The sequence below is a fragment of the Pseudomonas sp. A6 genome (assembly GCF_052367875.1).
Taxonomy (GTDB): Bacteria; Pseudomonadota; Gammaproteobacteria; order Pseudomonadales; family Pseudomonadaceae; genus Pseudomonas; species Pseudomonas citronellolis.
The window spans coordinates 4,840,175-5,064,583 of the sequence record NZ_CP198970.1; the positions used below are offsets into that span (position 1 = coordinate 4,840,175).

At 67.2% G+C, this 224,409-nt stretch carries 195 protein-coding genes, 7 tRNA genes, 4 pseudogenes and 1 riboswitch (2 of these 207 only partly in view); of the genes and pseudogenes, 102 read left to right on the forward strand and 104 right to left on the reverse strand.

All coding sequences use genetic code 11. The features are described from left to right. The 6 genes from ACTWJ5_RS21105 to fabI all read left to right on the forward strand — a co-directional run. On the forward strand, positions 1-1,147 hold the 3' portion of the coding sequence (locus ACTWJ5_RS21105) for a LysM peptidoglycan-binding domain-containing protein (protein ID WP_253392017.1). It extends 464 nt beyond the left edge of the window; 1,147 of the gene's 1,611 nt are visible here — the last part of the coding sequence; the start codon falls outside the window, past its left edge; its stop codon occupies positions 1,145-1,147. A gap of 463 nt (positions 1,148-1,610) precedes the next feature. After that, positions 1,611-3,434, forward strand: a complete 1,824-nt coding sequence (locus ACTWJ5_RS21110) for an extracellular solute-binding protein (RefSeq protein ID WP_444436472.1) — start codon at positions 1,611-1,613, stop codon at positions 3,432-3,434. Further along, positions 3,434-4,519, forward strand: a complete 1,086-nt coding sequence (locus ACTWJ5_RS21115; RefSeq protein WP_444436473.1) for a microcin C ABC transporter permease YejB — start codon at positions 3,434-3,436, stop codon at positions 4,517-4,519. Before ACTWJ5_RS21110 ends, ACTWJ5_RS21115 begins: the two co-directional genes overlap by 1 nt. A gap of 4 nt (positions 4,520-4,523) precedes the next feature. Beyond that, a complete protein-coding gene (locus ACTWJ5_RS21120) occupies positions 4,524-5,543 on the forward strand; it encodes an ABC transporter permease (RefSeq protein ID WP_116423780.1) in 1,020 nt (339 codons plus the stop codon). 1 nt (position 5,544) lies between these two features. After that, positions 5,545-7,170: an ABC transporter ATP-binding protein gene (locus tag ACTWJ5_RS21125; protein ID WP_253406958.1), complete on the forward strand. Its 1,626-nt coding sequence runs from the start codon at positions 5,545-5,547 to the stop codon at positions 7,168-7,170. A 20-nt stretch (positions 7,171-7,190) separates the two neighbouring features. Next, on the forward strand, positions 7,191-7,988 hold the full coding sequence (gene fabI / locus ACTWJ5_RS21130) for an enoyl-ACP reductase FabI (protein ID WP_116423778.1): 798 nt from the start codon (positions 7,191-7,193) through the stop codon (positions 7,986-7,988). A gap of 599 nt (positions 7,989-8,587) precedes the next feature. On the opposite strand, the pseudogene ACTWJ5_RS21135 reads toward fabI, so the two are convergent. Then, positions 8,588-10,311, reverse strand: a pseudogene (locus ACTWJ5_RS21135) (DEAD/DEAH box helicase). A gap of 303 nt (positions 10,312-10,614) precedes the next feature. On the opposite strand from ACTWJ5_RS21135, the gene ACTWJ5_RS21140 reads away from it, so the two are divergent. The 3 genes from ACTWJ5_RS21140 (at position 10,615) to ACTWJ5_RS21150 (ending at position 14,766) form a co-directional block, all read left to right on the forward strand. Next, entirely contained in the window at positions 10,615-11,406 is a 792-nt protein-coding gene (locus tag ACTWJ5_RS21140; protein WP_253392015.1) for a crotonase/enoyl-CoA hydratase family protein, read from the forward strand. Positions 11,407-11,744: 338 nt separating this feature from the next. Then, positions 11,745-13,028, forward strand: coding sequence for a collagen-like triple helix repeat-containing protein (locus ACTWJ5_RS21145; RefSeq protein ID WP_444436474.1), 1,284 nt, complete (start codon positions 11,745-11,747; stop codon positions 13,026-13,028). Positions 13,029-13,107: 79 nt separating this feature from the next. Beyond that, entirely contained in the window at positions 13,108-14,766 is a 1,659-nt protein-coding gene (locus tag ACTWJ5_RS21150) for a ShlB/FhaC/HecB family hemolysin secretion/activation protein (RefSeq protein ID WP_444436475.1), read from the forward strand. Between the two features lie 15 nt (positions 14,767-14,781). On the opposite strand, the gene ACTWJ5_RS21155 is transcribed toward ACTWJ5_RS21150, so the two are convergent. Beyond that, entirely contained in the window at positions 14,782-15,528 is a 747-nt protein-coding gene (locus ACTWJ5_RS21155) for a spermidine synthase (protein ID WP_444436476.1), read from the reverse strand. A gap of 220 nt (positions 15,529-15,748) precedes the next feature. On the opposite strand from ACTWJ5_RS21155, the gene ACTWJ5_RS21160 reads away from it, so the two are divergent. Continuing rightward, entirely contained in the window at positions 15,749-17,095 is a 1,347-nt protein-coding gene (locus tag ACTWJ5_RS21160; protein ID WP_301500768.1) for a class II 3-deoxy-7-phosphoheptulonate synthase, read from the forward strand. 24 nt (positions 17,096-17,119) lie between these two features. Here the strand turns inward: ACTWJ5_RS21160 and ACTWJ5_RS21165 are convergent, their stop codons facing one another. Then, positions 17,120-17,596, reverse strand: a complete 477-nt coding sequence (locus ACTWJ5_RS21165) for a DUF1289 domain-containing protein (protein WP_074981027.1) — start codon at positions 17,594-17,596, stop codon at positions 17,120-17,122. Between the two features lie 391 nt (positions 17,597-17,987). Between ACTWJ5_RS21165 and acnB the strand changes: the two genes are divergently transcribed. The 5 genes from acnB (at position 17,988) to ACTWJ5_RS21190 (ending at position 24,264) form a co-directional block, all read left to right on the forward strand. Continuing rightward, on the forward strand, positions 17,988-20,597 hold the full coding sequence (gene acnB / locus ACTWJ5_RS21170; protein ID WP_116423770.1) for a bifunctional aconitate hydratase 2/2-methylisocitrate dehydratase: 2,610 nt from the start codon (positions 17,988-17,990) through the stop codon (positions 20,595-20,597). Between the two features lie 814 nt (positions 20,598-21,411). Further along, a complete protein-coding gene (locus ACTWJ5_RS21175; RefSeq protein WP_116423769.1) occupies positions 21,412-21,627 on the forward strand; it encodes a cysteine-rich CWC family protein in 216 nt (71 codons plus the stop codon). After that, positions 21,627-22,322 carry a pseudouridine synthase gene (locus ACTWJ5_RS21180; RefSeq protein ID WP_444436477.1) on the forward strand — a complete coding sequence of 232 codons (696 nt, stop codon included), beginning with the start codon at positions 21,627-21,629 and terminating at the stop codon, positions 22,320-22,322. The genes ACTWJ5_RS21175 and ACTWJ5_RS21180 overlap by 1 nt, the downstream gene beginning before the upstream one ends. 83 nt (positions 22,323-22,405) lie before the next feature. Beyond that, on the forward strand, positions 22,406-23,443 hold the full coding sequence (locus ACTWJ5_RS21185) for a L,D-transpeptidase (protein WP_116423767.1): 1,038 nt from the start codon (positions 22,406-22,408) through the stop codon (positions 23,441-23,443). 80 nt (positions 23,444-23,523) lie between these two features. Beyond that, positions 23,524-24,264, forward strand: coding sequence for a murein L,D-transpeptidase catalytic domain family protein (locus ACTWJ5_RS21190; RefSeq protein ID WP_074981035.1), 741 nt, complete (start codon positions 23,524-23,526; stop codon positions 24,262-24,264). Between the two features lie 413 nt (positions 24,265-24,677). Here the strand turns inward: ACTWJ5_RS21190 and ACTWJ5_RS21195 are convergent, their stop codons facing one another. The 4 genes from ACTWJ5_RS21195 to ACTWJ5_RS21210 are packed head-to-tail and all read right to left on the reverse strand — an operon-like array spanning position 24,678 to position 29,469. Next, positions 24,678-25,559: an efflux RND transporter periplasmic adaptor subunit gene (locus tag ACTWJ5_RS21195; protein WP_116423766.1), complete on the reverse strand. Its 882-nt coding sequence runs from the start codon at positions 25,557-25,559 to the stop codon at positions 24,678-24,680. Positions 25,560-25,573: 14 nt separating this feature from the next. Continuing rightward, positions 25,574-25,774, reverse strand: coding sequence for a DUF1656 domain-containing protein (locus tag ACTWJ5_RS21200; RefSeq protein WP_444439631.1), 201 nt, complete (start codon positions 25,772-25,774; stop codon positions 25,574-25,576). A gap of 4 nt (positions 25,775-25,778) precedes the next feature. Continuing rightward, entirely contained in the window at positions 25,779-27,959 is a 2,181-nt protein-coding gene (locus ACTWJ5_RS21205) for an FUSC family protein (protein ID WP_249917164.1), read from the reverse strand. Between the two features lies 1 nt (position 27,960). Beyond that, positions 27,961-29,469, reverse strand: coding sequence for an efflux transporter outer membrane subunit (locus tag ACTWJ5_RS21210; RefSeq protein ID WP_370310841.1), 1,509 nt, complete (start codon positions 29,467-29,469; stop codon positions 27,961-27,963). 198 nt (positions 29,470-29,667) lie between these two features. Here ACTWJ5_RS21210 and ACTWJ5_RS21215 point away from each other — a divergent pair, with 198 nt between their 5' ends. Further along, positions 29,668-30,606: a LysR family transcriptional regulator gene (locus tag ACTWJ5_RS21215; protein WP_116423763.1), complete on the forward strand. Its 939-nt coding sequence runs from the start codon at positions 29,668-29,670 to the stop codon at positions 30,604-30,606. Between the two features lie 132 nt (positions 30,607-30,738). Beyond that, positions 30,739-31,713 carry a 2-hydroxyacid dehydrogenase gene (locus tag ACTWJ5_RS21220; RefSeq protein ID WP_444436478.1) on the forward strand — a complete coding sequence of 325 codons (975 nt, stop codon included), beginning with the start codon at positions 30,739-30,741 and terminating at the stop codon, positions 31,711-31,713. A gap of 169 nt (positions 31,714-31,882) precedes the next feature. On the opposite strand, the gene ACTWJ5_RS21225 is transcribed toward ACTWJ5_RS21220, so the two are convergent. Beyond that, on the reverse strand, positions 31,883-32,782 hold the full coding sequence (locus ACTWJ5_RS21225; protein WP_444436479.1) for a DMT family transporter: 900 nt from the start codon (positions 32,780-32,782) through the stop codon (positions 31,883-31,885). Between the two features lie 137 nt (positions 32,783-32,919). Between ACTWJ5_RS21225 and ACTWJ5_RS21230 the strand changes: the two genes are divergently transcribed. After that, positions 32,920-33,795, forward strand: coding sequence for a helix-turn-helix domain-containing protein (locus ACTWJ5_RS21230; protein WP_444436480.1), 876 nt, complete (start codon positions 32,920-32,922; stop codon positions 33,793-33,795). A gap of 338 nt (positions 33,796-34,133) precedes the next feature. Here the strand turns inward: ACTWJ5_RS21230 and ACTWJ5_RS21235 are convergent, their stop codons facing one another. The 5 genes from ACTWJ5_RS21235 to ACTWJ5_RS21255 form a co-directional block, all read right to left on the reverse strand. Next, entirely contained in the window at positions 34,134-34,457 is a 324-nt protein-coding gene (locus tag ACTWJ5_RS21235) for a DUF3325 domain-containing protein (RefSeq protein ID WP_444436481.1), read from the reverse strand. Then, positions 34,457-35,986, reverse strand: coding sequence for a PepSY-associated TM helix domain-containing protein (locus ACTWJ5_RS21240; protein ID WP_444436482.1), 1,530 nt, complete (start codon positions 35,984-35,986; stop codon positions 34,457-34,459). The genes ACTWJ5_RS21235 and ACTWJ5_RS21240 overlap by 1 nt, the downstream gene beginning before the upstream one ends. Then, positions 35,983-36,276: a DUF3649 domain-containing protein gene (locus ACTWJ5_RS21245; protein WP_009619068.1), complete on the reverse strand. Its 294-nt coding sequence runs from the start codon at positions 36,274-36,276 to the stop codon at positions 35,983-35,985. Before ACTWJ5_RS21245 ends, ACTWJ5_RS21240 begins: the two co-directional genes overlap by 4 nt. A gap of 652 nt (positions 36,277-36,928) precedes the next feature. After that, positions 36,929-39,364, reverse strand: coding sequence for a TonB-dependent siderophore receptor (locus tag ACTWJ5_RS21250; RefSeq protein WP_444436483.1), 2,436 nt, complete (start codon positions 39,362-39,364; stop codon positions 36,929-36,931). A gap of 86 nt (positions 39,365-39,450) precedes the next feature. Further along, complete coding sequence (locus ACTWJ5_RS21255; RefSeq protein ID WP_444436484.1) at positions 39,451-40,842, reverse strand: aminotransferase-like domain-containing protein; 1,392 nt, start codon at positions 40,840-40,842, stop codon at positions 39,451-39,453. 124 nt (positions 40,843-40,966) lie between these two features. Here ACTWJ5_RS21255 and ACTWJ5_RS21260 point away from each other — a divergent pair. From ACTWJ5_RS21260 to ACTWJ5_RS21270, 3 genes and pseudogenes are all read left to right on the forward strand, one after another. Beyond that, positions 40,967-41,829 (forward strand): annotated as a pseudogene (locus tag ACTWJ5_RS21260) (DMT family transporter). Between the two features lie 426 nt (positions 41,830-42,255). After that, positions 42,256-44,283 carry a DEAD/DEAH box helicase gene (locus ACTWJ5_RS21265; RefSeq protein ID WP_444439633.1) on the forward strand — a complete coding sequence of 676 codons (2,028 nt, stop codon included), beginning with the start codon at positions 42,256-42,258 and terminating at the stop codon, positions 44,281-44,283. A 314-nt stretch (positions 44,284-44,597) separates the two neighbouring features. Next, positions 44,598-45,734 carry an IS481 family transposase gene (locus ACTWJ5_RS21270; protein ID WP_135499969.1) on the forward strand — a complete coding sequence of 379 codons (1,137 nt, stop codon included), beginning with the start codon at positions 44,598-44,600 and terminating at the stop codon, positions 45,732-45,734. A 165-nt stretch (positions 45,735-45,899) separates the two neighbouring features. Here the strand turns inward: ACTWJ5_RS21270 and ACTWJ5_RS21275 are convergent, their stop codons facing one another. Continuing rightward, a complete protein-coding gene (locus tag ACTWJ5_RS21275; RefSeq protein ID WP_074981063.1) occupies positions 45,900-46,895 on the reverse strand; it encodes an alpha/beta fold hydrolase in 996 nt (331 codons plus the stop codon). Positions 46,896-47,085: 190 nt separating this feature from the next. Between ACTWJ5_RS21275 and ACTWJ5_RS21280 the strand changes: the two genes are divergently transcribed. After that, entirely contained in the window at positions 47,086-47,529 is a 444-nt protein-coding gene (locus ACTWJ5_RS21280; RefSeq protein WP_074981066.1) for a CopD family copper resistance protein, read from the forward strand. Between the two features lie 100 nt (positions 47,530-47,629). After that, positions 47,630-48,550 carry a transcriptional regulator MetR gene (metR, locus tag ACTWJ5_RS21285; protein WP_074981068.1) on the forward strand — a complete coding sequence of 307 codons (921 nt, stop codon included), beginning with the start codon at positions 47,630-47,632 and terminating at the stop codon, positions 48,548-48,550. Positions 48,551-49,192: 642 nt separating this feature from the next. On the opposite strand, the gene ACTWJ5_RS21290 is transcribed toward metR, so the two are convergent. From ACTWJ5_RS21290 to ACTWJ5_RS21300, 3 genes are all read right to left on the reverse strand, one after another. After that, positions 49,193-49,837: a glutathione S-transferase family protein gene (locus ACTWJ5_RS21290; protein WP_444436485.1), complete on the reverse strand. Its 645-nt coding sequence runs from the start codon at positions 49,835-49,837 to the stop codon at positions 49,193-49,195. 111 nt (positions 49,838-49,948) lie between these two features. Next, positions 49,949-51,136 carry a CaiB/BaiF CoA transferase family protein gene (locus tag ACTWJ5_RS21295; protein ID WP_444436486.1) on the reverse strand — a complete coding sequence of 396 codons (1,188 nt, stop codon included), beginning with the start codon at positions 51,134-51,136 and terminating at the stop codon, positions 49,949-49,951. A 39-nt stretch (positions 51,137-51,175) separates the two neighbouring features. Next, a complete protein-coding gene (locus ACTWJ5_RS21300) occupies positions 51,176-52,894 on the reverse strand; it encodes an acyl-CoA dehydrogenase family protein (protein WP_444436487.1) in 1,719 nt (572 codons plus the stop codon). Positions 52,895-53,013: 119 nt separating this feature from the next. Between ACTWJ5_RS21300 and ACTWJ5_RS21305 the strand changes: the two genes are divergently transcribed. Then, positions 53,014-53,928: a LysR substrate-binding domain-containing protein gene (locus ACTWJ5_RS21305; protein WP_444436488.1), complete on the forward strand. Its 915-nt coding sequence runs from the start codon at positions 53,014-53,016 to the stop codon at positions 53,926-53,928. A gap of 160 nt (positions 53,929-54,088) precedes the next feature. Next, positions 54,089-55,504: an MFS transporter gene (locus ACTWJ5_RS21310; protein WP_444436489.1), complete on the forward strand. Its 1,416-nt coding sequence runs from the start codon at positions 54,089-54,091 to the stop codon at positions 55,502-55,504. 1 nt (position 55,505) lies between these two features. Here the strand turns inward: ACTWJ5_RS21310 and ACTWJ5_RS21315 are convergent, their stop codons facing one another. Beyond that, positions 55,506-56,828 carry an APC family permease gene (locus tag ACTWJ5_RS21315; protein ID WP_043267009.1) on the reverse strand — a complete coding sequence of 441 codons (1,323 nt, stop codon included), beginning with the start codon at positions 56,826-56,828 and terminating at the stop codon, positions 55,506-55,508. A 152-nt stretch (positions 56,829-56,980) separates the two neighbouring features. After that, complete coding sequence (locus tag ACTWJ5_RS21320) at positions 56,981-57,802, reverse strand: carbon-nitrogen hydrolase family protein (RefSeq protein ID WP_444436490.1); 822 nt, start codon at positions 57,800-57,802, stop codon at positions 56,981-56,983. Positions 57,803-57,996: 194 nt separating this feature from the next. On the opposite strand from ACTWJ5_RS21320, the gene ACTWJ5_RS21325 reads away from it, so the two are divergent. From ACTWJ5_RS21325 to ACTWJ5_RS21340, 4 genes are all read left to right on the forward strand, one after another. Further along, positions 57,997-58,782, forward strand: a complete 786-nt coding sequence (locus ACTWJ5_RS21325) for a response regulator transcription factor (protein WP_444436491.1) — start codon at positions 57,997-57,999, stop codon at positions 58,780-58,782. A 790-nt stretch (positions 58,783-59,572) separates the two neighbouring features. Continuing rightward, positions 59,573-60,952 (forward strand): L-serine ammonia-lyase, encoded by a 1,380-nt coding sequence (locus ACTWJ5_RS21330; protein ID WP_444436492.1) that lies wholly within the window; start codon positions 59,573-59,575, stop codon positions 60,950-60,952. A gap of 102 nt (positions 60,953-61,054) precedes the next feature. Next, positions 61,055-63,472: a glucose/quinate/shikimate family membrane-bound PQQ-dependent dehydrogenase gene (locus tag ACTWJ5_RS21335; RefSeq protein WP_444436493.1), complete on the forward strand. Its 2,418-nt coding sequence runs from the start codon at positions 61,055-61,057 to the stop codon at positions 63,470-63,472. Positions 63,473-63,553: 81 nt separating this feature from the next. Then, positions 63,554-64,825 (forward strand): carbohydrate porin, encoded by a 1,272-nt coding sequence (locus ACTWJ5_RS21340; protein ID WP_444436494.1) that lies wholly within the window; start codon positions 63,554-63,556, stop codon positions 64,823-64,825. 66 nt (positions 64,826-64,891) lie between these two features. Here the strand turns inward: ACTWJ5_RS21340 and ACTWJ5_RS21345 are convergent, their stop codons facing one another. Then, complete coding sequence (locus ACTWJ5_RS21345) at positions 64,892-65,896, reverse strand: GntR family transcriptional regulator (RefSeq protein WP_444436495.1); 1,005 nt, start codon at positions 65,894-65,896, stop codon at positions 64,892-64,894. 302 nt (positions 65,897-66,198) lie between these two features. Between ACTWJ5_RS21345 and ACTWJ5_RS21350 the strand changes: the two genes are divergently transcribed. From ACTWJ5_RS21350 to ACTWJ5_RS21400, 11 genes are all read left to right on the forward strand, one after another. Further along, positions 66,199-67,551: an amidase gene (locus tag ACTWJ5_RS21350; protein WP_444436496.1), complete on the forward strand. Its 1,353-nt coding sequence runs from the start codon at positions 66,199-66,201 to the stop codon at positions 67,549-67,551. Between the two features lie 79 nt (positions 67,552-67,630). After that, positions 67,631-68,512 carry a polysaccharide deacetylase family protein gene (locus ACTWJ5_RS21355; RefSeq protein ID WP_256511953.1) on the forward strand — a complete coding sequence of 294 codons (882 nt, stop codon included), beginning with the start codon at positions 67,631-67,633 and terminating at the stop codon, positions 68,510-68,512. A 25-nt stretch (positions 68,513-68,537) separates the two neighbouring features. Continuing rightward, on the forward strand, positions 68,538-69,896 hold the full coding sequence (locus ACTWJ5_RS21360) for an MFS transporter (RefSeq protein WP_444436497.1): 1,359 nt from the start codon (positions 68,538-68,540) through the stop codon (positions 69,894-69,896). Between the two features lie 15 nt (positions 69,897-69,911). Further along, positions 69,912-70,673 carry an SDR family NAD(P)-dependent oxidoreductase gene (locus tag ACTWJ5_RS21365; RefSeq protein ID WP_058070154.1) on the forward strand — a complete coding sequence of 254 codons (762 nt, stop codon included), beginning with the start codon at positions 69,912-69,914 and terminating at the stop codon, positions 70,671-70,673. 49 nt (positions 70,674-70,722) lie between these two features. Next, positions 70,723-71,472 (forward strand): SDR family NAD(P)-dependent oxidoreductase, encoded by a 750-nt coding sequence (locus ACTWJ5_RS21370; RefSeq protein ID WP_444436498.1) that lies wholly within the window; start codon positions 70,723-70,725, stop codon positions 71,470-71,472. Positions 71,473-71,481: 9 nt separating this feature from the next. Beyond that, positions 71,482-71,781, forward strand: coding sequence for a hypothetical protein (locus ACTWJ5_RS21375; protein WP_444436499.1), 300 nt, complete (start codon positions 71,482-71,484; stop codon positions 71,779-71,781). Beyond that, positions 71,778-72,767, forward strand: a complete 990-nt coding sequence (locus ACTWJ5_RS21380) for a CobW family GTP-binding protein (protein WP_116423740.1) — start codon at positions 71,778-71,780, stop codon at positions 72,765-72,767. The genes ACTWJ5_RS21375 and ACTWJ5_RS21380 overlap by 4 nt, the downstream gene beginning before the upstream one ends. Then, a complete protein-coding gene (locus ACTWJ5_RS21385; protein ID WP_444436500.1) occupies positions 72,764-73,945 on the forward strand; it encodes an ABC transporter substrate-binding protein in 1,182 nt (393 codons plus the stop codon). The genes ACTWJ5_RS21380 and ACTWJ5_RS21385 overlap by 4 nt, the downstream gene beginning before the upstream one ends. Before the next feature lie 363 nt (positions 73,946-74,308). Next, positions 74,309-75,919, forward strand: a complete 1,611-nt coding sequence (locus tag ACTWJ5_RS21390; protein ID WP_267852303.1) for an FMN-binding glutamate synthase family protein — start codon at positions 74,309-74,311, stop codon at positions 75,917-75,919. A 155-nt stretch (positions 75,920-76,074) separates the two neighbouring features. Next, positions 76,075-76,317, forward strand: a complete 243-nt coding sequence (locus tag ACTWJ5_RS21395) for a YdcH family protein (RefSeq protein WP_009619027.1) — start codon at positions 76,075-76,077, stop codon at positions 76,315-76,317. Positions 76,318-76,987: 670 nt separating this feature from the next. Next, entirely contained in the window at positions 76,988-77,776 is a 789-nt protein-coding gene (locus ACTWJ5_RS21400; protein WP_444436501.1) for a DUF6216 family protein, read from the forward strand. A gap of 368 nt (positions 77,777-78,144) precedes the next feature. On the opposite strand, the gene ACTWJ5_RS21405 is transcribed toward ACTWJ5_RS21400, so the two are convergent. Further along, entirely contained in the window at positions 78,145-79,911 is a 1,767-nt protein-coding gene (locus tag ACTWJ5_RS21405; RefSeq protein WP_444436502.1) for an FAD-dependent monooxygenase, read from the reverse strand. A 499-nt stretch (positions 79,912-80,410) separates the two neighbouring features. Here ACTWJ5_RS21405 and ACTWJ5_RS21410 point away from each other — a divergent pair, with 499 nt between their 5' ends. Together ACTWJ5_RS21410 and ykgO are read left to right on the forward strand one after the other, a co-directional pair. After that, positions 80,411-80,674: a type B 50S ribosomal protein L31 gene (locus ACTWJ5_RS21410; protein ID WP_009619021.1), complete on the forward strand. Its 264-nt coding sequence runs from the start codon at positions 80,411-80,413 to the stop codon at positions 80,672-80,674. Further along, complete coding sequence (ykgO, locus tag ACTWJ5_RS21415; protein WP_009619020.1) at positions 80,674-80,823, forward strand: type B 50S ribosomal protein L36; 150 nt, start codon at positions 80,674-80,676, stop codon at positions 80,821-80,823. The genes ACTWJ5_RS21410 and ykgO overlap by 1 nt, the downstream gene beginning before the upstream one ends. A gap of 127 nt (positions 80,824-80,950) precedes the next feature. Here ykgO and ACTWJ5_RS21420 read toward each other — a convergent pair whose 3' ends face one another. The 3 genes from ACTWJ5_RS21420 to ACTWJ5_RS21430 all read right to left on the reverse strand — a co-directional run bounded on the left by ACTWJ5_RS21420 (position 80,951) and on the right by ACTWJ5_RS21430 (position 83,919). Further along, the gene (locus tag ACTWJ5_RS21420; protein ID WP_444436503.1) at positions 80,951-82,327 is read right to left on the reverse strand and encodes an aldehyde dehydrogenase family protein; all 1,377 of its coding nucleotides are present in this window, start codon (positions 82,325-82,327) and stop codon (positions 80,951-80,953) included. A gap of 46 nt (positions 82,328-82,373) precedes the next feature. Beyond that, positions 82,374-82,790: a GFA family protein gene (locus ACTWJ5_RS21425; protein WP_444436504.1), complete on the reverse strand. Its 417-nt coding sequence runs from the start codon at positions 82,788-82,790 to the stop codon at positions 82,374-82,376. 88 nt (positions 82,791-82,878) lie between these two features. Then, on the reverse strand, positions 82,879-83,919 hold the full coding sequence (locus ACTWJ5_RS21430) for a LacI family DNA-binding transcriptional regulator (protein ID WP_444436505.1): 1,041 nt from the start codon (positions 83,917-83,919) through the stop codon (positions 82,879-82,881). A 223-nt stretch (positions 83,920-84,142) separates the two neighbouring features. Here ACTWJ5_RS21430 and ACTWJ5_RS21435 point away from each other — a divergent pair, with 223 nt between their 5' ends. After that, entirely contained in the window at positions 84,143-85,270 is a 1,128-nt protein-coding gene (locus ACTWJ5_RS21435; RefSeq protein ID WP_444436506.1) for a zinc-binding dehydrogenase, read from the forward strand. A gap of 67 nt (positions 85,271-85,337) precedes the next feature. Beyond that, positions 85,338-86,342: a zinc-dependent alcohol dehydrogenase family protein gene (locus tag ACTWJ5_RS21440; protein ID WP_444436507.1), complete on the forward strand. Its 1,005-nt coding sequence runs from the start codon at positions 85,338-85,340 to the stop codon at positions 86,340-86,342. 592 nt (positions 86,343-86,934) lie between these two features. Here ACTWJ5_RS21440 and ACTWJ5_RS21445 read toward each other — a convergent pair. Then, a complete protein-coding gene (locus ACTWJ5_RS21445; protein WP_444436508.1) occupies positions 86,935-87,660 on the reverse strand; it encodes a hypothetical protein in 726 nt (241 codons plus the stop codon). Positions 87,661-87,946: 286 nt separating this feature from the next. Between ACTWJ5_RS21445 and ACTWJ5_RS21450 the strand changes: the two genes are divergently transcribed. The 3 genes from ACTWJ5_RS21450 to ACTWJ5_RS21460 all read left to right on the forward strand — a co-directional run bounded on the left by ACTWJ5_RS21450 (position 87,947) and on the right by ACTWJ5_RS21460 (position 91,933). After that, positions 87,947-88,441 carry a sigma-70 family RNA polymerase sigma factor gene (locus ACTWJ5_RS21450; protein ID WP_116423724.1) on the forward strand — a complete coding sequence of 165 codons (495 nt, stop codon included), beginning with the start codon at positions 87,947-87,949 and terminating at the stop codon, positions 88,439-88,441. Then, positions 88,438-89,391 carry a FecR domain-containing protein gene (locus ACTWJ5_RS21455; RefSeq protein ID WP_444436509.1) on the forward strand — a complete coding sequence of 318 codons (954 nt, stop codon included), beginning with the start codon at positions 88,438-88,440 and terminating at the stop codon, positions 89,389-89,391. The genes ACTWJ5_RS21450 and ACTWJ5_RS21455 overlap by 4 nt, the downstream gene beginning before the upstream one ends. A 73-nt stretch (positions 89,392-89,464) precedes the next feature. Beyond that, complete coding sequence (locus ACTWJ5_RS21460) at positions 89,465-91,933, forward strand: TonB-dependent siderophore receptor (protein ID WP_444436510.1); 2,469 nt, start codon at positions 89,465-89,467, stop codon at positions 91,931-91,933. Between the two features lie 143 nt (positions 91,934-92,076). Here the strand turns inward: ACTWJ5_RS21460 and ACTWJ5_RS21465 are convergent, their stop codons facing one another. Genes ACTWJ5_RS21465 through ACTWJ5_RS21495 form a run of 7 tightly spaced genes read right to left on the reverse strand, consistent with a single transcriptional unit; the run spans position 92,077 to position 98,333 of the window. Then, a complete protein-coding gene (locus ACTWJ5_RS21465; protein ID WP_444436511.1) occupies positions 92,077-93,291 on the reverse strand; it encodes an NAD(P)/FAD-dependent oxidoreductase in 1,215 nt (404 codons plus the stop codon). A 9-nt stretch (positions 93,292-93,300) separates the two neighbouring features. Further along, on the reverse strand, positions 93,301-94,602 hold the full coding sequence (locus ACTWJ5_RS21470) for an amidase (protein WP_444436512.1): 1,302 nt from the start codon (positions 94,600-94,602) through the stop codon (positions 93,301-93,303). Beyond that, on the reverse strand, positions 94,589-95,815 hold the full coding sequence (locus tag ACTWJ5_RS21475) for a DUF1116 domain-containing protein (RefSeq protein WP_444436513.1): 1,227 nt from the start codon (positions 95,813-95,815) through the stop codon (positions 94,589-94,591). The genes ACTWJ5_RS21470 and ACTWJ5_RS21475 overlap by 14 nt, the downstream gene beginning before the upstream one ends. After that, positions 95,815-96,435, reverse strand: a complete 621-nt coding sequence (locus ACTWJ5_RS21480) for a hypothetical protein (RefSeq protein WP_444436514.1) — start codon at positions 96,433-96,435, stop codon at positions 95,815-95,817. The genes ACTWJ5_RS21475 and ACTWJ5_RS21480 overlap by 1 nt, the downstream gene beginning before the upstream one ends. Before the next feature lie 21 nt (positions 96,436-96,456). After that, positions 96,457-96,801 (reverse strand): Rieske (2Fe-2S) protein, encoded by a 345-nt coding sequence (locus tag ACTWJ5_RS21485; protein WP_444436515.1) that lies wholly within the window; start codon positions 96,799-96,801, stop codon positions 96,457-96,459. Continuing rightward, positions 96,801-97,205: a lactoylglutathione lyase gene (gloA, locus tag ACTWJ5_RS21490; protein ID WP_444436516.1), complete on the reverse strand. Its 405-nt coding sequence runs from the start codon at positions 97,203-97,205 to the stop codon at positions 96,801-96,803. The genes ACTWJ5_RS21485 and gloA overlap by 1 nt, the downstream gene beginning before the upstream one ends. A 3-nt stretch (positions 97,206-97,208) precedes the next feature. Next, the gene (locus tag ACTWJ5_RS21495) at positions 97,209-98,333 is read right to left on the reverse strand and encodes an aromatic ring-hydroxylating oxygenase subunit alpha (protein ID WP_444436517.1); all 1,125 of its coding nucleotides are present in this window, start codon (positions 98,331-98,333) and stop codon (positions 97,209-97,211) included. 239 nt (positions 98,334-98,572) lie between these two features. Here ACTWJ5_RS21495 and ACTWJ5_RS21500 point away from each other — a divergent pair, with 239 nt between their 5' ends. From ACTWJ5_RS21500 to ACTWJ5_RS21510, 3 genes are all read left to right on the forward strand, one after another. Continuing rightward, a complete protein-coding gene (locus ACTWJ5_RS21500; RefSeq protein ID WP_444436518.1) occupies positions 98,573-99,451 on the forward strand; it encodes a LysR substrate-binding domain-containing protein in 879 nt (292 codons plus the stop codon). A gap of 201 nt (positions 99,452-99,652) precedes the next feature. Next, positions 99,653-100,525 carry an NAD-dependent epimerase/dehydratase family protein gene (locus ACTWJ5_RS21505; RefSeq protein ID WP_444436519.1) on the forward strand — a complete coding sequence of 291 codons (873 nt, stop codon included), beginning with the start codon at positions 99,653-99,655 and terminating at the stop codon, positions 100,523-100,525. 171 nt (positions 100,526-100,696) lie between these two features. Next, positions 100,697-102,085 carry an MFS transporter gene (locus ACTWJ5_RS21510; RefSeq protein ID WP_444436520.1) on the forward strand — a complete coding sequence of 463 codons (1,389 nt, stop codon included), beginning with the start codon at positions 100,697-100,699 and terminating at the stop codon, positions 102,083-102,085. 281 nt (positions 102,086-102,366) lie between these two features. Here the strand turns inward: ACTWJ5_RS21510 and ACTWJ5_RS21515 are convergent, their stop codons facing one another. The 5 genes from ACTWJ5_RS21515 to ACTWJ5_RS21535 all read right to left on the reverse strand — a co-directional run bounded on the left by ACTWJ5_RS21515 (position 102,367) and on the right by ACTWJ5_RS21535 (position 108,402). Beyond that, positions 102,367-104,868: a TonB-dependent siderophore receptor gene (locus ACTWJ5_RS21515; protein WP_444436521.1), complete on the reverse strand. Its 2,502-nt coding sequence runs from the start codon at positions 104,866-104,868 to the stop codon at positions 102,367-102,369. A gap of 133 nt (positions 104,869-105,001) precedes the next feature. Then, entirely contained in the window at positions 105,002-105,988 is a 987-nt protein-coding gene (locus tag ACTWJ5_RS21520) for a FecR domain-containing protein (protein WP_444436522.1), read from the reverse strand. A 5-nt stretch (positions 105,989-105,993) separates the two neighbouring features. After that, positions 105,994-106,503, reverse strand: a complete 510-nt coding sequence (locus ACTWJ5_RS21525; protein WP_043267035.1) for a sigma-70 family RNA polymerase sigma factor — start codon at positions 106,501-106,503, stop codon at positions 105,994-105,996. Positions 106,504-106,617: 114 nt separating this feature from the next. After that, entirely contained in the window at positions 106,618-107,235 is a 618-nt protein-coding gene (locus ACTWJ5_RS21530) for a LysE family transporter (protein ID WP_074981132.1), read from the reverse strand. Positions 107,236-107,781: 546 nt separating this feature from the next. After that, positions 107,782-108,402: a LysE family translocator gene (locus ACTWJ5_RS21535; RefSeq protein ID WP_444436523.1), complete on the reverse strand. Its 621-nt coding sequence runs from the start codon at positions 108,400-108,402 to the stop codon at positions 107,782-107,784. 157 nt (positions 108,403-108,559) lie between these two features. On the opposite strand from ACTWJ5_RS21535, the gene ACTWJ5_RS21540 reads away from it, so the two are divergent. Beyond that, a complete protein-coding gene (locus tag ACTWJ5_RS21540; RefSeq protein ID WP_444436524.1) occupies positions 108,560-109,543 on the forward strand; it encodes a D-2-hydroxyacid dehydrogenase family protein in 984 nt (327 codons plus the stop codon). An 18-nt stretch (positions 109,544-109,561) separates the two neighbouring features. Here ACTWJ5_RS21540 and ACTWJ5_RS21545 read toward each other — a convergent pair whose 3' ends face one another. From ACTWJ5_RS21545 to ACTWJ5_RS21565, 5 genes are read right to left on the reverse strand one after another with little or no spacing between them, the layout of a single operon-like run. Beyond that, positions 109,562-111,676: a TonB-dependent receptor family protein gene (locus ACTWJ5_RS21545; protein WP_444436525.1), complete on the reverse strand. Its 2,115-nt coding sequence runs from the start codon at positions 111,674-111,676 to the stop codon at positions 109,562-109,564. Between the two features lie 28 nt (positions 111,677-111,704). Beyond that, positions 111,705-112,148 (reverse strand): CopD family copper resistance protein, encoded by a 444-nt coding sequence (locus tag ACTWJ5_RS21550; protein WP_009619009.1) that lies wholly within the window; start codon positions 112,146-112,148, stop codon positions 111,705-111,707. Beyond that, positions 112,145-112,834 carry an ABC transporter ATP-binding protein gene (locus tag ACTWJ5_RS21555; protein ID WP_444436526.1) on the reverse strand — a complete coding sequence of 230 codons (690 nt, stop codon included), beginning with the start codon at positions 112,832-112,834 and terminating at the stop codon, positions 112,145-112,147. Before ACTWJ5_RS21555 ends, ACTWJ5_RS21550 begins: the two co-directional genes overlap by 4 nt. Beyond that, a complete protein-coding gene (locus tag ACTWJ5_RS21560) occupies positions 112,827-113,579 on the reverse strand; it encodes an ABC transporter permease (protein ID WP_043315096.1) in 753 nt (250 codons plus the stop codon). Before ACTWJ5_RS21560 ends, ACTWJ5_RS21555 begins: the two co-directional genes overlap by 8 nt. Before the next feature lie 10 nt (positions 113,580-113,589). Beyond that, positions 113,590-114,603: an ABC transporter substrate-binding protein gene (locus ACTWJ5_RS21565; RefSeq protein WP_249917210.1), complete on the reverse strand. Its 1,014-nt coding sequence runs from the start codon at positions 114,601-114,603 to the stop codon at positions 113,590-113,592. Between the two features lie 34 nt (positions 114,604-114,637). Between ACTWJ5_RS21565 and ACTWJ5_RS21570 the strand changes: the two genes are divergently transcribed. Then, positions 114,638-115,351 (forward strand): Crp/Fnr family transcriptional regulator, encoded by a 714-nt coding sequence (locus ACTWJ5_RS21570; RefSeq protein ID WP_444436527.1) that lies wholly within the window; start codon positions 114,638-114,640, stop codon positions 115,349-115,351. 451 nt (positions 115,352-115,802) lie between these two features. Here ACTWJ5_RS21570 and ACTWJ5_RS21575 read toward each other — a convergent pair whose 3' ends face one another. Together ACTWJ5_RS21575 and ACTWJ5_RS21580 are read right to left on the reverse strand one after the other, a co-directional pair. Further along, positions 115,803-116,150: a putative quinol monooxygenase gene (locus ACTWJ5_RS21575; RefSeq protein ID WP_261748170.1), complete on the reverse strand. Its 348-nt coding sequence runs from the start codon at positions 116,148-116,150 to the stop codon at positions 115,803-115,805. A 19-nt stretch (positions 116,151-116,169) separates the two neighbouring features. Continuing rightward, positions 116,170-116,556 (reverse strand): hypothetical protein, encoded by a 387-nt coding sequence (locus ACTWJ5_RS21580; protein ID WP_261748169.1) that lies wholly within the window; start codon positions 116,554-116,556, stop codon positions 116,170-116,172. Positions 116,557-116,703: 147 nt separating this feature from the next. Between ACTWJ5_RS21580 and ACTWJ5_RS21585 the strand changes: the two genes are divergently transcribed. From ACTWJ5_RS21585 to ACTWJ5_RS21595, 3 genes and pseudogenes are all read left to right on the forward strand, one after another. Further along, positions 116,704-117,558 carry an AraC family transcriptional regulator gene (locus ACTWJ5_RS21585; RefSeq protein ID WP_444436528.1) on the forward strand — a complete coding sequence of 285 codons (855 nt, stop codon included), beginning with the start codon at positions 116,704-116,706 and terminating at the stop codon, positions 117,556-117,558. 559 nt (positions 117,559-118,117) lie between these two features. Further along, a pseudogene (locus ACTWJ5_RS21590) lies at positions 118,118-118,519 on the forward strand (PAS domain-containing protein); the annotation flags it as partial. A 102-nt stretch (positions 118,520-118,621) separates the two neighbouring features. Further along, positions 118,622-118,819 (forward strand): annotated as a pseudogene (locus tag ACTWJ5_RS21595) (methyl-accepting chemotaxis protein); the annotation flags it as partial. 214 nt (positions 118,820-119,033) lie between these two features. Here ACTWJ5_RS21595 and ACTWJ5_RS21600 read toward each other — a convergent pair. Further along, a complete protein-coding gene (locus ACTWJ5_RS21600; RefSeq protein WP_249917215.1) occupies positions 119,034-119,285 on the reverse strand; it encodes a bacteriocin immunity protein in 252 nt (83 codons plus the stop codon). 3 nt (positions 119,286-119,288) lie between these two features. Next, complete coding sequence (locus ACTWJ5_RS21605) at positions 119,289-120,575, reverse strand: S-type pyocin domain-containing protein (RefSeq protein WP_261748167.1); 1,287 nt, start codon at positions 120,573-120,575, stop codon at positions 119,289-119,291. 727 nt (positions 120,576-121,302) lie between these two features. On the opposite strand from ACTWJ5_RS21605, the gene ACTWJ5_RS21610 reads away from it, so the two are divergent. Beyond that, positions 121,303-121,578 (forward strand): hypothetical protein, encoded by a 276-nt coding sequence (locus ACTWJ5_RS21610; protein ID WP_058070128.1) that lies wholly within the window; start codon positions 121,303-121,305, stop codon positions 121,576-121,578. 64 nt (positions 121,579-121,642) lie between these two features. On the opposite strand, the gene ACTWJ5_RS21615 is transcribed toward ACTWJ5_RS21610, so the two are convergent. Together ACTWJ5_RS21615 and ACTWJ5_RS21620 are read right to left on the reverse strand one after the other, a co-directional pair. Beyond that, a complete protein-coding gene (locus ACTWJ5_RS21615) occupies positions 121,643-122,302 on the reverse strand; it encodes a glutathione S-transferase family protein (protein ID WP_116423709.1) in 660 nt (219 codons plus the stop codon). A gap of 298 nt (positions 122,303-122,600) precedes the next feature. Further along, entirely contained in the window at positions 122,601-122,675 is a 75-nt protein-coding gene (locus tag ACTWJ5_RS21620; RefSeq protein ID WP_370311620.1) for a hypothetical protein, read from the reverse strand. Positions 122,676-122,817: 142 nt separating this feature from the next. On the opposite strand from ACTWJ5_RS21620, the gene ACTWJ5_RS21625 reads away from it, so the two are divergent. From ACTWJ5_RS21625 to ACTWJ5_RS21640, 4 genes are all read left to right on the forward strand, one after another. After that, positions 122,818-123,279: a hypothetical protein gene (locus ACTWJ5_RS21625; protein WP_444436529.1), complete on the forward strand. Its 462-nt coding sequence runs from the start codon at positions 122,818-122,820 to the stop codon at positions 123,277-123,279. 33 nt (positions 123,280-123,312) lie between these two features. Further along, positions 123,313-124,020 (forward strand): peptidoglycan-binding domain-containing protein, encoded by a 708-nt coding sequence (locus ACTWJ5_RS21630; RefSeq protein ID WP_051878371.1) that lies wholly within the window; start codon positions 123,313-123,315, stop codon positions 124,018-124,020. A 14-nt stretch (positions 124,021-124,034) separates the two neighbouring features. Beyond that, a complete protein-coding gene (locus tag ACTWJ5_RS21635) occupies positions 124,035-124,511 on the forward strand; it encodes a hypothetical protein (protein WP_444436530.1) in 477 nt (158 codons plus the stop codon). A 44-nt stretch (positions 124,512-124,555) separates the two neighbouring features. Beyond that, positions 124,556-125,727, forward strand: a protein-coding gene (locus ACTWJ5_RS21640; protein ID WP_444436531.1) for an IS3 family transposase whose coding sequence is annotated in 2 segments (ribosomal slippage) — positions 124,556-124,823 and positions 124,823-125,727 — 1,173 coding nt in all. Because the reading frame shifts where the segments join, the coding sequence is not laid out codon by codon here. A gap of 1,048 nt (positions 125,728-126,775) precedes the next feature. Here the strand turns inward: ACTWJ5_RS21640 and ACTWJ5_RS21645 are convergent. From ACTWJ5_RS21645 to ACTWJ5_RS21655, 3 genes are all read right to left on the reverse strand, one after another. Then, positions 126,776-127,585, reverse strand: coding sequence for a class I SAM-dependent methyltransferase (locus tag ACTWJ5_RS21645; RefSeq protein WP_116423706.1), 810 nt, complete (start codon positions 127,583-127,585; stop codon positions 126,776-126,778). Between the two features lie 91 nt (positions 127,586-127,676). Beyond that, the gene (locus tag ACTWJ5_RS21650) at positions 127,677-128,270 is read right to left on the reverse strand and encodes a histidine phosphatase family protein (RefSeq protein WP_061561201.1); all 594 of its coding nucleotides are present in this window, start codon (positions 128,268-128,270) and stop codon (positions 127,677-127,679) included. A 237-nt stretch (positions 128,271-128,507) separates the two neighbouring features. Further along, complete coding sequence (locus tag ACTWJ5_RS21655; RefSeq protein WP_261748162.1) at positions 128,508-128,936, reverse strand: hypothetical protein; 429 nt, start codon at positions 128,934-128,936, stop codon at positions 128,508-128,510. A gap of 422 nt (positions 128,937-129,358) precedes the next feature. Here ACTWJ5_RS21655 and ACTWJ5_RS21660 point away from each other — a divergent pair, with 422 nt between their 5' ends. Further along, the gene (locus ACTWJ5_RS21660) at positions 129,359-129,712 is read left to right on the forward strand and encodes a hypothetical protein (RefSeq protein ID WP_083426707.1); all 354 of its coding nucleotides are present in this window, start codon (positions 129,359-129,361) and stop codon (positions 129,710-129,712) included. Between the two features lie 21 nt (positions 129,713-129,733). Here ACTWJ5_RS21660 and ddlA read toward each other — a convergent pair whose 3' ends face one another. The 4 genes from ddlA to ACTWJ5_RS21680 all read right to left on the reverse strand — a co-directional run bounded on the left by ddlA (position 129,734) and on the right by ACTWJ5_RS21680 (position 133,072). Then, positions 129,734-130,828, reverse strand: coding sequence for a D-alanine--D-alanine ligase (gene ddlA, locus ACTWJ5_RS21665; protein ID WP_197887471.1), 1,095 nt, complete (start codon positions 130,826-130,828; stop codon positions 129,734-129,736). 389 nt (positions 130,829-131,217) lie between these two features. After that, entirely contained in the window at positions 131,218-132,042 is an 825-nt protein-coding gene (locus ACTWJ5_RS21670) for an aldo/keto reductase (RefSeq protein WP_444436532.1), read from the reverse strand. An 18-nt stretch (positions 132,043-132,060) separates the two neighbouring features. Next, positions 132,061-132,474 (reverse strand): VOC family protein, encoded by a 414-nt coding sequence (locus tag ACTWJ5_RS21675; protein ID WP_444436533.1) that lies wholly within the window; start codon positions 132,472-132,474, stop codon positions 132,061-132,063. A gap of 49 nt (positions 132,475-132,523) precedes the next feature. Then, entirely contained in the window at positions 132,524-133,072 is a 549-nt protein-coding gene (locus tag ACTWJ5_RS21680; protein WP_444436534.1) for a histidine phosphatase family protein, read from the reverse strand. Positions 133,073-133,267: 195 nt separating this feature from the next. Here ACTWJ5_RS21680 and ACTWJ5_RS21685 point away from each other — a divergent pair, with 195 nt between their 5' ends. The 7 genes from ACTWJ5_RS21685 (at position 133,268) to ACTWJ5_RS21715 (ending at position 139,828) form a co-directional block, all read left to right on the forward strand. Next, positions 133,268-133,483: a CbtB domain-containing protein gene (locus ACTWJ5_RS21685; protein WP_074976825.1), complete on the forward strand. Its 216-nt coding sequence runs from the start codon at positions 133,268-133,270 to the stop codon at positions 133,481-133,483. Between the two features lie 45 nt (positions 133,484-133,528). Further along, the gene (locus ACTWJ5_RS21690) at positions 133,529-134,266 is read left to right on the forward strand and encodes a CbtA family protein (RefSeq protein ID WP_249920137.1); all 738 of its coding nucleotides are present in this window, start codon (positions 133,529-133,531) and stop codon (positions 134,264-134,266) included. A 270-nt stretch (positions 134,267-134,536) separates the two neighbouring features. After that, on the forward strand, positions 134,537-135,076 hold the full coding sequence (locus tag ACTWJ5_RS21695) for a Csu type fimbrial protein (RefSeq protein ID WP_074976831.1): 540 nt from the start codon (positions 134,537-134,539) through the stop codon (positions 135,074-135,076). Between the two features lie 44 nt (positions 135,077-135,120). Continuing rightward, entirely contained in the window at positions 135,121-135,666 is a 546-nt protein-coding gene (locus ACTWJ5_RS21700; protein WP_074976833.1) for a Csu type fimbrial protein, read from the forward strand. 8 nt (positions 135,667-135,674) lie between these two features. Then, on the forward strand, positions 135,675-136,391 hold the full coding sequence (locus ACTWJ5_RS21705; protein ID WP_253409722.1) for a fimbrial biogenesis chaperone: 717 nt from the start codon (positions 135,675-135,677) through the stop codon (positions 136,389-136,391). Positions 136,392-136,399: 8 nt separating this feature from the next. After that, complete coding sequence (locus ACTWJ5_RS21710; RefSeq protein ID WP_444436535.1) at positions 136,400-138,787, forward strand: fimbria/pilus outer membrane usher protein; 2,388 nt, start codon at positions 136,400-136,402, stop codon at positions 138,785-138,787. A gap of 15 nt (positions 138,788-138,802) precedes the next feature. Then, on the forward strand, positions 138,803-139,828 hold the full coding sequence (locus ACTWJ5_RS21715) for a Csu type fimbrial protein (protein WP_444436536.1): 1,026 nt from the start codon (positions 138,803-138,805) through the stop codon (positions 139,826-139,828). 6 nt (positions 139,829-139,834) lie between these two features. Here ACTWJ5_RS21715 and ACTWJ5_RS21720 read toward each other — a convergent pair whose 3' ends face one another. Genes ACTWJ5_RS21720 through ACTWJ5_RS21730 form a run of 3 tightly spaced genes read right to left on the reverse strand, consistent with a single transcriptional unit; the run spans position 139,835 to position 143,404 of the window. After that, complete coding sequence (locus ACTWJ5_RS21720; protein ID WP_249917227.1) at positions 139,835-140,743, reverse strand: ABC transporter substrate-binding protein; 909 nt, start codon at positions 140,741-140,743, stop codon at positions 139,835-139,837. After that, the gene (locus ACTWJ5_RS21725) at positions 140,740-141,447 is read right to left on the reverse strand and encodes a (2Fe-2S) ferredoxin domain-containing protein (RefSeq protein ID WP_249917228.1); all 708 of its coding nucleotides are present in this window, start codon (positions 141,445-141,447) and stop codon (positions 140,740-140,742) included. The genes ACTWJ5_RS21720 and ACTWJ5_RS21725 overlap by 4 nt, the downstream gene beginning before the upstream one ends. 7 nt (positions 141,448-141,454) lie before the next feature. Then, positions 141,455-143,404 carry a TonB-dependent receptor plug domain-containing protein gene (locus ACTWJ5_RS21730; protein WP_444436537.1) on the reverse strand — a complete coding sequence of 650 codons (1,950 nt, stop codon included), beginning with the start codon at positions 143,402-143,404 and terminating at the stop codon, positions 141,455-141,457. A 93-nt stretch (positions 143,405-143,497) separates the two neighbouring features. Continuing rightward, positions 143,498-143,703, reverse strand: a riboswitch (cobalamin riboswitch). Between the two features lie 126 nt (positions 143,704-143,829). On the opposite strand from ACTWJ5_RS21730, the gene ACTWJ5_RS21735 reads away from it, so the two are divergent. The 3 genes from ACTWJ5_RS21735 (at position 143,830) to ACTWJ5_RS21745 (ending at position 146,905) form a co-directional block, all read left to right on the forward strand. After that, positions 143,830-144,186, forward strand: coding sequence for a VOC family protein (locus ACTWJ5_RS21735; RefSeq protein WP_116423694.1), 357 nt, complete (start codon positions 143,830-143,832; stop codon positions 144,184-144,186). A 148-nt stretch (positions 144,187-144,334) separates the two neighbouring features. Next, positions 144,335-144,931, forward strand: coding sequence for a LemA family protein (locus ACTWJ5_RS21740; RefSeq protein WP_116423693.1), 597 nt, complete (start codon positions 144,335-144,337; stop codon positions 144,929-144,931). Between the two features lie 15 nt (positions 144,932-144,946). Then, on the forward strand, positions 144,947-146,905 hold the full coding sequence (locus ACTWJ5_RS21745; RefSeq protein ID WP_444436538.1) for a M48 family metalloprotease: 1,959 nt from the start codon (positions 144,947-144,949) through the stop codon (positions 146,903-146,905). Positions 146,906-147,218: 313 nt separating this feature from the next. Here ACTWJ5_RS21745 and ACTWJ5_RS21750 read toward each other — a convergent pair whose 3' ends face one another. The 3 genes from ACTWJ5_RS21750 to ACTWJ5_RS21760 all read right to left on the reverse strand — a co-directional run bounded on the left by ACTWJ5_RS21750 (position 147,219) and on the right by ACTWJ5_RS21760 (position 150,158). Continuing rightward, complete coding sequence (locus tag ACTWJ5_RS21750; RefSeq protein ID WP_074976853.1) at positions 147,219-148,601, reverse strand: amino acid permease; 1,383 nt, start codon at positions 148,599-148,601, stop codon at positions 147,219-147,221. Positions 148,602-148,878: 277 nt separating this feature from the next. Further along, a complete protein-coding gene (locus tag ACTWJ5_RS21755) occupies positions 148,879-149,556 on the reverse strand; it encodes a class I SAM-dependent methyltransferase (RefSeq protein ID WP_256512016.1) in 678 nt (225 codons plus the stop codon). Between the two features lie 371 nt (positions 149,557-149,927). Further along, positions 149,928-150,158 (reverse strand): hypothetical protein, encoded by a 231-nt coding sequence (locus ACTWJ5_RS21760; protein ID WP_074976857.1) that lies wholly within the window; start codon positions 150,156-150,158, stop codon positions 149,928-149,930. Positions 150,159-150,462: 304 nt separating this feature from the next. Between ACTWJ5_RS21760 and ACTWJ5_RS21765 the strand changes: the two genes are divergently transcribed. Both ACTWJ5_RS21765 and ACTWJ5_RS21770 read left to right on the forward strand, forming a co-directional pair. Beyond that, entirely contained in the window at positions 150,463-153,474 is a 3,012-nt protein-coding gene (locus ACTWJ5_RS21765; protein WP_444439636.1) for a transglycosylase domain-containing protein, read from the forward strand. 144 nt (positions 153,475-153,618) lie between these two features. Then, on the forward strand, positions 153,619-156,972 hold the full coding sequence (locus ACTWJ5_RS21770; RefSeq protein ID WP_444436539.1) for a patatin-like phospholipase family protein: 3,354 nt from the start codon (positions 153,619-153,621) through the stop codon (positions 156,970-156,972). Between the two features lie 510 nt (positions 156,973-157,482). Here ACTWJ5_RS21770 and ACTWJ5_RS21775 read toward each other — a convergent pair. Further along, a complete protein-coding gene (locus ACTWJ5_RS21775) occupies positions 157,483-157,707 on the reverse strand; it encodes a VF530 family protein (protein WP_249917233.1) in 225 nt (74 codons plus the stop codon). 233 nt (positions 157,708-157,940) lie between these two features. Between ACTWJ5_RS21775 and ACTWJ5_RS21780 the strand changes: the two genes are divergently transcribed. After that, entirely contained in the window at positions 157,941-159,131 is a 1,191-nt protein-coding gene (locus ACTWJ5_RS21780) for a sugar transporter (protein ID WP_074976860.1), read from the forward strand. Between the two features lie 51 nt (positions 159,132-159,182). Here ACTWJ5_RS21780 and putP read toward each other — a convergent pair whose 3' ends face one another. Further along, entirely contained in the window at positions 159,183-160,700 is a 1,518-nt protein-coding gene (putP, locus tag ACTWJ5_RS21785; protein WP_074976863.1) for a sodium/proline symporter PutP, read from the reverse strand. A 622-nt stretch (positions 160,701-161,322) separates the two neighbouring features. Here putP and ACTWJ5_RS21790 point away from each other — a divergent pair. Then, positions 161,323-163,368 (forward strand): TonB-dependent receptor, encoded by a 2,046-nt coding sequence (locus ACTWJ5_RS21790; RefSeq protein ID WP_444436540.1) that lies wholly within the window; start codon positions 161,323-161,325, stop codon positions 163,366-163,368. 352 nt (positions 163,369-163,720) lie between these two features. Here ACTWJ5_RS21790 and ACTWJ5_RS21795 read toward each other — a convergent pair whose 3' ends face one another. The 4 genes from ACTWJ5_RS21795 to ACTWJ5_RS21810 form a co-directional block, all read right to left on the reverse strand. Next, a complete protein-coding gene (locus ACTWJ5_RS21795) occupies positions 163,721-164,497 on the reverse strand; it encodes an ABC transporter permease (RefSeq protein WP_444436541.1) in 777 nt (258 codons plus the stop codon). Further along, positions 164,494-165,426, reverse strand: coding sequence for an ABC transporter ATP-binding protein (locus ACTWJ5_RS21800; RefSeq protein WP_116423682.1), 933 nt, complete (start codon positions 165,424-165,426; stop codon positions 164,494-164,496). The genes ACTWJ5_RS21795 and ACTWJ5_RS21800 overlap by 4 nt, the downstream gene beginning before the upstream one ends. A 93-nt stretch (positions 165,427-165,519) precedes the next feature. Next, complete coding sequence (locus ACTWJ5_RS21805; RefSeq protein ID WP_249917237.1) at positions 165,520-166,140, reverse strand: glutathione S-transferase; 621 nt, start codon at positions 166,138-166,140, stop codon at positions 165,520-165,522. A 115-nt stretch (positions 166,141-166,255) separates the two neighbouring features. Next, on the reverse strand, positions 166,256-166,927 hold the full coding sequence (locus tag ACTWJ5_RS21810) for a transglutaminase-like domain-containing protein (RefSeq protein WP_253409695.1): 672 nt from the start codon (positions 166,925-166,927) through the stop codon (positions 166,256-166,258). Between the two features lie 146 nt (positions 166,928-167,073). On the opposite strand from ACTWJ5_RS21810, the gene ACTWJ5_RS21815 reads away from it, so the two are divergent. The 3 genes from ACTWJ5_RS21815 to ACTWJ5_RS21825 all read left to right on the forward strand — a co-directional run bounded on the left by ACTWJ5_RS21815 (position 167,074) and on the right by ACTWJ5_RS21825 (position 170,561). Then, positions 167,074-169,512 carry an acyl-CoA dehydrogenase gene (locus ACTWJ5_RS21815; RefSeq protein ID WP_444436542.1) on the forward strand — a complete coding sequence of 813 codons (2,439 nt, stop codon included), beginning with the start codon at positions 167,074-167,076 and terminating at the stop codon, positions 169,510-169,512. A gap of 143 nt (positions 169,513-169,655) precedes the next feature. Continuing rightward, the gene (locus ACTWJ5_RS21820) at positions 169,656-170,072 is read left to right on the forward strand and encodes a PA2816 family glutamine-rich protein (RefSeq protein ID WP_116423678.1); all 417 of its coding nucleotides are present in this window, start codon (positions 169,656-169,658) and stop codon (positions 170,070-170,072) included. Positions 170,073-170,150: 78 nt separating this feature from the next. After that, complete coding sequence (locus ACTWJ5_RS21825) at positions 170,151-170,561, forward strand: PA2817 family protein (protein ID WP_074976880.1); 411 nt, start codon at positions 170,151-170,153, stop codon at positions 170,559-170,561. A 545-nt stretch (positions 170,562-171,106) separates the two neighbouring features. Here ACTWJ5_RS21825 and ACTWJ5_RS21830 read toward each other — a convergent pair. Further along, on the reverse strand, positions 171,107-171,601 hold the full coding sequence (locus ACTWJ5_RS21830; protein ID WP_009618932.1) for an Lrp/AsnC family transcriptional regulator: 495 nt from the start codon (positions 171,599-171,601) through the stop codon (positions 171,107-171,109). Between the two features lie 137 nt (positions 171,602-171,738). Between ACTWJ5_RS21830 and ACTWJ5_RS21835 the strand changes: the two genes are divergently transcribed. Further along, positions 171,739-172,785 carry an ornithine cyclodeaminase gene (locus ACTWJ5_RS21835; protein ID WP_444436543.1) on the forward strand — a complete coding sequence of 349 codons (1,047 nt, stop codon included), beginning with the start codon at positions 171,739-171,741 and terminating at the stop codon, positions 172,783-172,785. A 27-nt stretch (positions 172,786-172,812) separates the two neighbouring features. On the opposite strand, the gene ACTWJ5_RS21840 is transcribed toward ACTWJ5_RS21835, so the two are convergent. Next, complete coding sequence (locus ACTWJ5_RS21840) at positions 172,813-174,174, reverse strand: OmpA family protein (protein WP_074976884.1); 1,362 nt, start codon at positions 174,172-174,174, stop codon at positions 172,813-172,815. A gap of 290 nt (positions 174,175-174,464) precedes the next feature. Here ACTWJ5_RS21840 and ACTWJ5_RS21845 point away from each other — a divergent pair, with 290 nt between their 5' ends. After that, positions 174,465-175,028 (forward strand): hypothetical protein, encoded by a 564-nt coding sequence (locus ACTWJ5_RS21845; RefSeq protein WP_444436544.1) that lies wholly within the window; start codon positions 174,465-174,467, stop codon positions 175,026-175,028. A 75-nt stretch (positions 175,029-175,103) separates the two neighbouring features. On the opposite strand, the gene ACTWJ5_RS21850 is transcribed toward ACTWJ5_RS21845, so the two are convergent. The 3 genes from ACTWJ5_RS21850 to ACTWJ5_RS21860 form a co-directional block, all read right to left on the reverse strand. Further along, positions 175,104-175,179: transfer RNA gene (locus ACTWJ5_RS21850), tRNA-Gly, on the reverse strand. Positions 175,180-175,264: 85 nt separating this feature from the next. Then, positions 175,265-175,340, reverse strand: a tRNA-Gly gene (locus ACTWJ5_RS21855). 2 nt (positions 175,341-175,342) lie between these two features. Continuing rightward, positions 175,343-175,418, reverse strand: a tRNA-Glu gene (locus tag ACTWJ5_RS21860). Between the two features lie 217 nt (positions 175,419-175,635). Between ACTWJ5_RS21860 and ACTWJ5_RS21865 the strand changes: the two genes are divergently transcribed. Beyond that, positions 175,636-176,403 (forward strand): hypothetical protein, encoded by a 768-nt coding sequence (locus tag ACTWJ5_RS21865; RefSeq protein ID WP_074976889.1) that lies wholly within the window; start codon positions 175,636-175,638, stop codon positions 176,401-176,403. 10 nt (positions 176,404-176,413) lie between these two features. Next, positions 176,414-177,091, forward strand: a complete 678-nt coding sequence (locus ACTWJ5_RS21870) for a glutathione S-transferase family protein (RefSeq protein ID WP_444436545.1) — start codon at positions 176,414-176,416, stop codon at positions 177,089-177,091. A 495-nt stretch (positions 177,092-177,586) separates the two neighbouring features. Here ACTWJ5_RS21870 and ACTWJ5_RS21875 read toward each other — a convergent pair whose 3' ends face one another. After that, complete coding sequence (locus tag ACTWJ5_RS21875) at positions 177,587-178,069, reverse strand: GAF domain-containing protein (protein ID WP_009623401.1); 483 nt, start codon at positions 178,067-178,069, stop codon at positions 177,587-177,589. Next, complete coding sequence (locus ACTWJ5_RS21880; RefSeq protein ID WP_444436546.1) at positions 178,066-178,959, reverse strand: ATP-binding protein; 894 nt, start codon at positions 178,957-178,959, stop codon at positions 178,066-178,068. Before ACTWJ5_RS21880 ends, ACTWJ5_RS21875 begins: the two co-directional genes overlap by 4 nt. A 141-nt stretch (positions 178,960-179,100) precedes the next feature. On the opposite strand from ACTWJ5_RS21880, the gene ACTWJ5_RS21885 reads away from it, so the two are divergent. After that, a complete protein-coding gene (locus ACTWJ5_RS21885) occupies positions 179,101-181,425 on the forward strand; it encodes a hybrid sensor histidine kinase/response regulator (protein WP_256512034.1) in 2,325 nt (774 codons plus the stop codon). A 13-nt stretch (positions 181,426-181,438) separates the two neighbouring features. Here the strand turns inward: ACTWJ5_RS21885 and ACTWJ5_RS21890 are convergent, their stop codons facing one another. From ACTWJ5_RS21890 to msrB, 3 genes are all read right to left on the reverse strand, one after another. After that, complete coding sequence (locus tag ACTWJ5_RS21890) at positions 181,439-181,906, reverse strand: MarR family winged helix-turn-helix transcriptional regulator (protein ID WP_256512036.1); 468 nt, start codon at positions 181,904-181,906, stop codon at positions 181,439-181,441. Further along, positions 181,903-182,388: a glutathione peroxidase gene (locus ACTWJ5_RS21895; protein ID WP_074976895.1), complete on the reverse strand. Its 486-nt coding sequence runs from the start codon at positions 182,386-182,388 to the stop codon at positions 181,903-181,905. Before ACTWJ5_RS21895 ends, ACTWJ5_RS21890 begins: the two co-directional genes overlap by 4 nt. Before the next feature lie 110 nt (positions 182,389-182,498). Then, positions 182,499-182,900, reverse strand: a complete 402-nt coding sequence (gene msrB, locus ACTWJ5_RS21900) for a peptide-methionine (R)-S-oxide reductase MsrB (RefSeq protein ID WP_116423669.1) — start codon at positions 182,898-182,900, stop codon at positions 182,499-182,501. 302 nt (positions 182,901-183,202) lie between these two features. On the opposite strand from msrB, the gene ACTWJ5_RS21905 reads away from it, so the two are divergent. From ACTWJ5_RS21905 to htpX, 3 genes are all read left to right on the forward strand, one after another. Then, positions 183,203-184,414 (forward strand): pyridoxal phosphate-dependent aminotransferase, encoded by a 1,212-nt coding sequence (locus tag ACTWJ5_RS21905; RefSeq protein ID WP_069866431.1) that lies wholly within the window; start codon positions 183,203-183,205, stop codon positions 184,412-184,414. Between the two features lie 2 nt (positions 184,415-184,416). After that, positions 184,417-184,860: a hypothetical protein gene (locus ACTWJ5_RS21910; protein ID WP_444436547.1), complete on the forward strand. Its 444-nt coding sequence runs from the start codon at positions 184,417-184,419 to the stop codon at positions 184,858-184,860. A gap of 144 nt (positions 184,861-185,004) precedes the next feature. Then, a complete protein-coding gene (gene htpX, locus ACTWJ5_RS21915) occupies positions 185,005-185,892 on the forward strand; it encodes a protease HtpX (protein ID WP_009623413.1) in 888 nt (295 codons plus the stop codon). Positions 185,893-185,928: 36 nt separating this feature from the next. On the opposite strand, the gene ACTWJ5_RS21920 is transcribed toward htpX, so the two are convergent. Both ACTWJ5_RS21920 and ACTWJ5_RS21925 read right to left on the reverse strand, forming a co-directional pair. Continuing rightward, positions 185,929-186,582, reverse strand: a complete 654-nt coding sequence (locus ACTWJ5_RS21920) for a thiopurine S-methyltransferase (protein ID WP_261748135.1) — start codon at positions 186,580-186,582, stop codon at positions 185,929-185,931. 98 nt (positions 186,583-186,680) lie between these two features. Further along, positions 186,681-186,872 (reverse strand): hypothetical protein, encoded by a 192-nt coding sequence (locus ACTWJ5_RS21925; RefSeq protein ID WP_074976901.1) that lies wholly within the window; start codon positions 186,870-186,872, stop codon positions 186,681-186,683. A gap of 336 nt (positions 186,873-187,208) precedes the next feature. Here ACTWJ5_RS21925 and ACTWJ5_RS21930 point away from each other — a divergent pair, with 336 nt between their 5' ends. Further along, positions 187,209-187,979, forward strand: a complete 771-nt coding sequence (locus ACTWJ5_RS21930) for a DODA-type extradiol aromatic ring-opening family dioxygenase (protein ID WP_444436548.1) — start codon at positions 187,209-187,211, stop codon at positions 187,977-187,979. A gap of 523 nt (positions 187,980-188,502) precedes the next feature. On the opposite strand, the gene ACTWJ5_RS21935 is transcribed toward ACTWJ5_RS21930, so the two are convergent. The 9 genes from ACTWJ5_RS21935 to ACTWJ5_RS21975 all read right to left on the reverse strand — a co-directional run bounded on the left by ACTWJ5_RS21935 (position 188,503) and on the right by ACTWJ5_RS21975 (position 197,439). Beyond that, positions 188,503-190,380 (reverse strand): SurA N-terminal domain-containing protein, encoded by a 1,878-nt coding sequence (locus ACTWJ5_RS21935; RefSeq protein WP_444436549.1) that lies wholly within the window; start codon positions 190,378-190,380, stop codon positions 188,503-188,505. Positions 190,381-190,609: 229 nt separating this feature from the next. Beyond that, positions 190,610-190,882, reverse strand: a complete 273-nt coding sequence (hupB, locus tag ACTWJ5_RS21940; RefSeq protein WP_003087931.1) for a nucleoid-associated protein HU-beta — start codon at positions 190,880-190,882, stop codon at positions 190,610-190,612. Between the two features lie 136 nt (positions 190,883-191,018). Then, positions 191,019-193,415 (reverse strand): endopeptidase La, encoded by a 2,397-nt coding sequence (lon, locus tag ACTWJ5_RS21945; RefSeq protein WP_444436550.1) that lies wholly within the window; start codon positions 193,413-193,415, stop codon positions 191,019-191,021. A gap of 134 nt (positions 193,416-193,549) precedes the next feature. Further along, complete coding sequence (clpX, locus tag ACTWJ5_RS21950; RefSeq protein ID WP_009623458.1) at positions 193,550-194,830, reverse strand: ATP-dependent Clp protease ATP-binding subunit ClpX; 1,281 nt, start codon at positions 194,828-194,830, stop codon at positions 193,550-193,552. Between the two features lie 106 nt (positions 194,831-194,936). Further along, complete coding sequence (clpP, locus tag ACTWJ5_RS21955; protein ID WP_009623460.1) at positions 194,937-195,575, reverse strand: ATP-dependent Clp endopeptidase proteolytic subunit ClpP; 639 nt, start codon at positions 195,573-195,575, stop codon at positions 194,937-194,939. A 92-nt stretch (positions 195,576-195,667) separates the two neighbouring features. Next, positions 195,668-196,978: a trigger factor gene (gene tig, locus ACTWJ5_RS21960; protein WP_116423664.1), complete on the reverse strand. Its 1,311-nt coding sequence runs from the start codon at positions 196,976-196,978 to the stop codon at positions 195,668-195,670. A 142-nt stretch (positions 196,979-197,120) separates the two neighbouring features. Then, positions 197,121-197,205: transfer RNA gene (locus ACTWJ5_RS21965), tRNA-Leu, on the reverse strand. Between the two features lie 52 nt (positions 197,206-197,257). After that, positions 197,258-197,333: transfer RNA gene (locus tag ACTWJ5_RS21970), tRNA-His, on the reverse strand. A 29-nt stretch (positions 197,334-197,362) separates the two neighbouring features. Next, positions 197,363-197,439, reverse strand: a tRNA-Arg gene (locus ACTWJ5_RS21975). Between the two features lie 264 nt (positions 197,440-197,703). Here ACTWJ5_RS21975 and folD point away from each other — a divergent pair. Continuing rightward, on the forward strand, positions 197,704-198,558 hold the full coding sequence (gene folD / locus ACTWJ5_RS21980; RefSeq protein WP_249917248.1) for a bifunctional methylenetetrahydrofolate dehydrogenase/methenyltetrahydrofolate cyclohydrolase FolD: 855 nt from the start codon (positions 197,704-197,706) through the stop codon (positions 198,556-198,558). Between the two features lie 342 nt (positions 198,559-198,900). On the opposite strand, the gene cysS is transcribed toward folD, so the two are convergent. Together cysS and ACTWJ5_RS21990 are read right to left on the reverse strand one after the other, a co-directional pair. After that, a complete protein-coding gene (gene cysS / locus ACTWJ5_RS21985; protein WP_116423663.1) occupies positions 198,901-200,289 on the reverse strand; it encodes a cysteine--tRNA ligase in 1,389 nt (462 codons plus the stop codon). Further along, positions 200,290-201,972, reverse strand: coding sequence for a glutamine--tRNA ligase/YqeY domain fusion protein (locus ACTWJ5_RS21990; RefSeq protein WP_253390487.1), 1,683 nt, complete (start codon positions 201,970-201,972; stop codon positions 200,290-200,292). Positions 201,973-202,095: 123 nt separating this feature from the next. On the opposite strand from ACTWJ5_RS21990, the gene ACTWJ5_RS21995 reads away from it, so the two are divergent. The 3 genes from ACTWJ5_RS21995 (at position 202,096) to ACTWJ5_RS22005 (ending at position 203,621) form a co-directional block, all read left to right on the forward strand. After that, the gene (locus ACTWJ5_RS21995; protein WP_009623469.1) at positions 202,096-202,590 is read left to right on the forward strand and encodes a peptidylprolyl isomerase; all 495 of its coding nucleotides are present in this window, start codon (positions 202,096-202,098) and stop codon (positions 202,588-202,590) included. Positions 202,591-202,594: 4 nt separating this feature from the next. Next, positions 202,595-203,338, forward strand: coding sequence for a UDP-2,3-diacylglucosamine diphosphatase (lpxH, locus tag ACTWJ5_RS22000; protein WP_444436551.1), 744 nt, complete (start codon positions 202,595-202,597; stop codon positions 203,336-203,338). Positions 203,339-203,411: 73 nt separating this feature from the next. Next, the gene (locus ACTWJ5_RS22005) at positions 203,412-203,621 is read left to right on the forward strand and encodes a YgdI/YgdR family lipoprotein (RefSeq protein ID WP_043267162.1); all 210 of its coding nucleotides are present in this window, start codon (positions 203,412-203,414) and stop codon (positions 203,619-203,621) included. 432 nt (positions 203,622-204,053) lie between these two features. Here ACTWJ5_RS22005 and ACTWJ5_RS22010 read toward each other — a convergent pair whose 3' ends face one another. Beyond that, positions 204,054-204,659 carry a tRNA-(ms[2]io[6]A)-hydroxylase gene (locus tag ACTWJ5_RS22010; protein ID WP_249917252.1) on the reverse strand — a complete coding sequence of 202 codons (606 nt, stop codon included), beginning with the start codon at positions 204,657-204,659 and terminating at the stop codon, positions 204,054-204,056. A 179-nt stretch (positions 204,660-204,838) separates the two neighbouring features. Here ACTWJ5_RS22010 and ACTWJ5_RS22015 point away from each other — a divergent pair, with 179 nt between their 5' ends. Then, positions 204,839-205,702 (forward strand): universal stress protein, encoded by an 864-nt coding sequence (locus ACTWJ5_RS22015; protein WP_444436552.1) that lies wholly within the window; start codon positions 204,839-204,841, stop codon positions 205,700-205,702. A gap of 3 nt (positions 205,703-205,705) precedes the next feature. On the opposite strand, the gene ACTWJ5_RS22020 is transcribed toward ACTWJ5_RS22015, so the two are convergent. The 3 genes from ACTWJ5_RS22020 to ACTWJ5_RS22030 all read right to left on the reverse strand — a co-directional run bounded on the left by ACTWJ5_RS22020 (position 205,706) and on the right by ACTWJ5_RS22030 (position 207,733). Further along, positions 205,706-206,929, reverse strand: a complete 1,224-nt coding sequence (locus ACTWJ5_RS22020) for a winged helix-turn-helix domain-containing protein (RefSeq protein ID WP_444436553.1) — start codon at positions 206,927-206,929, stop codon at positions 205,706-205,708. Positions 206,930-206,992: 63 nt separating this feature from the next. Further along, a complete protein-coding gene (locus ACTWJ5_RS22025) occupies positions 206,993-207,463 on the reverse strand; it encodes a DUF3291 domain-containing protein (protein ID WP_444436554.1) in 471 nt (156 codons plus the stop codon). 36 nt (positions 207,464-207,499) lie between these two features. Then, positions 207,500-207,733, reverse strand: coding sequence for a DUF1127 domain-containing protein (locus ACTWJ5_RS22030; RefSeq protein WP_043267170.1), 234 nt, complete (start codon positions 207,731-207,733; stop codon positions 207,500-207,502). A gap of 97 nt (positions 207,734-207,830) precedes the next feature. Between ACTWJ5_RS22030 and ACTWJ5_RS22035 the strand changes: the two genes are divergently transcribed. Next, entirely contained in the window at positions 207,831-208,685 is an 855-nt protein-coding gene (locus ACTWJ5_RS22035) for a LysR substrate-binding domain-containing protein (protein ID WP_074976922.1), read from the forward strand. Positions 208,686-208,691: 6 nt separating this feature from the next. On the opposite strand, the gene ACTWJ5_RS22040 is transcribed toward ACTWJ5_RS22035, so the two are convergent. Beyond that, positions 208,692-209,432, reverse strand: a complete 741-nt coding sequence (locus ACTWJ5_RS22040) for a sulfite exporter TauE/SafE family protein (protein WP_116423658.1) — start codon at positions 209,430-209,432, stop codon at positions 208,692-208,694. Positions 209,433-209,534: 102 nt separating this feature from the next. Between ACTWJ5_RS22040 and ACTWJ5_RS22045 the strand changes: the two genes are divergently transcribed. The 4 genes from ACTWJ5_RS22045 to ACTWJ5_RS22060 all read left to right on the forward strand — a co-directional run bounded on the left by ACTWJ5_RS22045 (position 209,535) and on the right by ACTWJ5_RS22060 (position 212,627). Further along, positions 209,535-210,506 carry a LysR family transcriptional regulator gene (locus ACTWJ5_RS22045; protein WP_256512066.1) on the forward strand — a complete coding sequence of 324 codons (972 nt, stop codon included), beginning with the start codon at positions 209,535-209,537 and terminating at the stop codon, positions 210,504-210,506. Positions 210,507-210,551: 45 nt separating this feature from the next. After that, entirely contained in the window at positions 210,552-211,004 is a 453-nt protein-coding gene (locus ACTWJ5_RS22050) for a MarR family winged helix-turn-helix transcriptional regulator (RefSeq protein ID WP_116423656.1), read from the forward strand. A gap of 147 nt (positions 211,005-211,151) precedes the next feature. Further along, complete coding sequence (locus ACTWJ5_RS22055) at positions 211,152-211,580, forward strand: organic hydroperoxide resistance protein (protein ID WP_444436555.1); 429 nt, start codon at positions 211,152-211,154, stop codon at positions 211,578-211,580. A gap of 27 nt (positions 211,581-211,607) precedes the next feature. Next, complete coding sequence (locus ACTWJ5_RS22060; RefSeq protein WP_249917256.1) at positions 211,608-212,627, forward strand: alpha/beta hydrolase; 1,020 nt, start codon at positions 211,608-211,610, stop codon at positions 212,625-212,627. Between the two features lie 586 nt (positions 212,628-213,213). On the opposite strand, the gene efp is transcribed toward ACTWJ5_RS22060, so the two are convergent. Continuing rightward, complete coding sequence (gene efp / locus ACTWJ5_RS22065) at positions 213,214-213,780, reverse strand: elongation factor P (RefSeq protein WP_009623501.1); 567 nt, start codon at positions 213,778-213,780, stop codon at positions 213,214-213,216. 43 nt (positions 213,781-213,823) lie between these two features. Further along, complete coding sequence (gene earP / locus ACTWJ5_RS22070; RefSeq protein WP_444436556.1) at positions 213,824-214,954, reverse strand: elongation factor P maturation arginine rhamnosyltransferase EarP; 1,131 nt, start codon at positions 214,952-214,954, stop codon at positions 213,824-213,826. A 161-nt stretch (positions 214,955-215,115) separates the two neighbouring features. Here earP and ACTWJ5_RS22075 point away from each other — a divergent pair. Both ACTWJ5_RS22075 and oprI read left to right on the forward strand, forming a co-directional pair. Beyond that, positions 215,116-215,205: transfer RNA gene (locus ACTWJ5_RS22075), tRNA-Ser, on the forward strand. A 408-nt stretch (positions 215,206-215,613) separates the two neighbouring features. Beyond that, entirely contained in the window at positions 215,614-215,865 is a 252-nt protein-coding gene (gene oprI / locus ACTWJ5_RS22080) for an outer membrane lipoprotei OprI (RefSeq protein WP_024128796.1), read from the forward strand. 127 nt (positions 215,866-215,992) lie between these two features. On the opposite strand, the gene ACTWJ5_RS22085 is transcribed toward oprI, so the two are convergent. The 3 genes from ACTWJ5_RS22085 to ACTWJ5_RS22095 all read right to left on the reverse strand — a co-directional run bounded on the left by ACTWJ5_RS22085 (position 215,993) and on the right by ACTWJ5_RS22095 (position 217,999). Beyond that, a complete protein-coding gene (locus ACTWJ5_RS22085) occupies positions 215,993-216,967 on the reverse strand; it encodes a L,D-transpeptidase family protein (protein ID WP_009623505.1) in 975 nt (324 codons plus the stop codon). A gap of 76 nt (positions 216,968-217,043) precedes the next feature. Next, positions 217,044-217,322 carry a hypothetical protein gene (locus ACTWJ5_RS22090; protein WP_058488972.1) on the reverse strand — a complete coding sequence of 93 codons (279 nt, stop codon included), beginning with the start codon at positions 217,320-217,322 and terminating at the stop codon, positions 217,044-217,046. A gap of 71 nt (positions 217,323-217,393) precedes the next feature. After that, positions 217,394-217,999, reverse strand: a complete 606-nt coding sequence (locus ACTWJ5_RS22095; protein WP_009623508.1) for an arylesterase — start codon at positions 217,997-217,999, stop codon at positions 217,394-217,396. 10 nt (positions 218,000-218,009) lie between these two features. On the opposite strand from ACTWJ5_RS22095, the gene ACTWJ5_RS22100 reads away from it, so the two are divergent. From ACTWJ5_RS22100 to greB, 3 genes are read left to right on the forward strand one after another with little or no spacing between them, the layout of a single operon-like run. Next, the gene (locus ACTWJ5_RS22100; protein ID WP_444436557.1) at positions 218,010-218,693 is read left to right on the forward strand and encodes an ABC transporter ATP-binding protein; all 684 of its coding nucleotides are present in this window, start codon (positions 218,010-218,012) and stop codon (positions 218,691-218,693) included. Positions 218,694-218,706: 13 nt separating this feature from the next. Continuing rightward, positions 218,707-221,199 (forward strand): ABC transporter permease, encoded by a 2,493-nt coding sequence (locus tag ACTWJ5_RS22105; RefSeq protein WP_444439638.1) that lies wholly within the window; start codon positions 218,707-218,709, stop codon positions 221,197-221,199. 37 nt (positions 221,200-221,236) lie between these two features. Further along, positions 221,237-221,734 carry a transcription elongation factor GreB gene (greB, locus tag ACTWJ5_RS22110; RefSeq protein WP_074976940.1) on the forward strand — a complete coding sequence of 166 codons (498 nt, stop codon included), beginning with the start codon at positions 221,237-221,239 and terminating at the stop codon, positions 221,732-221,734. A gap of 284 nt (positions 221,735-222,018) precedes the next feature. On the opposite strand, the gene ACTWJ5_RS22115 is transcribed toward greB, so the two are convergent. The 4 genes in view from ACTWJ5_RS22115 to narH are tightly spaced (at most 13 nt apart) and all read right to left on the reverse strand, a layout consistent with a single transcriptional unit that may run on beyond the window. Continuing rightward, positions 222,019-222,840: a peptidylprolyl isomerase gene (locus ACTWJ5_RS22115; RefSeq protein ID WP_444436558.1), complete on the reverse strand. Its 822-nt coding sequence runs from the start codon at positions 222,838-222,840 to the stop codon at positions 222,019-222,021. Positions 222,841-222,851: 11 nt separating this feature from the next. Next, a complete protein-coding gene (gene narI, locus ACTWJ5_RS22120; RefSeq protein ID WP_116423652.1) occupies positions 222,852-223,535 on the reverse strand; it encodes a respiratory nitrate reductase subunit gamma in 684 nt (227 codons plus the stop codon). A 13-nt stretch (positions 223,536-223,548) separates the two neighbouring features. Continuing rightward, positions 223,549-224,310, reverse strand: coding sequence for a nitrate reductase molybdenum cofactor assembly chaperone (gene narJ / locus ACTWJ5_RS22125; RefSeq protein ID WP_074976945.1), 762 nt, complete (start codon positions 224,308-224,310; stop codon positions 223,549-223,551). Then, a protein-coding gene (narH, locus tag ACTWJ5_RS22130) for a nitrate reductase subunit beta (RefSeq protein WP_074976947.1) crosses the window boundary here: on the reverse strand, positions 224,303-224,409 show its end. Its footprint extends 1,450 nt past the window's final position; 107 of the gene's 1,557 nt are visible here — the last part of the coding sequence; its start codon lies off the right edge, out of view; the stop codon is at positions 224,303-224,305. The genes narJ and narH overlap by 8 nt, the downstream gene beginning before the upstream one ends.

Sequence of the window (224,409 nt, forward strand, 5' to 3'; positions counted from 1 at the left end):
CATCCCCACCACCGGCACCCACTTCAACCTGCGCCAGACCAGCTGGTACGACGGCCGCCGCGACATCAAGGCCTCGACCAACGCGGCGCTGACCTACCTGAACCGCCTGCACGACATGTTCAACGGCGACTGGCTGCTCGCCCTGGCCGCCTACAACGCCGGCGAGGGCACCGTCAGCCGCGCCATCGAGCGCAACCAGAAGCTCGGCCTGCCGACCGACTACTGGAACCTGCCGCTGCCCCAGGAAACCCAGGACTACGTGCCCAAGCTGCTGGCCCTGTCGCAGCTGGTGATGTCGCCGGAAGCCTACGGCATCAACCTCAACCCCATCGCCAACGAATCCTACTTCGCCGCGGTGAAGGTCAAGCCCGGCCTGGACCTGTCGCGCGTCGCGGCGCTGGCCGAACTCGACGAGGACGAGCTGTACCTGCTCAACCCGGCCTTCAAGCGCCGCATCACCATGGACGGCCCGCAGCAGCTGCTGGTGCCCAAGGAGAAGGTGGAACGCCTCAAGGCCGGCCTCGCCTCCCTGCAGCCCCAGGACCTGGTGAGCTGGAAGCAGTACAAGGTGCGCCGCGGCGACAGCCTGCGCAGCATCGCGGCCAAGCACGGCATCAGCGTGGCCGAGCTCAAGAGCAGCAACCGCCTGAGCTCCAACCGCGTGCGCAACGGCCAGGCGCTGCTGATCCCGGCCAAGGGCAGCCGCATGCCGGAACTGGAGCCCGCGCGCCAGGTGGCCAAGGCCGGCGCGACCAAGGCGCCCAGCCTGGCCAACGCCACCCGCAGCTACAAGGTCAAGAGCGGCGACAACCTCTGGCAGATCGCCCGCGCCACCGGCGTCGGCGTCGACGACCTGAAGCGCTGGAACGGCCTGGACGGCCACGGCGTCAAGCCCGGCCAGGTGCTCAAGCTGCAAGGCGCCACCCAGTTGGCATCGCGCAGCGGCGCCAGCGGCAAGGCCAAGCAGCAGCAACAGCAGGAAGCGGCGACCTACTACAAGGTCAAGCAGGGCGATTCCATGTACCTGATCGCCAAGCGCTTCAACGTCGAGATGCAGCACATCAAGCGCTGGAACCCGCGCAGCAGCGCCCACGCGCTCAAGCCTGGGCAGACGTTGACGCTTTATCTCGATACTGCGAGCCGTTGATTTCCCGTCCGGCCCAGCCATGGCGTTGGCGGCAGGTGCGGTGTAGCGGCGTATAACCGCGAACGGTTATACGCCCTACGTCCAGGGTGAGCCTGGCGTAGGGCGAATAACGCTCCGCGTTATCCGCCGTTTGACCTTGGCCACATCCCCCTCGGCGCCGAGCACGGAGCCGCCCACCCCCGGCAACTTTTTCCCCGAAAGCACGGCCTAAGCTTCCGGCCCGAGCTTTTTCCCCGCAATACAAGCTGTTACCGTGGCCCTCTCGGGACGCCCGTGCAAACGCCGGCGCGCCGTCGCCCGCCGCGCCGTGCGTCCGCTGCCGCCCCTTGCACGGGACGGGCCCCAACCAGTACAAACGATGCCAGCCCGAACGCACCTACGAGCAGACCATGCCCAGAATGCCGACCAGCGCCCCCCGCCCCGCACCCGCGCCCACCACCGGATCGGCGGCGGAGCGCCGTCGATGAAGCTCCGCGCCCTCCTCCTGCTCGGCCTGCTCGGCCTGGGCGCCGGCCTGCAGGCCGCGCCGCAACATGCCATCACCCTCTACGACGAGGCGCCGAAATACCCGGCCGGCTACCGCCACTTCGACTTCGTCAACCCCGACGCCCCCAAGGGCGGCACCCTGCGGCTCTCCGACACCGGCGGCTTCGACAGCCTCAACCCGTTCATCCCCAAGGGCAACCCGGCCTCGCAGATCAGCCTGGTCTACGACACCCTGACCTTCCACTCCCTGGACGAGCCCTTCACCGAATACGGCCTGCTCGCCGAGAAGATCGAGAAGGACCCCGAGCAGCGCTTCGTGCGCTTCTACCTGCGCCCCCAGGCGCGCTTCAACGACGGCACCCCGGTCACCGCCGACGACGTGGTCTTCACCTTCGAGACGCTGATCAAGCAGGGCGACCCGATGTACCGCAACTACTACGCGGACGTCGACAAGGTGGTGGCCGAGGACAAGCTGCGCGTGCGCTTCGACTTCAAGCGCCCGGGCAACCGCGAGCTGCCGCTGATCCTCGGCCAGTTGCAGATCCTGCCCAAGCACTGGTGGGCCAGCCGCGACTTCGCCAAGACCAGCCTGGAGCCGCCGCTGGGCAGCGGCCCCTACCGCGTCGCCAAGGTCGACCCGGGCCGCTCGATCCGCTACGAGCGGGTCAAGGACTACTGGGCCAAAGACCTGCCGGTGAACCGCGGCTTCAACAACTTCGACGCAGTGGTGGTGGACTCCTACCGCGACCTGACCGTGGCCCTGGAAGCCTTCAAGGCCGGGCAGTTCGACTTCAACGAGGAGCGCATCGCGAAGAACTGGGCCACCGCCTACGACTCGCCGGCGATACGCGACGGCCGCATCGTCCGCCAGGAGCTGCACAACGACAACCCCTGGGGCATGCAGGGCTTCGCCTTCAACATCCGCCGCCCGGTGTTCCAGGACGTGCGGGTGCGCGAGGCCATCAGCCTGCTGTTCGACTTCGAGTGGACCAACAAGCAGCTGTTCTTCGGCTCCTACAAGCGCGACCGCAGCTACTTCGAGAACTCCGAGATGGCCGCCCACGAACTGCCCGACGCGCAGGAGCTGGCGATCCTCGAACCGCTGCGCGGCAAGTTGCCGCCGCAGGTCTTCGACAGCGTCTACGAGCCGCCGGTCAGCGACGGCAGCGGCATCATCCGCGAGCAGAAGCGCAAGGCCTACAAGCTGCTGCTGGAGGCCGGCTACAAGATCGTCGACGACCGCATGGTCGGCCCCGACGGCAAGCCGCTGAGCTTCGAATTCATGCTGGTGCAGGCCGACTTCCTGCGCGTGCTGCTGCCCTACAAGCGCAACCTCGCCGAACTGGGCATCGACATGCAGATCCGCGTGGTGGACATCTCCCAGTACATCAACCGCCTGCGCTCGCGGGACTTCGACATGATGGTCGCCAGCTGGCCGCAGTCCAACTCGCCGGGCAACGAGCAGCGTGAGTTCTGGCATTCGGCCAGCGCCGACAACCCCGGCAGCCGCAACTTCATCGGCCTGCGCGACGCGGCCATCGACGAGCTGGTGGACGGCCTGATCAAGGCCGACTCGCGCGACTCCCTGGTGCGCCACGCCCGCGCCCTGGACCGCGCCCTGCAGTGGGGCCATTACGTGGTGCCCAACTGGTACCTGGACACCTGGCGCCTGGCCTACTGGAACCGCATCGCCCACCCCGCGAAACTGCCGCCCTACAGCTACGCGCTGATGACCTGGTGGCAGGCCCGCGACAAGGCCGAGCCGACCCAAGCCGTGACCCAGGCGCAGGAGACCCGCTGATGCTCACCTACATCCTGCGCCGCCTGCTGCTGATCGTGCCGACGCTGTTCGGCATCCTGCTGATCAACTTCATCATCATCCAGGCCGCCCCCGGCGGGCCGGTGGACCAGATGATCGCCAAGCTCGAAGGCGTCAACGCCGCCGCCGGCGGGGCCACCGGGCGCATCGCCGGCTCCGGCGGCGAGCTGGCCTCCTCCGGCGGCTCGCACTACCGCGGCGGCCAGGGCCTGGACCCGGAGCTGGTGAAGGAGATCGAGCGCATGTACGGCTTCGACAAGCCGGCGCCCGAACGCTTCTGGATCATGCTCAAGAACTACGTGCACCTGGACTTCGGCAGCAGCTTCTTCCGCGACGCCAAGGTCACCGACCTGATCATCGAGAAGCTGCCGGTGTCCATCTCCCTGGGGCTGTGGAGCACCCTGATCATGTACCTGGTGTCCATCCCCCTGGGCATCGCCAAGGCAGTGCGCAACGGCAGCCAGTTCGACATCTGGACCAGCTCGGCGATCATCATCGGCTACGCCATCCCCGCCTTCCTCTTCGCCATCCTGCTGGTAGTGCTGTTCGCCGGCGGCAGCTACTGGGACTGGTTCCCCCTGCGCGGACTGACCTCCAACGACTTCGACGAACTCAGCACCTTCGGCAAGGTCAAGGACTACTTCTGGCACCTGGCCCTGCCGATCACCGCCCTGGTCATCGGCAACTTCGCCACCATCACCCTGCTGACCAAGAACAGCTTCCTCGACGAGATCGGCAAGCAGTACGTGGTCACCGCCCGCGCCAAGGGCCTGACCGAGCGCCAGGTGCTCTACGGCCACGTGTTCCGCAACGCCATGCTGCTGATCATCGCCGGCCTGCCCTCGGCGCTGCTGGGGGTGTTCTTCACCGGCTCGCTGCTGATCGAGGTGATCTTCTCCCTCGACGGCCTGGGCCTGCTCAGCTTCGAGTCGGCGCTCAACCGCGACTACCCGGTGGTGTTCGGCACCCTGTTCATCTTCACCCTGTTCGGTTTGATCATGAAGCTGGTCAGCGACGTCCTCTACACCCTCGTCGATCCGCGCATCGACTTCGAGAACCGGGAGTGATCCGATGCGCCTGTCCCCGATGAACCAGCGCCGCTGGGCGCGCTTCAAGGCCAACAAGCGCGGCTGGTGGTCGCTGTGGCTGTTCCTCGCGCTGTTCGTGCTGAGCCTGGGCGCCGAGCTGATCGCCAACGACAGGCCGCTGGCGGTGCACTACGACGGCCAGTGGTACTTCCCGGTGCTCAAGCGCTACCCGGAGACCGTGTTCGGCGGCGAGTTCCCCCTGGAGGGCAACTACAAGGCGCCCTACATGCGCCAGCTGCTGGCCGACAAGGACGCCTGGGTGCTCTGGCCGCCGATCGCCTACAGCTACGACAGCATCAACTACGACCTGCGCGTGCCGGTGCCCTCAGCGCCCAGCGCGGAGAACCTGCTGGGCACCGACGACCAGGCCCGCGACGTGCTGGCGCGGGTGATCTACGGCTTCCGCATCTCGGTGCTGTTCGCCCTGGTGCTGACCCTGCTCAGCTCGCTGATCGGCGTGCTGGTCGGCGCCCTGCAGGGCTTCTACGGCGGCTGGGTCGACCTGCTCGGCCAGCGCTTCCTGGAAATCTGGTCGGGCCTGCCGGTGCTCTACCTGCTGATCATCCTCGCCAGCTTCGTGCAGCCGAACTTCTGGTGGCTGCTGGGCATCATGCTGCTGTTCTCCTGGATGAGCCTGGTGGACGTGGTGCGCGCCGAGTTCCTCCGCGGCCGCAACCTGGAATACGTGCGCGCGGCCCGCGCCCTGGGCATGAAGAACGGCAAGATCATGTTCCGCCACATCCTGCCCAACGCGATGATCTCCACCCTGACCTTCATGCCCTTCATCCTCACCGGCGCCATCGCCACCCTGACCTCCCTGGACTTCCTCGGCTTCGGCCTGCCGGCCGGCTCGCCGTCCCTCGGCGAGCTGGTCGCCCAGGGCAAGTCCAACCTGCAGGCGCCATGGCTGGGGATCAGCGCCTTCGTGGTGCTGGCGCTGATGCTCAGCCTGCTGGTGTTCATCGGCGAGGCCGCCCGCGATGCCTTCGACCCGAGGAAGTGAGATGAGCCAGAGCGCCCAAGACAACTTGGTGGAAATCCGCGACCTTTCCGTCGACTTCGCCAGCGGCGAGGACACCATCCACGCGGTCGACCAGGTCAGCTTCGACATCCGCCGCGGCGAGACTCTGGCCCTGGTCGGCGAAAGCGGCTCGGGCAAGTCGGTCACCGCCCTTTCCCTCCTGCGCCTGCTGCCCTACCCCACGGCCAGCCATCCCAGCGGCAGCGTCCGCTATTCCGGGCTGGACCTGCTGAAAGCGCCGGAACGCAAGCTGCGCGGCATCCGCGGCAACCGCATCGCCATGGTCTTCCAGGAGCCCATGACCTCGCTGAACCCGCTGCACACCGTGGAGAAGCAGATCGGCGAAGTGCTCGCCCTGCACAAGGGCCTGCAGGGCCAGGCGGCGCGCGCGCGCATCCTCGAACTGCTCGACCTGGTCGGTATCCCCGACCCGGCCACGCGGCTGAAGTCCTACCCCCACGAGCTGTCCGGCGGCCAGCGCCAGCGGGTGATGATCGCCATGGCCCTGGCCAACGAGCCGGAACTGCTGATCGCCGACGAACCGACCACGGCGCTGGACGTTACCGTGCAGCTGAAGATCCTCGACCTGCTGGCCGAGCTGCAGGCGCGCCTGGGCATGGCCCTGCTGCTGATCACCCACGACCTCAACCTGGTGCGGCGCATCGCCCACCGCGTGTGCGTGATGCAGAAGGGCAAGATCGTCGAGCAGGCCGACTGCGAGCAGCTGTTCGAAGCCCCGCAGCACCCCTACACCCGTGAGCTGCTCGGCGCCGAACCCAGCGGCGCGCCGGCGGCCAACCCGCCGGGCGAGGAACTGCTGAGCGTGCAGGACCTGCGCGTCTGGTTCCCGATCAAGAAGGGCGTGTTCCGCCGCACCGTCGACCACATCAAGGCGGTGGACGGCATCGACTTCAGCCTGCCCCGCGGGCAGACCCTGGGCATCGTCGGCGAAAGCGGCTCGGGCAAGTCCACCCTGGGCCTGGCCATCCTGCGGCTGATCGACAGCCGCGGCGGCATCCGCTTCGAGGGCAACGCCCTGGACGCCATGAACCAGGCCGAGGTGCGCCCGCTGCGCCGCGAGATGCAGGTGGTCTTCCAGGACCCGTACGGCAGCCTCAGCCCGCGCCTGTCGGTGGGCCAGATCGTCGGCGAGGGCCTGGAGATCCACGGCATCTGCGACGAGAAGGAACAGCAGCAGCGGATCATCGACGCGCTGCTGGAAGTCGGCCTGGACCCGCAGGCGCGCCACCGCTACCCCCACGAATTCTCCGGCGGCCAGCGCCAGCGCATCGCCATCGCCCGCGCCCTGGTGCTCAAGCCGGCGCTGATCCTGCTGGACGAGCCGACCTCGGCGCTGGACCGCTCGGTGCAGCGCCAGGTGGTCGACCTGCTGCGCCAGCTGCAGGCCAAGTACAACCTCACCTACCTGTTCATCAGCCACGACCTCGCGGTGGTCAAGGCCCTGAGCCATCAGCTGCTGGTGATCCGCCAGGGCAAGGTGGTCGAAGGCGGCCCGGCGCAGGAAATCTTCAGCGCGCCGCAGCATCCCTACACGCAGCAACTGCTGGAAGCCGCCTTCATGGCCCCGGCGGCTGCGCTTGAAGAATGACCTGCAAGGAAGGAACGAACATGGGTTTTCTAGCCGGTAAACGCGCGCTGATCGTCGGCGTGGCCAGCAAGTTGTCCATCGCCTCGGGCATCGCCGAGGCGATGCACCGCGAAGGCGCGCAGCTCGCCTTCACCTACCAGAACGACAAGCTCAAGGGCCGCGTCGAGGAATTCGCCGCCGGCTGGGGCTCCAGCGCCGAGCTGTGCTTCCCCTGCGACGTCGCCAACGATGCCGACATCGAGGCGGTGTTCCGCGAACTGGGCAGAAAGTGGGACGGCCTGGACATCATCGTCCACTCGGTGGGCTTCGCCCCGGGCGACCAGTTGGACGGCGACTTCACCAGCGTCACCAGCCGCGACGGCTTCCGCATCGCCCACGACATCAGCGCCTACAGCTTCGTCGCCCTGGCCAAGGCCGGCCGCGAGATGATGCAAGGCCGCAACGGCAGCCTGCTGACCCTCACCTACCTGGGCGCCGAGCGCACCATGCCCAACTACAACGTGATGGGCATGGCCAAGGCCAGCCTGGAAGCCGGCGTGCGCTACCTGGCCGGCAGCCTGGGCCCGGAGGGCACGCGGGTCAACGCGGTGTCCGCCGGCCCGATCCGCACCCTGGCCGCCTCCGGCATCAAGAGCTTCCGCAAGATGCTCGCCGCCAACGAACGCCAGACCCCGCTGCGGCGCAACGTGACCATCGAAGAAGTCGGCAACGCCGCGGCCTTCCTCTGCTCCGACCTGGCCAGCGGCATCAGCGGCGAAATCCTCTACGTCGACGGCGGCTTCAACACCACCGCGATGGGGCCGCTGGAAGACAGCTGAGCAGACGGGCGGGGCGATGGGTATCGCTTCGCTCAACCCATCCTACGGGGGGGGGGGGAACGCCATGCCTCCCAGCAAACTGTAGGAGCGGGCCCTGCCCGCGATTCGCGCGCAGGGCGCGCTCCTACAGGGGAATGGCACGGGTGGGTGGCGTAGGAGCGGATCTCATCCGCGAATCGCGCCGGGATGTCCGGCTATCGCGGACAGAGTCCGCTCCTACGGGTGGAAATGCCATGCCTCCCAGCAAACTGTAGGAGCGGGCCCTGCCCGCGATTTCGCGCGCAGGGCGCGCTCCTACAGGGGAATGGCACGGGTGGGTGGCGTAGGAGCGGATCTCATCCGCGAATCACGCCGGAACCTCCGGCTATCGCGGACGGAGTCCGCTCCTACGGGTGGAAATGCCATGCCTCCTACAGCCTTCGTAGGATGGGTTGAGCGAAGCGATACCCATCACCAATGGCAGCATGGGTTTCGCAAGCTCAACCCATCCTACGAAAAGCACCTCGCGCGGCCGGCAAGACAATTGCTCCAAACAAAAACGCCGCACCCGGTCACCCGGATGCGGCGTTTTCATTCGATCGCGGCGCGTGGCGCGCGGATCAATCCTCGCGGTAGCGGCGCAGGCGCAGGGCCTTGCCGGCGACGCGGGTGTCCTTGAGCTTGCCGAGCAGGCGCTCCAGGCCGTCTTCGGGCAGTTCGATCAGGCTGAAGGTCTCGCGGATCTGGATGCGGCCGATGGCCTCGCGGGACAGGCCGCCCTCGTTGAGGATGGCGCCCAGCAGGTTCTTCGCCGCCACGCCGTCGCGCGCGCCCAGGGCGGTGCGGCAGCGGGCCTTGCCTTCGGCCGGAGCGGCCATCGGGCGGCGCTCGCCGGAACGTTCGCCACGGTCACTGCGCTCACCGCGTTCGCCACGCTCGTAGCGTTCGCTGCGCTCGCGCGGGGCGGCCGGGGTCAGCGGCTGCTCACGGCGCACCGACTCCAGGTCCAGGGCCTTGCCTTCGGTGAGCTTGGCCAGCAGCACCGCGGACAGGGTTTCGGCATCGGTGCCCAGGCGGCGGCACAGCTCGTCACGCACGGCGCCACGGGTGGCGACGGCGGTTTCCAGCAGCGGCTGCAGGCTGGCGGCCAGGCGCGCCAGGCGTGCTTCCAGCACGGTGTCGGCGTCGGGCAGGCGCACTTCGCCGACCTTCTGCCCGGTGACGCGCTCGATCACCTGCAGCATGCGGCGCTCGCGCGGGGTCACCAGCAGCAGCGCGCGGCCTTCGCGGCCGGCGCGGCCGGTACGGCCGATGCGGTGCACGTAGGACTCGGGGTCGTACGGCATGTCGATGTTCAGCACGTGGGTGATGCGCGCCACGTCCAGGCCGCGGGCGGCCACGTCGGTGGCGATGACGATGTCCAGCGAGCCGTCCTTGAGCGACTCGATGACGCGCTCGCGCTGGGCCTGCGGGATATCGCCGTTCAGCGCGGCGGCGCGGTAGCCCTGGCGCTCGAGCAGCTCGGCGATGTCCAGGGTGGCCTGCTTGGTGCGCACGAAGCCGATCAGCGCGTCGAACTGCTCGACTTCCAGCAGGCGCAGGATGGAGGCGGCCTTCTGGTCGGCATGGACCATCAGGTGGACCTGCTCGATGCGCGCCACGGTCTGGGTCTTGGCGGCGATGCGGACGTGCTTGGGTTCTTTCAGGTGGCGTTCGGCGATACTGCGGATCGAGGCCGGCAGGGTCGCGGAGAACAGCACGGTCTGGCGGCTGGCCGGCATGGCCTCGAAGATCACTTCCAGGTCGTCCATGAAGCCGAGCTTGAGCATCTCGTCGGCCTCGTCGAGGACCAGGCGCTCGACGGTGCCCAGCAGGTTCTCGTCGCGGCGCAGGTGGTCGCACAGGCGGCCGGGGGTGGCCACCAGCACCTGGGCGCCCTGGCGCAGGGCCTTGAGCTGCGGGCCCATGGGCGCGCCGCCGTAGACGGCGACCACGCCGACGCCGGGCATCTGCTTGGAGTAGGTTTCGCAGGCGGTGGCCACCTGCAGGGCCAGTTCGCGGGTCGGCACCAGGATCAGCACCTGGGGTTCGCGGCGCGTGGCCTCGATCTTCGACAGCAGCGGCAGGGCGAAGGCGGCGGTCTTGCCGGTGCCGGTCTGGGCCTGGCCGATCATGTCGTGACCTTCGAGGATCACCGGAATCGACTGGGCCTGGATGGGCGACGGCTCTTCGTAGCCGACCGCGGCGATGGCGGCGAGAATATTGGGATGAATGCCGAGCGCGGCGAAGCCGCCGGTTTCCTGGGTCATGGGTTTTGCCTCTAAATACATCCGCAAAGACCCAATGGCCGAGCTGCGCATGCCCTGTACGACAGTAGAAGTCACCCAGGCAGCTGGAAGCGGGGATTTGCGAACTGAACTGTTGGAAGAATACGTCAAGGAAGTCCGCGGAAGCGGTAGCACAGACGGAGCGCGAAGCGCCGAAGGGTGCGGTCCCGAACGGGGCCGTGATAGGCCGGCGCGCATCATACCGGAAAAACGCCGCCGATGTGCGGCTTTTCCACTACCGCTGGCCGAACGGTCAAGACTTGCACAACCGGCCACCTGCCGTCTATACCGAGCAGGGCCACCTGCCAGGAGCACGCGCCGTGAACCCTACCAGCGAACCCCGCGTCACCGTCACGCGCCGCGGCCACCTCCTGCTGCTGGGCCTCAACCGGCCGCAGAAGCGCAACGCCTTCGACCAGCGCATGCTCGACGAACTGATGCTGGCCCTGGGCGACTACGAGCGCGACGACGACCTGCGTTGCGCACTGCTCGTCGCCCACGGCGAGCACTTCAGCGCCGGCCTCGACCTGGCCGACGTCAGCCAGCGCCTGCACGACGGCTGGCAGTTGCCGGCCGGCGCCGTCGACCCCTGGGGCACCCTCGGCGGGCCGCGGCTGAGCAAGCCGCTGATGGTCGCCGTGCAGGGCTACTGCTACACCATCGGCATCGAGCTGATGCTGGCGGCGGACATCTGCCTGTGCGCCAGCACCGCCCGCTTCGCCCAGATGGAAGTGCGCCGCGGCCTGCTGCCCCTGGGCGGCGCCACCCTGCGCCTGCCGCAGGTGGCCGGCTGGGGCAACGCCATGCGCTGGCTGCTCAGCGGCGACGAGTTCGATGCCCACGAAGCCTGGCGCCTGGGCCTGGTGCAGGAAATCCACCCGCCGGAAGAACTGCTGCCCGAAGCCCTGAAGCTGGCCGCGCGCATCGCCCGCCGGGCGCCCCTGGCCGTGCGCGCCACCCTGGCCTCGGCGCGGCGCGCCCAGGAACAGGGAACGGCGCAGGCCATCCGCGAGTTGCCGCAACAATTCAAGACCCTGCTGGCCAGCGAGGATGCCCGCGAAGGCTTGCAGTCGCTGCTGGAAAGACGCGAAGGCAACTTCTCCGGCAACTAGCCCCGGCGCCCCGCCCCGCCCTTCACGACGACGCCCGCGCGCGCCTTCGCCGCACCCCGGCAAAGCGCTATATCGAAAGTATTAAATCGCCCCGCGAAGGCCGCCAATCGCCTTGAAAACACCGGTGAATCGCCAGGGCGAAAACGACCAAACGACTATCTACAAGAGGCAATTTCGCCCTCCCGACAAAGCACGAAGACTGTGCCGGAAATCAGGAGAGGCGCTCTTCCCGCTGGCGGATCGAGGCTTCCCCTGAAACACCAGAGCCCGTCAGGGAGGAGCCCAACAAGATGTCTGGTCCCATTCGTGTATTCGCATTGTCTCTTCTGGTCGTTGCCATGTCGCTGCAAGGGTGCAGCAGCAAGGGCGGCCATCACAGCAGTGTCGCCAGCTCCGGAAACGGTTCCGGCCAGGGCGCCGGCGACGGTGGCTCGGGTAGCGGTGGCGATGGCAGCGGTTCCGGCGGTACTGGCGGCAGCGGTGGCGACGGCGGCAATGGCGGCAACAATGGCGGTGATGGCGGCAACAACGGCGGCACCAGCACCACCAGCACCACCAGCACCACCAGCACCATTCTCAGCAACACCGGCGAAGCGGTCAGCGCCCTGGGCAACACCGTCAATGGCGTCGGCGGCGCGGTCAAGGGCATTGACCTGCCGGTGGTCGGCAGTGGCGTGAGCGAAGGCGCCGGCAACGTCATCCAGGACGTCGGCCAGGGCGTGAACAGCCTGGGCAGCGGTATCACCAACGGCATCGGCCAGCTCGGCAGCAATCCCAATGCCCTGGGCACCACAGTCGCCGGCGCCACCGGCACGGTGAGCAGCGTCGGCAACGCGGTCAGCGACCTGGGCAGCACCGTCGCCGCGGTGGGCGCCAACACCCCGCTGAAACCGGTGACCGCCACCCTGGGCGGCGTGGTCGATGGCGTCGGCGGGCAGATCAGCATGCTCGGCGACTCCCTCAGCGGCGCCGTCACCAGCGGCCCGCTCAGCCCGCTGACCAAGCAGCTCAGCGCCACCACCGCCGGCCTGGTCGGCCAGGTCGAGGGCGTGACCCAGCAGGTCGGCGCCACCACCGGCCTGGGCGCGCCGGTGAACAACCTGGTGACCACGGTCGGCGGCCTGGTGGGCCAGGTCGGCACCCAGCTCGGCAGCGCCACGCCGGTCCTCGCGCCGGTGGGCAGCGTCGTGACCAACGTCGGCGAGGCCGTGAGCGCGACGGGCGGCCTGGTCAACGCACAGGCCGGCAGCAGCCCCAGCAACCCGATCGGCGGGCTGCTCTCGGGCGTCACCGGCGCCCTGGGCGGCGCCACCGGCAGCAGCAACCCGGTCGGCAGCCTGCTCTCCGGCGTTACCGGCACCCTGAGCGGCGCTACCGGTAGCAGCAACCCGGTCGGTGGTCTGCTCTCTGGCGTCACCGGCACCCTGGGCGGCGTCACTGGTGGCAGCAGCCCGGTCAGCGGCCTGCTCTCCGGCGTCACCGGCACCCTGGGTGGCGTCACCAGCAGCGTCGGCAGCAACGGCCTGGCCAGCAACGGCGGCCTGCTCGGCGGCACCCTGGGCACCGTGGGTGGCCTGCTCGGCGGCGTGACCGGCAGCCTGGGCGGCAAGTCCGGAAACTGACGGCAAGCCCGCCAAAGCGAACGGCGAAGGATCGGCAACGGCCCTTCGCCCTTTCATTTAACGGCTTCAGGGAGAAGCCATGCGCAAGCTGACCGTAGTAACGCTGTTGTTAGCCAGCCCCCTCGCCTGGGCCGACCGCCCCATCCAACTGCCCGGTTCCGACATCGAACAGAGCCTGCCCAGGCCCAACCTGCCCGGCGGCGACGTGCGCCCGCAGGCGCCACGGGTCAGCACCCCGGCGGCCGCGCAGCCGCAACAGTTGCTCGAACGGCGCATCCGCCTGCGGCGCATCGAAGTCGCCGGCGGCGGCCACTACCCCATCGCCACCTGGAAGCCCCTGCTGGAGCCGCTGACCCGCCGCGAGATCAAGATCGGCGAACTGGTGGCGGCGGCCAAGGCCATCACCCGGCGCTACCAGGACGACGGCTTCGTCATTTCCTTCGCCTACGTGCCCAACCAGGATTTCCGCGGCGGCGTCGGGCGCATCATGCTGATCGAGGGCCACCTGAGCGAGGTGCGCAGCGCCGGCGACCTGGGCGTGCACCAGGCCCGCGTGGCGCGCTGGATCGAGCGCCTGAAGGCCGAGCGGCCGCTGAGCCGCGCCAGCTTCGAGCGCTTCAGCGTGCTGATGAGCCGGGTTCCCGGCCTGCAGATGGACATGGTCCTCAACCCGCCGACCACCACCGACGGCGGCGCCGTGCTGGAAATGCTCGGCAAGCACGAGATGGTCACCACCGGCGCCGACTTCGACTCGCGCCACGGCAACCCGCGCGGGCTGTTCAACGCCACCCTGGCCTCTCTGCTGGGCCGCGGCGAACAACTGCAGTTCAGCTACCTCTACCCGCCCGGCGACGACAAGGAGCACTACCGCGCCTGGAACTACAGCCAGTTGCTGGGCGACAACGGCCTGCAACTGATGGCCGGCTACAGCCACTACAACGCCAGCCTGGAAGACCGCGTGGTGATCGGCCCGCTGCAGTACGCGCGCAAGCGCGAGAACGAACGGGTCAGCGCCGGCCTGGGCATCCCCGTGCTGCTGCGCCGCAACCTCACCTGGGACGTCAACCTGCGCGCCTACACGGTCGACGACAGCAGCCGCTACGACCTGCTGGCGCCGGCCACGCCCTACAGCGTGAAGCTGCGCAGCAAGTTGCGCGTGGTGGGCATCGACACCCTGGTCCAGCAGTTCGCCGAGAAGCAGGCGCGCGCCGGCAGCCTGGCCGTCTACAAGGGCCTGAACGCCTTCGACGCGCAGAGCACCGCGCCGGCGAAGAAGGACTTCACCCGCGTGCTCGGCTTCGGCGCCCAGCAGAACCAGTTCGGCGAACGCATGCAGGGCGTGGCCAACGTCAGCTTCCAGTGGGCCCACGACAGCCTGCCGGACTCCGAGCAGATCACCTACGGCGGCGCCAACTTCGGCCGCGGCTACCCGGACGACCAGGCCACCGGCGACAAGGGCTGGGGCGCCTCCTACGAGGTGAACTACTCGTTCCTCTGGCAGAACAAGTGGATGAACCAGTTGCAGCCCTACCTGGTGGTGGATGGCGCGCGCACCCACTACAACGCCAACGGCCAGCCCGGCGCCAAGCTCGGTTCCGGCGCCGTCGGGGTGCGCTTCTCCAACCGCAAGCAGTACGTGCTGGGAATGGAAGTGGCCAAGCCGTTCGCCGACCGCGCCATCGACAACGACGAGCGCAGCCCGCGGCTCAACCTGACGCTCAGCTACCAGCTCCCCTGAACGGGCGCCCCGCCGCTACTGCGCGGGGCGCAGCGCGTCGATGTAGACGCCCAGGTCGTAGCCCAGGTCGCCCTGCAGGGCCTTGGCGCGCTTTTTCAGCCCGCGCGGCTCCAGGCTCTGCTCGACGTCGGCGGGCACGAAGACGATCACGTTGCCCTCCGGCACCGGGCATTCCAGGTAGTGGCGGTGGAAGCGCCCGCGCAGCAGGGCCGCGCCCAGCGGCCGGCCGTCGTCGGTGCTCCACTGGTTGATGATCAGCCAGCCGCCGGGGCGCAGCTTGTCGCGGCAGGCGCCGAGGAAGTCCCAGCCCAGGTGCGCCGGCGCCGGCCCGGTGTCGGTGTAGAGGTCGAGGAAGATCAGGTCGGCCGGCTCGCAGTTGCTCAGCTCCTCCACCGCGTCGCCGATGCGCAGCCGCAGGCGCGGCTCGTCCACCAGGCCCAGGTGCTCGCGGGCCAGGCGCGGGATCGCCGGACGCAGCTCGACGGCCTCCGCCTCGTCCAGCGCCAGGTGCTTCAGGCAGGCCTGGGTCAGGCTGCCGGCGCCGAAGCCGAGGAACAGCGCGCGGCGCGGCGCGGGATGGCACAGCGCGCCCAGCAGCATGGCGCGGGAATAGTCGTACTCCAGCCAGGCCGGATCGCCGATGCGCACGCAGCTCTGCTCCACCTCCTCGCCGAACTCCAGGTAGCGGTAGCCGCCCTGCTCCACCACGCGGATCACCCCGTAGGCGTCGCGCTCCTCGGCTATCAGCAGGTCCTCGCTCATGCCCGGCGCCCCCGGCCATGGCGGCGGGCGCCAGCGCGCGGCCGGCGATGCGGAAGGGTATTGGAAGGCAGGCTCTGGTACACGCGGGCTCTCCGCAGGGCAAGGACGGCGACGGCCGCGGGCTCATGGAAAGGCGAAGGATACCAGCCCCGCCGCGCTGAAGGTGGCCCCGCCCGGTGTTACCATGGGCGACTATCCGCCATTGCCCCGCGAGCCCCCGATGAGCCAGACCTGGAGCCCCGACAGCTGGAGAAGCCGCCCCATCCAGCAGCAACCCGTCTACCCCGACGCCGCGCGCCTGCTGCAGGTCGAGCAGAGCCTCGCCAGCTATCCGCCGCTGGTGTTCGCCGGCGAGGCCCGCGAGTTGCGCCGGCAGTTCGCCGAGGTCACCGCCGGGCGCGCCTTCCTGCTGCAGGGCGGCGACTGCGCCGAGAGCTTCGCCGAGTTCTCCGCGGCGAAGATCCGCGACACCTTCAAGGTGCTGCTGCAGATGGCGGTGGTCATGACCTTCGCCGCCGGCTGCCCGGTGGTGAAGGTCGGGCGCATGGCCGGGCAGTTCGCCAAGCCGCGCTCCTCCGGCGAGGAAACCGTGGGCGACCTGACCCTGCCGGCCTACCGCGGCGACATCGTCAACGGCATCGGCTTCGACGAGGCCAACCGCGTGCCGGACCCGCAGCGCCTGCTGCAGGCCTACCACCAGTCCACCGCCACCCTCAACCTGCTGCGCGCCTTCGCCCAGGGCGGCTTCGCCGACCTCCACGAAGTGCACCAGTGGAACCTCGACTTCATCGCCAACTCGGCCCTGGCGGAAAAATACAGCCAGCTCGCCGGGCGCATCGACGAAACCCTCGCCTTCATGCGCGCCTGCGGCCTGGACACGGCCCCGCAACTGCGCGAGGTGAGCTTCTTCACCGCCCACGAGGCGCTGCTGCTGAACTACGAGGAAGCCTTCATCCGCCGCGACAGCCTGACCGGCGGCTGGTACGACTGCTCGGCGCACATGCTCTGGATCGGCGACCGCACCCGCCAGCTGGACGGCGCCCACGTCGAGATGCTGCGCGGGGTGGGCAACCCCATCGGCGTCAAGGTCGGGCCGAGCATGGGCGACGAGGAGCTGCTGCGCCTGATCGACATCCTCAACCCGGACAACGACCCCGGCCGCCTCAACCTGATCGTGCGCATGGGCGCCGACAAGGTCGGCGACGGCCTGCCGCGGCTGATCCGTACCGTGCAGCGCGAAGGCCGCCAGGTGCTGTGGAGCTGCGACCCGATGCACGGCAACACCATCAAGGCCTCCAGCGGCTACAAGACCCGCGACTTCGCGCGCATCCTCGCCGAGGTGCGGCAGTTCTTCGAGGTGCACAAGGCCGAGGGCAGCCACGCCGGCGGCATCCACATCGAGATGACCGGACAGAACGTCACCGAGTGCATCGGCGGCGCGCGGCCGATCACCGAGGCCGGGCTCAGCGACCGCTACCACACCCACTGCGACCCGCGGCTGAACGCCGACCAGTCGCTGGAGCTGGCCTTCCTCATCGCCGAGACGCTGAAGCAGGCGCGGCGCTGAAACCGACGAACGGCGGGTGCTGGTTCAGACCCGCAGGTCCATCCCCTCGCTGAGGAAGCGCGGGGCGATGTAGCGGTCGTAGTGGGCCTCGGAAAGCAGGAAGAACTCGCGGTCGATGGCGTCGCGCAGCTCCGGCAGCGGCCGCTCGCGGAACTCCGGCAGCAGGGCCACGCCGTAGGCATCGAGGTTCTGGATCAGCCGCGAGCCGCGGGCGATCAGCTGGTAGGCCCAGCAGTACGGCGACTGCTCGGGAACGAAGCGGATCTGCCGCTGCTCCAGCTGGGCGCGCAGGCGCGGCGCGTCGAACACCTCCAGCTTGGCCACCATCACCTGCACCAGCAGCACTTCCAGGCGCTTCCACACCGCGCGCTTCTCCTCCTCGCCGTACAGGTTCCAGTTCACCACCTCGTGGTGGAAGCGCTTGCAGCCGCGGCACACGAGGTCGCCGTAGACGGTGGAACAGAGGCCGACACAGGGGGTCTTGATGCGCTGGGAGGACATGGCGGAACGGCTTCGGGACAACGGGGGACGGGCGTCATCTTAGCCCTTTGTCTAGGCAAGATCACCTTCCGCATCGGCGCAATGGCGCTTACTTTCAGCAATGAATTCCAGTAGAATCGGCCCGCCTTTCACAAGGCGCAATGCCCGTTCGAAGCTGTTTTCAAAGCGTCACGAAGCACAGATTCCGGCGGCCTCGCGGCCTGGGCGCCTCCCTCAAGCGCCCAGTCCCCCTCGTCCCAGGCCCTCCGGCGTAAAACTTTGAAAACAGCTTCTGTCTGGAGGCTGCCGGTGCCGTCGTAGGTCCGTGGATTACCGTCCACCATGCCTGACGAATGGATCGGTGAGGTCTCCTGGATACGCGTCCCACGGGACCACTGATGAGGGAAATACTGTGCTTGAAGCCTACCGCAAACACGTAGAAGAGCGTGCCGCCCAGGGTATCGTGCCCCAGCCGCTGAACGCCGAACAGACCGCAGGTCTGGTCGAACTCCTGAAAAACCCGCCGGCCGGCGAAGAAGAATTCCTCCTCGACCTGATCACCAACCGCGTCCCGCCGGGCGTCGACGAAGCCGCCTACGTCAAGGCCGGCTACCTGTCCGCCGTGGTCAAGGGCGAAGCCGCTTCGCCGCTGATCGACCGCAAGCGCGCCCTCGAACTGCTCGGCACCATGCAGGGCGGCTACAACATCGCCACCCTGGTCGAAGCCCTCGACGACGCCGAACTGGCCGAAGTCGCCGCCGCGCAACTGAAGCACACCCTGCTGATGTTCGACGCCTTCCACGACGTTTCCGAACGCGCCAAGAAGGGCAACGCCGCCGCCAAGGCCGTGCTGCAATCCTGGGCCGACGGCGAGTGGTTCCAGGCCCGTCCGGCGCTGGCCGAGAAGATCACCCTGACCGTGTTCAAGGTGCCCGGCGAAACCAACACCGACGACCTGTCCCCGGCCCCCGACGCCTGGTCGCGCCCGGACATCCCGCTGCACGCCCTGGCCATGCTGAAGATGGCCCGCGACGGCATCGAGCCGGTCCAGCCGGGCTCCGTCGGCCCGCTGAAGCAGATCGAAGCGGTCAAGGCCAAGGGCTTCCCGGTCGCCTACGTCGGCGACGTGGTCGGCACCGGCTCCTCGCGTAAATCCGCCACCAACTCGGTGCTGTGGTTCTTCGGCGACGACATCCCCTACGTGCCGAACAAGCGCGCTGGCGGCTTCTGCTTCGGCACCAAGATCGCCCCGATCTTCTACAACACCATGGAAGACGCCGGCGCCCTGCCGATCGAGTTCGACTGCACCAACCTGGCCATGGGCGACGTCATCGACGTGTACCCGTACGAAGGCAAGGTCACCCGCCACGACAGCGGCGAAGTGGTCACCACCTTCGAGCTGAAGACCCCCGTGCTGCTCGACGAAGTCCGCGCCGGCGGCCGTATCCCGCTGATCGTCGGCCGTGGCCTGACCGAGAAGGCGCGCGCCGAACTGGGCCTGGCCCCGTCCGACCTGTTCAAGAAGCCGGAATCCCCCGCCGACACCGGCAAGGGCTTCACCCTGGCGCAGAAGATGGTCGGTCGCGCCTGCGGCCTGCCGGAAGGCAAAGGCGTGCGTCCGGGCACCTACTGCGAACCGAAGATGACCACCGTCGGTTCCCAGGACACCACCGGCCCGATGACCCGCGACGAGCTGAAGGACCTGGCCTGCCTGGGCTTCTCCGCCGACCTGGTGATGCAGTCCTTCTGCCACACCGCGGCCTATCCGAAGCCGATCGACGTCAAGACCCACCACACCCTGCCGGACTTCATCATGACCCGCGGCGGCGTGTCCCTGCGTCCGGGCGACGGCATCATCCACAGCTGGCTGAACCGCATGCTGCTGCCCGACACCGTCGGCACCGGCGGCGACTCGCACACCCGCTTCCCGATCGGCATCAGCTTCCCGGCCGGTTCCGGCCTGGTGGCCTTCGCCGCTGCCACTGGCGTCATGCCGCTGGACATGCCCGAATCGGTACTGGTGCGCTTCAAGGGCAAGCTGCAACCGGGCATCACCCTGCGTGACCTGGTCCATGCCATCCCCTACTACGCCATCCAGGCCGGCCTGCTGACCGTCGAGAAGAAAGGCAAGAAGAACATCTTCTCCGGCCGTATCCTCGAGATCGAAGGCCTGAACGACCTGACCGTCGAGCAAGCCTTCGAGCTGTCCGACGCCTCGGCCGAACGCTCCGCCGCCGGTTGCACCATCAAGCTGCCGGAAGAGGCCATCGCCGAATACCTGAAGTCGAACATCACCCTGCTGCGCTGGATGATCGGCGAAGGCTACGGCGACGCCCGCACCCTGGAGCGCCGCGCGAAAGCGATGGAAGCCTGGCTGGCCAACCCGCAACTGCTGGAAGCCGACAAGGACGCCGAATACGCCGCGGTCATCGAGATCGACCTGGCCGACGTCAAAGAGCCGGTGCTCTGCGCCCCGAACGATCCGGACGACGCCCGCCTGCTGTCCAGCGTGCAAGGCCGCAAGATCGACGAGGTGTTCATCGGTTCGTGCATGACCAACATCGGTCACTTCCGCGCCGCCGGCAAACTGCTGGACAAGGTCAAGGGTGGCATTCCGACCCGTCTGTGGCTGGCCCCGCCGACCAAGATGGACGCCCACCAGCTGACCGAGGAAGGCTACTACGGCATCTACGGCAAGGCTGGCGCGCGCATGGAAATGCCGGGCTGCTCGCTGTGCATGGGTAACCAGGCGCGCGTACAGACCGGTTCCACCGTGGTCTCCACCTCCACCCGTAACTTCCCGAACCGCCTGGGCGATTCCACCGACGTGTTCCTGGCGTCGGCGGAGCTGGCCGCTGTGGCTTCGATCATCGGCAAGCTGCCGACCGTCGAGGAGTACATGGCCTACGCGAAGGACATCGACAGCATGTCTGCCGATATCTACCGCTACCTGAGCTTCGACCAGATCGCCGAGTTCAAGGAAGCTGCTGCGAACGCCAAGATTCCGGTCGTTCAAGCCTAAGCCTTTCGGCGTGAGGAAAGCCCTGGCCGGTACGGTGGGGCTTTCAAAGGAATGCCGTTTCTTCCCCTGGGAGAAACGGCATTTTTCATTTGGGATGGGGGTATGGATTTGCTTGCTTGCGGGGCTTGGTCCCTCGCACCCAACCTCCCCCCCCCGTCATTCCCGCGAACGCGGGAACCCAGAGACGTCTTGTTTGGGTGTAACGCGCCGCACCGAGTCTGCGGAGATTTTTTGTTTCGCCCCCTCGGGCGAGTCCCTTTTGTCAAACGCCACAAAAGGAACCAAAAAGGCTTGCCCCGCATACGGGCCCGACAGAGTCGGGCTACCCTCACGAACTCCCCCGCCACGGAGGCCCGCCCCGAGGGTACGTCCCTGTAGCCCGCGGGGCTCTCGCGACATCCATGTCGCATGACCTCCTGAGCGCGGGTTTCGCTCGGCCTTCTGAAGGGGCACTCCGGTGCGCTCGGCTATTTCTCTGGAAGTCCAAGAGCAAACGCGCTTTTGCTTTTGCTTTTGCTTTTGCTTTTCGTAGGAGCGAGCTTGCTCGCGAACCGCCCGTCACTGGGTTCCCGCATTCGCGGGAATGACGGGGTGGGGCTAGGCGTTCCAGGATGACTCCAAACTCCCCACTCACTCCAAACAGCCCCCTCTCCCGCTTGCGGAAGAGGGTTGGGGAGAGGGCGCTCTTAAACCCAACACCTCCACCCCCAGCAAACCCCACTCACAAACAACCCCGCCCCCAAGCATCCGATTCCCCTTGCACCCCAGCGCCACCCGCTGCACCCTGTGCCCCAGCAAAGCACCGACCCGCACCATGACCGACACGCCCGATCCCACCCGTTGCCCCCTCTGCGGCCAGCGCAACAGCTGCAGCCAGGCCGACCCGGACGCCGACGGGACGCTCTGCTGGTGCTTCCAGACGCGCATCGACCCCGCCGCCCTGGCCCGCGTCCCCTCACACCTGCTCGACCGCGCCTGCCTGTGCCCGCGCTGCGCGCAGAGCCTGCCGCCCGACGACGAATCCGCCTGATGCGCCTGGACCGCTTCCTCACCAACCTGCCCCGCTTCAGCCGCCAGGACGCGCGCCTGCTGCTGGCCGCCGGGCGCCTGAAGGTGGACGGCGCAGTGGTCCGCGACAGCCGCCACGAGGTGCGCGAGTTCAGCCGCGTGGAGCTGGACGGCGAGGTGCTGCAGGCCGGCCGCCCGGCGCGCTACTTCATGCTGCACAAGCCCGCCGGCTGCGTCAGCGCCACCCGCGACGCCGAGCACCGCACCGTGCTCGACCTGCTCGACGAACCGGACAAGCACGAGCTGCACATCAGCGGGCGGCTGGACTTCAACACCACCGGCCTGCTGCTGATCACCAACGACGGCCAGTGGTCGCGGCGCATGACCCTGCCCGGGCGCAAGCTGCCCAAGGTCTACTACGTGGAGACCGAGCAGCCGATCGAGGCGCACTACGCCGAAGTCTTCGCCCGCGGCCTGTACTTCCGCTACGAGGACCTCACCACCCTCCCCGCGCAGCTGGAAATCCTCGCCCCGCGCGCGGCGCGCCTGACCCTCCACGAAGGCCGCTACCACCAGGTCAAGCGCATGTTCGGGAACTTCCAGAACAAGGTCACCCGCCTGCACCGCGAACGCATGGGCGGCCTGGCTCTGGACCCGCAGCTGGCGCCGGGCCAGTACCGCGCCCTGAGCGCCGCCGAGCTGGCCGCGCTGGACTGAGGCCTGCCGTCCGGCATCGCGGATTGCAGGGGCGGCTCGGCCCCGACTAAGCTGCGAGGACGCCCGCGCCTCGAAGGAATACGATGAAGATCCTGTCTTTCGTCCTGCTGCTGTTCAGCCTGGTCGTCCTCCCCGCCGAGGCCAACTCCGGCCACGCCTCGCCGCTCAACGACCTGCAGGCGGCGCTGAAGAAGCTCAAGCCCGGGCAGTTCCTCTGGTACCCGGAGATTTCCCCGCAGGGCCCGGTCACGGTGGTGGTCAGCCTCACCGAACAGCGCGCCTACGTGTACCGCAACGGCATCGCCATCGGCGTGGCCACGGTCAGCACCGGCAAGCGCGGCAAGGAAACCCCCACGGGCGTGTTCACCATCCTGCAGAAGAAGGTGGAGTACCACTCCGACCTGTACGACAGCGCGCCCATGCCCTACATGCAGCGCCTGACCTGGGACGGCATCGCCCTGCACGCCGGCAACCTGCCCGGCTACCCCGCCTCCCACGGCTGCATCCGCCTGCCCATGGCCTTCGCCAAGAAGCTCTACGAGGTCACCGGCTTCAGCAACACCACGGTGATCATCTCCGACGCCAAGAGCTCGCCGGTGGAGGTCTACCACCCCGGCCTGCTCGCCCCGCAGGTCAGCGAAGGCAAGGCCAGCGGCCCGGCCAGCCCGGCGGTGGAACCCTACTGGAGCGACCCGGGCGAAACCCTCGGGCCGATCTCGGTGCTGATCAGCCGCGCCGACCGCCGCGCCTACGTGTACCGCGGCGGCACCCAGATCGGCAGCGCCCCGGTGGCCCTCGACAACCCCGGCGCGCGCACCGGCGTGGCGGCCTTCTCGCTGCTGGAGCGGCCCAGCCCCGAACAGTTGGCCAGCCCCAGCCCGAACCTGCGCTGGAGCGCGGTGCAAGTGAGCAACCCGCAGGCCGGCCTGACGCCCGCCGAACAGCTCGGCCAGTTCAGCATGGACGCGCACTTCCTGCACTCGCTGCTGCTGGCCATGGACGTCGGCAGCACCCTGGTCATCACCGACCTGCCGTCCAGCCGCGAGACGCGCAGCAACCCGGACTTCACGGTGATCACCACCAACGACCGACAAGCGGTACCGGCATCGATCAAAAAATAGGCGAGAATCCCACCAATTTCGCGCACTTGCATGCGCAATCAAAAACAGACCTTAGGAAGTGACAAAGGGGGAACGGCGCCATGCCGTCCATATCCACCGTCTGGGGGAAACTCCGGCCGCTGCTCGCCGTGGGCGCGCTCTACGCGCTCGGCAGCAGCCTCGCCCAAGCGGCGCTGCCCAGCGCCGAGGAACTCCACCGCCTGGCCCCGGCCACCAACCTGCAGGCCCTGCGCCTGGCGCTCAGCGCCTACCAGTGCGCCAACGCCGCGCAACTGGGCGGGCGCGACGAGTTGCTGACCGTCATCGACTACTCCAAGGCCTCGCGCGACAAGCGCCTGTGGGTGTTCGACCTGCAGCGGCGCAAGCTGCTGTTCGAGGAGTGGGTGGCCCACGGCAAGAACAGCGGTGACGACCTCGCCACCTCGTTCTCCAACCGCCCCAACAGCTACCAGTCGTCCATCGGCCTGTACCAGACCGGCCAGACCTACCGCGGCAAGCACGGCCGCTCGCTGCGCCTGCTGGGCCTGGAACCGGGCTTCAACGACAACAGCGAAGAACGCGCCATCGTCATGCACGCGGCAGCCTACGCCGATCCCAAGGTGGTCCCCGGCCTCGGCCGCCTGGGCCGCAGCCAGGGCTGCCCGGCGGTGCGCCCGCAGGTGGCGCAGAAGCTGATCGACACCCTGCAGAAAGGCAGCTACGTGTTCGCCTACTACCCGCAGCAGGAATGGCTGAGCAACTCGCAATTCCTCGCCGGCGCCAGCTGCAGCGTGGCCAAGGCGCAGAACCTGGGGCGCGGCGCTACCCTGGCCAAGCGCTGAGCCCGCAACGCGCCGAAACGCTCTTCGTATCTTCGTAGGAGCGAGCTTGCTCGCGAACCGCATGGCACCGCGTTTGTTCGCGAGCAAGCTCGCTCCTACGAGAAGCTGTGCCCGCCCACGCCATTCCATGTAGGAGCGCGCCCTGCGCGCGATATCGCGGGCAGGGCCCGCTCCTACAGGTTGCCGGGAAACACGGTATTCCTCCCCCGTAGGAGCGGACCTTGTCCGCGATAGCCGGAGGTTCCGGCTCGGTTCGCGGATAAGATCCGCTCCTACGCTGCCCCACCTACGCCATTCCATGTAGGAGCGCGCCCTGCGCGCGAATCGCGGGCAGGGCCCGCTCCTACAGGGCCTCCGCCGGGAAAAACGAACGGGGGCCGAAGCCCCTGTTTTTTACCTGACGCGCATTGCGCTCACTGCGCCGTCGCGTCCTGGCTGCCCGGGTTGACGATCACCGTGGTGGTGATGCCCGCCGCCAGCAGCACGCCTTCCGGCACTTCGTCGATGTGGATGCGCACCGGCACGCGCTGGGCCAGGCGCACCCAGTTGAAGGTCGGGTTGACGTCGGCGACCAGTTCGCGGCTTTCCGGGTTGTCGCGGTCGTAGATGGCGCGGGCGATGCTTTCCACGTGGCCCTTCAGGCGCTGGCCGCTCATCAGCTGCAGCTCGGCCGGGTCGCCCACGGCGATGTGCGGCAGCTTGGTTTCCTCGAAGTAGCCGTAGACCCAGTAGGAGTTCTCGTCGACCAGCGCCATCTTCGCCTCGCCGGCGCGGGCGTAGTCGCCACGGTGCACGTTGAGGTTGGTCACGTAGCCATCCACCGAGGCGCGCACCTGGGTGCGCTCCAGGTTCAGCTTGGCGGCGTCCAGCGCGGCCTGGGCCTGCTGGTAGTCGGCCTCGGCGGCGGCGGCGGTGTTGCTGGCGTCGTCCAGGCTCTCGCGGGACACCACTTCGTTGTCCATCGCGGCGCGGCGCTTGGCGTTGAGCTGGCGCATCTTCAGCGTGGCCAGGCGCGAGGCGACCTGGGCCTCGGCCTGCTTCACGGCGATGCGGTAGTGGTCGGGGTCGATCTGCATCAGCAGGTCGCCCTTCTTCACCTGCTGGTTGTCGCGCACCGGCACGTCGACCACCACGCCGGACACGTCCGGGGCGACGTTGATGATGTCGGCGCGCACGCGGCCGTCGCGGGTCCAGGGGGTGTCCATGTAGTTCACCCAGAGGGTGCGGCCGATGAACACGGCGATCACCAGGATGATCAGGGTCGCCAGCAGGCTGAAGACGGATTTCAAGGTCATGGGTAACTGGCTCGTTATCGGTAGACGGTCAGGGACAGGCCGCCGAACAGGCAGGCGAACAGACACACGCGGAACAGCGCCGGGTGCCAGGTGAAGCGGTACAGGCCGATGGAGGCGAAGATGCGGTCGATGCCCCAGCAGATCACCGCCGCGACCACGAAGAGCGCGGTGAGGGTCGGCATGTAGACGCCGTGGAAGGCGATTTCCCGCGGCAGGTCGTCAAGCAGCATGGCTGGCGGTTCCTTGGCTGGCATCACGCAGCGGCGACTGCGGGTCGAGCAGCGTGGTGCGGATGAAGTGCAGGTAGCTGACCACCCGGCGCAGGGGCGAACTCTCGAAGTCCGGCGCGCACGGCTCCTCGGTGGCCTTGGTGGTGAGTATGGCGTGCTCCACGGCGGCCAGGGCGCGCTCGCGGTTGGCCTCGCCCGGCTGCACGAACAGGCGGATCAGCGCGCGGCCCATGCTGCGGATGGCCTGGCGCCAGGGCATGGCCTCGGCGTAGCACGGCTCGTCCGGCAGGCGCGCCTGCTCGTTGCGCAGCTCGATGATGGCGTGGCCCACCTCCAGCACCAGGAACATCCAGCGCAGCAGGCCGCGCTGCACGTCCGGGCGCCGCGCGGCGACGCCGTAGGCCTGGTTCATCAGGTCGCGGGTGCGGCTCTCGAAGGTGGCCTCCAGGCCCGCGCTCTTGCCGCTGATGGCCTCGACCACGCGCATGCGCAGGTCCTTCTCCAGGCGCCGCCACAGCCAGGCGCTGGTGGGCGGCAGCAGCACCGCCACCACCAGCGCTGCGCAGCTCTGCGACAGCACCAGGGCGATGTACTCGTTGAGCATGCGCCCGGCGTCGTAGACGGTCATGTTGGCCGGGATGGCGCCGAAGCTGAAGAACACCAGCAGGCCCAGGCCGTAGCCGCCGTAGGCCGGCTTCACCGAGAGGAAGGCGCCCAGGGCGAACACCGGCGCCAGCGCCACGCACAGCAGCGGGAAGCCATCCAGGTGGGGGAACACGAAGAAGGTCTCGGCGAAGCCCAGGATGGCCGCGAAGAAGGTGCCCACGGCCATCTGCATGGCCAGCTTGGCGGGGTCCGGCACGGCCGAGACCAGCGCCGCCACGGCCGCGGCGTTAAGCACGAAGGTGCTGCCGCTGGGCCAGGCGGTCTCGATCCAGAACAGGCCGAACACCAGGATCATGAGGGTGGTGCGCGCCCCGGCGACCAGCGAGCCGACCAGGTTGGCCTTGGGCGAGAAGCCGAACTTCCAGTTCTCCCGCTCGTGGTGGTGGTCGGCCAGGGAGGCGTGGGTCAGGGCGTAGTTGTGCAGGTCGGCCACCAGGCGGTAGAGCAGCTCGGCGGCGGTGTTGAAGTCCAGGCGCTCGCCGACCTCCTCGACCTGTTCGCGCACCGCGGCGCGGGCCTCGCGGATGCGCTGCATCAGGCGCTGGCGGCGCATTTCCAGCTGCTCGGCCAGGGCCGCGGCGTCGCGGTCCAGCAGCGGCTTGCCCTTCCACGGCCCGAGCACTTCGCGCAGCTCGTCCAGGCACGGCTCCAGGGCCTGCAGCACGCGCTCGCCGCCCTGGCTGCGCAGGCGTTCGAGCAACTGGTGCAGGGCGTGGTAGCGGGTGGTCAGGACCATGAACTCGTTGTTCAGGCGCGCCAGGCGGCCGCTGCGCAGGCGCATGTGCGGGTCTTCGAAGCGCGTCGCGCTGCGCAGCGCCTCCAGGCCCACGGCCTGGGACACGAAGTTGACGTTGGCCGCCTCGAAGCGCTGGCGCTGGCCGCCACCGAGGTTGTCGAGGACGAACCAGGCGAAGGCGCCGAAGCGCTGGTACAGGGCGTTGCGCATGGCCGCGGCGGAAGTCTGCGGCAGCACCACGGCGCTGACCACGGTCGAGCAGAGGATGCCCAGGCTGATCTCCAGCACCCGCCACACCGCCGACATGAAGGCGGCTTCCGGGTGCAGGGTGGCCGGCAGGCCGATCAGCGTCGCGGTGTAGCCGGCCAGCACGCAGGCGTAGGAACGGAAGTCGCGGTAGCGCGCGGCGCCGGCGGTGCAGGCGCCGACCCACAGCGCCACCACCAGCAGGAACAGCACCCGCTCCTGGGCGAACACGGCGATCAGCGCCACCATCACCGTCAGCCCGACCAGGGAGCCGAGGATGCGGTAGAAGCTCTTGGCGAACACCTGGCCGCTCTGCGGCTGCATCACGATGAACACGGTGATGGTCGCGGTGCTCGGCTGCGGCAGCTCCAGGCGCATGGCCAGCCACAGGGTGAGCATGGCGGCGGTCAGCACCTTGGCGACGTAGACCCAGGTCACGCCGTCGCTGCGCGCCCACTCGAAGAAGGCGCGGCGCACCTCCTCCAGCGGCGAGCGGGTTTGCAGGGCTTGGCTGCTGGCCATCTCAGCGCTCGCTCAGCGGCCGCACGGAGACGGTCTCGGGGACCATCCTGTGCTCGCCCGGCGCGTCCTTGGGCGCCATCAGGCCGCCACCCAGGGCCACCACCAGGCCGGCGTGGGTTTCCAGGCGCGCGGCCTGCACCTGCTGCAGGGTCAGTTGCTGCTGGAACAGACGGGTCTGGGCGTTGAGCACGTTGAGGTAGTCGGTCAGGCCGCCGCGGTAGGCCTTGGTGGCGATGTCGTAGGTCTTCTGCGCCGAGGCCACCGCCTGCTCGGCGAGGGTCTGCTGCTTCTCCATCGAATGGGTGCGGATCAACTGGTCGGAAACGCCCTTGAGCGCCTGCACCAGGGTCTGGTTGTACTGCGCCACGGCGGCGTCGTAGCCGGCCGACTCCTGGCCCAGCTGGGCGCGGCGGCGGCCGCCGTCGAAGATCGGCAGGGAAATCGCCGGGCCCGCGCTGTAGGTGAACTTGCGCGCGGTGATGAACTCCAGCATGCCGCCACCGACGGCGCTGTAGCCCAGGCTGGCGATCAGGTCGACGTTGGGATAGAACTCGGCGCGGGCCACATCCACGCCCTTGGCCTGGGCGGCGACCTTCCAGCGCATGGCGACCACGTCCGGACGGCGGCCGACCAGCTCCAGCGGCAGCGCGCTGGGCAGCCCCGGCTGCTTCGCCAGGGCCAGCTTCGGCCGTCCCAGCGCGGAGCCGGCGCCTGGGCCCTTGCCGGCCAGGGCGGCGATCTGGTTGCGCGACAGGGCGATGGCTTCCTCGATGGCGTCGATCTTGCGCTTGGTCTCCGGCAGCGGCACCTCGGCCTCGCTGACCTCGAACTGGGTGCCCAGGCCCCCGGCCAGGCGGCGCTGGGCCAGGGAGAGAATCTGTTGCTGCTGTTCGAGCATGGCCTCGGCGATGTCCAGCTCGGCGTACTGCAGCGACATCTGGATGTAGGCGCGGACGAGGTTGCTCTCCAGCTCCAGCTGGGCCATGCGCGCCTCAGCGGCGGTCATGTAGGCCACGTTCATGTAGCGCTCGGTGTTACTGCGCTCGCGGCCCCAGAGGTCGAGGTTGTAGGAGAAGCCCAGGGAAGCGTTGTTGTTCCAGCTGGTGGTGTCGGCCAGGTCGCCCGGGCCGTAGAAATAGTCGGTGGGCCACTTGTGGCGCAGGATGGAGGCGTCGGCGCTGACCTGCGGCGACTCGGCGGACTCGGCCACCCCGGCCATGGACAGCGCCATGCGCACCCGCGCCTCGGCCTCGGAAAGGCTCGGGCTGTTGTCCAGGGCGGTTTGCACCCAGGTGTTCAACTGCGGGTCGCCAAAGGCGCGCCACCACTGCTCGGCCGGCCACTTCGCATCGCGGTTGGCAGACTGGATGGCGGCGTCGGTGGCCAGCTGGTCATTGCCCAGGCGCTGTTCCTGCGGGGCGATGCCATGGGTACTGATGCAACCGGCGATTGTTGAGAAAACGACAAAGGAGCCGACGAACGCCAGTCCTTTCACGAGGTGACGCGACACGGATGAGGGTCCTGGAGGGTGAACTTGCTGTTTAAGCGTAGAGGATGCCGAAGAAACCATTCGGGCGAGTAAATTCTAGGGAGACGCGGCGAAACGGATAAGACGGCCAATTTGTGAATCTTTATTACCGATAATGAAATAATGCGGTCGGATGTCTCATGTGACAATAAGCCACCCTGTCGTTCCCGAGGGCTCCGAATGGACACTCTGCAAACCATGCGCGCGTTCGTCTGCGTGGCCGAGACCGGCAGCTTCACCGCCGCGGCCCAGCAGCTGGGCACCACCACCGCCTACGTCTCGCGCGCCGTGGCCAACCTGGAAACCCACCTGCGCGCGCGCCTGCTCAACCGCACCACCCGGCGCATCGCGCTGACCGAGGCGGGCCAGCGCTACCTGCTGCGCTGCGAGCAGATCCTCGCCTACGTCGAGGAGGCCGAAGCCGAGGCCGGCGACGCCCATGCCCGTCCCGCCGGGCGCCTGCGCGTGCATTCGATGACCGGCATCGGCCAGCACTACGTGATCCGCGCCATCGCCGGCTACCGCCAGCAGCACCCGGAAGTCAGCTTCGAGCTGACCATGGCCAACCGCGTGCCCGACCTGCTCGACGAAGGCTTCGACGTGGCCATCGTGGTCGCCACCGAGCTGCCCGACTCCGGCCTGGTGTCGCAGCGCATCGGCGAGACCTACAGCATCCTCTGCGCCTCGCCCTCCTACATAGAGGCCCGCGGCGCGCCGCGCACCCCCAGCGACCTGGTCAACCACGACTGCATGCGCCTGGTCAGCCCGGTGCTGGCCCTGGACAAGTGGCTGTTCGACGGCCCCAACGGCCAGGAAATGATCACCGTCGGCTCGCCGACCTTCCAGGTCAACGTCGGCGACGCCATGACCGAGGCCATCCGCTGCGGCATGGGCATAGGCGCGCTGCCGGTCTACTCGGCGCTGGAAGGCCTGGAGGACGGCTCGCTGGTGCGCGTGCTGCCGCACCACAAGCTGCAGTTGCTCAACGTCTACGCCCTGTACCCGTCGCGCCAGTACCTGGACGCCAAGATCAAGACCTGGGTCGGCTACCTGCGCGAGAACCTGCCCGGCGTGCTGCAGGCCGACGAGGCCGGCATGGCCCGCCCGCACCTGGCCTAGCCCGCACCCGCGCGGCTTTGGCCGCGCGATAACCGCCCCGCATCCTCGCCGCCTGGGCCGCCGGGCTTGCCAAGGGCGGTGGCGGAGATGCTAGGGTTGCGCTCTCGTCTGTCAGTCGTTGCCTTCCCCACCATGAAAAAGAACGTCTTCGTCTTCAGCCGCCTGGCGCCCGAACACCTCGACCGCCTGCGCGCGCAATTCAACGTCACCGTGCTCGACCCGAAACTGGGTGACGTCGACGCCCAGTTCGCCGCCGCCCTGCCCCAGGCCCACGGCATGATCGGCGTCGGCCGCCCGCTGGGCGAGAAACAGCTGGCCCAGGCCGGGCAGCTGGAAGTCATCTCCAGCGTCTCGGTGGGCTACGACAACTACGACCTGGCCTACCTGAACCAGCGCGGCATCGCCCTGACCAACACCCCGGACGTGCTCACCGAAACCACCGCCGACCTCGGCTTCGCCCTGATCATGGCCGCCGCCCGGCGCACCGCCGAGCTGGACGCCTGGACCAAGGCCGGGCAGTGGAAGCGCACCGTGGACGCGCCGCTGTTCGGCGTCGACGTGCACGGCAAGAAGCTCGGCATCCTCGGCCTGGGCCGCATCGGCGCGGCCATCGCCCGCCGCGGCCGCTTCGGCTTCAACATGGAGGTGCTCTACCACGGCAACAACCGCAAGCCGGAGCTGGAGCAGGAACTGGGCGCGCGCTACTGCGGCTTCGACGAACTGCTTGGCGAGGCCGACTTCGTCTGCGTGGTGGTGCCGCTGTCCGACGCCACCCGCAAGCTGATCGGCAAGCGCGAGCTGGAGCTGATGAAGCCCAGCGCCATCCTGGTCAACATCGCCCGCGGCCAGGTGATCGACGAAGCGGCGCTGGTCGAGGCGCTGCAGGAAAAACGCATCCTCGCCGCCGGCCTGGACGTCTACGAGAAGGAACCCCTGGCCGAATCGCCGCTGTTCGCCCTGCCCAACGCCGTGACCCTGCCGCACATCGGCTCGGCCACCCACGAAACGCGCCTGGCCATGGCCGAATGCGCGCTGGAGAACTTCGAGACGGCGCTGCGCGGCGAGCGGCCGAAGAACCTGGTCAACCCGCAGGTGTGGAAGGGCTGATCGCGGACGAAGTCCGCTCCTACAGGCCACGCCGGGGTGCTCTTCGTAGGAGCGAGCTTGCTCGCGAACGGGCCCCACAGCGGAGTCTGTTCGCGAGCAAGCTCGCTCCTACGAGAAGCCGTGCGCCCCGTCCGCGATTGGATTCACCGCCCCCCTGCACCGACGTAAATCACGCCCGCGCCACCTTCCCCACCGCAACCGGCTTCGGCTTGCGGAACACCAGCACGTTGCCGGCCATCACCAGCGCCAGCCCGGCCAGGGCCGGCGCGCTCCACTGGTAGCCCTCCATGAACGCCGAGACGTTCAGCGCCACCACCGGGAACAGCACGGTGCAGTAGGCCGCGCGCTCCGGCCCCATGCGCCCGACCAGGGTCAGGTAGGCGGTGAAGCCGATCACCGAGCCGGGGATCGCCAGGTACAGCAGCGAACCGACGTAGCGCGCGCTGCCGTCGAAGGTGAAGGGCACACCCTGCACCAGGCAGATCGCCAGCAGGATCAGCGCGCCATAGAGCATGCCCCAGGCGTTGGTGCTCAGCGGCCGCAGCCCGGCCTTCTGCTGCAGGCTGGAGAGCAGGTTGCCGGCGGAGAAGCACAGCGTGCCCAGCAGGGCCAGGCCCAGGCCGTAGAAGGTCTCGCGGCTGGCGGCGTGGCCGGTCAGCTCCGGCCAGAACAGCAGGGCCAGGCCGAGCAGGCCCAGGGCGCCGCCGCCGGCGACGTTGGCGGCGATGCGCTGGCCGAAGAAGATGCGCGCGTTCAGCGCATTCCACAGGGTGGCGGTGGAGAACACCACGGCGATCAGCCCGCTGGGGATCCACTGGCTGGCGGTGTAGAAGCACAGGAAATTCACGCAGAACAGGCACAGGCCCTGGGCCAGGCACAGCGCCTGGCCACGCCGGCCCAGCGGCTGCAGGCGCCGCGACAGCAGCAGGATGGCGAACAGCACCAGCGCCGCCAGGGCGAAGCGGTAGGCGATGGACAGCGGGATGGCGACCTCGCCGACCTGCAGCTTGATGGCGATCCAGGTGGTGCCCCAGATGAGCACCGTGAGCAGGTAGAGCGACAGGTTCATGGCTGGCCTCCGGTCATGGGAGGCCAGTGTCCGCCCGCGGGCGGGGACGCCGCTTGCAGATTCTTGCGCTTATTGCGACAACCGGGCTGGCAACGCGCGCGGGCGCGGGTAGAGTGGAGGCCTGAAGGAGTCGCCCCATGTCCGCCATCGAACAACTGCAGGTCTTCCAGTCCATGAACAGTTCGCCCAACGCCCGCCTGGAGCGTTGCGCCGAGCTGGGCGACGGCCTGTCCGCTGCCATGTGGAGCAACCGCCACGACGCCCGCGACTACCTCAGCCCCGACCACCACACGCTGTCCTGCTACCTGGCCGGCGGCACCGGCACCTTCCGCCGCGGCGCCCCCGGCGCCAAGGGCGCGCCGGACAAGCTGTGCATCATGCCGGCCGGCGAGGAAGCCTCGTGGATCGTCAACGGCGACATCCGCCTGGCGCACCTGTACTTCAGCCCGGAACGCTTCGCCCTGGGCTGTGTGCAACTGCTCGACCGCGAACCGCGCGAGCTGCGGCTGCGTGAGAACACCTTCCTCGACGACCCACTGCAGGCCGCGCGCTTCCGCCAGCTGGTGCAGCTGGACTGGAACGAGCCGGGCGAACGCCTGCACACCAGCAGCCTGGCCCAGGCCATCGTCGACCATGCCCTGCTCACTCAGGTCGGCCGCCGCGACGGCCTGCGCCTGAAGGGCGGCCTGGCCCCTGCCCTGCGCCGGCGGCTGTGCGACTACATCGAGCAGAACCTCGCCGAACCGCTCAGCCTGGGAGAACTGGCGGCACTGGCAGCGCTTTCGGAATACCACTTCGCGCGCATGTTCCGCGAAAGCTTCGGCATGCCGCCGCACCAGTACGTGCTGGCCCGGCGCCTGGCCCGCGCCTGCGAGCTGCTGCGCCAGGGCAGCCTGGCGCTGAGCGAGGTGGCCCTGGCCTGCGGCTTCTCCAGCGCCAGCCACTTCGGCAACCGCTTCCGCGCGGCGCTGGGGGCTACTCCCGGGGAATACCGCGCGGCGTTCAACAGCTGAGCGACGGGGCTTTTTGTAGGAGCGAGGGGGACGCCTAGTTCTTGCTCGCGAATGGAGTATTCCCGGTTGCTCTGGTGTTGGGGTTAAGAGCGCCCTCTCCCTAACCCTCTCCCTGAAGGGAGAGGGGACCGTTGGGCAGAAACGGATGTTCTGAAGTTAGCCGGCAGCATCGAAAGCTACCGGCTGAAACCTGGCCTTCTCTCGGCACGGACAGCCCCCTCTCCCTTCAGGGAGAGGGTTGGGGAGAGGGGACGGAGTTCATCCAAACACCAATGACGCCAGGATAAGCCCCATTCGCGAGCAAGCTCGCTCCTACGAAAAGCCCATCCCCCCAACAATCACCCCAACACCGCCAACACCCCACCCACCAGCGGCACCCCCGCCGCCGCCGGCAGCGTCAGGCGCGGCAGCCAGGCCAGCAGGGCCACCAGGGTGGCGGTGGCGAGCATCAGCAGGCAGGCCCAGTAGACCAGGCCCAGCTCGATGCCCAGCAGGTGGATGCAGTAGGCCAGCGCCAGCCCGCCGTCCACCAGCGCCACGCCGCGCAGCAGGCGCACGCGGCCTTCGCTGGGCGCGCTGCCTAACAGCTCGCGGTGGTGGCGGGCGAGGCCCAGGCAGGCGGCGGTCATCGCCAGCAGGTTGAGACCGAAGACCAGCAGCATCAGGCGTACTCCCCTTCCACGCGCTCACGGCGGCGCGCCTTGGTTGCGGGCGCCGGCGGGCGGCCCAGGCGCCAGGCCAGGGCGGCGCACAGCGCGCCGCTGAGCAGCAATGCCAGGTCGACGCCGGCGAGCATCCAGTCGCCGCGGGCCAGGCTGCTGGTCAGGCGGCCCGGCTCGGGGCCGAACAGCCCCAGCAGCGGCAGGCCCAGGGCCAGCACGGCGGCGACCAGCGCCTGCTCGCGGGCAGTGCGGCCGCTGCCCTGGCGCCATGCCGCGTGCAGCAGCGCCAGCAGCCAGACCACCACGAAAGTGCCGGCTTCCCAGCGCTGGCGCTGGAGCAGTTCCACCGGCAGCAGGCGCGAGGCCGCCAGCAGGCCCAGGCTGGCCAGCGGCAGGCCGCCGCAGACCACGGCGTTGAGCGTGCGCACCAGGCCCAGGCCGCGGCTGCCGCGGGCTTCGCGCTTGGCCACCCAGACCTGCAGGCCGCCGAAGATCATCGCGCAGCCGGCCAGGCCCAGCAGCAGGTAGAGGATGCGCACCAGGGTGCCGCCGAACTGCGCCATGTGCAGCCCGGTCAGCCAGGCGTAGGTCTTGTAGCCGTTGCCGTAGGGCGGCTGCACGTGCAGCAGCGCACCGGTTCCGGCATCGAAGGACACGGTGCGCTGGTCGTTGACCATGCCGCGGTCCACGGCCCGGCGGATCTGCACCATGGAAGAGGCGTCGTTGGGGTGTTCGAGGTTGATCCAGCCCAGCCGGCTGTCGTCGCCCCACAGCTCGTGGGCGCGCTCGACCATGCGCGAGATCGGCTTCGGCGGCTTGGCCGGGCGGCCCAGCTCCTCGCGGTCGAAGGCGTGCTGCACCTCGTGTTCGAAACGCTCGAAATCGCCCTTGTAGGCGACCTTGATGCCGGCCTGCATGTACAGGGTGATGAAGATCACCAGCCCGGTGTAGGCCAGCAGCACGTGGAACGGCAGGCCGACCACTCCCAGCACGTTGTGCGCGTCGAGCCAGGCGCGCTGGCGCGCCGCCTTCGGCCGCAGGATGAAGAAGTCCTTGAAGATGCGCCGGTGGACGATCACCCCGCTGACCATCGCCACCAGCATGAACATCCCGGCCACGCCGACGATGTAGATGCCCAGGGTGCCGGCATGCAGGCCGTAGTGCAGGTCGAAGAAGAAGCGCCCGCCGACGGTCTTGGGCAGTTCCTCGCCGGTCTGGGCGTCGATCAGGAAGGACTGGAACTCACTGAGGTCGCTGGGCACCCAGCCGGCGGTCCAGTACGGCGCGCGCTCGCTCGGCGGCAGCATCCAGTAGGCATGGGCCTTGGGCGCCCGCTCGGCCAGCACGGCATGGACCTGGTCCACACCCACCGTCGGCTGCGCCGCCTCGTGCAGTTGCGGCAACATCCAGCGCGTCAGCTCCGCGTCGAAGCACGACAGGCTGCCGGAGAAGAGCACCACGAACAGCAGCCAGCTGACCAGCAGGCCGCTCCAGGTGTGCAGCCCGGACATCGACTGGCGCAGGCTCATGGGCGCACTCCGAAATCGTGGGGCAGGAACGCGGCCAGGGCCAGCAGCGCGCTCAGCGCCAGCGGCACCAGGCAGGCGCGCCAGGTGCTGCGGGCGGCGAACACGTAGAGGATGGCCACGACCCAGACCATGAAGCAGCCCAGGCTGGCGAAGGCCACGCGGTCGGCGCGGGCCAGCGGCAGGTAGACGCTGAGGAAGGCGGTGCTGGTGTAGGCCAGGGCATAGCCGCCGAACAGCGCGGCCAGGATGCGCGCGCTGAGCTGCGCGCCGAAGCGGCCCTTGCTGCTCATGGGCGTACCTCGGGCTGGAACGGCGGGAATCCGGACGGGTGCATGGCTGTGCTCACCTGCTGACAGAAGTTCACCCCGATCCGGGGTGGGCAAAAGCGGAAATTTATATGAAATGCGTTCGCATTTGAAAGATATACGCAAGAACGGATGTGAATAATCCCGCGCATCTTCCCCACCATCAGGGCATTCCGGGCCGGGTGTAGGGCGAATAACGCTCCGCGTTATCCGCCGTTTGGCCTTGGTCCAAGGTGGCGCCGGGTTTGGCCTTGGCGCGGGCTGCGGCCATGGTGAAACGGCGTATAACCGCGAACGGTTATACGCCCTACGCCACGGTCGAGCTTGGCGTAGGGCGAATAACGCTCCGCGTTATCCGCCGTTTGGCCTTGGTCCAAGGCGGCGCCGGGTTCGATCTTGGCGTGGGCTGTGGGCAAGGTGAAACGGCGTATAACCGCGAACGGTTATACGCCCTACGTCGCGGTCGAGCTTGGCGTAGGGCGAATAACGCTCCGCGTTATCCGCCGTTTGGCCTTGGTCCGAGGCGGCGCCGGGTTTGGCCTTGGCGTGGGCTGTGGCCATGGTGAAACGGCGTATAACCGCGAACGGTTATGCGCCCTACGTCACTTGGCCGTTTGGTCTTGGTCCAGGGCCAGGATCACCAGCGGTAGGTGGCGCTGCCCAGCACGTTGCGGCCGTTGCCGTAGATGCAGCGGGTGGCGTCGTAGCAGCCGGCGATGTACTCGCGGTCGGTCAGGTTGGTGGCGTTGACGGCGAAGCGCCAGGGACCGGTGTCGTAGTGCACGGCGGCGTCCAGCAGGGTGTAGCTGGGCACGTTCAGCGAGTTGTCCGGCGCCCCCGGGTTGCGGCCGTTGTAGCGCACCCCGGCGCCGAAGCCCAGGCCCTTGAGCTGGCCGTCGCGCAGGGTGTAGTCGGCCCACAGCGAGGCGATGTTGCGCGGCGTGGGGATGCTGATCGGCGTCTTGCCGTCGCTTTCGTCGTTGGCCTTGGTGTTCTTCACGTCCTGGTAGGTGTAGGTGGCGATCAGGTTCAGCTCGCGGGTCACCGCGCCGACGGCCTCCAGCTCCATGCCGCGCGAGCGCACTTCGCCGGTCTGCACGTAGCTGTTGACGTGGGTGGGGTCGGTGTCCGGGGTCAGCACGTCGCGCTGGGTGATCTCGAACACCGCCGCGCTCACGCTGCTGTCCGAGCCCTTGGGCTGGAACTTCACGCCCACTTCGTACTGCTTGGCCTTGGTCGGATCGAAGGGCTTGCCGGCGTAGTCGGTGCCGGCGTTGGGGGTGAAGCCCTCGCTGTAGCTGAAGTACGGCGCCAGGCCGTTGTCCGCCAGGTAGACCAGGCCGACGCGGCCGCTGAAGGCCTCGTCCTTCTGGCTGGTGTGGCTGCTGGAGGCAGTGCTCCAGCTGTCGGTGCTGGCTCTGGCCCAGTCGTAGCGGCCGCCCAGGGACAGCACCCAGTGCTCGTCGAAGTGCAGCTGGTCCTGCAGGTAGACGCCGGTCTGGCGCGAGGTCTGGTCGCTGTAGGTCCAGTCGTCGGCGGTGAAGGCCGAGGCATCCACCGGGCCGTAGGACGGGCCGCCGTAGAGGTCCAGCGGGGTGGTCAGCACGTAGGCCTGCGGGTCCTTGGTGTGCTGGCGCTGCCAGTCCAGGCCCAGCAGCAGGGTGTGGCGCAGCCAGCCGGTGTTGAAGTCGGCCTGGGCCTGGTTGTCCAGGGTCCAGCGGCTGTACTCGGGGTTCTCGATGCCGGCGAAGCGCATCAGGGTGCGGTCGTCGCCCATGTCCCAGTAGGCCAGGGTGCCGACGCCGTAGACCATGTTGTCGTTGAGGTCGAGGTGGGAATAGCGCAGGTTCTGGCGCACCTGCCAGACGTCGTTCAGGCGCTTCTCGAACTCGTAGCCCAGGCTGTACTGCTCCTTCTCGTATTTGGAGAAGTGCTCGTCGCCGGTGAAGTAGCTGCGGTGGATCTTGCCGTAGGCGCTGTGGTTGAGCGTGCCCGAGGCCGGCAGGAAGTTGTCCTGGGCGTTGTTGTCGTCCTTCAGGTAGCTGGCCAGCAGGGTCAGGCGGGTGTCCTCGTCGGGTTGCCAGCTCAGCGACGGCGCCAGGGCCGCGCGGCGGTCCTCCCAGGGGGTGTCGCGGATGTCGCCGTCATGGCCGACGGCGACCACCCGGTAGCTCCACACCCCGGCGGCGTCCAGCGGGCCGGTGCTGTCGATGCCCAACTGCTTGCGCGCATCGCTGCCGTACTGCACCTGGATTTCGTGCTGGGCCACGGTGCTCGGGCGCTTGGACACCTGGTTGATCACCCCGCCCGGGTCGCCCTGGCCATAGAGCACGCCGGCCGGGCCGCGCAGCACTTCCACGCGCTCCAGCATGTAGGGGTCGACCATCCAGCTGGCCAGGTTGATGGTGGTGGGCAGCTGCAGGCCGTCCTGGTAGGTGGTCGGCGAGAAGCCGCGGATCACCGTGTACCAGTCGGAGCGGTTGTTGGAGCCGTAGGACGACACGCCCGGGGTGTAGCGCAGCGCTTCGTTCACCGACTGCACGCCCTGGGCCTGCATGCGCTCGCGGGTGACCACCGAGATCGACTGCGGGGTCTCGTGGATCGGCGTGTCGGTCTTGGTCGCGGTGACGCTGCGCCTGGCCAGGTAGCCGTGGGCCGGGCCCTTGGGGTCTTCCTCGGCCTGAGCGGTGATGGTCTGCGCCTTCATCTCCAGGGCGCCTTCGGTGGCGCTGCGCTGCAGGCGGTAGCTGCCGTCGGCGCTGGATTCGGCGGCCAGGCCGCTGCCGGAGAGCAGCACGGCGAAGCCGGCCTCCACCGGGTAGTCGCCCTCCAGGCCCGGACTGCGCAGGCCGCGGGTCAGCGCCGGGTCGAAGGTCAGCAGCACGCCGGCCTGGCGCGCGTAGGCGTTGAGCGCATCTTCCAGGCTGCCGGCCGGCACCTTGAAGTGGTGCGCGGCGGGCGCGGCCAGGGCCGGTACGGCGACGGCCAGCGGCAGGCTGGCGGCCAGGCCCAGGCTGGCGATGCGCAGGGCGCGCAGCAGCGGGCGCGGCGACGTGTTGGGGAAGCGGGACATGCTGTGGATTTCCTCGTTCGCACAAGCGGGATTGCACAGAGGCCGAACGACCGTGGAAAACCTGCAGAAAAAAATCAGAAAAGTTTTCAGCGCCCCCGCCGGGCCTTCTCCATGGCCCGTTCGAGCAGTTGGAAGACCCGCGGCGACTGGCACTGGGCGACGTTGAAGCGCAGGAAGTCCGGTGCGTTCTGGCCCAGGCTGAAGACGTTGCCCGGCGCCAGCACCATGCCCTGCTCCAGCGCCGCGCGGGACACCGCGGCGGCATCCAGAGCGCCGGGCAGGCGCGCCCAGACGAACACCCCGCCGCGCGGTTCCAGCCAGGGCTGCAGGCCCAGGCCGCGCAGGCGCGCCAGGGTGTCGCCCATGGCGTCGGCCAGGCGCACGCGCAGGCTTTCTATATGCCGGCGGTAGCCGCCCTTGCGCAGCAGCTCGTGGAGCAGTTCGGCATTGAACGGGCTGTTGCCGAACGAGGTGGCCAGCTTCAGGTCCACCAGTTGCTCGCACCATTCCGGTCGCGCCGCGATATAGCCGCAGCGCACCGAGGCGGACAGCGTCTTGGAGAAGCTGCCGACCTGGATCACCCGCTGCAAACCGTCGAAGGCCGATAGCCGCGGCGCCTGCTCGTGCTCGAAGTCGGCGAAGATGTCGTCCTCGACTATCAGCAGGTCATGGGCCTCGGCCAGCTTCAGCAGGCGGTGCGCCACCAGCGGCGAGAGCTGCGCGCCGGTGGGGTTGTGGAAGGCCGAGTTGGTGATGTACAGGCGCGGCCGGTGGCGCTGCAGGATACCGGCCAGGGCCTCGATGTCCGGCCCCTGCGGCGTGTAGGGCACGCCGATGGCCACCGCGCGGTGGGCGCGCAGCAGGGCCTGGAAGTTGAAGTAGCCGGGGTCGTCCACCAGCACCTCGTCGCCGGGCTCCAGCAGGAAGCGGCAGACCAGGTCGATGGCGTGGGTGCCGCCGTCGGTGAGCACGATCTGCTGCGCGCCGACCTGCAGGCCGTAGTCGCCCAGGCGCCGCGCCAGCTGCTCGCGCAGGCCGGCGTGGCCGTAGGGGCGGCCGTACTCCAGCAGGCTCGACTGCGGCTCGCGGGCCAACTGGCGCAGGGCGCGGCGCAGCTCGTCCTCCGGCAGCCAGGACGGCGGCAGCCAGCCGCAGCCGGGCTTGAGCGAATCCTCGGCGGCTTCCAGCGCCTGGCGGGAAATCCATAGCGGGTCGATGCTGCGGTCCAGCGCCGGGCCGATCTCGGCCAGCGACAGCGGCGGCAGCCGGCCGCAAACGTAGAAGCCGGAACCGCGCCGGGCGGCGATCAGGCCCTCGGCGGCGAGGCGCTCGTAGGCCTCCACCACGGTGCTCTTGGACACCTCCAGGCTCTGCGCCAGCGCGCGGATCGACGGCAGCCGCTCGCCCGGCACCAGGCTGCGCGCCGCCAGGCGTTCGCGCACCTGGCGCATCACCCCGTCCACCCGTGTCACGGCCATGGTCACCTCGACTGTACCGATGAAAATCCAGGACAGTTTGTTCGAATTGTACTGATCTGTCACTGGCCGCCCGCCCTCCCCGGCGCCACCATCGAGACTCCCCTCTCCTCTTGGCGAATGCTCGATGAATGCTTCTCTCGGCGGTTGGTTCAGCGGTTTCCTCGGCGTGCTCATCTTCAGCGGCTCGCTGCCGGCCACGCGGGTGGCGGTGGGCAGCTTCGAACCGACCTTCCTCACCCTGGCCCGGGCCAGCATCGCCGGGCTGCTGGCCGCGGCCATCCTCTTCGTGCTGCGCCAACGCCGCCCGGCGCGCCAGGACATCCCGCGCTGCTGGTGGTGGCCCTGGGCGTGGTGGTCGGCTTCCCGCTGCTCACCGCCCTGGCGCTGCGCCACGTCAGCTCGGCCCACGCCATCGTCTTCGTCGGCCTGCTGCCGCTGGCCACCGCCAGCTTCGCCGTGCTGCGCGCCGGCGAGCGGCCGCGCCCGGCGTTCTGGGCGTTCTCGCTGCTCGGCAGCGCGGCGGTGGCCGGCTACGCGCTGAGCCAGGGCGGCGCCGGCAGCCTGCTGGGCGACCTGTTGATGCTGGCGGCCATCCTCGCCTGCGGCCTGGGCTACGCCGAGGGCGCGCGGCTGTCGCGGCACCTGAGCAGCTGGCAGGTGATCTGCTGGGTGCTGGTGCTGTCGTTGCCGCTGATGCTGCCGCTGACCCTATGGACCTGGCCAGCCGACCTCGCCGCGGCCAGCCTGCCGGCCTGGCTGAGCCTGGGCTACGTGTCGCTGTTCAGCATGCTCATCGGGTTCTTCTTCTGGTACCACGGCCTGGCCCGCGGCGGCATCGCCGCGGTGGGCCAGTTGCAACTGCTGCAACCCTTCTTCGGCCTGGCCCTGGCCGGCCTGCTGCTGCACGAGCAGGTCAGCCCGCTGATGGCCGTCTCGACCCTGGCGGTGGTGGCTTGCGTGGCGGGGGCGCGGCGCTTCGCCCGCTGAGCCGCCTGTGGCAGCGCGTCGCGGGAAATAGGGGTATCATCGGGCGTTTGTGTATTTCCCCGGGCTTGCCGGAAGGAACCTCCGATGACCCCACCCGCCGAGCCGCCGGCGGCGCCCGCCGACCTGGCGCCGCGCCCGCGCCTGACCCTGGGCAGCCACGTGCACAGCGGCTTCGACCTGCGCAGCGGGCGCATGCAGAACATCGCCCGGCACCGCGCCGCGCTGGCCTTCCTGTACGCCGGCATGCCCGTCTCGGGGCCAATCAACCCGCGCACCGGCAACGAGCTGCGGGTGTTCCGCGACGACCGCATCGTCCGCCTCAGCCGCCAGCCCGAGCGCGAGCAGCAACTGCGCCAGCAACTGCGCCAGTTCGGCTTCAAGCCGGCGATGCGCCGCAGCGACGCCCTGGAGGAAAGCGCCGGTGAGATGTTCGAGCTGCCCGACGACGCCACCTGGCAGCAATTCATGCGCGAGGGCCTGCCGCAGCTGCGCGAGCGCGGCTGGGACGTGGACGTGCGCCCGGAGTTCGTCTTCGACCTGACGCCCATCGAGAACTGGTACGCCGAGATCGAGGAGACCGACGACCGCCAGTGGTTCGACCTGGAACTGGGCATCGAGGTCGACGGCCGCCGCATCAGCCTGCTGCCGGCGCTGATCGAACTGATCCGGCGCATGCCGGCGCTGCTCGACCCGCAGGCCCTGGCCCGCCACCCCGACGACGAGCAACTGGTGCTGCGCCTGGACGCCGGGCGCAACCCGGTGCACAGCTGGCAGACCGCCTCGGAGCGGCCGCTGCGGGTGGCCCTGCCCTTCGGCAAGCTCAAGCCGCTGCTGGGCACCCTGTCGGAGTTCTACCTGGGCGACCAGGCGCCGGTGCGCCGCCTGCGCATGGGCGCGCCGGACGCCGCGCGGCTCTCCGAGCTGGAAGAACTGCCGCTGCGCTGGCAGGGCGGCGACGAGTTGCGCGAGATCGCCCTGCGCCTGCGCGACTACCGCGCCCAGCCGGCGCCGCTGCCCGAGGGCCTGCGCGCCGAGCTGCGCGCCTACCAGCACGAGGGCCTGAGCTGGATGCAAACGCTGCGCGCGGTGGGCGCCAGCGGCATCCTCGCCGACGACATGGGCCTGGGCAAGACGCTGCAGTCCCTGGCCCACGTGCTGCTGGAGAAGCAGGCCGGGCGCCTCAGCGCGCCGGCCCTGGTAGTGATGCCCACCAGCCTGATCCCCAACTGGCTGGACGAGGCCGAGCGCTTCACCCCCGGCCTGCGCGTGCTGGCGCTGCATGGCGCCGGCCGCCGGCGCGACTTCGCGAAGATCGAGGAACACGACCTCATCCTCACCACCTACGCCCTGCTCCCGCGCGATGCGGAAAAGCTCGGCAAGCACGCCTACCACCTGCTGATCCTCGACGAGGCGCAGAACATCAAGAACGCCGGCACCAAGGCGGCCCAGGCCGCGCGCCAGCTGAACGCGCGGCACCGCCTGTGCCTGACCGGCACGCCGCTGGAGAACCACCTGGGCGAGCTCTGGTCGCTGTTCCACTTCCTGCTGCCCGGCTGGCTGGGCGACGCCAAGCAGTTCGCCCAGCACTACCGCACGCCCATCGAGCGCCACGGCGACCAGGCGCGCCTGGCCCACCTGGCCGCGCGCATCCGCCCCTTCCTGCTGCGCCGCACCAAGGAGCAGGTGGCCTCGGAGCTGCCGCCCAAGAGCGAGTTCATCCAGCACATCGAGCTCAGTGAGGCCCAGCGCGACCTCTACGAGACGGTGCGCCTGGCCCTGGACCGCAAGGTCCGCGACGAAATCGCCCGCCGCGGCCTGGCGCGCAGCCGCATCATCATCCTCGAGGCGCTGCTCAAGCTGCGCCAGGTGTGCTGCGACATCCGCCTGGTGCAGAAGGACGCCCCGCCGTCCAGCGGCCGCGCCAAGACGGTGACCTCGGGCAAGCTGGAATACCTGCTGGACATGCTCGAGGAACTGCTCGCCGAGGGCCGCCGCGTGCTGCTGTTCTCGCAGTTCACCTCGATGCTCGCGCTGGTCGGCGAAGCCCTGCAGCAACGCGGCATCGACTACGCCCTGCTGACCGGCGACAGCCGCGACCGCCGCCAGCCGGTGGAAGACTTCCAGCAGGGCCGCGTGCCGCTGTTCCTGATCAGCCTGAAGGCCGGCGGCGTGGGCCTGAACCTGACCGCGGCGGACACGGTGATCCACTACGACCCCTGGTGGAACCCGGCCGCCGAGAACCAGGCCAGCGACCGCGCCTACCGCATCGGCCAGGACAAGCCGGTGTTCGTCTACAAACTGATCGCCCGCGGTACGGTGGAAGAGAAGATCCAGCTGCTGCAGCGGGAGAAGGCCGCGCTGGCGGCCGGCATCCTCGAAGGCGCGGGAACGGATTGGCAGCTGGATGATGCCGATATCGATGCGCTGTTCGCGCCTTTGCCGAAGGCGGTTTGAGGGGTGGATCATCCGGGAGCGTAGGGCGAATAACCGTTCGCGGTTATCCGCCGTTGGCCGTGCCACCGGAACGTCCGGCGTGGCCGGTGACCAATCGCGGACGGAGTCCGCTCCTACGCCCGCGCTTTCCTGGAACCGTAGGAGCAACTGTCTGCGTCGAGGTGCTTTCGTAGGATGGGTTGAGCTTGCGAAACCCATCGGGCCATGGTGATGGGTATCGCTTCGTGTTCTGCCGGGAGACATGGGTAACAGGTGTCGGGAGACATAGGTAACGCATTTAGGATCACGGAATTGCCGTATCGGGAGATCGAGCGATGCCGTGGAAGGAGTGCACACCTGTGTCCAGTCGATATGAGTTCGTTCTCCTGGCAGAACAGCCTGATGCCAACGTGCGGGAGCTGTGCCGGCGCTTCGAGATCAGTCCGAAAACAGCCTACAAGTGGCTTCGACGCTACCAAGAGCAAGGCGAACCGGGATTGCTGGATAAGTCCCGGCGTCCCTTGAGTTGCCCCCGCCGTAGCAGCGAGGACCTGGAGCACGCTGTCCTGGCCTTGCATGAGGCCTATCCCGCCTGGGGCGGCCGCAAACTGCGCAGCCTGATGTCGGGTGACGAGTCTGCACGTCCGCATCACAGCACGCTCGATGCGATTCTGCGCCGGCATGGCCGGCCGTTGCGTTATGGGGCCGACGCCGGCCCTGCCGCGACATCGCGCTTCGAGCACGAGGCGCCAAACGACCTCTGGCAGATGGACTTCAAGGGGCACTTTGCGCTGTTCGGCCAGCGCCAGCATTGCCATCCATTGACGCTGCTCGATGACCACTCACGCTTTGCCCTGTGCCTGGCGGCCTGTGCTGACGAGCGGCGTGAAACGGTCCGCCAACAACTGATCAGGGTATTCCGGCGCTATGGCCTGCCCCGGCGCATTACCAGCGACAACGGCCCACCCTGGGGCTCAACCCGTCGCGGCGGCCTCTCGGCTCTGGAAGTCTGGTTGATGCGCTTGGGCATCAAGGTCGGACACAGCCGGCCTCACCATCCGCAGACCCAAGGCAAGCTCGAACGCTTCCATCAGACGCTCAAGCGCGAGCTGCTGCACGACGCGCACTTCCGCACCCTGGAGCAATGCCAGGCGGGTATGGACCGCTGGCTGGAACAGTACAATCAGCAACGTCCGCATCAGGCGCTGGGCCAGAAGCCGCCCTTGACGCGTTACCGGAGCAGCCCCAGGCCATACCCGGAAAAGTTGCTGGAAGTGGAGTACGAGCCCGGAGAGCGGGTGCTGACGGTACATACCAAGGGCCAGATTCGCCTCGATGGCCGAATGGTATTCGTCAGCGAAGGTCTGGCGGGTGAGCGAGTCGCCATCCGCCCCGCCAAGGAGGATGGCGTACTCGACATCATTTTCATCAACAAAACGGTCCGGCAGGTCGACCTCAGGCAGCCGGAGTGACCATGGGAAACCGTTACCCATGTGTCCCGACAGGCGTTACCTATGTGTCCCGGCAGAACACTTCGCTCAACCCATCCTACGGGGCTTTCCTGGAACCGTAGGAGCGGACTCTGTCCGCGATTCGGCGGATAACGCCGTAGGCGTTATGCGCCCTACGAAAGCCCCCTACAACTGCGCCACATGCCCCGCCGTCTGATGCGCCCGCAGGTAAGGCAACACCGCCGCCAGCAACGGCGCCTTGAACGCCTCCTGGAAACGATGGGCCATCCCCGGAATCAGCTTCAGCTCCGCCCCGCGGATATGCGCCGCCACATGCACCCCATGCATCACCGGCAACAACGGATCGGCGGTGCCATGGATGACCAGGGTAGGCACATTCAAACGGTTGAGCAGGTCGACCCGGCTGGGCTCGGCGAGGATCGCCAGCATCTGCCTCTGCACCCCCTCGGGGTTGAAGGCGCGGTCGTAGGATTGCGCCGCCTGGTGCAGCAGTTGCTCGCGGTCGTCCTTCACCTCCGGGCTGCCCAGGGCGGCGAGCAGGTCGGCCTGTTGCTCGATGGCCTGTTCGCGGCTGCCGGCCTCGCGCCGGGCCAGCAGTTTCAGCAGGCTGTCGCTGGGCGCCGGCAGGCCCTCGGCGCCGGAGCTGGTCATCACCAGGGTCAGGCTGAGCACCCGCTGCGGCGCAAGGTCGGCGACGTGCTGGGCGATCATCCCGCCCATGCTCGCGCCCAGCACGTGGGCCTGCTCGACGTGCAGCCCGTCCAGCAGGCGCAGGGCGTCCCAGGCCATGTCGGTGAGGCTGTAGGGCGCGCTGACCGGCAGGCCCAGGCGGTAGCGGATCACCTCATAGGTGAGGTTGGCGCCGGGCGTGGGCACGCGCCAGGCGCTCAGGCCGACGTCGCGGTTGTCGTAGCGGATGACGCGGAAGCCCTGCTGGCAGAGGGTCTGCACCACTTCGTCGGGCCAGTGGATGAGCTGGCCGCCCAGGCCCATGATCAGCAGCAGCGTCGGGTCCTTCGGCGAGCCTATGCTCTGGTAGGCCAGGCGCACGTCGCCCAGGTCCAGGGTGTCGGTGGGCACCCGTGGGTCGCAACGATCGCCGGCAAAGGCAGTGAGGGGCGCCAGGCACGACAGTGCCAGCGCCAGTAGAAACGCACGCATGTGAAAATCCGGAATGCAGAACCCCAGTGAAAGCCGATTCTGATGAATTTCCGTGCATCGCTCTGCCACACAACCGTGACACTTTGATGAAAGGCGCCGAGCGGTCGCCGCCAGCCTGATCGGCGTCATGGCACGGGCGCGGCCGGCCCGGCATGGTTCCAAGGAAGCAGTCGTTCGCCAAGGGGCGCCCATGAGCTATCCGATCCTGCTGGTCCTGCATCTGCTGGCCGCCATCGCCTTCGTCGGCACCGTGTTCTTCGAGGTGCTGATTCTCGAACGGGTGCGCCGCCATGTACCGGCAGACGCCCTGCGCGCCGTGGAGCGCGCCCTCGGCCAGCGCCTGCGGCGGGTGATGCCCTGGGTGATCCTGACGCTCTTCGGCAGCGGCCTGGGCATGCTCAAACTGCGCTACCTGCCGCTGCTGTCCCATCCGCTGGACTCGCCCTTCGCCACCCTGCTGAGCCTGAAGCTGCTGCTGGCCGCCAGCGTGCTCTGCCACTTCTTCTGCGCCATGTACCTGATGCACAGCGGCGGGATGACCGGACGGCGCTCGCGGATCATCCACTACAGCGTCTTCGCCCACGTCCTGGGCATAGTGCTGCTGGCCAAGGGCATGTTCTACCTGAGCTGGTAGATCGGCGGCGGCACGGGCGGGTCGACAGCCGGCCGCGCATGAGACAAACTCAATCCAGTTTCGGATGTAATCAAGTTTTACTCATGTTGGAAGCGGCGCCATGCTCGAGATTCGTCACCTGAAAACCCTCCACGCCCTGCGTGAAGCCGACAGTCTGGTGGAAGCCGCCGAACGCCTGCACCTGACTCAATCCGCCCTGTCCCACCAGTTCAAGGAACTGGAGGACCGCCTGGGCCTGTCGCTGTTCATCCGCAAGACCAAGCCGGTGCGCTTCACCAGCGCCGGCCTGCGCCTGCTGCAGTTGGCCGACTCCCTGCTGCCGCAGCTGCGCACCGCCGAACGCGACCTGTCCCGCCTGGCCGGCGGCACCGCCGGGCGCCTGCACATGGCCATCGAATGCCACAGCTGCTTCCAGTGGCTGATGCCGACCATCGACCAGTTCCGCGACGCCTGGCCGGAGGTGGAGCTGGACCTGGCCTCGGGCTTCTCCTTCGCCCCGCTGCCGGCCCTGGCCCGCGGCGACCTCGACCTGGTGGTGACCTCCGACCCGGTGGACATCGCCGGCATCACCTACGTGCCGCTGTTCACCTACGAGGCGCTGCTGGCGGTGGACAACCAGCACGCGCTGGCCGGCAAGCCCTACATAGTGCCGGAAGACCTGGCCAGCCAGACGCTGATCACCTACCCCATCGAGCGCGACCGCCTGGACATCTTCACCCGCTTCCTGGAGCCGGCCGACGTCGAGCCGGCCCAGGTGCGCACCTCGGAGCTGACGGTGATGATGATGCAGCTGGTGGCCTCCGGCCGCGGCGTGTGCAGCCTGCCCAACTGGGCGCTGCACGAATACAGCTCGCGCGGCTACGTGACGGCCAAGCGCCTGGGCGAGAAGGGTCTGTACTGCACGCTCTACGCGGCCATCCGCGCGGACATGCTGGATGCGCCCTTCATGCGTGATTTCCTGCTGACGGCCAAGGACACCTCCTTTGCCACGCTGGAAGGGGTCAGCGCGGCGAAGGGTTGAAGTCGTGGGCAGCGCTTGCGCTGGCCCGAAGGGGAATAACCCAGAGACTTCTTTGGGGTTGGGCTTGGCGTAGCGCGCCGCTCCGAGTGTTCGGATGTCTCTCGTTTCGCCCCCTCGGGCGAGTCCCTTTTGTCAAACGCCACAAAAGGACCCAAAAAGGCTTGCCCCAACATACGGGCCCGATAAAGCCGGGCTACCCTCACGAACTCCCCCGCCACGGAGGCCCGCCCCGAGGGTACGTCCCTGTAGCCCGCGGGGCTCTCGCGACATCCATGTCGCATGACCTCCTGAGCGCCGGTTTCGCTCGGCCTTCTGAAGGGGCGTTCCGGAGTTCGCGGATGTTTCTCTGGAAATCCCAAGAGCAAACGCGCTTTTGCTTTTGCTTTTGCTTTTCGTAGGAGCGAGCTTGCTCGCGAACCCCGCAGTCACTGGGTTCCCGAGTTCGCGGGAATGACGGGGTGAAGTAAGGGAGTATCAGGATGACTCTGGAGTTTCCGGCGACTCCGAACAGCCCCCTCTCCCGCTTGCGGGAGAGGGCTGGGGTGAGAGCGCTCTTGAGCCTAGCACCCAAAGCTCTCTGGAAATCCGTAGGGCGGATAACGCCTACGGCGTTATCCGCCGAATCGCGGGCAGGGCCCGCTCCTACACCTTTCCCGCCACCTCGGCGTGTTCCACGTGCCATTGCGCGTCCCGTTCGGCGATCTTGGCGAAGGAGGGCCGCGCGGTGACTTTCGCGATGTAGCGCTCGATGGCCGGGGTCTTCGGCACTATGCCGAAGTGCGTGGTCCAGGCCAGCGCCGAGCCCCAGAGCACGTCCGCCGCAGTGAAGCGTTCGCCGAGCAGGTAGGGCCCCTTCTGCAACTGCTCGTCGATGACCTTCATCACCGTCTCGAAATCGCCGTAGGGGCTGCGCGCCTGGGGTGCCGGCTCGCGGCCGAGGGAGCGGTCGGTCACCGCCGGTTCGAAGCTGGAGCCGTAGAACACCAGCCAGCGCAGGTAGGGCCCGCGCAGCGGGTCGCCGATGGCCGGCGCCAGTCCGGCTTCCGGGTACAGGTCCGCGAGGTAGATGTAGACGGCGCCCTGCTCGGTCACCAGCGCCTCGCCATGGCGGATGGCCGGGACCTTGCCCATCGGGTTGATCGCCAGGTAGGCCGGCTGGCGCTGCTCGCCGGCCTGCATGTTGAGCAGGTGCAGGTCGTAGTCGGCGCCCAGTTCCTCCAGCAGCGCCAGGGTGCCGGAGGAACGGGTTTGCGGGGAGTGGTAGAAGGTGATGCGACGGTCGCTCATGGTGCTTGCCTCTGCCGATGACGGGTCGGCCCAAAAGCATAGACCGCTCGCAGCGGAACGGCGCCATCGCCTGGCGCAGGTCCCCCACGTGGGCAAAACTGCCGGAAAGACTCAGCCGCGGACGATGCCGCGCCGGTACAGGGCCTCGATGGTCTCCGGCGCCAGGCCCAGCTCCGCGAGCACCTCGCGGGTGTTCCCGCCCAGGGCCGGCGGCGCGCTGCGGTAGCTGGCCGGGGTACGCGAGAGCTTCACCGGCGAGGCGATGCCGCGGTAATCGCCCAGTTGCACCACCAGGCCGCGATGCGCGGTGTGCGGGTGCTCCACCACGCGGTCCACCGTGGCGATGGCGCCGCAGGGCACGCCCAGGCGGATCAGCCGTTCGGCCAGCTCGCGGCCGTCGTGCGTCGCCAGGTGGCCCTCCAGCGCCTGCTTGAGCGCTTCGCGGTTGACCGAGCGCTGGCCGTTGTCGGCGAAGCGCGGGTCTTCCAGCAGTTCGCCGGCGCCCAGGTACTCGCACAGCTTGGCGAACTGGCGGTCGTTGCCCACGGCGAGGAAGATCGGCTCGCCGCCGGTGCGGTAGCTGTCGTAGGGGGCGATGTTCGGGTGGGCGTTGCCGGTGCGCTGCGGCGTGCGCCCGGAGGCGAAGTAGTTCGGCAGGTGCGGGTGCAGCAGCGAGATGCCGCAGTCGTACAGGGCGATGTCCACCGACTGCCCGCGCCCGCTGCGTTCGCGCTCGTGCAGCGCCAGCAGGATGCCGGCCACGGCGTTCAGCCCGGTGACCATGTCGACGATCGGCAGGCCGATGCGCAACGGCCCGCCCTCGGCCTCGCCGTTCACGCTCATGAGCCCGGCCATGGCCTGGATCGCCGCGTCGTAGCCAGGCAGCCCGCCGAGCGGGCCGTCGGCGCCGAAGCCGGACACCGCGCAGTGGATCAGCCGCGGGAAACGCGGGCTCAGCACCTCGGCGTAGCCGATGCCCCAACGTGCCAGGGTGCCGGGCTTGAAGTTCTCGATCAGCACGTCGGCGCCTTCCAGCAGTTGCAGCAGCAACTCGATGCCCTCGGGCTTGGACAGGTCGACGGCGATGCCCTTCTTGTTGCGGTTGACGCCACGGAAGTAGGCGGCGGTATCACCCTCGAAGGGCGGGCCCCAGCCGCGCGTCTCGTCGCCGCCCAGGGGTTCCAGCTTGATCACTTCCGCGCCGTGGTCGGCCAGGGCCTGGGAGCAGTAGGGGCCGCCCAGCACGCGGCTCAGATCGATGACTTTCAGGCCACGCAGGGCACCGGTCTCGTGGTTCATGGCAACTCTCTTTTGTCGATTCTTGTCGGTTGCGGGAAGTCAGGCCGGCAGCAGCTGCATGGCTTCGTCCAGGCTCATCTCGCCCTCGTCGAGCAGCCGGGCCAGCAGCGGCGCCCCGGCTTGCAGGCCCAGCGGGTCGCGCGGCAGCAGCTTGTGCTGCAACACCAGGTGGGCCAGGGCCAGGCGCCGGCGGTCGCTGGCCTGGCGGCCGGCCTCCCAGGCCATGAAGATGGCGCTGGCGATGTGGTAGAGCGCGCTGCCGGCCTGGCGCACCTGCTCGTCCTGGCGCGCCTCGGCCACGTCGGCCATGAGCGCCACGCTGCGTTCCAGCAGCGCCTCGAAGCGGGCGCGGCTGGCCTCCGGCAGGCCGCTCTCGGCCAACAGGCCGCGCAGGTACTGGTGCAGCGGCTCCAGGGCCTGTTCGCGTGTGACGGCGCGGGCGATGTCCAGCGCGACAATGTTGCTGGTGCCTTCCCAGATGGAGCCCAGGTGGGCGTCGCGGACCAGGCGCGCGTCGCTCCATTCCTCGATGTAGCCCACCCCGCCGCGCACCTCCATGGCGTCGCCGGTGACGCGCCGGGCATCGCGGCAGGCGCGGAACTTGATCAGCGGAGTGAGGATGCGCACGCACTTCTGTGCCGCGGCGTCGCCGGCGTCGGCGCGCGGCAGCAGGGTGGCGATCTGCATGAACATGGAACGCGCCTGCTCGGCCGGCAGCATCAGCTTCAGCAGTTGCTTCTGCATCAGCGGCATGTCGATCAGGTGCTTGCCGAAGGCACGGCGGTGGCGGGCGATGAACAGCGCCTCGCTGAGCGCCCGGCGCATCAGGCCGGCGGCGCGCACGCCGTTGGACAGGCGCGACATGTTGACCATGTCGGCCATCTGCTGGAAGCCGCGGCCGACCTCGCCGATCAGGTAGGCGGTGGCGCCTTCCAGGCAGATTTCGCCGCTGGCCATGGAGCGGCTGCCCAGCTTGTCCTTCAGGCGCAGGATGCGGTAGGCGTTGCGCGAGCCGTCCGGGCGGTGCTTGGGCAGCAGGAACAGGGTCACGCCCTTCATGCCCTCGGGCGCGCCTTCGGGGCGGGCCAGGACCATGGCCAGGTCGGCGTCGGGGTTGGAGCAGAACCACTTGTCGCCGTACAGCTTCCACTCCCCATCCTGCTGCCGCGCCAGGGTGCGGGTGCGGGCGACGTCGGAGCCGGCGGCCTGTTCGGTCATGAACATGGCGCCCTGGAACAACGTGTCGAAGTCCCGCGAAGCCAGCGATGGCAGGTAGCGCTCCACCAGCTCCGGCGCGCCGAACTTGCGCAGGGTGCGGGTCAGCGAGTCGGTCATGCTGACCGGGCAGCACAGACCGAACTCGGCCTGCACGAACAGATAGGTGAGCGCGTATTTCACCAGCGGCAGCGCGCCGTCCGGGCGGTGGCTCATGGAAGCCAGGCCGAGTTCCGAATAGGCCACGCGCTCGAGGGCGACGTAGTCCGGGTGCTTGCGGATGCTCTGCAGGTCCTCGCCGCGGCGGGTGCGCGGCGCCAGCAGCGGCGGGTTCCTGTCGGCCGACAGGGCCAGCACGTCCAGTTCGTCGCCGGCGCGGGCGCCGAGGCGTTCGAGGGTGTCGCGCCACTGCGCCAGCACCTCCGGCGGCAGGTACACCTCCAGCAGGCGCTGCAGCGAGGGGTCGCAGGCATACAGGTTGATGCCGCGGCTGTCGGGGATGTTCAGGGCGTCTTCGGGGCGGACTTCAGGCATGGCGGTCATGGCGCGTCTCCAGGTCTTGTTCTGGCGCCGAGACTAGGAGTGCGTGACGATAAGTATCCAATACAATAAAAATCATCCACGATAAGAAAAACAAATCGTAGAAACCCGGGTGCCCTGCCATGGACCTCAAGCAACTGCGCTACTTCATCGCCGTCGCCGAGGAGCTGCATTTCGGCCGCGCCGCCGCGCGCCTGTTCATCTCCCAGCCGGCGCTGAGCTTCGACATCAAGAAGCTGGAGGAGCAACTGGGCATCCAGCTGCTGGTGCGCAACAACAAGTCGGTGAAGCTGACCAACGCCGGCCAGGTGCTGCTCGACGAGGCACGCAGCCTGTTGCTGCAGGCCGAGAAGGTGAAGCGCCTGACGCTGCTCTCCGCCGAGGGCGCGGTGGGCCAGCTGCGCGTGGGCTTCGTCAACTCCATGCTCTACCGCGGCCTGCCGCGGGCCATGGCGCGCTTCGAGGCGGAGCAGCCGAACATGGAGGTGGTGCTGATGGAGATGAACACCTCGGAACAGGCCCTGGCGCTGCAACGCGGGCAGATCGACATCGGCTTCGTGCACTGGGCCAGGCTGCCGGCCGGGATCGCCTCCGAATGCCTGGTCGCCGACCCCTTCCTCTGCTGCGTACCGGCCGGCCACCGCCTGGCCGGGCGGGCGCGCATCGACCTCGCCGAGCTGCGCGACGAGGGTTTCATCCTCTTCCCGCGCAGCCTGTCGCCGCACTACCACGACCTGATCATTGCCCGCTGCGTGGACGCCGGCTTCAGCCCGCACATCCGCCACGAGGCGCGGCTGTGGCAGACCATCGCGGCCATGGTCGGCCTGGGCATGGGCGTGGCCCTGCTGCCGCAGACGCTGTGCCTGGCCTGGAAGAACCAGGTGCGCTACCTGGAGATCGAGCAGAGCGGCACGCGCTCGGAAATCCACGCCATCCTCGCCGCGCAGGACGCGCCCCATGCGGCCCAGGCCTTCCTGGCCACGCTCAAGGCCTGCCTGGACGAGGGCGTCGATACGCAATCGCTTATCGCACCATAAGATTAAAAAACTATTGATCCGCAGGGGCGCCGCATAGACTCCGAGCCAACCCGGGGCAACACCGACGCACGCCAGTCGCCACCCCGCGCCCTCCCCCGGAGGGCGCGCGCGGGGCCTGCGCGTCGGCGACCAGAACAACAACAATAAGCAGGACCCGCCCATGCCCAGCACGCCCTCCTCCGCAGACGCAGCGCTGCACCGCAAGGCCCGCAAGGCCGGCATCGCCTCCTTCATCGGCACCACCATCGAGTGGTACGACTTCTACATCTACGGCCTGGCCGCCGCCCTGGTGTTCGGCAAGGTGTTCTTCCCCGCCGACATGGACCCGGGCCTGGCCACGCTGCTGTCCTTCGTCACCCTCTGGTCCGGCTTCGTCGCCCGCCCGCTGGGCGGCATCATCTTCGGCCACCTGGGCGACCGGATCGGGCGCAAGAACACCCTGGTGATCACCCTGATCATGATGGGCATCGCCACCACCTGCATCGGCCTGCTGCCGGTCTACGCGCACATCGGCCTGTGGGCGCCCGTCGCCCTGGTGGCATTGCGGGTGATCCAGGGCGTCGCCGTGGGCGGCGAATGGGGCGGCGCCATCCTCATCGCCAGCGAAAGCGCGCCCAAGGGCAAGGGCATCCTCTACGCCGCCTTCGCCCAGCAGGGCTCGCCCACCGGCAACCTGCTGGCGACCCTGGTGTTCTTCGCCCTCAGCGCCCTGCCCATGCCGGACTTCATCCTCTGGGGCTGGCGCATCCCGTTCCTGATCTCCGCGGCGCTGGTGATCGTCGGCATGATCATCCGCCTGAAGCTGGAGGAATCCGAGGACATGAAGCGCCTGCTGCAACAGAAGAAGACCGTGAAGCTGCCGCTGGTGGAAGTGCTGCGCGAGCACTGGCTGATCGTGCTGCTCGGCGCCGGGGTGCTGCCGATCATCCACGTCACCTACTTCAAGAGCACCTTCGCCCTGTCCTGGGCCACCAAGACCCTCGGCTACAGCCAGGGCACCTTCCTCAGCATCATCGTCATCGCCCTGGTGGTGCAGTTCTTCAGCCAGCCGTTCGGCGCGCTGCTGGCCTCGCGCATCGACATGCGCAAAGCGGCGTGCCTGATGGTGCTGCCGGAGTTCATCCTGATGCCGGCGATGTTCTTCGCCGTGGAAACCAAGGTCTACTGGATAGCCGCCGTGGGCATGTGCCTGGCCACGGTGCCGCACGCGATGTTCTACGGCGCGGTGGGCGGCATCCTCGCCCGCGCCTTCCCCGCGCGGGTGCGCTACACCGGGCTGTCGCTGGCCTACCAGCTGTGCTCGCTGCTGGTGGGCGGCGGCACGCCGGTGCTGGCGCAGTGGATCCTCAACGGCACCGGCAGCATCGTCGGCGTGGCCATCGCCTCTGGGCTCTACGCCCTGGTCTCGCTGGCCTGCACCCTGGCGCTGCTGCGCATCACCGGCTTCCGGGCCGGCGAGCTGTCCAGCGCCGAACGCGCCGACGCCCGCGAACTGGCCGCGGGCGCCGCGCCGGCGGAGGAGCCCGGCGCCCCCGAGCGCGGCCGGCCGTTGCCCGCCGGCCCGCACCCGGCCTGAGTCAGGCCTCCTCGAAGTGCATCTCCGGCGGCTGCTGACGGAAGCCGCCGGTGAGCACGGCCAGGTACAGCACCCCGGCGGTGAGCCAGGCCAGGCCCAGGTAGATGGCCAGGTGGTCGAGGCTGGCCATCAGCCAGAGGTCGGCGACCAGGCCGATCAGCGGGAAGGCCAGGAACAGCACCGCGCCGCGCAGGCCGCGTTCGCCGCGGGCGATCCAGTAGTGGAAGATCACCGACAGGTTGACCAGGCTGAAGGCCAGGAAGGCGCCGAAGTTGATGAACGAGGTGGAAGTGGTCACGTCCATCTCCAGAGCCAGCAGCGCGACCACGCCGCACAGCACGATGCTGCCCACCGGGGTGCCGAAGCGCTCGCTGAGGGTGCCGAAGAAAGCCTTGGGCAGCACGCCGTCGCGGCCCATGGCGAACAGCAGGCGCGAGGCGCTGGCCTGGGCCGACAGGCCGGAGGTGAACTGGCCGACGATCAGGCCGATGAGGAAGAGGCTGACGAAGAGGTCACCGCCGATGTTGCGGGCGATCTCGTAGGCCGCCGAGTCGGCGTTCTGGAACTCGGTGGACGGGTGCGCGAGCTGCACGAAGTAGCTGGCGGCGATGAAGATGAAGCCGCCGATCAGGGTGATCAGCAGGATGGCGCGCGGGATGTTCTTGCGCGGCTCGTGGGTTTCCTCGGTCAGGGTGCTGACCGCGTCGAAGCCCAGGAACGAATAGCAGGCGATGGCCGCGCCGCTCATGATCAGCGGCAGCTGCACGCCCTCCTTGAAGAAGGGTTCCAGCGACCACAGCGGCTTGCTGGCGTCACCCAGCACGTAGTGCACCGCCAGCAGCACGAAGGCCGCCAGCACCAGGAACTGCACCAGCATCAGCACGCTGTTGACGTTCTTCGCCAGGCGCAGGCCGATGACGTTGATGCCGGTGGTCACGCCGATGAAGGCCAGCACCCACAGCGCCTGGGGCACCGCCGGGAAGGCCGAGTGCAGGTAGGCCGCGCCGATCAGCCAGATGGCCATGGGCAGGAACAGGTAGTCCAGCAGCACGCCCCAGCCGGCGAGGAAGCCCAGCTTGGGGCTGATGGACTTGCGCACGTAGGTGTAGGCCGAGCCGGCCACCGGGAAGGCGGCGGCCATGCGCCCGTAGCTGAGCGCGGTGAAGAGCATAGCCACCGAGGCCACGAGGTAGGCCGCGGGCACCACGCCGCCGGTGGTGTCGGCGAGGATGCCGAAGGTGCCGAGGACGATGATGGGGGTCATGTAGGCGATGCCGAACAGCACCACCGAACCCAGCGAGAGGGTGCGCTTGAGTCGAGCCATTGAGTGCTTACTCCGAGTTGTGTTTGTTATGGCAGAGTCGAAATCGACGCGTGCAAAGGCGCCTCCCCTCACCCGGGAGACGCAGGCGGGAGGCACGCTCCCGCCGGTACTTCTTGGCTGGATCGTTGGCGCGGCCCTGCGCCTTCCGGGGCTCAGCCCGGAATCAGCAGCTCGCGCAGGCCGTCGGCGTGCTCGCGCGTCTCGCCGGGCAGCACGAAGCGGCGCTCGGCGATGTAGCTGTAGTCGCGGCGCGCCTGCTGCAGGCGCGCCAGGTCCAGTTCCACGCGCATCCGGCACTCCTCGCGGCCGGCCTCGCAGAGCAGTTGGCCGAAGGGGTCGACCACCGCGCTGCCGCCGGCGAACACCAGGCCGCCGTCGCCTTCGCCGACGCGGTTCACCATCACCGCGTAGGCCTGGTTCTCCATGGCCCGGCCGGTGATCGCGGTGCGGTGGGTGGGGCCGTAGGGGTCCATGTTGCCGTTGGTCACCAGGATCAGCTCGGCGCCCAGCTGGCCGAGGGCGCGGGCGCTTTCCGGGAACTCGATGTCGAAGCAGATCAGGATGCCCACCCGCACGCCCTTGAACAGCGTGGTGGCGTAGCGGTCGCCGGGGGTGAAGATGCCGCGGTCGGAGGCCCACAGGTGGGTCTTGCGGTACTTCAGGGCGATGCCCTCGGGGGAGACCAGCAGCGTGGTGTTGTAGAAGCGGCCGTCGTCGCCGGCCTCGGCGATGCCCACCACCACGGCGACGTCGCGCTCCCGCGCAACCTGCTGCACGGCGCGCACGCTGGGGCCGTCCAGCGGCTCGGCCAGGCGGGCGACGTTGTCCTCGGTGGGGAAGCCCATCAGCTGGGTCTCGGGGAACACCACCAGGTCGGTATCCGCGGCGCAGGCGCGGATCGCCGCCAGGGTACGCCCGAGGTTGTAGGCGGTGTCGCCGTCGCGGCCGGCCAGTTGGACGAGTTCGACCTTCATTGCAGCTCCTGTCGTTCCTGTTGCGGGCTCGCTCGCCACGCGGAATGGATCAGCCGTCCTGGCGGGAAACATGACCGCCCGGCGCAAAAGGGTCAGAATGCGCGCCGGGCCGGTGCAAGGCATTCACCGAGTATGCAGTTCGCCATCGCGCCCGGGTAATTACGCCCACGTGGTAACCCAACAGGGGTAGAGGCATGAACCTTACGCTGCAGGACATCGCCTGGCACCGCTCGGTCGGGCAGTTGATCGAGACGCTGGACAAGCCCAACTTCTGGCTCGCCCTGGTGCGCCTGCTGAACGAGTATGTGCCTTTCGACAGCTGGGTGGCGCTGCTCTTCAGCAACGGCCGCCCCCAGGTGTTCGCCGAATGCCCGGGCGAGGACGGCGGCCCCGACCCGCTGTTCCAGGACTACCTCAAGGGCCTGTACCTGCTCGACCCCTTCTACATCGCCAGCCGCGAGGCCCCGGGCAGCGGCCTGCTGCGCCTGGCCGACGTGGCCCCGGAATGCTTCGAGCAGACCGACTACTACCAGCGCTACTTCCGCCTCAACGTGGTGGCCGACGAGGTGCAGTTCAACGTGCAGCTCGACGCCGAGCGCACCCTGTGCCTGTCCCTGGGCAGCAAGGGCCGCTTCAACGCCGAACAGGCCGCCCTGCTCGACCTGCTGCGCCCCTGGGTGGCCGGCCTGATGCGCCAGCGCATGGCCTTCGAGCGCGAACTGCTGGAGCAGGCCACCCCACCGGCGCCGCGCTGGCAGAGCCGCCTGGAAGAAACCGTGGAACGCCTGGAAACCCCGCTGACGGCCCGCGAACTGGAAGTGGGCCGGCTGATGCTCAGCGGCTGCTCCAGCAAGGAGATAGCGCGCAAGCTGGCGATCTCGGCGGAGACGGTGAAGGTGCACCGCAAGCACATGTACAGCAAGCTGGGGATCAAGTCGCAGTCGGAGTTGTTTTCGTTGTTTCTGCAGGCGCAGGGGTAAGTAGGGCGCCCCTATGAACTTGCCGGCTGACGCTGCGTTCGGCGTGAAGCGAAACCACGAAGCTCCCTGAAACCCTGTGCAAGGCACTGGATTCCCGCGTTCGCGGGAATGACGAGGGTGGGGTCAGGAGTATCAGGATGACTCCAAACTCCCCACCCACTCCGAACGGCTCCCTCTCCCTCCGGGAGAGGGCTGGGGTGAGGGCAACGGACTTCGCCGACACTCCACTGCCAACCCCGTACGCCGCTCCCCCTCCCTAACCCTCCCCCGCAAGCGGGAGAGGGGACCGTTCGGCGTGAAGCGCAATCACCAAGCTCCCTGAAACCCTGTGCTAGGCACTGGGTTCCCGCGTTCGCGGGAATGACGAGGGTGAGGCCAGGAGTGTCAGGCTAACTCCAAATTCCCTATCCACTCCGAACGGCTCCCTCTCCCTCCGGGAGAGGGCTGGGGTGAGGGCAACGGGACTTCGCCGACACTCCACTGCCAACCCTGCACGCCGCTCCCCCTCCCTAACCCTCCCCCGCAAGCGGGAGAGGGAACCGTTCGGCGTGAAGCGCAATCACCAAGCTCCCTGAAACCCTGTGCAAGGCACTGGGTTCCCGCGTTCGCGGGAATGACGAGGATGGGACCAGCAGTATCAGGATGACTCCAGACTCCCCGGCCACTCAGGACAAGCCCCCTCTCCCTTCAGGGAGAGGGTTGTGGAGAGGGCGCTCTTAACCCCACACACCACAACCCCCGGCAATCCCCCCCAAACAGGTCCATGCTTGAACCCAGGAGGACCACAACCATGACCCTCAGCGTCTTCGACATGTTCAAGCCCGGCGTCGGCCCGTCCAGCTCGCACACCGTCGGCCCCATGCGCGCCACCCGCGAGTTCGTCGAGCGCCTGCGTACGGCCGACCAACTGACCCGCGTGGCGCGCGTCGAGGTCAACCTCTACGGCTCGCTCAGCGCCACCGGCAAGGGCCACGCCACCGACCGTGCCTGCCTGATCGGCCTGCTCGGCATCGACCCGGCGGACGCCGACCCCGCCGCCCTGGCGCCGCTGGTGGACGCCATCTTCGCCGAACACAGCCTGGCCCTGGACGGCGAGCACGTCATCGACTTCAGCCCCGGCCGCGACCTGGTGTTCCACGACGGCAGCCTGCCGGCCCACCCCAACGGCATGCGCCTGCGCGCCCTGGACGCCGCCGGCCACGTGCTGGCCGAGCGCACCTGCTACTCGGTGGGCGGCGGCTTCGTGGTCGACGAGGCCGACTTCAACACCGACCGCGCCCTGCCCGACAACCCCATGCCCTACCCCTTCCACAGCGCCGAGGAACTGCTGCGGCTGTGCCATGCCCACGGCTTCCGGCGCATCAGCGACCTGATGTGGGCGAACGAGCTGAGCCTGCGCAGCGAGGACCAGATCCACGCCGGCCTTGCACACATCTGGGCGGAAATGCAGGCCTGCGTGCGCCGCGGCCTGGAGACCGAGGGCACCCTGCCCGGCGGCCTCAGGGTGCGCCGCCGCGCGCCCATGCTCTACCGCCGGCTGAACGAGGCCGGCAGCGGCAACCTGATCGCCAGCACCCTGGGCGCCATGGACTGGGTCGACCTCTGGGCCCTGGCGGTGAACGAGGAAAACGCCGCCGGCGGCCGCGTGGTCACCGCCCCCACCAACGGCGCGGCCGGCATAGTCCCGGCGGTGCTGCACTACTACGCCCACTACCAGGCCGACGCGCCCATGGACGCCATCGAGCGCTACCTGCTGACCGCTGCCGCCGTCGGCATCCTGTGCAAGCTCAACGCCTCCATCTCCGGCGCCGAGGTGGGCTGCCAGGGCGAGGTCGGCTCGGCCTGCGCCATGGCCGCGGCGGGCCTGGCCGAAGTGCTGGGCGGCAGCCTGGAACAGGTGGAGAACGCCGCCGAAATCGGCCTGGAACACAACCTCGGGCTGACCTGCGACCCGGTCGCAGGACTCGTCCAGGTGCCCTGCATCGAGCGCAACGCCATGGCCTCGCTCAAGGCCATCAACGCAGCCCAACTGGCCCTGCGCGGCGACGGCCAGCACCTGGTGTCGCTGGACAAGGCCATCGACACCCTGCGCGACACCGGCCGCGACATGATGGACAAGTACAAGGAGACGTCGAAGGGCGGCCTGGCGGTGAACGTGATCGCCTGCTGAGCACGACCGCCTGGTCGGAAATCGGACAAAACACCATTAACCATCTAGTTAATTAGCTTGCTAAGGGTATAATTCGCACTCCCACACTGCGAGATTCCCGGCATGAGACAAGCACAGCGCGCCTCTGGCGCCAGCACCTTCATTCTGGTCGGCCTGGGGGTGGTCATCGCCCTCCTCGGCCTCGCCCTGGCCGCCGGCGGCGCCCGCCTGGCCAGCCTGGGCGGTTCCTGGTACTTCCTCATCGGCGGCCTGGCCATGGCCCTGTCCGGCGTCCTGCTGGCGCTGCGCAAGCCGGCCGGCGCCTGGCTGTTCGCCGCCTTCCTGGCGGGCACCGCCCTCTGGGCCCTGGCCGACGCCGGGCTGGCGTTCTGGCCGCTGTTCTCGCGGCTGTTCATGTTCGGCGCCATCGGCCTGGCGGTGGCGCTGATCTACCCCATGCTGGTGCGCGCCTCCGGCGGCGTCGCCGGGCGCGGCGCCTATGGCGTGGCCGCGGTGCTCGCCGTGCTGCTGGCGGTGGCCGCCGGCAACATGTTCGTCGCCCACCCCAGCGTCGCCCCCACAGGCGACGGCCCAGGGCTGACGCCGGTGGACCCGGCCCACGCGCAGAAGGACTGGGCCCACTACGGCAACACCGAGGGCGGCAGCCGCTTCGCCGCGCTGGACCAGATCAACCGCGGCAACGTCGACAAGCTCGAGGTGGCCTGGACCTACCACACCGGTGACGTGGCCGAGAGCGACGGCAACGGCGCCGAGGACCAGCTCACCCCGCTGCAGGTCGGCGACAAGGTGTTCATCTGCACCCCGCACAACGACCTGATCGCGCTGGACGCCGACACCGGCAAGCAGTTGTGGAAGAACCAGATCAACGCGCAGTCCAAGGTCTGGCAGCGCTGCCGCGGCCTGGCCTACTTCGACGCGACCAAGACCGTCGCCCAGCCCACCCAGCCCAACAGCACGCCGGTCACCACCGTCAGCGTGCCGGCCGGCGCCAACTGCCAGCGCCGCCTGCTGACCAACACCATCGACGCCCGCCTGATCGCCGTGGACGCCGACACCGGCGCCTTCTGCCAGGGCTTCGGCAACGACGGCCAGGTGGACCTCAAGGCCGGCCTGGGCGACGTGCCCGACTCCTACTACCAGCTCAGCTCCGCGCCGCTGATGGCCGGCACCACCGTAGTGGTCGGCGGCCGCGTGGCGGACAACGTCCAGACCGACATGCCCGGCGGCGTGATCCGCGGCTTCGACGTCATCAGCGGGCAGATGCGCTGGGCCTTCGACCCAGGCAACCCGCAGGACAAGCAGGCCCCGGCGCCGGGCAGCACCTACGTGCGCAGCACCCCCAACAGCTGGGCGCCGATGTCCTACGACGCGGCGATGAACACCGTGTTCCTGCCCATGGGCAGCTCCTCCACCGACATCTACGGCGTGGAGCGCACGAAGCTCGACCACACCTACGGTGCCTCGATCCTCGCCGTGGACGCCACCACCGGCGCCGAGAAGTGGGTGTTCCAGACCGTGCACAACGACCTCTGGGACTTCGACCTGCCCATGCAGCCGAGCCTGGTGGACTTCCCCGTAGCCGACGGCAAGAGCGTGCCAGCCGTGGTGATCGGCACCAAGGCCGGGCAGATCTACGTGCTCGACCGCGCCACCGGCAAGCCGCTGACCCAGGTCGACGAAGTGCCGGTCAAAGCCGCCAACATCCCCAACGAGCCCTACTCGCCGACGCAGCCGAAGTCTGTAGGCATGCCGCAGATAGGCGCGCAGACCCTCACCGAGTCGGACATGTGGGGCGCCACCCCGTACGACCAGCTGCTGTGCCGCATCGACTTCAAGAAGATGCGCTACGACGGCCTCTACACCGCGCCGGGCACCGACCTCTCGCTGAGCTTCCCCGGCTCCCTGGGCGGCATGAACTGGGGCAGCATCTCCACCGACCCGGTGCACGGCTTCATCTTCGTCAACGACATGCGCCTGGGCCTGTGGGTGCAGATGATCCCCTCGGCCAACAAGGGCCAGGCCGCTTCCGGCGGCGAGTCGCTGAACACCGGCATGGGCGCGGTGCCGCTCAAGGGCACGCCCTACGCGGTGAACAAGAACCGCTTCCTCTCGGTGGCCGGCATCCCCTGCCAGGCGCCGCCCTTCGGCACCCTCAGCGCCATCGACCTGAAGACCCGCAAGGTCGCCTGGCAGGTGCCGGTGGGCACGGTCGAGGACACCGGCCCGCTGGGCATCCGCATGCACCTGCCGATCCCCATCGGCCTGCCGACCCTCGGCGGCACCCTGTCCACCCAGGGCGGCCTGGTGTTCATCGCCGGCACCCAGGACTTCTACCTGCGCGCCTACGACAGCGGCAACGGCAAGGAAATCTGGAAGGCCCGCCTGCCCGTGGGCAGCCAGGGCGGCCCGATGACCTACGTCTCGCCCAGGACCGGCAAGCAGTACATCGTGGTCACCGCCGGCGGCGCCCGCCAGTCGCCGGACCGCGGCGACTACGTGATGGCCTACGCCCTGCCCTGAACCCCGCGCCCGCCACCGGCGGGCGCCTTCCTCCGACGCGGCCCAGAGCCGCGTCTCTCCTAATCCGGTAAGTGTTCCGTCATGCGACTCCCCTCCACCTCCCTGCGCCTGCTGCTGGGCGCCGCCTGCCTCACCCCGTCCCTGGCCCTGGCCGACGACCCGCTCGAACGCTCGACCCTCAGCGGCGACTGGGGCGGCCTGCGCCACGAACTGGACGACCAGGGCATCCGCTTCACCGGCGAATACAGCGGCGAGACCGTGTACAACGCCGACGGCGGCCTCAAGCGCTCGGCGCGCTACTCGCAGAACCTCAAGCTCGGCGTGCGCTTCGACCTGGGCAAGCTCTACGGCCTGGACAACGGCGGCCTGGTGCAACTGACCGTGAACGACCGCCGCGGCAACGACGGCTCCGGCGACCTGGTCGGCAACCGCCTGCCCGTGCAGGAAAACTACGGCGGCCTCTACACCCGCCTCACCGAACTGAGCTACGAGCGCAGCCTGTTCACCCCGGCGCTGGACGTGAAGCTCGGCTACATGGCCATGGGCAACGACCTCGGCGGCCTGGACAGCGGCATCCTCTGCAACTTCATGAACGCCGGCTTCTGCGGCCACCCGCTGAACATGTCCGGCGGCAGCGGCTGGAGCAACTACCCCAACGCCCACCTGGGCGTGCGCCTGAAATACAGCTTCTCGCCGGCCTGGCAACTGCGCGTGGCGGCCTTCAACGTCGACCCCGAGAGCAACGGTAACTCCAGCCGCGCCTGGCACCTCACGCCCAAGCACAGCACCGGCACCGTGGTGCCCGTCGAACTGGTCTACAAGCGCCTCGACGAACTGCCCGGCGAATACAAGCTGGGCTGGTACTACGACAGCTCCGACGCCCAACGCATCGGCAGCGATGAGAAAGTCGCCGGGCGCGGCGGCCACTATCTGCTCGCCGACCAGGCCGTGTGGCACGCGCCGGGTCGCCCGGGGCAGAGCCTGCACCTCTTCGGCCAGGCCTCGGTGGCCAGCTCGGCGGCCTCGCCCTTCAGCAAGTGGTACAGCGCAGGCGTGGTGCTCTACCAGCCCTTCGCCGGCCGCCCACGCGACACCCTCGCCCTGGGCTTCGGCCGCGCCGTGCCCAACCCGCGCAGCCGCGAACTGCAGGAAGACAACGCCCTGGCCAACGGCCAGGCCTACCCCGAGCTGGACAACGCCGAGCGCCTGGTCGAACTGAGCTACGGCTTCCAGGCCACGCCCTGGCTGCTGCTGCGCCCGGACGTGCAATACGTGATCGAACCGGGCGCCTTCTCCGGGCAAAGCATCGACAACGCCCTGGTCTTCGGCCTGCAGGTCAAGGCCACGCTCTGATCCCCGCCGCCGGCCGCCAGCGAACGGCGGCCGGCGCGCCGACAGGCAGCGCTCAGCGCATGGGGATCAAGCCAGGCGTTCGAGGTAGGGCGGAAGCTCCGGCTCGGGCAGGACCGAAAGCACCTTCAGACGCTGAAGCGTACGCTCCCGCGCTCGGCAAAGATGGTCGCGCAGGCACGATGAGGCCGACTCCACGGTCCCGTGGAGCAATGCCTCGAAGACCAGCCGATGCTCCTGCAACATCGCTTCATCGGTACTGGTATGCAGTGCCTCGTGCAGCACCCGGCCCACGTTCATCGGAATCTGGCACTGCCGGATGATCGCCGCCATGCGCGCATTGCGCAGCCCGGCCAGGCAGGTCACGTGCAAATCCTGCTCGATCTGCTCGATGGCGGAACGTTCCACCCGGCTCCCCGCCTCCTGGGCATCGACGATGCGCGCCAGCATCTTTTCGAGCTCATCACGGGTAACGCTCTCGACCCCCTGCCGAAGCGCATCGGGCTCCAGCAGGACGCGTAGTTCGTAGTCCTGAATCACCGCCTGGGCGGTCAGCGGGCCGGCCAGCCATTGGGAATACGGCTCCTTCTCCACCAGCCCGCGGTCCCTGAGCCTCATGAGCGCTTCGCGGACGATGCTGCGACTGACCCCCAACGCCTCGGCCGCACGCTGCTCGTCGATGCGGTAATGGCCGAACACCATGAAGCGAATCACGCAGCTCGCCAGCTCGTCATGGATCCGCTCCCCCAGCGAGCGGTTGTCGATCAGGTCCTCGCGCGGCTCCAGCCCGAGGAGCTTGCGCGTCAAGGGCAGGCGCTGCGGAGCCGTTGCGCTGCCATCGGGGTCGATGAGATACCCGCGCCCGTCGAACCGACGGATCAAGCCCTCCTCGTGCAGGAGGTTGAGTGCCTGCCGCACCGGAACACGGCTGGTGCCGAAAAGCTCGGCCAGGGGCCCTTCGACCAGCACCAGGCCGGGAGCGGCCTGGCCAGCGAGTATCGCCTCGCGCAGCGTGTTCCGGATCATTTCGTAGCGCGACGCCAGGCGCTCTTCGTGCGGGGGGGTAACGGGCATAGCGACTTCCCAAAACGCTTCGATCGACAAGTCTCTCATAGACGACCAGCGGGGCGTGCCGGTCCGAACCGGTAACACTCCCCGTGACACCTCTTGGTGCAGCTGTTACAGGAACACCCATAAATGGATCATTTTCTCATATATACATTATTTCGTTTGAACCACTTCATCGAGAGGTAAAAGCCTCCAAGGGCACCTGCAATGCAATCTACAAGCAGATCGGACGTGAGTCGGCGATGGATTGGCATGAACAGTGCTTTCTTAAATGTACTTATTAAAAACATATACATTTATGGAAACCCATGTTCACTGACGCTCTCTCACTGGCGCAAGGCTTTGCCACCGGCGCCTCAGACCCCGTCACGGCGCTGGACGAGGCGCTCAGCCGCGCCGCCCGGATACCCGAAGCCTTCATCTGCCTGACCGAGGACAGGGCACGCCGTGAAGCCCTGGCCGCCAAGGCGCGCTGGGAAGCGGGTCAACCGCTGTCGCCACTGGATGGGGTGCCGATGGCCTGGAAAGACCTGTTCGATGTCGCCGGATGCGTGACGACGGCGGGCGCCAAGCTTCGCCTGCACTCCCCGGCGGCAGTGGCGGACTCGGCGCTGGTCACCGCCCTGGCCCGCTCGGGGCTGGTCACCGTGGGCAAGACCAATCTCAGCGAACTGGCCTATTCCGGGCTTGGCCTGAACCCTCACTTCGGCACCCCTGCCAATAGCCATTTCAAAGGCGAAGCCAGAGTCCCCGGCGGTTCATCCTCCGGCTCCGCGATCGCCGTGGCGGCCGGTGTAGTGCCACTGGCCATGGCGACCGATACCGCCGGCTCGATCCGCATTCCAGCAGCTTTCAATGGCCTGGTCGGCTACCGCGGCAGCCGGCAGCGCTATTCGTTCGACGGCGTATTCCCTCTCGCGCGCTCGCTGGACGCCCTGGGGCCCATCGCGAGGAGCGTTCGCGACCTGATCGTCATGGATCGGCTCATGCACGCAGACATTGCCTCGAACCGACCCGTCTCGGGGCTGCCCCTGGCGGGGATACGCCTGCGGGTCGACCCGCAGCTTCTCGGCGACGCCCGCCTGCAGGCGGCTGTCACGGGCAATCTCCTGGCCGCCCTGAAACGCCTGGCCGAGGCCGGAGCCGTGATCGAGGAGCAGCCCCTGGCAGCCTTCCAGGAGGCCCTGCAGCTCGTGGAAAGCAGCGGCTGGCTGGGTAGCGCCGAAGCCTTCACCTTGCATCAGGCGTTGCTCGACAGCCCCGATGCCGAACACCTCGATCCCCGCGTGCGCAAGCGCCTGGAAGCGGCCCGGCAGTTCCCGGCAAGCACGCAGATCCGCCTGTACCAGGCCGCGGAACGCTTGCAGCGACAACTGGCGCTCGAGCTTGACGGCGCCTTGCTGATCACCCCCACGGTGGCCCACGTCGCACCGGCCCTCGCGCCCCTGGAAAGCGACGACGACCTCTTCGCGCGGACCAACCTGGCCACGCTGCGCCTGACCATGCCCGGAAGCATGCTCGACATGCCGGGCGTGGCCCTGCCCAGCGGCGTCGACGAGAACGGCCTGCCCACCAGCCTGCTGGTCGCCGGCCCCAGTGGCAGCGACGAACGCCTGCTGCGCGCCGCCCTTTCGATCAAACAGGCCCTGAGCCGGGCCTGACGCCCCGACAACCCCTTGCGGGGCAAGGGCCCGGCCTTGCCCCCGCGGTATCTGCTTCCGGGCAACAGAGGACTCAACGATGGCAAAAGAAATATTCGTCTGCCTCGGCGTCGATGTGGATGCGGTGGCCGGCTGGCTTGGCTCCTACGGCGGCGAGGATTCCCCGGACGACATCTCGCGCGGCCTGTTCGCCGGCGAGGTGGGTTCGCTGCGCCTGCTCGACCTGTTCCGGAAGTACGACCTGCGCACCACCTGGTTCATCCCCGGGCACTCCGTCGAGACCTTCCCGGAACAGATGAAAGCGGTGGTCGACGCCGGCCACGAGATCGGCATTCATGGCTACAGCCATGAGAACCCCATCGCCATGACCCCCGAGCAGGAGGAAATCGTCCTCGACAAGTCCATCGAGCTGATCACCGCGCTGGCGGGCAAGCGGCCCACCGGCTACGTCGCGCCCTGGTGGGAGTTCAGCAACGTGACCAACGAACTGCTGCTCAAGAAGGGCATCAAGTACGACCACAGCCTGATGCACAACGATTTCCACCCCTATTACGTACGGGTGAAGGACAGCTGGACGCGGATCGACTACAGCGCCCACCCGGACACCTGGATGAAGCCCCTGGTCCGCGGCGAGGAAACCGACCTGGTGGAGATTCCGGCGAACTGGTACCTCGACGACCTGCCACCGATGATGTTCATCAAGAAGTCGCCGAACAGCCACGGCTTCGTCAACCCCCGCCACCTGGAAGAGATGTGGCGCGACCAGTTCGACTGGGTCTACCGCGAGCTGGACTATGCGGTCTTCCCCATCACCATCCACCCCGACGTGTCCGGACGCCCCCAGGTGCTGCTCATGCTGGAGCGCCTCATCGAGCACATGCAGGGCCATGAAGGCGTGCGATTCGTGACCATGGACGAGATCGCCGACGATTTCCTGCGTCGCCAGCCGCGCAAGCGCTGACCCTCAACAACAAGAGAATGCCGACATGACCTCCACGCACGCCGCAACCACGACGCAAGTTACCGAGCCAGACGCCTGGAAACCCGTTCAGCTGGAATCCAGGGACGTCACCTATGCCACCTGGATCGCCTTCTTCGCCTGGGTTTTCGCCGTCTACGACTTCATCCTGTTCGGCACGCTGCTGCCGGTCATGGGTGGGCACTTCGACTGGAACGAAACCCAGCAGGCCGAGATCGCGACCTGGGTCGCCATCGGTGGCGCCGTCGTCGCCTTCGCCATCGGCCCGGTCGTCGATCGCATCGGGCGGCGCGGGGGCATCATGCTCACCATCGGCGGAACCGCACTGTGCTCCGCGTTGACGGCAGTGTGCGCCGGCCTGGGCAAGGCGCCCCTGGTCCTGGTCCGCTCGGTGGCAGGGCTCGGCTACGCCGAGGAAGGCGTCAACGCAACCTACCTGACCGAGGTGTACGCCGCCTCTACCGATCCCCGCCTGGTCAAGCGCCGCGGCTTCATCTACAGCCTCGTGCAGAGCGGTTGGCCGGTGGGCGCGCTGATAGCCGCCGGCCTCACCGCCTTGCTGCTTCCGCATATCGGCTGGCAGGGCTGCTTCGTCTTCGCGGCGGTTCCCGCCTTCGTGATCGCCGTGCTGGCCCGCAAGCTCAAGGAAAGCCCCCAGTTCCAGGTCCATCAGCGCATCGTCCAGCTGCGCAAGGCCGGCCAGGACGCCGACGCCCGCGCCCTGGCCCGCGAGTACGACGTGGACTATGACGAGCACGCCAAGGCTGGCGTGGCCGCGGCCTTCCGCGGCGCTGCGCTGCGTCCCACCCTGGTGCTGAGCCTGGCGATCCTGCTGAACTGGTCCGCGATCCAGGTGTTCAGCGTGCTCGGCACTTCGGTGATCGTCAGCGTGCACAAGCTGTCGTTCGAGAACTCGCTGTGGATCCTCGTGCTTTCCAACCTGGTCGGCTTCATCGGTTACCTGTTCCATGGCTGGCTCGGTGACCGCATCGGCCGCCGCAACACCGTGGCCGTCGGCTGGATGTGCGGAGGCCTGGCCTTCTTCGCCATGCTCCAGGCGCCGAGCGAACTGACGACCGTAGTCTCGCTGTACAGCCTGGGCCTGTTCTTCCTGACCGGCCCCTACTCGGCAATGCTGTTCTTCATGGGCGAGAGCTTCCCGACGAGCATCCGCGCCACGGGCGGTGCGATCGTCCATGCCATGGGGCCGATCGGCGCGATAGTCGCCGGTCTGGGCATCACCAGCGTGCTGGCCAGCGGCGGCCAGTGGCACGCTGCGGCGCTGTGGTTCGGCGCCCTACCCTGCTTCCTCTCCGGGCTGGTGATGTTCGCAGCCCGCCACGTCGACCCCACCAGCGTCAAGTAACCAGGAGCCTCCGACATGTCTCGACCCGTCGCATTGATCACCGGCGCCGCCAGCGGAATCGGCCAGGCCCTGGCCGTGGCCTACGCCACGCACGGCGTGCGCGTCGCCGGTGGCTACTTCCCCGGCGATCCCCACGACCCCACCCGCACCCGCCACCTGGTGGAGGAAGCTGGAGGCGAATGCCTGATGCTGCCCACCGATGTCACGGACAGCGCCTCCCTGGATGCGCTCGCGGCTGCCGCCATGGAGCGTTTCGGGCGACTCGACTACGCCGTGGCCAACGCCGGACTGCTGCGACGCGCGCCTCTGCTGGAGATGTCCGACGAGCGCTGGAACGAGATGCTCGACGTGGACCTGAGCGGCGTCATGCGGACCTTCCGCAGCGCGGTTCGGCACATGGACGAAGGCGGCGCCCTGGTGGCCATCTCCTCCATCGCCGGTGGCGTCTACGGCTGGCAGGAGCATGCCCACTATGCGGCGGCCAAGGCGGGCGTACCCGGCCTGTGCCGCTCGCTGGCCGTGGAGCTGGCGCCCAGGGGCATTCGCTGCAACGCGGTGATTCCCGGGCTGATCGAAACGCCGCAGTCGCTCGATGCGAAGAACTCCCTGGGCCCCGAGGGCCTGGCGAAGGCGGCCGCAGCCATTCCACTGGGCCGAGTGGGCCGTGCCAGCGAAGTCGCGGACCTCGTGCGTTACCTGACCAGCCCCCAGGCCAGCTACATCACCGGGCAGAGCATCATCATCGATGGTGGCCTGACCGTTCGCTGGCCCGATTGATATCGAACCGCCGCGCGGGATAGCCCGCGCGGCTTCCTGGGAGATACACATGAAACATCTGCAGAATCGGCGTGCGGTGATCACCGGGGCAGCGAGCGGAATCGGTGCGGCCATCGCCCACGCCTATGCCGACGCCGGCGCGCGCCTGCTGCTATGCGACCGTGACGCCAGGCGCTTGGCGACCACGGTCGAAGAATGCCGCGCCCGTGGAGCACAGGTGCAGGCGTGCGTGGCCGACGTCGGCACCCGCGAGGGTGCGCAGGCCGGCGTCGATGCCTGCCTGGAGGCCTTCGGCGGCATCGACATCCTGGTGAACAATGCCGGCATGCTGACCCAGGCCCCCTGCGTCGAGCTGACCTACGAGATGTGGGAAGAAATGCTGCGCGTTGACCTGACCAGCGTCTTCGTCGCCAGCCAGCGCGCCTTGCCGCACATGCTCGCCCAAGGCTGGGGACGCATCATCAACATCGCCTCGCAGCTGGGTATCAAGGGCGGCGCGGAACTGGCGCACTACGCCGCGGCCAAGGCCGGGGTGATCGGCTTCAGCAAATCCCTGGCGCTGGAGGTCAGCAAGCACAACGTCCTGGTCAATGCCATCGCGCCCGGCCCCATCGAAACGCCCCTGGTGGACGGGATCAGCCAGGCGTGGAAGACCGCCAAGGCCAAGGAGCTTCCCCTGGGGCGTTTCGGCAGGGCCGACGAAGTCGCCCCCATCGCCGTGCTGCTGGCATCCGAGCCCGGCGGCAACCTCTTCGTCGGCCAGACTCTCGGCCCGAACGCCGGCGACGTGATGCCTTGAGGTGAAAAGATGTGCGGACTCTGTGGTCTTCTTGGGGAAGATGTGCACTGGAGCGACCCGCTGGGGAGTACCCTGCCCCGCCGGCGCGAGCGCCTGCGGCGGATCGCTGCCATCAATCAGGTGATCGCACCGTTCCGCCTGCGGGTCAGTGACGTCCAGGGCACCTCCTACCTCGTGCAAGGGCCGACCGGAAAACAGGCGCTCGCCAATGGCCTGGAGGAGCTCTGGCAGGTGGCCGAGGAGGTGCTTGGCAGCAAGCTCGACCCCCTCGACCCGCGCGTGCTCGACCACCTGGAGGCCCGCCCATGAGCCTGCCGATCAATGTCGTCACGGGGTTCCTCGGCAGCGGCAAGACCACCTTGCTCAAGCGTCTGCTGGCTGGCGAGGCACTCGGGGAGACGGCATTGCTGATCAATGAATTCGGCGAGGTCGGAATCGACGACCTGCTGGTCGAGGAAATAGCGCCCGGTACGCTGCTGCTGCCCGGCGGCTGCGTCTGCTGCTCGGTACGTGGCGACCTGAAGCAGGCGCTGCTCGACCTGCATGCAAAGCGCAGCCGTGGCGACATACCAGCCTTTCGCCGAGTGTTGCTGGAAACCACAGGACTGGCGGACCCCGGTCCGATCCTGAGCACCGTGCACCGGGACCCGCAGTTGCGTGGCCGCTTTCATCTCGGGTTGCTGGCCACCGTCGTCGATGCGCAGCACGCGCAAATGCAGGAGCGGCTTCATCCGGAATGGCTCGGGCAGGTCACCGCCGCCGACAGACTCCTGGTGAGCAAGAGCGAACTTGTCGCCCCGCAAGCGCTGGCGCAACTTCTGCGGCGTCTCGGGCAACTGAACCCCACGGCCTCGCTGGCACTGACCGATGCGGTAGCCAACGGAGACGAATTGCTCCTCGGCGAAGGGCTCAAGGGCGAGGCCGCGGATGCCGAAGTCGCCCGCTGGCAACTGTTCGCCCCGCTGGCGCAAACCCGCCATGGCAGCGCCAGTGTCTGTTGCCTGGAGTTCGAAGGCTCGCTCGACTGGATGGCTTTCGGAGTCTGGCTGTCCATGCTGCTAAGATGCCACGGCGAGCGGATTCTCCGAGTCAAAGGCATTCTCGACGTGATCGACTCCCCCCAGCCCATCGTCATCCATGGCGTGCAGCACTGCCTGTACGCGCCGGTCCACCTGGCGGACTGGCCTGCCGGCCCCCGCCGGTCACGCCTGGTATTCATCGTCCGCGACCTCGATACCCAGCCACTGCGCCGGTCCTTCGAAGCCTTCCTGAAACGCCTGGGACGGGCGGCATGAGCAAGCCCGTCACCCTGCGCGTACTCGGCACCTCGGTCACGCTGCTGGAGCCTATTCGCCTGCGCGCCGAAGAAGAGCTGGGCATCCGCCTGGAATACCGGATCCACGACACCCAGACGGCGCAGCGCATCGCCGTGATGCAACCGGAAAGCTACGACCTCTACGATCAATGGTTCCACAACATCGACTTCGTCTGGCCCGCGCGCGCGATCCAGCCCATCGAGACGCGTCGCGTCGCACTGTGGGAGGAAATCAACGACCTGCCCAAGCGTGGCCGGCTGCACCAGGAAGATCGCCTGGCGAGCGGCAGCCTGCCTTGTGACCGCCTGTTCGTCCAACGCGATGGAAGCCTGGCCAGCCGCCCCACCGAACTGATCAGCATGCTGCCCCTGACGCATAACGCCGACAGCTTCGCCTATCGGCCAGAGCGGCTGCCCGCCAGCCTGGCCGGACAGGAGGAAAGCTGGTCGTGGCTGCTCGACGAGGGATGGTGCGGGCACATCGCCTTGCAGAGCGATGCCGCCATCGGCGCGTTGGACGCGGCCGTGGCGGTCCAGGCCAAGGGGCTGGCGCACTTCGAAAACATCGGCAATCTGCGCCTGGAAGAGATCGATCAACTGGCCGCCGTGCTCATCAGGCTGCAACGCCACGGGCACTTCGCCGCCTTCTGGTCGGACGACCACGAGGCCGGCGAACTCATGCTGGGCCCGGACGTCCACATCCAGAGCCTGTGGTCGCCGACACTGATGCAACTGCACCGGGCCGGCGTGAAATACCGCCTGGCGATCCCCAGGGAGGGCTACCGCGCCTGGTTCGGCGGCCTCTCCCTCTCGCGCTGCGTGGAAGGCCGGGTGAAGGATGCCGCATACGCCTATCTCAACTGGTGGCTTGCGGGCTGGCCTGGCGCGTTGATGGCAAGGCAGGGCTTCTACATTTCCAACCCGCCGCGTGCCCGTGACCACCTGTCTGCGGCGGAATGGGACTACTGGTACGAAGGCAAGCCCGCCACCGAACAGCTACCCGGCAGCGACGGAGCCCCCCTCATCGAACCCGGCGAGGTACGCGAAGGCGGCTCATATGCCCAGCGAATGGGGCATATCGGCGTGTGGAACTCCGTCATGGACGAACACAATTACCTGGTGCGCAAGTGGACGGACTTGCTTCGCGCAGGGCGTTGACCCCCTCCCCCGCAACCACGCCTAAATCCCAATCCAGGCCATGCGGCTCGCCTCGATGACACCTCAGCCGGGCTCATTGGCAAATGCGAGTCTCATGGGCGGAGCCTTTCCGCCCCCATAATTGCAGTTCGCGGCACAAGCTTTCTCAGCGACAGAAAATATCGTTAGCTTGCTTTCTTTTTTCCCCGCTTCGGGCTAAGTTCGGCCTCGCAAGCCTTCCACACCATAAGAATCCGCCCGCAACGCCCAGCCCATTGACCTTCGCCCGAGCACAGCGGCGCAACGCCTGCCATGCTCAATGGCGGTCCGCTGCGCCATGCCGGCAGCCCACCCCCGTGATCAAGCCCGACGACTGGAGATTCCATGAACCTGTCGCTGCTAAGCCGTTACGCCTTCTTCGCCGCTTGTGTGCTCTTCACCCTGTTCAGCCTGCCTTTCCTCGGGCACGACTGGGTCTGGCCCTTCACCCTGGTGACCCTCGCCCTCAGCCTGCTGGGCGTGTTCGACCTGCTGCAGGCGCCCCACGCCGTAAGGCGCAACTACCCCATCCTCGGCAACATCCGCTACCTGGTCGAAGGCATCCGCCCGGAAATCCGCCAGTACCTGCTCGAAGGCGACCGCGAGGCCCTGCCCTTCTCCCGTGCCCAGCGCGGCCTGGTGTACGCCCGCGCCAAGCAGGAAACCGCCGACAAGCCCTTCGGCACCCTCATCGACGTCTACGAATCCGGCTTCGAATTCATCGCCCACTCCATCCGCCCGGCGCCGCTGGCCGACCCCAGCACCTTCCGCGTGACGGTCGGCGGGCCCGAGTGCAAGCAGCCCTACTCCATCTCGGTGTTCAACATCTCCGCCATGAGCTTCGGCGCCCTCAGCGCCAACGCCATCCGCGCGCTGAACAAGGGCGCGCGCATGGGCAACTTCATCCACGACACCGGCGAAGGCAGCATCAGCCCCTACCACCGCGAGTACGGCGGCGACCTGACCTGGGAACTGGGCAGCGGCTACTTCGGCTGCCGTGGCGACGACGGCCGCTTCGATGCCGAGCGCTTCGCCGCCCAGGCCGCCAGCCCGCAGGTGAAGATGATCGAAATCAAGCTCAGCCAGGGCGCCAAGCCCGGCCACGGCGGCATCCTGCCCAAGCACAAGGTCACCGCCGAGATCGCCTCCACCCGCGGCGTACCCATGGGCCAGGACTGCATTTCGCCCTCCAGCCACAGCGAATTCAGCACGCCCAGGGAACTGCTCGACTTCATCACCCGCCTGCGCGAACTCTCCGGCGGCAAGCCGGTGGGCTTCAAGCTGTGCATCGGCCACCCCTGGGAATTCATGGGCATCGCCAAGGCCATGCACGAAACCGGCATCCTCCCCGACTTCATCGTGGTCGACGGCAAGGAAGGCGGCACCGGCGCCGCCCCGGTGGAATTCGTCGACCACATGGGCCTGCCGATGCGCGAAGGCCTGCTATTCGTGCACAACACCCTGGTCGGCCTGAACCTGCGCGACAAGATCCGCGTCGGCGCCAGCGGCAAGGTGGTCAGCGCCTTCGACATCGCCAGCGTACTGGCCATGGGCGCCGACTGGGCCAACTCCGCCCGCGGCTTCATGTTCGCCATCGGCTGCATCCAGAGCCAGAGCTGCCACACCAACAAATGCCCCACCGGCGTGGCCACTCAGGACCCGCTGCGGCAACGCGCCCTGGTAGTGCCGGACAAGGCCGAGCGCGTCTACAACTTCCACCGCAACACCCTGAAAGCCCTGGCCGAAATGCTCGCCGCCGCCGGCCTGCGCCACCCCTCGGAAGTGGAAGCCAAACACCTGGTGCGCCGAGTGTCGTCCAGCGAAATCCGCCTGTTCGCCCACCTGCACTACTTCCTCAAGCCGGGCGAACTGCTCAGCGGCAATATCGAAGGGGAGTTCTACGAGCGGATGTGGCGCATGGCGCGCAGTGACAGCTTTGAGGCTAATGGGGCCTGATCTTGAGGGGATCAGCAGAGCAAACAGATCGGTGGCTGGTGACTATCGGCCAGGAGCGGACAAGCCCTTTCGTGTGGCGCCTTCAGTGATCTACCTCAACACCGGCCAGGTTCGAATCCCGCAAAGTGCCTTTTTCACTCCCCTGGAGAACCCTCATGTTTCCCGAGTTCCGCGAAAAGATTTCTCGCCTCAAGACCGAGGATCCGCATTTTGCAAAGCTCTTCCATAGCCACAACGAGCTCGACCAGGAGATCAAGAACATGGAAGCGGGCATCACTCCCGCAACCCACGACACCATCGAGTCGCTGAAGAAGCAGAAGCTGCAGCTCAAGGACGATCTCTACGAAATTCTGCGCAAGAAAGATGGCTGCCAATGCGGACATGGCTGCGGCGGTTGACTAGCCCTGGGGCATAGATCCCGGCCTTCGATGCAACACCGTTGAATCAGGCCAACGACCACGGGCCCCGACTACCACAACAGTTCGCCGACAATGGAACCCCAGCTACTAGCTGGGGTTTCATCATTTCAGCCCCTGCCCCTACCTGCGGCACAACGCCGTTGAATTGATCCTGCCAAGGTCCCCTGCCTCGTCTTCTTGGGGTACCAGGTCATCACGTAGTAGCCGAGCCACCGGTTGAATCCACAGCCGGAAGCAAACCTTTCATGTGTAGAAAATCGAACCCTTGAAACCACTATGACAGAGCAGCCCAGTGCGTCCTGTTGCTCGAGTTTTCGCAGGCTCCAAAACTGGGCTCGTGGCTTTCTGGCTCGTTGATTTCGACACGTTGAGCGGCAGCTTTCGGCCAGGAGCAGACGTTTAGACTAGGGAAATTAGATTTATCCCCATTCGCCCTCACTTGCCAAGACGGAATGCAAAATAAATATTCAGGCCTATCTAAACCCTAAAATCCTGACCGCTACAATAGCTTTAGTGAAAAACCAATCCACCAACTTTCACATCAGCATAATAATTTTTGATATATTATGATTTGACAAAACATCCTAATAAATTTTACTTGAGCCGCCACCATCTTACGAACCCACAAATCAGACCATAAAACACCCCTATGACTCCCAGCGATTTCTTCTCTACCGCCAGCAAAGCAAAAGAGCTTCTTACCGGCCTAACACCTGCCATAATCATGGCCTTTATTTTCTTCTACGTTCGAGCTAGAGCGGGGTCATCCGACTTCCTCCACGACAGATTATGGCGAATACTCGGTGGAAAGAAGTCCTTCCACAACCAGGAGTTCGCAAACGAACTAGAAAAAGTAAGTGACCATGAGAAATTTAACTACAAAACCGGAATCCGCTTCCCCAGCCACAAGAAAGCTGAGGAAACGCTTTCCTGGTTGAGAAAGAATAGCATTGGACTTGAAGAGCTAATAAAGATAAGAACCTATTTCGACCAGAAAGAAATATCTATTCGCCGTCCAAGCCTAAAGAGCCACAATTTTTTCTGGAAGTTCGCAATGGCAATATTCATCTTCACCAGTGCAATCTTCCTAGCATCCTGGACCCCTGCCGCACTATTAACAATCAAGAAAACCGAAACAATGGTCTGGGCATCAGAAGACAGCATTAGATCTTTCAACATATTCCAATGGAAAATAACGCCAGAACTATGCCATCAAAAAGAAGCGCCAATAAACGAGCACGACTATGATATAGCCTGCCAAATACTAGAAGACGCAAATAGACAGGAATTTCTTAACAAATCAATTGCCACCCAACGCCTTACCGGATTTTTATTTTGGGCCTTGGGCTGGCTGATAATTTTCGGTGCCACGCGAGAGTACGTCATAGCCAAAACAGCCAACAGAATATATGAAAAACTAAAAGACCAAGATTCCTGACACTCCAAATAAATAGGGCAGATTTATTAAAGTAATCTAATTTCCCTCCCAAGACGGGTTTGGAAAATATGCCCCTTTGTACCGCGCTCAAAGGAGCGCCATCGTGGTTACACCAAAAGCAAATGCAAGCCAACGGGGACAGATCTATTTACCCTACTCTAAACCTCCGCTTCTGGCTGCTTGTCTCCTTCAGCGACGGGCAGCAATGGGTCGTAAGCAGCCCCTCGCCAAAAGCAGCTATCGGTCACAAACAGTCTGGGAGATAGAGAGATTTACTTTTCTACCCTCGAATAAAAACCGAACAACTCATCAGCTAACCACCGCGGCCCTTCCCTGGGCCGCTATCCCGCAGGACGAGGAAAGCCCCTTCACCCCCGCGCCAACACCGCCCTGACCGCCCCTAGCAACACTGCCTCAGCATCAGCCGCCGCACCCTGCGAACGCCAAGCCACATGCTGATCCGGCCGCACCAGCAGGCATCCATCCTCGTCGATCTCTCGCAGCCGCGCCCAGTCGCCATAGCTGTCTTCGTAATCGAGACCGAGGCCGATACGGCGCACCACCAGGTCGATACCCAGTTCGCGACTCATGGTCTCGGCAGCCCGGCACCAGGCATCGCCGCCGTGGCCGGTGAGCAGGGTCAGGCGGCCCTGGCCGCAGAGGTCGAGGGTGGAGAGCTTGCGCCCGGCGGTGTCGTGCAGCCAGGCGTGCGGCAGGTGGGCGCCGGGCCAGGTGGTGGGGTGGTAGTAGAGTTCGCGGTCGCGGGTGTAGGCCGGCTCTTCGCTGCCGTCGGCGAGTACCGCGCCGCTGCCATAGCGCTGCCCCAGTTCCACGCCGTGGCAGCTGAACTGGTAGTGCTGCAGCTGGATGGCCTTTTCCAGGGCGGCGCGGCGTTCGCGGCCCAGCGGACTGTCGGCGCTCAGTTCGTGCAGGCTGTTCCAGCCCTCGGCCTCGCTCTGGCCCGGCTTGAAGCCCAGGGCGTTGGAAATCGGCAGCATGTTGCGCACGCTTTCCATAGCCCGGTCCACCACCTGGCGGCCGACGGGCTGGCGCTCGGCGGAGTAGCTGTCCAGCAGCCCGGGGCCGGCCTGGCCCTTGAGCACCAGGGCCAGTTTCCAGGCCAGGTTGTAGGCGTCCTGCACCGAGGTGTTGGTGCCCAGGCCATTGGCCGGCGGGTGGCGGTGCACGGCGTCGCCGCAGCAGAACACCCGGCCCTCGGCATAGCGCTGGGCGACCACGTGGTTGATCTGCCACTTGCTGGCGGCCAGGATCTCCACCGGGATGTCGGCATCGCCGATCACCCGCCGCGCCCGCTCGATCACCGCGGCCTCGCTGAGGTCCGGCTCGCCCTGGGCGGGGTCGTACATGAACAGCATCACCCATTCGTTCCACGGGCGGACGCAGATGAAGGTGCCGCTGCCGACCCAGTAGTCGTTGCCCGGCTGGACCATCCAGTAGAGCACGCCCGGACGGCTCTCGCAGTAGCGGCGCAGGTCGGCGCGCAGCCAGACGTTCACCGCGCAGCCCAGGCCCATCTCGCCTTCCAGGGGGATGCCGAGCAGTTCCATCACCCGGCTGCGGGCGCCGTCGGCGCCGATCATGTACTGGGCGCGCACGGTGATTTCGCGCCCGGTGCCGCGGTCGAGGATGCGCGCGGTGACGCCCTCCCCGTCCTGGGTGAAGTCCAGCAGCTCGTTGTTGAAGCGCATCTCGCTGCCCGCGCGCAGGGCTTCGTTGGCGAGGATCGGCTCCATCAGGTGCTGGGGGATGTTGCACATGGCCGAGGGGCTGGCCAGTTCGTAGTCGGACTTGCGCTCGATGGCGTTGCCCCAGGTGAGCAGGCGGCCCAGTTCCTGGCCGCTGAAGCTGGTGGCCCAGACGTTGTTGGCCATCAGCTCGTGGGGGCTGGCGGCGGCCACCACCTGCGCCTCGACGCCCGCGTCGCGGAAGACCTCCATGGTGCGCTGGTTGGTGATGTGCGCACGTGGGCTGTTGGCGGTCCAGCGGTACTTGTTGACCAGCAGGTTGCGGATGCCATAGCGCGACAGCAGCAGCGAAGCCGTCAGGCCGGAGGGGCCGCCACCGACGATCAGGACGGGGACTTCGATGACGTGGGAGGTGTTTTGCGGGTTCATGAGCGTGACTCCGTACTCTTGTTCTTGAAATCGGAAAGGTGCCCGCCAGGACGGGCGCACAGGCCTGGGCCCAATTCACGGATCGCGGACAAGCCGAACCCGTGCCGCCTGCCTTGGCTGCCGGCAAATACGAAGGGAATGCGGACCGGGAACGACGCGTGCCGGTCCCGGTGTCGAAGCTGAAACGGCCTGGGGGCGGGCCCTCCAGCGCTCTCGACGTAGCCGACGGCAATCACGTTAGTTCCGCAACGATGCTGCCGGTAGTCACACCAAATGGCTCTCATCGTTCCATTTCGTGAACGCTGGACGGCGGCAAGCACGGGTGCTTTCAAACGCACCCGCGCGTTGATCGTTGGAGACGTATGCAACAAGGGCAGGCATGTCCGTGCCGCAGCCACCTCTCCTCTCTGAAAGGCCCGACCTTGAGCCGCCGGACATGCGGTATTGCGAATCCTTCTCGACTAAATGTAATATTATTACATTACATACAGGAGGCACCATGAAACCAGGCATCCACCCCGAGTACCGCCCCGTGCTGTTCCACGACACGGCCGCCGACGTGTTCTACCTGATCCGCTCCACCGCGCAGACGGACAAGACCCACACCTACGTCGACGGCAACACCTACCCCTACATGACCCTGGACGTATCCAGCGCCTCGCACCCGGTCTATACCGGCGAGCAGCGCAAGACCAAGGCCGAAGGCCGCGTGGCCGGCTTCAACAAGCGCTTTGCCGGGTTCGTCGGCAACAAGGGGGCGTGATGAAAGTCCTCGCCTCGCTGAAGAAGGCCAAGCTGCGCCACCGCGATTGCCAGGTGGTGAAACGGCGCGGCCGGCTGTACGTGATCTGCAAGTCCAACCCGCGCTTCAAGTGCGTGCAGGGCCGGCCGAAGCCGAAGGTCCGGCGTTGAGTTTCTTCTAGCCAGCGCCCGCTGCAATGGCGGGGCTGGCCGTGCCCGCGCGCTGGCTGTTGCCCAGACCGCCGGCGCGGGCAACGCATGGCCTTCCCCTGGCCGGACTCCATGCGCCCCTTCGCCGTCAGGCGATTTCCGTCACCCGTATGAGCTTGAGGTTGAGGAACTCGCCGATGCCGATCTCGGACAGCTCGCGCCCGAAGCCGGAGTTCTTGACGCCGCCGAAGGGGGTTTCCGGCGCATCCATGAAGCAGGTGTTGATGTACACCATGCCGGAGTCGATCCGCGCCGCGACCTCCTGCGCATGCCGGGTGTCCGCGTCGAAGACGTAGCCGCTCAGGCCGAAGCGGGTGGCGTTCGCCAATTCGATGGCCTCCTCCTCGCTCTCGACGACATGGAATGACAGGACGGGCCCGAACACTTCCTGGCCGAACAACGGATTCTCACGCGTGATATTCGTGAGGATCGTCGGCTCCAGGAAGAAGCCCGGGCGCTCGACCCGCTTGCCGCCAAAGACGACCTCCGCTCCCGCGGCCTTCGCAGAAGCGATCTGCCGCAGCAGCGTGTCCAGCGCGCGCTCACTGACCACCGGTCCGATGTCGGTCGCCGCGTCGCCAGGATCGCCGACGCGGATCGATGCGAACCGCGACTTCAGGGCCGCCAGCATCTGCTCACCCCGCTCCCTGCCGACCACGATGACGCGCTTGATGTTGACGCAGCCCTGGCCGGAGTTGAAGGTCCGCCCCATCGCCACCTGCTCGACCGCGTGATCGAGCGGCGCGCCGGGGAGAATCAGCGCAGGATCGCTGCTGCCCAGTTCGAGTATCACCTTCTTGAGATTGCGCCCGGCGCGCTCGCCGACGGAAACCCCGGCCCCCTCGCTGCCGGTCAATGCCACGCCGCGCACGCGGAAGTCGTCGATCAGCCCGGCGACCTGCTCCACGCTGCAGAACAGGTTGGTGTACGCGCCCTTGGGCGCGCCGGCCTCCTCGAACAGCCGCGCGAAGGCGAGCGCGCACTGCGGCACGTTGGGTGCGTGCTTCATCAGCACCACGTTGCCCGCGACCAGTTGCGGGCCGGCGACGCGGGCGAGTTGGTAGTAGGGGAAGTTCCAGGGTTCGATGGCGAGGATGGCGCCGATGGGCTCGGACACCAGGGTGGCGCCGGGCACGTCGGGCAGCGCCTTCGGCGCCAGGAAGCGCTCGCCGTGCCTGGCGTAGTAGTCGAGGATGTCGGCGGCGAGGTCGACCTCCATGTAGCCGAAGCGCGTCACCTTGCCCATCTCCTGGGTGAGATAGCGCTGATACTCGTCGCGCTTCTCCCGCAGTATCTGCGCCGCGCGGCCGACGATGCGGGCCCGCTCGGCGACCGAGCGCCTGCGCCAGTCGTCGTGGAAGCAGCGGTCCGCCGTATCCAGCGCCGCGAAGGCCGCCTCGTTGGAAATGAACGGGTATTCCGGCCCCGCTTCGCCGGTGGCCGGGTTGATCGCCTGAAAGCTCATGGTCTGCTCCTTGGGTTCGATTCTGGAAAAATCCGCCGCCACGCCGCTAGCGGGCCGGGGGCGGGGCCTGTTCGTATCGGGCCGCACCGGCCACCGGGGTTAACCAGCCGAGCGCATGGTCGGTATAGATCTCGGCCTGTGGCCGCACCGCGGCCGGGTCATCGAGAGCGCCGGCCTTCACGATCGCCACGCCGGGCAGGTTCTCGGCCCGGGTCATGACCGGGGAGCCGCAGTTCGGGCAGAAGTGCCGATAGGACGGCAGGCCGCTGTCGCCGTGATCGACGAAGAAGCGCGTCTCGCCGCTCACTTCGACATCGCCCTCGCGCATCAGCAGGTTGACTGAAAAGGCGCTGCCGCTCTGCTTCCGGCAATGCGTGCAGTGGCAGATCACCACCGCCTGTGGCTCGGCCTTGAGCACGAAGCGCACGGCTCCGCACAAACAGCCGCCTGCTTGATCGCGCATGTGGGCACCCTCCTTTCAGCAAAATGATCGAAAACGTTTTCGAAACTTATGCATGCAGAAGCGCAGTGTCAAGAGACAGCCTGTCGGTTCAGCGCTGGCGAACGCTATCCAGCGGCAAGCCGTGGGAAGACCGCAGGATCAGTTCCGGCGCCCAGACCTCCTGCAACTCCTCGGCGCGGCGGCCCTCCATGGAAGCGAGCAGCAGCTCGACCATCCGCTGCCCTGCGTCAAGCGTCGGGGCCGAGAAGGTGGTCAGGGGCGGATTCAGGTAGGGGCCCAGCGGATGGTTGTCGCAACCGATGACCGCCACGTCGACGCCGGGGCGCCGGCCGGTCTCGACGATCGCCTGCAGCGCCCCGCTGGCGATGAGGTCGTGGCCGCACATGATCGCCGTGGGCGGCTGCGCCATCGCCAGGAGCTGCCGGGCGCCGTTCAAGCCGCCCTCCTCGTCGAAGGCGGTCTCGATCACCAGGTCCGGATCGAACGGCACGCCCGCCGCAGCCAGCGCCGCCCGGTAACCCTCTTGCAGGTAGTGGCTCATCATGAGGAAGCCCGGCGTGCTCAGCAGCCCGATCCGCCGGTGCCCCAGGCCGATGAAGCGGGCGGTGCCGTTGCGGCCGGCCACCGTCCTGTCGATGTCCACGAAGGGGAACGGGTTGTCGGTCTCGCTCCTGCCGAGCGTGACGAACGGCACGTTGCGCTCCTGCAGGTAGCGGATGCGCGCGTCGTCCCGCCGCGTGCGGCCGAACATCACCGCATCCACCCGCTGCTGCTCCACCAGGCGGCGGAAGCTGTCCAGCTCGGTCTCCACCGTGCGCGCCGTGACGATCACCAACTGCAGCGCAGTCTTCTCCAGCCCCCTGTCGATCCCCGTCAGCAGGTCGAGAAAGAAAGGATGGGCGAAGTGGCTTTGCGGCGGCGACAGGACGAAGCCGATGGTCTCGGAAGACTGCCGGCGCAACCGCCTGCCGGCGGGGTCCGGCGAAAAGCCGCACTGCTCCGCGGCTTCGCGCACCCGCTGACGGGTAGCGTCGCTCACGTCGGCCCGGCCATTGAGCGCCTTGGAGACCGTGGAAACCGACAACCCCAGCTGCCGCGCGAGCTCCACGATATTGATCCGCTGCTTCATCTCTCCCCCATTACCGCCGACGTTCGCTTGAGTATGCCTGAATTGCCCGGTGCATTTCGAAAACGTTTTCTGTAGAGTCATATTCTTCTGTAGAGTCACGCTCTACGGATCGAGCACCTGCCGCGGTCGGGATTGTATCTCCTGCCGAGACAGGCTGTTCCCATCCCCCGCCGCGCACCGAAGCGGCACGCACGAAAGCACAACCGGCAGGCAGGAGGTGAACATGACCTGGGCAGGACGTGAAATGCGCTCCACGATCGACAGCAATGGCAGGCTCGTCCTGTCGCTTGAACCCGTGGAACTGGGAGAGCCCGGCGACGATGAGCTGATAGTCCGCGTCGAAGCCACGCCGATCAATCCGAGCGACATGGGCCTGCTGCTGGGCCCGGCGGACCTTTCCAGCATCGAGGCCTCAGAGGATAGCCACGGGCCCAGGCTGGCGCTCGGCGTGCCGCCGGAACGCCTGGCCTCGGTCGCGGGCCGGCTGGGGCAGTCGCTGCCCATAGGCAACGAAGGCGCCGGCATGGTCGTGGCCGCCGGAAAGAACGCGGCAGCGCTCGTGGGCAAGCGCGTCGGCATGTTCGGCGGTGCGATGTACGCCGACTACCGCAGGATCGCCATGGCGAACGTGATCCCCCTACCCGAAGGCGCCAGCGCAGCCGAGGGCGCATCGATGTTCATCAACCCGCTCACCGCGCTCGGTTTCGTCGAGACCGCGCGCCGCGAGGGGCACAAGGCGATCGTCCACAGCCCCGCGGCCTCCAGCCTCGGCCAGATGCTGCAGAGAATCTGCCTCGCCGACGGCATCCCCCTGGTCAACATCGTGCGCTCCGAGGAGCAGGCCACCCTCCTGCGCAACCTCGGTGCATCCCACGTACTGAACAGCAGGGACGACGACTTCGCCACCCGCCTGACCGACGCGGTCGAGCAGACCGGCGCCAGCATCGCGTTCGACGCGATCGGCGGCGGAAAGCTCGGCAGCGACATCCTGCTGGCGATGGAGCGTGCCGCCGTGCGCAGGATGACCACCTACAACCGCTACGGCTCGGACGTCTTCAAGCAACTCTATATCTACGGCAGCCTCGACAACGGGCCGACCGTACTCGACCGCGCCATGCTGGGCTACGAATGGAGCCTGTCGGCCTGGCTGCTCTTCCCCTTCCTCCGCAAGGCCGAGCCCGCGCTGGTGAAGCGTCTCCACCAGCGCGTGGCGAACGAGCTGACCACCACCTTCGCCAACCACTACACGCGGACCATCGGTCTGGCCGAGGTACTGCAACCCGACGTGTTGCGCGCCATCGAACGCAAGGCGACCGGCGAGAAGTTCCTGATCGACCCGAGCCTGGGCTGATCCCGCGCAATCGCCCCGCCAGAAAAAGCCCAACCACCGAGCATGGAGAATCGAAATGCCGAACCTGGTGAAAATCGTACGTTTCCACGAGACGGGAGATGCGCAGGTACTGCGCATCGACGAACTGCCGCTGCCCGAGCCAGGGCCCGGCGAGGTCCGCCTGCGGGTCAAGGCCATCGGTCTCAACCGGGCCGAGGTCATGTTCCGCGAGGGCCAGTACTTCCTCGCCCCCGACCTGCCGTCGAAGATCGGCTATGAGGCCTCGGGCATAGTCGAGGCCGTCGGCCCGGGCGTCGACGCCGGCCTGGTCGGCCAGGTGCGTTCGACCGTGCCGGCGTTCCCCCTGAACCGGTACGGCGTGTATGGCGAGGTGGCGATCGTCCCCGCCGCTGCGCTCGCCGCCTATCCCGAGCGCCTGTCCTTCGAGGAAGGCACGAGCATCTGGATGCAGTACATCACCGCCTACGGCGCCATCGTGCACAACGGGCGCATCGCCAGGGGTGACTACGTCGTCCTGACCGCGGCCACCAGTTCGGTCGGCATCGCCGCGATCCAGATCGTCAAGGCCGAAGGCGGCATCGCCATCGCCACCACCCGCACCGCGGACAAGCGCGACGAACTGCTCGCCGCGGGGGCCGACCACGTGATCGTGACCAACGAGGAAAGCGACGTCGCCGGGCGGATCATGGCGATCACCCACGGCGTGGGCGCGAAAATCATCTTCGACGCCGTCGCCGGGGCCGGGCTCCTCGAACTCGCCAAGGCCACGGCCAGGGACGCGCTCATCATGGTCTACGGCACGCTGGCTCCCGAGCCGACGCCGTTCCCGGTCTTCGAGGCCTGGGCCCAGGGCGCTCAGGGCAAACCCTTCAGGATGATGGGCTACACGATGTTCGCGATAACCGGCGACGCCGAAACGCTGCGGCAGGCCGAGCGCTATGTGTACGAAAAGCTCGACAGCGGGCAGTTGAAGCCACGCATCGACCGCACCTTCCCCCTCGCCGACATCGTCCAGGCGCATCGCTACATGGAACAGGGCCAGCAGGTCGGCAAGATCGTGGTCACGGTGTAGGCCCTTGCGGCCGGGGCGAGCCGCCAACAGGGCAACAGGAACAGCACGCCGCGCAACGTCATCGCTACCTTGCGGGAAGCTCCACCGGATCCTCCCACCTTGCCCCCGGATGCCCGCGGTTTGCGGGCATTCGTTTTTCCGTCATCGAGAGAACGGGACGCTGCGACATCACACGCCCGTCGCTGTCGCTACTTCCAGGCGGCAGACAGGCGATCACGGCGACGGCCTCGTCGCAGATCGCCTCGCTGATGTGCCCTTGGGCCAGATAGCCGTATTTCATGCAGGCGAAGGCGATCTTCGTGGAGCGGCCCCTCGCCAGGCAGGCATACGGGTTGCCAGCGGGGCGATGAGTGTCAGGACTCAGAACGAAAGCCGGCATGGCCAGGCCCTAACGTCTGCCTTGGATCAGATGCTGACCACGCCCGGCAGCATCCGCCCCAGGGCAACGAACTGCTGAAGAAGCGCTGGTACTCGCCAAACCCCATCTCGCACAGAAGCACGCGGACAGAAAAGATAAAAAACTCACCCCTTCGGCCATGCACTTTAGGTGGGCATTTATCGATCACGATCAACTGGACTATACAGGCGACACTCAACAACCCCGCTTGATGGGACGCTTTCGGGTAGTGCTACGCGAACAGCGTGCAACAGTCGATAGACCATGACTCCCAACCACGTCCGCAATGCGCCAGACAGGCTCGGGATCGACTGCAATCAAGTAGCGGTCCGCCGCAATGAATTGCTGATCGCGCGGGTTGCCCAGGCAACCACTTCGCTTCAGTGATGAGAGCCATTCGGCGAACACCTGAATACGCTCTACATCATCGATATAGGCACAACCCTGCCGCCCGTGAATGAGCCACGGAAAACGGTCGGCGAAGCCCTGAATCTCAGGCATGGGATTGGCGGCGCCGAAGTACCAGAAGTGATCGTCACCTTCCGCCAGATACACCGGACACCCTTGATCATTCCGAAAGGATTCCACGTCATTGTGCTCAGCAGATGGCACGCGTAACCATCTGCCATTCTCGCGAAAGTACAGGTTGTCGCCAGAGCGCTGCTCGAGGCTGCCGTCGGGATCCGGACGCTTTTCGGGAAACGCCTTAAAGTACTCGTCCATGCTGAGCACCTTGGTCAATTGCATGGCATATACCAGCCGACGCCCTGTCGATTTGCTCGAATGACCGACAACCCAGTCCCCCGGCAACAGCTTTGCTTTCCGATGATTGGGCGTACAAAGTGCCAGTGAACAGACGCCGAAGAACGGGTTCGGAGCCAGGCCGGAGTCATGCGTCATCACATACTTGAGTAGCCTCATGCATTCGCTCCATCCATTTCGTCACCCAAACCTCGATCTCGGGTAGGTTACGCCACCGCAGATACTCCCTGCCTCTGGCCGCCGAGCGGAGTCTTCTACCAGTCCCAACCGACAGAGAACGGCCAGATGCGGACTTTCGATGCAGCGCCGGGCACTCGTCCGGGCGACCAGACCGCCGTCTATCAGGCCCCATAACGCCGAGCCGACACCCCATTGAAGTGAGAATGACTATCAATTATCGTTCGCGCTTCCTGGGTAGGGGGAAGCGGGCTTGAGCAAGGATCAGATGGGGCTGCTGTACATGGAGCACAACAGCTGGCTGAAGGGTTGGCTGTACCGTCGTCTGGGCTGCACCAGCCAGGCGGCCGACCTGGCCCAGGACACCTTCCTGCGCCTGCTCCAGGCCCAGCGCAAGACCGGCGAAGCCCTCGACCTGCAACGCCCGCGCGCCTACCTGGCCACAGTCGGGCGGCGCCTGGTGTACGACCACTTCCGCCGCCACTCCCTGGAACAGGCCTACCTCGACGTGCTCGCCCGCGTGCCCGAGGCCTTCGCCCTGTCCGCCGAGGACCTCTGGCTGATGCGCGAAACCCTGCAGCAGCTCGACGCCCTCCTCGACCGCTTCAAACCCATGGTGCGCAGCGTCTTCCTGCTGTCCCAGCTCGACGGCCTCACCTACGCCCAGATCGCCCAGCAGCTGGGGATCAGCGAACGCACCGTGAAGCGCCACATGGTCAGCGCCTTCGAGGCCTGCATCCTGTTCGAGGGCGACCTGGGATGAGCGGCGACAACGGCGCGCCGATCCGCCCCGAAGTGGCCCGCCAGGCGGCGCACTGGTTGATGCGCCTGCACGAAGGCGCGGCGGACAACGGCCAGCAGCAGGCCTGCAGCCGCTGGCGCGCGGCCGACCCGGAACACGAGCGGGCCTGGCAGCGTGTGCAACGGGTTCAGGAACGCCTCGGCCTGCTGCCGCGCGACCTGGCCATGGGCACGCTCAACCGCGAACGGCGCCAGGCGATGAAAAAACTGCTGGTGCTGGCCGCGCTGCTGCCGGCCGGCTACCTCGGCTACCGCCAGGCCCCCTGGACGCGCTGGACCGCGGACTACCAGACGGCCGTGGGCGAACGCCAGCACCTGCGCCTGGCCGACGGCAGCCTGCTGGACCTGAATACCGATACCGCCGTGGACCTCGACTTCAGCGCCGAGCAACGTCTGATCCACCTGCTGCGCGGGGAAATCCTCGTCGAGAGCGGCGCGGACAGCCAAAGCCCGGTGTATCGGCCCTTGCGCGTCGCCACCGAACAAGGCCTGCTGCAGGCGCTGGGCACGCGCTTCAGCGTCCGCCAGCTCGACGGCCTGACGCAACTGCAGGTGCTGCAGGGCAAGGTGCTGGTCATGCCCCGGCAAGGCGACGGGCAGGTCGTCGAGGCGGGCAGCCAGGTGCTGTTCAGCGAGCAGGTCGTGGAAAAGCCGCGCCCCGCCCAGGCAGACAGCCTGCTGTGGACCCAGGGCCAACTGGTGGCCGACGACATGCCGCTGGGCGACTTCCTCCGCGAACTGGGGCGCTACCGCAACGGCTGGCTGCGCTGCGACAGCGAGGCGGCGCGCCTGCGCATCAGCGGCGGCTTCCAGCTGGACAACACCGACGCGATCCTCGCCGCCCTGCCCGCCACACTGCCGGTGGAGGTCAGCTACCGCACGCGTTACTGGATCAGCATCAGCAAGCGCTGAAAAATGTTGGCCTCTTTTTTCCCGCCATCAGTCCTTTGATGTGGAACTGCCACACACCAAGGACAACCCATTCATGACCTACCGCATCACCCCCGCCTCCGCAACGCGGCGCGCCGCCCCCGGCCAGCGCCTGGCCCAGCCCCGCCGCCTGCTCGCGCTCAGCGCGCTGGCCATGGCCCTGCAGTCGGCGATGCCGCCGGCCCAGGCCGCGCCGGAGGCCGCCGGGCACACCTACAGCATCCAGGCCGGCAGCCTCGGCCAGGCGCTGACCCGCTTCGCCGCCCAGGCGCAGATCACCGTGCAATTCTCCCCGGACCTGACCCAGGGCCTGAACTCCAGCGGGCTGCGCGGCCACTACAGCGTAGAGGAAGGTCTCGCCGCCCTGCTGCGCGGCACTGGTCTGCAAGCGGTGTTCCGCGGCGACGGCGTCTACGGCCTGGTGCGCAACCCCAATGCGGCGCTGGCGCTGGACGACACCCTGGTGGTCGGCCGCCTAGGCAGCACGACAGAGGGCACCGGCTCCTACGCCACCAGCGCCATCACCATCGGCAAAGGCGAGCAATCGCTGCTCGAAACCCCGCAGTCGGTCACCGTGATCACCCGCCAGCGCCTGGATGATCAGAACATGAACAACCTGCAGGACGCGATGCGCCAGGTGACCGGCGCCACCATCAAGACCTACAACACCGGCTCCAGCCTCAACGACGTGTACATGCGCGGCTTCCTGGTGGACCAGGTGCAGGTCGACGGGGTGTCGCAGGTCACCGGCCAGGGCGACATGGCCACCAGCTTCGACCTGGCCATGTACGACCGCGTGGAAGTGCTGCGCGGCCCGGGCGGCCTGTATGCCGGCTCCGGAGAACCGGCCGGCACCATCAACCTGGTGCGCAAGCGTGCGCTGGGGACCTTCGGCCTGAGCGGAGAGGTTTCCGCCGGCTCCTGGGATCGCTACCGCAGCATGGTCGACGTCACCGGCCCGCTGAACGCCGAAGGCACCGTGCGTGGCCGCTCGGTCATGGCCTACGAGCACAACAAGTCGTTCGTCGACTACGTGCAGAACGAGCGCCCCATGTTCTACGGCCGCCTGGAAATGGACCTGGCGCCCAGCACCACCCTGTCGCTCGGCGGCGCCTACCAGAAAAACAACTCCACGCCCGCATTCGGTCTGCCGGCCTATGCCGACGGCACCCTGCTCGACGTGTCGCGCTCCACCTATGTCGATGCGAAGTGGAACCGGATGAAGGAGGAAACCTGGGAGACCTTCTCCGAACTCGACCACGCCCTGGACAACGGCGGACAATGGAAAACCTCGCTGACCTACCGTGACGCCCGCCTGCCCCAGCGGGAGTTCAGCTGGACCACCTGGGTGATCGACCCGGACACCCAGACCGCGGACGCAGCGCGCTACTCGTACTACGAGCGCATCAAGACGCTCGGCCTGGACAGTTTCGTCACCGCGCCATTCAACCTTGCCGGCCGCACCCACGAATTCACCCTCGGCGGCGAATACCAGCACCTGGACAAGGCCTTCACCTACGGCTCGGTGGACCTTGACGGCGATGGCTACGCCGACGAGCTGCCGATCGGTATTAATGGGGCCAATGACCTGCCCCGCCTGGACATGCCGCACACCAACTTCAACTACACCAAGAGCCACCAGTACGGCATCTACGGCCGCGCCAAGCTCAGCGTGACCGACAAGCTGGATGTGATCCTGGGCTCCCGCGTGACCTGGTATGACGCCGACGCGAAGAACGCCAATACCTTCTTCGACAACTTCGGTGCGCCCTCCACCCGCATCAGCGCCAGGACCATCCCCTACGGCGCGGTGATCTACAAACTGACCCCGGAGCTGTCGGCCTACGCCAGCTACACCAGCGTGTTCAAGCCGCAGAGCGAGACCGATGCCAGCGGCCAGAAGATGATCGGGCCGCACGAAGGCAAGCAGTACGAGGTGGGCCTGAAACAGGAGCTGCTCGACGGCCGCCTCAATGCCTCGATCGCCCTGTTCCGCATCTACGACGAGAACCGCGCCCAGTGGAGCGGCAGCCCGGTGAACGCCTACGAGGCCCAGGGCAAGGTCCGCAGCCAGGGCTGGGAAACCGAGCTGACCGGCAACCTGACCGACAACTGGAGCATCGTCACCGGCTATGCCTTCACCATGACGCGCCTGCTGGAGGACGACCCGAACAACGGCCTGAACTCGGGCGACACCTACAGCACCATCACGCCGAAGCACAACTTCAACCTGTGGTCCAAGTACGAATTCCTCGACGGTGCGCTGAAGGGCCTGCATGTCGCCGGCGGCACCCGCGTGGTCAGCGAGACGCTCTATACCCGCAGCGACACCGACTTCGTGCAGCCCGGCTATGCGGTATCCACCGCCCAGCTCGGCTACAGGTTCAACCCGCACCTGAGCTCGACGCTGACCGTCAACAATCTCTTCGACCGCAAGTACTACGAGCGGGTGGACAGCGCCTGGGGCTCGAACTTCTATGGTGAGCCACGCAACGTGGTCCTGACCCTGCGTGGGACCTATTGATCTGGATCCGCTCCCACGCTGTGCGTGGGAACGGAACCTGGGTGGCCATTGAGAATGGCTGGTCTGGAGGCCGCCGTTATTGTCCGATTGAAAATGGCGCCCCTGTCGAAGACAGAAGGCGCCATGCCCAGGAAGTCACCGGGTTACAGCAGGCTACGCAAGTTGATGGCACTGTCGGCCAAGGCGACCGCATCAAGGGGTTTCCCGGAAGTCGCCAGGCGTTTGAAGGCTGCCATGTCACGCCCCTGGTTCACAGTCGCAACCGCAAGCAGATACCCCTCGGCATCCAGTTCGACGACGCTGAACGCCCCCTCTTCCGCCTTGCCACGCAGCAACACCGGCCCGGTGCCGCTGAAGAAACCGAGGGTCTGCAGGTTGCACTGATACTGGTCAGACCAGAGCCAGGGCATCTGCGCGTAACTTTCCTCATTGCCGAGCATGTTCGCAGCGGCCACCTGAGGCTGGTGCTCGGCCACCTGCCAGGACTCCACCCGCACATGGCGGCCCAGAAGAGGGTTGAAGTGACAGGTCACGTCGCCGGCGGCAAAGATGTGCGGATCGCAGGTCCTGCATCGCTCATCGACCACGATGCCGTTTTCCACCAGCAGGCCGATCTCCGTCGCCAGTTCGACATTCGGCAGGGCACCGATCCCTACCAGAACCTCATCGGCCTCATAAGTGCCATGATTGGATTCGATGAGCAGGCCATTGGCACCTCGTGTGATCTTGCTCGGGAGCGTATCCAGGCACACGTCGACACCAGCCTGGCGATGCAACTGCAGCAAGTAATCGCCGATGACCTTGGGCATCACTCGCTGCAGCAGGGACGGCGCCGGCTCCAGAACGGCAACCTCGCAGCCGAGCTTGCGCGCAGTAGCAGCCACTTCCAGACCGATGAATCCACCGCCGAGAATGGCCAGGCGTTTACCTGCCACCAGCCGATCACGCAACTGGCGAGCCTGCTCCAGGGTGCGCAGGTAAAGCAGTTCCACGCCCTCCCCAACCTGCCCGGGATAGGGGCGCGCGCGTGATCCGGTCGCCAGCAGCAACTTCTCGTACGTGATCCGTTCCCCACTGGCCAGTTCGATCTGCCTGGCGGCACGATCGACCTTCGCTACCCGGCTGCCGAGGCGCAGCTCGATCCGCTGGCTCTCATAGAAGCCCCTTTCCTGGATGAAGGCCTTGGCCTCGTCTTCGACGTTGAACAGGGCCTCCTTGGAAAGAATGGGACGGTCGTAGGGAGGCTCCGTCTCCTCTCCAACGAGGCAGATGCGCGCCGCTGGGGCCAGGGAACGAAGCGACTCGGCAGCACGACGACCAGCCTGGCCCGCACCGACGATCAGATAATCCGCATGCATGGCGTACTCCTAGAGAAGCGAAAACCTGGGACGATCGGAAAGCACGCTTTCCACCCATTGCGCTGCACGCAGCAGGCGATCATCGCCAAACCGCGAACCCACCAGCTGGATACCGATAGGCAGCCCGTTCCGGCCAGTCAGGGCTGGCAGCGAGAGAGTCGGCACGCCCAGCAACATCCACAGGCGGCTGAACAGCGGATCCCCCGTGCCGTCGCTGGCCAGCGGGGCGGTGCCAGGCGCACTCGGCGCCAACAGCACGTCCCACTCTTCGAAGATCGATGCGCTCGCGATCACGCCCTGTTCGGCACAGGACCGCGCTTCACCGTATTCCTCGGTGGAGATCCCCTGGCCGTAGTCGATAAGGGCAAGCAGCGGCTCGCTGAGCTGTTCCCGGTAGCCGTCGTACTCCGGAGCGAGGCTGCGGGCCGCTTCGTAGGCCATCACCTTGCGCTGCAGGTCGGCGAATGCCGTGAAACTGGGCGGCAATCGAGCATCGCCGACACGGGCCCCGCACTCGCCTAGCGACAACAGTAATTGTTCGAGTCCGTGACGTGTTTCGGGAGAGGCCTGCAGCCAGTCCGGCGTGCGGCACAGGCCGATGGAGGGAATCCAGCGCTCGCTGCTGCTGAAAGGGAAAATGCTATCGGCCGTGAGCACGGAGCGCAGCAAGCGCGCATCGTCGACAGAGCGCGTAAGGACACCCAGCGTATCCAGCGAGTGAGAGAGCCCCTTGACCCCGGTGGTGGGGAAATCGCCATAGGTGGGCTTGTAACCCACGACACCGCAGTACGACGCCGGGCGGATCAGCGAACCGGCCGTCTGCGACCCCAGCGCCGCCGGCACCATCTGACTGGCGACCGCGGCGGCCGAGCCGCTGGAAGAACCGCCCGGCGTGTATTCCAGGTTGTGCGGGTTGCGGGTCTTGCCGGCCTTGAAATAGGCGAATTCCGTGGTGACGGTCTTACCCATCACCAGCGCACCGGCGCGCTTGAGCAACGCCACGGACGCGGCATCCATGCCGGGGAGACGTCCGGCGTAGATCGAAGAGCCGCTGCAGGTCGGCATGTCACAGGTATCGATGATGTCCTTGATGGCAACGGGAACGCCGTGCAGTGGGCCACGCACGGGTTCGTTGTCCAGCCGCCGGGCCTCGCGCAGAACCTGTTCCGGGTCGATGTGGACCCAGGCACCTACCTGGGCCTCCCGCGCCGTAACGACGGCCAGGCAATCCGTTGCCAGCTCCACCGCGCTCAACGCCCTGGTCGCGATGGCCTCCGCCGCCTCGACCACCCCCAGCTCATGCGGACGCATCAGTGGCCTCCAGAGCCTCGAGAGCGGCTTGGAAGGGTTTCAGCGGACTGAAGAAGAAGCCGCCGTCGAGACGGCCGCACAGCCCTTGCTTGTCCAGTACGCCCAGACTGATGACCGGCCCCAGCTCCAGGCGACAGACTTGCCGGGCATCCAGCCCGGTACGGTACGCCTGCGACTTGGGCAGCCGCGGGTGGGGACACTGGAGCAGCTTGCCCGGGAAGGCCCGGCCATGTTCGGAACAGGTGTTCGCCAGGCGCTGCGCGGTAAGTGGGGCGAGGTCACGGGCCATCGCCCCGCTGCCGAACGCATCGACGATGGCGCTATCGCCAATCGCCCCCAGGGCGCGCTGGCGGGTCTGCTCATCCGCCCCTGGAAGCAGCGGCGCATCGGCGGCGGTCACGAACCAACGCCCAGGCATGGCAGAAACCTGGATACCGAACTGCCTACCGTTGCCGCCGATGGCGGTCACCACACTGCTACCCGGAACCTCTTCCGCGGCGAGGAAGCAGCACTTCACCGCCGCCATCCACAAGTTCAGGAAGAAGGCTGCGGATTGTTCGAGGAAGCGCCTGGCCTCATCGTCCAGGCCGTCGGAGCCGGCACGCTGCAGGAGCGCCTGGGCGATCAGCTGGCTGGCGTGCTGTGTCCGGCCGTGGCAATCATCGCCCGCCGCGAAGGCCGCATCGGCCACCGGCAGCAGGTCGATCGGGCTTCGCGCGACGACGGCCTGGAGCTGCGGCGCCAGATGCTGGTTGATCCAGCGCAGACGCTGCAGGACGTTCTCGCCATATTGCCCCACACGCATGACGGGTCCGTCGCCGCCATTGAGGGTGCTGAAGCCTTGGCGAGACGGGCAGCCTTCATCCTCGATCACCAGCAATTGCATGCTCGGAGAAAGCACATCGGCCAAGGGAACGGCACAAGCATGATCCTGAGCAGCATGCAACGCCACCTCGGCGGACATCAGCAATTCCTCGGCGCCCTGCCGGTCGGTGGCCCACCCTTCGAACAGGATGGCCATCAGCATCGAATTCTTCTGCGGCGGTGAGATCAGGCTGCGATCGGTGATCGGTGGGCCGGCGTGGAGCAGGTAGCGCCCCTGCAGACCGACGGCATCCTTGGCTGTAGCAATGGCGGTCCAGCGCGGACGACAGCCAAGCATGGCATCGACCGCCAGCGAATCCGCCAGGTGACGGCGCAGAGCGAGATTCATCACTGGCTCCCCTCTTCCACCCAGGTCTCTGCGAAGGCGAGGAACGCAGAGTTGAGCTTGCCATCGAGGAAGTCGCGCTCCACCACCACGCCGTCGAGCCGTTCACCGTTGAGCCGGATCTCGCCCTTTTCCGCGCCCTGGAACAGGCTGTACATCCGGTGCTCGCCGGTTGCGGAAATGCCCGGCCCCACGTCCGCGGCGAGGGGGCGCTGCAGCCCCTTCCAGGCCAGCGACAGGCTCACATCGCCGGCCGCAATGGTTTCCACCCATTGGCTCGGGTCCTTGTCGTCGGTGCTGCCGCCGGTTGCCTGCAGCAGCGTGACATGGGGCAGCGCCTCGCGACCGCGGAAGGCACCGAACTTCGGGACGAAACGGGCCAGCAGGTAATCCATCAGCTCCAGGTTGTCGCCGATGCACAGGTTCCTCGCGGCGGGATACCCGGCCGCGGCAGCAGGGTCCCCCAGCAGGAGGATGCCGCGACCGCGACCATAGGCGGACGCGATCACACGGAAATAGAGGGCCAGAACCTGCCAGTCGCCCTGGGGATCGGAAGCTTTCTTCAGGTAGATACCGGGATTCTCCCCCGACCAACTGACGACACCTTTCTGGATGATGGGCATACGTAGACTCCTGATTTCTTGTTATGCGATTTGCAAGGTGTTTTCGAACAGGCCGATCAACACCACCTCGTTTTCGACCCTGACCGGATAGCGACGGGCGCAGGACTTGGCAGGCGCGCAGAGGACCTCGCCGGTTGCGATTTCGAACCTTGCCTGGTGCAGGGGGCACTCCACTTCGCCGTTCTCGATCCAGCCCTCGGCCAGCGAGGCATCGCCATGGGGGCAACGGTCCGCCAGCGCATGAAAGCAACCATCGAGGTTGAAGACGGCGATCGCCTGATCGCCGATCTGAACTCGCTTGGCTTGCTCGTCGCCGACCTCGTCGACACGACAGGCAACAGCCCAATCCTCTTCGCGCACGGACATCAGATGCCCTCCACCACAGACTGCAGCAGCTCGACCCGATAGCCATCCGGGTCGAGGACGAAAGCGATTTCCCGGGTACCGCCCGACATCGGACCGGGCTCACGCACCACCGGCACGCCGGCGGCGCGCAAGCGCTCCACGAAATCACGCAGAGAACCCACACCGAATGCCAGATGCCCCCAGGCCGTACCCTGTTCGTAGGGCTCGGTTCGATCCCAGTTATGCGTCAGCTCCAGGACTGTTCCACGCGCCTCCTCTTCGAAACCGATGAAGGTGTTGGTGAAACGGCCGTCGGGGTAATCCGTGCTGCGCAGCAGGCGCATCCCCAGCTGGCCGACGTAGAAGTCCAGCGAACGCTGCAGGTCCATGACCCGCAGCATCGTGTGCATCAGGCGTACCTGCATGGATCAGTCCTTCAGCGCTTGCAGAACGAGGTTCTGGAACTGATTGGCACTGTCTTCCCAGTGCGGCGACATCACGCCGCCGTCCTTCATGACCGGGGAACGACGCCCTTCCTGCAGCAGCTCGGCAATCTCGTGATCCTCCTTGTGCACGCTGTACCAGAGGCTGCAGAGGTTCTCCTTGTCGGCGTCGGTGTAGTGCTGCTCACCCACGCTGTAGAGCACGCGGAACTGGCGGGTGCGGTCGGCGGAAACCGGGATGTTCAGGTGCACGCCCGCCTGGTCCGGCAGGTAGATGCCCAGCACGAAGTTGGGGAACAGCGTCAGGTAGCGGGCACTCATGTCCAGGGCGCTGGACTTCGCGGTGGTTTCCTTCTCCGCTTCCAGGTCGATGGCCGAACCCAGGCAACGCCCGTCGATGATGGTGTAGTGGTCCTTGAGCGGCTGGCCCGACGCGGTCTGGTCATGCACGATCGGCACGTGGTAGGGCTCGATGAAGTTCTCCATCAGGAACTTCCAGTTGCACTTCACCTCGCCCAGGTCGATCTTGCCGATCGGCTTGAGCAGCTTCACGTCGAGGATCTTGATCTGCTCGGCGAAGGAGCGGGAGTAGTCTTCGAACGCCTCGGCATCGCCGGACAGGTTGACGAAGATCCAGTCGTTCCACTCCACGTGGCGCACGCGCTTGAGACCATGGTCGGCGCGGGAGAAGCCGGGTACGTCCTGCTTGCGGAAGCCACCGAAATGCGGGGCGGCTTCAAGCTCGCCATCCAGCGAATAGGACCAGGCGTGGTAGGGGCAACTGATCGAGCCCTGGACATTGCAGCGATCGGTTACGAGCTTCAACCCGCGGTGGCGGCAGATGTTGTGGAAGACGCCTATCTCGCCCTCGTCGTTGGAGACGATGAGCAGCGGCTGGCCGGCGACCTCGATCGGCGCGCAAGTACCGGGCTCGACGAACTCATGGACAAAACCGACGAAGACCCAGCTCTTCGCGAATACCTTGTCCTGCTCGGTGCGATAGAACTCTTCGCTGGTATAGGCAGCCTGGGAAAGGCCCGGAAGAACATTACCGGGTTCATCGGTGCACGACTGTTCGCGAATACGGATGACTTCTTCAACGACTGACATATTTTTATTCCTTCCTGGTCAGGCTGATGGTGAGTTTGATTGACTCGACCTGCATCCTAAAAACGCATTACCAGGGGAACAAACGATAAGAATTCAACAGCGAATGAGAAAAAATAAAAGCGCTCGTCAAATCCAGTTCATGGTCTCGTCACGATTGACGCAACAAATCTTTTGCTCAACACTCGAAAAGCGCTCAGTGCGTACGTCGATATAGCCTCGCTGCATACAGAACAAGAATCATGACCAATCGACTTCCCCCGCTGAATACCCTGAAGACCTTCGAAGTCGCGGCGCGACACCTCAGCTTCACGCAAGCCTCCCTGGAGCTGAACGTCACGCCATCCGCGATCAGCCATCAGATCAAGCTGCTCGAGGAGAACCTCGGGGTTCGACTGTTCCGAAGGGAGAACAACCGTCTGCTGCTCACGGATGCGGGCAGCTACCTGCTACCGGAGTGCAGCCGCTCCTTCGCCCACCTGCTGGAGGTCACCCAGAAGGTCCGCGACCTGGGCAATGGCCGCCCGCTGACCATCGCCTTGCGCCCCTACTTCGCCCAGAAATGGCTGATGCCGCGGGTGCCTTCGTTCTGGCAGCAACACCCCGAGATCGAGCTGAGCCTGCACCACACCATCCAGTTCTCGCCGACCAGCCTCGACGCCTGCGACATCGCCATTGCCTGGGCCAGCGGGCACTTCCCGGGCCTCGAATCGCATTTGCTGGTGAATGGCGACCTCACCCCCGTCTGCAGCCCCGCCACCTTGAAAACCCTGGGAAGCCCACCGACCGCGGCCGCGCTTGCCGGGCAAGTGCTGCTGGACGAAGAGGCCCCCGACAACTGGGATCGATGGCTCGAACTGGCCGGGCAACCGCGCCTGAAACCGTTCAAGCGCGTGAGCATCGACGACACCAACGTCAGGCTCCACGCAGCGATCGATGGCCAGGGCTTCATCCTGACGTGCCTGTCGCTGCTGGAGCGGGAGCTGAGCGAAGGCACGCTGGTGGCACCGTTCCCCACGGCGCTACCGCACTACTCCTACTACCTCCTGTATCGCCCCGACGTCCTGAGCAACCCGCAGGCACGTATCTTCATCGATTGGCTCAAGGCCCAGGCCGCCTGAGCGGCCTGGGAGCTCGGCGACAGCCCCTGTAAAAGCAGAATTGCAGCCGCTTGCACAGCGGCTGTCGCCCGATGAATAGGCTTCATCCAGGCCAATGAAAAATTCTCACAGGTGGCCAAGTATTTATACTTCGCGGGCCTGGTGTGAATTGGATAGTCTCCTGCCTCATAAATTCAATAATATCCGAGCAGGAGATATGCCGTGCGTGAAACTTCCACTCCCCAGCCGCGCAAAGTCATAGTAACCGGCGGCAGCGGACGCCTCGGCCATTATGTGGTCGAGCAACTTCAGAACAACTTCGAAGTTAAAGTTCTCGATCTTCGCCCGCCCAAACAGAATGTGGAATTCGCAGAAGCGAATGTCCTCGACCTGGATATACTTCGTAAAGAGTTCGTTGGCGCCGATGCAGTAGTTCATCTGGCAGCCATTGACTTCGATCATCAGGCAAAACCCGAGGACTATATTCACGTCAATGTCCAGGGAACCTGGAACGTGCTTCAGGCCGCCAACGAACTGGGCATCAGGCGGGTGGTCCTCTGCTCCAGCATCTCGGCCTGTGGTCTCTCGGAGGCGAATCCGTCCTTCACCCCGGAGTACCTTCCGGTCGACGAAGACCATCCCCACTCGCCCATCCAGGCCTATAGCGTCAGCAAGCAGCTGATGGAGAACATGGCCGCCAGCTTCGTTCGCCGCGGCGACATCCAGGTGCTGTGCCTGCGCCCGATGATGGTCCTGATCCCCGAAAACATCGCACCGACCCTCGCCCGCGCCGATGATCGCTCCTCCCGCTGGCTGTTCTACTACATCACGCCCGAGGACTGCGCTCGCGCCTTCGAGGCGGCCCTGCGGGCGACCCACGTCAGCAGCGGCAACTTCTTCATCACCGCCCAGGACAGCTGCCGTGCCGAACCGACCCTGCAATGGGTGGAGCGGGTGTTCGGCAAGCTGCCGGAGATTCGCGACAAGGAGCGCTACGAGCGTGACCCGTATGCCTCGATCTTCTCCGGCGACAAGGCTCGTCAGGAACTCGACTTCGTCGCGGAAAGCCGCTGGCAGGACTTCCTGAAGGCCTGAATTCCCGCTCCGGCTCTCCCGAGCCGGGCTCCCCTTCCCTTTCCACGGAGGATTCAGTCCAGTCCGTATATCGACTTACGCGTGCGAAATACCCTTGATCGACGCGGCTCGATGAACGAGCGTGTCGTCGACGAACCCACGAATGAAAACAATTAGAACGGGGTGAATGAAATGACAGTGATCACCGGATCCGGCTCGGCAACGCTCGCCGACTCCTCATCGAATGCGAACCGTGGTTCCTCCATCATCGACGACAGCCCGATGACCTTCTTCCATTGGCGGCTGCTCCTGCAATCCGCCGGCGGCCCCTTCCTCGACGGTTGGCTGCTGAGCATCATCGGCGTCGCGCTGATCGGCATGACGCCGGCGCTCGGGCTGTCCGGCACGGACCTGAGCCTGGCAGGCGCTGCCGCACTCATCGGCATCTTCTTCGGCGGTCTGATCTTCGGTCGCATGACCGACGTGATCGGGCGTCAGCTGATGTACACGATCGACCTCATCGTTCTGGTCGTCGGCTCGGTGCTCTGCGCCTTCGTCGATCATGCGTGGCAGATCATCCTGCTGCGCTTCCTGATCGGGGTCGCCATCGGCGCCGACTATCCCATCGCCACGTCATTGCTCGCCGAATGGCTGCCCACCAAACAGCGCGCGGCGATGCTCGGCTCCCTGGTGGTGGCCTGGTTCCTCGGTGCGACCGTCGCGACCTTCCTCGGTTTCGGCATGGTCGAGTACCTGGGCGAGGATTCCTGGCGCTGGATGTTGGCCAGTTCAGGTGTGCCGGGCCTGATCATCCTGCTGATGCGCATCGGTACCCCGGAGTCCCCACGCTGGCTGCTCTCCAAAGGCCGGTTCGAAGAAGCAGAGGCAGTCGTCAGGAAGATCTACGGGCAGGATGCCGATCTTTCTTCCATTCGCGAGGTCGAGTCGGTGCGCCCGAAACGCCTTGGCTACTCGGCGCTTCTCCAGGGCGAGTACCTCAAGCGCACCTTCTTCTGCGGGATGTTCTATCTCTGCGCGGTCACGCCGGTCTTCGCGATCTACACCTTCGGCCCCGTCATGCTTTCGGCATTCGGGCTGAACGAGGGCAACCTCAGCAACATCGGCTACGCGCTGATCAGCCTGCTGTTCCTCCTGGGCTGCCTGCCGGCGCTGCGGCTCTCGGAAACCGTCGGCCGCCGCCCGCTCCTGCTGTGGTCCTTCGCGCTGATGATCCTGCCTTTCCTGGCACTGGGCATCGCCCCTGAAGCACCGGTCGCGCTGATTATCTTCTGGTTCTGCCTCTACGCGGTGACCTCGGGAGGCCCGAACATCCTCGAGTGGTCCTATCCGAACGAGCTGTTCCCCACCGACATCCGCGCCACGGCCATGGGGGTGATCACCGCGGTCAGCCGAATTGGCGCAGCCCTGGGGACCTTCCTGCTGCCGCTTTCGCTGGAGCACTACGGCGACGGCGCCACGATGTTGATCATGGCAGCCATGACAGCGGTCGGTTTCATCATCTCCTACTTCCTGGCCCCGGAAACCAAAGGTCGTTCACTGTCCGAGGCTAGCGGAGTCTGATCTCGGTGTGGCCCTCGGCACGACCCGCGGGCCACGACTTTCCTTCCCGGCCACGCCTGACGTGCAGGGCGACAAGCATCATGGGTTTCACACTCTCCGCTGCAGGATGGAACTGTGCAGCGGATTCTTTTTGCCTGAATGTCCGCTTCGGCGTCGGAAGCAACCAGTGGCCATGGCTCGTCTCCATGAACAACCGCCCACCATCGACCAGACGCGAACTTCCATTCCCGCGACCGTGAAAGGCGCCCCCCAATGCGAGGCGCCTTGCAGAGAAGCCGATGTCAGAACGAGCCCTGCAGCGTGACCATGAAGTTACGCGGCTCGCCGTAGAAGTTGCCCCAGGAAATGGCCCCCACGCTCTGGTAGTACTTCTTGTCGAACAGGTTGTTGCCGTTGAGGGCGACCGACCAGTGGTCGTCGATGCGGTAGCCCAGGCGGCCGCTCCAGATGGCGTAGCCGGACTGCACCGACTTCACGCTGGACGACGTGACAGAGGTGTCGCTCTGCGTCGTAACGCCGGCGCCCACGCTCCACCGATCCAGCTCGCCGGCCAGTTGGTAGTCGGCCCAGGCGCGGAACAGGTGGAGCGGGAAATAGGTGACCGCGAAGGCCGTTTCCTGCGGGTTGTCGTCCGCGCTCTCGAGGTATTTGGTCTGGGTGTAGGTATAGCCGGCCAGCACCTGCAGCCTGTCGATCACCTCGCCGCTGATTTCCGCTTCGAAGCCCTGCGCCCGTACCTTGCCCGCGTCGCTGTAGCAGTAGCCGTCCGAAGAGCCGGGGCAGGCGCTGTCGTAGTTCGCCTCGGCCCGGTGCTCTTCGATCGTGCGGAAGAGATTGAAGGCGGTGTTGACGCGGCCGCCCATCAGCTCACCCTTGATCCCGACTTCGTAGCTGCCGCCGGTCTTGGGCTGCAGCGGGCTGCCGGATTCGTCGGTGTAGGTGCTCTGGGGCTGGAAGATATCCGCGTAGCTGGTGTACACGGACCATTCCTCGTTCAGGTCATAGATGAGCGCCGCGAAGGGCGTGACCTGGCCGTTTTCCTGGCTCTTGTCGTGCTGCCAGTAATCCCAGGCCTGGGTGTAGGAGTCGCGGTTGTTGCGGTACCAGCTGACGCGGGAGCCGAGGACGAAGGTCAGAGGCTCGGCCAGCTTCAGCCGAAGCGTGGCGTAGGTGCCGAACTGCCGGGTGTCGGACTCGGTGGGAACCGGGCCGCCCCGGTAGGAGTTGGGGGCGTAGAAGCTGTCCGCCGGCTCGGGCATGTGGGGGTTGGGGTTGAAGGGGTCCTGGGAAACGCCGAGCAACCCGGTCATGTTGATCAGCGCCCAATGGTCATGGGTTTGTGCGCGGCTGGCGTTGGCGCCGACGATCAGCTCGTGCTGCAGGCCGAAGGCATCGAATTTTCCGTCCAGGTAGGCATCGAAGCCGTAGTCGGTCTGGTCGTAGTCGAACAGCCCGGAGTAGACCGAGGAAGGCGCCGTGGTCGCGCCCGGGGTAACGCCGCCCGGCGTCTCGGACAGGGCGTACTTGATGTCCTGGTCGTTGTGCGTCCAGACACCGGCGAACTTGAAGGCCCAGTCCTCGTTCAACTGGTGGGACAGGTCGGCGAAGACGGTGGTGCGTTCGCTGTCCCAGGTGTTCCAGGACGCCCCCAGGCAGGTCGAGCGGCTGAGCTTCAGGTCCGAGCCGTCGCTGTAGCGCGGCAGGCCGTGCCAGCAGGGCCTGGCATCGAGCCGCTCGTAGGCGACGCCCAGCCCGACGGTGGTGTCCGGCGTAACGTCGTAGTCCAGGGCGCCGTAGAGGACCTGGTCCTTGCGCTTGCCCAGGTCATAGAAATACTGCCGGTCCTGCAGCGCCACCACGGTGCGCCCGCGCAGCGTGCCGGACTCGTTGAGCGGGCCGCCGCTGTCGACCTGGCCGCGGTAGTTGTCCCAGGAGCCCGCCGAGAGCGTCAGGTGGGTGGTCGGTGTGCTCTGGCCACGCTTGCGCACGAAGTTGACCCCGCCGGTGGAGCTGCCCGAGCCTTTCATCATGCCCGCCGCCCCCTTGAGCACCTCGACACGGTCGTAGAAGGCCATGTCGCCGGAGAAACTGTTGGCCTGGACGTATTCGCCGCCGACATCCAGCGGCACGCCGTCGTACTGGTACTGCCCCTGCATCATGAAGCCGCGGGAGTAGAAGTACTTGCCGCCCATGGGCGACTCGTACACGGTGATGCCCGGGGTCTTCTCCATGGCCTGGTCGATGGTGGTGATGTTGCGGTCATCCATGTACTGGCGGGTCAGGACGGTCACCGCCTGCGGCGTTTCGCGCAGCGTATGCGCGCCCTTGCCGATGGTCACCGCGCGGGCCGAATAGGACTGGGTGCCCTCGGTGGTCGGGTCGAGTTGCTGGCTGGAGACGGTCGTGGCGCCCATCTCCAGCACCGCGCCGGATTGCGGCGCCGGTACCAGGCCGTAACCGCCGTTGCCCAGGCGCCGCACGCTCAGCTGCGTGCCGGAAAGGATGCGGGCGAAGCCGTCGTCGATGCCGTACTCGCCGTTGAGCCCGGCGCTGCGCTTGCCTTCGGTCAACCCGGCGTTCACCGAGATCGGAATGCCCGCGCGCCGGCCGAACTCGCCCAGCACCTGGTCCAGCGGGCCGGCGGGGATGGCGTATTGCTGGGTCCGCGTGGCCGTGGATTCGGCCTGCGCCGGCAAGGCCGGCAGCAGGGCGAGCGAGGAACAGGAGAGCATGGCCAAACCGAGCGATTGGCGCAGAGCGCGAGCGATGGGGTGAAGCGTCATGGGCAGAGGGTCCGTTTCTCGTTGTGGGCCCGCGTGTGCGAGCAGGGATTTCTCCCTAGGCCAAGCGAGAAACGAAAACCTGCCACTTTTTTGAGAATTATTTTCATCGCCACGCTGGAGGGGGCTATCCGCCTCAGCGAGGGCCTACCGTCACCCAGTAGCGGGTACGCCGCTGGACCCTGACCGGCAGGCTGTCCGCCAGCATGGCCAGCACCTGGTCGGTGTCGCCCAGCGGGTAGGAACCGCTCAGGCGGATGTCCGCCACCGCCGGGTCGCAACGCAGCAGGCCGGGGCGATAGCGATCCAGCTCGGCGAGGAAGTCCGCCAGGCGCATGCGCTCGGCGATCAGGTAGCCATCGACCCAGGCGCCCTCGTTCACCTCCAGCGCCTGCGGCGTGCCCACGCCAGCCGCGCCGATGCGCGCCTGCCAGCCCGCCTCGATCACCGTCGGCGCACCGCCCGCCAGGGAACTGGCGGCGACGCGTCCCTGGGTGACCGCCAGGAAGGTGCCCTGCCCGTCGTTCTCCCGCCGGACGCGGAAGCGCGTCCCCAGGGGCTGCAGCACCGCCTCCTGGCTGATCACTCGGAACGGCCGCCCCGCGGCATCGCTGGCGGTGAGAATCTCGATTTCGCCATAGCGCAGGTGCAACTCGCGCGCGCTGTCGGTGTAACGCACATCGACTGCCGTGGCGGTATTGAGCCAGAGGCGCGTGCCATCGGGCAGCGTCCGCTGGCGGCGTTCACCGGTGCCGGTGTGGTAATCGGCCATGGCGCCTTGCACCCAGTGGCTGTCGCGCCCCTGCCAGGCAAGCCCGCCGAGCAGGCCGAAGCCGACCAGCACCTTGAGCGCCTTGCGCCGGTCCAGCTCGCTGTAGTGGCGGCGCCCGGCCAGTTGCCGCGCCAGCGGGTCGGCCAGCGGGCCGGCATGGCGCTGCAGGCTGAGCGGAATGCTGCTCAGGCGCTGCCAGGCGCGCTCGTGCTCGCTGCTCGCCTCGCGCCAGTTCAGCAACTGGCGCTGCTCGGCATCACTCATGCAGCCCGACTGGGCCAGGGTGAACCAGGCGATGGCCTGGTCGCGGATGACCGCGGGAATGGGACGGGAGTCGGTATCGCGGGACATGGCACTCACTCGAAGCGGCTGGCGTAGCAGGCGGCGAAGGCCTTGCCCATGGCCTTTTGCACCTGGTTGACGCTCAGACCCAGGTGCGCGGCGATCTGCGGGTAGGTCAGGCCGTCGAGCTGCGACATCAGGAAGATCTCCCGCACCTGCGCCGCGAGGCCGTGCAGCAGTTCATCCACCTCCACCAGCGCTTCGATCAGCAGCAGGCGCTCCTCTTCGGAAGGCGCCACCCGTTCCGGGCGCGCAGCCAGCGCCTCCAGGTAGGCACGCTCCACCGCCTGGCGCCGCCAACGGTTGACCAGCAGGCTATTGGCGATGGTGGCGAGGTAGGCCAGCGGCTGGCGCAGGTCGGCAAGGGGGCTGCGCGAACGCATCACCCGCACGAAGGTGTCCTGGGCCAGGTCCTCGGCATCGGCATGCCCGCCCAGGCGACGCTGCAGCCAGCCCTTCAGCCAGCCGTGGTGGGCAATGTAGAGCCGTTCAACATCCCGTTCGAATGCCTGCTCGCGGTCCATGGACGTCCAGTCTTGTTAAACATGATAATCGTTCTCAACAATACTGGATTTGCCCTGCCCGGCGCAATTCTCCCGAGCACCTGGCGAATGCCGGACACCTGCGCTGGCCGGTGCCTAGCGCATTGCCGCCAGCTTGATGCCGAACCCCAGCAGGCAAGCCCCGGCCAGGCGCTCCAGCAGATTGGCGACACGCGGATTGGCCCGCATGCGCTCGGCCAGCTTGTGGGTCAGCAGGACGGCCGCCAGGCCGTAGAGGAAGGTCACCACCGCCACGGTCACCGCCATGAAGGCGAAGGTCACCAGGCCCTGGTGCCTCACCGGGTCGATGAACAGCGGCAGGAAGGCCATGTAGAACACGATCGCCTTGGGGTTCAGCAGCGTGATCAGCATGGTCTGGCGCAGGTAATGGCCGCTTTGCATGCTGCTCTTGCGGGGTGTGCCGCCCGGCTTGCTCAACAGCATCCGCAGCCCCAGCCACGCCAGGTAGGCGGCGCCCAGCCATTGCACCGCGTGGAAGGCCGCGGGGTAAGTGGCCAGCAAGGTCGCCACGCCCGCCACCGCCATCCACAACAGCACCTGATCGCCCAGGATCACCCCGCAGGTCGCCGCCAGCCCGGCCTTGATGCCGCCCTTGCCGGTGGCCGTGATCAGCGCGAAGTTACCCGGCCCGGGAATGGCCAGCAGAACGATGAACGCAACGAGGAACGCGCCGTAATCGGTCACTCCGAACATGGATGAATCTCCTTGGCCAGGCAGGGGCGCTGAAACGGCCCAGTCTATCACCGGTTGCCGAGAGCATCTGACCGCAAGGCCCCGTCGCAACCGTGGTTCGGCAGCAGGCCGTGCCACCGGGGCGTTCGGCGTGGCCGGTGAATCCCATCGCGGACGGGGAACGTAAGAGCCACTCGCCGAGGCGCTCTTCGTAGGATGGGTTGAGCCTGCGAAACCCATGCTGCCATTGGTGATGGGTATCGCTTCGCTCAACCCATCCTACGGGTGTGGTAGGGGCAAGCTCTTGCCGGCAGCCTGCAGGAGCATGCGCTGCTCTTCGTAGGAGCGGGCCCTGCCCGCGATTCGCGCGCAGGGCGCGCTCCTACAGGGGAATGGCGCGGGTGGTACTACGTAGGAGCGGATCTCATCCGCGAACCGCGCCGATACCTCCGGCTATCGCGGACAAGGTCCGCTCCGGGGGGAGGAATGCCGTGCTTCCCGGCTACCTTGTAGGAGCGGACTCCGTCCGCGATTCGGCGGATAACGCCCTCTTTGGCGCGGCGCGCCTCAACGCCGACTCAGCGCCAGCCGCGCGGCGAACAGGAGAAAGACCATGCCCGTCGTCCTGTCCATCCACCTGATGACCTTTTCGCGACGCAACACGCCCGCCAGAGGCCGGGTCGCGCCGATGAGGGCCAGCGACCAGAGCAGACCTATCGCCACATGGATGCCGACCAGGCCGAAGGTCCAGGCCACCAGGGGCTGGCCCTGCGGGATGAACTGCGGCAGGAACGAAACGTAGAAGACACCGACCTTGGGGTTCAGCAGGTTGCCCAGCATGCCCTTGAGGAACCAGTTGGTTTCTGGCCTGCCCCGGGTTTCGACCGGCGCCAGGCTATGCCGCGGCCGCAGCAGCAGGTTCAACCCGAGCCACGCCAGGTAGGCGGCGCCGCAGTACTTCAGCGCGTTGAAGGCCAGCTCGGACACGGCGATCAACGCGCCCAGCCCGAAAGCGACGGCGGCGCCCCACAGCAGGCAGCCGGCGTTGATCCCCAGCGCGGCGCGCAATCCTTCGCGCTTGCCTTCCACCGCGGCCGTCCGGAGCACCAGGGCGGTATCCAGGCCGGGAGTCAGCGCCAGCAATGTGGCAGCGAAGGTAAACGCAAGCAGGCTGTCGGCGGTGGACATGGGCATTCGGGACCAGAGAGTGGTGTGTGCGCACATTAGCATAGGCACACGGCTGGCAAGCTCCACGCTCCGGGCCGCAAGCCGTCACCCACGAAATCCCCCCGGAAATCGGCTATCGTCCCGAGGCCGCTCACATGACCGCAGGGGCCGAACCCACATGCACATCGTCATCCCCGACGACTACCAACACGCGATCCGGACGCTCGACTGCTTCGCCCGCCTGGCCGGGCACGAGGTCAGCCTGATCCACGACCTGGGCCCGGCGTCGCCGGACGAACTGGCGACGCGGTTCGCCGACGCCGACGCCCTGGTGCTCACCCGCGAACGCACACGCATCGATGCCGCGCTGCTCGACAGGCTGCCGAAGCTCAAGCTGATCAGCCAGACGGGCAAGGTCTCGGGCCACCTCGACCTCGACGCCTGCACCAAGCGCGGCATCGTCGTGACCGAAGGCCGCGGCTCGCCCGTGGCGCCCGCCGAACTGGCCTGGGCGCTCATCCTCGATGCGCGCCGGCAGCTGGTACCGGCCATCGAGGCATTCAAGGCGGGCCACTGGCAGGTCAATGTGGGCCAGGCACTGGCCGGGCAAACACTGGGTATCTGGGGCTACGGCAAGATCGGCCAGCGCCTGGCGCGCTACGCCCGGGCGTTCGACATGCCGGTGCTGGTCTGGGGCAGCGAAGGCAGCCGGGCGGCCGCCACGGCCGACGGCCATCAGGCAGCGGCCTCTCGCGAAGCCTTCTTCGCCGAAGCGGACATCCTCAGCCTCAACCTGCGCCTGTCCGAGCGTACGCGCCATGGCGTCACCTTCGACGACCTCGCCCGGATGAAAAGCAGCGCCCTGCTGGTGAACATCAGCCGCGCCGAGCTGATCGCCCCGGGAGCATTGCTCCAGGCCCTGGACGCCGGACGCCCCGGCTACGCGGCCGTGGACGTCTACGAACAGGAGCCCCTGCTCGCCCCCGACAATCCCCTGCTGAACCACCCGCGCGCGCTCTGCACCCCGCACCTGGGGTACGTGGAGAAGAACGGCTATGAGCTGTACTTCGGCGATGCCTTCGACAATGTGCTGGCCTTCTTCGAAGGCAAGCCGAAGAACGTTGCTAACCCGCAGGCGCTGGCAGTGCGGCGTGGCGAGTAGGCTGGGAAGCAACCGCCCCTAGAAAGCGTATTCCGCCCCCACGGTCAGGCTGCGCCCGTTGCCGCTGAGAAAGGTCGGCTGGCTGGCATCGGCGCGGTTGCGGATCACGTAGCTGCTGGCATAGGTCTTGTCCGCCAGGTTGTCGCCCTGCACGTACACACTCAGGCCCTCGCGCGCCTTGTAGGCGGCTTTGAGGCCCCAGAGCGCGTAGGCGTCCTGATAGTTGTTGCGGGTGTTGGCGTGGTCGGTCGGGGTGTCCTGGGGCAGCCAGCGCAGGTTGGGCCCGACGCTCCACGGCCCGCGCCGGTAGAGCAGCTCGGCCGACCAGAGCTGGCGCGGCACGCCGGCGATCCGGTTGCCCTGGAACTCGCCGCCGCGGAAGCGGAAGTCGCTGAAGGTCCACGCCACCCGGTAGGCCAGGTCGCCGCCGATGTTGGATACCATCGGCAGCAAGCCGTTGAGCCCCGCTTCGACGCCGCGGTGGCGGGTGCGCGAGCCGTAGTTGTAGGTTCCCACCTTCACCCCGTAGGCGTCGCTGGTGGAGATCAGCTCGTCTTCCACGTCGCTCTGGTACAGCGTCAGGCTCCAGTCGGTCCGGGCGATGCGACCGGCGCCGCCGATCTCGTAGGTGGTAGCGCGCTGCACGTCGAGGTCGACCAGCTGCGCCTGCGCCGTCGCCGGGGCTGCGGGCGAGACTTCGGCGGAAACGATTTCCCAGAACGTCGGCGCTTCGTGGCTGCGGCTGATGTTGGCGTACCAGCGCAGGTCCGGGCTGGGCGTCCAGTTCAGGCCGATCTTCGGCGTGGCGAAGTTCCAGCCCTGGTCGAGATGGCCGGCGCCATCGCGCGAATCCGCATCGCGGCTGACATCGCTCCACTTCACCTCGGTCACCAGGGTCCAGTCCGCCGCCAGGTTCCAGTCCAGGCCAAGCAGCAGATCGAGGTTGGAGGCCGTGAGGTCGAAGTTGCCGAAACGCTGCATGCGGCTTCCGTTCTGGGGGTTGTTGGCGTACAGCTCGCGGGTCATGTCGCTGTAGGACCAACTGGCGCCCAGGCGGTAGCCGAACAGGCGCTGCTCGCCTTCGAGCAGCCATTGCGCGCCGAGCGTGTCGCTGTCGGTCAGGGTGTGGCTGAGCGGATCGGTGAAATCGTCCTGGGTGTTCTGCCCGTAGACGCCGAAGCTCTGCTGCCAGCCCGCGCCGCTCCACTGCGTACGGTTGGCCAGCCGCAGCTGCTGGGTATCGCGGTGCGGGTCACGCTGGTAGACGTTGAGCAGGCGATCCTGCGGCGTGTTGCCGTCGCCCAGCACGCTGCGCGGATCGTCCTTCAGGCGCGCCTTGGTGATGACGTTGGGAATCTCGAAAGTCAGGTCGCTGTAGGACAGGTAGCTGCGATTCTGTACGCCGTTGCCCAGGTCCAGGCCGAAGTTGCTCTGCATCACGGTGCGATGGGAAGCGGAGTGGTGGCGATAGCCGTCGTACTCGTCGTGGCTGACGCTCACCCGTCCATCGTACCGCCCCTCATCCAGCCCGGCGGCAGCCTGCAGGCCCTGGCGGCCGAAGTTGCCGGCCTCCAGGCGGACGCGTCCGGCTTCGTCGGCGCCGGTCAGCGAGTTGAACTCCAGCTCGCCACCCAGGGCGGTGGCACCGGGGCTGCCGGCGTTGGCGCCGCGGCGGGCACTGATCCACGACGCATTACGCGGCTCCAGCAGGCCGATGATGAAGGAACCGTCGGCCTCGTTGAGCGGCAGCCCGTCCTGCAACAGCAGCACGCCGCGGTTGACCGGATTGCTCTGGATGCCCGAACCCCGGATGTTCAGGCGCGGCTGGTCGGTGCCGCCGAAGAAGTCCTGGATCACCAGGCCGGGCTGGTAGTCCAGCGCATCGCGCAGGGTCGCCAGGCGTGTCTCCTGTTGCGGCTCGGCGAGGTTGGTGCCGCCCGGTACGCGGGCCAGGCGCTGGCGCTCGGCCTGCGCGGACTGGCTGACCGGCGCGAGGCTTTTTTCGCTGATCTGCATCGGCTCCAGCTCGAGGCGGTCCTCCGCCGCCACCGCCAGTGGCAGCAGGCCGAGGGCCAGCAGGGGAAGTGAAAGTTTCGAGGGAAAATGGCGTTTGGGGGAAGGACAACGACTCATGACAAGCTCCGTCTGCACGAAATCTGGCTTACCAGCTCAGGTAGAACATGCCCTTGGCCAGCAGCACGATGCCGACCATGTGGCTGAAGACGCTCAGGTGGATTCGGCGGAAATACGTCGAATTCATGCGCCCGCTGTGGAGCAGGAACATGGCGCTGAAGAAGTGCCCGAGCACGCTCAGGGCGAGCAGGATCTTCAGGCTCAGCAAGGTGCCGAAGGACGATGCCAGCGGGTCCGCCAGCAGCGGCAGGTAGCGCGTCCAGACCATGCCCAGGCCGGCGCCGAACAGCACCAGCAGCACCCAGGGCATCAGCCGCCGCGCGCGCTTGCCGATGCCCTGCTCCACCTGGCGCATCACCGCGGCCGGTACGTGCTTGCGCACGCTTTCGAGGATCAGCACCTCGAAGAACACCGTGCCGACGAACATCAGCGCGGCGAACAGGTGCAGGGTCAGCAGAATGGGATAGATCATGGCGCGGGTGCCTCCAGGGCCAGCAGGGTCTGATGCAGCACCGTCGCCACCTGGTCGGCGGCGTATCCGGTGAGGTCGAAGGGCTGCAACGCGCCGTCGTTGACCAGCACGAAGCGCTCCACCAGGCCGATCAGCTCGGCCGGATGGTGGCTGACGCAGAGCAGCGCCGCGCCCGAGCTGGCGAGCCAGTCGCGGCAGAGGTCGAGCAGGGATTCACGCAGGGCCGGGTCCAGCGCGCTGAATGGCTCGTCGAGCAGCAGCAGGTCCGGCTCGATCGAGAACGCGCGCGCCAGGGCAACGCGCTGGGCCATGCCGCCGGACAGTTGATGCGGCCAGGCGCGCTCGTGCCCGGCGAGGCCGACGCGTTCCAGCCAGTGGCTGGCCATCCGGCGCGCAGCCGCACGGTCGAGGCCGCTCGCCTGCAAGGGGATTTCCAGGTTCTCCGCGACCCGGCACCAAGGCAACAGGCGCGGCTCCTGGAAGGCCAGCACGGGGTGGCGGAATCCATTCTCCAGCCGCCCCCGACGGGGCTTCAGAAGGCCGGCAGCCAGGCGCAGCAGGCTGCTCTTGCCGGCGCCGCTGGGCCCGAGAATGCCGACCCGCTCGCCGGGCAGCAGGCGCAGGGAGGCATCGGCAAACACTCGACGCTCGCCCAGCACCAGATCGACGCCGTGCCACTCAAGCATGGGCGGCCTCCTGCCAACGGCCCATGCGCCGCTGCAGCGGCTGCAGCAGAAGAAACTCCAGCGCGGCGACCAGCAGCAGGATCAGCAGCGTCCAGGCATACAGCCCGGCGCTATCGAAGGTGCTGCGCGCATTGGCCAGCGCGAAACCGGCGCCACTTTCCGCGCCGAGCACTTCGGCCATCACCACCAGGCGCACGCCGCCGCACGTGGCGATCAACAGCGCCGCGCCCAGCGGCGCGGTGAGTGACGGGATATAGAGCCGCCGCAACTTCTGCCAGGGGCTGAAACGGTAGACCCGCGCCATCTCCAGCAGGCCGCGGTCGACCATCTGCATGCCCTTGACGGTGTTCACGTACATGCCCGGCGCCAGCATCAGCACACTGATCAGCACCACCATGGCCGAACCGAGACCCACCCAGAGCATCGCCAGCACCACGACCACCACCGGCGGCACCGACATCAGCAGCCAGCGCAGCGGCTCCAGCAGACCGCGCACACGGGCGTCGAGTCCGGCCAGCAGCCCCAGGCAGAAGCCCAGCAGGCAGCCCAGGCCGACACCCAGGACGATACGCAGCAGACTGGCGCCGGCGTTGAGGCGGAAGTCGGCCTCGAAAGGCAGGCGGACCATGGCCTGCAGCGTCTGCCATGGCGTCGCCATGAGCAGCGGGCCCAGGCGCAGCGCCAGCAGCTGCCAGCCCACCAGCAGAAGCGCGCCGCCCAGCAAGGCCCAGCGTCGGGAAGTCATGGGTCTCATCTCAGGGCCCATAGAAGCTGGCGGGCGGCAGGGCGCCCCCGATTGCCTGTGGATGGCGCTTGGCGATCAGCCCGAACAGCGCCTCCAGCGGTCCACGCGCCGCGCTGGCGGAAACACTCTCCAGGCGCGTGACACGGATGGACTCTTCCAGCGCCTCCACCGGCAGGTGCGGCAGGTGCCGATGGACCAGCTCCGCGCAGGCCTGCGGGTGCGCGCTGCACCAACGGGCGGACTCGGCGTAGGCGGCATCCACCGCCCGCGCCAGTTCGCCGTCCTCGGCGCGCTGCGGGCTGCTCATCAGCCCTGCCTGAGGCAGTTCGGCCTGCTGCGGGAAGGCCTGCCGCCAGGCGCTCTCCAGGCTTTGCACGCGGTACAGCGGCGCGCCGCCCTGGCTGTGGTTGCGCCAAAGCAGCAGGGACACCGCCGGCTCCACCAGCAAGGCGTGATCGGCGCGGCCTGCCAGCAGCAGCGCCTGGGCGTCCTGGCCATCGCGGACCGGGCGCAGCGTCAGGTCCCTGCCCGGCTTCAGGCCGTGGCTGAGCAGCAATTCATCGACCAGGATCGCCGGCAGGTCGCGCTGGAACGGCAGCACCACCTCCTTGCCGGCCAGGTCGGCGAAACTCTTCACCTGGGGGTCGCGGCTCACCAGCCAGATGATTCCCCACACCGAGACGTTGAGCAGCCGCACGGGCTGCCCGCGCCCGGCCATCAGCGCCGGCAGGTTCACCGGGGCGGCGCTGTAGTCGAGCTCGTTCTTGGCCAGCAGCACGCGCAACTGGTCGGGGTTCTGCCAGAGGCGGAATTCGACGCGCTCGGCGTACTGCTGCAGAGCGCCGCTCTCCACCATGTGCAGCAACGGGAAGCTCACCACCGCGCCGGGGCCGCCCAGCCGCAGCACCGCTTCCCTGGCCGTACCGGCAGGCGCCTGCAGGCACGCGCCGGCCGCCAGAACGAAAGAAAGGAGCAGGCGGGGGAGCCTTCGATTGATCGGCTTGCGAATAAGACTTATCTTCATTCGCAGATCATTGCAGCCCGCCCGCACGCCACGAATGACAAATGTTAAGTTCGCGCCAGACCGCGGCGAATGCCTGCGATTGCTGGGCGCCATCCCCCTCTTCGCCGACCTGCCGCAGGGCCTCATGGCCAGCCTGTGCGACTCGGCCAGTCTGCTGCGCGCCGAGGGCGGCAAACTGCTGTTCCGCGAAGGCGACCCGGCCGAGCACTTCCTGCTGGTGCGGCGTGGCTGCGTGGAAATGCTGCGCTTCACCTGCGACGGCGAAGAGCATGTCTTCCAGTTGTTCCGCGAAGGTCAACTGATCGCCGAGGCGGCCATGTTCATGCCCCACGGCCGCTACCCGATGAACGCCCGCTGCCAGGGTAGCGGCGAATTCTTCCGACTGAGCCGCAACGCGCTGCACAAGGCCTGCGAGGGCCATCCGCCATTGGCCATGCGCATGCTGGAAAGCCTCAGCCTGCGTCTCTACCGCCAGGTCAACGAGGTCGACTGGCTGACCGCCAGTTCCGCCTCCCAGCGCCTGGCCGCCTACCTGCTGGGCCTGCACCGTCGCCAGGGCGAAAGCCTGATGCTGCCGATCAGCCAGCGCCAACTCGCCACCCACCTGGGCATTCGCCCGGAATCCCTCAGCCGTCTGCTCTCCGACTGGCAGCAGGCGGGACGCATCCAGGGCCGGCTCCGGCAATGGCGGCTGTGCGACCTCACCTACCTGCAGGACCTGGCCAGCCCGGCGGCACGCTCTTTCTGAGGGGGTCGACTTATGCTCGCCTGCCCCTAATCATCGCCATGTCGCTAGTCGAGCGAGCCGTGCCTGCACGGCAACTGGCTGAAAGATCGTTGCCTGGCTGAGCGCTTTCCACCTGCGCGGCCAGGACTGTTCCAGGACGGCGAAAAGCCGTTCAATGGGCTCGCCCCCGACAATCCCCTGCTGAACCACCCGCGCGTGCTCTGCACCCCGCACCTGGGGGACGTGGGGAAAAACGGCTACGGAGGCCTTGGTGGGGCGTGGCGAGTAGTCAGGGTGGAACTGGGTGCGCCGGTGTTTGGCGGTTTGGGGGATGGTTGCCAAGAACGGAAAGGGGGACAAAAAAGGATTCATTTAAACAACCCAATCCTGTCCATACAGACAGATTCAGAGTAGAAAAACAAATTTAGCCTTCGTCCCCTTTAGCCTTCCTGCTCCGAACCTCCGGGGCGGCTCAAAGTGCCGTGGCACTGGTCGGCCCCGCCATCTCGCCGGCCTGTTCGATAAGCGGTGACACGAGGAATGTCCCGAAGCGCAGCCCCACGATCAGTCCCTCCGCCGCCAGTTCGAACAGCCTGGCCAGGCATGGCAGATGGAAGTGTGCGGCCATGCGTTCGATCGAATCCCAGTACCCGGTGAGAAGCCAGGTGTCGCCAGAACCGCTGTCGCAAGCCAGATGGTAGGCCGTGCAGCCCGAGAGACGATTCAGGTCTGCCAGCAACTCTTGCAATCCCATTCGAAGAACCGCCACCGAGCCGCTGGCCGGATCGATTTCGACCGTGCTCACTGCAACGAGGCCCATGGATGTCATCTCCTGAGGCTCATTGGGCCAGCAGCTTGCGCGCCAGCGTCAAGCCTTCCTCCCGGGTAGCGACGACCCGCAAGGGGTAGCCCCAGAACGCCTCGAACTTGCCCGCGAACAGTTCGGCCGCCTTCCGCTTGACGAGGTCCGGCTCGATGTAGACCTGCGCTTTGACGAACGACCGCAAGGCAGCCTTGTGGCGCTTCATCCACAGGGACAACTGCTTTCTCTCTTCATGGGAATGCTCGTGCTCCTCCTGCTGCGTTCGCTCCTCGTCCAGCAATACGAACGGTTCCGCACGCCCCAGCAAGGCTTCGAAAGCCTTGAACCCCTCGTCGTCGGTGTCAATGCCGGATGCACCGACCTGCATCCGGACCAGCGGAAACTGTGTGGAATCAATGACCATGCGAACCGTCCCCTGCGTTGAGTAGTGGCGCCGTGGATATGGGGCGCCGTCAATTCGCCTGCAAGATAACTAGCCCGGTCGCTTTGCGTCATTGCACAATCTAGCCACACTATTTTTCATTTCAGCCAACCGATTCGGAAAGCGCTTATGGACTGTGTTATCGCCGACGGCCCATCGCTCACATGGGATGTCGATAGCATCGCGCGCCAGGTCACGGCGTTGAATGCATCCCATGTCGTTGCCAGGGACTGGGAGCACGCGCCTCACCAGCACCGCAAGGCGCAACTGATCTATTCGGTGCGCGGGATCCTCAACTGCGAGCTGGATAGCGGCGTGTGGATCGTTCCGCCGCAGTGCGCCATCTGGATTCCCGGAGAGATGCCGCATTCGGCCCGGGGCTCGGGAGAAACCGAGTGCTATTGCCTGTTCGTCGAACCGGGCGCGATCGAAGGCCTGCCTACCCAGTGCTGCACGCTCTCGGTCTCGCCCCTGCTACGCGAGCTGCTGCTCAAGGCGACTGGATTCGAACAGTTGTACGCCGAGAACGGCCCGGAGGCGCGGCTGATCGCCGTGCTGCTGGACGAGTTACGGGAGGCGAGCGTGGAGCGTCTGCATTTGCCGATGCCGCAGAACCAGCGCCTGCGTCAGTTGGCGCAAATGCTGCTAGCCGATCCTTCGAGCAAGACATCGATGGCTCAATGGGCCAGATGCATCGGCATGAGCGAACGCAACATGAGCCGCTTATTGATGCAGGAAGTCGGCATGAGTTTCGGGCGTTGGCGCCGGCAGTTACATATCATTCTTTCGCTGCGGCGCCTGACCAACGGAGAGAGCGTGCAGGCGGTTGCGCTGGAGTTGGGTTACGAGAGCGCCAGCGGTTTCGTGACCATGTTCCGCAAGGCGATGGGCAAGCCGCCGGCGCGCTACCTGCTGGAACGCGCGGCCGCCGCGGGGAATGCCGGTGACGCCGCGCCTGGGGGCAGCATCGTGCTGGCGCCTTGAGGGCTGGGTATGCAGGCGTAAACCGCTAACCAATGTCCTTCCACATAGGGGTCTTCTGCGATGTCGATGGCAGGCCCGGCACGCAGGCCGGCCGTGGGGCTTGCCAGCTCCTGAACCAAAATCAGCGCCTCGCTCAGCAGGACCAGGCGATACCAGACGAAGCGCCCTCGCCCACAACCAAAAAACAACCCCCTATTCCCTCGCCACCCCCTTTTACATATAAGATATGATTTCATACTAATTTGACATCACCGCAAGCGGCGAGGAGTGGCGAGGCATGTGGTTCGCAAAGGGGGCGAAGGAACTGGCGGGTGAGGTGAGCGAGCTGTGCCGGCAGTGGCTGGCGGGGAATTGGCGTAGCCCGGCCGAGTATGCCGCGCTGAGCCGTCATCGCGAGCTTGCGCTGGCCCTGCAGGATGTCCAGAGCCATTGGCAGGAAGACCGCGCCACCCTCGCACGCCTGGCGGAACGTCACGACCGCGTCGATGAAGCCCAACTGCAGGAACTACAGGCCTCGCTCAGCTTGCGCGAGCAACAGCAGGCCGAGGCCGAGCAAGCGATGAAGCGTGCCGAGGAATGGGCCGCTGCGGTCGAGGCGGAGCGGGCGCGGCTGCTGGAGGAGCAGCAGGTGTGGGAGTTGACCAAGCAGACACTGACCGAGGGTTGCTGGGACCTCAGCGTGGTCGATGGCAACCCCGATCATCCCGACAACGTGATTCGCTGGTCGGATCAGTTCCGTTCGTTGATCGGCTACAACCGCCAGGAGTTTCCCGATGGCTGGGACAGCTATTTCGCCATCACCCAGCCCGAGGACCAGCAGCGCGTCATGCGCGCCTTCGGCGAGATGATGGCCGACCCCACCGGGCAGCGCGTCTATGTCGTCGAGTACCGCATGCGCCACAAGACCCGCGGCGACCTGTGGTTCCGCGAGCGCGGGCGCTGCCTGCGCGATGCCAATGGCGTGCTGTTGCGGGTGACCGGCGCGACCCGGGAAATCACTGATGAGAAGGCTGCGGAAGCGCTGCGTGAGCGGGAGCAGGTGAGCATCCAGAACACCTACGCCGAGATTTCTCAGATGGCGGGCGTGATCAAGGGCATTGCCGAGCAAACCAACCTGCTGGCCCTGAACGCGGCCATCGAGGCGGCGCGGGCGGGCGAACAGGGGCGCGGTTTCGCCGTGGTGGCCGACGAGGTGCGCAACCTGGCCAAGCGCACCCAGGACTCGGTGCTGCACATCCAGTCGATGCTCAACAAGCAGCAGGGCCAGGGCTGAGCGAGGTCGTACGACCTCGCTCGCGTCGCCTCGAAAAGGCGTATAGCTGCTATGGCGCGTTGGGCCGTCACGTCTAAGAGGTTGTAACTATGCCGGGCAATGAGACCGGATTTATTTTTCTCCCGAAGCCGGTCAATCGTTCCAGCTACATTATTAAAATGGTGTAAGGCTTAGAAGATACCTTTTGATAAACAATACCGTTCTAAGTCTTGAATCCAGGCAGGCCATTGGCCTTACGCCATGTTTTTACAGCGAGAGCGATACCAGCAGACGAATTATCCGCGCCCTCTTCTGGGTAGTAGATAAGGTCTGTACCATCCGGATGCTCAGTAATTTCACAAAAGTGCTCTAAAAGCTCTCCTAGCACACCATCTGAAGCCGACTTATTCGCCGCACGTATCTCGTCAACGAGCCGAATAAACTCATCTTCCGTGTAGTCAGTAATTCTCTTCATAACTCACCTATGAATATCAATATGTTTTTTAGGCGTAACGACACGGAGATTATCTAATCCATACAACTCACCGCCTTCGGACACCAAGTCGACGTGGTGCAATTCAAAAGACTTACGCTTCCCTAGCGTATCCCTGTTCCGTGCAATTGGAGCATTGCCACCCAGCATCCGCTCAAGATTATCATGCCCGAACTGGATTGCCAGTTCAGCATCACTTGCCACAGTCTTCCAAAACATCTCTCTGAAACTGTCAAAACTGTTGAAACTCATCCCTCGTAACGTATCAGCAATTTGCGTAGGAATAGGGCTCCCACTTCCCTCTCCTGCCCCAGCCAACCAGATGCCCTGCACATCCTCGCCCGTTCCTGTAACAACTCCCGGTTCGCGCCGGACATTCAGAACTATATATAACGGCTCAACTCCAGAATCCGCCGGAAAAACAAGAATAAAGTCCTTGTATTCAGGAGGATAGATGGGATTGACGATTATCTGTTCCGCCTTTTCGGTAGGCGGGAATATCCAGATAAGCGGCGCTCGTGGAGGAGCTTCTAATGCAGGAATTCTGCTGGAAGAATCAACAGCGGGAGTCCAGAGCAGCGTAATTCCGTCGCCCAGATCAGCAACCCTTCGCTCGTTGAACTGGACAACATCCAGCATTTCCCAATCGCGATTCTTCTGTGTATTGAAGCCATATCCCTTCAGGCTTCCATCTGGCTGTTCTTCAATACGTAACCTGACCCTTGATCTGGCCTTGCCGAGCGACCTCAATTGTTCCTCACTGTAAAGGGCGCTATCTCCCAGGCTAGAAGGCCACAGCAATGCAACAAGCCCTACGAATGTGCCCGCTGCTACGCCAGTGGTGACAACAGGCCCACTGAGCGGTGTGCAACGACCTGCGCAAGATGCTCCTCTTACCGAAAGCCCTTGCAACACCAGCCGACCGAAGGTTGAGGGTACATCCCCGCTGATTTTCTTTAGAAGAAGACTTCCCTCACCGTCGACTTCGCGCCCTCCCAGCAACGCAAAGCTACCGTAATCCTCTAAGTTTCCTACAGGAATCGGATTGGCATGATCGATTACAGCGTCAGGTAGCTTGCAGGACTTCGCAAACACAAACCCAGGTATCGTAGGACGGGTTTCTACAGGTATAGGAATTTTCCTGGGGTATGACGACTCACGTGGCCAATCTGGCTCCTGTTCCTTGTACTTCATTTTCTTGAGCAGTGGATTGGGCATCGCAGGTTTGCATACCTGCGGCATTGGCCCTGGCCCTGAACTTCGGTTACCCATGGTATTTCCTTGATTACTGCCATGAACAAAGAAATACGATTAGCGGCGCTGCATGCTTGTGCAAGTAGCAAGCCTGAAGGAAGCTTCCTTTTTCCCTCTGAGACACATCCCATAAACAAGAAATCCTATTGAAACGGCCTTTCTTTTAGCTCCAGAGGAAATTAATAGAGACCTATTCTCTCAACCACAACCCAGTACCCCAAGAGAATCCAGGGAAAGTTGGAGAAGAACTCCACTACGCACATCCATCTCAAGATTCAGAAAATTTTGAATAGGCTTTTAGTTACTCCAATCACATACGCCCCTTCGTAACACCTCGTTGAATATGGACGGCGGCCTTCCAAACCACCCGAAATTTCCCACCCACATTCGCCCTTGTGAGCCTACAAACCCCGTCGATAGATTCCGTTCCTGCCACGGTCAATCCCGTGGCCCGGATCGCAGTCCGGCGATAACCAACGTGCACGAAGCGCCGACGCACCTTGCACAGGCGCTTTTTCTTGCCTGCTGTTATGTGCAGCCATGGCGAGCCGTGCGGGGCAGGCTTCGGCCTGGCCGGTCTTTACGTTGGTTAACCGGTACTGCGACCCCGCACGGTCCGCCGCCCTTCCCGGGCGGGCGGCTCCTTCCTCCGAAACAGGAGCAACGGAAATGCCTAAACACCCACTGTTCGTTGTACGTGCCTTGCTGTCCTCCCTCCCCTTCGCCTCCATCCCGGAGGTGCGTCATGCCTGATCGCAAGCTGGTAGCGCTGCAATCCCAGGCCTTCGATGGCGTGCTGTATGTCGACCTTTCCGCCCCTGCGGAGCATCTCTACGACGTGGCCGAGCGCCGGCTGAACGCGCTGGAGGACCTGCTGCGGGTGCTGGAGGTGCACGAAGGCCACGATGTGCTGGTCCATGAAACGGCGCGGGTCGCCTCCGCCCTGGTGCCGCTGGTGGGCGAAGCGCGGCAGTTGTACGAGCTGGCGCGCAAGCGCGCGCTGGCCCCCGCCAACGTGTAACCCCGCTCCACTGCCTGACCAGGCCGGCGCCCGTGCGAACGGGGCCGGCCTTTTTCGTGCGGGCTCAGTCGCGGTCGGGCGCGCCCAGCGGGAACAGCGGGCGGTAGGGCCGGGCCTCGTCCATCGCCCTGGCGAACGAGGGGCGCGCCAGCAGGCGGGCGCGGTAGGCGCGCAGGGTCGGGTAGGTCTCGCCGATGGGGTGCGTCCAGTCGGCGTAGAACAGCGAGGGTGCGGCCGCGCAGTCGGCCAGGGTGAAGGCTTCGCCCGCGGCCCAGGTGCGGCCCGGCAGTTGGCCTTCCAGCCAGGCGTAGGCGCGTTCGAGCTTTTCCACCGCGTCGGCCAGGGCTTCCTGGCGCTTGGTCGCGTCGCCCGTCAGCGCGCCGCCCACGGCGTGTTGCACCGGCGTCATCACGTGCAGGTCGAAGAAGCGGTCGAGAAAGCGCACGTCCAGCGCCGCCAGCGGGTCGTCCGGCAGCCAGCGCACGGGGCCGCCGTGGGTGAGCTGCAGGTATTCGATGATGATGCTGCTCTCGGCGAGGCTGCGCTCGCCGTCCAGCAATAGCGGGAACTTGCCCAGCGGCCATAGCCGCAACCACTGCGCCGCGTGCTGCGGCGTGTCGGGGCCGATGCAGCGGAATTCGAAGGGCGTCTGGTTCTCGTACAGCGCCATCAGCACTTTCTGGGTGTACGAGGAAAACGGGTGACCGTAGAGCACGAGCGCCATGGCGGACCACCTGTTTGCTGTGGGTGTGCCAGCGGCAAGTGGTAGCACAGCCTGCCGGGGGCTGCACGCCAACCGACCGGCGACGCGTTGTCCAGTGGTCGCTTTTTATTATCGACAATGTATGTAAATTCCTGGCGCCTTATATTCATCAGAGGTTCGAAAGACCACGAAAACTGTCACCTGGAATTTACACTTCCAATAACAAAATCAAATAAGAATTTCCTACATGATTTCATTCCAAGATTATCAAAAAATACCCTGCGGGCGCCTTGGACAGGTAGGCGAACGACAGCTAGCTTCAGCTTGAACGCCGCAGTCCTGGCGCCCTCCACCATCCACAGGGAAGTACGAAGATGGCCTTCGATCGCTTCAATTCCCGTATTGCAATCACCCTCGGCCAATTCACTTTATTGAAACGCGCCGACCTGTTATTCGACCGTTATAGCGAGCCCTATATAGTTTCCCTCGCCATCGATACTTCGAATATCCAGCAGGGTGCCCTTACTTTCAATTACATGCCCTTCCCGAAAGTTCGCCAGGGCTCGACGGTGAGCATGCTCGGCGACGGCCACCTGCTGTATGGCCCGGCCAACCCCGGCGAGTACGTCGCGCTGTCGTTGCTGATGATGGAATCCGACCGCGACCTGCGCGAGGCGGGCGAGCGCATCCGCGACGTGGTCGGCAGCAAAGCCGCCGACCTGGGGCTCAAGGCGGTGATGCTGGCCAACCCTGGCTCCGCCGCCGTGGTCGCCTTGCTCAAGGAACTGACCGCCTTCACCGCCGGGCGCCTGGCCAGCGATGGCGACGACGAGCTGTTCCGCACCGAGGGCGCCTTCCTGCGCGACCAGCCCAACCCCTACCACATCAACCGCAGCTACCGGCAGGGCAACGACTTCATCGACCTGGAGTTGCGCATCCTCCCGCTCGACGCCCCCAACGGCGAAGGCGCCGCCCCGCAGACGGTGGAACTCGCCTGAGCCCTGTCCCGCCCCATTACCGAGGAACGCACCATGGTCACCGGACTGGATCTGTACACGCTCGCCGCCACGAAAAAGAACCAGAAGTACGCCAACGTGCTGGTCCCCAAGGACAACCCCAACTGGAACGGCCCCTGGGACTGCGCGGAATTCGTGTCCTGGGTGGCCTACCAGAAGCTGAAGAAGCTCTACGGCTGCGTGAACAACCAGGGCAACCCGGCGACCACCGAGGCCTATTCCGGCGCCTGGGTGCATGACGCCAGCAACGGCACCCTCATCCCCACCAACGAGGCCGACGCCATGCTCACCGCCGGCGTGGTGCTGGTGCGCAAGCCGCCGCTGCCCGGGCACATGGGCCACGTCGCCATCACCGACGGCGCCGGCAAGACCATGGAGGCCGCCGGCACCGGCCTGGGCGTGCGCGCCGGCAATGTCACCGGGCGCGTCTGGGACTATTACTGCCGCCTGCCCGGTGTGAGCTACAGCAGCAACCCGGGCACGCCCAGGCTCAAGCCGCCGCCCTCGGTCATCCGCCTGGAGCAGCCGAACGTGAAAGGGCCGAAGGTGACGGAAATCCAGCAGGCGCTGAAGGCGGCCGGCTTCGACCCCGGCAAGATCGATGGCGCCTACGGCCCGCACACCACCGCGGCCGTGGCCGCCTTCCAGACCACCCACCGCCTGGTCGCCGATGGCGTCGTCGGCCCGGCCACCGCGCGCGCACTGAAGATCCAGTGGCCCTGAGCAGGAGACCGAGCATGGAACAGCAACCGATGAAGGCGCCCTTCTACCCGATCATCTACGTGCGCGGCTACGCCATGAGCCGCGGCGAGATCGACGAGACCACCGCCGACCCCTTCTGCGGCTTCAACCTGGGTTCCACGGTGATGCGCGCGGTGGCCACCGCGGGCGCGCCGCCGCGCAAGTTCGTGTTCGAGTCGCCGGTGATCCGCCTGGCCAGCCAGTTCGGCTACGGCGACGTGTACGAGGACGGCTATGACGTCCTCGACCCCAACTGGCTGGCGCAGAAGAACAACAAGCTGGCCGCCCGCTCCATCGTCATCTACCGCTACTACGACCCGGCCTCCACGCTGCTGGGCGTCGGCAAGACGCCGAGCATGGAGCAGTTCGCCCAGGGCCTGAGCGAGCTGATCCTGCACCTGCGCGACCTGGCCTTCGCCAACCCGGCCAACGAGTTGGCGAAGAAGGAAGACTGTGGTGGTTCAATTTCCTAGGACACCTCGATAGGTGGAAAATCCACTGAATAGAGGAGTCATTCATGAGCCGTAAACGCAGAGCATTCGATGCCAGCTTCAAGCTGCAAGTCGTCCAGATGATCAAAGACCAGGGCCTGAGCATTACGCAGGTCTGTCGAGACATGGACCTGGGAGAGACGGCAGTTCGCCGCTGGGTTCAGCAATACGAAGCCGAGCTGTCGGGGCAGGCGGGAGTGGGTAAGCCGTTGACACCCGAGCAGCAGCGGATTCGTCAGTTGGAGGCCGAGAATCGCCAGTTGAAGCAGGACAACGACCTGCTAAAAAAGGCCTCGGCCTTCTTCGCCCGCGAACTGAAGTGATTCACCGGTTGATCGCGCAGCAGCAGAAGGCCGGAGTTGCACGGCTGTGTCGGCTGCTGGGTGTCAGTCGGTCGGGCTACTACGCCGCACAGCGCCGCCCCTTGCGCCCAGCCTTGCACTGCCCGGTAGCCGCTTCCTTGAAGGCCCTGTTCATGAGCTGCGGGCGTACCTATGGGAGTCGTCGCCTGCAAGCCGCGCTCAATGGCGAGGGCGTGCATGTAGGGCGCTACCGAGTCCGCCGGCTGATGCGCGAGCACCGGCTTCGGCCAGTCTGGAAGCGCAAGTTCGTGCACACGACCAACAGCAAGCATGACCTGCCGATAGCCTCCAATATCCTGGCCCGCCGGTTCGATCCTCCGGCGGCAAACCAGGCCTGGGTGGCGGATATCACCTACATCCGTACCCGCCGTGGCTGGCTGTACCTGGCTGCAGTGATGGACCTGTATTCGCGCAAGATCGTCGGCTGGGCGATGGCGCCGAACATGTCGGCGGAACTGGTCTGTTCGGCGCTACAGATGGCGATTGCTCAGCGGCAGCCAGCGCCAGGCCTGGTCGTGCACTCGGATCGTGGTAGCCAGTACGCCAGCGAGGTTTATCGCGCGCTGCTCAAGCGGCATGGCCTGGTCTTGAGCATGAGCCGCAAGGGAAATTGCTGGGACAACGCGGTCATGGAACGCTTCTTCCTGAACCTGAAAATGGAGCGGGTCTGGCAACGTGACTACGCCAACCATGCTGAGGCTATGACCGACATTGCCGACTACATCGTCGGCTTCTACAACAACGTGCGCCTGCACTCCAGCCTGGGCTATCTGCCTCCCACCCGCTACGAGCGCAGGCCACCCAGACAACCTATCGAAGTGTCCGAAATTATTTGACCACCACAGTCGGCTTGGGCTGGGGTTTTGTAGGAGGGATGGAGCGGGGAGGCCTGTGGTGTGTGGCCTGAAGAGCGCCCTCTCCCTAACCCTCTCCCTGAAGGGAGAGGGGACCGTTCGGAGTGCGTTGGTGTTCGGCGTTAGATGGCTAGCGCAGGGATTGCCGGCTGGAACCAGGCCTTATCTCGGCACAGACTAGCCCCCTCTCCCTTCAGGGAGAGGGTTGGGGAGAGGGGAAAGCCCGAGCGCCGGTGTCATTCCCACTGTAGGAGCGCGCCCTGCGCGCGATTCGCGGGCAGGACCCCAAGCCTTATCTCGGCACAGACTAGCCCCCTCTCCCTTCAGGGAGAGGGTTGGGGAGAGGGGAAAGCCCGAGCGCCGGTGTCATTCCCACTGTAGGAGCGCGCCCTGCGCGCGATTCGCGGGCAGGGCCCGCTCCTACAGGCGCATGGCCTCACGGAGCGCGTAGGGGAATGGAATCGAGCGAGCAGGCCTGCGGCCCCCTCACCCTAACCCTCTCCCGGAGGGAGAGGGGACCGTTCGGAGTAGTCGGGGAGGTTGGAGTCAGCCGGAGACCAAGGATTCTCCGGCTGAAACCTCACTCCCAGCCGGCACGGGCAGCCCCCTCTCCCTCCGGGAGAGGGTCGGGGTGAGGGGAAAGCCCGAGCGCCGGTGTCATTCCCATGTAGGAGCGCGCCCTGCGCGCGAATCGCGGGCAGGGCCCGCTCCTACAGGTGCATGGCCTCACGGAGCGCGTAGGGGAATGGAATCGAGCGAGCAGGCCTGCGGCCCCCTCACCCTAACCCTCTCCCAAAGGGAGAGGGGACCGTTCGGCGTGCGTTGGTATTTCGGCGTTAGCCGGCTAGCACAGGGATTGCCGGCTGAAACCAGGCCGCCTCTCGGCACGGGCTAGCCCGGTAGGATGGGTTGAGCGAAGCGATACCCATCACCATGGCCCGATGGGTATCGCAAGCTCAACCCATCCTACGAAAAGCATCTCGCCGCAGCCGCCAGACAGGCCGCGTATGACCGCGAACGGTTACATGCCCTACCAGCGATAACGCAGCAGCCGGCCGATACGGCCCAGGGTGGGCCAGCGCTGCATCAGTTGCACGAATGCGCGGGACGACCAGGCCATCCGCCGGCATTCCTCGGGGGTGTAGGTGAGACGCTCCTCGACCAGTTGCAGCCCCGGCACCAGCGCCTCCAGCTCCTTGGGCTCGTCCAGTGCCCAGTGCACCCGGGCGCCGCGTGCCCAGAACGGCAGGAACAGCCCCAGCATGCGGATGCCGAAGCGGTTGTAGCCGTCGAAGATCAGCTCGCCCTGGGGGAAGCGCGCCAGCAGGCCGCGCAGCAATGCGCTCACCTCAGCTTCGCGCAGGTAGGGCATCAGGCCTTCGGCGACGATCAGCAGCGGGCGGCCGGTGGGCAGCGCGTCGAGCCAGGACGGGTCGCCCATCGCGCCGGGCAGCAGCGTGCAGCCTTCGCGTGCCGGGTATACCTCGCTGCGCAGCGCCAGCACGTCCGGGTAGTCCACTTCGAACCAGGCCACGCTGGGCGGCGGGTTGAGGCGGAACACCCGGCTGTCCAGGCCGCAGCCCAGGTGCGCCACACAAGCATCGGGGTGGGCGGCGAGGAATTCGGCGGCCCAGCGGTCGAGCTTCCAGGCGCGCAGGGCGATGCCGACGTAGCTGCTGCGGCCTAGGCGGAAGCGCGCGAAGTCGTAGTCCAGGCGCGCCAGCGCGGCAGCCGCGAAGCGGTCCTGCAGCAACGAATCGGGCAGGCGGCTTTCCATGGCCTTGGCGTAGAAGGTGATCAGCAGGGTTTCCTTGACCCCGCCGAGCTGGATGCGTGGCATTGGCGGCTCCCGGGGCGGACGACGGCACCGCCCTCCCCCGCAAGCCTAGGACCGCATCGGCGGATGCCGCAAGCGCAGCGGCGCCGTCGGCTCAGCGCAATTGCAGGCGGGCCCAGTCCCGCGGGGCAATCTCGCCGGCCAGTTGCAAGCCACCGCGGGCGTCGCTGAACAGCACCAGCGAGGTGCCGTAGCCGGGGGTTTCCAGGTCCCGGTGGCTGAGCGCCTGGGCCAGTTGCTCCATGCATTCGCTGTGGGTGACCAGGATCAGGTTGCGGTGGCTGGCCTTGTGTTCCAGCACGTGGTTGAGCAGGTTGCCGGTGCAGTCGGCGACCCAGGCCTGGCCCAGGGTGCCGTCGCCGAACATCAGGCTGGCGGTCTGCAGGGTGCGCGTCAGCGGGCTGGCGTAGACGTCGGCGTTATCCAGGCCGAAGCGGCTGCGGTAGTCGTCGCCCAGGGCCGTGGCCAGCGCCCCGCCGCGCACGGTGATGCCGTCCTCGGCGCCCAGGCAAGGAGCGTCGGAACGGTCGCAGCGCTCGGCGTGGCGCACCAGCACCACCACCTCGCCCAGGCGCCAGTGGCGGGCCAGGTCGTCCTCGCCCGGCAGCGGCGGGCGCTGCGCCGCGACGCTGGCCGCGCCGCACAGGGCCACGGCCAGCAGGCCGAGCAGCCCGCAGGCCAGGGCCATTACCCGTCCGGATGGACGCCGCCAGGTTTCCGGAATCTGCCTCACTTCGCCACAGGCCTCGCGCTCGATGGTTCGGAACGCACCCGGCACGCTGCCGGATGCTGGCCGCCATCCTGCACGGGCGAAGGTGAAAACTCCGCGAGGCGAATGTGAGGATTTCGTTGAGCGCCAGCCGCCGCTCGGGATGCCGACGACCCGCAGGGCCAGGGCCGTCGGCGGGCCCTGGCCGGGCGGGCGTCAGTCGCTGATGCCCTGGATGTCGTTGAAGGTGGACAGCAGGGTGTTCAGCGAATCCAGGCTACGGTCCTTGTCCGGGGACTTGGCGTGCAGTTCCCGCACCGCGCCCTCGACCGCCGCGTTGGCGGCCTTCCAGTCCTCCGGGCTCTTGCGCTTGAGCTCGGCGGCAGCGGCGCGCCACTTGGCCTGCAGGGCGTCGACCTTGGCCCGGGCGCTGGCGAAGTCGTCGGCGCCCACCGCGTCGAGCGACTCCTCGGCCAGGCGGCCGTATTCGGTGAGGTCGCCCAGCGGGCCCTGCTGGTCGTCGGCCTCCATGCCGCTGGGCGGCGCGGCGTCCTCGGCCCAGGCCGGGTTGTGTGCGACCGGAACAACAGCAACCAGCAGCGCCGCCAGCGCCGCCGCCAATACCGTCCGCGAGGAAGAACTCATCGTCTGGCTCCTTAGGCTGGCCAATGTGACTTCGAGGAGTGTAGAGGCTGGGCGGTCAAAATTGCAGCCACCGGGCATGGCCTCGGTAAACCGGGAACGCCATCGAGAAAACCCTCATCAAGGAATTTCCCTACAGCACATAACGCTCAGCTCCCACGAGCCGGATCGATAGTCTTCCCGCCGTCATGGCATTGGCCATGACGGGGTGTCGCAACCCAAAGGTCCTTCAGCACAGCAGCAGCATTCAAAGCAAAGGCGCCACGTGCGTCGCGCTTGCCTTGGTTATGGCTGGCCGTGCAGGGCAGGCTTCCGCCTGGCCGGAACTCTCCTTGGACCTCCGGTTTGCGACCCCTGCACGGCTCGCCGCCCTCCGTGTCGCAACGGCTGCGGCGGGTTCCATCCGGTCCAAGGAGCGTAAGGAAATGCACCAGTTCCCTTCCAAGCCCGCGCCCCTCCGCGCGAAGAACGCCCGCCCGGGCATTCAGCAAGAGTCTTTCAGGATTCGTGAATTCAAACCCCTTCCGGAAAGCTCGCAGGCCTTCTCCGAAGTGCTTTACATCGACACGCTGGCACCCTCGACGCAATTGCTCGACACCGCCCTGCAGCGCCTGCGGGCGCTCGGCGGCGTGCTCGACCTGCTGGAGGAGCACCCCGCCGCCAGTGCCTCGCAGTGGGACCTGGCGCGCTGGAGCGCAACGTTGCGCATGCTCCACGCCGACACCCAGGCACTGCTCGAGGCTGCGCACCAGCGCACCCACGAGGAACGCCCGGAGTAACCGGCCCCCGCCGCGCCCGCCTCAGCGGCTGGTCTGCAGGCGGCGGCGCGCGGCGTGGCGTTCCAGGGCCAGGTCGATCAGCCGGCTGACCAGTTCGCTGTAGCTCATGCCGGCAGCCTGCCAGAGCTTGGGGTACATGCTGATGCGGGTGAAGCCGGGCAGCGAGTTGAGTTCGTTGACCAGCACCTGGCCATCGCCGGTGAGGAACACGTCGACCCGCGCCAGGCCCGAGCAGCCCAGCACCTGGAAGGCTTCCACGGCGAGCTGGCGGATGCGTTCGCAGGCCGCGGCATCGATGTCCGCCGGCACCACCACCCGGGCGGCGTCTTCGTCGATGTACTTGCTGTCGTAGGAATAGAAGCCCCCACGCACCACGATCTCGCCGCAGCCGCTGGCGATGGGCTCGTCGTTGCCGAGCACCGCGCACTCGATCTCGCGGCCGTTCACCGCGGCCTCCACCAGCACCTTGTCGTCGAAGGCCAGGGCCTGTTGCACGGCGGCGACGTAGCCGGCCTCGTCCTCGACCTTGCTGACACCCACCGAGGAACCCAGGTTGGCCGGCTTGACGAACAACGGCAGGCCCAGCTGGCGCTGCGCCTCGGCGAAGGGCGTGCGCGCGGCGGTGGCGCGGGTCAGGGTGATGAAGGGAGTGATGGCGATGCCGGCGTCGCGCAGCAGGCGCTTGCTCACGTCCTTGTCCATGCAGATGGCCGAGCCGAGCACGTCGGCGCCGACGAAGGGGATGTCGGCCATGCGCAGCAGGCCCTGCAGGCAGCCGTCCTCGCCCTGGGTGCCGTGGACGATGGGGAAGATCACGTCGACGTGGTCGAGCAACTGGCGGCTGCCGGTTTCCACCAGCTGCCGCTCGGCCTTGCCGGGCACCACGGCCAGCTCGCGGTTGGAGCGGTTGAGCGCAATCAGCGCCGGGTTCTCCTGGTTGAGCAGGTAGTCGGAGGCGTCGTTGAGGTGCCAGCGGCCGTCCTTGTCGATGCCGATCAACACCGGCTCGAACCGCGAGCGGTCCAGGGCATCGACTATGTTCTTCGCCGACTGCAGCGACACCTCGTGCTCCGCCGAACGCCCACCGAAAATCACCCCGACACGCAACTTGCTCATGACTGCCTCCAGCTTGCTGATGGGCGCTTCTTATCATGGTGGGGGGGATTTTTATAGGAGCGGTGGTCGGGTGGGGTGGTGCCTATTCTGAAGAGCACCCTCTCCCCAGCCCTCGGCTGCGCGCCCCGCCCTGAAGGGAGAGGGGGCTTGTCCGTGCCGAGAGCAGGTATGGTTTCAGCCGGAAATCACCGCGCTTGCCGGCTGACTCGGGAAAACCAGACCGCGCCGAACGGTCCCCTCTCCCTTCAGGGAGAGGGTTAGGGAGAGGGGGCGGAGCCACGCCCGAACACCTGCATATCCGGGAGGCACCGTTCGCGAGCAAGCTCGCTCCTACGAAAAGCCAAAAGCCGGAAAGCCAAAAGCCGAAAAGCCGAAAAGCCAGCCCAGCCTCAAACCACCGCCAGGTGCATCTTGCGCCGCGGCGGCGGGAAAGCCGCATCCAGCTTCGCCAGGTCCTCCCCATCCAGCCGCAGCTGCAGCGCCGCCGCATTGTCGCGGACATGCACAGCCTCCACCGCCTTGGGAATGGCGATCACCCCTTCCTGGCGGATCAGCCACGCCAGGGCCACCCGCGCCGGAGTGGCGCCGTGGCGTTCGGCCACTTCGCGCAGGCTGGCATCGCGCAGCAGGCGGCCGCCCTGGCCGACCGGGCAGTAGGCCATCAGCGGCATGCGCTGTTCCTGGCACCAGGGCAGCAGGTCCCATTCGATGCCGCGTTCTTCCAGGCTGTATTGCACCTGGTTGGTGGCGCAGTGCAGGGCGCCCAGTTCCTGCATGTCGTCGAGGTCGAAGTTAGAGACGCCCCAGCGGCGGATCTTGCCGTCCTGGCGCAGGCGCTCGAAGGCCTCGACGGTTTCCTCCAGAGGGTACTGGCCGCGCCAGTGCAGCAGGTAGAGGTCCAGGCAGTCGGTGCCCAGGCGCTTCAGGCTGCGCTCGCAGGCCACCGGCACGCCGCGGGCGCTGGCGTTGTGCGGGTAGACCTTGCTGACCAGGAAGACCTGTTCGCGCAGGCCGCGGATGGCCTCGCCGACCACCTCTTCCGAGCCGCCCTCGCCGTACATCTCGGCGGTGTCGATCAGCGTCAGGCCCAGTTCGATGCCTTCGCGCAGGGCCGCCACCTCGCGCTTGCGCGCCGCCCTGTCCTCGCCCAGCCGCCAGGTGCCCTGGCCGATGGCCGGGACACGCGCGCCATCGGCGAATACCACCTCTTTCATGCCTTGCTCCTTCTTCGTTCAATGCCAGGGGTCGTAGGTGCCGAAGCTCCACACGTGGCCCTCGGGGTCGCGGCAGGTGAAGCCCTGGCCGCCGTAGTCCTCGTCGCGGATGTCGATGACCATCTGCGCGCCGGCGTCCAGCGCGCGGCGGTACAGGGCCTCGGCGTCGGGCACCAGCAGGTACAGGCTCTGGGTGCAGCCGCCGACGTCCTCGGGCCGGCGCATCAGCCGGCCGTATTCGTTGTCCACCGCCGAACCCAGCATCAGCATGCCGCTGCCGTCGGGCAGGCACAGCTGGGCATGGGCCACGCCGCCTTCGCCGTCGTCCACCACCAGTTGGCGGACGAAGCCGAAGGTGTCGCACAGCCAGTGGATGGCCGCCGGCGCGTCGCGGTAGCGCAGGCAGGGGATCAGGCGGGGATGGCTGGCCATGGCGGTCTCCTCGTGGCGCTGGGGCCCACACAGCATAGACCGCGGCCCGTCACAGGCGCAGGCGCCAGCGCCCGTTGCGGACCAGGCGCAGCACGCCCAGCGGTTCGACGTCGATGGCGTTGAACGCCGCCGCGTCGGCCCGCAGCACGTGCAGCGCGGCGGCGCGCAGCACCGCGGGGTGGCTGACGACGATGAAGTGGCCGTCCTCGTCGAAGGCGTCGAGCCAGGCGCCCACGCGCTCGCACAACTGCACCTGGGATTCACCGCCGTGGGGCGCGGCGGCGGGGTCCGTCAGCCAGGCGGCCAGGTCCTGCGCCGCCGTGGCCTGCAGGGCCTCCAGGCTCTGCCCGCGCCAGGCACCGTAGTCGCAGTCGCGCAGGGCTTCCAGCAGCTGCGGCTCGGCGCCCCAGGCGGCGGCGGTCTGCCGGGCGCGCAGCTCGGGGGCGCAGAGCACCCGGCGCGGCGCCTTGAGCCCGGCGCGGCGCTCGGCCAGGCGCTCGTCCTGGCCCGGTTCCAATGGCTCGTCGGCCTGGGCGAAACGGCCCTGGCGCTGGGCGGCGGTGCGCCCGTGGCAGACGAAGCTCAGGCGGCTCGGCATCGAATTCTCTCCCATTCGCAGGCGCCGGGGTTTACACTGGCCGACGCTCTCGTAGCATCTTGTTACTTGGAAGGAAGCCGGTGAAAACCCGGCACGGTCGCGCCACTGTATTCGGTCCCAAGGCCGAGAGTCAGACCCTTCCCTACAAAAACAGATCGCCCACCATTTCAGGACGCGTAATCCTAGGAGGTCTCCATGGCTCATTCAGCCACCCACGCCGATGCCGGCGTATCGCTCCCCGTCATCCCGCTCGGCGAACTGCTGCCGTGGGCCATCTTCGGCGGCCTGCTGCTGCTCCTGGCGCTGTACTTCGTCGGCGCCGAACAGGGCGCCACCTCGATGTTCAAGGGCATGTACGTGCACGAATTCGTCCACGACGGCCGCCACCTGCTGGGCTTCCCCTGCCACTGACCCCGGGGACTCCCTGACATGACTGGAAAACTCCTGCTGCGCGGGATGCTCGTCGGCGTCCTGGCGGGCCTGCTCGCCTTCGGTTTCGCCCGCCTCTTCGGTGAGCCCGAGGTAGACCGCGCCATCGCCTTCGAAGAACAGATGTCGGCCATGCACGAGGCCGAGGAAGCCGCCGCCAACGGCGGCATGGCCGCACATGACCACGAGGAAGAACTGGTCAGCCGCGAGGTCCAGGCCAGCATCGGCCTGCTCACCGGCGTGGTGGTCTACAGCGCCGCCATGGGTGGCCTGTTCGCCCTGGTGTTCGCCTACCGGCTCGGCCGCTCCGGGCACCTGAGCCCGCGCGCGCTGAGCGCCCTGCTGGCCCTGGCGGCCTTCGTCACCCTGTACCTGGTGCCGAGCCTGAAGTACCCGGCCAACCCGCCGTCGGTGGGCGACCCGGAAACCATCCGCCAGCGCACCACGCTGTTCTTCCTGATGATCGCCGTGTCCATCGCCGCCGCCGCCATCGCGCTGAACCTGGCCCGCCGCCTGAGCGCCAGCCACGGCGCCTGGGCCGGCACCATCGCCGGCGTGGCCCTGTACGTGGTGGTCTGCATCGTCGCCGCGGTCCTGTTCCCGGCCGTGCGCGAAGTGCCGGCGGACTTCCCGGCCGACCTGTTGTGGCAGTTCCGCCTGGTGTCCCTGGGCATCCAGGCGATCCTCTGGACCACCGTCGGCCTGGTCTTCGGCTGGTGGATCGAGTCCAAGCCGCTGAGTCAATCGTTCATAGGAAAGGCCTGACCGCTTCCGGCCAGCCATTTTCCGCCGCGGGTCCCGTCATCGGGACCCGCTTTCCTACCCCGCCATATCCCCGCTTTTTCCAGACGCCCTCCCCCATCGGCCTTGTAGACAAACCCGCCGATTCTTGAGGCCTGCGAGGCCTACATCAGCCTACAAAAAACACCTGCTTAATCTGGCGAATAAACCTACGTTTTCGTCCGCCTTTTCATCTGGTTCAGATTGGCCATTCCTGGGGAAGATTTCCGCCGATCCCTTATCGAGGCCAAGACGATGACGCACAACCTGCTCAAGCACATATTCGCCGGCACCCTGCTGGCCCTGCCCCTGGAGCAAGCCCTGGCACTGGCGGAGGTATACGGCGACGTGGAGGTTTACCTGGAAATATCCAAGGGCTGCCAGGTGGGTGGAAGCGCAGTGCTCGACAGCACCAACGACTTCGGCGAACTCGATTTCGGCAGGGTCGGCCCGACCTGGGACACGACGTTGAAAACCCAGCTGATCAGCCCGCAAGGCGGCACGCTTCAGGTGACCTGCGATCCGAACATCAAGGCCTTCAAGGTCGCCATCGATGGCGGCCGGCGGGGCGATCGGATGTTGAAGCTCAACACCGGCCCGGACACCGTTGCCTACAAGGTGTACCAGGACGCCCAGCACACCAAGGAATACGCCGTCGACCAGTTCGTCTCCTTCCCCATCCCCACCGGCGGCGCGACCGTCAACATCCCCATCCATGGCTCCATCGCGCCCAATACCAGGCCCAAGCCGAGCGGCACGTACCAGGACACCCTGACCGTCACCATCGACTTCTGACGCCCTGCGGGGCCCGTCCATCCTCGACCCGCCTGGGGCTTGCCATGACACCTCACCCACTGCCGTGCCGGTGCGCCACGCTGCTGCCGGCCGTACTGCTCGCCACCCTGGCGCCGCTGCAAACGGCCAGCGCCGACACCCGCGCCAGTTTCCGGGTTTCCGCCAGCGTCACCCGCGGCTGCCTGGTCAACCACGCGGTGCCCGGCAACGGCAGCAACCTGGGCGACCTCGGGCGCCTGGACTTCGGCCGCCACCCGCCCGCTTCCACCGCCGGCATCAGCACCCGGCTGTCACCCAACAGCGCCGTCACCCTCAGTTGCACCCCCGGCGTGACCCTGCGCATGACGGTGAACGGCGGCCTGCACCTCGCCGGCGGCCTGCGCCACCTGCGCGCAGGCGAAGCGCAGTTGGCCTACCGCCTGTACCTCGACGCCGGCCTCAGCCAGGAGATCCCGGTCAACGCCAGCGTGCGCGTCGACTACGACGACGCCGAGAACATCCGGCTGCCGATCAACGCCGCCCTGCGGCTGCCCGGCAACCAGGCGTCCGGGCGCTACCAGGACCGCCTCGGGGTGACCTTGTCATGGTGAGCGCCCCGATGGCCCTGCTCCTCGCCCTGCTCGTCCTGCTGCCCGGCGCGGCGCGGGCCGGCAGCTCGTTGCTGATCTGGCCGATCGACCCGGCGCTGGAGCACGACCAGCGCGCCAGCGCGCTCTGGCTGGAGAACCACGGCAACCAGCCGGCCCAGCTGCAGGTGCGCATCTTCGCCTGGAGCCAGCGCGGCGGCGAGGAACACTACCAGGCGCAGCACGAGGTGGTCGGCAGCCCGCCGATGTTCCGCGTCGAACCGGGCGCCCGCCAGCTGGTGCGGCTGACGCGCCTGGCGCCCAGCGCCCCGGGCACGGAGCGCGCCTACCGCATTCTCATCGACGAAATCCCCACGCCGCAGGCCTCGCCGGCGCCCGCCGAAGGCAATGGCATCCGCTTCCAGATGCGCTACTCGGTTCCCCTGTTCCTCTATGGCGAGGGCCTGGGGGCGAAGAGCGCCGAGCGCCCGGCGCTGGACTGGCGCCAGCTCGTCGAAGGCGGCAAGGCCTACCTGGAGGTGCGCAACCGCGGGCCACGCCACGCCCGTCTGACGCAGGTGGTCCTCGAACGGCCTGGCGGCAACCAGGCGATCGAGGACGGCCTGCTCGGCTATGTGCTGGCCGGCGCCAGCATGCGCTGGCCGCTACCACGGCCGCTGAGCGGCGGCGGGCGCCTGCGGGCGGAGGTCAACGGCGAAGGTGGCGAGATAGCCGCCGCGCCCCGCTGAGCCGGGCCATGGGCCGCCAGTCGCCGCGCCGCTGCCCCGCGCTGCTCGCCGGAGCCGCCCTGCTGTGCGCAGGCGAGCCCCCGGCGGCGGCCTCGCTGCCCCTGCCGCCGCGGGAGTCCAACGTCCTGGTCGATGATGCCCGCCTGTACCTGGAGGTGCTGGTGAACCTGCGGCCGAGCGGCCAGGTCATGGCCGTGGACAGGCGCCAGGAGCATTTGCGCATGGATGCGGCCGACCTGCGCGCCCTCGGCCTGCCGGTGACGCGCGACGGCCCGCTCGACCTCGCCGAACTGCCGGAAGTCGAAGTGCGCTACGACGCCGCCCAGCAACGCCTGCTGCTGCAGGTGCCGGCGCACTGGCTGGCGGAACAGCACCTGCAAGGCGCGGCGCCACAGGCCCGCCTGCCGGCCCGCAGCAGCTTCGGCGCCCTGCTCGACTACCAGCTGTACGCCAGCAGCCCGCAGGACGGCCAGGACATCCACTCGGCCTGGACCGACCTGCGCCTGTTCGGCGACTTCGGCGTGTTCAGCCACAGCGGCGTCTACCAGCAGCCCTTCGGCGGTTCGGCGCAGCGCAGCCGCTACCTGCGCTACGACAGCGCCTGGCGCTACGCCGACGAAGAACGCGCGCTGACCTACGAGGTCGGCGACCTGGTCAGCCGCACGCAATCCTGGGCCACGCCGGTGCGCCTGGGTGGCGTGCAACTGTCCCGGGATTTCGCCATCCGCCCCGACATCGTCACCTATCCGCTGCCGCGCTTCGCCGGCGAGGCGGCGCTGCCCAGCACCCTGGACCTGTTCATCGACGGCTACCGCAACAGCAGCTACCAGCTGCAGCCCGGCCCCTTCAGCATCGGCGGCCTGCCCTACATCAACGGCGCCGGCCAGGCGGTGCTGCAGACAACCGACGCCCTCGGCCGCCAGGTCTCCACCAGCGTGCCCTTCTACGTCAGCAGCGACCTGCTGCGCCCGGGCCTCAGCGATTTCGCCCTCAGCCTGGGCAGCCTGCGCCAGGGCTACGGCGAGGACGACTTCGCCTACGGCACCGGTGCCGCCAGCGCATCGCTGCGCCACGGCCTGAGCGACTACTTCACCCTGCAGGCCCAGGCCGAGGGCGCCGCCGGCCTCGCCATGGGCGGCATCGGCGGCGTGTTGCGGCTGGGCACCCTGGGCATGCTCAACGCCGCCGCCAGCCATGGCAGCCAAGGCGGCGACGGCGGGCGGCAGTTCAGCTTCGGCTACCAGTACAGCGCGCGGCGCTTCAGCTTCTCCATTCAGCGCAGCCAGCGCGACGCCGGTTACCGCGACCTGGCGCACCTCGCCCAGGAGCACCAGTGGCGCGGGACGACGGCCGAAGACGAAGACGACGAGCGAGGGCGGCGCTATTCGCCCTTCCGCCGCAGCACCCAGGCCACCGCCAGCCTGGCCCTGGACGACTGGGGCAGCCTGGGCGCCGGCTACTTCGAGGTGGAAACCGGCGACGGCAGCCGCACGCGCCTGCTCAACCTGTCCTGGAGCCGCTCGCTGTGGGGCGACGCCAGCCTCTACCTGTCCGCCAACCGCGAGCTGGGCAACGGCAGGTGGAGCAGCGTCGTGCAACTGGTGGTGCCGTTCGACCTGCGCGGCACCCTCAGCGCCAGCGTCGAGCGCGACGCCGAGGGCCGCGGCAGTCGGCGCCTCGACTACAGCCAGTCGGCGCCCACCGAGGGCGGCTTCGGCTGGAACCTCGGCCTGGCCGACAACGCCCAGGGCGGCGCCTGGCGCCAGGCCGCGCTGCACTGGCGCGGCCAGCACCTGCAGGCCCGGGGCGGCCTGTACGGCAGCGCCGGCGACTACACCCACTGGCTCGACGCCGGCGGCGCCGTGGCCTGGATGGACGGCGCGCTGTTCCCCAGCAACCGCGTGCACGACGCCTTCGTGCTGGTCAGCACCGACGGCCAGGCCGATGTTCCAGTGCGCTACGAGAACCAGCTGGTCGGCCACACCAACGCCGACGGCCACCTGCTGGTGCCCTGGAGCAGCGCCTACTACGCCGGCAAGTACGAGATCGACCCGCTGGGCCTGGCCTCCAACGTCGTGGCGCCGCTGGTGGAGCAGCGCGTGGCGGTGCGCTCCGGCAGCGGCTACCTGCTGCGCTTCCCGCTGCAGCGGGTGCTGGCCGCCAGCCTGCTGCTGCACGACAGCCACGGCCGGCCGCTGCCGATCGGCGCCCAGGCCCGCATCAACGGCGGCCCGCCCGTGCCCGTGGGCTGGGACGGACTGGTCTACCTGGAACACCTGCAAGCGCACAACCACCTGCGCGTGAGCCTGCCCGACGGCCAGGCCTGCAGCCTGGTCTTCGACCTCGACCCGCAGGCCGAAGAACTGGCGCAGCTGGGCCCGTTGTCCTGCCGCTGAACCCCGGAGTCGACCATGACCATACCGAGCTACCTGCTGCCCCTCCTGGCCCTGGCGCCACTCACCGGCCTGGCCCATACCGTGACCGAGCAATGCAAGCCCAACCCCGGCAACGCCAGCTTCGGCACCCACGGCTCGATGACCATCGCCAACGGCGCCCCGGCCAGGCAGCTCTCCGGCGGCGCCCGATGCAGCCTCAAGGGCTATCCGATCCGCGAGAACTGGATAAGCCTGCGCCCGGTGAACCTCAACGGCGGCGTGCTGCGCAACGCCGCCACGGGCGACACCATCCCCTTCGAGCTGTACGGCGATGCCGGCCTGACCCAACGCCTGCAGCAGGGCCTGTTCTACGACTATTCCCGCTTCCCGTTTCCCGGCGGCACGCCGGACGTCTCGCAGTTCCCCTTGCACGCCCGCCTGCGCCCGGCCAACGTGGCGCCCGGCACCTACACCGCCACCATCCAGCTGCGCTGGCACTGGCGCATCTGCGTGGCCGGCCGCGTGCTCGGCGCCTGCTATTTCCCCGGCTGGGACATCACGCCCGGCGTAAGCGGCGGCTGCATCGCCGAGCTCTGCACCTCGGCGCCGACCGACTGGGGCACGGGCGTGCTCACCAACCTGCAACTGACGGTGCAGGTCCGCCGCGATTGCCAGCTCAACGCGCCCGCCGTGAACTTCGGCAGCGCGCCGCTGATCGCCGGCTTCCGCCCGATGCAGCAGCGCATCCAGGTGCGCTGCTCCAAGGGCACGAGCTACGACGTCGGCCTGAGCGACGGCGTCAACGCCAGCGGCGGCCAGCGGCGCATGGCCAGCGGCGGCAACCGCCTGGCCTACGAGCTGTACAAGTCGAGCAGCGGCAGCGAGCGCTGGGGCTCTGCGGGCACTGAAAGGCGCCCCAGCAGCAGCGCCGAACTGAACCCCGGCAGCCTCGACGGCCTCACCTACCAGGGCTTCGACTACCGCGCGGAAATCCTCCCCGACCAGCCCACGCCGCCGGCCGGCACCTATAGCGACAGCGTGGTGGTGGATGTGCGCTTCTGAGGGTGCTCAGGGGTACAGGGCCTCGGCCAGCGCCCGCGCCGCGTGGCCGCTTTCCACCCCCGGCACCAACTGGCTGAACGGCAGCGTCACGAAGCGCCCTTCGCGCACCGCGCGCAGCCGCGAGAGCAGCGGGTGCGCGCGCAGGTAGCGGACCTTCTCCGCCGCCGGCGACCAGCGCGCATCGGCCAGCAGGATCACGTCCGGGTCGCCCGCGAGCAGCGTCTCGGGGCTGGCCAGGTAGCCGCGCAGCGCCACCGCCTCGAACAGGTTGCGCGCCCCGGCGGCGCGCAGCAGCTCGCTGACGAAGCCGCGCCCGCCCTGGCTGGCCAGGCCGGCGTCGCTGCTGTCGAGGTAGAACACCCGCAGCGGCGCGCGGCCGTCAGCCCTGGCGGCCGCCGCGCGCAGGTGGGCCTGCTGGGCGTCGATCAGCGCCTGGGCGCGCGCCTCGACGCCGAGCAGCCGGCCCAGGGTGCGCAGGTCGTCGCGCACGTTGCCGAAGCCATCTCCCGTGCGCTGAGCACAGGCCGCCTCCAGCAGGTAGCTGGCGATCCCGGCGGCGGCCAGTTCGGCGCGCCCGCGCCCGGGGTCGAAGGCAGTGGCGAAGCCGCCCACCACCAGGTCCGGGCGCAACGCATAGAGAAGCTCGGTAGACGGATAGCGCGCCGACACCACGGGCACGCCGCGGTAGCGGTCACCCTGCAACTGCGGCCCCGGGTCGTCCAGATAGGCCACGCCCGCCAGCCGCTCCCCGGCGCCCAGTTCCAGCAGCAGGTCGGCGGCGTGCTGGTTGAGCGCCAGGATGCGCTCGGGCACCTTCTTGGCCAGGTGCCAGGTCTCGCCGCAGTTGCGGTAGTCCTCGGCGGCCAGGGCCGGCGTCGCCACCAGCAGCCCCAGCAGCAGTGCGAAGCCTTTCATGGCGCGCCCTCGATCAGCAGTTCGGCCACCGGCTCGCCGCCCGCCAGATGCCGCTCCACCACCCGCAGCACCTGGGCCTCGTCGTGCACGCCGTACCAGCAGCGGTCCGGGTAAACGGTGAGCAGCGGCCCGCGGTTGCAGGGGAACTGGCAACCGGTGCGGGTCAGCAGCACGCCTTCGGCGGTTTCGATCAGCTCGCGCCTGGCCAGCTCGCGGCGCAGCGACTTCCACAGTGGCAAGGCGCCGCGCCGCACGCAGCGCGGGCCGGTGCAGAGGAACAGCTGGCGCTTGTGCGGCGGCGGCGCCGACCAGTCCGGTTGTTCCGGCACCGGGCCGACGGTGCGGCATTCCAGCTGCTGGCGACCGTCGTCGATGGCCGCGCTGACCAGCCGGGCGTCCAGGCCACGGCGGCCGAGGGCCGAGGCGGTCAGCCGCGGGCACGGTGCCTGGGGAAAGTCGCCGGCCAGTTGCGCCACCTCGCCGCGCAGCCAGTCGAGGTAGGCGCCGTCGCTGGCCGGCTCCAGGTCCACCAGCAGCAGCGCCCTGCCCGCTTGCAGGTGCGTGCGGATGGCCGGCCACAGGGCGTCGAAGCCGTCGCTGGTATCGACCAGCGTCACGGCGCGGTGGGATGCCGCCAGCTCGGCGCGCAAGGCCTCGCCCTGGGCGCCCGCGAGGGGGCCGACGATCAGCAGCGCCTGGTCCATGGCCACCTCAGAAGCTGAAGGTGTAGCGCAGCTCGGCGGTGCGCGGGCGGCCCAGGTTGTCCACCTGGCGGATGCCGTTGGTGGTGCGGCTGGTGGCGTAGTCGCGGTCCAGCAGGTTCTCCAGCAGCAGGCTCAGGCGGTGGCGGCGGGCGCCGTCGAGGTAGCGGTAGGCGTCGCCGTCGAGCACCGTGTAGTGGCCGTAGTCGTCGCCCTGCGGGCTGACGATGGAGCCGACGTAGCGCAGCGCCATGCCGAAACCCCACGGGGCCTGGTCGTAGCCCAGGCGGGTGCGGGCGAAGAAGTGCGGGATGTTGTTCACCGTCACGCCCTCGCGGGTGTCCACCAGGTTGCGGGTGGCGTCGGCATCCAGCTGCCAGTGCTCGCCCAGCCGCCACTGGCCGTTGGCTTCGATGCCGCGCACCTCGATCTCGCCGTCGCCGTTCACCCACTGGTCGCCGGCCAGGGTGATGAGGTCCTTGATCTCGCGGCGGAACAGGGTGACGCTGCCGCTCCAGGGCTGGCCGAACAGCGCGCCGCTGTAGTCCAGGCCCAGTTCGGCGTTGCGGCTGCGCTCGGGCTTGAGGTCACGGTTGCCGATCTCGCTGCCCGGCTCGTTGACGAACAGTTGCTCGGCGTTGGGCAGCTTGAAGGCGGTGCCCAGCTGGCCGCGCAGCTTGAGCTGGTCGCTGAGGTCGTAGAGCGAGGTGAGCATCCACACGGTGGCGCCCTCGCCGCCGCTCATTTCCTCGCGGCGCACGCCCAGGCTGGGGTGCCAGTTCGGCAGCAGGTCGACCTGCGGGCGCAGTTGGGCGTACAGGGCGTGGGACTCGGCCTTGTCGTTGTCGATGATCAGCACGTCGTCCTGGCCCTTGTACCACTGGTTGTCGCTGCCGAAGACCAGCTCGTGGCCGCCGGCCAGGCGCGCCTTGCCCTCCAGCTGCGCGCCCCAGTCGGTGAAGCCCCAGTAGTCGTTGTGGTTGAGCACCCGGGTGCCGCCGCCGGCGAGGTTGTAGATGCGCGTGTAGCTCGTGTCCCAGTCGTTCAGGTGGGCCTTGGCGAACCAGCTGAAGTCGTCGTTCAGGCGCTGCTCGAAGGTCGCCGTGGCGATCTGCTGGATGCGGTCGTTGCTGGTGTGGTGGTTGTCGGCCGGGCGGGCGAAGTCCAGGTCGGCGTCGGCGTATTGGTAGAACAGCTCCAGCCGCGAGGTATCGCCGAAAGCCTGGATGGCCTTGGCGCCGAACACGTTGACGTCGTAGGAGCGGCGCTTGTCGCTGACGGTGTCTGTCATGTCCTGTTCGCGGAACGGCTTGTAGCCGTCGGAGCGGTTGTGGCTGACGTAGGCCAGCAGGCCGAGGTCGCCCAGGCCGTTCTCCAGCACCTTCTCCACCCGCGCGTCGCCGTTGCGCCCGCGGAAGCTGTCCAGGCCCAGGTTGACCTCGCCGGAAGCCTCGCGGGTCTGCGCGCTGCGGGTGACGATGTTGATCACCCCGGACACCGCCTGGGTGCCGAACAGCAGGCCCTGGCCGCCCTTGAGCACCTCGATGCGCTCCACCGCGGTGGTCGGCAGGGTGTCCAGGTAGAGGCCGCCGTACAGGCGGTTGTTCAGGCGCACGCCGTCGAGCAGGATCAGGGTGTCGTCGTTGCGCCCGCCCAGCAGCGAGTAGGTGCCGTAGTCGAAGGGGCCGTTCTTCGGCGCCACGAACAGGCCGGGCACGTACATCTGCAGCACGCGGGTGATGTCGGCGCTGGGGCCGGCGCGCTCGATCTGCTCGCGCTCGATGACTTCGAGCTTGCTGCCGTAGCGGGCCATCTCGGCGACGGTGGTGGACTCCACCGAGGGCGCGCTGACGATTTCATCGCGCAGGCCCAGGGGCTCGGCGTTCAGGCAGGGGCTCAGCAGCAGCCCGGCCAGCCAGGGCGCACGCCGGGAAACGGAATGGGAAAGGGGGAATTGCAAGGTGATCGCCTCGAAACGGGAATTTCGCAGGCGGCGCAGCGAGTCCCGGCGCGAGCGCGTCCGGAATCCGGCTCACGCCCGCCCACCGCGGGTTTGCCAACAACGCTCCAGGCCGGTCTCCGGGCTTGCGAGGGGCCTGGAGCATCCGCCTTCCCATGCCTGAGCACAGTGGCCTCGTGGATGCCCCGCTCGCTTACCGTTGCGGGGGCAGCGCCGGACTGATCGCCAAGGGCGACGCACCGGCTTCCCGTTTCACCTCACGCACGGCGGCGTGAGGCACCTGGAACGGCGCGCATCTGACCATCGGTGCGGCGGGGCGTCAAGGGCGCGGGTGTCGCGCCTGGACCGCTCATCCAACGGCAGTTAAGGTGAGCGGCCCGGAACCGGGCCCCCGGTGCCCTGCACATGGAAAAGACTGGATACAAATGACCGACCTCCCCATCGTCTCCGTGCTCATCCACGTGCCCGACTGGCGCACAGCCACCGACTGGTACGCCCGTGCCTTTCCCGCGGCACGCCGCGTGGTGCACGCCCCCGACGACTTCGGCCACCTGCAACTGGGCGCGGTGGCCCTGGAGATCGTCAACGCCGACGCCAAGGTCACCGCCGGCGCCGCAGGCTCGGTGGTGTACTGGCGCGTCGCCGACCTCGACGGCGAGCGGGCCCGCCTGCTGGCCCTGGGCGCCGAACCCTGGCGCGGGCCGCTGGCCCTGCCGGAGGGCGGGCGCATGTGCCAGGTGCGCGATCCCTGGGGCAATTGCATCGGCCTGCGGGAGGACTGAGCCGCCACCGAGCTGTGGGCGGAACCGGCAGCGAGTTTCCTGGGCTACCTCGACGGGCTGTGAGCGACTGCGCAGCGCGTCCGCTGGCCCGGCGCCAGCTTTCCGCTATCATCGGCGGACCTTTCCCGACGCCCGAAAAGGACCTCCCATGTCGGTTTCCTCCCTGGTCACCCTGCTCGTCCTCGCCGTGCTGTTCTTCGGCGTCATCGCCATCTACAACCGCCTGGTGAACCTGCGCGCCCGCTACCGCAACGCCTTCGCGCAGATCGAGGTGCAGCTCAAGCGGCGCTACGACCTGATCCCCAACCTGGTGGAAACCGCCAAGGCCTACCTCAAGCACGAGCGGGAAACCCTGGAGGCGGTGATCGCCGCGCGCAACGCCGCGGTGGCCGGGCTCAAGGCCGCCGCCAGCCAGCCCGGCGCCGCCGCCGGCCTGGCCCAGCTGGCCAACGCCGAGGGCGCCCTGGGCGGCGCGCTGGGGCGGCTCAACGTGACCATGGAGGCCTACCCGGACCTCAAGGCCTCGCAGAACCTGCAGCAGCTCACCGAGGAGCTGTCGAGCACCGAGAACAAGCTGGCCTTCGCCCGCCAGGCCTACAACGACGCGGTGATGGAGTACAACGCCTATCGCCAGTCGTTCCCCGCCGTGGTGCTGGCGGCGAACTTCGGCCACAAGGCCGAGGTCGCGCAGTTGGAGTTCGCCGACAGCAAGCAGATCCAGGACGCGCCCAAGATCGCCTTCTGACGGGCGGTGCGCGCGATGAACTTCTTCCAGCACCAGGACCGCGCCCGCCGCCAGACCGGCCGGCTGATCCTGCTCCTGGCCGCGTCGGTGGCCTGCCTGGTGACGCTCACCAGCCTGGTACTGGGCTGGCTCTGGCGCCACATCGGCGAGCCCGCCAGCCACTGGACCTCGCCGCAGCGCCTGCCCGACCTCGAGCTTTACCTGTGGGTGGCCCTGGTGGTGGTCGGCGTGGTGATCGTCGGCGCCTGGTACAAGCACCGCCAGCTGCGCCTGGGCGGCCGCGCCGTGGCCGAGCGCCTGGGCGGCCGGCTGATCAACCTGGACGCCCGCGACGCCGAGGAGCGCCGGGTGCTCAACGTGGTCGAGGAGATGGCCATCGCCTCGGGCGTCCCGGTGCCGCCGGTGTACCTGCTGGAGGACAGCGGCATCAACGCCTTCGCCGCCGGCCTGACGCCGCGCGACGCGGTCATCGGCGTCACCCGCGGAACCATCGCCCTGCTCAGCCGCGACGAACTGCAGGGGGTGATCGCCCACGAGTTCAGCCACATCCACCACGGCGACATGCGCCTGAATACCCGCCTGGTGGCGCTGCTGCACGGCATCCTGCTGCTGGGCCTGATCGGCGAGACCATGGTCCGCGGCCTGTGGGACAGCCACCGCGCCGACGACGTAGCGCGCATCCGCGTGCAGCGCAGCAATGCCGGCAACGACAGCGGCTCCGGCTCGGCCCTGGGCTTCATCGCGCTGGCCTTCGTCGCCGGCCTGTGCCTGTGGGTGCTGGGCTCGGTCGGGACCTTTTTCGGCAGCCTGATCAAGGCCGCGGTGAACCGCCAGCGCGAATACCTCGCCGACGCCTCTGCCGTGCAGTTCACCCGCAACCCGGCCAGCATCGCCGGGGCGCTGAAGAAGGTCGGCGGCTACGGCTCGCTGCTCGGCGCCCTGCACCGCGCCGAGTTCAGCCACCTGTACTTCAGCGACGGCCTGGCCAGCCACTGGTTCGGCCTCGCCACCCACCCGCCGCTGGAGGCGCGCATCCGCCGCATCGAGCCAGGCTGGGACGGCCGCTACCCGAAGCTGGAACCGCGCCTGGACATCCCGCTGGTGGACCGCGAGACCTGGAACGCCGCCCTGCGCGGCTACCCTTCGGGCGCGGCGCTGGCGTCGGTCGAGGCCATCGGCGAGCCGGCTGGGGCGCACCTGGCAGAAGCGCGGCACACCCTGCAGCGGCTGGATGAAAGCCTGCGGGCGGCGGCGCACAAGGTCGATGGCGCCCAGGCGCTGGTCTACGGCCTGCTGCTGGATGCCGAAGCGCTGGCCCGCGCCCAGCAGTTGCAACTGATCAAGCCGCGCCTGGAGCTGGGCGTGGCCTTCCAGTTCGACCGTTTGGAGGAGCACCTGCGCATCCTCGACCCGGGCCAGCGCCTGCCCCTGCTGGACCTGGCCATGCCGGCGCTTAAGCAGTTGGACGCCACCCAGGTGACGAGCCTGCTGGGCAACATGGCGCTGCTGATCAAGGCCGACCACCGGGTGAAGCTGCTGGAGTGGACGCTGCTGCGCATCGTCGAACGCAACCTGCGCCCGGCCCCGGCGCGCATCGGCAACCTGCCGCTGGCCGAGCTGGGCGACGAGGCGGCGGTCCTGCTGGCCTTCCTCGCCGGCGTCGACGGAGCCGAAGCGGCCCACGCCGAACAGGCCTTCGCCCAGGCCTGGGCCACCCTGCCCTTCGCCGTGCGGCAGCCGCCGCAGGCCGGCACCCTGCGCGAGCTGGAGGCGGCGCTGCGACGCCTGGCGCAACTGCGCCCATTGCAGAAGCCGCAGCTGCTCAAGGCCATGGTCCGCTGCAGCGAATACGACGGCCGCATCAGCGTGGCCGAGGCGGAACTGCTGCGCGCGGTGGCCGACATCCTCGACTGCCCGATGCCGCCGTTGCTGGCGGATACGGCTTTTCGTAGGAGCGAGCTTGCTCGCGAATGAGTCCCGCAGCGGAGTCTGTTCGCGAGCAAGCTCGCTCCTACGAAGAGCACCTCGGCGCGGTCATGGGCGATGGGTTTGCCGGAAGGTGTAGGAGCGGACTCTGTCCGCGATAGCCGGAGGTTCCGGCGCGATTCGCGGATAAGATCCGCTCCTACGCTGCCCCACCCGCGCCATTCCCATGTAGGGGCGCGCCCTGCGCGCGATTTCGCGGGCAGGGCCCGCTCCTACAATTGTCGTGGGGCATGGAGTTTCCTCTCCGCCACACAAAAGAAAAGGGCCTCCGAAGAGGCCCTTTGTCATTTCGCCATCAGGCTCACGCGCCGCTGGCGACCGCGCCCTGCTCGCCCTTGGGCGCCAGGTCGAACACGCGGTACAGCACCACCAGCAAGACCAGGAAGGCCGGGCCGATGTAGAGGGCGATGCGGGTGTCCTCGAAGAACGCCATCAGCGCCACCACCAGCACCAGGAAGGCCATGGCCAGGTAGGAGCTCAGCGGGTACAGCCACATGCGGAACTGCAGCTTGCCGGCCTCGGCCGGGCTCAGGCCGCGGCGGAACTTCAGCTGCGCCAGCAGTATCATGGCCCAGGTCCAGATGGCGCCGAAGGTGGCGATGGAGGTCACCCAGGTGAACACCTTCTCCGGCACCAGGTAGTTCAGCAGCACGCCGAACAGCAGCGCGACTATGGACAGGATCAGCGCATTGCGCGGCACGCCGCCCTTGGAGGTCTTGGCGAAGACCGCCGGCGCCTGGCCGTGCTGGGCCAGGCTGTAGAGCATGCGCCCGGTGCTGAAGATGCCGCCGTTGCAGGAGGACAGCGCGGCGGTGATCACCACGAAGTTGATGATGCCGGCGGCGGTCTTGATGCCCAGGCGTTCGAAGGTCATCACGAAGGGGCTGCCCTGGGTGCCGATCTCGCTCCACGGGTAGATCGACATGATCACGAACAGCGCGCCGACGTAGAACAGCAGGATGCGCCAGAACACCGAGTTGATCGCCCCGGGGATCGTCTTCTGCGGGTTCTTCGCCTCGCCGGCGGTGAGGCCGATCATCTCCACACCCAGGTAGGCGAACATCACCATCTGCAGCGACATCAGCACGCCGGTGATGCCATGGGGCATGAAGCCGCCGTTGCTCCACAGGTTGGAAATGCCGGTGGCCACGCCGCCGTTGCCCAGGCCGAAGACGATCATGCCGCCGCCCACCAGGATCAGCGCGAGGATGGTGACGACCTTGATCAGGGCGAACCAGAACTCGAACTCGCCGAAGGCGCGCACCGCGATCAGGTTGATGGTGCCCATGCTCGCCAGGGCCGCCAGGGCCCAGATCCAGCGCGGCACCTCGGGGAACCAGATGCCCATGTAGATGGCCACCGCGGTGATCTCGGCGACGCAGGTCACCAGCCACAGGAACCAGTAGTTCCAGCCGGTCAGGTAGCCGGCCAGCGGGCCGAGATAGTCCTGGGCGTAGCGGGCGAAGGAGCCGGCCACGGGGTTGTGCACGGCCATTTCGCCGAGGGCGCGCATGATGACCAGGATGGCCAGGCCGCCGATGATGTAGGAGAGCATGATGGCCGGGCCGGCCATCTGGATGGCCTTGGCGGAGCCGAGGAACAGGCCGACGCCGATGCAGGCGCCGAGGGCCATGAGACGGATGTGCCGCTCGTTGAGATCCCGTTGGAGATCGTGGGACGACATGATGGTGCAACCTCGATTTTGTTGTTGGGTATATCAGCGGCGACTCGAAGCGCAATCGGGATGAGGAAGGCCCGCGACGGAAAAAGCGCCGCCACCGCGCCGGTGGGCACGGGGGAGGATTCGTCTGGGGCCTTCCGGGACTGCACACCGGAAGAGGCTGCCCGCTCTTGTGGAGCGGACGTGGGCATTGCGGGAGTGAACCACTGAGGTCGCCGCGGAGTGTTGCACAAGATTGCCGGGGCGTCTGCCCCCTTATGGTGCGAACGAGACCAAAGGCTTACCCGGCCGGCGCAGCCACCAGCAGCAGCGAGCAGGCCGCCCCGGTATCCGGCCGCCGCGGCTCGCGCAGGGCCAGCAGGCGCCAGCCGCTGGCGTGCAGCAGGGCCAGCCAGGATTCGAAGGTGCGGAAGTACCAGGGCATGGGCTCGCGGAACTCGTCGCCGAAGGCGCTGAAGGTCTCCAGGCGCCAGCCGTCTTCGTAGGGCTCGTCGCCGCAGGCGCTCCAGGGGTGCAGGGTCTGGATCAGCAGCCGCCCGCCCGGCGCCAGGCGCTGTTGCAGGCCGCGCAGCAGAGGCGCGAGGTCCTCGTCGAACAGGGCGAAGTTGCACACCAGCGCGTCGAACCGTCCCAGGTGCGCCCCGGCTTCGCCCGCCAGTTCGGCCTGGCTCAGCACCTCGTACTGCCCCTCGCTGGCCTGGCGCGCGGCCTCGATCAGCGCTGGCGAGGCGTCGATGCCCAGCACTTCGCAGCCCCGGGCCTCCAGCACCCGGCACAGCCAGCCTTCGCCGCAGCCGATGTCCAGTACACGATGCGGCGAACCCTCCAGCACGGCGCGGACGATGGCCTCGTCGGTGGCCAGGCGGCGGCTGTCGATGCGCTGCTCGCGCACCACGCGGGTCCAGGCGCTGGCGTTGCTGTCCCAGCTGTGGCGGATGCGGGTGGGATTGTCGGGCATGGTGGGGGTCCGCTGTGGGGAATGGCGCCTTCATTCTAGGCAACGGCTTTTCGTAGGAGCGAGCTTGCTCGCGAACTGTGTTTCCCGGTGGCTGCGGTGCTTTCGGTGGACTCCGTACCCTCTCCCCAGCCCTCGGCTGCGCGCCCCGCCCTGAAGGGAGAGGGGGCTTGGCCGTGCCGAGAGAAGGAGTGGTTTCAGCCGTCAATCCAAGTGCTAGCCGGCTGACTCCAAAACATCAGCGTCTGCCCAACGGTCCCCTCTCCCTTCAGGGAGAGGGTTAGGGAGAGGGCGCTCTTCAGGGCCAGCACCGCAGCTACCGGGAAACTCCGTTCGCGAGCAAGCTCGCTCCTACAAAAGAAAAACCCGCCCCCTCACAACCCCTTCGGCACCGCCAGCCCCTTGGTCGAGGGCCCGCGCTTCAACGGCTGCCGGCACCCCGCATCGCTGAACGGCCCGGACAGCCGTGCCCAGCCCTCCCCCGGCGAGGTCTGGCTGCAGGTCAGGTGGCCGTCCACGCGGCTCTGCCACAGGTAGAACGGCATGGGCGCGGCCTGGGCGGCCAGGCTGGCGATCAACGGCAGGAACAGCAGGAACAGGCGCATCGGGTCGTTTTCCAGGTCACTCGTCGGGCATTGTCGCGGCTTGGGTAGGACGAAGGCACGACATTCAGCAGAATTTTCCCCGCCTACTACGCTCAAAGAAAGGGGAGGCCGCTGGCACGGGGGCTTTCGCGGCACCGGGATGGGTGCCGGTCGTCACGTCGGCGGAGACCACTTACTCAGGCTTTCGCAAGCATGGGCAGGTCGTGATATGGCGCATACGGAGCATACCGGTCAACTGCATTCTCAACCGGGCGTGCCGGAGCCTGGCTTTTCCCCGAAAAAACCCAGCCACCACCGCTTCCTGCTGCTGTTCCTGTTCGTCCTGCCACTGCTGGCGGCGATGGGCGCGGCGCTGCTCTACGAGGCGCATACGTCGAAGCTGCAGGCCCGCGAGCTGGCGCGCCTGGCCGGCGAGCTGACCTGGCAGGTCGGCGCCGGCTCCAGCGACCAGGTGGTCTATCCGAAGGACGGCCCCTTCGACCGCCGCCTGGGCTACCTGCAACTGCCGGACTTCCTGCAGCGCCTGCACGACCGCGACTTCGTCACCCTCGACCAGGCGCGCTTCTCCCCTGCCCTGCTGCAGTACGCCGGCTACGGCATGTTCCCGCCCTATGCCGAGAAGGCCCAGGCCGGCGTCGACATCAGCGACTGCCGCGGCCTGCCGATCTACAACTTCCGCTACCCGCAGCGGCTCTACGCCAGCTACGACGCCATCGCCCCGCTGATCGTGCAGAGCCTGCTGTACATCGAGAACCGCGACCTGCTCGACGCCAGCCGCCCCTACCTCAACCCGGCCATCGACTGGAGCCGCTTCACCCAGGCCGCCGTGGCCCAGGCCGGGCGCCTGGTCGGCATGGGCAACCACGCCCCCGGCGGCAGCACCCTGGCCACGCAGATCGAGAAGTACCGCCACTCGGTGGACGGCCGCACCAACTCCATCCGCGACAAGCTGCGGCAGATGGCCTCGGCCAGCGTGCGCGCCTACCAGGGCGGCGCCGAGAACCTGCCGGCGCGGCGCAACGTGGTGCTCACCTACCTCAACTCGGTGCCGCTCTCGGCGCAGCCGGGCTACGGCGAGGTCAGCGGCCTGCCCGACGGCCTGTGGATCTGGTACGGCGCCGACTACCAGCAGGTCAACCGCCTGCTCTCCGCCCCCGTCGGCCAGGACGCCGAACTCGAGGCCCAGGGCCGGGCGCTGCGCCAGGTGGTGTCGCTGATGATCGCCCACCGCCGCCCGTCCTATTACCTGGCGCGCGGGCGCAAGCCGCTGGGCGAGCTGACCGACAGCTACCTGCGCCTGCTGGCCCAGGCCGGGGTGATCGAGGCGCCGCTGCGCGATGCCGCGCTGGCCCAGCGCCTGGAGTTCCGCGACCCACAGAACCAGCCGACGGTGCAGCCGCTGGAGCCGAACAAGGGCGTGAGCCTGGCCCGCACCCGCCTGGCGGGCATGCTCAACGTGCCGCTGTATGACCTGGACCGCCTCGACCTGACCTTCAGCACCACCCTGCAGGACGAGCTGCAGAACAAGGTCAGCACCTACCTCAAGCAACTGGCCGACGCGGACTTCGCCGCGCAGATCGGCCTGTTCGGCGAGCACCTGCTGTCCAAGGACAAGACCGCCGACGTGCGCTACAGCTTCGTGCTGTTCGAACGCACCGCCGACGGCAACCGCGTGCGCGTGCAGACCGACAGCACCGACCAGCCCTTCGACATCAACGAGGGCAGCAAGCTGGAGCTGGGTTCCACCGCCAAGCTGCGGGTGCTGTCCAACTACCTGGAGCGCATCGCCGACCAGTACCGCGCCTACAACGGCAAGCCCGCCGCCGAGCTGCGCAAGGTGCCGGTGGAGCCGCTGGACTTCATCAGCCGCTGGTCCATCGACTACCTGATCGCCAACCCCAACGCCGACCTCTCGGCCATGCTCGCCGCGGCCATGCAGCGCAAGTACTCGGCCAGCCCCTACGAGAGCTTCTTCACCGGCGGCGGCGTGCACACCTTCTCCAACTTCCGCCGGGAGGACAACGGGCGCATCCCCACCCTGCTCGAAGCCCTGCGCGAGTCCATCAACCTGCCCTTCGTGCGCCTGCTGCGCGACCTGGTGCGCCACGACATGTACCAGAAGGACGGCAACAAGCTGACCGTGCTGCAGGACGACAAGGACCCGCGCCGCCAGCTGTACCTGGACCGCTTCGTCGACCAGGAGAGCCGCGTCTACCTGCTGCGCTTCTGGCAGAAGTACCGCGGGCAGAACGCCGACGAGCGCCTGGACACCTTCCTCGACGGCCTGCGCCCGTGGCCGGTGCGCCTGGCGGCGATCCACCGCTACCTGCAGCCCCAGGCCGACCAGGCGACCTTCGCCGCCTTCCTCCAGGACCGCCTGAAGCAGAGCCACTACACCGGCGAGAAGCTCACCGACAAGCGCATCGCCGACCTCTACACCCGCTACGGCCCCGGCGCCTTCGACCTCAACGACCAGGGCTACGTGGCCCGCGTGCACCCGCTGGAGCTGTGGCTGCTGGGCTACCTGCAACGCCAGCCCCAGGCCAGCTTCGCCGACGCGGTGGCCGCCAGCAACGCCGAGCGCAAGCAGGTCTACGGCTGGCTGTACAAGTCGCGCTACAAGGCTGCCCGCGACAAGCGCATCCGCATCATGCTGGAGGTGGAGGCCTTCCTCGACATCCACCAGCAGTGGAAACAGCTGGGCTACCCGTTCGACCACCTGGTGCCCTCGCTGGCCACCGCCCTGGGCAGCTCCGGCGACCGTCCGGCGGCGCTGGCCGAGCTGATGGGCATCATCCTCAACGACGGCATCCGCCTGCCCACCCTGCGCATCGACAGCCTGCACTTCGCCGCCGGCACGCCCTACGAGGTGAGCCTGGCGCCGCAGGCCAACGTCGGCGCCCGGGTGATGACCTCGGAGGTGGCCAGCACCCTGCGCGACTCGCTGTCCCAGGTGGTCGACCAGGGCACCGCGCGGCGCCTGTCCGGCAGCTTCCGCCGCGACGACGGCAGCGCGCTGGTGATGGGCGGCAAGACCGGCACCGGCGACAACCGCATCGAAAGCTTCACCCGCAGCGGGGCGGTGAAGAGCTCGCGCTCGCTGAACCGCACCGCGACCTTCGTGTTCTACCTCGGCCCGCGGCACTTCGGCACCCTCACCGCCTACGTGGCCGGCAGCGCGTCGAGCAATTTCAAGTTCACCTCGGCGCTGCCGGTGCAGGTGCTCAAGGGCATGGCGCCGATGCTGCAGCACTACCTGGAGCCGGGCACCGAGTGCCACGCGCCCCAGGACACCCTGCGGGTGAGCTGGCTATGAGGCCGCGCGCCGCCGCGGCCTGAACCCGGGAAAGGCCAGGGAAGCACGGCGCCAAGGGTTCGGCGCCGGGAGGTCCGGCCGGCCGTCAGCATGACCTGGCGCGGCGCCCCTTGCCGCGCGGGTCCGGAGCCGGAGGGCACCGCCATGCCGCGCCGCCACGGAAACCTCAGGGACCAGGAACAGGCGTTGCTGCGCCAGCGCCGCGCCCAGGCCGGCATCGACGTGCCGAGCGACTTCAGCTGGGGCCTGGCCCTCTCCGGCGGCGGCGTGCGCAGCGCCACCTTCAACTTCGGCCTGCTGCGGGCGCTGGCGAAGAACCACGTGCTCAAGCGCTTCGACTACCTATCCACGGTGTCCGGCGGCGGCTACGTCGGCGCCATGCTCGGCCGCCTGTACGGCCCCGCCCAGGGCGCCCGCGAGGTGGAGAACGGCCTGGCGGCGGACGACTCGCTGCTGCTCTGGTGGCTGCGCAACAACGGCCGCTACCTGGCCCCGGCCGGCGGCCGCGACCTGCTGATGGCCGGCGCCTCGATGCTCCGTGGCTTCATGGCCACCCAGCTGGAGATCGGCATCCTGCTGCTGTGCATCGGCATGTTCACGGTGCTGCCCCACGTGCTGCTGGCGCTGCTGGGCACGCCGCCGGTGTTCCTCGGCAACCTCTGGTCGCTGTGGTTCCTCGCCGTGCCGCTGTTGTTGCTGGCCGCCGGGGCGCTGTGCTGGGCCTACTGGTTCAGCCGCGACCGCCAGGACCACGCCTTGCGCGACCTGCTCTCGGTGCTGCTGGCCTTGCTCGCCGCGCTGGCCCTGGCGGTGCAGGGCCTGTGGCCGCAGTTGCAGAGCGACATCGAGCTGGGCCCGCGGCTGCTGGCCTACGCCGTTCTGGTCGGCGCCCTGCTGATCGCCCCGCTGGGCTGGCTGCTGCGCCTGCCGCTGCGCGCCTGCCCGCCGGAACAGCAGCGCCTGCGCCTGACCCACTGGCTGGGCTGGGTGCTGCTGGGCGGCGCCGGGGTGTTGCTGCTGGGCGTTTGCGAGGCGGCGACCTGGCACTTGGTCGTGCGCCTGCGCGAGAGCGGCAACTTCACCCTCATTTCCTCCAGCGTGCTGGGCTCCACGGGCCTTGCCGTGGTGCTGCTGCGCGCCCTGCTGCCGACGCTGCTGGAGCGCCTGCGCCAGCAGGGCCTGCCGAGCGCCTACGGCAGCCAGCTGGCCAACCTGCTGGGCCTGGCCCTGCTGGCATTCCTGCTGCTGGCCTGGCTGACGCTGCTGCAGGCCTTCCTCTACCTGGGCGGCAACCTGCTCAGCCCCGGCGCCGCCATGCAGCCCTGGCTGCCGCTGCTGTACTGGGCCCTGGTGCTGGCCGCGCTGGGCTTCTACATCGGCATCAGCGGCGCCAACCTCACCCAGCTGAACCTCGCCTCGCTGCACTACTTCTACCGCTCGCGCCTGGCCCGCACCTACGTCGCGGTGGCCAACCACGGCGGGCCCGAGGCGCGCTTCCCGGCCTCGCTGCTGGTGCCGGCCGAGCGCCGGCTGATCGAAGGCATCGAGTCGCTGCGGGAGATACTGCCCGGCGACGACGTGGCCCTGGCCGACTACCAGCCGCACGCCTACGGCGGGCCGCTGCACCTGATCAACTGCTGCATCAACCAGACCCTCGACGACCGCACCCACAGCTACAACGCCGACCGCAAGGGCGTCGCCCTGACCGTCAGCGCCCTGGGCGTGGAGACCGGCACCCACGGCCCGCGGCCGCCCCAGGGCATGGAGCGCAGCAGCCTGGCGCAATGGGCGACCATCTCCGGCGCCGCGCTGAGCACCGGCATGGGCTCGCGCACCAGCGCCGGGCTGGCCGCGCTGGTGTTCATGACCGGCCTGCGCCTGGGCTTCTGGCTGCCCAACCCGACGCGCGCCGCCGAGACCGGCTGGCGCGCGCGCCTGGCCAAGTACCTGGCCACCCGCGCCGAGATGCTCGCCCAGTTCCCCGGCCTGCGCGCGCCCTTCTGGTACCTGTCCGACGGCGGCCACTTCGACAACAGCGGCGTCTACGCCCTGCTCAAGCGCGAGGTCGACCTGATCATCGCCAGCGACTGCGGCGCCGACCCGCGCTACCTGTTCGAGGACCTGGAGAACCTGGTGCGCAAGGCCAAGATCGACTACGACGCCGACATCGAGTTCATCGACCCGGACAGCCTGGCGCGGGTCTCCGCCGGCGACGCCCGCGCCCTGCTGTTCGGCACCCCGGAATCCATCTCGCCGGATTGCGGCCGCGAATACCTGCTGCTGGCGCGCATCACCTACGCCAGCCACAGGCGCGGCACCCTGCTGGTGGTCAAGCCGCACCGCTGCGATTCGCCGCTGCTGGAGCTGCCCTTCGACCTGGTGGGCTACGCCGACCGCAACCCGGCCTTCCCGCAGCAGGGCACCGACGACCAGTTCTTCGACGAAAGCCAGTGGGAGGCCTATCACCAACTGGGCCTGGCGCTGGGTTCGGTGCTCAGCCGCGACTTCCTCCAGCGCCTGCCGGGCTGGACCGACCTGGCCAGCATCGTGACCCTCACCGCGGTCGGCCAGCCGGCCCCGGCCAACGGCCCGAACCGCCGCCAGCGCATCGCCCAGAACGTGCGCACCACCCTCGGCGTGGGCCTCTCCGCCAGCCTGGTGGTGGCGCTCTGGCAGGGCCTGGAGCAGTACCGCGGCAGCATTGCCGACAGCGAATCGAAGTACTCCAGCCAGCTGGAGGCCATCGCCGACCTCTACGCCAAGGGCAACAAGGTCAGCGACGCCCTGCGCACGCGCATCGGCCACCTGGAGAACTTCGCCAGCCGCAACGGCCTGTCGGTGGAGTTCGCCAGCGACATGCGCACCCTGTTCGAGCGCGCCAGCACGGCCTGCGCCAGCGGCGCCGAGTCGGCCGACTGCGATTACCTGCGCCAGCTCACCAGCGACCCGCACCCCAACAGCCCGGTGCAGCAATACTGGTTCGGCTTCACCCCGCTGCCGGAAGACAACCCGGCGCTGGCCAGCGCCCCGCCGCCCCCTCCGCCACCGCCAGCCGCGGCGCCGGCATCACCGCCTGTCAGCGCCGAGATGGTGCCACCGCCCGCCGTCACGGCCAACGCCGCGCCCGCGCCCGCAGCAGAGCCGGTGGCCAACCCCTGCATGCGCGAAGGCAGGCGGCCGGTGGTGCTCTACACGCAGATCTACTCGGCCGACGAACAGCGCCCGGCGCGGGACTTCCTCAAGCTGCTGGAAGGCAGCGGGATCAGCACCCCGGGCATCGAGAACGTGGTCAGCGCCGCCGCCCGCCGCGGCTCGCCGCCGCCATTGCCCTGGCCGCGGCCGACCTTCATCTACCACGCCCGCCGCGACGGCGAATGCGCCCGCTGGCTGGCCCACAAGTTCAGCGACAAAGCCGTGGCCCTGCCGCTGGCGGCGAGCCTGCAGGCCTCGCCCGGGGTGATCGAGTTCTGGCTGCCGGCGCAGGCGAAGCCCAATTGAGGTGGCGCCGGTATCCGAACAAAGCGGCGGTCAAGGCTCGGCGACGGATAATCGCTCCAAGCAACAGTCTTGCAGGCCGCGCCGGGGTGCTCTTCGTAGGATCGAGGGGGACGCCTAGTTCTTGCTCGCGAACAGACGCGGTGCCATGCGGTTCGCGAGCAAGCTCGCTCCTACGAGAAGCCATGTGCACCGGTATGGTCCGCGATAGCCGGGAGGTATCGGCGCGATTCGCGGATGAGATCCGCTCCTACGCCACGCCATTCCCCTGTAGGAGCGCGCCCTGCGCGCGAATCGCGGGCAGGGCCCGCTCCTACAGGTTGCCGGGAGGCACGGTATTCCTCCCCCGGAGCGGACCTTGTCCGCGATAACCGGACGCCCCGGCGCGATTCGCGGATGAGATCCGCTCCTACGCCACGCCACCCGCGCCATTCCCCTGTAGGAGCGCGCCCTGCGCGCGAAATCGCGGGCAGGGCCCGCTCCTACAGGTCGCCGGGGGGCCGGACTATCCGCTCAACCTTTCCCACGCACCGTCTGCACGTAGAGCTTCTCCACCTGCTCCCGCGCCCAGGGCGTGCGGCGCAGGAAGGTCAGGCTGGACTTGATGCTGGGCTCGCTCTTGAAGCAGCGGATGTCGATGCGCTTGGCCAATCCTTCCCAGCCGTACTGCTCCAGCAGGCGTTCGAGGATGGTCTGCAGGGTCATGCCATGCAGCGGATCCTTGGGTCTTTCGCTCATGTGTCGGGCTTCGTCGATACGGGAAATGCGCGCACCTTAGCAGCAAGCCGCCGGGCGCGCAGCCCAGGCGCAGACAGGCGCCCGGCACGCGGCGTAGAATGGCCGCCGCGACCGCCGCAGCCCCCATACCAACAACGACTCCTCTTCGCCCGCCCGCACCCGGCCCTTCGCTGCCGGGGCATCACGCGTGGCCGGGGGACTCGGCCTGAGCCCCACCCTCACTCAGGATTCCCATGCACACCGCGCAAGACACCCGCACCGGCAGTTGGCTGAACGTCATCGCCCTGGCCATCGCCGCCTTCATCTTCAACACCACCGAGTTCGTCCCGGTGGGCCTGCTCAGCGACATCGGCCGCAGCTTCGACATGCGCCCGGAACAGGCCGGGCTGATGCTCACCCTGTACGCCTGGGTGGTGTCGCTCACCTCGCTGCCGCTGATGCTGGCCACGCGCAACATGGAGCGGCGGCGCCTGCTGGTGACGATCTTCTGCCTGTTCATCGGCAGCCACCTGCTCTCCGGCGTCGCCTGGAGCTTCACCACGCTGATGCTCAGCCGCTTCGGCATCGCCTTCGCCCATGCGGTGTTCTGGTCGATCACCGCATCCCTGGCGGTGCGCGTGGCGCCGCCGGGCCAGCAGGCGAAAGCCCTGGGCCTGCTGGCCACCGGGACCATCCTGGCGATGGTCCTGGGCATTCCCCTGGGCCGCGTGCTCGGCGAGGCCATGGGCTGGCGCGCGACCTTCCTGGCCATCGCCGGCGTCTCGCTGGTGGTGGTGCTCTGGCTGGCCCGCGCGCTGCCGCTGCTGCCCAGCCAGAACTCCGGCTCGCTGCGCAGCCTGCCGCTGTTGCTGCGGCGCCCGGCGCTGGTGGCGCTGTACGTGCTCACCGTGCTGGTGATCACCGCGCAGTTCACCGCCTACAGCTACATCGAGCCCTTCGCCCGCGAGGTGGCCAGGCTGGACAGCCAGCGCACCACCCTGCTGCTCCTGCTGTTCGGCGGCGCCGGGCTGTTCGGCTCGATCCTCTTCAGCCGCTACAGCGAGCGCTTCCCGCGCGGCTTCCCGTGCCTGACCATCGCCGTGCTCGGCAGTTGCCTGCTGCTGCTCCTGCCGCTGGCCCACGAGCCCCTGGCGCTGCTCGGCCTGAGCCTGTTCTGGGGCGCCGCCATCCTCTGCTTCGGCCTGGCCCTGCAGGCCAAGGTGCTGCAACTGGCCCACGACGCCACCGACGTGGCCATGGCCATGTTCTCCGGGCTATACAACGTCGGCATCGGCGGCGGCGCACTGCTGGGCAGCCGGGTGGTCGGCGGCATCGGCCTGGCGCAGATCGGCAACGTCGGCGGCGCCCTGGCCATGGCCGGCCTGGCGCTGTGCCTGTTCGCCTGCTGGCGCTATGCCGAGGCGCTGCGCAACGGGCACAAATGAAAAAGGCCGCGGCCCCTTGCGGGACCGCGGCCTTGGCTACAGCTCAGCGGATCAGCGGCCGGCGGCGGGAGCCGAGGCCGGCAGGTGGGCCTCGCCGTATTCCGCCTCGGCTTCATCGAAGCGCTGCTGCATGGCCTTGGACGGGGCCGGGCCGAGCAGGCTGAAGGCCACGATGGCGATGCTGGAGAACAGGAAGCCGGGGATGATCTCGTACAGGCCGAGCCAACCGAACTGCTTCCAGACGATCACGGTCACCGCGCCGACCAGCATGCCGGCCAGGGCGCCGTTGCGGTTCATGCGCTTCCACAGCACCGAGAACAGCACCAGCGGGCCGAAGGCGGCGCCGAAGCCGGCCCAGGCGTAGGACACCAGGCCCAGCACGCGGTTTTCCGGGTTGGCCGCCAGGGCGATGGCGATCAGCGCCACCAGCAGCACCATGGCACGGCCGACCCAGACCAGCTCGAGCTGGCTGGCGTTCTTGCGCAGGAAGGCCTTGTAGAAGTCCTCGGTCAGCGCCGAGGAGCACACCAGCAGCTGGCAGCTCAGGGTGCTCATCACCGCGGCGAGGATGGCCGACAGCAGCACGCCGGCGATCCACGGGTTGAACAGGATCTTCGCCAGCTCGATGAACACCCGCTCATGGTTCTCGGTGACCGCGCCGGCCTGCTCCGGGTTGGCCTGGAAGTAGGCGATGCCGAAGAAGCCCACGGCCACGGCGCCGCCCAGGCAGAGGATCATCCAGGTCATGGAGATGCGGCGCGCGGCCGGGATCGACTTGACCGAGTCGGCGGCCATGAAGCGCGCCAGGATGTGCGGCTGGCCGAAGTAGCCCAGGCCCCAGGCCATCAGCGAGATCACGCCGATGAAGGAAGCGCCCTTGAGCATGTCGAAGTTGGCCGCGTCCTTCAGCTCGATGGCGGCGAAGGTCGGCTCCACGCCACCGGTGGCGAACAGCACGATGATCGGGGTGAGGATCAGCGCGAAGATCATCAGCGAGGCCTGCACGGTGTCGGTCCAGCTCACCGCCAGGAAGCCGCCGACGAAGGTGTAGGCGATGGTCGCGGCGGCGCCGGCCCACAGCGCGGTCTCGTAGGACATGCCGAAGGTGCTTTCGAACAGGCGGGCGCCGGCGACGATGCCCGAGGCGCAGTAGATGGTGAAGAACACCAGGATCACCACCGCCGAGAGCACGCGCAGGATGCGGCTGTTGTCCTCGAAGCGGTTGGTGAAGTAGTCGGGGAGCGTCAGCGCGTTGCCGTTGTGCTCGGTGTGCACGCGCAGGCGGCCGGCGACGAACAGCCAGTTCAGGTAGGCGCCGACGATCAGGCCGATGGCGATCCAGCTTTCGGAGATGCCGGAGAGGTAGATCGCCCCCGGCAGGCCCATCAGCAACCAGCCGCTCATGTCCGAGGCGCCGGCCGACAAGGCCGTGACGAAGCTGCCGAGGCTGCGGCCGCCGAGGATGTAGTCGGAGAAGTTGTTGGTGGAACGGTAGGCGGCGAGTCCGATCAGGACCATGGCCGCGATGTAGATCACGAACGTGACCAGTGTTGGCGTGTTGACGCTCATGGGGGCTCCCCTGAAGCTTGTTTTTATCCAGGCCCGGAGGGTAGCCCGGGCCCTTGCTCGTCGGGGCCGGCGCGGTTGGCGTCGGTCCCCCTGCCGTGCCCTTCGGCACGGCGGGGCAGCAGCGGCCCTGCGCAAGCTCCGCTACCACCCCTGTCGCCACCCGTCGCGGTTGCACCACGCGGGCGGCTGATTCTTCGGCGCCCCCTCACCAGTCCCGGGGCAGCCGTCGCCACATTGCCCGGAGCACGTCCGGGGACACGCGCGGGCGGCGGATTCTAGCGCAAGGAAAAGCCCTTGTTGCACCGAATCGCCGAACGGTTGCACTCAAGGTGCAACCCCGACGGGCGACTGGCGGAATCTAGTGGCACCCTGCCCCGGCATTCTTGCGAAAAGCTCTGGACTTCTTGCGAAAAACTCCAGGACGCCCGTCCTTCGCAGCCAGCGGCTAGCACTTTCGGATCTGAAAGCACTTGATTTTCAAACCACAGGGAATGTTATGTTATAACAACATAACTCAAGACCGCCCCACCGAGCGGCCCGCCAAGCCCCTGCCTAGAGCCTTCGCGCAGCCCGGATCGCCACGGGAGGGGCCCGTTCTGCCCGAAAAACCAAGGAGCCCCCGATGTCCCCGTCCCGCCCCCTGCCCCGCTGGCCACTCGCGCCGCTGACCCTCGCGTTGTTTGCCGTTCCCGCGCTCGCCGACACCCGCCCCGCCGAGCTGCAGCCCCAGGTGATCACCGCCAACCCGCTGGGTGAGGTGCAACCCGCCGCGCCCAGCAGCGTGCTGCAGGGCGACGAGCTGACGCTGCGCCAGAAAGGCAGCCTGGGCGAGACCCTCGACGGCCTGCCGGGGGTGTCCTCCACTTGGTTCGGCCCCGGCGCCAGCCGGCCGATCATCCGCGGCATGGACGGCGACCGCATCCGCCTGCTGCGCAACGGCGTGGGCGCGCTGGACGCCTCGTCGCTGTCCTACGACCACGCGGTGCCGGAAGACCCCAACGTGGTCGAGCGCATCGAAGTGGTCCGCGGCCCGGCCGCCCTGCTCTACGGCGGCAACGCCATCGGCGGGGTGGTCAACAGCTTCGACAACCGCATCCCCAGCGAACCGGTGGACGGCGTGCACGGCCGCGGCGAGCTGCGCTACGGCGGCGCCGACACCACCCGCAGCGCCGCCGGCGCGCTGGAAGCCGGCGACGGCAACTTCGCCCTGCACCTGGACGCCGGCTCCCGCGAGTTCAACGACCTGCGCATCCCCGGCTACGCCCATTCCCGCGCCCAGCGAGCGATCGACGGCGACGACTCCAAGCACCGCGTCGAGAACAGCGACGGCCGCCAGGACAGCGGCGCCATCGGCGGCAGCTATCACTGGGACCACGGCTACGCCGGGCTTTCCTACAGCGGCTACGACGGCAACTACGGCTCCCCCGCCGAGGACGACGTGCGCCTGAAGATGCAGCAGGACCGCTACGCCTTCGCCTCGGAGATCCGCGACCTGGAAGGCCCGTTCAGCTCGGTGAAGCTGGACGCCGCCTACACCGAGTACCAGCACAAGGAGATCGAGGACGGCGAGACCGGCACCACCTTCAAGAACGACGGCTACGAGGCGCGCATCGAGGCCCGCCACAAGCCGCTGGGCCCGCTCGAAGGCGTGGTCGGCGCGCAGGTGGCCAACAGCCGCTTCTCGGCCCTGGGCGAAGAGGCCTTCGTGCCGCACACCGAAACCGGCAGCGCGGCGCTGTTCTTCCTGGAGAACTGGCAAGCCACCGAGCGCCTGGCGCTGAGCTTCGGCGGCCGCGTCGAACACAGCCGCATCGACCCCGACGCCAAGGACAACGAGCGCTTCGCCGAGAACGACGGCAGCCGCAGCTTCACCGCCGGCAGCCTGTCCTCCGGCGCGGTGTACCAGTTGACGCCGATCTGGGCGCTGGCCGCCACCCTCAGCTACACCGAGCGCGCGCCGACCTTCTACGAGCTGTACGCCAACGGCCCCCACGCGGCCACCGGCACCTACGAGGTGGGCGACGCCGATGCGGACAAGGAAAAGGCGGTGTCCACCGACCTGGCCCTGCGCTTCGACAATGGCATCCACAAGGGCAGCGTCGGCGTGTTCTACAGCCGCTTCTCCAACTACATCGGCCTGCTCGCCAGCGGCCGCTACCGCGACGAGGAAGGCGAAGTGGTCGCCGCCGACAGCGACGAGGCCCTGCCGGAATACCTCTACAGCGGCGTGCGCGCGGAGTTCTACGGCGTCGAGGCGCAGGACCGCATCCACCTGCTGGAAAGCCCCTACGGCAACTTCGACCTGGAACTGTCCGGCGACTACACCCGGGCGAAGAACCGCGACACCGGCGAGCCGCTGCCACGCATCGCCCCGCTGCGCCTGAACAGCGCGCTGATCTGGGAACTGCAGCAGTGGCAGGCGCGCCTGGAAGTGGAACACGCCGCCTCGCAGCACCGCGTGCCGGACGAGGAACTCTCCACCGACGGCTACACCACCCTGGGCGCCAGCGTCGGCTACAGGTTCGACATGGGCGGCAGCCAGTGGCTGGCCTTCGTCAAGGGCGAGAACCTGACCAACCAGACGGTGCGCTACGCCAGCTCGATCCTGCGCGACAGCGTGCCGGCGGCCGGGCGCGGCATCGAGGCGGGGGTGAAGGTGGCGTTCTGATGGGGTGCGGTAGGGGTGCTCTGCGTAGGATGGGTTGAGCGAAGCGATACCCATCGCCGGCCCTGCCGGCGCAATCGCGGATGAATCCGCTCCTACAAGGGAATGCCGTGCCCCACCGCGAACTGTAGGAGCGGGCCCTGCCCGCGATGGGGCTGCTCGGCGCGCACAGATGGTTCGGCGTCATCCTGAACCATTGGTTCGCGAGCAAGCTCGCTCCTACGAAAAGCCGCACAGCTTGCCCGCGAACCAACTGCTCTGTGTAGGAGCGAGCTTGCTCGCGAACCGCCACAAAAACAGAAGGCCCCGGTTCCTCGCGAAACCGGGGCCTTCGTTCAAACGCAAAACCGCGCCGTTACTGCCGCATCCCCCGCCCGCTCACCAGCAGGCGGATGCAGAAGAAGTACAGGATCACTGTCGCCGCCAGCATGAAGATCAGCGCCGTACCGATCTGGATGTCCGATACCCCGAGGATGCCGTAGCGGAAGGCGTTGACCATATGCAGGATGGGGTTGGCCAGCGATACCGTCTGCCAGAACTCCGGCAGCATGTGGATGGAGTAGAACACCCCGCCCAGGTAGGTCAGCGGCGTCAGCACGAAGGTCGGGATGATCGAGATGTCGTCGAAGTTGCGCGCGTACACCGCGTTGACGAAGCCGCCCATGGAGAAGATGGTGGCCGTCAGCACCACCACCAGCACGGTGATGCCCAGGTGGTGCACCTGCAGCTTGGTGAAGAACAGCGACAGCGCCGTGACGATGACGCCCACCGCCAGCCCGCGCAACACGCCGCCCACGGTGTAGCCGAGGAGGATGGTGTGCGGCGACACCGGCGACACCAGCAGCTCCTCGATGGAGCGCTGGAACTTGCTGCCGAAGAAGCTCGACACCACGTTGCCGTAGGCGTTGGTGATCACCGACATCATGATCAGCCCCGGCACTATGTACTGCATGTAGCTGAAGCCGCCCATGCCGCCGATCTGCCGGCCGATCAGGTTGCCGAAGATGACGAAGTACAGAACCATGGTGATCGCCGGGGGCAGCAGGGTCTGCGGCCAGATGCGGGTGAAGCGGCGGACTTCACGGTAGACGATGGTGCTCAGGGCCACCCAGTTGGCGCGCAGCTCGCTCATACCGCCACCTTCGACAGGTTCTTCTCGACCAGCGACACGAACAGCTCCTCCAGACGGTTGGTCTTGTTGCGCAGGCTCAGCACCTCGATGCCCTGCCCGTTGAGCGCGGCGAACAGGCCGTTGATGCCGGCCGCCTTGTCCACCTGCACCTCCAGGGTGTGGTCGTCCAGCAGCCGCGCCGGGTAGCCGGGCAGTTGCGGGAGCTGGGCCACGGCGCCCTTGAGGTCGAGCACGAAGGTCTCCACGTGCAGCTGGGTCAGCAGCTTGCGCATGCTGGTGTTCTCGACGATGGTGCCGTGGTCGATGATCGCGATGTTGCGGCAGAGCTGCTCGGCCTCCTCCAGGTAGTGGGTGGTGAGGATGATGCTGATGCCCTGCTGGTTCAGTTCGGTGAGGAAGTTCCACATCGAGCGGCGCAGCTCGATGTCCACCCCGGCGGTGGGCTCGTCGAGGATCAGCAGGCGCGGCTCGTGGATCAGCGCGCGGGCGATCATCAGCCGGCGCTTCATGCCGCCGGAAAGCTCGCGCGAGGCCGAGTTGCGCTTGTCCCACAGGCCCAACTGATTGAGGTACTTCTCGGCGCGCTCCTTGGCGATCTTCGCCGGGATGCCGTAGTAGCCGGCCTGGGTCACGACGATGTCGAAGACCTTCTCGAACTGGTTGAAGTTGAACTCCTGGGGCACCACGCCCAGGCAGCGCTTGACCTTCAGCGGCTCGCGGTCGAGGTCGTGGCCGAACACCGTGACCGTGCCGCTGGTCTTGTTCACCAGGGTCGAGAGGATGCCGATGGTGGTGGACTTGCCGGCGCCGTTGGGGCCGAGCAGAGCGAAGAAATCGCCCTCGGCGACGTCCAGATCGATGCCCTTGAGGGCCTGGAAACCGTTGCCGTAGGTTTTCGTCAGTTGACGGAGGGTAAGCGCGGAACTCATGGAATTTCCCGTGGCTGGGCGGCGCGTGAAAATGGAACAGCTAGATAAGGGCCCGCGCCGGCAAATGCAACCTTCGCCGGCGCCGCGGGCGGTTCAGGTCAGCGCGGTCATCACCGCGCTGCGGTAGGCCGGACGCTCGCGCAGGCGGGTGTACCAGGCTTCCAGGTGCGGCATCGGCGGGCGCTGGATGGGCATCTCGAACCAGGCATAGATGAAGCTGCCCAGGGGGATGTCGCCCATGCCGAAGCGCTCGCCGGACAAGTATGGCTGGCGCGCCAGGGCCTGCTCGGGCACCGCCAGGGCCGTCACGCAGGCCTCGATGCCGGCGTCGATGGCGGCCTGGTCACGCTGCTCCGGCGGGGTGCGCAGGGTACCCCAGAACACCGTGCGGAAGGGCCCGGCGAAGGTCGAGGTGGTCCAGTCCATCCACTTCTCGGCGCTGGCGCGCCGCTGCAAGTCCTGCGGATAGAGGCTGTCGGGCGCGTACTTCGCCGCCAGGTAGCGGACGATGGCGTTGGATTCCCAGAGCACGAAGTCGCCATCCTCGAGGGTCGGCACCACGCCGTTGGGGTTGAGCGCGCGGTAGGCCGGCTCGTTCACCACGCCGAAGGCGCCGCCGGCGTCGATGCGCTGGTAGGCCACCGCGGCCTCCTCGGCGCACCACAGCGCCTTGCGCACGTTGGAGGAATTCTTGCGGCCCCAGATTTTCAGCATGGCGTGCAGCCTCTTCTTGTTTGGCGGGTGAACGCGGCCGCGGCAGGTCGGCCGGTGAATGCGAGCACCCTACCGGTCGGCGCGGCAAGAAGAAAGGCATGCGGACTGATGATGACTATCGATTGCCTTCATGCTTCGGCGCTTCGGCCTGCATGTCGCCGGACAGCGGCGTGGGGCCGGCGTCGAACAGGTGCGGGTAGCAGGCCCGCAGGTGGCCGAAGAACAGGTCCTCGGGGACGTCGGCGAACTGGCCGTGGTCGCACAGGTACTCCATGTGCCGCCGGCCGCCCTGGTCGAATTCGTGGAAGACGCTGTCCTCGCGCCCGTCGAATTCCAGCGGCAGCACGCCGAAGGCCTCGCACAGCTCGCGGTTGAAGGCCGGCGTGGCCTTGACCCAGCGGCCGTCGAGGAACAGCTCGGTGTAGCCGTGCATGGCGAACACCTCGCTGCGCAGCATCTCCACCATGCGCCCGCTGGCCAGGTGGTTCTTCACGTCGGCCAGGCCGATGCGCGCGGGGATGCCGCAATGCCGGGCGCAGGCCGCCAGCAGCGCGGCCTTGGGCACGCAGTAGGACTGCCCGGCCTGCAGCGCGTGGCTGGCCTTGAGCGTCTGCGCATCGAGGCTGAACACATAGGGGTTGTAGCGGATGCTGTCGCGCACCGCGTAGTACAGCGCCACCGCCTGCTCGCGCGGCTGCGGCGAGGCGCCACGGTGCCTTTGGGCGAACTCGACCACCGCGGGGTGGTCACTATCCAGGTAGCGGCCGGGTTCGAGGTAAGCCTGCATGGGGGAATCTCCTTCACGGTTCCGGCCAGTCTAAACAGCCCGTCCGCATGCCGTGGAGGACGATCCGGCCAAGCTCGCCGAGGAAGGCGCCAACACCCGGCTAAGCTGTGAGGGATCGCCCCGTCGTTCGTCATGGAGGAAAGTGCATGTCGCTGCTCTGGTTGATCGTTCTCGTGCTCGGCGTCGCCTGGCTGGCCCACCGGCGCGTGGCGCCGGCCCCGGCGCTGGGGATAGTCGCCGTCTATCTCATCTTCATGGGCCTGTTCAGCCACGCCCACGGCTGGATGATCCTGCTCTGGCTGCCCTGGCTGGCGGTGGCCGCCGCCCTGGCCCTGCCCGATCTGCGCCGCAAGCTGTTCAGTGGCCCGCTGTATGCCTGGTTCAAGCAGGTGCTGCCGCCGATGTCCGACACCGAGCGCGAGGCCATCGAGGCCGGCACCGTGTGGTGGGACGGCGACCTGTTCAGCGGCCGCCCGGACTGGAGCAAGCTGCTGGGCGCCCCGGCGCCTCAGCTCACCGAGGAGGAGCAGGCCTTCATCGACGGCCCCACCGAACAGCTCTGCGCCATGGTCAACGACTGGGACATTTCCCGGCGCATGGACCTGCCGGAGGAAGCCTGGGCCTTCATCAAGGAACAGGGCTTCTTCGGCCTGATCATCCCCAGGGAATACGGCGGCAAGGGCTTCTCCGCCTTCGCCCACTCCCAGGTGGTGATGAAGCTGGCCAGCCGCAGCGGCGACCTGGCCTCCACCGTGATGGTGCCCAACTCCCTGGGCCCGGCCGAGCTGCTGCTGCACTACGGCACCGACGAGCAGCGCCAGCGCTACCTGCCGGGCCTGGCGCGCGGCGAGGAAATCCCCTGCTTCGGCCTGACCAGCCCGCAGGCCGGCTCCGACGCCGGCGGCATGACCGACATCGGCATCGTCTGCAAGGGCCAGTGGCAGGGCGAGGAAGTGCTCGGCCTGCGCCTGACCTGGGAGAAGCGCTACATCACCCTGGGCCCGGTGGCCACCCTGCTCGGCCTGGCCTTCAAGTGCCACGACCCGGAGCACCTGCTGGGCGGCGAGGAAGACCTGGGCATCACCCTGGCCCTGGTGCCCACCGACACCCCCGGAGTGGAGATCGGCCGGCGCCACGTGCCGCTGGGCGCGGCCTTCATGAACGGGCCGAACTCGGGCAAGGACGTGTTCCTGCCGCTGGACTGCATCATCGGCGGCCAGGCCATGATCGGCAAAGGCTGGATGATGCTGATGAACTGCCTGTCGGTGGGCCGCTCCATCTCCCTGCCGGCGGTGGGCACCAGCGCGGCCAAGGGCTGCAGCTACAGCAGCGGGCGCTACGCGCAGATCCGCGAGCAGTTCAACGTGCCCATCGGCGCCTTCGAGGGCATCCAGGAAGCCCTCGGGCGCATCGGCGGCAACGCCTGGATGATGGACTGCGCGCGCATCCTCACCGCCCACGCGGTGGACCTGGGCGAGAAGCCCTCGGTCCTGTCGGCCATCCTCAAATACCACCTGACCGAGCGCGGCCGCGAATGCATCAGCCACGCCATGGACATCCACGGCGGCAAGGGCATCATCCTCGGCCCGCGCAACTACCTGGGCCGCGCCTGGCAGACGGCGCCGATCTTCATCACCGTGGAAGGCGCCAACATCCTCTCGCGCAACCTGATGATCTTCGGCCAGGGCGCCATCCGCTGCCATCCCTTCGTGCTCAGGGAGATGGCCCTGGCCCAGCAGGAAGACCAGGCCCACGCCGCCCACGAGTTCGACCGCCTGCTGCTGCGGCACATCGGCTTCGCGGTGAGCAACGCCGCCAGCAGCCTGCTGCTGGGCCTGGGCTTCGGCCGCTTCGACCACGTGCCCGGCGACCGCCTGACGCGCCCCTACTTCCGCGCGGTGAACCGCCTGGCAGCCAGCTTCGCCATGCTCGCCGACTTCAGCATGATGCTGCTGGGCGGCGAGCTGAAGCGCAAGGAACGCCTCTCGGCGCGCCTGGGCGATGCCCTCAGCCACCTCTACCTGGCCTCGGCGGCGCTCAAGCGCTACCACGACCTGAACCATGCCGAGCACCTGCAACCGCTGCTGCGCTGGGCCCTGGAGGAGAACCTGGCGAAGACCGAGGAGGCCCTGGCCGCCCTGCTGGAGAACTTCCCCAACCGCTGCGTCGGCTGCCTGCTCAAGCTCCTGGTGTTCCCCCTGGGCCGCCGCCACAAGGGCCCGAGCGACGCGCTGGACGCGGAGATCGCCGGCATCCTCGGCCGCCCGCTGGACGACCCGGCGCTGCAGGCGATCCTCTACGGCGCCTTCCTGCCCACGGCGCAAGACGACCCGCTGGCCGACCTGGAACGCGCCCTCACCGCCCTGCGCGAGGTGGCGCCCCTGCAGAAACAGCTGCACAAGGCAATCAAGGAAGGCAAGGTGCGCCCGGCGCCCGGCCAGTCGCCGATCGACGCCGCGGTGGCCGCGCGGGTGCTGGACGAGGAGCAGGGCCAGCAGCTGCACGCCGCGGAGAAGGCCCGGCGCCAGGTGATCGACGTCGACGACTTCGCCAAGGAGGAACTCGGCCAGCCCGGCAAGGTCTGACCACCCAGAACCCTTCCCTACCCCATGAAGGGAGCAGTACGCCAAGGGCGCCGACACGGCGCCCTTGGCGTTTTCGCCCCGGGGGCTGCCAGTGCCGGCGGATGGGTGCACACTGGCAGGCAAAGGCAACCGGGAGAACGCCCATGCGCATCCTGCCCATCCTCCTCGTCGGCCTGGCCCTGGCAACCACGGCGCAGGCCGACTCCTGGCTCTACCCGAGCCGCAACAGCCCGCCACCGGCGCCGCTGGTCGACCTGGACCCGCAACAGCAGCAGATCGACAGCCTGCAGCGCCAGGCCGAACAACGCCGCGCGCAGCAGCAGGACCAGCGCCTGCAATACGAGGACCAGCGCCTGCAGCTCAAGCAGCAACAGCTCAAGGACCAGCAGCAGTCCCTGGAGCGCCAGCGCCAGCAACAGCGCCTGCAGGACCAGACCATCGAGCGCCAGCGCACCGACCTGCAGCAGTTCCGCCTGCAGCAGCAACAGCAGCAGCTCGACATGCAGCGGCGGATGATCGACAACCAGCGCCGGCAGACGCAGTCGCGGCCGCTCCGTTGAACGGCGCCGCGCGGCGGGGCCGGTGAAACCCCTATATACTCCGCCCCCGTTTCAGCCGTTTCCGCAGAGGACCCCACCATGGCCAGCGCCTACCTTGACCACCACCTCGCCCTGCTGCAGCACCTGCGCATGATCCTCGGCGCCCTGGGCGAAGCCGAGCAGGTCCCGGAGGAGAACCACGGCCTGTTCCTCGAACGCTTCGACGAACTGCTGCAGGAACTGCCGCGCGACCCGGTGGGCGCCCAGTACCTGGGCCAGGACCTGATTTCCCAGACCTTCCACCGCTACCCGCAGATCGCCCACCTGGTGCCGCGCGACCTGCTGTGGTTCTTCGGCGGCGACTGCCTGCACTTCATGCCCGACGAAGAGATCGACCTGTACCAGCAACTGGACGAACGCCGCTTCGCCGCCGAGGAAAACGGCGAGCCCTTCGACTGGAACAAGGAAAAGGCTTTGCTGGCGTTGCCGGGAGATGCGCCGAAGCATTAGAGCACCCTCACCCCAACCCTCTCCCGCAAGCGGGAGAGGGGGCTGTCCTGAGCGGCGTTGAACTCAAGCGTCGTCCTCACACCTCGTCATTCCCGCGGACAGCGCTTGCGCTGGCCCGAGCAACTGTCTTACAGGCCGCGCCGAGGTGCTCTGCGTAGGAGCGAGCTTGCTCGCGAATGAGCCCCGCAGCGGAGTCTGTTCGCGAGCAAGCTCGCTCCTACAGGGGCAACCGTGGTTTCAGGATCATGCGGCGTTGAACTCAAGCGTCGTCCTCGCACCTCGTCATTCCCGCGGACAGCGCTTGCGCTGGCCCGAGCGACTGTCTTACAGGCCGCGCCGAGGTGCTCTTCGTAGGAGCGAGCTTGCTCGCGAATGAGCCCCCCGCAGCGGAGTCTGTTCGCGAGCAAGCTCGCTCCTACAGGGGCAACCGTGGTTTCAGGATCATGCGGCGTTTTCAGTCGGCTCGGGACAGCCCCCTCTTCCTTCAGGGAGAGGGTTGGGGAGAGGGCGCCCCCTTCGATCCGACGAAAAGCCCCGCAAGACAGTCACCCCTCCTCCGGCACCCGTATCCGGTGGCAATCCTTGATCTCCCGCAGCGCCAGCGTCGACTGGATCGACGCGATCCCCGGCTGCTTGCGCAGCACCTTCTCGACGAACTCCGCGTAAGCATCCAGATCCTTCTCCAACACCTGCAGAAGGAAATCCGCATCGCCGGTGATCTTGTGGCAGGCCAGCACCTCCGGCAGGTCGCGCACAGTCGCCTCGAAGCGGTCCGAGGCGTCGTCGGAGTGGGCGGCGAAGCGCACGTGGACGAACGCCAGGATGTCCAGGCCCAGGCGCCGGCGGTCGAGGTTGGCCTGGTAGTCGCGGATGTAGCCCTCCTCCTCCAGGCGTTTGCGCCGCCGCCAGCAGGGCGTGACGCTCAGCGCCAGGCGCTCGCTCAGCTCGGCGTTGGACAGGCTGGCGTCCTCCTGTAACAGGCGCAGCATCGCCAGGTCGGTGGCATCCAGGTCGGCCACGCTGGAATTTCTTTTCTTCATTTCTCTCATCCTGAGTCTGTCATTGCGCAGAAGCCTAGCCCATGCAGTCAGAAAGCACAGTTATTCCCGGCCAGCGGCATAGACTGACCCCAGGCGCCCGATGAACGCGCGGCGCTCCCACTCAGGAGGAAGGCAGCATGACCCGTTATCTGGATGTGCAGGACGTTGGCCGACTGCTCGGCGAGATCGGCCCGGGCGCGGCCATCCGCGCCATGGCCGGCTACATCGAGGCCGATTACCGACGCTGGGATGAATTCACCAAGTGCGCCCGCGTCGCCAACCACTCCGCCCTCGGCGTGATCGAACTGATGCCCGCCGACGACGGCAAGCTGTATGCCTTCAAGTACGTCAACGGCCACCCGAAGAACTATCGCGTCGACCTGCCCACGGTAATGGCCTTCGGCGTGCTGGCCACGGTGGACACCGGCTACCCGCTGCTGCTCGGCGAACTGACGCTGACCACCGCCGTGCGCACCGCCGCCACCTCGGCGCTGTTCGCCGGCTTCCTGGCCCGCCCCGATGCCCGAAGCATGGCGCTGATCGGCAACGGCGCGCAGAGCGAGTTCCAGGCCATCGCCTTCCACGAGCTGCTGGGCATCGAGGAAATCCGCCTGTTCGACATCGACCCGGCGGCCACCGCCAAGCTGCAGCGCAACCTCGCCGGCCTCCCCGGCCTGAAATTGGTGGTCGCCAGCTCGGTGCGTGAAGCGGTGCACGGCACCGATATCGTCACCACGGTCACCGCCGACAAGACCAACGCCACCATCCTCACTGCCGACATGCTCGAACCGGGCATGCACATCAACGCCGTGGGCGGCGACTGCCCGGGCAAGACCGAGCTGCAGGCCGAAGTGCTGGAGCGCGCGCGGGTGATAGTCGAGTTCGAACCGCAGACCCGCGTCGAGGGCGACATCCAGCAGATGCCGGCGGATTTCCCGGTGATCGAGTTCCAACGCATCCTCGCCGGCGCCGCCGAGGGCCGGCAGAACGCCGAGCAGATCACCGTATTCGACTCGGTGGGCTTCGCCCTGGAAGACTTCTCCGCCCTGCGCTGGCTGCACGACGCGGCGCGCGAGCGCGGCATCGGCCGCGACATCGAACTGGTGCCGCGGCCGCAGGACCCGAAGGACCTGTTCGGCCTGGTCCGGCAGCCCCAGGGCCAGGCGCTGCGTGCCGTGCGCTGAGCCTGGCGCGCCAGGGCAAGGGCTGGCTCACTCCAGCACGCTGAACTCGATGCGCTGGTTGCGCGCCCTGCCCGCCTCGGTGGCGTTGCTGAAGAGCGGCTGGCTGCGCCCGTAGCCCTTGGCCTGCAGACGGTCGGGCGCCACGCCCAGTTCCACCAGGCGCGCCACCACGGCCTCGGCCCGAACGCGGGAGGCCTGCTGGCTGCTTTGCGAATCGTCGCTGTCGTCGGTGTGTCCGCCCACTTCCACGAGGGTGCCCGGCGGCGCCTGGCGGATGGCTTCGGCGGCTTCGGCCAACACCTCGTCGCTGTCGCGGCTGATGGTGCTCGAGCGGTTGTCGAAGCGAATCCCCAACTGGGTCAGGGCATCGGCCAGTTGCCGAGCGCCGGAGCCCGGCGGCAGGCCGTTGAGGGCGGCCAGGGTGCGGTTCCACAGCCCCAGGAATTCGAAGCCGCCGAAGGTCTCGCGCAATTTCTGCGACAGCTCGATGCGCTGCCCCTGGCTCAGCGCGGTGGAATCCATGCGGATGCGCTCGCCGTTGAAGCCCAGCTTGAGCCCCTCGACCTTCAGTTCCGGCAGCAGCTCCAGCAGGCCGTCGAGCCAGGCAGCGGGGCTGGTTTGCCGCTTGACCAGGATGTCGCCCCGCAGGCGCTCCGCGCCGAAGACCTCCTTCAGCCGCCCCAGCAGCGCCGCGCGCTCGTCGATGCTGGTGAGCTGGCCATTGATGCGGACCTTGCCCTCGCGCAGTTCGAGCATGAAGCGCGGCGCCTCCACCACCGGGCTGGCCTCGGGCTGCGGGACCACCTCCACGGCTGCCGCCACCCGCGCCTGGGCCACGGGCGTGGACGAGCAATGGCGAAACGACAGCACCATGGTGAGCAACGACAGCACCAGTAGCGCGCCCAGCCAGGGCGCCAGCCCCCGCTTCGCACCCGGCCGCGGCCCAGCCGGCTCGCTGATCGCCTCCGGCCGCAGCGCCGGCAACAATTCGGCGGTGTCGGCCATCAGCACCGTCAGCCCCTCGGCCCCGGCCTGCGCCGCGCCACCGGCAGCGTCGAGTCCGGCCAGCAGCTCCGGCAGGCAGGCGGCGACCGCCTCTTCCAGCCCCTCGTCGGACAGCCCCAGGTGCCGGGCAAAGCGGCCCAGCGTGCCGGCGTCGAACACCTGCTCCAGCTGGGCGCGGTCGGGCGCCTGCGCATGGGGGCCGCCCTGCAGCCAGGCGCCCAGTCCCTGCCGGCGCAGGTGCTGGACGAAACCGGCCCAGCCGCCGCGCTGCTCGTCGAGCACCAGGTGGGCCAGCAGGCCCAGGAGCTTTCCGGCGTTTTCCGGCGCCAGGCCGAAGCGGCGGACGAGCGTCTCCAGAAGCCGCCCAATGAAATCGTCATACATATGAAGAACTACTCGGAGAATATCCATCGACCCGTGCCAGGCATTGCGGCCACACGGTCCCTGCAATGCTGCCCAGGCGCCGATGCGCGCCGGGGAAGCCGGCGCTATCAGAGCAAATCCCTCCGGCGGACCAAATAAGGGCAATCCGAATTCGCTGCCCGGCACCGGCATTGCCGGGGGGCGAGGAAACGTCTCACCGGCGCCCGCGCCTGCGCCTTATTCCACCGGCCGGGCAAGCCTTGCCAAGCTGGCCGGAACACTTCGCCAAGGCGCTATCGCAGGACCTCCCCATGCCGCACCTCCCACCGATGACCACCAGCCATGGAGGGCTGCGGCTGCGCTCGGGCAGCATCCTCGCCCTGCTGCTGGTGCTGCTGGCGAGCCTGGCGCCCAGCAGCCAGGGACAGAGCCAGGGCGGGCAGCGGACGGCGAAGGTCGAGGTGGAAAGCTTCGTGCGCCGGCTGTACGGCGACGAAGGCCCCGGGGCGCTCTCCGGCGATATCGGCGAGGCGCGCGCCCGGCGCTGGCTGAGCCCTGCGCTGGCGCGGGCGCTGAAGGCCTACCGCGCAGCCCGCCATGAAGGCGCGGGGCTGCTGGAGAACGACCCGCTCTGCGTCTGCCGGCGTTCGCCAGGCCTGGAGCTGGAGCAACTGCACGTCAACCTGGCCGGCGAGGGCCGGGCCACGGCCAGGGTGATCCTGGTGCACGAGCAGTGGCGCCGCGGCGTGCTGCTGCGCCTGGTCAGGCGCGGGAAGGCCTGGCGCCTGGACGATCTCGCGCAGCCGGCCATGCCGAGCCTGCGCCGGGCGCTGGAACGGGAAACGCAGGGCGCGCCGGCTATCACGGAGAAATGACGGGGAGCGGAAACGAAAAAAGGCTGCCCTGAGGCAGCCTTTTTTGCGTGGATCACCGCGAGGGGCGATCCGGATTGGAGCGGGAAACGAGACTCGAACTCGCGACCCCGACCTTGGCAAGGTCGTGCTCTACCAACTGAGCTATTCCCGCATCAACTTGTTGCAACCTCCAGCTTTCGGCCGGAGGGTAACGCCATTTCGCTTTCCGCTCACCGCCGGGGCGATGACCGAGAATTTGGAGCGGGAAACGAGACTCGAACTCGCGACCCCGACCTTGGCAAGGTCGTGCTCTACCAACTGAGCTATTCCCGCAATGGCGTCCCCTAGGGGACTCGAACCCCTGTTACCGCCGTGAAAGGGCGGTGTCCTAGGCCACTAGACGAAGGGGACGCGGCCCGGAACTTACAACATTCTTTCCGGCTTCTTCGCTCTGCCTTTCGGCTTTCGCGTCGAAGTGGCGCGCATTCTATGGAGCCTTTGGAGGGGCGTCAACCCTTCCGGAAAAAATTTTTTAAATCAAAGACTTCTGGTCAAATTTTGCGCCGCCGCTATGACCGGTGTCAGCGAGCCATTACACTCGGGAAAAATCCTTCAGGGAGTTTCCAAGGTGTCGCCACTCGTCATCACCGCCCTGGTCGTCGCCGGCATCGTCATTCTGATCGCCATCGTCTTCATCAACCAGCAGTTGGAAAACCGCAAGCTGGAGAAGGCCCGGGAGAAGGCCGACCTGCAGGATCGCTTCCGCCGCTGCGGCGCCATCGCCGAGAGCCTGCCCGGTCAGTTCATCTCCGCGGACCTCAAGCTGCTGCTCAGCCGTTTCGAACTCAGCCTGGGCGAGCGCCTGCTCAAGCTGGAAAAAACGCCCCAGGTCGCCGAGCGCGTCGCCGAACTCAACCGCCTGGTAAGCCAGGGCAGCGCCATGGAAGTGCGCAACGCCCCGCAGTTGATCCTCACCGAAGCCAAGGCCAAGGAAGTCCGCTTCCTTTTCGAGGGCCTGCACGCCCAGATCAACCGCTTCGCCCAGGATGGCCTGCTGCCGCGCAACGACGCCCAGCGCTGGCTGAAGGAAATCCGCCACCTGCTCACCCAGCTGCATATAGAGTTCTTCACCAACATCGGCCAGCAGGCGCTGCAGCAGAACCAGCCCCGCCAGGCCCGCCTGGCCTTCGAGCGCGGCGTGCAGTACCTGCAGAAGCAGGCCGACCTCGGCCGCTACCAGGCCCAGTTGAAGCAACTGGAACAACAGCTCGAACGCGCCAACGCCCTGGTGCTGGAAAGCAGCAAGCCCTCCGCCGAGGAAAACACCGAGCTGACCGAAGGCCTGAAGGCGCTGGACGAAGACGACATCTGGAAGAAGAAGAATCTCTACGACTGAGGAGACCTGCATGAGCCTGACCCTCTACGGCGCCGCCCTATCCCCCTTCGTCCGCAAGGTCCGCCTGTGCCTGGCGGAGAAGGGCCTGGACTACCAACTGGAGAACGTCGACCCGTTCAACCAGCCGGACTGGTACGCCGACCTCAACCCGCTGCGACGCATCCCCGCCCTGCGCGACGGCGACGTCACCCTGGCCGACTCCAGCGTCATCTGCCACTACCTGGACGACCGCGATCCCCAGGCCACGCCCCTGTGCGGCGGCAACGCCCTGGCCCGCGCGCGGATCAGTTGGCTGGAAAAATACGCCGACTACGAAGTGGCGCCCCTGGCCACCTTCACCGTGTTCCGCAACCGCCTGCTCAAGCCGTTGCTGGGCAAGCCGTGCGACGAGGCGGCGGTGGAAGCCGCGCTGCAGGAGAAACTGCCGCCGCACTTCGACTACCTGGAAGGCTGTCTGGGCGAAGCCGAGTATTTCGTCGACGACCGCTTCAGCCTGGCGGACATCGCCGTGGCCAGCCAACTGGTGAACATGCGCCACGGCGGGGAAGTATTGGATGCCGGGCGCTGGCCGCGTCTGGCCGCGCACTTCCAGCGCATGCTGCAGCGCCCTGCCCTGCAAGCGGTTCTCGAGGGTGAACAGCGGGTCGTCGAGAAGATTCGCGCACGCATCGCCCAGGCGCCGGCCTGAATAGAAAGACGCCGTCGGTCGGAGCACGGCGTACATCCCCCGTAGGAGTGGACCTTGTCCGCGATAGCCGGAGGTATCGGCGCGGTTCGCGGATGAGATCCGCTCCTACGCCGCCCCACCCGCGCCATTCCCTTGTAGGAGCGCGCCCTGCGCGCGATTTCGCGGGCAGGGCCCGCTACTACAGGTGCGGGGAAACGCCGTGCCTCACGGAACGCATAGGGGCACGGAATCGAGCGAGCAGGCCTGCGGCCCCCTTACCCTAACCCTCTCCCAGAGGGAGAGGGGACCGTTCGGAGTGCGTTGGTGTTTCGGCGTTAGCCGGCTAGCACAGGGATCGCCGGCTGAAACCAGGTCTCCTCTCGGCACGGATTAGCCCCCTCTCCCTCCGGGAGAGGGCTGGGGTGAGGGGAAAGCCCGAGCACCGACGTCATTCCCCTGTAGGAGCGCGCCCTGCGCGCGATTTCGCGGGCAGGGCCCGCTCCTACAATTCGTGCCTCAGCAATCGGTCAGGCGCAGGAAGATCTCGGCCAGGCGCTCGATGCCGGCCTGGTCCTCGGCGCTGAAGCGGCCGATGCTCGGGCTGTCCAGATCGAGCACGCCGATCAGCCGGCCGTCCTTGACCAGCGGCACCACCAGCTCGCTGTTGGAGGCACTGTCGCAGGCGATGTGCCCGGGGAAGGCGTGCACGTCTTCCACCCGCTGCGTCTGGCGGGTGCGCGCCGCGGCGCCGCACACACCCTTGGCGAAGGGAATACGCACGCAGGCCACCTTGCCCTGGAACGGGCCCAGCACCAGTTCCTCGTCCTTGTTCAGGTAGAAACCGGCCCAGTTCAGGTCGCCCAGTTCGTGGAACAGCAAGGCGGCGAACTGCGAGGCGTTGGCGATGAAGTCGCGCTCGTCGGCGAACAGCGCTTCGGCCTGCGCCGCCAGCAGCGCGTAGCCACCCAGCCCGGCGCCGGTTTGTTGCAGGTCGATCATGGTTCTTCTCCTTCGAGCAATTGACGGCCCACCCACTGGCGGGCGAATTGATAGGCGCAGCGGCCGTTGCGGTTGCCGCGGCCGAGGGCCCAGCGGATGGCTTCCTTCTCCAGCGGCTCGTCCCAGGTAAAAGCCAGCCCCGACCTGCCGGCCAGCACCTCCACCCAGTGCCGCACCACGTCCAGGAAGTGCTCCTGGGTGAAGGGATAGAACGACAGCCACAGGCCGAAACGATCGGACAGGGCGATCTTGTCCTCCACCGCCTCGCTGGGGTGCAGTTCGCCGTCGACCATCTTCCAGTTCTCGTTGTCGCTCTGCTTCTCCGAGACCAGGTGGCGGCGGTTCGAGGTGGCGTACAGCAGGACGTTGTCCGGGGCCTGCTCCAGCGAGCCGTCGAGCACACTCTTGAGCACCCGGTAGTCGCCCTCGCCGGCGTCGAACGAGAGGTCGTCGCAGAACAGCACGAAGCGCTGCGGCAGCCCGTGCAGCTGCTCCACCACCCGCGGCAGGTCGGCCAGGTGGTCGCGCTCGATCTCGATCAGGCGCAGGCCGTCGCCGGCCAGCTCGGCCAACAGCGCGCGCACCAGCGAGGACTTGCCGGTACCGCGGGCGCCCCACAGCAAGGCATGGTTGGCCGGCCTGCCGGCGACGAACTGGCGGGTGTTGCGGGCCAGTTGTTCGCGCTGCCTGTCGACGCCGAGCAGGTCGTCCAGGCGTAGGTCGAGGCTCACCTGCAGCGCCTGCAGGTAGCCGCTGCGGCCATCGCGGTGCCAGCGGGCGGCCAGGCAGCGCTGCCAGTCGATGGGCTCGCGCATTGCTGGGAGCAACGGCTCCAGCCGGGCCAGCACGCTTTCGGCGCGGGCCAGGAAATCATTCAGACGGGAATCCACGGCTTTCTCCCAGGAATCTTCAGCGTAGCGACGCTGTCGTTCGGTCATGTCACTTGGATGGCATCGCCTCTGCCGACAGCCTGCCGGCTTGGGCTATGCTACGCGCCTGGAAAGCATTCTCGAGGCGAAGTACCGCACCTCATGGATATTGCGCTCACCCATCGCCTCTCGTTCAAGCAGGCCAGCCTGACGGTGCTGGTCGCCTTCATCCTCGGCACCCTGCTCAGCCTCATCCAGGTGGGCGTCGATTATGCCAGCCAGGACGCCTCCATCAACCGCGAAGTACGCGCCCTGCTGGACGTCAGCCACAACCCGGCGGCGCGCATCGCCTACAACATCGACGCCGAACTGGCCCAGGAACTGGTGGTGGGCCTGCTGCGCTCGCCGGCGGTGATTCGCGCGGAAATCATCGACAGCGCCGACGTGGCCCTGGCCAGCGCCGGCCGGCCGCCGGCGGAAAGCCGCCTGCGCCCGCTCAGCGACTTCCTCTTCGGGCACATGCGCGTCTACGAGGAGCCGCTGTATATAGAGCACCAACCCAAGGAATCCCTCGGCGTGCTGCGCCTGGAGATCGACACCTTCGTCTTCGGCAACGACTTCCTGCGCCGCGCCGGCATGACGCTGATCTCCGGCTTCGTCCGCAGCCTGCTGCTGTCGCTGATCCTCCTGGTGCTGTTCTACGGCCTGCTGACCAAGCCACTGGTGAGCCTGATCGAAGTGCTCGCCCGCCACGACCCACGCTCGCCCACACGCCTGCGCCTGCCCTGCCCCAGCGGCCACGAGCGCGACGAGATCGGCGTGCTGGTGGAGGTGACCAACCGCCAGCTCAGCCACATCGCCGTGGAGATGGAACAGCGCCGCGAGGCCGAGGACCGCCTGACCCGCTACCTGGCCGAGTTGGAGAACATAGTGGCGGCGCGCACCGCCGAGCTGAAGGCGGCCAACGCCCGCCTGACGCAGTCCAACCAGCAACTGGAGCGCGCCCGCCTCAACGCCCTGGACATGGCCCAGGCCCGCGCCACCTTCCTGGCCAACATGAGCCACGAGATCCGCACCCCGCTCAACGGCCTGCTGGGCATGCTCGGCCTGGCCCTGGACGGCCCGCTGAGCCCGGAACAGCGCCAGCAGCTGTCCATCGCCCACGACTCGGGCAAGGTGCTGGTGGACCTGCTCAACGACGTGCTCGACCTGTCCAAGTTCGAGTCCGGCCAACTGGAGCTGGAGAAAATCCCCTTCGACCTCGCCACCCTGGTGGAGGACACCGCCAGCCTGCTGTCACAGAACGCCGCCCCGGCGGTGGAGCTGACCTGCCTGGTCAGCCCCGACTTGCCTGCACAGCTGGAAGGCGACCCGACGCGGGTGCGGCAGATCGTCAGCAACCTGCTGTCCAACGCCCTCAAGTTCACCCGCCTGGGCCGCGTCGACCTGCGCGTCGAACCCTGGGAGGACGGCGTGCGCATCAGCGTCCGCGACACCGGCATCGGCATCGCCGCCGACGCCCTGCAGCGCATCTTCCAGCCCTTCACCCAGGCCGACGCCGGCATCACCCGCCAGTTCGGCGGCACCGGCCTGGGCCTGGCTCTGACGCGCAAGCTGTGCGAGGCCATGCAAGGCGAACTGAGCGTCAGCTCGCAACCGGGCCTGGGCAGCGAGTTCGCCGCGACCCTGCCGCTACACGCCCTGGGCCCCGCGCAAACGCTGGAGCCGTTGAGCGGCAAGGTGGTGGCGCAGTGCCCGGCCGGCAGCGGCCTGGCCGAACTGCTGCAGACCTGGCTGCCGCGCTGGGGCCTGGACTACCGGCGCCTGGACACCGACGCCAGCCTGCTGGGCGTGGAGCTGGACGTGTTGCTGTCCGACTGCCCGGACTGCCTGGTCGGCCTGCGCCAACATCTCAAGGACCGCCCGGTGCTGCTGGTCACCGCCTACGGCAGCTTCGTCGAAGCCGAACTGGCGCAGCAGTTGGCGCCCCTGCGCCAGCTGGCCCGCCCGCTCAGCCGCGCCACCCTGCACCAGGCCCTGCAGCAGGCCCTCCGCCGCCCGGCCACACCGGCCCAGCGTCAGTTGCCGGGCGAGGCCCCGGAGCAGTTCGCCGCGCGCGTGCTGCTGGTGGAAGACAACCCGGTCAACCAACTGGTGGCCAGGGGCCTGCTGCAGAAGCTCGGCTGCCGGGTGAGGGTCGCCGCGGATGGCCAGGAGGCCCTGGATGCCCTGGCCGAGGAAGACTTCGAGCTGGTGCTGATGGACTGCAACATGCCGGTGATGGACGGCTACGAGGCGACCCGCCTGATCCGCCAGGAACCGCGCTGGAAGGACCTGCCGGTGATCGCCCTGACCGCCAACGCCTTGCCCGACGAGCGCGAGCGCTGCCGCCTGGCCGGCATGGACGACTACCTGGCCAAGCCCTTCCACCGCGACGAGATGGCCGCAATGCTGGAGCGCTGGGCGCAGCCCCGGCTGAATGCCTGAGGCCGTCGGCGCTTCAGGATTCCAGCACCAGCAGTTGTCCGAGCAGGTCGTCCAGGCGTCCGCGCAGCTCGTCCATGGCGTCGAGGTCCAGGCCACTGGCGCACAGCAGAGCCTCGCGCAGCGGCGCCACCTTCTCGCGCAAGGCGATGCCCTCCCCGCTCAGGCCCAGGTGTACCTCGCGCTCGTCCTGCCGCGCCCGCCGGCGCTGCACCAGGCCGAGTTGCTCCAGGCGCTTGAGCAGCGGCGTCAGGGTGCCGGAGTCGAGCATCAGGCGCTCGCCCAGGGCCTTCACGGTCGGTTGCGCGGGCGGCTTGTCCTGCCATTCCCACAGCACCAGCATCACCAGGTATTGCGGGTAGGTCAGGCCGAGCGCGTCGAGCATCGGCCGGTAGCCGCGGATGATCGCCCGCGAGGCGGCGTACAGGCGGAAGCACAGCTGGTTGTCCAGCAGCAGCGCCTGTTCCGGTTCACGGCGGCTCATCGCAGCAGCGCTTCGATCTCGGCGGCGAGTTCCTCCGGCTTGGTCAGCGGGGCGAAGCGCTTGACCTGGCTGCCGTCGCGGCTGACCAGGAACTTGGTGAAGTTCCACTTGATGCCCTGGCTGCCCAGCACGCCCGGCGCGCGCTTCTTCAACTGCACGTAGAGCGGGTGGGCGCCGGCGCCGTTGACGTCGATCTTCTTGAACAGCGGGAAGCTGACGCCGAAGTTCAGCTCGCAGAACTGCGAGATCTCGCCTTCGTCGCCCGGCTCCTGCTTGCCGAACTGGTTGCAGGGGAAGCCCAGCACCACCAGGCCCTTGTCGCGGTACTTCTCCCACAGCGCCTCCAGGCCCTTGTACTGCGGGGTGAAGCCACACTGGCTGGCGGTGTTCACCACCAGCAGGGCCTTGCCGCCGAAATCGGCCAGGGTCTTCTGCTCGCCCTTGATGGTCGTGCAGGGGATATCCAGCAATGCGTCGCTCATGGAACCGGCTCCAGGAAAGTGGGAGCGATCAAGATAGCCCGCAATTAAATTGCACACAATTTATTTATATCGAAAAAAGGCCCGCCGACGACCGGCGGGCCTTGCGTCACTCAAGCCTCGTCGCGCGGCACCAGCTTCAGCGACGCCGAGTTGATGCAGTAGCGCAGCCCGGTCGGCCGCGGCCCGTCGGGGAACACGTGGCCCAGGTGGGCTTCGCAGGCTGCGCAGCGCACCTCGATGCGGTGCATGCCATGGCTGAAGTCTTCCAGCTCGGCGATGGCCTGCTTCGACACCGGCTGGAAGTAGCTCGGCCAGCCGCTGCCGGAATCGTACTTGGCGTCCGAGTCGAACAGCGCCGCGCCGCAGCACACGCAGTGATAGATGCCGGGGGTCTTGGTCGCGTAGTACTCGCCGGTGAAGGCGCGCTCGGTGCCGCCCAGGCGGCAGATGTGGAACTGCTGTTCGTCGAGCTCCTCGCGCCAGCTTTCCAGGGGCTTCTCGATCTTTTCCATCGCTGTACCTCGCAAGCTTGAAAAAAGCCCGTCCGCGCCCTTTCGCGGGAAACGGGCCGCACGTATGATGCGTGACGTCATCGTTGGATGCAGAATCTGCCGCACAAGGGATCATCGACGATAAAAAAGCCTTTTTATGGGCTTTTTTTCGTTCGTTTCTCCGTTAACCAGGCGTTTTTTCAGTTTCACCGCCAGGACGCGCGACATTCCGCACCTCGTATAGACGCCAGTCTGTCACCCGCGTTACAGCCTGCCAAGCCAGGGCCGGAGCGCGGGAACCTTCATTTCGGGAACGCCACATCATGCAGGTCAGCAAATCGAACAAGCTCGCCAACGTCTGCTACGACATCCGCGGGCCGGTGCTCAAGCACGCCAAACGCCTGGAAGAGGAAGGCCATCGCATCCTCAAGCTGAACATCGGCAACCCGGCGCCGTTCGGTTTCGAAGCCCCTGACGAAATCCTCCAGGACGTCATCCGCAACCTGCCCACGGCCCAGGGCTACAGCGACTCCAAGGGCCTGTTCAGCGCGCGCAAGGCGGTGATGCAGTATTACCAGCAGAAGCAGGTGGAAGGCGTCGGCATCGAGGACATCTACCTGGGCAACGGCGTCTCCGAGCTGATCGTCATGGCCCTGCAGGCGCTGCTCAACAACGGCGACGAAGTGCTGATCCCGGCACCCGACTACCCGCTGTGGACCGCCTCGGTATCGCTGGCCGGCGGCAAGCCGGTGCATTACCTGTGCGACGAGCAGTCCAACTGGTTCCCCGACATCGCCGACATGAAGGCGAAGATCACCAGCAACACCAAGGCGCTGGTGCTGATCAACCCGAACAACCCCACCGGCGCGGTCTACTCGAAGGAAGTGCTGCTGGACATCGTCGAACTGGCGCGCCAGCACAACCTGGTGATCTTCTCCGACGAGATCTACGACAAGATCCTCTACGACGAGGCCGTGCACATCTCCACCGCCTCCCTGGCGCCGGACGTGCTCTGCCTGACCTTCAACGGCCTGTCCAAGGCGTACCGGGTGGCCGGCTTCCGCTCCGGCTGGATCGCCATCTCCGGGCCCAAGCACAAGGCCCAGAGCTACATCGAGGGCCTGGACATCCTGGCCAACATGCGCCTGTGCGCCAACGTGCCGAGCCAGCACGCCATCCAGACCGCCCTGGGCGGCTACCAGAGCATCAACGACCTGGTGCTGCCCGGCGGCCGCCTGCTGGAACAGCGCAACCGCGCCTGGGAGCTGCTCAACGACATCCCCGGGGTCAGCTGCGTCAAGCCCATGGGCGCGCTCTACGCCTTCCCGCGCATCGACCCGAAGGTCTGCCCGATCCACAACGACGAGAAGTTCGTCCTCGACCTGCTGCTTTCCGAAAAGCTGCTGATCGTCCAGGGCACCGCCTTCAACTGGCCCTGGCCGGACCATTTCCGCGTGGTCACCCTGCCCCGCGTCGACGACCTGGAGCAGGCCATCGGGCGCATCGGCAGCTTCCTCGGCAGCTATCGTCAGTAACCATGGACCTGCATATCGACGACTTCTACAAGGACGCCGCCGCCGGGATGCTCCTGCTCTACCAGGCCTTCCCGCGCAAGATCGCCCTGTACGTGGAAGACCTCATCGGCCGCGAGGAGCACGACGAGTTCGGCCTGCCCAGCAAGCGTCACCAGGCCTGCCTGGGCGCGCTGCTGTGGCTGGCCGAGGAAGGCTACCTGCGCTACGACAGTTGCATCCGCCACGAAGCCCTGGACCAGGCCGTGCTCAGCGAAAAAGGCTTCCTGCGCCTGAGCCGCGCCCTGCCCCACGGCGCCGACGACGCGCAACTGCCCGCCAGCGTGCGGCGCCAGCAGGCCACCCTCGCGCAGCAACTGCGCGACGCGCTGACCGATGCGCACAGCGAACGCATCTCGCGCCTGGCCCGGCTACTCTTCGAATGTGCTGGCGTGGAAAAAGAGACATAGTTTGAAATAGTCCCCACGTTGAATCGCCTAGGGGCCGACCGTATATACCCCGCATAATCCAGCCCGGCCCCGGAGCGCGCACGCCCGGGGCACCGGCGCGCCCCTGCGCGCCGTGCGCCCAAGTCGCGAGGAGAAGTCTTACCCATGATGCGCATCCTGCTGTTCCTGGCCACCAACCTGGCGGTCGTGCTCGTCGCCAGCATCACCCTGAGCCTGCTCGGCTTCAACGGGGTCATGGCCGCCAACGGCGTCGACCTCAACCTGCAAGCGCTGCTGGTCTACTGTGCCGTCTTCGGCTTCGCCGGCTCGATCATCTCGCTGTTCCTGTCCAAGTGGATGGCCAAGACCACCACCGGCACGGAAATCATCAGCCAGCCGCGCACCCGCCACGAGCAGTGGCTGCTGCAGACCGTCGAGCAGCTCTCGCGCGAAGCCGGCATCAAGATGCCCGAGGTGGGGATCTTCCCGGCCTACGAGGCCAACGCCTTCGCCACCGGCTGGAACCGCAACGACGCCCTGGTGGCCGTCAGCCAGGGCCTGCTCGAGCGCTTCTCGCCGGATGAAGTGCGCGCGGTGCTCGCCCACGAGATCGGCCACGTGGCCAATGGCGACATGGTCACCCTGGCGCTGATCCAGGGCGTGGTGAACACCTTCGTCATGTTCTTCGCGCGCATCTTCGGCAACTTCGTCGACAAGGCGGTGTTCAAGACCGAGGAAGGCCGCGGCCCGGCCTACTACATCGCGACCATAGTCGCGGAACTGGTGCTGGGCATCCTCGCCAGCATCATCGTCATGTGGTTCTCGCGCCGCCGCGAGTTCCGCGCCGACGCCGCCGGCGCCCACCTGGCCGGCAGCAATGCGATGATCGCCGCGCTGCAGCGCCTGCGCGCCGAGCAGGGCGTGCCGGTGCACATGCCCGACAGCCTGACCGCCTTCGGCATCAACGGCGGCCTCAAGCACGGCCTCGCCGGCCTGTTCATGAGCCACCCGCCGTTGGAAGAACGCATCGAGGCGCTGCGCAACGCGCGCTGATGAAACAAGGGCGGCCCCAGGGCCGCCCTTCTTCTTTCAGTCCAAGTGCAGCCGGAACACCACTTCTTCCAGGCGCTGCACCCCGCGGTCGAGGAACTTCCAGTTCTCGCCCAACACGTCCAGGCGCTCCAGCTCCACGACCTGCCACTGCGCGAAGCGCTCCCTCACTTCATCCGCCAGCACCGCGAACGGCGGCCCGGACATCTGCTCCTGAGAGTATTCCAGGGTGACCAGCAGGCCATCCAGCGGCCGCGGCAGGATGGCGGACAGGTGCCGCGCGTAGTCCTCGCGCATGTCCGGCGGCAAGGCGATGAGCGCGGCGCGGTCGTAGAGCGCCTGGCAATCGGCCAGATGTTCGGCCGTCAGGTCGAAGAAGTCGCCCTGGAGGATTTCCACGGCGCCATGCCGGTAACAGCTCAGCGCACCCCGCTGCTCCACTTCGGGCTGCCAGCCCTGCTCGGCGAAGAAATCCTTCACCGCACGCTCGGCCAGCTCCACCCCCAGCACCCGGTAGCCCTGCTCCGCCAACCAGACCAGGTCGCGCGACTTGCCACACAGCGGCACCAGCACGCGCGCGCCCCTCGGCAGGGCCAGCGCCGGCCAGTGACGAACGAGGTAGGGGTTGACCTCGGCGAGGTGGAAACCGATTTCGTTGCGCGACCAGCGCGCCTGCCAGAAGTCTTCGTGCATGGGCTCCATTCCTGCTGCGGTGCAGGCCGGATTGCCTGCACGGAATCGGCGGAGCGGCTCCGCCGGATGCCCATGATCGCCCAGCCGGGCGTCTGCCGCTAGCGACCGCGCAGCAACGCCGGCCGCAGCGGCCAGTGCAGCCAGCCATGGCGTTCGGCCTGCTCGCGCTGCTCGACCACCCCCAGGCTCACCCGCCCCGCACGGATGCGGCGGACGATGAGTTCGGTACCGTCGGCGAGCACGAAACGATCGCCTTCCCGAAGGATCAGCTCTTGCCTGAAGGCTTGCATGGATGGAACCTCGAACGCTGGAAACGACGACTGCACTGCGGGGCGCGCAGTATCCTCGCCCCCGCTCCTCCGCCAAAGAGACGCAGGCCGCAACTTGCTGTGGCTCTTTTCCGAGAATAGTTGGCTTTGCGACGCAGCCGGCAAAAACACCTCGGCAACCGCCACCACCCAGAACAGTCATGGGTTGGAGCGGCCAGTGGCCATCCAGGTTCCACCCGACCGTCGGCTCGGACACAGCCTAGCGGAATCGAATTAACGGATAGTTATGGTCGAAAACCTATACTGGATTTCGATTTATCCCAGCGGGAACATAACGCCATTCCCTGGAGGTGTTTCATGCTCCCTACCCTGTTCATATCCCACGGCTCCCCCATGCTGGCGCTGGAACCCGGTGCCAGTGCGGCGCCACTCAAGCGCCTGGCCAGCGAACTGCCCCGGCCGAAGGCGATCCTGGTGGTATCGGCGCACTGGGAAACGCCGGACCTGCGCGTCACCGCCAGCCCCCGACCAGACACCTGGCACGACTTCTACGGCTTCCCCCGCGCCCTCTACGAGGTCCAGTACCCCGCGCCCGGCGCCCCGGAACTGGCCCAACGCGTCGTCGAACTGCTGGCCAGCCAGAACATCCCGGCCAGCCTGGACGTCGAGCGGCCACTGGACCACGGCGCCTGGGTGCCGCTGAGCCTGATGTACCCGGCCGCGGACATCCCGGTGCTGCAGCTGTCGCTGCCCAGCCGCCTCGGTCCGCGCCTGCAGGACCACGTCGGCAAGGCCCTGCGCCAGTTGCGCGAGGAAGGCATCCTGCTCATCGGCTCGGGCAGCATCACCCACAACCTCGGCGAACTGGACTGGCACGCCGGCCCCGACGTGGTCGAACCCTGGGCCCAGGCCTTCCGCGACTGGATCGTCGAGAAGCTGGCGAGCAACGACGAAGCCGCGCTTTTCGACTATCGCCAGCAGGCGCCGTCGGCAACGCGAAACCACCCCAGCGACGAACACCTGCTGCCGCTGTACTTCGCCCGCGGCGCCGGCGGCCCCGCCATGCACGTCGAGCACGCCGGCTTCACCCTGGGCGCGCTCGGGATGGATATCTACCGCTTCGGTTGAGTCTCGCCACGGCGGGAAGGATAGGGCAGTCCATGCGGCTATGGCGGTGGGTATCGCTTCGCTCAACCCATCCTACGTAGCGGCCCCGTGGGGCGCATAACACCTGCGGCGTTATCCGCTGATCGACTTACGGGTGGGAATGCCGGGCTTCAAGGCACCCTGTAGGAGCGGGCCCTGCCCGCGATTCGCGCGCAGGGCGCGCTCCTACATTGGAATGACATGGGTGGGGCAGCGTAGGAGCGGATCTCATCCGCGAATCGCGCCGGGGGGTTCTGGCTATCGCGGACAAGGTCCGCTCCGTTGCAGACGAGCACGGCTTCTCGTAGGAGCGAGCTTGCTCGCGAACAGACTCCGCTGCGGGGCTCATTCGCGAGCAAGAACTAGGCGTCCCCCTCGATCCTACGAAGAGCAATCTTGGCGAGGGCGCAGGGCGCGCTCCTACATGGGGATGGCATCGGTATGCGGCGGATACAAAAAAGGCGGAGCAGGTCACCCTGCTCCGCCTTTTCTCACAGCCGATGGATCAGTACTTCTCGACCTCGGCCTTGTCGCTCAGTTGACGACGGAAGGCGGCGAAGTCTTCCTGGCCGCTGCGCGAGGCGAGGAACTGGCGATACATGGCCTTCTCCTGGTCGCTCAGGGTGGCGCTCGGCTCGCTGACGCCGTTCAGGCGGATCAGCACGTAGTCGCCATTGCCCAGGGTCACGCCGGCGAAGGTCGGTTGCTCGGCCTTGGCCGGGCGCGCCATGCGGAACACTTCCTGGAGCAGCTGCGGATCGACGCCGTCCTGGCCACGGGAAGCGGCTTCCACCACTTTCCAGGTCTGGCCGCTCTGGGCCTGGGCCAGCGGCGTCTTGCCGTCGCGCAGGCCTGCCAGCAGGGCTTCGCCCTGTGCCTTGGCGGCATCGGCGGCATGCTGGTGCTGCAGCACTTCGCGGATGGAAGCGGTCACTTCCTCCAGGGTCTGCTGCTGCGGCTTGTGGTGCTCCTTGACGCGCAGCACCACCACGGTGTCCGGATCCAGCTCGATGGCGCCACTGTTGGCGCCATCCTCCAGCACCTCGGTGCTGAAGGCGGCCTGGACGACCTGGCGGTTGGCGGCGATGCCCTCGCTGCCTTCGCGGCCGAACGGCTTGCTGGTCTCGACCTTCAGGCCCAGCTCCTGGGCCGGCTGGGCCAGGTCGGAGGCTTCGTAGGCGGAGCTTTCCAGTTGCTTGGTGGCGTCGACGAAGCGCTGCTCCACCAGTTGGCTCTTCAGGTCCTGCTCCAGCTTCGGCTTCAGGCTGGCGAAGCTCGGGATTTCCGGCGCCTGCACACCGAGCAGCTTGATCAGGTGCCAGCCGTACTGGGTGCGTACCGGCTCGGAGACATCGCCCTTGGCCTTCAGGCCATAGAGTGCGTCCTCGAAGGCCGGATCGTAGACGCCACGACCGGCGTAGCCCAGGTCACCGCCATTGCCGGCGGAGCCGACGTCGTTGGACTGTTCCTTGGCCAGCTTGGCGAAGTCCTCGCCCTTGGCCAGGCGCGCCTTGATCTCCTCGATCTTGGCCTTGGCCTGGGCGTCGGTCTGCTTGGCATTGACCTCGACCAGGATGTGCGCGGCATCACGCTGCTCGGAGAGACCGGCGATTTCCTTCTGGTACTGGGCCTGCAGGTCCTCGTCCTTGGCGACGACCTGGTTGAAGAAGGACGACTTCTTCAGCTCGATGTAGTCGATCACCACCTGGTCCGGGCTCATGAACTCGGCCTTGTGGGCGTCGTAGTAGGCCTTGATGTCGGCGTCCTCGACCTTGGCCTTGGCCGGATCGGCCTTGAAAGTCAGGGTGGCGAAGTCGCGGGTCTGCTTCTCCAGGCGGGCGAAGGCCTGCAGCTCGTTGTCGGTGACGAAGCCGGAGCCGGCGATGCCGGCGCGCAGTTGGCCGATGAGCATTTCCTGCTCGAGCATCTGGCGGAACTGCATGCGGGTGTAGCCGTTCTGGCGCAGCGCCTGGTCGAACTTGTCGGCGTTGAACTTGCCGTCGACCAGGAATTCGGGAGTCTGCAGGATCAGTTGGTCGACCTGCTGCTGGGTGAAGGCGAACTTGTCGTTCTGTGCGGCCTGGAGCAGCAGCTTGCGCTCGATCAGGCCCTTGAGTGCGGCGTCCTTGAGCAGCTTGTCGTCCAGGGTCGAGGCGTCGAAGTCCTTGCCCAGGCGCTGCTGCAGCTGGCGGCGCTGCATTTCCTGAGCCTGCTGCAGCTCGGGGATGCTGATGTCATCGCCATTGACCTTGGCAGCGACATTCTCATGATGGGTAGCCCGGATGATGGCATCGAAACCGGTCAGCGCCATCAGCACGACGATGACACCGATGATGGTCTTGGCGATCCAGCCCTGGGAATTGTCCCTGATGTTTTGCAGCATGCGGCCCCCAAAAGCGGCCACGCACCTGCCGTCAGTGTCGGCGAGGCGTGGGTATTTAAGATGCGGATATGAGAAAGGCGCATCCGAGGATGCGCCTTCTCGCAACTGGCGGAGCTAGCGGGCTAGGCCCGCGACCCCCGGCGATGCGGGATGGTAACCCATCCCGAGCGCCGCTCCGCGGCCGATCCGACGCTAGGTCGGACCGGACAGGTCAAGTCCAGAAAGACGCTTAGTTGACAGCATCCTTCAGGGCTTTACCGGCTTTGAAGCCCGGGATCTTAGCGGCAGCGATCTTGATCGGCTTGCCGGTTTGCGGGTTGCGACCGGTGCGGGCAGCACGCTCTTTGACAGCGAAGGTGCCGAAGCCAACCAGTACGACGGAGTCACCCGCCTTCAGGGCGCCAGTGACGGACTCGATTACCGCGTCCAGAGCGCGACCGGCAACAGCTTTCGGGATATCAGCAGATGCGGCAATTGCATCGATCAGTTCCGACTTGTTCACTCTAAGTCCCCTTATTTCTGTTGAGTATGTTTCTATGTGTTAGGTGTAAGCAAAAGCAGGTGCTGGTTTGCCAACTGACAAAGCAAGTGCCGCTTTATAACAAGGGCCCAAAAACAGTGTCAAGAAAGCCCCCCGGCTAATGCGTGCTGATTCGCTCCTTGGAATCAGACTCGCGTTTTTCATCCTTTGCAACCATCTCGGGAGCCGCATCGGGCAAGGGCTCCGGCGTGTATTGCAGCGCAATTTGCAGGACCTCGTCAATCCATTTAACCGGTTTAATAACGAGATCTGCCTTAATGTTATCCGGAATTTCCTTGAGATCACGGACATTTTCTTCGGGGATGATCACGGTTTTGATTCCCCCACGGTGGGCCGCCAGAAGTTTTTCCTTGAGCCCGCCGATGGCCAGCACCTGGCCGCGCAGGGTGATCTCGCCGGTCATGGCGACGTCCGCGCGCACCGGGATCTGGGTGATCGCCGAGACCAGCGCGGTGCACATGCCGATGCCGGCGCTGGGGCCGTCCTTGGGCGTGGCGCCTTCCGGAACGTGGATATGGATATCGTGTTTTTCGTGGAAGTCCGCCGGAATTCCCAGACTTTTCGCACGACTACGAACGACGGTCAGCGCAGCGGTAATGGACTCCGCCATCACGTCGCCCAGCGAACCGGTCTTGGTCAGCGCGCCCTTGCCGGGGACGATGGCCGACTCGATGGTGAGTAGTTCGCCGCCCACCTGGGTCCAGGCCAGCCCAGTGACCTGGCCGATCTGGTCCTGCTGCTCGGCAAGGCCATAGCGGAACTTGCGCACGCCCAGGTAGTTCTCGAGGGTCTCGGTGGTGACCTTGGCCTCGATGCGCTTGGCCCTGGCCCCCTCCTTCACCGCCTTGCGGCAGACCTTGGCGATCTGCCGCTCCAGGCTGCGCACGCCCGCCTCGCGGGTGTAGTAGCGGATGATGTCGCGGATGGCCGCTTCGTCGAAGGTCAGCTCGCCCTTCTTGAGACCATTGGCCGCAGTCTGCTTCGGCACAAGATATTTCGAAGCGATGTTGACCTTCTCGTCCTCGGTGTAGCCCGGCAGACGAATCACCTCCATGCGGTCCAGCAGCGGCGCCGGGATGTTCATGGAGTTGGCGGTGCAGAGGAACATCACATCCGAGAGGTCGTAGTCGACTTCCAGGTAGTGGTCGTTGAAGTTGTGGTTCTGCTCCGGGTCCAGTACCTCCAGCAGCGCCGAGGCCGGGTCGCCGCGCATGTCGCTGCCCATCTTGTCGATCTCGTCGAGCAGGAACAGTGGGTTGCGCACGCCCACCTTGGTCATCTTCTGGATCAGGCGGCCGGGCATGGAGCCGATGTAGGTACGGCGGTGGCCGCGGATCTCGGCCTCGTCACGCACGCCGCCCAGGGCCATGCGCACGAACTTGCGGTTGGTGGCGCGGGCGATGGACTCGGCCAGCGAGGTCTTGCCCACGCCGGGCGGGCCGACCAGGCAGAGCACCGGGCCCTTGACCTTCTTCACACGCTTCTGCACGGCGAGGTATTCGAGGATGCGTTCCTTGACCTCTTCCAGACCGTAGTGGTCGGTGTCGAGGATGTCCTCGGCCTTGTCCAGGTCGTGGCGCACCTTGCTCTCGGCCTTCCACGGCACGTTCACCAGCCAGTCGATGTACGAGCGCACCACGGTGGCCTCGGCGGACATCGGCGACATCTGCTTGAGCTTGTTCAGCTCGGCATTGGCCTTGGTCAGCGCCTCCTTGGTCAGGCCGGCGGCGTCGATGCGCTTCTTCAGCTCCTCGACCTCGTTGTGGCCCTCGTCGATGTCGCCCAGCTCCTTCTGGATGGCCTTCATCTGTTCGTTCAGGTAGTACTCGCGCTGGCTGCGCTCCATCTGCTTCTTCACGCGGCCGCGGATGCGCTTCTCGACCTGCAGCAGGTCGATCTCGGCATCCAGCATGGCCAGCACGTGCTCGACGCGGGCGGCCAGCTCGATGATTTCGAGGATTTCCTGCTTCTGCTCGATCTTCAGGGCCATGTGCGCGGCCATAGTGTCGACCAGGCGGCCCGGCTCGTCGATGCTGTTCAGCGACGACAGCACTTCCGCCGGCACCTTCTTGCCCAGTTGCACGTACTGCTCGAACTGGCTCAGCAGGCTGCGGATGAAGACCTCGGACTCGCGCTCGCCGACCGGCGCCTCGTCGATGATCGAGACTTCGGCGCGGCAATGGGCGTCTTCGTCGATGAAACGCTCGACATGGCCACGCTGCTCGCCCTCCACCAGGACCTTCACGGTGCCGTCGGGCAGCTTCAGCAGTTGCAGCACGGTGGCCACGGTGCCCATGCGGTACAGGCCGTCTTCGCCCGGGTCGTCGTCGGCGGGGTTCTTCTGCGCCAGCAGGAGGATCTGCTTGTCGCTGGTCATCGCGGCCTCCAGGGCCTCGATGGATTTCTCGCGCCCCACGAACAGGGGGATGACCATGTGCGGATAGACCACTACGTCACGCAGGGGAAGCAGGGGCAACTCGACGAGTGTTTTCATGATATTCGGCTCTACAGCGGCACTTGGCCAAAAAAGATGGGGTTAGACCCTTGGGCCTAAGATGGGGTTAGGCCAGGGAAAAAACAAGCGCGGTAGACGGGAAGGAAAAAGGGGGCCCGAAGGCCCCCTTTTCTTTATGCCTCAGGCGCAGCCTTGGCAGGCTGCTCGCTGTTCTCGTAGATCAGCAGTGGCTGGGACGAGCCGTCGATGACGCTCTCGTCGATGACCACCTTGCTGACCTCGGTCTGCGAGGGGATTTCGTACATGGTGTCGAGCAGGATGCCTTCGAGGATCGAGCGCAGGCCGCGGGCGCCGGTCTTGCGCTCCAGGGCCCTGCGGGCGACGGCCTTGAGGGCGTCCGGGCGGAACTCCAGGTCCACGCCTTCCATCTCGAACAGCCGGGCGTACTGCTTGGTGAGGGCGTTCTTCGGCTCGGTGAGGATCTGCATCAGCGCCGCCTCGTCGAGCTCGTCGAGGGTGGCGATGATCGGCAGACGGCCGACGAATTCCGGGATCAGGCCGAACTTGACCAGGTCTTCGGGCTCAACTTCGCGCAGGGCCTCGCCGACCTTCTTGCCCATCTCCTGGCTGCGCACTTCGGCGCTGAAGCCGATGCCGCCCTTGGTGGAACGGTTCTGGATGACCTTTTCCAGGCCGGCGAACGCGCCACCGCAGATGAACAGGATGTTGCGGGTATCGACCTGCAGGAACTCCTGCTGCGGGTGCTTGCGGCCGCCCTGGGGCGGAACCGAGGCGACGGTGCCTTCGATCAGCTTCAGCAGGGCCTGCTGCACACCTTCGCCGGACACGTCACGGGTGATGGACGGGTTGTCCGACTTGCGCGAGATCTTGTCGATCTCGTCGATGTAGACGATGCCCATCTGGGCCTTCTCTACGTCGTAGTCGCACTTCTGCAGCAGCTTCTGGATGATGTTCTCGACGTCCTCGCCCACGTAGCCGGCTTCGGTCAGGGTGGTGGCGTCGGCGATGGTGAAAGGCACGTTCAGCAGGCGCGCGAGGGTCTCGGCGAGCAGCGTCTTGCCCGAGCCGGTCGGCCCGATCAGCAGGATGTTGCTCTTGCCCAGCTCGACATCGTCCTTGCGGTCGCGCTGATTCAGGCGCTTGTAGTGGTTGTAGACCGCTACCGCCAGGGTTTTCTTGGCACGTTCCTGACCGATCACGTACTGATCGAGGATGGAACGGATCTCTTTCGGCGCCGGAAGCTTGTGCGCGCTACTCTCCGCCTGTGCTTCCTGCACCTCCTCGCGGATGATGTCGTTGCACAGGTCGACGCACTCGTCGCAGATAAAGACCGAGGGGCCGGCAATCAACTTGCGCACTTCGTGCTGGCTCTTGCCGCAGAAGGAGCAATACAGCAGCTTGCCGTTGTCCTCGCCGTTGCGGGTGTCAGTCATTAGATCGTTCCAGTCGGATAGGCTTGAAACACAAGATGAAGGCAAATGCGGGCATTTTCAAGCCCGCGAAACGGCCGGTCGCCCGGCCGTGTTCGAGCGGAAAGACTCAGGCGGCCGAGGGGCGCTGAGTGTAAACCTGATCGATCAGACCATATTGCACCGCTTCCTCGCCGCTCATGAAACGGTCGCGGTCGGTGTCGCGGGCGATGACGTCCAGCGGCTGGCCGGTGTGGTGCGCCAGCACCTGGTTCAGGCGCTCCTTGATGAAGAGGATTTCCTTGGCGTGGATCTCGATGTCCGAGGCCTGGCCCTGGAAGCCGCCCAGCGGCTGGTGGATCATCATCCGCGAGTGCGGCAGGCAGTAGCGCTTGCCGGCGGCGCCGCCCGCCAGGAGCAGTGCGCCCATGCTGCAGGCCTGGCCGACGCAGATGGTCGACACGTCCGGCTTGATGAACTGCATGGTGTCGTAGATCGACATGCCGGCAGTCACCGAACCGCCCGGCGAGTTGATGTACAGGTGGATGTCCTTGTCCGGGTTCTCGGCTTCGAGGAACAGCAGTTGGGCCACCACCAGGTTGGCCATGTAGTCCTCGACCTGGCCGACCAGGAAGATGATCCGCTCCTTCAGCAGGCGCGAATAGATGTCGTAGGAACGCTCACCGCGGGCGGACTGCTCCACCACCATCGGCACCAGACCACCGGCGGCCTGGATGTTCGGAACTTGCGGCATGAAGGTATTCGGCATGTCCGACGATCACTCCCTAATGAAATAGATATGTCTCAAAGACATAAGCCAGCCCGAGGGCTGGCTTATGGACGATCGAACGAAGGGTTGGATCAGGCCGCTACAGGAGCTTCAGCAGGCTTGACCGCGTCTTCGTAGGATACCTGCTTATCGGTCACTTTGGCCTTCTGCAGGACAGTATCTACAACTTGTTCTTCCAGTACAACCGAGCGCACTTCGTTCAGTTGCTGGTCGTTCTTGTAGTACCAGGCGACCACTTGCTCGGGCTCCTGGTAGGCCGAGGCCATCTCTTCGATCATCTCGCGAACGCGGGCTTCGTCGGCCTTCAGCTCGTGCTGCTTGACCAGTTCGGCGACGATCAGGCCCAGGACCACGCGGCGCTTGGCCTGCTCTTCGAACAGCTCGGCCGGCAGTTGCTCGGGCTTGATGTTGCCGCCGAACTGCTGGACGGCCTGCACGCGCAGACGGTTCACTTCGTTGCCGATCAGGGCCTTGGGCACTTCGATCGGGTTGGCGCCCACCAGGCCTTCCATCACCTGGTTCTTCACCTTGGACTTGATGGCCTGGCGCAGCTCGCGCTCCATGTTCTTGCGCACTTCGGCGCGGAAGCCTTCCAGGGTGCTTTCCTTGATGCCGAACAGGGCGAAGAACTCTTCGTTCAGTTCCGGCAGCTTGGGCTCGCTGACAGTGTTCACGGTGACGGTGAACTCGGCGGCCTTGCCGGCCAGGTCGAGGTTCTGGTAGTCCTCGGGGAAGCTCAGGTTGAGCACGCGCTCTTCACCGGCCTTGGCGCCGACCAGGCCTTCTTCGAAGCCCGGGATCATGCGGCCGGAGCCCAGCACCAGCAGGGTGCCCTTGGCCGAACCGCCGGCGAAGGCTTCGCCGTCGATCTTGCCGACGAAGTCGATGTTCAACTGGTCGTCGTTCTGCGCGGCGCGCTCGACGGCCTCGAAGCGGGTGTTCTGCTTGCGCAGGATTTCCAGCATGTTGTCGACGTCGGCGTCGGCCACGTCGGCCTGCAGGCGCTCGACCTCGATGCCGTCGAAGCCGGCAACCTGGAATTCCGGGAAGACTTCGAAGGTGGCCACGTATTCCAGGCCCTTCTCCTTCTCGAACACTTTCGGCTCGACGGACGGAGCGCCAGCCGGGTTCAGCTTCTGCTCGACCACGGCTTCGTAGAAGGTTTCCTGGATCAGGTCACCGAGGGCTTCCTGACGAGCGGCGGCTTCGTAGCGCTGGCGGATCACGCTCATCGGCACCTTGCCGGGACGGAAGCCGGGAACCTTGGCGCGACGAGCGGTCTGCTGCAGACGCTTGTTGACTTCGGTCTCGATGCGCTCGGCCGGCACGCCAACGGTCATGCGGCGCTCAAGAGCGGAGGTGCTTTCAACGGAAACTTGCATGGATATTCCTCGTGGCACAGACGTAAGCCGGTCCTCCCGGCTCCCAGAATCAAGGGCAAGCATTCTAGTCACAAGAAATGCAGAAGTCACCCAGGCTGAAAGCGGCGGAAATACTCGGGCTGCGAGAGCTTCTGGAAAAGAATGGTGCGGACGGAGAGACTCGAACTCTCACAGCTTGCGCCACCGGAACCTAAATCCGGCGTGTCTACCAATTTCACCACGTCCGCAGGGAACCGCAGAAACGAAAACGCCAGGCTCGGGGCCTGGCGCTTCGGAATATGGGGTGGACGATGGGAATCGAACCCACGACACCAGGAGCCACAATCCTGTGCTCTACCAACTGAGCTACGCCCACCATATTACATGCTTTACCGAACGCCAGTATGGCGCACCCGGCAGGACTCGAACCTGCGACCATCCGCTTAGAAGGCGGATGCTCTATCCAGCTGAGCTACGGGCGCTTTAGTGGCTGCAACCCTTGCTAAGCAGATCAGTGGAAACCACTGAACCGGTTTGCACTGCCTTGGCTTTCTTGCTTCAGGCTGTGCTCGGCAAGCGGGGCGCATGTTAGCGACGAGCCCTACCCTCGTCAACGGTTTTTTTAAAAAAATTTCAAAGAGATAAAGGAGTTACGGCAAATCGGGGACGGCCCGCCTTTGCCTTATGTGGGCGGCGTGCGAAAATGCGCGTCCTTTTTTCCCCGTCTCTATGGTTGCTCCTCCGACATGACCGCAAAACTGATCGACGGCAAAGCGATCGCCGCCAGCCTCCGCCAGCAGATAGCCCAACGCGTCGCCGAGCGCCGCCAGCAGGGGCTGCGCATTCCCGGCCTGGCGGTGATCCTGGTCGGCAGCGATCCGGCATCCCAAGTCTACGTCGCGCACAAGCGCAAGGACTGCGAGGAAGTGGGCTTCCTGTCCCAGGCCTACGACCTGCCGGAAAGCACCACCCAGGAAGAACTGCTGGGCCTGATCGACCGCCTCAATGCCGACCCGGCGATCGACGGCATCCTGGTCCAGCTGCCCCTGCCCGCCCACCTCGACGCCTCGCAGCTGCTGGAGCGCATCAACCCGGACAAGGACGTGGACGGCTTCCACCCGTTCAACGTCGGCCGGCTGGCCCAGCGCATCCCGCTGCTGCGCCCGTGCACCCCGAAAGGCATCATGACCCTGCTGCAAAGCACCGGCGCCGACCTGTACGGCATGGACGCGGTGGTGGTGGGCGCCTCCAACATCGTCGGCCGCCCCATGGCCCTGGAACTGCTGCTGGCCGGCTGCACCGTGACCGTCACCCACCGCTTCACCCGCGACCTGGCCGACCATGTGCGCCGCGCCGACCTGGTGGTGGTGGCCGCCGGCAAGCCGGGCCTGGTCAAGGGCGAGTGGATCAAGGAAGGCGCCATCGTCATCGACGTGGGCATCAACCGCCAGGCCGACGGCCGGCTGGTGGGCGACGTGGAATATGAAGTGGCGGCCGAGCGCGCCAGCTGGATCACCCCGGTGCCGGGCGGTGTCGGCCCGATGACCCGAGCGTGCCTGCTGGAGAACACCCTGTACGCTGCGGAAGAGCTGCACGTCTGACCGGCAGCCCTGCCCCGACGGGAAAAGGCCGCATCCGCGGCCTTTTTTTCATGGCGAAACCATTGCCTCCCGGCAACCTGTAGGAGCAGGCCCTGCCTGCGATTCGCGCGCAGGGCGCGCTCCTACAGGGGATAGCGCGCTGGGACGTCCGGCCATCGCGGACAAGGTCCGCTCCTACGTTGCAGGTGGGCCCGGCTTTTCGTAGGAGCGAGCTTGCTCGCGAACAGACTCCGCAGCGGGGCTCATTCGCGAGCAAGCTCGCTCCTACGAAGAGCACTTTGGTGCGACCGGCGAGGCAGAAAAAAGGCCGCATCAGCGGCCTTCTTTCCTTTCAGCGGTGGATCACTCGGCCAAACGCCAGGTGGTGCCACCCTTGCCGTCTTCCAGAACCACGCCCATGGCCGTCAGCTCGTCACGGATGCGGTCCGACTCGGCCCAGTTCTTCGCCGCGCGGGCTTCCAGGCGGGCCTGGATCAGCGCTTCCACCTGGGCGGCGTCGACCTTGCCGGCGGCGCCGGCCTGAAGGAAGGCATCCGGCTCCAGTTGCAGCACGCCGAGCAGGCCAGCCAGTTCGCGGAGCTTGGCAGCCAGGGCTGCCGCAGCCTGCAGGTCGGCCTCACGCAGGCGGTTCACTTCGCGGGCCATCTCGAACAGCACGGCGACGGCTTCCGGGGTATTGAAGTCATCATCCATGGACGCCGCGAAACGCTCGGCGAAGGCTTCGCCACCACCGGCCGCCTCGACCTCGGGCAGGCCACGCAGCGCGGTGTAGAAGCGTTCCAGCGCGCCCTTGGCTTCCTTGAGGTTGTCCTCGGAGTAGTTGATCGGGCTGCGGTAGTGGCTGGACACCAGCAGGAAGCGCACCACCTCGGGGTGGTACTTCTCCAACACCTCGCGGATGGTGAAGAAGTTGCCCAGGGACTTGGACATCTTCTCGCCATCCACGCGCACCGCGCCGGCATGCATCCAGGTGGCCGCGTAGGGCTTGCCGGTGGCCGCCTCGCTCTGGGCGATCTCGTTCTCGTGGTGCGGGAACACCAGGTCCGGGCCGCCGCCGTGGATGTCGAAGGTCTCGCCCAGGCAGCAGGTGGACATCACTGAGCACTCGATGTGCCAGCCCGGGCGCCCGGCGCCCCAGGGCGACTCCCAGCTCGGCTCGCCCGGCTTGGCCGCCTTCCACAGGACGAAGTCCAGCGGGTCTTCCTTGGATTCGTCGACCTCGATGCGCGCGCCGATGCGCAGGTCTTCGATCTTCTTGCGCGACAGCTTGCCGTAGCCGACGAACTTGCCGACGCGGTAGTAGACGTCGCCGTTGCCCGGGGCATAGGCGAAGCCCTTGTCGATCAGCGTCTGGATCATCGCGTGCATGCCGGCGATGTGGCCGGTGGCGCGCGGCTCGATGTCCGGGCGCAGCACCGACAGGCGCGCCTCGTCCTCGTGCATCGCGGCGATCATGCGTTCGGTCAGGGCGTCGAAGGGCTCGCCGTTCTCCTGGGCGCGACGGATGATCTTGTCGTCGATGTCGGTGATGTTGCGCACGTAGGTCAGCTCATAGCCGCGCTGGCGCAGCCAGCGGGCGATGACGTCGAAGGCGACCATGACGCGGGCGTGGCCGATGTGGCAGAAGTCGTACACGGTCATGCCGCACACGTACATGCGCACCTGGTTGCCGACCAGCGGCTGGAACGGCTCCTTGGCCTTGCTCAGGGTGTTGTAGACGGAAAGCGCCATTTACTGCCCCCAGGAATCGCGCAGGGTCACGGTGCGGTTGAAGACCAGGGCGCCGGCCTTGGAATCCTTGCTGTCGGCGCAGAAGTAGCCTTCGCGCTCGAACTGGAAGCGGTCCTCGGCGCCGGCGCTGGCCAGCGACGGCTCGGCGCGGCAACCCTTGAGCACCACCAGGGAGTCGGGGTTGATGTTGTCGAGGAAGCTGCCGCTTTCCTCGGCCTTCTCCGGGTTGGCCGAGCGGAACAGCCGGTCGTACAGGCGCACTTCGCACTCCACGCTCTCGGCGGCCGGCACCCAGTGGATCACGCCCTTGACCTTGCGACCCTCGGGGTTCTTGCCCAGGGTGTTCTCGTCGTAGCTGCAGCGCAGTTCGACGATGTTGCCGGCGGCGTCCTTGATGGCTTCGTCGGCGCGGATCACGTAGCTGCCGCGCAGGCGCACTTCGCCCCCGGGGATCAGGCGCTTGTAGCCGGCCGGCGGGACTTCCTCGAAGTCGCCGGCGTCGATGTAGATCTCGCGGCTGAACGGCAGCACGCGCACGCCCATGTCCTGTTTCGGGTGGCGCGGCAGTTCGAGGTTCTCGACCTGGCCTTCGGGGTAGTTGGTGATGACCACCTTCAGCGGCTTGAGCACGCACATGGCGCGCGCGGCGTTGGCGTCCAGGTCGTCGCGGATGGCGAACTCCAGCATGCCGATGTCGACCACGCCGCCGGCGCGGTTCACGCCGATCATGTCGCAGAAGCTGCGGATCGAGGCCGGGGTATAGCCGCGGCGGCGGTAGCCGGAGAGGGTCGACATGCGCGGGTCGTCCCAGCCGTCCACGTGGCCTTCGTCGACCAGTTGCTTGAGCTTGCGCTTGCTGGTGATGGTGTAGTTCAGGTTCAGCCGGGCGAATTCGTACTGGCGCGGCTGCGCCGGCACCGGCAGGTTGGCCAGGAACCACTCGTACAGCGGGCGATGGTCCTCGAACTCCAGGGTGCAGATGGAGTGAGTGATGCCCTCGATGGCGTCCGACTGCCCATGGGTGAAGTCGTAGCTGGGGTAGATGCACCACTTTTCGCCGGTCTGGTGGTGATGGGCGTGGCGGATGCGGTAGAGGATCGGGTCGCGCAGGTTGATGTTCGGCGAGGCCATGTCGATCTTCGCCCGCAGCGACTTGGCGCCGTCGGCGAACTCGCCGGCCTTCATGCGGGCGAACAGGTCGAGGTTCTCCTCCACCGAGCGCTCGCGGAACGGGCTGTTCCTGCCCGGCTCGGTCAGGCTGCCGCGGTATTGGCGCATCTCTTCGGCATTGAGGTCGCAGACGAAGGCCTTGCCGGCCTTGATCAGGTCCACCGCCCAGGCGTGCAACTGGTCGAAATAGTCGGAGGCGAAGCGCACCGGGCCGGCCCACTGGAAGCCCAGCCACTTCACGTCGGCCTCGATGGCGTCGATGTATTCCTGGTCTTCCTTCGCCGGGTTGGTGTCGTCGAAGCGCAGGTGGCAGTCGCCGCCGAAGTCACGGGCCAGGCCGAAGTTCAGGCAGATCGACTTGGCGTGGCCGATGTGCAGGTAGCCGTTGGGCTCCGGCGGGAAGCGGGTGACGATCTTCTGGTGCTTGCCGCTGTCCAGGTCTGCCTGGACGATGGGGCGCAGGAAGTTGGCGGCGACAGTGGCTTCTTTCGAATCGGCGGTGGGCTTGCTCATGGTGTCCTTGATCGTTACTGACGTTCGGCCAGGGTAGGCCGGCCAAACCAAAGCGCTTATCATAGCCGAAGCTGTCAACCCCCTGACAGGCCTTCGATTTTCCCGACAGAGTGGAATCCCCTCATGATCAAGCTGCACACCAACCATGGCGTCATCACCCTGGAACTCTTCGAAGACAAGGCCCCGGAGACCGTGGCCAACTTCAAGGAGTACGTGAAGAGCGGTCATTACGACAACACCATCTTCCACCGCGTGATCAACAACTTCATGATCCAGGGCGGCGGTTTCGAACCGGGCATGAAGCAGAAGAGCACCCGCGCCCCGATCAAGAACGAGGCCAACAACGGCGTCGGCAACAAGGTCGGCACTGTCGCCATGGCCCGCACCATGGAGCCGCACTCGGCCAGCGCGCAGTTCTTCATCAACGTCGCCGACAACGACTTCCTCAACCACAGCGCGCCGACCGTGCAGGGCTGGGGCTACTGCGTGTTCGGCCAGGTAGTGGACGGCATGGACGTGGTCAACAAGATCAAGGGCGTGGCCACCACCATGCGCGCCGGCCACCAGGACGTGCCGAGCGAAGACGTGATCATCGAGAAGGCCGAGATCGTCGAGTGAGTCGATGAGCGTCCTGTTCATCTCGGACCTGCATCTCGAAGCGGAACGCCCGGACATCACCCGGGCGTTCTTGCATTTCCTCCGCAGCTGCGCCCGCCAGGCCGAAGCGCTCTACATCCTCGGCGACTTCTTCGAGGCCTGGATCGGCGACGACGGCATGGACGAGTTCCAGCATTCCATCGCCCGCGCCCTGCGCGAACTGGCCGACAGCGGCACGCGCATCTACCTGATGCACGGCAACCGCGACTTCCTGATCGGCAAGGCGTTCTGCCGCGAAGCCGGCTGCACCCTGCTGCGCGACCCCAGCGTGATCCGCCTGAACGGCGAGAAGGTGCTGCTGATGCACGGCGACAGCCTGTGCACCCTGGACGTCGGCTACATGAAGCTGCGCCGCTGGCTGCGCAATCCGGTCTCGCTGTTCATCCTGCGCAACCTGCCGCTTTCGAAGCGCCACCAGTTGGCGCGCAAGCTGCGCAAGGAAAGCCGCGCGCAGACGCGCATGAAGGCCAGCGAGATCGTCGACGTGACGCCGGACGAGGTGCTGAAGGTCATGCGCCAGCATGGCGTGCGCACCCTGATCCACGGCCACACCCATCGCCCGGCGGTGCACGAGTTGCAGCTAGACGGCCAGCCGGCCCGGCGCATCGTCCTCGGCGACTGGGACCGTCAAGGCTGGGCCCTGCAGGCCGACGCCAACGGCCTGCACCAGGCGCCCTTCAGTCTCGAAGCGGAGCCGTCCGGCCACTGACGCGGATCAACTTCATGGCCCCGGGCCAGCAGCTATGCTCAATCCATCCATAGCCGCATCGTCCGGGATCACCATGAAAAAACACCTGTTGCTCGCCGCTTGCCTGCTCGCCCTCGCCGGTTGTTCCAGCGAGTACATCATCAGCACTGCCGATGGCCAGATGATCACTACCGACAACAAGCCGAAGCTGGACAAGGCCAGCGGGATGATTCGCTTCGAGGATTCCGAGGGCAAGGAGCAGATGATTCCGCAGTCGCAGATTCGGCAGATCATCGAGCGCTGAAGGCGCCCCCATTGCATGGGGCGTTATCCACCAATCGCGGACGGAGTCCGCTCCTACGCCCGTGCTTTGCAACTGTCTTGCCGGCTGCACCGAGGCGCTCTTCGTAGGATGGGTTGAGCCTTGGCGAAACCCATGCGGTCGTGACGATGGGTATCGCTTCGCTCAACATCATCCTACGCGGCGTCGTGTTTACCGGTGAGGTAGGAGCAACTGTCTTGCCGACTGCGCCGGGGTGCCTTTCGTAGGATGGGTTGAGCTTGCGAAACCCATCGGGCCATGGTGATGGGTATCGCTTCGCTCAACGCCATCCTACGAAAAACCGTGCTTTCCCGGAGGTGTAGGAGCGGACTCCGTCCGCGATTGGGCCCGCCGGCCAAGCTGGGTTATCCGGTAGCACCGAGCCCCTTCACCCCAACCTGAAAGCCAAAGGCCTCAAGCCACCCGTGGCACACCGCTATGAAAGCGGAACTCCTCGTCCGGCGAACTGATGAGACCCGCCTCGACCTCACGAATATCCTCCACCCGCCGCTGGATATCGGCCTCGTCACCATACCGCCGCGCCAATGCCAGGTATCCCTGGAAGTGCCGCGCCTCGGACTTGAGCAGCGAACCATAGAACTTCGCCAGATCCGCATCCAGGTGGTCGACCAGGGCGGCGAAGCGCTCGCAGCTGCGGCATTCGATGAAGGCGCCGACGATCAGGGTGTCGACCAGCTTGTGCGGCTCGTGGTTGCGCACCGCCGCGCGCAGGCCCGAGGCATAGCGGCCGGCGGAGATCGGCCGCAGGGCGATGCCGCGCTTCTTGAGGATCGCCAGCACCTGCTCGTGGTGGCGCAGTTCCTCGCGCGCCAGGCGCGACATGAAGTTCACCAGTTCCTCGTGGGCGCTGTACTTGGCGATCAGCGCCAGGGCGGTGCTGGCGGCCTTGAACTCGTTGTTCTTGTGGTCGATCAGCAGCACTTCCTGGTCCCGCAACGCGGCCTCGACCCAGGCATCGGGCGTGGCGCAACCGAGGAATTCGCGGATTTCGGACAACATGACGGGCTCCAGTCACTCAGCGCCGCCGCGCAAAAGGGTTCGCCGGCGGCCAAAGGCGGAGCATTATACGAATGCAGCGGCGCACGGCCAGCGCCACACTTGATGCATCTCAAGAACCGCTCGGCCGGATCGCGTCTACAGTTGCTGCAAAGCAACGGCAAGTGCCAAGGGAGACGACCATGCAAGCCATCCGCAGCATTCTCGTAGTAGTGGCCCCCGACCAGCCCGACGGCCTGGCGCTCAAGCGCGCCAAGCTGATCGCCAGCGTCACTCAATCCCACCTGCACCTGCTGACCTGCAGCAAGCGAGGCGACGCCGGCGCCCGGCTGGAGGAACTGACCGCCAGCCTGCGCGAGGAAGGCTACAGCAGCAGTTGCCGGCAGGCCTGGCACGACAGCCTACACGCCACCATCATCGCCGAGCAGCAGGCCGAGGGCTGCGGCCTGGTGGTCAAGCAGCACCACCCCGACAGCCCGCTGAAGAAGGCGCTGCTCACCCCCGACGACTGGAAGCTGCTGCGCTACTGCCCCGCTCCCGTGCTGCTGGTGAAGAGCGCCACGCCCTGGGCCGGGCGCAACATCCTCGCCGCGGTCGACGTCGGCAACAACGACGCCGAGCACCACGCGCTGCACGCCAATATCGTCAGCCACGCCTACGACATCGCCGGGCTGACCCACGGCCAGTTGCACGTGATCAGCGCCCACCCCTCGCCGATGCTGTCTGCCGCCGACCCGACCTTCCAGCTCAGCGAGACCATCGAGGCCCGCTACCGCGAGGCCTGCAAGGCGTTCCAGGCCGAGTACGGGGTGGACGACCAGCACCTGCACATCGAGGAAGGCCCGGCCGACGTGCTCATCCCGCGTACCGCGCACCAGCTGGACGCGGCGGTGACGGTGATCGGCACCGTGGCGCGCACCGGCTTCTCCGGCGCGCTGATCGGCAACACCGCCGAGGTGGTGCTCGATGCCCTGGAAAGCGACGTGCTGGTGCTCAAGCCGGACGAAGTCATCGCCCACCTCGACGAGCTGGCGGCCAAGGCCTGACAGCTAGGCGCCAGCCCCGGCGCCGAGCATCGCCCGCAGGCGGACGCCCTCCGCCTTGCGGCAGTTCACATGCACATCCTCAAGGCCCAGCCAACTGGCCATTTCACGCAAGCGCCCGGCCAGCGCCAGCATCCCCTCCTCGCCCAGCGGCCGCTGTTCCTCGTGCACGGCATGGACCGCCAGGCGCCCCGCCGCCCGCTCGGCGCGCAGGTCGATGCGCGCCGCCAGGCGTTCGTCGAACAGGAAGGGCAATACGTAGTAGCCGTAGACCCGCTTGTGCTGCGGGGTGTAGATCTCCAGGCGGTAGCGGAAGTCGAACAGCCGCTCGGTGCGGGCGCGCTCCCACACCAGGGAGTCGAAGGGCGACAGCAGCGCGCTGGCCGTCACCTTGCGCGGAATGACCGGCTCGCCGGCGACGTAGGCCGCCTGCGACCAATCCTGCACGCGCACCTGGCGCAGCGCGCCGGCCTCGACCAGTTCGGCCAGGCGCGCCTTGCTGTCCGCCGGCTCCAGGCGGAAGTAGTCGCGCAGGTCGGTCTCGCTGGCCACGCCCAGGGCGTTCGCGGCGTGCAACAGCAGGCCGCGCTGGGCCTGCTCGACATCCAGCTCGGGCGCATCCAGCACAGCGGCGGGCAGCACCCGCTCCGGCAGGTCATACAGCCGCTCGAAGCCACGCCGTCCGGCCACAGTCACCTCGCCGGCGGCGAACAGCCATTCCAGGGCGTGCTTCTCGTCGCTCCAGTCCCACCAGGGGCCGGCCCGCTCGCTGCGGGTGGTCAGGCTGCCGGCGCCCAGGGCGCCCTGCTCGCGGACCGCCTGCAGCACGCGCTCGATCACTTCGCGGCGTTCCTCGCCGAAGCGCGCCAGCTGCTTGTAGATGCCCTGCCCCACGGCCGCGCGGCGCATGCGCCAGCGCATCAGCGGATAGAGTTCCAGCGGCAGCAGGGACGCCTCGTGCCCCCAGTACTCGAACATTCGCCGGTGGCGCCCGGCGCTCCAGGCCGCCTCGTCCAGCAGGGCCTGCGGATAGCTGCCCAGGCGCGAGAAAAGCGGCAGGTAGTGCGAGCGGGTCAGGGCGTTGACCGAGTCGATCTGCAACACGCCCAGGCGTTCCAGCACCTGCTGCAGGTGCCGGCGCTGCACCTGGCTGCGCGGCCGCCGGCTGGCGAAGCCCTGGGCCGCCAGGGCCAGGCGGCGGGCTTGCTTGAGGGACAGGCTGTCGGTCATGGGGCGCTTCCTGCTGGCGGGATCGAAGCCCTCGATCCTACGCCAAAGCCGCCAGCGCCGACATCAGGCCGGCAGCGCTTGCGCGCTGGGCGCGGGGAACGGCCGGGCGATACTGAAGGCCTCGGCGCTCGGCCCATGTTCGGCCAGACGCTGCAATGCCGCACGGGCCTGGGCCAAGGTCGGCAGTTGCCCGGCCGGCAGCCACCAGAGCGCCAGGCTCGGCCCCGGCAGCTTCTCCATCCATTCCTTGCGCCGGCGCAGCACGCTCAGGTGCTCGCCGCCATAGACATAGTCGCGCAGCGCCTCCAGGGACTCCCAGAGCGACAGGTTGACGATGATCCGCGGGTCGGCGAAGGCCTGGACGCCGGTGGCGTCGCCCGCCTCGTCCTGCAGGCGCCAGACGAAGCCGGGACTGGCCTCGGCCAGGGCGTTGATGGGCGCCAGCTGGTCGACGAAATCCTGCATCAGCGGGTGGTCGAGAGGGGCCCTGGCCCGGGCGATGTTGACCTGGGCCAGGTGGTAGCGGTGCGGCATGGGCCTTTCCTTGTGCTCGTGCAATATAGAAGGGGTTCAGCGACGCAGGTGGTCGATCCAGAAGGGCTTCTCTGCCTCCTGCAGGATGTCGGCGCGGCTCAGGCCGATGTCCTTGAGCGCCGCATCGCTGAGCCTGGCCAACTGCTCGCGCTGCCGGGCCAGTTCCCGCCAGCGGCGGATGCGGCCCAGCAGGCGCTGCCAGAAGGCCGCGCCGGCGTGCCGGCGGGTGAATACCGAGGGTGTCATCACGAAACCGAATTGCGCTTTCATCGTGTCGTCCTCCCTGTGGGGTTGGCGCCAGTCTCGCGCCGGGCATAAGATCAATCCAACGAATCATTCTTATGCATCCCATCTTGGAGATTGATGTATGAGCGCCTTCCCCAGCATCGACAGCGAACTGCTGCGCACCTTCGTCGCCATCGCCGACCACGGCGGCTTCACCCGCGCCGCCGAGGTGGTCAACCGCACCCAGTCGGCGGTGAGCATGCAGATGAAGCGCCTGGAGGAAGACGTGCTGGAACGCACCCTGTTCGAGCGCGACGGCCGCCAGGTGCGCCTGACGCCCGAAGGCCAGGTGCTGCTGGGCTACGCGCGGCGCATCCTGCGGCTGCAGGGCGAGGTGTTCAACACCCTGCGCCAGCCGCACATGGTCGGCGCGGTGCGCATCGGCACGCCGGACGACTACGTGATGCGCTTCCTCCCGGAAATCCTCTCGCGCTTCGCCCAGGCCTACCCGCTGGTGCAGGTGGAAGTGCATTGCGAGACCTCCTCGCAACTGCTCACCCGCAAGGACCTGGACCTGACCATAGTCACCCGCGAGCCGGGCACCGAGATCGGTCAGCTGCTGCGCCAGGAGCCCTTCGTCTGGATGGCCGCGGAAAGCTTCTGCCCGCAGGAACAGCGCCCGCTGCCGCTGGCGATGTTCAACACCACCTGCTTCTGCCGCGCCTGGGCCTGCAACGCCCTGGAAGCGCTGGAGATCGACTACCGCATCGCCTACAGCAGCCCCAGCCTCTCGGCGCTGTTCGCCGTGGCCAGCGCGGGCCTGGCGGTCACCGCCCAGCTGCGCAGCCTGCTCACCGGCAACCTGCGCATCATCGGCGAGGAGGAAGGCCTGCCGGCCCTGCCCTCGGCGAGCATCGTGCTGCTGCGCAACCCGGCGCGGCAGTCGCCGGTCACCGACAAGCTGGCCGACTACATCGTCGAAGGCTTCGCCGCCTGAGCCGGCTCACTGGCGCAGCAGAAGCAGCGCGCAAACCACCAGGAACAGGCTGAAGGCGAAGCGCAGGGCGCGCTCAGGCAGCGCATGGGCCAGCCTCACGCCCCAGGAGATGCTCAGCAGGCCGCCGGCCGCGAGGCAAGCGCCCATGCGCCAGTCGACGTGGCCATGCAGCGCATAGGTACCCAGCGCCACCGCCGTGCTCGGCGCGGCCAACGCCAGGGCCAGCCCCTGGGCCACCACCTGGGTGAAGCCGAACAGCGAGGTCAGCACCGGCGTGGCCAGCACGCCGCCGCCCACCCCGAACAGCCCGCCCAGGGAACCCGCGCCCAGGCCGAGGGCGGCGAACCAGGGCAGGCCCGGTGTTTCCTCGCGCGGCTGCGCCTCGCTGCGCTGGCGCAGCAGCAGGTAGCCGGCCAGGGCCAGCAGGAACACCACGAAGGCCGTGCGCATGTGCGCCGCGTCGATGCGAAGCGCCAGGCTGGAAGCGAGGAAGGCGCAGAGCAGGCCGGTCACCGCAAGCACCGCCGCCTGGCCGGGATCGATACGATTGCGCTGGTGATAACGGCGCAGCGCCAGCAGCACGTTGGGCACCACCATCACCAATGCCGTGCCCTGGGCCAGTTGCTGGTCGAGGCCGAACAGCACGCCCAGCGCCGGGATCGCCAGCAGGCCGCCGCCGATGCCGAACAACCCGCCCAGGCAACCCAGAACCAACCCCAGGACGAAATCCAGCCCCATCTCCAGCATGCGAACCTCCAAATACGTCGAGGCCATGCTAGAAAACCGCCGCTGGATGGGAAACGCAAAGCCCAGCACAATGGCTTTGCGCTTTACGCATAGGTAAGCACCATGACTCCCACCGCCCTGGAAGACCAGTTGGACCTGTTCCTCGACGTGCTCGACAACGGCAGCTTTTCCGCCGCCGCGCGCCTGCGCCAGCTCACGCCCTCGGCGGTGGCGCGACGCATGGATGCCCTCGAACGCGGCCTCGGTAGCCCGCTGCTGGCCCGCAGCACCCACGTGGTGCGCGCCACGCCGGCCGGGCTGGCCTTCGCCGAGCGCGCCCGGCGCATAGTCGAGGAACTGCGCCAGGCCCGCGCCGAGGCGGTGTCGCTGAGCACCGCGCCCGAAGGCCTGATCCGCATAGACGCGCCCGTGCCCTTCGGCCGCCGCCACCTGGCACCGGCCATCGCCGACTTCCTCAAGGCCAACCCCGGCCTGGACGTGCAGCTGCGCCTGATCGACAGCTTCACCGACCTGCAGGGCGACAACCTCGGCCAGGTCGACCTGGTGCTGCGCATCGGCCCGCTGCCGGACAGCCGCCTGGTGGCCACGCCGCTGGCGCCCATGCGCCGCATCGTCTGCGCCAGCGCCGACTACCTGGCCCGCCACGGCCGGCCGACCTCGCCGCTGCAGTTGCCCGAGCACGTCGGCCTGGACTGGGAAGGCCTGGCGCCGCCGCTGGCCTGGCGCTTCGCCGTCGACGGGCGCCTGCAGCACCTGCGACCGCGACGCCTGCGGCTAACCGCCAACAACGCGGAAACCCTGGTCGAAGGCGCCTTGCAGGGGCTCGGCATGGCCCACCTGCCGACCTGGCTGTGCAGCGAATACCTGGTGCGCGGCGAACTGCAGCCGCTGTTCTGCGAGCCGGGCCTGCCGGAAGCCGAACCGGGCGGCATCCACGCCCTGCGCCTGGAGCGCGGCACCCACCCGCGCAGCCAGCGCCTGCTGGCCTTCCTCGTCGAGCGCTTCGGCTTCCCGCCACCCTGGGACAGTGCCCTCGCCGCGCACCTGGCAGGCAAGGAACTGGCGAAGAAATAGCCAGCGCGCTAAATTAAGGCGCAATCATCTATTCGGAGGCCCGTCATGAGCCAACCCAAGGACGCCTGCGAATCGCTCAAGCTCGACAACCAGCTGTGCTTCGCCCTCTACTCCACCTCGCTGCAGATGACCAAGGTGTACAAGCCCCTGCTCCAGCAACTGGGCCTGACCTACCCGCAGTACATCGCCATGCTGGTGCTCTGGGAACAGGACGGCATCACCGTCGGCGAGATCAGCGCGCGCATGCTCACCGACCCCGGCTCCCTCACCCCGCTGCTCAAGCGCCTGGAAGGCGAAGGCCTGATCACCCGCAAGCGCAGCGCCAGCGACGAGCGGGTGGTCGAACTGCGCCTGACCGACAAGGGCCGGGAGCTGCGCCAGCAGGCCGAGAGCATCCCGGCCTGCATCCTCACCGCCAGCGGCCTGTCCCTCGAAGAACTGGGCAGGCTGAAGAACGAACTGGTGGACCTGCGCGGCAGCCTGCAAGGCTCGGACTAGAGGCTTATTCCCTACATCGAGCTCTCTTATCGCGAATTCTTCCAATAAATATCTTGCGCGCAAGATAACTCAGGACTAATTTCTGCCTCACGCACTTACTTAGCGCGCAAAATTTTAACGAACAAACAGACATCCGGAGACACCGCCATGCAAACCATCAAAGCCCTCTACACCGCCACTGCCACCGCTACCGGAGGCCGCGACGGCCGCGCCGTTTCCTCCGACGGCAACCTCGACGTGAAACTCACCACCCCGCGCGAACTGGGCGGCCAGGGCGGCGCCGCGACCAACCCCGAACAGCTCTTCGCCGCCGGCTACTCGGCCTGCTTCATCGGCGCGCTGAAGTTCGTCGCCAGTCAGAGCAAGCGCCAGCTGCCCGCCGACGCCTCCATCACCGGCAAGGTCGGCATCGGCCAGATCCCCGGCGGCTTCGGCCTGGAAGTGGAACTGAACATCACCCTGCCGGGCCTGGAGCGCGCCATCGCCGAGGAACTGGTGGCCGCGGCCCACCAGGTCTGCCCGTACTCCAACGCCACCCGCGGCAACATCGACGTGCTCCTGAACATCGCCGTCTGACCCCACCCAGCCCAAGGAGACCCGAACATGAAAGCGCTCAGCAAAACCCTCGCAGGCGGCCTGCTCGCCCTGGCCATCGGCAACGCCTTCGCCGCCGGCAGCCCCGGCGTGCAGCACGACACCCAGGCCTTCCTCGAAGCCCTGGAGGCCGGCGGCGGCAAGCCCCTGGAAACCCTGTCGCCGAAAGACGCCCGCGCGGTACTGACCGGCGCCCAGGCCTCGGTGAAGGTCGACCTTTCCGGCACCAACGTCAGCGAGAAGACCATCCAGGCTGACGGCCAGCGCATCAAGCTGACCATCGTCCGCCCGGCAGGCGCCAAGGGCACCCTGCCCGCTTTCATGTTCTTCCACGGCGGCGGCTGGGTGCTGGGCGACTACCCGACCCACGCCCGGCTGATCCGCGACCTGGTGGTGAACTCCGGCGCGGTGGCGGTGTACGTCGACTACACGCCCTCCCCCGAGGCCCACTACCCGGTGGCGATCAACCAGGCCTACGCCGCCACCAGGTGGGTGGCCGAGCACGGCAAGGAAATCGACGTCGATGGCGCGCGCCTGGCAGTGGCCGGCAACAGCGTCGGCGGCAACATGGCCGCGGTGGTCGCACTGATGGCCAAGGACAAGGGCACACCGAAGCTGCGCTTCCAGGCCCTGCTGTGGCCGGTGACCGACGCCAGCTTCGAGACCGGCTCATACGGCCAGTTCGCCCAGGGGCACTTCCTCACCAAGCCGATGATGCAGTGGTTCTGGGACAGCTACACCACCGACGCCAAGCAGCGCGCCGAGATCTACGCCTCGCCGCTGCGCGCCAGCACCGAGCAACTGAAAGGCCTGCCGCCGGCACTGGTGCAGACCGCCGAGTTCGACGTGCTGCGCGACGAAGGCGAAGCCTACGCCCGCAAGCTGGACGCCGCCGGCGTGGCCGTCACCGCCACGCGCTACAACGGCATGATCCACGACTACGGCCTGCTCAACCCGCTGGCCAAGGTGCCCGCCGTACAGGCAGCCATGCGCCAGGCTGGCGAGGAGCTGAAAGTGCATCTGAAGTAACGGACGCCAGAAACGAAGAAGCCCGGCATCTGCCCCCTCACCCCAGCCTTCTCCCGAAGGGAGAGGGGGCAGTTCGTGCCGCCGGGGCGTCCGGCGTGGCCGGTGGTTCCAATCGCGGACGGAGTCCGCTCCTACAGGGAGGAATACCATGCTTCCCGGCAACTTGTAGGAGCGGGCCCTGCCCGCGATTCGCGCGCAGGGCGCGCTCCTACAGGGGGAGTGGCGCGGCTGGGGCAGCGCAGGAGCGGATCTCATCCGCGAAACGCGCCGATACGTCCGGCTATCGCGGACAAGGTCCGCTCCTACCCCCTCCGGCGAACACAAGACCCGCAGGATGGCGTTGAGCGAAGCGATACCCATCACCACGACCGCATGGGTTTCGCCAAGGCTCAACCCATGCGTTGAGGCGCACCTCGGCGCAGCCGGCAAGACAGTTGCTCCTACGCCCGGGGGCGCCTGGTTCGGGCCTGCGTGGCGGGGAGTTCGCGAATGAAAAAATGCCGTTTCTCCCAGAAAGAGAAACGGCATTCTTTCTTAAGTGAAAAGCTCTACGGCATCTGCCGGGCTTTTCACATCACGCGAAGGCTCAAGCCTTGACGCGGGACTTGTACTCGCCGGTGCGGGTATCGATCTCGATGGAGTCGCCGATTTCGCAGAACGCGGAAACCTGCAGCTCAGCACCGTTCTTCAGGCGAGCGGTCTTCATGACCTTGCCGGAAGTATCGCCACGGACAGCCGGCTCGGTGTAGACGATTTCACGAACGATGGTGGTCGGCAGTTCGACGGAGATCACCTTGTCGTTGTAGAAAACCGCTTCGCAGACGTCGGTCATGCCGTCTTCGATGAAGGTCAGCACGCCTTCCAGGTCGCCCTTCTCGATCTCGTACTGGTTGAACTCGTTGTCCATGAAGACGTACAGCGGGTCCGCGAAGTAGGAGTAGGTCACTTCCTTGCGGTCGAGAATGATCGGTTCCAGCTTGTCATCGGCCTTGAACACGGTCTCGGTGCCGGCGCCGGTCAGCAGGTTCTTCAGCTTCATCTTGACGACGGCGCTGTTACGGCCGGACTTGTTGAACTCGGCCTTCTGGATGACCCAGGGGGCGCCGTTGATGTTGGCAACCTGGCCTGCGCGGAACTCTTGAGCGGTTTTCATACGAATATCCGATTTGGATTGGAGACAAAAAACAGGGGACGTATCATAGCCAATTTGTATAAAAACGCACCAGCCCCGCGGCGAGATCCGGCTGTGCGGCATGCTTTTCGCTCCAGCGCAGCGCCCATTCCCGCCAGGCTCCGGCCCGCTGCTGCAATGCCATCCAGGCCGTCGCCGCGTCGCCAAGGCCGTTCCAGGCGTGCCAGTAGGCCACCAGGGCAGCCTCGAGCCCGGGCTCCATGCCCTCGGTATAGATAGAGAGGAAGGCGTCCAGCTTCTCCAGGTGCACGCCCTCCTCCTGCTCATAGATGTGCCAGACGAATGGCCGCCCCGCCCAGAGCGCGCGGACGAAGGAATCCTCGCCGCGCACCGCGTTGACGTCGCAGCTCCACAGCAGCAGGTCGTAGTCCTCCTGGCGGACGAACGGCAATACCTGCAGGCGCAGGTTGCCGCGCCGATGGCGGTCGCCCGGCGCCAGCCCCGGCAGGCCCAGCCAGTCGGCGACATCACCCAGCACGCGCCCTTCGGGGATCAGCAGCAGCGTCGGCTGCACGTCTTGCGCCAGCGCGTCCAGCCAGGGCGCCAGCGCCGGGTTCTCGTAGGCGAACAGGGAAATCAGACGCTCCCTACCCTCCACTTCCACGCCAAGGGAGGCCAGGAATGCCCGGCGGCTGGCGTCGTCCGCCTGGAAGGTCCGACGCCGCTCGAGCAGCCCCGCCTCCCGCAGCAGGCCGCCGACGCCCGGCTGCACCCCGGGGAAATAGAAGTACTTCTGCAGGCCGTTGGCCTGCAGCGAAGGCAGGCCGTGGCAGGCAGCCACCCAGTCCTCGGCGCTGAGGTATTCCAGGTTCAGCCACAGCGGCGCCACGGCGCGCTCGCGCATGGCCTCCACATAAGCCGGCGGCAACGGGCAGGCGAATGCCTCGATGACCACGTCGGCGGCCGGCGTGTCTTCCCACAGCGCAGGCCAGTGGCGGACTTCGACGCCCGCCTGGCGCTGGCCGGGCAGCGCTGGATCGGCCCCGGGGCACAGCCGCGCGAAGGCATTCAGGTCGTCCACCCACAGGCGCACCGCCTGGCCGTGCTCGCCGGCGAGCTGGCGGGCCAGGCGCCAGGTCACGCCGATGTCGCCATAGTTGTCCACCACGCAGCAGAAGATGTCCCAGCTCGCCATCGCACTCGCCTTTCGAAGGAAGCCGCCAGTTTAGCAAGGCGGGCCGCCCCGGTTTCCCCTCGACGCCCTTAAGCCGATGAATCCGTTGAAAAAACATTTGCCTTTCGGAAAACCTTTGAGTAAAGTGCGCGCCTCGACAGACACAGCGCTGTCGAAACCCTGGTGAGGTGTCCGAGCGGTTGAAGGAGCACGCCTGGAAAGTGTGTATACGGGAAACCGTATCGAGGGTTCGAATCCCTCCCTCACCGCCAGATCAAAAAGCCCGGCTGACTGATGAAGTTAGCCGGGCTTTTTCGTTCCAGCGCGTTGCACTCGCAATGCACCCTTGCAATTGGCGACACAGTTAGTCGCCATTAGTTCCCAGCAGACTTTCGTCCTATCGCGTTTTAGCATTACTTCGGACGTCTATACTCGGATATTCCGCCCTCGCCTCGGCTCCTCCCAACAGCCCCGCTGTAGGGCAGTCGCGGACACTTGCACATTTTTTGCACAACTATCGGGCAATTAAGAGTTCAAGCCGCCCCGGCATGAAAAAAAAGTGCCGTACTTGCGCTTGGTCAGTTTACTTACTACAAGTAATGAGTACTATGTAGTCCGGCTAATTTCCCAGTCCCATGGGGAATTGCTTTAATGGAAATGTCCACCTTAAGGGGAACACGATGAACAACGTTCTGAAATTCTCTGCTCTGGCTCTGGCTGCTGTTCTGGCCACCGGTTGCAGCAGCCACTCGAAAGAAACCGAAGCCCGTCTGACCGCTACTGAAGACGCCGCTGCCCGTGCCCAAGCCCGCGCTGACGAAGCCTATCGTCACGCTGACGAAGCTCTGGCCGCTGCTCAGAAAGCCCAGCAGACTGCTGACGAGGCTAACGAGCGCGCTCTGCGTATGCTGGACAAAGCCAGCCGCAAGTAATAGATCCTCGGATCTGTTCGAAAAGCCGACCTCTCGAGGTCGGCTTTTTTATTGCCCGGACTTTCTCCCGGGCAATGAAAAGCCCGCGGACCTTGCGGTCGGCGGGCTCGGCACAACGGCGCAGGCGTCAGGGCATCTGCACGGTGGTGTTCTCGCTGGCAGCCACCGAGGAACCGGGCTGCTGCGGCATGGCGATGGCCACCGGCAGGCCGTCTTCGGCCGCCACCACTTCGCGCACCACGTTCCAGTCCATCTGCATCTGGTTGGCGATGTCTTCGCGCTTGAGCAGCGCGTTGATCACTGCGGTGTGCTTGTCCACGACCGAGGGGTTGCCGTGGTCGTCGATCGGCGTATGGGCCTCGAGGTAGATCTTGCCTTCGCTGCGGCCGAACTTGTACGGCTCGTTGATGATGCGCACCGAAGTGCCCACCGGCACCATCGGGAACAGCTCGGTCACGTCGCCGTTGTACATGCGGAAGCAGCCGTGGCTGGTGCGGGTGCCGATGCCGAACTTCTTGTTCGAGCCGTGGATCAGGTAGCCGGGAACGCCCAGGGACATCTTGAACGGGCCCAGCGGGTTGTCCGGCCCCGGCGGCACCACGGTCGGCAGCGGGTCGCCGTCGGCGGCGTGCTCGGCGCGGATCGACGCCGGCGGGTACCAGGCCGGGTCCTTGGTCTTGGCGACGATGCTGGTGTGGGCGATGGGCGAGCCCCAGCCCTCGCGGCCGATACCCAGCGGGTAGGTGTAGACCACGTTCTTGCCTTTGGGGAAGTAGTACAGGCGGTACTCGGCGATGTTGATCACGATGCCTTCGCGCGGGCCCGGCGGCAGGATGAAGCGCGTCGGGATGATGACCTCGGTGCCCACGCCGGGCAGCCAGGCGTCGACGCCCGGGTTGGCGGCGAGCATTTCCTGGTAGCCCAGGTCATAGGTCTGGCCGAGGTCGGCGAAGGTGTCTTCGTACTTGGCCTTGATGACCTGCACCTGGCCGACGATATCCTCGCCGGGCGCCGGCAGCGGCAGCTCGAGGGCGGAAACGGGGCCGGCCGAGAGCAGCGCGGCAAAAGACAGCGAGCAGGCGGCGATAACACGCGACAACATCCGGAGATCCTTGGCGAGAGCACAGTTGACAGAGGGGGCGGTAGTGTACCACTCAGACCCTATTTTCCGGGAGAGTTCACAATATCCAGGAAAATCGTTGCCCGCGTTTTTCCTGTTCCAGACGTTTCAGGCATTCCGGGCACAGCCGCCGGTCGCGCAGCTGCGGCCGCCGGGCCTCGCGCCAGAGCGGTTGCGCCGGCAGCAGGCCGCCGCACAGGGTGCGGTCCGCGGGGGAGCCGAGCTCCAGCTGCCGGGCGACGAGATGCACGCGCACCTCGCGGCAGGCGAACAGATCGAGCTGGGAATCGGGTTCGATCAGCTGGTAGGCGAAGAGGGTCCAGGCGGGGCGGGACATGGCGGCTCCTGAAGGGTGCGCAAACATAGCGGAAAGCCCCCGCGCGGGGAAGCCTTCCGACAGCCCGGCGATCAGAGCAACGGCTTGAGCTGCGGCCAGACGTTGTCCAGCAGGCGCGGCTGCGCGGCCACGGCCGGATGGATGCCGTCGGCCTGCATCATCTGCGGCACGCCGCCCACGCCGTCGAGGAAGAACGGCACCAGCGGCACCCCGCCCTGCTCGGCGACTTGCTGGAACACCCGGGCGAAAGCCTGGGTATAGCGTTCACCGTAGTTGGGCGGCAGGCGCATGCCCAGCAACAGCACCTTGGCGCCGGCCTGGCGCGAGGCCGCGACCATCGAAGCAAGATTCTGTTGCAATTGCTGCGGCGCCTGCCCGCGCAGGCCGTCGTTGCCGCCCAGCTCGATCACCACGACGCTGGGTTTCTCCCCGGAAAGCAGCGCCGGCAGGCGCGCCAGGCCACCGGCGCTGGTGTCGCCGCTGACCGAGGCATTGACCACCCGGTAGTCGAAACCCTCGTCCTTCAGCCGCTGCTCCAGCAGGCTGACCCAGCCGCGGCCGGTATCCACCCCCAAACCGGCGCTGATACTATCGCCGACGACCAGCAGCGTCTGCGCCGCGGCTTGCTGGGCGACCAGCAGCAACGCCAGGCAGACGCTCGATAGCCATGCACGCATCGGACCCTCCATGAGCGAAAGCATTCTCACCGCGCGCAACCTTAGCAAGGTCGTTCCCAGCGCGGAAGGCGAGCTGACCATCCTCCACGACCTCTCCCTGGCCCTGCAGCGCGGCGACAGCCTGGCCATCGTCGGCAGCTCCGGCTCCGGCAAGTCCACCCTGCTCGGCCTGCTGGCCGGGCTCGACGAGCCCAGCGGCGGCAGCGTGGAACTGGCCGGGCACCGCCTGGGCGAGCTCGACGAGGACCAGCGCGCGCGGGTGCGCGCCGCCCACGTCGGCTTCGTCTTCCAGTCGTTCCAACTGCTCGACAGCCTCGACGCCCTGGAAAACGTCATGCTGCCCCTGGAGCTGGAGGGCCGCGGCGACGCCCGCGAGCGCGCCCGCACCCTGCTCGAGCGCGTCGGCCTGGGCCAGCGCCTCACCCACTACCCGCGCCAGCTCTCCGGCGGCGAGCAGCAGCGCGTCGCCATCGCCCGCGCCTTCGCCGCCGAACCCGACGTGCTGTTCGCCGACGAGCCCACCGGCAACCTCGACAGCAGCACCGGCGAGCGCATCAGCGACCTGCTCTTCGAGCTCAACCGCGAGCGCCGCACCACCCTGGTCCTGGTCACCCACGACGAGCGCCTGGCGCACCGCTGCCAGCGGCAGATCCGCCTGGAAAGCGGCCACCTGATCGACCACGCGGAGCCCTGAGCCGATGAAGTCGCTGCCGCTGTCGCGCCTGTTCGGCCTGGCCCTGCGCCAATTGCTGCGCGAGTGGAGCAGCGGCGAACTGCGCGTGTTGTTCTTCGCCCTGCTGGTGGCGGTGGCCGCCAGCTCCGCCATCGGCTACTTCAGCGCGCGATTGAACGGCGCCATGCTGGTGCGCGCCTCGGAATTCCTCGGCGCCGACCTGGTCCTCAGCGGCACCCAGCCGGCCGCCCCGGAGCAGATCGACAGCGGCAATCGCCTGGGCCTGAAGCACGCCTACAGCGTCGAGTTCTCCAGCGTCATCGCCACCGACCAGGGCATCCAGCTCAGCAGCGTCAAGGCGGTGGACGACAGCTACCCGCTGCGCGGCGAGCTGAAGAGCGCGGCTGCGCCCCTGGAACCGGAACGCGCCGGCGGGCGCCCGCAACCCGGCGAAGTCTGGGTGGAGACGCGGCTGCTCACCAGCCTCGACCTGAAGGTCGGCGACAGCATCGAGATCGGCCGCCAGGACCTGCGCATCGCCCGCGTGCTGACCTACGAGCCGGACCGCGCCGGCGACTTCTACAGCCTCACCCCGCGGGTGCTGATGAACCTGCACGACCTGCAGGCCACCGGCGTGGTCCAGCCCGGCAGCCGGGTGCGCTACCGCGACCTCTGGGAAGGCGACGGCGAAGCCCTGCAGGCTTACCGCCGCGCGGTGGAGCCGGGGCTTGCGGCGAACCAACGGCTGCTCGACGCGCACCACGGCAACCGCCAGATCGGCGACGCCCTGGAGCGCGCCGAGCGCTACCTGAACCTCGCCAGCCTGGCGGCCATCCTCCTCGCCGGCGTGGCGGTGGCGCTCTCGGCCAACCGCTTCGCCGCCCGCCGCTTCGACGCCAGCGCCCTGCTCCGCTGCCTGGGCCTGACGCGCCGCGAAGCACTGCTGCTCTATGGCCTGCAGCTGTTCAGCCTGGGCCTGGCCGCCAGCCTGCTCGGCGCGCTGCTCGGCTACCTGGCGCAGCTCGGCCTGGTGACGCTGCTGGGCGACCTGTTGCCACCGCAGATTCCGCCGGCCGGGCCGGTGCCGGCGCTGGCCGGCGTGGCCACCGGCCTGGTCGCCCTCGCCGGTTTCGCCCTGCCGCCGCTGGCCGCCCTGGGCCGGGTGCCGCCGCTGCGGGTGCTGCGCAGCGACCTGCTGCCGGTGCCCATGCGCAGCTGGCTGGCCTACGGCTGCGCGCTGCTGGCGCTGGGCCTGATCATGTGGCGGCTGAGCCTGGACCTGCGCCTGACCCTGGCCCTGCTGGGCGGCGGCGTGGTCGCCGCGGCCATCCTCGGCGCCCTGCTGCTGCTCGCCCTGAACGGCCTGCGCCGCCTGCTGTCGCGCGCCAGCCTGCCCTGGCGCCTGGGCCTGGGCCAGTTGCTGCGCCACCCGCTGGCCGCCGCCGGGCAGAGCCTGGCCTTCGGCCTGATCCTATTGGCCATGGCGCTGATCGCCCTGCTGCGCGGCGAGTTGCTGGACACCTGGCACGCCCAGTTGCCGGCCAACGCGCCCAACTATTTCGCCCTGAACATCCTGCCGGCGGAAAAGGACGCCTTCGAAACCCGCGTGCGCAAGGTCTCGCCCAACGCCGAAGGGCTGTTCCCCATGGTCCCCGGGCGCCTGGTGGCGGTGAACGGCCAGCCGGTGCAGACGCTCAGCGAAGACGTGCGCAGCGAGCGCGCCCTGCAGCGCGACCTTGGCCTGACCTGGTCGCAGAAGCTGCCCGCCGGCAACCAGCTGGTGGCCGGGCGTTGGTGGGGCGACGCGCCAGCCGGCGAACTACCCGGCGTCTCGGTGGAGGAAAAGCTCGCCGGCAACCTCGGCATCAAGCTCGGCGACCGCCTGAGCTTCAACGTCGCCGGGCAGACCCGCGAAGTGCAGGTGCAGAGCCTGCGCTCGGTGAAGTGGGACAACTTCCAGCCGAACTTCTTCATGGTCTTCCAGCCCGGCACCCTCGCCGACCTGCCTGTGACCTACCTGACCAGCTTCTATTTGCCCAGCAGCGACCAGCGCAGCGCCATCGAGCTGGCCCGCGCCTTCCCCACCGTCACCCTGCTGCCGGTGGACGTGCTGCTGGCGCAGCTGCGCAGCATCCTCGACCAGGTCACCCTGGCGGTGGAATACGTGCTGGTGTTCGTCCTCGCCGCCGGCTTCGTAGTGCTCTTCGCCGGCCTGCAGGCCACCCTCGACGAGCGCCTGCGCCAGGGCGCCCTGCTGCGCGCCCTGGGCGCCGAGCGCGAGCTGCTGCAACGCACCCGGCGCAGCGAGTTCGCCCTGCTCGGCGCGGTCAGCGGCGTGCTGGCGGCCCTGGGCTGCGAGCTGATCAGCTACCTGCTCTACAGCCTGGTGTTCCAGTTGCCCTGGCATCCGCACCCCTGGCTGCTCGGCCTGCCGCTGCTGGGCGCGTTGCTGGTGGGCGGTGCCGGGCTGTTCGGCACCCGCCGGGCGCTGACCCTGAGCCCGCTGCGCCTGCTCCGCGAAGGCTGATAGACTCCAGGGCCCGCCCAGCCACAGCCGGAACCCCATGAGCCGTTATCGCCCGCCGCGCACCGCCGGAACCCCGTTGATCACCCCCGAAGGCGAGGCGCGCCTGCGCGCCGAACTGCACGAACTGTGGAACGTGCGCCGCCCCCAGGTGACCCAGGCGGTGAGCGAGGCGGCCGCGCTCGGCGACCGCTCGGAGAACGCCGAGTACATCTACGGCAAGAAGATGCTGCGCGAGATCGACAGCCGCGTGCGCTTCCTGCGCAAGCGCCTGGAGAACCTCAAGGTGGTGCGCGACCGCCCGGGCGACCCGCACAAGGTCTACTTCGGCGCCTGGGTGACGCTGGAGGACGAGGACGGCGAACAGGCCCGCTACCGCATCGTCGGCCCGGACGAGCTGGACCTGCGCAGCAACCAGATCAGCATCGACTCGCCCCTGGCCCGCGCCCTGGTGGGCAAGGAGCTGGACGCCGAAGTCATGGTGCGCACGCCGGCGGGCGAGAAGCTCTGGTTCGTGGTCGAGATCGACTATCCCTGAGCGCTGCCCCGCGCAGCGCCTGCCGGCGCAATCGCGGACAAGGCCCTCTCCTACGGTCCCAGGAAGCACGGCTTTTCGTAGGATGGCGTTGAGCGAAGCGATACCCATCACCGCAACCGCATGGGTTTCGCAAGTGCTCAACCCATCCTACAAAGAGCACCTCGGCGCAAGACAGTTGCTCCTACGGGGGGAGGAATACCGTGCAACCTGTAGGAGCGGGCCCTGCCCGCGATTTCGCGCGCAGGGCGCGCTCCTACAGGTGAATGGTGCGGGTGGCGCTCACGTCACGACCGGGCGCCATGCTCGGGACTGTCGTCCAGGGTGATGCCTTGCACCCCGATTTCCTTCTCCAACGCCAGCAGGTATTGGCGCAGGGCCTGGCGGGTGGATTCTTCGCGCAGGCTGTGGCGGACGCGGGTGCTGACCTGGGCGTAGGGCAGCGGGCGGCTTTCCTGGCGTTGGTCGATGCTGACCAGGTGCCAACCATAGCGCGAGGCCAGGGGGCGGTCGTGCAGGCCCAGGGGCAGGCGGTGCAGGGCCTGGTCGAGTTCGGCGACGGTTTGCCCGGCGCGCAGCCAGCCCAGGTCGCCGCCTTCTTCTTTCGACGGGCAGGCCGAGTGGCGTTGGGCGAGTTCGGTGAAGCGTTGCGGGTCGCGGTGCAGTTCGCGCAGCAGCTTTTCGCCCAGGTGGTAGTGGGCGTCGCGGGCGCAGGCGTCGTCCGGGGCGGCGGGCAGGAGGATGTGGCGGACCTTGATCCTGGCCGGCTCGGCGAAGCGTTCGCGCTGGGCTTCGAAGTAGCGCCGGCAGGCGTCCTCGTCGGGTTCGGGGACTTGCAGTTCGCGCTCCAGCAGCGCCGCCACGGCCTGGTCGGCGCCCTCCTCCGCCAGTTCGCCCGCGGGCAGCAGACCGAGGCTGGCGGCCCTTTGCCCGAGCAGTTCGCGCACCACCAGGGCGCGGGCGGCCTGCAGTTGCGCCTCGGCCAGGGAGGCGGCCGGGTGGAAGGGGGTTTCCCGGGCGATGTCGGCTTCGCTGAGCCGGGTGTTGCCGACGCGGATGACCGCGGCGGGTTCGGCCGGCAGGTTCTCGACGGCGATCATTTGGGCCATGGCTTCGCTCCTCAGCCGCGCCGGCGGACGATCTGGTAGTTACGCCCGAAGTAGCCCAAGGGGATGCTCCAGACGTGCACCAGGCGGGTGAAGGGGAACAGCAGGATGATGGTCAGGCCGATGAAGATGTGGATCTTGAAGATCAGCGGCGTGCCGATCAGGAAGCTGGCCGCGTCGCCGCGGAAGAACACGATGGACTGCGCCCAGCCGGCCAGGGCCAGCATCATTTCGCCGTCCAGGTGGTGCAGCGAGAAGAAGATGGTGATCAGCCCCAGGCACGCCTGCAACAGCAGCAGGGCGATGATCAGGTTGTCCATGAAGCTGGACGAGGCGCGCACCCTGGGGTTGAACAGCCGGCGCCAGAGCAGCATGCCGCCGCCGATCACGCAGAGCACCCCGGCCGCGCCGCCGAAGAGGATGGCCATGAGCTGCTTGTGGCCGGCGGAGAGGAACGGCTCGTAGACCCAGTGCGGCGTCAGCAGGCCGACCAGGTGGCCGAAGAAGATCGCCAGGATGCCGATGTGGAACAGGTTGCTGGCCAGGCGCATGTGGCGGCTGGAGAGCAGTTGGCTGGAGCCGGTCTTCCAGGTGTACTGGCCGTAGTCGTAGCGCAGCAGGCTGCCGAGCAGGAACACGGTGCCGGCCAGGTAGGGGTAGTAACCGTAGAGCAGGTGCAGAACGTAGTCTTCGAACATGGTGAGCCTCCGTTCATTGGCCGTCCGCCAGGGGGGACGGGGTGGCGGGCAGGACCTGGACGACCTGGGGCACCGCCTGGTATTTGCGCTCGACCAGGCGCCGGCCCTCGGCGGACTGCAGGCTGCAGTCCTGGTCGGTCTCGGCGTTGAAGCGGACGATTTCCTCTTCCCACACCGCGTCCAGAGCTTGTGGCGTGTGGTCCGGCGCTTCCCCCTCGACCGCCGGACGCTGCTGCTGGATCAGTTCGCTGCGGCCGATCAGCGCCAGCAGCGCGTGGGGCACCAGCGCGTGGTCGGCGCCGCGCTCTTCCAGGCGCGCGGCGAGCAGCGCGAGGATGTGCTGGATGTCGCCCAGCCACTGGCCGATCTCGGCGTGGCTGCGGGTGGAGAGGTATTCGAGGAACAGCGGCAGGTGGTCGGGCAACTCGCGAGCGTCGAGCTGGAAGCCGGCGGCCTCGTACTCGGCCAGCAGGTCGACCATGGCCTGGCCGCGGTCGCGGGATTCGCCGTGGACGTGCTCGAACAGCAGCAGTGAGACCGAGCGGCCGCGGTCGAAGAGTTCGACGTAGGCTTCCTGCAGGTCCAGCAGGTCGCTCCGCGCCAGGCGTTGGCACCACTGGCCCAGGCGCTTGCGCAGGGGCTCGGGCAGGCGCATCTCGTCGTCGAGGATGGCGGCCAGTTCACCGGCCGCCGCCTGCAACCCGGCGCAGGGGTAGTCGAGCAGCCGGGCCAGCACGCGCAGGCTCAGCAGGCCCTGGGGCTGGCGCTCATCCATGGCGGCTGTCCTCGACCGGGTCGAAGGTCTGCACCGGCTTGACCAGGGTGGTGGTCTGCTTGCTGCCGCCGAACAGGCTGACCTCGCTGTTGCCGCCGT

Excerpts from the sequence above, each read along its gene's own strand:
- ACTWJ5_RS21560 (WP_043315096.1), bottom strand. The coding sequence starts at position 113,579 with ATGACTTCCCGACGCTGGGCCTTGCTGGGCGGCGCGCTTCTGCTGGTG.
- ACTWJ5_RS21575 (WP_261748170.1), bottom strand. The coding sequence starts at position 116,150 with ATGGGCCTCGTTGCAGTGAGCACGGTCGAAATCGATCCGGCCAGCGGC.
- ACTWJ5_RS22010 (WP_249917252.1), bottom strand. The coding sequence starts at position 204,659 with ATGTTGTCCGAAATCCGCGAATTCCTCGGTTGCGCCACGCCCGATGCC.
- ACTWJ5_RS21805 (WP_249917237.1), bottom strand. The coding sequence starts at position 166,140 with ATGCTGAAAATCTGGGGCCGCAAGAATTCCTCCAACGTGCGCAAGGCG.
- ACTWJ5_RS21780 (WP_074976860.1), top strand. The coding sequence starts at position 157,941 with ATGCACACCGCGCAAGACACCCGCACCGGCAGTTGGCTGAACGTCATC.
- ACTWJ5_RS21630 (WP_051878371.1), top strand. The coding sequence starts at position 123,313 with ATGGTCACCGGACTGGATCTGTACACGCTCGCCGCCACGAAAAAGAAC.
- ACTWJ5_RS21425 (WP_444436504.1), bottom strand. The coding sequence starts at position 82,790 with ATGCGCGATCAAGCAGGCGGCTGTTTGTGCGGAGCCGTGCGCTTCGTG.
- ACTWJ5_RS21715 (WP_444436536.1), top strand. The coding sequence starts at position 138,803 with ATGACCATACCGAGCTACCTGCTGCCCCTCCTGGCCCTGGCGCCACTC.
- ACTWJ5_RS21745 (WP_444436538.1), top strand. The coding sequence starts at position 144,947 with ATGAACTTCTTCCAGCACCAGGACCGCGCCCGCCGCCAGACCGGCCGG.
- htpX (WP_009623413.1), top strand. The coding sequence starts at position 185,005 with ATGATGCGCATCCTGCTGTTCCTGGCCACCAACCTGGCGGTCGTGCTC.
- ACTWJ5_RS21125 (WP_253406958.1), top strand. The coding sequence starts at position 5,545 with ATGAGCCAGAGCGCCCAAGACAACTTGGTGGAAATCCGCGACCTTTCC.
- ACTWJ5_RS21675 (WP_444436533.1), bottom strand. The coding sequence starts at position 132,474 with ATGGCCAGCCATCCCCGCCTGATCCCCTGCCTGCGCTACCGCGACGCG.
- ACTWJ5_RS21605 (WP_261748167.1), bottom strand. The coding sequence starts at position 120,575 with ATGGGTAACCGAAGTTCAGGGCCAGGGCCAATGCCGCAGGTATGCAAA.
- ACTWJ5_RS21570 (WP_444436527.1), top strand. The coding sequence starts at position 114,638 with ATGACAAATGTTAAGTTCGCGCCAGACCGCGGCGAATGCCTGCGATTG.
- ACTWJ5_RS21410 (WP_009619021.1), top strand. The coding sequence starts at position 80,411 with ATGAAACCAGGCATCCACCCCGAGTACCGCCCCGTGCTGTTCCACGAC.
- ACTWJ5_RS21455 (WP_444436509.1), top strand. The coding sequence starts at position 88,438 with ATGAGCGGCGACAACGGCGCGCCGATCCGCCCCGAAGTGGCCCGCCAG.
- clpP (WP_009623460.1), bottom strand. The coding sequence starts at position 195,575 with ATGCCGAATACCTTCATGCCGCAAGTTCCGAACATCCAGGCCGCCGGT.
- msrB (WP_116423669.1), bottom strand. The coding sequence starts at position 182,900 with ATGGAAAAGATCGAGAAGCCCCTGGAAAGCTGGCGCGAGGAGCTCGAC.
- putP (WP_074976863.1), bottom strand. The coding sequence starts at position 160,700 with ATGAGCGTCAACACGCCAACACTGGTCACGTTCGTGATCTACATCGCG.
- ACTWJ5_RS21235 (WP_444436481.1), bottom strand. The coding sequence starts at position 34,457 with ATGCTGCTGGTCTTCGGTCTCAACCTGCTGGCGATGACCGCCGCCTGC.
- cysS (WP_116423663.1), bottom strand. The coding sequence starts at position 200,289 with ATGGCGCTTTCCGTCTACAACACCCTGAGCAAGGCCAAGGAGCCGTTC.
- lpxH (WP_444436551.1), top strand. The coding sequence starts at position 202,595 with ATGAGCGTCCTGTTCATCTCGGACCTGCATCTCGAAGCGGAACGCCCG.
- ACTWJ5_RS21160 (WP_301500768.1), top strand. The coding sequence starts at position 15,749 with ATGAGCCAGACCTGGAGCCCCGACAGCTGGAGAAGCCGCCCCATCCAG.
- ACTWJ5_RS21465 (WP_444436511.1), bottom strand. The coding sequence starts at position 93,291 with ATGCATGCGGATTATCTGATCGTCGGTGCGGGCCAGGCTGGTCGTCGT.
- ACTWJ5_RS21835 (WP_444436543.1), top strand. The coding sequence starts at position 171,739 with ATGACCCGTTATCTGGATGTGCAGGACGTTGGCCGACTGCTCGGCGAG.
- ACTWJ5_RS21725 (WP_249917228.1), bottom strand. The coding sequence starts at position 141,447 with ATGGACCAGGCGCTGCTGATCGTCGGCCCCCTCGCGGGCGCCCAGGGC.
- ACTWJ5_RS21710 (WP_444436535.1), top strand. The coding sequence starts at position 136,400 with ATGGGCCGCCAGTCGCCGCGCCGCTGCCCCGCGCTGCTCGCCGGAGCC.
- ACTWJ5_RS21800 (WP_116423682.1), bottom strand. The coding sequence starts at position 165,426 with ATGAGTTCCGCGCTTACCCTCCGTCAACTGACGAAAACCTACGGCAAC.
- ACTWJ5_RS21935 (WP_444436549.1), bottom strand. The coding sequence starts at position 190,380 with ATGCTGCAAAACATCAGGGACAATTCCCAGGGCTGGATCGCCAAGACC.
- ACTWJ5_RS21540 (WP_444436524.1), top strand. The coding sequence starts at position 108,560 with ATGCACATCGTCATCCCCGACGACTACCAACACGCGATCCGGACGCTC.
- ACTWJ5_RS21685 (WP_074976825.1), top strand. The coding sequence starts at position 133,268 with ATGGCTCATTCAGCCACCCACGCCGATGCCGGCGTATCGCTCCCCGTC.
- ACTWJ5_RS21695 (WP_074976831.1), top strand. The coding sequence starts at position 134,537 with ATGACGCACAACCTGCTCAAGCACATATTCGCCGGCACCCTGCTGGCC.
- ACTWJ5_RS21655 (WP_261748162.1), bottom strand. The coding sequence starts at position 128,936 with ATGAGTTCTTCCTCGCGGACGGTATTGGCGGCGGCGCTGGCGGCGCTG.
- ACTWJ5_RS21550 (WP_009619009.1), bottom strand. The coding sequence starts at position 112,148 with ATGATCTATCCCATTCTGCTGACCCTGCACCTGTTCGCCGCGCTGATG.
- folD (WP_249917248.1), top strand. The coding sequence starts at position 197,704 with ATGACCGCAAAACTGATCGACGGCAAAGCGATCGCCGCCAGCCTCCGC.
- ACTWJ5_RS21380 (WP_116423740.1), top strand. The coding sequence starts at position 71,778 with ATGAGCCTGCCGATCAATGTCGTCACGGGGTTCCTCGGCAGCGGCAAG.
- ACTWJ5_RS21700 (WP_074976833.1), top strand. The coding sequence starts at position 135,121 with ATGACACCTCACCCACTGCCGTGCCGGTGCGCCACGCTGCTGCCGGCC.
- ACTWJ5_RS21670 (WP_444436532.1), bottom strand. The coding sequence starts at position 132,042 with ATGAAAGAGGTGGTATTCGCCGATGGCGCGCGTGTCCCGGCCATCGGC.
- ACTWJ5_RS21460 (WP_444436510.1), top strand. The coding sequence starts at position 89,465 with ATGACCTACCGCATCACCCCCGCCTCCGCAACGCGGCGCGCCGCCCCC.
- ACTWJ5_RS21385 (WP_444436500.1), top strand. The coding sequence starts at position 72,764 with ATGAGCAAGCCCGTCACCCTGCGCGTACTCGGCACCTCGGTCACGCTG.
- ACTWJ5_RS22015 (WP_444436552.1), top strand. The coding sequence starts at position 204,839 with ATGCAAGCCATCCGCAGCATTCTCGTAGTAGTGGCCCCCGACCAGCCC.
- clpX (WP_009623458.1), bottom strand. The coding sequence starts at position 194,830 with ATGACTGACACCCGCAACGGCGAGGACAACGGCAAGCTGCTGTATTGC.
- ACTWJ5_RS21120 (WP_116423780.1), top strand. The coding sequence starts at position 4,524 with ATGCGCCTGTCCCCGATGAACCAGCGCCGCTGGGCGCGCTTCAAGGCC.
- ACTWJ5_RS21470 (WP_444436512.1), bottom strand. The coding sequence starts at position 94,602 with ATGCGTCCGCATGAGCTGGGGGTGGTCGAGGCGGCGGAGGCCATCGCG.
- ACTWJ5_RS22025 (WP_444436554.1), bottom strand. The coding sequence starts at position 207,463 with ATGCCGCACCGCTACCACCTGGCCCAGGTCAACATCGCCCGGGCCAGG.
- ACTWJ5_RS21395 (WP_009619027.1), top strand. The coding sequence starts at position 76,075 with ATGTTTCCCGAGTTCCGCGAAAAGATTTCTCGCCTCAAGACCGAGGAT.
- fabI (WP_116423778.1), top strand. The coding sequence starts at position 7,191 with ATGGGTTTTCTAGCCGGTAAACGCGCGCTGATCGTCGGCGTGGCCAGC.
- ykgO (WP_009619020.1), top strand. The coding sequence starts at position 80,674 with ATGAAAGTCCTCGCCTCGCTGAAGAAGGCCAAGCTGCGCCACCGCGAT.
- ACTWJ5_RS21760 (WP_074976857.1), bottom strand. The coding sequence starts at position 150,158 with ATGCGCCTGTTCCTGCTGTTCCTGCCGTTGATCGCCAGCCTGGCCGCC.
- ACTWJ5_RS21290 (WP_444436485.1), bottom strand. The coding sequence starts at position 49,837 with ATGAGCGACCGTCGCATCACCTTCTACCACTCCCCGCAAACCCGTTCC.
- ACTWJ5_RS21790 (WP_444436540.1), top strand. The coding sequence starts at position 161,323 with ATGTCCCCGTCCCGCCCCCTGCCCCGCTGGCCACTCGCGCCGCTGACC.
- ACTWJ5_RS21265 (WP_444439633.1), top strand. The coding sequence starts at position 42,256 with ATGTTCGAGCTGCCCGACGACGCCACCTGGCAGCAATTCATGCGCGAG.
- ACTWJ5_RS21840 (WP_074976884.1), bottom strand. The coding sequence starts at position 174,174 with ATGTATGACGATTTCATTGGGCGGCTTCTGGAGACGCTCGTCCGCCGC.
- ACTWJ5_RS22100 (WP_444436557.1), top strand. The coding sequence starts at position 218,010 with ATGAGCGAAAGCATTCTCACCGCGCGCAACCTTAGCAAGGTCGTTCCC.
- ACTWJ5_RS21245 (WP_009619068.1), bottom strand. The coding sequence starts at position 36,276 with ATGAGCAGCAAGGGCCGCTTCGGCGCGCAGCTCAGCGCGCGCATCCTG.
- ACTWJ5_RS21480 (WP_444436514.1), bottom strand. The coding sequence starts at position 96,435 with ATGCCCATCATCCAGAAAGGTGTCGTCAGTTGGTCGGGGGAGAATCCC.
- metR (WP_074981068.1), top strand. The coding sequence starts at position 47,630 with ATGCTCGAGATTCGTCACCTGAAAACCCTCCACGCCCTGCGTGAAGCC.
- ddlA (WP_197887471.1), bottom strand. The coding sequence starts at position 130,828 with ATGAGCAAGTTGCGTGTCGGGGTGATTTTCGGTGGGCGTTCGGCGGAG.
- ACTWJ5_RS21920 (WP_261748135.1), bottom strand. The coding sequence starts at position 186,582 with ATGCACGAAGACTTCTGGCAGGCGCGCTGGTCGCGCAACGAAATCGGT.
- ACTWJ5_RS21615 (WP_116423709.1), bottom strand. The coding sequence starts at position 122,302 with ATGGCGCTCGTGCTCTACGGTCACCCGTTTTCCTCGTACACCCAGAAA.
- ACTWJ5_RS21580 (WP_261748169.1), bottom strand. The coding sequence starts at position 116,556 with ATGGTCATTGATTCCACACAGTTTCCGCTGGTCCGGATGCAGGTCGGT.
- lon (WP_444436550.1), bottom strand. The coding sequence starts at position 193,415 with ATGAAAACACTCGTCGAGTTGCCCCTGCTTCCCCTGCGTGACGTAGTG.
- ACTWJ5_RS21510 (WP_444436520.1), top strand. The coding sequence starts at position 100,697 with ATGACAGTGATCACCGGATCCGGCTCGGCAACGCTCGCCGACTCCTCA.
- efp (WP_009623501.1), bottom strand. The coding sequence starts at position 213,780 with ATGAAAACCGCTCAAGAGTTCCGCGCAGGCCAGGTTGCCAACATCAAC.
- ACTWJ5_RS21400 (WP_444436501.1), top strand. The coding sequence starts at position 76,988 with ATGACTCCCAGCGATTTCTTCTCTACCGCCAGCAAAGCAAAAGAGCTT.
- ACTWJ5_RS21645 (WP_116423706.1), bottom strand. The coding sequence starts at position 127,585 with ATGCCACGCATCCAGCTCGGCGGGGTCAAGGAAACCCTGCTGATCACC.
- ACTWJ5_RS21335 (WP_444436493.1), top strand. The coding sequence starts at position 61,055 with ATGAGACAAGCACAGCGCGCCTCTGGCGCCAGCACCTTCATTCTGGTC.
- ACTWJ5_RS21705 (WP_253409722.1), top strand. The coding sequence starts at position 135,675 with ATGGCCCTGCTCCTCGCCCTGCTCGTCCTGCTGCCCGGCGCGGCGCGG.
- ACTWJ5_RS21545 (WP_444436525.1), bottom strand. The coding sequence starts at position 111,676 with ATGAGTCGTTGTCCTTCCCCCAAACGCCATTTTCCCTCGAAACTTTCA.
- ACTWJ5_RS22005 (WP_043267162.1), top strand. The coding sequence starts at position 203,412 with ATGAAAAAACACCTGTTGCTCGCCGCTTGCCTGCTCGCCCTCGCCGGT.
- ACTWJ5_RS21205 (WP_249917164.1), bottom strand. The coding sequence starts at position 27,959 with ATGGCCAGCAGCCAAGCCCTGCAAACCCGCTCGCCGCTGGAGGAGGTG.
- ACTWJ5_RS21895 (WP_074976895.1), bottom strand. The coding sequence starts at position 182,388 with ATGAGCGACGCATTGCTGGATATCCCCTGCACGACCATCAAGGGCGAG.
- ACTWJ5_RS21185 (WP_116423767.1), top strand. The coding sequence starts at position 22,406 with ATGAAGATCCTGTCTTTCGTCCTGCTGCTGTTCAGCCTGGTCGTCCTC.
- ACTWJ5_RS21990 (WP_253390487.1), bottom strand. The coding sequence starts at position 201,972 with ATGAGCAAGCCCACCGCCGATTCGAAAGAAGCCACTGTCGCCGCCAAC.
- ACTWJ5_RS21750 (WP_074976853.1), bottom strand. The coding sequence starts at position 148,601 with ATGTCGTCCCACGATCTCCAACGGGATCTCAACGAGCGGCACATCCGT.
- ACTWJ5_RS21660 (WP_083426707.1), top strand. The coding sequence starts at position 129,359 with ATGCACCAGTTCCCTTCCAAGCCCGCGCCCCTCCGCGCGAAGAACGCC.
- ACTWJ5_RS21220 (WP_444436478.1), top strand. The coding sequence starts at position 30,739 with ATGAAAAAGAACGTCTTCGTCTTCAGCCGCCTGGCGCCCGAACACCTC.
- ACTWJ5_RS21175 (WP_116423769.1), top strand. The coding sequence starts at position 21,412 with ATGACCGACACGCCCGATCCCACCCGTTGCCCCCTCTGCGGCCAGCGC.
- ACTWJ5_RS21225 (WP_444436479.1), bottom strand. The coding sequence starts at position 32,782 with ATGAACCTGTCGCTCTACCTGCTCACGGTGCTCATCTGGGGCACCACC.
- ACTWJ5_RS21215 (WP_116423763.1), top strand. The coding sequence starts at position 29,668 with ATGGACACTCTGCAAACCATGCGCGCGTTCGTCTGCGTGGCCGAGACC.
- ACTWJ5_RS21495 (WP_444436517.1), bottom strand. The coding sequence starts at position 98,333 with ATGTCAGTCGTTGAAGAAGTCATCCGTATTCGCGAACAGTCGTGCACC.
- ACTWJ5_RS21445 (WP_444436508.1), bottom strand. The coding sequence starts at position 87,660 with ATGAGGCTACTCAAGTATGTGATGACGCATGACTCCGGCCTGGCTCCG.
- ACTWJ5_RS21320 (WP_444436490.1), bottom strand. The coding sequence starts at position 57,802 with ATGAAGGTCGAACTCGTCCAACTGGCCGGCCGCGACGGCGACACCGCC.
- ACTWJ5_RS22090 (WP_058488972.1), bottom strand. The coding sequence starts at position 217,322 with ATGTCCCGCCCCGCCTGGACCCTCTTCGCCTACCAGCTGATCGAACCC.
- ACTWJ5_RS21255 (WP_444436484.1), bottom strand. The coding sequence starts at position 40,842 with ATGGCCGTGACACGGGTGGACGGGGTGATGCGCCAGGTGCGCGAACGC.
- ACTWJ5_RS21365 (WP_058070154.1), top strand. The coding sequence starts at position 69,912 with ATGTCTCGACCCGTCGCATTGATCACCGGCGCCGCCAGCGGAATCGGC.
- ACTWJ5_RS21230 (WP_444436480.1), top strand. The coding sequence starts at position 32,920 with ATGTCCGCCATCGAACAACTGCAGGTCTTCCAGTCCATGAACAGTTCG.
- ACTWJ5_RS21740 (WP_116423693.1), top strand. The coding sequence starts at position 144,335 with ATGTCGGTTTCCTCCCTGGTCACCCTGCTCGTCCTCGCCGTGCTGTTC.
- oprI (WP_024128796.1), top strand. The coding sequence starts at position 215,614 with ATGAACAACGTTCTGAAATTCTCTGCTCTGGCTCTGGCTGCTGTTCTG.
- ACTWJ5_RS21430 (WP_444436505.1), bottom strand. The coding sequence starts at position 83,919 with ATGAAGCAGCGGATCAATATCGTGGAGCTCGCGCGGCAGCTGGGGTTG.
- ACTWJ5_RS21520 (WP_444436522.1), bottom strand. The coding sequence starts at position 105,988 with ATGTCCCGCGATACCGACTCCCGTCCCATTCCCGCGGTCATCCGCGAC.
- ACTWJ5_RS21680 (WP_444436534.1), bottom strand. The coding sequence starts at position 133,072 with ATGCCGAGCCGCCTGAGCTTCGTCTGCCACGGGCGCACCGCCGCCCAG.
- ACTWJ5_RS21770 (WP_444436539.1), top strand. The coding sequence starts at position 153,619 with ATGCCGCGCCGCCACGGAAACCTCAGGGACCAGGAACAGGCGTTGCTG.
- ACTWJ5_RS21345 (WP_444436495.1), bottom strand. The coding sequence starts at position 65,896 with ATGCCCGTTACCCCCCCGCACGAAGAGCGCCTGGCGTCGCGCTACGAA.
- tig (WP_116423664.1), bottom strand. The coding sequence starts at position 196,978 with ATGCAAGTTTCCGTTGAAAGCACCTCCGCTCTTGAGCGCCGCATGACC.
- ACTWJ5_RS21930 (WP_444436548.1), top strand. The coding sequence starts at position 187,209 with ATGCTCCCTACCCTGTTCATATCCCACGGCTCCCCCATGCTGGCGCTG.
- ACTWJ5_RS21190 (WP_074981035.1), top strand. The coding sequence starts at position 23,524 with ATGCCGTCCATATCCACCGTCTGGGGGAAACTCCGGCCGCTGCTCGCC.
- ACTWJ5_RS21315 (WP_043267009.1), bottom strand. The coding sequence starts at position 56,828 with ATGGCTCGACTCAAGCGCACCCTCTCGCTGGGTTCGGTGGTGCTGTTC.
- ACTWJ5_RS22030 (WP_043267170.1), bottom strand. The coding sequence starts at position 207,733 with ATGAAAGCGCAATTCGGTTTCGTGATGACACCCTCGGTATTCACCCGC.
- ACTWJ5_RS21600 (WP_249917215.1), bottom strand. The coding sequence starts at position 119,285 with ATGAAGAGAATTACTGACTACACGGAAGATGAGTTTATTCGGCTCGTT.
- ACTWJ5_RS21240 (WP_444436482.1), bottom strand. The coding sequence starts at position 35,986 with ATGAGCCTGCGCCAGTCGATGTCCGGGCTGCACACCTGGAGCGGCCTG.
- ACTWJ5_RS21515 (WP_444436521.1), bottom strand. The coding sequence starts at position 104,868 with ATGACGCTTCACCCCATCGCTCGCGCTCTGCGCCAATCGCTCGGTTTG.
- ACTWJ5_RS21775 (WP_249917233.1), bottom strand. The coding sequence starts at position 157,707 with ATGAGCGAAAGACCCAAGGATCCGCTGCATGGCATGACCCTGCAGACC.
- ACTWJ5_RS21585 (WP_444436528.1), top strand. The coding sequence starts at position 116,704 with ATGGACTGTGTTATCGCCGACGGCCCATCGCTCACATGGGATGTCGAT.
- ACTWJ5_RS21250 (WP_444436483.1), bottom strand. The coding sequence starts at position 39,364 with ATGTCCCGCTTCCCCAACACGTCGCCGCGCCCGCTGCTGCGCGCCCTG.
- ACTWJ5_RS21150 (WP_444436475.1), top strand. The coding sequence starts at position 13,108 with ATGCGCAAGCTGACCGTAGTAACGCTGTTGTTAGCCAGCCCCCTCGCC.
- ACTWJ5_RS21910 (WP_444436547.1), top strand. The coding sequence starts at position 184,417 with ATGGACCTGCATATCGACGACTTCTACAAGGACGCCGCCGCCGGGATG.
- ACTWJ5_RS21305 (WP_444436488.1), top strand. The coding sequence starts at position 53,014 with ATGGACCTCAAGCAACTGCGCTACTTCATCGCCGTCGCCGAGGAGCTG.
- ACTWJ5_RS21155 (WP_444436476.1), bottom strand. The coding sequence starts at position 15,528 with ATGAGCGAGGACCTGCTGATAGCCGAGGAGCGCGACGCCTACGGGGTG.
- ACTWJ5_RS21565 (WP_249917210.1), bottom strand. The coding sequence starts at position 114,603 with ATGAAGATAAGTCTTATTCGCAAGCCGATCAATCGAAGGCTCCCCCGC.
- ACTWJ5_RS21370 (WP_444436498.1), top strand. The coding sequence starts at position 70,723 with ATGAAACATCTGCAGAATCGGCGTGCGGTGATCACCGGGGCAGCGAGC.
- ACTWJ5_RS21925 (WP_074976901.1), bottom strand. The coding sequence starts at position 186,872 with ATGCAAGCCTTCAGGCAAGAGCTGATCCTTCGGGAAGGCGATCGTTTC.
- ACTWJ5_RS21325 (WP_444436491.1), top strand. The coding sequence starts at position 57,997 with ATGAACCTTACGCTGCAGGACATCGCCTGGCACCGCTCGGTCGGGCAG.
- greB (WP_074976940.1), top strand. The coding sequence starts at position 221,237 with ATGAGCCGTTATCGCCCGCCGCGCACCGCCGGAACCCCGTTGATCACC.
- ACTWJ5_RS21180 (WP_444436477.1), top strand. The coding sequence starts at position 21,627 with ATGCGCCTGGACCGCTTCCTCACCAACCTGCCCCGCTTCAGCCGCCAG.
- ACTWJ5_RS22020 (WP_444436553.1), bottom strand. The coding sequence starts at position 206,929 with ATGACCGACAGCCTGTCCCTCAAGCAAGCCCGCCGCCTGGCCCTGGCG.
- ACTWJ5_RS21905 (WP_069866431.1), top strand. The coding sequence starts at position 183,203 with ATGCAGGTCAGCAAATCGAACAAGCTCGCCAACGTCTGCTACGACATC.
- ACTWJ5_RS21145 (WP_444436474.1), top strand. The coding sequence starts at position 11,745 with ATGTCGCTGCAAGGGTGCAGCAGCAAGGGCGGCCATCACAGCAGTGTC.
- ACTWJ5_RS21525 (WP_043267035.1), bottom strand. The coding sequence starts at position 106,503 with ATGGACCGCGAGCAGGCATTCGAACGGGATGTTGAACGGCTCTACATT.
- ACTWJ5_RS21870 (WP_444436545.1), top strand. The coding sequence starts at position 176,414 with ATGAGCCTGACCCTCTACGGCGCCGCCCTATCCCCCTTCGTCCGCAAG.
- narI (WP_116423652.1), bottom strand. The coding sequence starts at position 223,535 with ATGTTCGAAGACTACGTTCTGCACCTGCTCTACGGTTACTACCCCTAC.
- ACTWJ5_RS21280 (WP_074981066.1), top strand. The coding sequence starts at position 47,086 with ATGAGCTATCCGATCCTGCTGGTCCTGCATCTGCTGGCCGCCATCGCC.
- ACTWJ5_RS21650 (WP_061561201.1), bottom strand. The coding sequence starts at position 128,270 with ATGGCCCTGGCCTGCGGGCTGCTCGGCCTGCTGGCCGTGGCCCTGTGC.
- ACTWJ5_RS21720 (WP_249917227.1), bottom strand. The coding sequence starts at position 140,743 with ATGAAAGGCTTCGCACTGCTGCTGGGGCTGCTGGTGGCGACGCCGGCC.
- narJ (WP_074976945.1), bottom strand. The coding sequence starts at position 224,310 with ATGGATGAGCGCCAGCCCCAGGGCCTGCTGAGCCTGCGCGTGCTGGCC.
- ACTWJ5_RS21845 (WP_444436544.1), top strand. The coding sequence starts at position 174,465 with ATGCCGCACCTCCCACCGATGACCACCAGCCATGGAGGGCTGCGGCTG.
- ACTWJ5_RS21875 (WP_009623401.1), bottom strand. The coding sequence starts at position 178,069 with ATGATCGACCTGCAACAAACCGGCGCCGGGCTGGGTGGCTACGCGCTG.
- ACTWJ5_RS22115 (WP_444436558.1), bottom strand. The coding sequence starts at position 222,840 with ATGGCCCAAATGATCGCCGTCGAGAACCTGCCGGCCGAACCCGCCGCG.
- ACTWJ5_RS21115 (WP_444436473.1), top strand. The coding sequence starts at position 3,434 with ATGCTCACCTACATCCTGCGCCGCCTGCTGCTGATCGTGCCGACGCTG.
- ACTWJ5_RS21360 (WP_444436497.1), top strand. The coding sequence starts at position 68,538 with ATGACCTCCACGCACGCCGCAACCACGACGCAAGTTACCGAGCCAGAC.
- ACTWJ5_RS22035 (WP_074976922.1), top strand. The coding sequence starts at position 207,831 with ATGAGCGCCTTCCCCAGCATCGACAGCGAACTGCTGCGCACCTTCGTC.
- ACTWJ5_RS22040 (WP_116423658.1), bottom strand. The coding sequence starts at position 209,432 with ATGCTGGAGATGGGGCTGGATTTCGTCCTGGGGTTGGTTCTGGGTTGC.
- ACTWJ5_RS21390 (WP_267852303.1), top strand. The coding sequence starts at position 74,309 with ATGAACCTGTCGCTGCTAAGCCGTTACGCCTTCTTCGCCGCTTGTGTG.
- ACTWJ5_RS21165 (WP_074981027.1), bottom strand. The coding sequence starts at position 17,596 with ATGTCCTCCCAGCGCATCAAGACCCCCTGTGTCGGCCTCTGTTCCACC.
- earP (WP_444436556.1), bottom strand. The coding sequence starts at position 214,954 with ATGGCGAGCTGGGACATCTTCTGCTGCGTGGTGGACAACTATGGCGAC.
- ACTWJ5_RS21555 (WP_444436526.1), bottom strand. The coding sequence starts at position 112,834 with ATGCTTGAGTGGCACGGCGTCGATCTGGTGCTGGGCGAGCGTCGAGTG.
- ACTWJ5_RS21485 (WP_444436515.1), bottom strand. The coding sequence starts at position 96,801 with ATGTCCGTGCGCGAAGAGGATTGGGCTGTTGCCTGTCGTGTCGACGAG.
- ACTWJ5_RS21625 (WP_444436529.1), top strand. The coding sequence starts at position 122,818 with ATGCCCTTCCCGAAAGTTCGCCAGGGCTCGACGGTGAGCATGCTCGGC.
- ACTWJ5_RS21350 (WP_444436496.1), top strand. The coding sequence starts at position 66,199 with ATGTTCACTGACGCTCTCTCACTGGCGCAAGGCTTTGCCACCGGCGCC.
- ACTWJ5_RS21535 (WP_444436523.1), bottom strand. The coding sequence starts at position 108,402 with ATGTCCACCGCCGACAGCCTGCTTGCGTTTACCTTCGCTGCCACATTG.
- ACTWJ5_RS21530 (WP_074981132.1), bottom strand. The coding sequence starts at position 107,235 with ATGTTCGGAGTGACCGATTACGGCGCGTTCCTCGTTGCGTTCATCGTT.
- ACTWJ5_RS21110 (WP_444436472.1), top strand. The coding sequence starts at position 1,611 with ATGAAGCTCCGCGCCCTCCTCCTGCTCGGCCTGCTCGGCCTGGGCGCC.
- ACTWJ5_RS22085 (WP_009623505.1), bottom strand. The coding sequence starts at position 216,967 with ATGTTGTCGCGTGTTATCGCCGCCTGCTCGCTGTCTTTTGCCGCGCTG.
- ACTWJ5_RS21450 (WP_116423724.1), top strand. The coding sequence starts at position 87,947 with ATGGGGCTGCTGTACATGGAGCACAACAGCTGGCTGAAGGGTTGGCTG.
- ACTWJ5_RS22095 (WP_009623508.1), bottom strand. The coding sequence starts at position 217,999 with ATGCGTGCATGGCTATCGAGCGTCTGCCTGGCGTTGCTGCTGGTCGCC.
- ACTWJ5_RS21825 (WP_074976880.1), top strand. The coding sequence starts at position 170,151 with ATGGCCAGCGCCTACCTTGACCACCACCTCGCCCTGCTGCAGCACCTG.
- ACTWJ5_RS21690 (WP_249920137.1), top strand. The coding sequence starts at position 133,529 with ATGCTCGTCGGCGTCCTGGCGGGCCTGCTCGCCTTCGGTTTCGCCCGC.
- ACTWJ5_RS21885 (WP_256512034.1), top strand. The coding sequence starts at position 179,101 with ATGGATATTGCGCTCACCCATCGCCTCTCGTTCAAGCAGGCCAGCCTG.
- ACTWJ5_RS21500 (WP_444436518.1), top strand. The coding sequence starts at position 98,573 with ATGACCAATCGACTTCCCCCGCTGAATACCCTGAAGACCTTCGAAGTC.
- ACTWJ5_RS21295 (WP_444436486.1), bottom strand. The coding sequence starts at position 51,136 with ATGAACCACGAGACCGGTGCCCTGCGTGGCCTGAAAGTCATCGATCTG.
- ACTWJ5_RS21795 (WP_444436541.1), bottom strand. The coding sequence starts at position 164,497 with ATGAGCGAGCTGCGCGCCAACTGGGTGGCCCTGAGCACCATCGTCTAC.
- ACTWJ5_RS21755 (WP_256512016.1), bottom strand. The coding sequence starts at position 149,556 with ATGCCCGACAATCCCACCCGCATCCGCCACAGCTGGGACAGCAACGCC.
- ACTWJ5_RS21330 (WP_444436492.1), top strand. The coding sequence starts at position 59,573 with ATGACCCTCAGCGTCTTCGACATGTTCAAGCCCGGCGTCGGCCCGTCC.
- ACTWJ5_RS21820 (WP_116423678.1), top strand. The coding sequence starts at position 169,656 with ATGCGCATCCTGCCCATCCTCCTCGTCGGCCTGGCCCTGGCAACCACG.
- ACTWJ5_RS21195 (WP_116423766.1), bottom strand. The coding sequence starts at position 25,559 with ATGACCTTGAAATCCGTCTTCAGCCTGCTGGCGACCCTGATCATCCTG.
- gloA (WP_444436516.1), bottom strand. The coding sequence starts at position 97,205 with ATGCAGGTACGCCTGATGCACACGATGCTGCGGGTCATGGACCTGCAG.
- ACTWJ5_RS21405 (WP_444436502.1), bottom strand. The coding sequence starts at position 79,911 with ATGAACCCGCAAAACACCTCCCACGTCATCGAAGTCCCCGTCCTGATC.
- ACTWJ5_RS21810 (WP_253409695.1), bottom strand. The coding sequence starts at position 166,927 with ATGCAGGCTTACCTCGAACCCGGCCGCTACCTGGATAGTGACCACCCC.
- ACTWJ5_RS21275 (WP_074981063.1), bottom strand. The coding sequence starts at position 46,895 with ATGCGTGCGTTTCTACTGGCGCTGGCACTGTCGTGCCTGGCGCCCCTC.
- ACTWJ5_RS21420 (WP_444436503.1), bottom strand. The coding sequence starts at position 82,327 with ATGAGCTTTCAGGCGATCAACCCGGCCACCGGCGAAGCGGGGCCGGAA.
- ACTWJ5_RS21375 (WP_444436499.1), top strand. The coding sequence starts at position 71,482 with ATGTGCGGACTCTGTGGTCTTCTTGGGGAAGATGTGCACTGGAGCGAC.
- ACTWJ5_RS21735 (WP_116423694.1), top strand. The coding sequence starts at position 143,830 with ATGACCGACCTCCCCATCGTCTCCGTGCTCATCCACGTGCCCGACTGG.
- ACTWJ5_RS21475 (WP_444436513.1), bottom strand. The coding sequence starts at position 95,815 with ATGAATCTCGCTCTGCGCCGTCACCTGGCGGATTCGCTGGCGGTCGAT.
- ACTWJ5_RS21340 (WP_444436494.1), top strand. The coding sequence starts at position 63,554 with ATGCGACTCCCCTCCACCTCCCTGCGCCTGCTGCTGGGCGCCGCCTGC.
- ACTWJ5_RS21310 (WP_444436489.1), top strand. The coding sequence starts at position 54,089 with ATGCCCAGCACGCCCTCCTCCGCAGACGCAGCGCTGCACCGCAAGGCC.
- ACTWJ5_RS21815 (WP_444436542.1), top strand. The coding sequence starts at position 167,074 with ATGTCGCTGCTCTGGTTGATCGTTCTCGTGCTCGGCGTCGCCTGGCTG.
- ACTWJ5_RS22050 (WP_116423656.1), top strand. The coding sequence starts at position 210,552 with ATGAGCCAACCCAAGGACGCCTGCGAATCGCTCAAGCTCGACAACCAG.
- ACTWJ5_RS22055 (WP_444436555.1), top strand. The coding sequence starts at position 211,152 with ATGCAAACCATCAAAGCCCTCTACACCGCCACTGCCACCGCTACCGGA.
- ACTWJ5_RS21635 (WP_444436530.1), top strand. The coding sequence starts at position 124,035 with ATGGAACAGCAACCGATGAAGGCGCCCTTCTACCCGATCATCTACGTG.
- ACTWJ5_RS21270 (WP_135499969.1), top strand. The coding sequence starts at position 44,598 with ATGCCGTGGAAGGAGTGCACACCTGTGTCCAGTCGATATGAGTTCGTT.
- ACTWJ5_RS22060 (WP_249917256.1), top strand. The coding sequence starts at position 211,608 with ATGAAAGCGCTCAGCAAAACCCTCGCAGGCGGCCTGCTCGCCCTGGCC.
- ACTWJ5_RS21355 (WP_256511953.1), top strand. The coding sequence starts at position 67,631 with ATGGCAAAAGAAATATTCGTCTGCCTCGGCGTCGATGTGGATGCGGTG.
- ACTWJ5_RS21610 (WP_058070128.1), top strand. The coding sequence starts at position 121,303 with ATGCCTGATCGCAAGCTGGTAGCGCTGCAATCCCAGGCCTTCGATGGC.
- ACTWJ5_RS21995 (WP_009623469.1), top strand. The coding sequence starts at position 202,096 with ATGATCAAGCTGCACACCAACCATGGCGTCATCACCCTGGAACTCTTC.
- ACTWJ5_RS22045 (WP_256512066.1), top strand. The coding sequence starts at position 209,535 with ATGACTCCCACCGCCCTGGAAGACCAGTTGGACCTGTTCCTCGACGTG.
- ACTWJ5_RS21300 (WP_444436487.1), bottom strand. The coding sequence starts at position 52,894 with ATGACCGCCATGCCTGAAGTCCGCCCCGAAGACGCCCTGAACATCCCC.
- ACTWJ5_RS21830 (WP_009618932.1), bottom strand. The coding sequence starts at position 171,601 with ATGAAGAAAAGAAATTCCAGCGTGGCCGACCTGGATGCCACCGACCTG.
- ACTWJ5_RS21890 (WP_256512036.1), bottom strand. The coding sequence starts at position 181,906 with ATGAGCCGCCGTGAACCGGAACAGGCGCTGCTGCTGGACAACCAGCTG.
- ACTWJ5_RS21435 (WP_444436506.1), top strand. The coding sequence starts at position 84,143 with ATGACCTGGGCAGGACGTGAAATGCGCTCCACGATCGACAGCAATGGC.